Source organism: Agrococcus sp. GW821-FHT14H11 (assembly GCF_058803545.1).
The window spans coordinates 193,472-412,604 of the sequence record NZ_JBXAPA010000001.1; the positions used below are offsets into that span (position 1 = coordinate 193,472).

Genomic DNA, 219,133 nt, shown 5'->3' on the forward strand with positions numbered 1-219,133 from the left:
CGACCTACGGCTTCGGCCCGTGGACGGCGACCGCCTACGACACCTGGGTGCGCATCATCGCGTGGTCGCTCGTGATCGTCGCGCTCGTGCTCGTGTGGCTGCTCATGCGCAGCCCGTGGGGCCGCGTCATCAAGGGCATCCGCGAGGACGAGGATGCGGTGCGCTCGCTCGGCAAGAACGTCTACAGCTACAAGATGCAGGCGCTCGTGCTCGGCGGCACGATCGGCGCGATCGCCGGCGTGATGTTCGTGCTGCCCCGCGCGGTGCAGCCCGACAACTTCGCGACCACGATGACCTTCTACATCTGGACGGCGCTGCTGCTCGGCGGCGCGGCCACGGTGTTCGGGCCGCTGCTCGGCTCGATCCTCTTCTGGGTGCTGCTGTCGTTCACCGGCGGCGTCATCAACGTGCTCCACGGCATGGGCCTCTTCGGCGACATGTCCGGCTCGCAGGCCGGCCAGATCCGCTTCGTGCTCATCGGCGTCGCACTGATGCTGCTGGTGGTCTTCCGACCACAGGGCATCCTCGGCAACAAGAAGGAGCTGTCGTTCCATGTCTGACACGACCACACCTCCCCGCACGCATCCGCTCGTCGAGGGCGAGGTGGCCCCCGGCTGCAAGAAGGTCGACGCGATCGTCGTCGCCGACGGCGTCGTGCGGCAGTTCGGCGGCCTCACGGCCGTCGACGTCGAGCACGTCGAGATCCCGCGCGGCATGATCACCGCGCTCATCGGCCCGAACGGCGCCGGCAAGACGACCTTCTTCAACCTGCTCACCGGCTTCGACCGCCCCAACAAGGGCACCTGGTCGTTCGAGGGGCAGTCGCTCGCCCACGTGCCGAGCCACAAGGTGGCACGGCGCGGCATGGTGCGCACCTTCCAGCTGACGAAGTCGCTCGGCCGCTTGACGGTGCTGCAGAACATGCTGCTCGGTGCGCGCGACCAGCGCGGCGAGGGGATGTTCGCGGCGCTCGTGAAGCCGCTGTGGAAGGCGCAGGAGCAGGCCAACACCGAGCGGGCCGACGCGCTGCTCGCCCGCTTCAAGCTCGACGCGAAGCGCGAGGACTACGCGGCGTCGCTCTCGGGCGGCCAGCGCAAGCTGCTCGAGATGGCGCGCGCGCTCATGAGCGAGCCGACGCTCGTCATGCTCGACGAGCCGATGGCCGGCGTGAACCCCGCGCTCACCCAGTCGCTGCTCGACCACGTGAAGGGCCTCAAGGACGACGGCATGACGGTGCTCTTCGTCGAGCACGACATGCACATGGTGCGCCACATCTCGGACTGGGTGATCGTGATGGCCGAGGGCCGGGTCGTCGCCGAGGGCCCGCCCGAGACGATCATGCAGAACCAGGCCGTGGTCGACGCCTACCTGGGCGCCCACCACGACACCGACCTCGGCACGCTCACGAACCAGCAGGTGGCGCAGATCCACCACGACGCCGACGCGGACGTCGACGCCGACGACGCATCCGCGCCGACGACGGATGCGTCGGCCGCGTCCACGACGGACGCCGACCAGGAGGAGGGCAGGCGATGACCGCGACCCCCGTGCTCGAGACCAAGGAGCTGGTGGCCGGCTACCTGCCGGGCGTCAACATCCTCAACGGCTGCTCGATCGTCGCCAACCAGGGCGACCTGATCGGCATCATCGGCCCGAACGGCGCCGGCAAGTCGACGCTGCTGAAGGCGGTGTTCGGCCAGGTGAACATCCGCGAGGGCAGCGTGCTGCTGAACGGCGACGACATCACCGGCCTCAAGGCCGACCGGCTGGTCGGCAAGGGCGTCGGCATGGTGCCGCAGAACAACAACGTGTTCCCGTCGCTCACCATCGAGGAGAACCTCGAGATGGGCCTGTTCCAGCAGCCGCGCATGTTCAAGGAGCGCTTCGAGTTCGTCGGCGGCCTCTTCCCCGAGCTCGTGAAGCGTCGCAAGCAGCGCGCCGGCAGCCTCTCGGGCGGCGAGCGGCAGATGGTTGCGATGGGCCGCGCGCTCATGATGGACCCGGCGGTGCTGCTGCTCGACGAGCCGAGCGCGGGCCTCAGCCCCGTGCGCCAGGACGAGACGTTCCTGCGCGTCGCCGAGATCAACAGCCACGGCGTGACGATCGTCATGGTCGAGCAGAACGCGCGACGCTGCCTGCAGATCGCGCACCGCGCCTACGTGCTCGACCAGGGCAAGGACGCCTACACCGGCACCGGCCGCGAGATGCTGAACGACCCGAAGGTCATCCAGCTCTACCTCGGCACGCTCGCGACCGACGTCGAGGAGAAGGCGCGCACGACGTCGCAGCCGACGGTCGACCCGGGCGTCTGAGGCGCCGGGACGGCACGAGGAAGGGCCCCGCTCGAGAGAGCGGGGCCCTTGGTCGTGGAGTGGTGGTCTCGACTCGTGCGGCGCCCTGCGGGCGCTGCACGGCTCGACCGGCGGGGGACGCGAAGAGGGCCCCGCCGGAGCGGGGCCCTCTCGTCGCAGGGGCGGGTCACTCGTTGAGCGAGCCCTCCTCGGCGTTCAGGAAGGTGTACTTGTTGTCGGCGCCGTACTGGTAGATGCCGATGAAGGCCTCCGTCGGGTCGCCGTTCTCGTCGAACTCGATCGGACCCGAGGGGCCGTCGTAGTCGATGTCCTCGCCGGCCTCGATCAGCTCCAGGCACTCGGCCACGTCGGTGCACTTCGTGCCCTCGGTGGAGACCGCCTGCATGTTGTCGCGGATCGTGATCGGGTCGGCGCTGCCGCCCTGCGCGGCCGCGAGGGCTGCCAGGATCACGGCGTCGTACGACTCGGGGCCGTAGGAGAAGTCGCCCAGCTCGGGGTCCTGCTCCAGCAGGCGGTCCTTGAAGCCCTCGTCGGCGGGGTTGCCGGGCAGCGTGCCCTTGGCGCCCTCGAGCGTGCCCTCCGGGAAGTTGTAGTCGTTCGACAGGTTGCCGTCGACGAAGTACATGCCGGAGGACGGGAAGCCCTGCGTCGCGAGCTCGGGCACGATCTGCGCCGTCTCGGCGAACGCGATGATCGCGATCGCGTCGGGGTCGCCCTGCATGAGCTCCGACACCTGCGACGTGAAGTTCGTGTCGCCCGGGTTGTAGAGCACGTTGCCGGTGACCGTGCCGCCGGCGGCCTCGACCGCCATCGCCGCGTTCTCCTGCAGGCCCGTGCCGTACGGGTCGTTGATCGTGATGAACCCGACGCTCGCGGCGCCGTCGCCCGTCATGAGGTTGCCGAGCACGCGGCCCTGCAGCACGTCGGAGGGCGCGGTGCGCCAGTAGAACCCGTCGTCCTCGTAGTCGGAGAAGTCGGGCGACGTGTTGGCCGGCGAGATCTGCACGACCTGCGCGTCGATCAGCTGGTCGATGAACGTGAAGGACACGCCCGACGACGCGGCGCCGATGACGACGTCGGCACCGGCCGAGACGAGCTCGCCCGCCGAGGCGGTGGCGATGTCGGTCGTGGTGTCGCCGGAGTCGCGGTGCTGCACGTCGACCTCGAACTCGAAGCCAGCGGCCTCGAGGTCGGCCGCCGCCAGGTCGACGCCCGCGAACTCGGGCGGGCCGAGGAACGCGAGGTTGCCGGTCTGGGGCAGGATCGTGCCGACGACGAACGAGGTGTCGACCTCGCCGCCCTCGTCGGGCCCTGCGGATCCGGACGGCGCCGGCGTGGTGCCGCCGCCGGCGCAGGCTGCGAGCAGCAGGACGCCGGCGGTCGCGGCGCCGAGCGCCGCGGCACGACGGGGGTGCCCGGTGGTGCGAAGGAAGGACTGCATTGTGCTCCTAATTCCTCTGGAGGTGCGCGCTTGAGCGTGCATTGGCACAACAGTAGGCGAGCGGCGGACCGTTTTCGGCCGATCCGCGTTACGTCCTGGTAACGGTCTTGGCGCATCCGACCCCCGCTCGGGCGATCCTCGGGCGGCGCTGAGGGACGCAGGTGCGCACGGCAGTCCCCCGCCTCGCGACCAGCGCGCAGGCGCGCGCGGGTAGCGTTGCCGCGACGGCGAGGAGCGCGACATGGGACTGTTCAGGCAGAGGACCGCCACCGAGGTCGAGCTGGCCGACCGGAGCGATCGGGCACGGCTGTGGGGCGACACGTTCGGCCGGTTCGCGACACGGGCGCTGCAGGGCATCATCGTCGTCGTCGCGGTCGCCGGCGTCGTGTTCGCGATGACGCAGCTGACGCTCGTCATCATCCCGGTGACCATCGCGCTCATCCTCGCCTCGGCGTTCGCGCCCGTGATGCGCTGGATGCGCCGCAAGGGCGTGCCGAGCGGGCTCGCGACCGCGGGGGCGATGCTCGCGATCGCGCTCGCGCTCGGCGGCGTGGTGTGGCTCGTCGTGAACGCCGTGCGCTCGCAGCTCGACGAGCTCGTGGCGCAGACGTCCGAGGGCATCGACCAGGTGATCGACTGGGTCTCGACCCTCCCCTTCGCGCCCACCGACGAGCAGATCCAGCAGGGCCGCGACGCGGTCGTCGACTTCCTCACGAGCTCGCAGTTCGGCTCGGGCGCCGTCGCCGGCGCCGCCGCCGCGGCCAACTTCCTCACCGGCCTCGTGCTCATGCTCGTGGTGCTGTTCTTCTTCCTCAAGGACGGCCCGCGCATCTGGGAGTTCCTGCTGCGGCCGCTCGAGGGCGAGCGCTACGCCCGCGGCAAGCGCATCGGCCGCCGCACCGTCGACACCCTCGGCGGCTACGTGCGCGGCACGGCGACGGTCGCGCTCGTCGACGCGGTCGGCATCGGCGTCGTGCTCGCCTTCGCGCAGGTGCCGCTCGCGCTCCCGCTCTCGGTGCTCGTGTTCCTGCTCGCGTTCATCCCGCTCGTGGGCGCCACCGTCGCCGGCGCGCTCGCGACCCTCGTGGCGCTCGTCGCGAACGGCCCCGTCGTGGCGCTCGTGGTCCTCGCGGCCGTCGTGCTCGTGAACCAGCTCGAGGGCAACTTCCTCCAGCCGGTCGTGATGGGGCGCTCGCTGCAGATCCACGAGCTCGTCATCCTCATCGCCCTGACCGTCGGCACGGTGCTCGGCGGCATCGTCGGCGCCGTGCTCTCGGTGCCGATCGCGGCCGTCGCGTGGGGCATCGTGCAGGTGTGGGACGGCGAGGACCGCCCGGCCAGGATGTTCCGGCAGAAGCGGCCGGAGCTCGCGTAGCCGGTCGCCGCGCGCCGGGGCCCGCGCTCCGCGTCAGGCCGCGGCGGGCTCGGGCCGCGGGCGGCGCGCGTGGCGGCCCAGCAGGTCGAGCGACACGAGCGCGAGCGACGCCCAGACGAGCGCGAAGCCGATCCAGCGCTCGAGCGGCATCGGCTCGAGCATCACGAAGGCGCCGAAGAGGAACGAGATGATCGGCGCGAGGTACTGCGTGAACGCGAGCGCCGTGAGCGAGATGCGGCGGGCGGCGGCGGCGAAGGCGAGCAGCGGCACCGCCGTGATGACGCCGAGCCCGACGGTGCCCCAGATGCCGGCGGCGCCGTTCGCGCCGACCGTCACGCCCTGCAGCGAGATCGCGATGCCCATCATCACGAGCGCGGCCGGCAGCGCCGCGACCGTCTCGATCGTGAAGCCCGAGAGCGCGTCGACCGAGCCGCCGACCCGCTTCTTGATGAGCCCGTAGACGCCGAACGAGAGCGCGACCGTCAGGCCGATCCAGGGCACCTCGCCGTAGCCGACGACCATCACGAGCACGCCGAGCGCGCCGAGCCCGACCGCGACCCACTGCACGGGCCGCAGCCGCTCGCCCAGGAAGGCGACGGCGAGCACGACGCTCACGAGCGGGTTGAGGAAGTAGCCGAGGCTCGTCTCGAGCACGCGGTCGCTCAGCACGCCGATGAAGAAGGCCGTCCAGTTGACGAGCACGGCGCAGCCGGCGAGCACGAGCGAGACGGTGTCGCGGCGGCTGCGCAGCACGCCGGCGAGCCTCCCCCAGCCGCGGGTGGCCGCGACGAGCGCGAACCCGACGACCACCGAGGCGATCACCCGCCAGCCGATGAGCTCGAAGCCGTCGATGCCCTTCGTCAGCTGCAGGTAGACGGGGACGACGCCCCAGAAGGCGTACGCGAAGACCGCGTACCAGATGCCGGCGCGCGTGCGCCCGCCCGGGTGCTCACCCATCCGACCCTCCCGAGGCCCGTGGTCCGTGGTGGAACTGCGACGGCGGCGCCCCGCGAGGGGGCGCCGCCGTCGATCTCAGCGGAGCGTCAGCGCTCGACGATCGCGAGCACGTCGCGAGCCGAGAGCACCAGGTACTCGTCGGCGCCGAACTTGACCTCGGTGCCGCCGTACTTGGAGTACAGCACCTTGTCGCCCACGGCGACGTCGATCGGGACGCGGTTGCCGTTGTCGTCGACACGACCCGGACCCACGGCCACGACCTCGCCCTCCTGGGGCTTCTCCTTGGCGGTGTCAGGGATGACGAGACCGCTGGCGGTGGTCGTCTCTGCCTCGACCTGCTTGATGACGATGCGGTCCTCGAGCGGCTTGATGGAAACCGACACGGTTGCCTCTTTCTGTCAGATCCTGGGGTGCGCCCGGCAGTGCCGGGCACCTGAGCAAGCCTAGGCGGTCGGCTGGCACTCGGTCAACATGAGTGCCAGCCGCGCCGCGGGTGCTTGGATGAGTGCGATGGATGCCGAGGAGCTGCGACTGCTGCTGTCGAAGGACGGCCTCGCGCTGCTCGAGCGCGCCGAGGCGGGCCTCGACGGCGACGTCGTGCGCGAGGTGACGCGGCTCCGCGCCGAGGGGCACGATCCCCGGCTCGTCGCCGCCGTGCTCACCCAGGCCCGCCTGCGCCGCCGCGCCCGGGCGAAGTTCGGCGAGTTCGCGAGCGGCATGCTCTTCACCGAGGCCGGGCTCGAGCAGGCCACGCGGCTGCGCGTCGCCGCGCACCACGCGGGGCGGATGCGCCGGGCCGGCATCGTCTCGGTGGCCGACCTCGGGTGCGGCATCGGCGCCGACGCGCTCGCGTTCGCGACGCTCGGGCTCGAGGTCACGGCCGTCGAGCGCGACGAGGTGACCGCCGCGATCGCGACGTACAACCTCGCCGCGTGGCACGCATCCGTCGTGCACGGCGACGCGCTCGACACCCCCGTCGACGCGGAGGCGCTGTGGTTCGACCCCGCCCGCCGCGACGGCGCGCGGCGCCTCAGCGACCCCGCCGACTGGTCGCCGCCGCTCGACGCCGTCTTCGCGCGCGCCGCCGCGCAGCCGGCGGGCGTGAAGCTCGCGCCGGGCATCGACCGCGACCTGCTGCCGCCGGACGCGGAGCACCAGTGGGTCACCGACGGGCTCGACACCGTCGAGGCGGTGGTGTGGACCGGGCGGCTCGCCCGGCCCGGCGTCGCGCGCAGCGCGCTCGTGCTCGGCGACGGCGTCGCCGAGGAGCTCGCCGGCGACCCGAGCCACCCCGAGCCCGGCGAGCTCGACGCGTGGCTGTACGAGCCGGCCGGCGCCGTCATCCGCGCCGAGCTCATCGGCGCGCTCGCCGAGCGGCTCGATGCCCGCGCGGTGAGCGAGGGCATCGCCTACCTGACGGCAGCGCGCCACGTCGGGACGCCGCTCGCGCAGGCGTTCCGGGTGCGCGAGACGCTGCCGCTCGACGAGCGCCGCATCGCGCAGCGCCTGCGCGAGCTCGGCATCGGCGAGCTCGAGATCAAGAAGCGCGGTGCCGACATCGACCCCGCGGCGCTGCGGAAGCGGCTCAAGCTGCGCGGCGGCGCCCGCGCCACGCTCATCCTCACGCGGATCGCCGGGCGGCATCGCGCGGTGCTCGCCGACCGGGCCTGAGCGCGACGAAGCCTGAGCACGACGAAGCCCCCGGCCGCTGGGGCCGGGGGCTTCGCTGGACGACGAGGTCTCGTGACGCGCGCAGCAGGCGGCGCGCTCCTCGACCTGAGCCCTCCGCGCTCACCGCGAGGGTGAGCGCTCCGGGCTCACATCGAGCTGATCTCCATGAGGTACGGGATCCAGTTCACGGCCATGATGATGCCGATCACGAGGCAGATGATGAAGATGATCGAGCCGGCGATCGCGGCGATCATCGGCCACGGCTTCGCCTCGGGGTTCTTCTTCATCGCGACGAAGCCGAGGATCGCGCCGATGAGCGCGAACAGCCAGCCGGAGCCGGCGAACCACATGCCGAGGAAGCCGAGGCCCGTCAGCACGAGCGCGGCGATCGTGATGCCCTTGAGCTTCTTCTCGCCCGCCGGCGCTGCGCCGAACGGCTGCTGCTGGGCGTAGCCGGTGGCGGCGGCGTCGCCGTAGGACTGCGAGTACGAGGGCTGCTGGCCGTAGACGGCGTCGGCGGGAGCGCTCGAGCCGTACGCCGGCTGCTGGCCGTAGCCCGGCGCCTGCTGGCCGTAGGCGGCCTGCTGGCCGTAGCCGGGCTGCTGCCCGTAGCCCTGCTCGGCCGGCGCCGACTGCCCGTAGGCGGCCTGCTGGCCGTAGCCCTGCTCGGGGGTCGACTGCCCGTAGGCCGGCTGCTGCTGGCCGTACCCGGGCTGCTGGCCGTAGGCCTGGTCGCCGCCGGGCTGCTGGCCGTAGCCGGGCTGCTGGCCGTAGGACGGCGCGCTCGCGCCGTAGGAGGGGGCGCTGCCGCCGTAGGCGGGCTGCTGGCCGTAGCCGGCCTGGCCGTCCTGCGGAGCCTGCTGGCCGTAGCCCGGCTGCTGGCCGTAGGCGGGCGGCTGGGCGTGGTCGCCCTGGCCCTGGGCTGCGTCGTGCGGCTGGCCGAACGACGGGGCCTGCTCGGGCTGCTGCCCGAAGTCGGCCGCGGGCTGGGCGCTGTCGGCATCGCCGGGCTGCGCGGCGCCCTCCTGGTCGGGGCGACGGAAGCGGTCGTCGGCGGGCGGGTACTGGTCGCTCACGGGATCCTCCTTGCGATGCGCGACTGCGCGCGTGGTTCACCGTACCCTGCCGCCGAGGCGCGAAGCCTGGAAGCGGGCCGAACGGCAGCTCGGCGCGTCGGGGCTCAGACCCCGGCTCAGACCCCGGCTCAGACCCCGGGCATCCCCTGCAGTCCCCCGACGACCGTGACGATCATCGCGATGCCGGCGACCGTCGCGGCGATCAGGGCGACGAGCGTCACGGCGCCCAGGATCACGGCCCAGACGGCGAGCAGCCTGCCGTCGTCGCCCGAGCGCCGGATGCGCGACAGCGCGATGAGCCCGAGCACGATCGCGGCGATCGAGCCGAGGCCGACGAGGATGGTCGTGCCGGCGGCCGCCGAGGCGATCGCCCAGATCGCGAGCGCGTCGGTCCTCGGGCCCGGATGCGTGGGCGAGCGGAAGGGCGCGGGCGCCGGCGGCGCGGGCGGCGGGCCCCATCCCGGCTGCTGCCACGCCATGCTCATGCCCGCTCCTCGTCGGCTCGCGGCCGCGCGAGCCGATCGGCGCGCGGCGCAGGGCGATCCTGCCAGGCCGACCTGTGCATCCGCCCGGTCGCGCCGCTCACGCCGTGACCTGCACGGTGCTCGCGTCGAGCGTCGACTCGGCCGCGAAGCCGGCGGGGCTCGGAGCGTCGCCGCGCGCGACGAGCATCGCCCCGACGGCCGCGATCATCGCCCCGTTGTCGGTGCACAGGTCGAGCGGCGGGATCCGCAGCGCGACGCCCGCCTGCTCGCAGCGCTCGGCCGCGACCTCGCGCAGGCGCCGGTTGGCGACCACGCCGCCGCCGAGCAGCAGGCTCGGGATGCCGTGCGCCGCGCACGCGTCGAGCGCCTTCGCCACGAGCACGTCGACGACCGCCTCGCGGAAGCTCGCCGCGACATCCGCCACCGGCAGCGGCTCCCCCGCGGCCTCGGCCCGCTCGACGTGGCGCGCGACGGCCGTCTTCAGGCCCGAGAACGAGAAGTCGAAGCGATGGCGGTCGCGGTCCTTCGGTGCCGTGAGCCCGCGCGGGAAGCGGATCGCCGCCGGGTCGCCGCCCACGGCGGCGCGGTCGATGGAGGGCCCGCCCGGGTAGGAGAGCCCGAGCAGCCGCGCGGTCTTGTCGAAGGCCTCGCCCGCCGCGTCGTCGATCGTCTCCCCCAGCAGCTCGACGTCGCCCGCGAGGTCGCGCACGAGCAGCAGTGAGGTGTGGCCGCCCGAGACGAGCAGCGCGACGGTCGGCAGCTCGAGCGGCTCGCCCGAGAGCACGTCGGCGGCGACGTGGCCGACGAGGTGGTTGACGCCGTACAGCGGCAGGTCGCGCGCGGCGGCGAGGCCCTTCGCGGCGCCGATGCCCACCATGAGGGCGCCGGCGAGGCCGGGCCCCGCGGTGACGGCGACCGCGTCGAGGTCGTCGAGTGTGAGGGATGCGTCGGCGAGCGCCGCGAGGATCGTCGGCTGCAGCTCCTCGAGGTGGGCGCGCGCGGCGATCTCGGGCACGACGCCGCCGAAGCGCGCGTGCAGCTCCATCGACGAGGCGATCCGGTTCGCGAGCAGCTCGGTGCCGCGCACGATGCCGACGCCCGTCTCGTCGCAGCTCGTCTCGATGCCGAGCACCACCGGCGGCCGCTGCCCCTGCACCATCACGCCGACTCCCGCTTCATGACCACCGCATCCACGTCCTCCGGCTGGTAGTAGCGCGGCCGCACACCGATCTCGCGGAACCCGACCGACTCGTAGAGGCCGCGCGCGACCGGGTTGTCGGCCCGCACCTCGAGGAACAGCTCGCGCACGCCGCGCCGCCCGGCCTCGGCGAGCAGCTCGGCGAGCAGTGCGCGCCCGATGCCGCGCCCGCGGGCGCCGGCGGCGACGGCGATCGTCTGCACGTCGCCCTCGACGCCCACGGCGCGCAGGCCCGCGTAGCCGACCGTGCGGCCGTCGTCGTCCTCGTCGACGGCGATGACGTAGCGGCCCCAGTCGCTCGCGATCTCCTGCTGCATGGTGCCGCGCTCCCACGCGCTCGCGCCGAACGACGCCTGCTCGATCGCCATGATCGCGTCGAGGTCGACGGCGCCCGCGGTGCGGATGACGACGCTCACTGGCTCACCCGCTTCGGGCCGGCCGACGGCGTCGCGTCGGCGTCGCGCAGGTACAGCGCCTGCTCCACCTCGGCCGCCCCGCGCACGACGGCGCGGGCGAGCAGCGCGGCGTCGACCGCGTCGGCGTCGAGGCGGGGCGCGCCGGCGTGCGCGGCGGCGGGCGGCGGCACCGCGTCGGCGGGCGCGAGGTGCGGGCCGTCGACGACCAGGCCGTCGACGACCGAGCTCCACGCGCGCTCCCGGCGCCGCACATCCGTCGTCACCTGCGCCGTGCCCTCGGTGATGCCCGCGTGGCTCGCGATGCCGACGCACCGCACCCCGAGGCCCATCGCCGCCGCGCGCGCCGCCGCGATGCCGACGCGCAGGCCCGTGAAGGCGCCCGGCCCCATGCCGGCGACGACGAGCTCGATGCGGTCGCGGCGGCCCGCGAGGGCGCGCTCGAGCATGGGCCCGAGGTGCTCGGCGTGGCGCCGCGCGTCGCCCTGGTGCTCGCGGAAGACGACGTCGTCGCCGTCGACGACGGCGACCGAGGTGCCGAGCGAGGTGTCGATGGCCAGGATCACGGTGCCTCCTCTGTCGGGCCCGGGGCGGTGAGCGAGCGCACGCGCGCGGCGTCCCAGCCGGGGCCGTGCCCGCGCAGGCGCACCGAGCGCGGCGACTCGTCGTCGCCGTCGGCCTCGCCGCGGTCGATCTCGACGCGCAGCCAGCTCTCGAGCGCGTGCTCGAGCGGCGCGCCCCACTCGGCGACCGTGATGGCGCCGTCGAGGTCGAGGTCGAGGTCGTCGAGCTCGGCCTCGTCGCCCAGCCGGTACGCGTCGACGTGCTGCAGGTCGGGGCCCGCGGCGGTGCGGTGCGTGCGGGCGATGACGAACGTGGGGCTCTGCACGGTGCCGCGCGCGCCGAGCGCCCGGCCGATGCCGCGCGTGAGGGTGGTCTTGCCCGCGCCGAGCGGGCCGATGAGCAGCACGGCGTCGCCGGCGCGCAGCGCAGCGCCGATGCGCTCGCCGAGCAGCTCCATCGCGTCGGCGTCGGCGACCGAGCCGGCGACCTCGACCGCCACGCGCGGGCCGATCATGCCGGTGAGCTCGGGGGCGGATGCGTGCTCGAGCACGACCGGGTCGCCGACGCGGGCGGGGCGGTCGCCGACGTCGAGCACGACCTGATCCATCGCCACGCGCCCGCGGATCCGGTGCGCGCCGTCGCCGCCGACGACCGCCGGGCGGCCGGTGGCGCTGCGCGTGACGCCGTCGGCGTAGCCGAGGCCGACGAGCGCGAGCGTCGTCGCGCTCGGCGTGACGTACTCGCCCCCGTAGGAGACGCCGAGGCCGGGCTCCACGCGCTTGACGCCCACGAGCTCGCCGACGAGGCGGCGGGGCTCGCCGTCGAGCCCGAGCTCGAGCACGCGCCGCGGCGCCGTCTCGGGTCCCGCGGCGACGACGCCCGCGCCCCGGCCGACCGCGCCCATCCGGGTCACGACCTCGTACGTGATCGTGCGCGCCGCGCGCGCCCACGCGTCGGCGCTCGGCTCGCCCGCCGCCGGGTCGCCCCAGAGCACGCCGTCGCCCGTGCGCGGCGGCTCGATCCTGAGGCTGCGCGCACCGACCGCGGCGACGTGCGCGAGCTCGCCGCCGAGCAGCACCGGCGCGCCGACCGCTGGCAGCAGCCCGTCGTCGAGCCCGACCTCGGCGACGCCGTCGACGAAGGCGGCGCTCGCGCGCATCGCGGGCCTGAGGCCCAGCGCCGTGGCCTCCGACCCGTCGCCGGCGCCCGGACCGCTCGGGTCGACGCCGTACGCGGCCATGCCGATGCGCACGAGGTCGAAGCGGGCCTCCGGCAGCGCGATCGCGGCCGCCGAGCTCGCGAGGTGCCGGAGCTCCAGGCCGAGCGGCTCGGCCTCGGCGAGCGCCGACGCGAAGTCGCGCACCTGCGCGAGGTCGGCGTCGCGGCTCGTGCCGGCGAGGTGCGACATCGCGCCGCGGATGCGCGCGCCGTCGGCGGCGAGCGCGATCGCGCGCGCGATCGCCGCGGAGCGGTCGCCGCGCGCGATGCCGTTGCGGCCGAGCCCGGTGTCGAGCTTCAGGTGGATGACGGCGGCCGCGGCGGCAGCCGCCTCGAGCTGCGCGATCGAGCTCACTGCCACGTCGACGCCGTGGCGCGCCGCGAGCGAGAAGTCGACGCCCGGCCCGTGCAGCCAGGCGAGGATCGGCGCGTCGATGCCGGCGGCGCGCAGCTGCAGCGCCTCCGCGAGGTCGACGACGCCGAGCATGGCGGCACCGCCGTCGAGCATCGCGCGGGCGGATGCGACGGCCCCGTGGCCGTAGCCGTCGGCCTTCACGACGCCGCACACGGGCGTCGCCGCCCGCGCGGCGAGCGCGCGCACGTTCGCGGCGATCGCCGCCGTGTCGACCTCGATGCGCATCAGGACTCCGCGATGACCGTCGCCGTGGCGACGCCCGCGTCGTGGCTCATCGAGACGTGCACGCGCGTCGCGCCGATCGCGGCCGCGCGCTCGGCAGCGGTGCCGCGCAGGTCGAGGCTCGGCTCGCCTCCCGGGCCCTGCACGACCACCAGGTCGACCCAGCGCATCCCCGCGTTCGCGCCGAGCGCCTTGAACGCGGCCTCCTTCGCGGCGAAGCGCGCCGCGAGCGACGGCAGCGACCGCTCGCGGCCGTCGACGAGCAGCTCGTCGGGCGCGAAGAGGCGCTGCTTGAGCCGCGGCGTGCGCGTGACGGCGCGCTCGAAGCGCGCCAGGTCGACGACGTCGACGCCGAGCCCCACGATCACGAGCCGACCCCGGTCATCCGCCGACGAGCCGGATCACTCGACCGTGACCGACTTCGCGAGGTTGCGCGGCTGGTCGACGTCGAGGCCCTTCGCGGTGGCGAGCTCGAGCGCGAAGATGTGCAGCGGCACGACCTGCAGCACGGGCTCGAGCATCGGCAGCGTCAGCGGCACGCGCAGCACCACGTCGGCGTACGGCAGCACCGCGGCGTCGCCCGCCTCGGCGACCGCGATCACGCGGGCGCCGCGCGCCCGGATCTCCTGGATGTTCGAGACGATCTTCGAGTGCAGCAGCGGCTCGTTGCGCGGGCTCGGCACCACGACGAACACGACCTGGCCGGGCTCGATGAGCGCGATCGGGCCGTGCTTCAGCTCGCCGCCCGCGAAGCCCTCGGCGTGGATGTAGCTGATCTCCTTGAGCTTCAGCGCGCCCTCGAGCGCCACCGGGTAGCCGACGTGGCGGCCGAGGAAGAGCACCGAGCGGGTGTCGCTCATCCAGTGCGCGAGCTCGTGCACCGACTCCTGCTCGGCGAGCACCTGGCGCAGCTCATCGGGCAGCTCGCGCAGCTCTCCGACGACCTCGGCGATCTGCTCCTCCGTCATCGTGCCGCGCACGCGCGCGAGGTGCAGGCCGAAGAGCAGCTGGCCGATCACCTGCGCGAGGAACGCCTTCGTCGACGCGACCGCGACCTCGGGGCCGGCGTGCGTGTAGAGCACCGCCTCCGACTCGCGCGGGATGGTCGCACCCTGCGTGTTGCAGATCGAGAGCGTGCGGGCGCCCTGCGCGACCGCGTGCTGCACGGCCATCTTCGTGTCCATCGTCTCGCCCGACTGCGAGATCGAGATGACGAGCGTGTGCTCGTCGAGCACCGGGTCGCGGTAGCGGAACTCGTGCGCGAGGTCGACCTCGACGGGCACGCGCGCCCACGTCTCGATCGCGTACTTGCCCACGAGGCCCGAGTAGCTCGCCGTGCCGCACGCGACGATGACGATGCGGTGGATGCCCTGCAGCACCTCGTCGGTGAGCACGCCCAGCTCGCCCAGGTCGACGCCGTGGTCGGTCAGGCGGCCGCGCATGGTGTTCTCGACGGCCTCCGGCCCCTCCGAGACCTCCTTCGCCATGAACGACGGCCAGCCGCCCTTGTCGGCGGCCGAGGCGTCCCAGTTGACCTCGAAGCGCTTCGGCTCGGTCGGAGTGCCGTCGAAGTCGGTGACGGACGCGCTGTCGGCGGTGATCGTGACGATCTGGTCGTTGTCGAGCGCGGCCGCGTCGGGCGTGAACTTCACGAACGCGCTCACGTCGCTGCCGAGGAAGTGCTCGCCCTTGCCGTAGCCGACGAGCAGCGGCGAGTTGTGCGAGGCGCCGACGACGACGCCCGGCTGCTCGGCGTGCATCGCGAGCAGCGTGAACTGGCCCTCGAGCCGGCGCACGACCTGACGCATCGCGAGCGTGAGGTCGCCCGTCTCGCGGTAGGCGCGGCCGAGCAGCTTCGCCGCGGCCTCGGTGTCGGTCTCGCTCGCGAAGACCTCGCCCGCGGCCTCGAGCTCGGCGCGCAGCTCGGCGAAGTTCTCGATGATGCCGTTGTGGATGAGCGACAGCCGGCCCTCGTCGCCGAGGTGCGGGTGCGCGTTCTCGTCGGTCGGCCCGCCGTGCGTGGCCCAGCGCGTGTGGCCGATGCCGGTCGACGACTCGGGCAGCGGCGCGTCCGAGAGGCTGTCGCGGAGGACCTTGAGCTTGCCGCCCTTCTTGCGCAGCGCGACGCGGTCGCCGTCGATCACCGAGACGCCGGCGCTGTCGTAGCCCCGGTACTCGAGCCTGCTGAGACCCTCGAGCAGCACGTCGACCGTGCTGCGCTCACCGGTATAGCCCACGATGCCGCACATGCCTCCGATCCTACCGGCGGTAGGCTCCGTGCGATGTCCCAGCCGATCCAGTCGCCGTTCGTCGAGATCGAGCGCCGCGATTGGGCGCGCCTCGCGCCCCGCATGCCCAACCCGCTCACCGAGGCCGAGGTGCGGCGGCTCCGCGGCACCGGCGACCGGCTCGAGCTGCGCGAGGTGGCCGAGGTGTACCTGCCGCTGTCGCGGCTCGTGAGCCTCTACCAGGAGTCGGCCGCCCGCCTGCACCGCGAGACCACCGAGTTCCTCGGCGCCACGGCGCATCCGACCCCCTTCGTCATCGGCGTGGCCGGCAGCGTCGCGGTCGGCAAGTCCACGACCGCCCGCCTGCTCAAGGAGCTGCTGAGCCGCTGGGAGGGGTCGCCGAAGGTCGACCTCATCACCACGGACGGCTTCCTGCACCCGAACCGCGTGCTCGAGGAGCGCGGGCTCATGCAGCGCAAGGGCTTCCCCGAGTCGTACGACCGGCGGGCGCTGCTCGGCTTCGTCTCGCGCGTGAAGTCGGGCGAGGCCGAGGTGCGCGCGCCCGTCTACTCGCACCTGTCGTACGACATCGTGCCGGGCGAGGAGATCGTGGTGCGGCGGCCCGACGTGCTCATCGTCGAGGGGCTCAACGTGCTGCAGCCGCCGCCGTCGGGGTCGCACCTGGCCGTGTCGGACCTGTTCGACTTCTCGATCTACGTCGACGCGCGCACGAGCGCGATCCGCCAGTGGTACGTCGACCGCTTCTTCGCGCTCAAGGCGAGCGCGTTCCAGGATCCGCAGTCGTACTTCCACCGCTTCGCGGACATGTCGGATGCGCGGGCGAGGGCCTACTCGACCGACGTCTGGGACTCCATCAACGGCCCGAACCTCGTCGAGCACATCCTGCCGACCCGGCCGCGCGCCGACCTGGTGCTGCGCAAGGACGACGACCACACCATCCGCTCGGTGCTCCTCCGCAAGGTCTGACCCCGCGCCCGAGCGGCGGGCTAGGGGCTGGGGATGCCCTCGACGATCGCCGGGGAGTCGGAGACGCGCGGGCGGTCGACCTGGCCGAGCTTCACGAGCACGACGCCCGCGATGATCGCCGCCGCGCCCAGCCACTGCATGCCGCTCGGCAGCAGCCACAGCAGCACGGCGGTCCAGAGGATGCCGAACATCGGCTCGGAGTAGCCGACGAAGCTCGCGAGCGTCGCGCCGAGCCGCCGCGCGCCGAGGATGCCGAGCACGTAGGCGGCGGCGGTCGCGACGAGCACGAGCAGGAGCAGCACCGTCCACGCGGGCAGGGTGGCGCCCGCGAGGACGACGGGCCGAGCCGTGGCGACGAACGGCAGCAGGCCGCTCGCCGAGGCCGCGACGAGCACGACGGCGCCGACGATGAGCCCGAGGCCGGCGAGCGCGATCGGCGGCAGCTCGGAGTCGGCCTTCGACGCGGCGATCCAATAGCCGGCGTTGCCGACCGCGGCGCCGAGCGCGAGCAGCACCCCGAGCGGGTGCAGCGCCTCACCGCCGACGCCCGAGACGAGCGCGAGGCCGACGAGCGCCACGCCCGCGCCCGCGAGCGTGAGCATCCCCGGCGCGCGGCGGCTCACCGCCCAGGTGAAGAAGACGAGCAGCACCGGCCCCAGGAACTCGATGAGCAGCGCGAGCGAGGGCTCGATGTAGGCGACGGCGCTGAAGAACGCGAGCTGGCACAGCGCGACCGCGAGGAGCCCGAGCACGAGCACCTCCCGCCACGACCGCAGCACCGCGCCCCACCGGCCGCGCAGCAGCCAGAGCGTCGGCACGAGCAGCACGAGCGCGCCGCCCGCGATGCGGGCGGTCGTGACGGCGCCCGGGCTCCAGCCGCCCGCGAGCAGCGCGGAGGCGAAGATGCCGGAGAGGCCGAAGGAGGCCGAGCTCGCGAGGGCGAACGCGAGCCCGATGGGGCGACGGGGCTGCATGGGCGGCTCACAGGGGTGCGAAGGGCTAGCATCGTGCTCACCACGGCGGGCACACGTCACGGCCGTTGGCCCTGACAGTCGTGATCGTAGCCGAGGTGACCGTGTCGCTCCCCTACCCCCGAGAGCTGATCCGCTCCCTGGAGTTCATCGCCGACGTCTGCAACCGCAGGCGCGCCGGCGAGCTCGACTCGGCGGCCAGCCTGCGCGCGATCTGCGCGGAGTGGGGCTTCCCCGGCGCGAGCTCCGCGACGCGCGCGGACGCCGAGGCGACGTGGGCGCACCTGCCGGCCGTCGAGCGGATGTGGGACGGCGAGCGCGACGCGGTCGCGGGCCTCGTCAACCGCGTGTTCGACGAGACGGGCGCCCGGCCGCACCTCGTGCGGCACGACGGCTCCGACTGGCACCTGCACGGCCTGCCGGCGGGCTCGCCGATCGCCGACCGGATCGCGGTCGACGCCGCGATGGCGATCGCCGACCTCGTGCGCGCCGACGACCTCGAGCGCTGCCGGCGCTGCGCGGACAGCCGCTGCGACCGCATGCACCTCGACCTGTCGCGCAACCGGTCGCGGCGCTTCTGCTCGACGACGTGCCAGTCGCGCACCAACGTCGCGGCGTTCCGCAGCCGCCACGCGGCCGACGTCAGGACGTGACCGACAGCTCCTGGCGCACGAGGTCGGCGAGCTCGTCGGCGATCGTCTGGGCGATGTGGCGCTCGTGCGCCTCGACCATGACGCGCACCATCTTCTCGGTGCCCGACGGGCGCAGCAGCACGCGGCCGTTGCTGCCGAGCTCGTGCTCGGCGCGCGCGACGGCCTCGGCGATCGGCCGGTTGCCGCGCAGGCCCAGCCGGTCGACGCCCGGCACGTTCACGAGCACCTGCGGGTAGACCTCCATCACCGAGGCGAGCTCGGCGAGCGTCTTGCCGGTGCGCACCATCTCGGCCGCGATCTGCAGGCCGGTGAGCACGCCGTCGCCGGTGGTGGCGTAGCGGGAGAAGATGATGTGGCCCGACTGCTCGCCGCCGAGCGCGAGGCCGTACTCGCCGAGCGCCTCGAGCACGTAGCGGTCGCCGACGGCCGTCTGCACGAGCTGGATGCCGTGCTCATCCATCGCGACCTTGAGGCCCAGGTTCGACATCACGGTCGCGACCAGGGTGTCGTCGGTGAGCAGGCCCCGGCGCTTGCCGGAGAGCGCGAGCAGCGCCATGATCTGGTCGCCGTCGACGACGTCGCCGTTCGCGTCGATCGCGAGGCAGCGGTCGGCGTCGCCGTCGTGGGCGATGCCGAGGTCGGCGCCCGACGAGAGCACGAGGTCGCGCAGCTGCTCGAGGTGGGTCGAGCCGACCTCGCGGTTGATGTTCGTGCCGTCGGGGTCGTTGCCCATGACGGTCACCTTCGCGCCCGCGTCGGCGAAGGCGCGCGGGCTGACGCCGGCGGCCGCGCCGTGGGCGCAGTCGAGCGCGACGTGCAGGCCCTGGAGGCTCACCTCGAGCGTGCCGAGGAGGTGCACGAGGTAGCGGTCCTCGGCGTCGGAGAAGCGGCGGACCGTGCCCACCTCGGCGCCGATGGGGCGCAGCGGCGGCGCGCCCAGCGCAGCCTCGATCTCGTCCTCGACCGCATCGGGCAGCTTGCGCCCGCCCTTGGCGAAGAACTTGATGCCGTTGTCGGGCGCGGGGTTGTGCGACGCCGAGACCATCACGCCGAAGTCGGCGTCGATGTCGCCGATCAGGTACGCGGCCGCGGGCGTCGGGATGACGCCCGCGTCGAGCACGTCGACGCCGCTCGAGGCGAGCCCCGCCGACACCGCGGCGACGATGAACTCACCCGAGATGCGAGGATCCCGCGCCACGACGGCGACAGGGCGCCGCCCCTCCTGCCGGGCTGTTCGCCCGAGCACGAGTGCGGCGCCCTGTGCGAGCGCCAGCGCCGACTCCGCCGTGATGTCGAGGCCTGCGAGACCTCGAACCCCGTCTGTGCCGAAGAGGCGCGACATGGATCAGCGCTTCGAGTACTGCGGCGCCTTGCGGGCCTTCTTGAGACCGGCCTTCTTGCGCTCGATGACGCGAGCGTCGCGCGAGAGGAAGCCGGCCTTCTTGAGCTCCGGTCGGTTGTTCTCGACGTCGATCTCGTTGAGCGCACGAGCGATGCCCAGGCGCAGCGCACCGGCCTGGCCCGAGGGGCCGCCGCCGGAGATGCGGGCGATCACGTCGTAGCTGCCGGCGAGCTCGAGCAGCGTGAACGGGTCGTTGATGAGCTGCTGGTGCAGCTTGTTCGGGAAGTAGTCCTCGAGCGTGCGGCCGTTCACGGTGAACGAGCCGGAGCCGGGGATGAGGCGCACGCGGGCGATGGCCTGCTTGCGACGGCCGACGGCCTGGCCGCCGATGTTGACGACGCGGGGCGCCTTGGGAGCCTCAGCTGCCGGCGTCTCGGTCGAGAAGCTCTCGGGAGCCTCGATGGAGTCTGCGATCTTCGCCATGTCTGGTGTCTCCTCGCGCCCTACTGGGCGACCTGGTCGAACGTGTAGGGGGTCGGCTGCTGCGCCGCGTGCGGGTGCTCGGGGCCTGCGTAGACCTTGAGCTTCTTGATCTGGGCGCGGCCGAGCGAGTTCTTCGGGAGCATGCCGCGGATGGCCTTCTCGACGGTGCGGACGGGGAACCGCGCGAGCATCTCCTCGTAGCCGGTGGCCTTGAGGCCGCCCGGGTAGCCGGAGTGGCGGTAGGCGACCTTCTTGGCGAGCTTCTGCCCGGTGAGCGCCACCTTCTCGGCGTTCACGACGATGACGTAGTCGCCCATGTCCATGTGGGGGGCGAACGTCGGCTTGTGCTTGCCGCGGAGCATGGCGGCGGCGTGGCTGGCCAGCCGGCCGAGGACCACGTCGGTGGCGTCGATGACGACCCAGTCGTGCTGGACGTCACTCGCCTTGGGCGAGTAGGTGCGAGTCATTGGTGCCTCACTGATCGAATGGATGGTCGTGAATCCCACTCCGAGGCGTTCGCCGGCGCGATGCGCGCGAACCATCCGGTGGAGGGCTCATTCGGGCACGCGCAGGCTGCACGCACCAAGGATCGAGCATACGCGGCACGGGCCCGAGCGGTCAAGCCGTCGGCGCGCCGCCGCTCAGCGGTCGATCGACGGGTCGTACTCGTCCCGCTCCTCGTGCCACACGACGTCGACGACCTCCTCGCGCGTGGCGGGCTCCTCGAGCGCCTCCCCCTCGACCGGCTCGTCCGCCTCCGCGTCCCCGTCGCCGCCGCCGGCGGGCGCATCGTCGAGCGTCAGGTCGTCGAGCGGGTCGCCGCCCGGAGCGGATGCGGTGAAGGCGTCGGGCACGACGGCCCGGTCCTCCGCGGCGACCGTCGGCAGCGCCGCCGACGGCGCATCCGCCTCCTCCGCATCGCGCGCGCCGGCGGCGGGGCGCTCGTCGCGCTCGGCGCCGGCCGAGCTCCAGGTGCGCGGGTCGGCGGCGTCGGCGACGTGCATGAGCGACTGCACCTCGGCCATGAAGCCCGACAGCTGCGACTGCTGGTAGCGCAGGCCCCGCGCGCGGTCCTCGGCCTCGCGCAGCACGTCCTTCGTGTGCGTCGCGACGGTCTCGACGATCGACTGCGCGCGCCGGCGCGCCTCGTCGAGCATCGCCGAGGCGCGCGCCTTCGCGCTCGCCTCGATCTGCGCCGCCTGCGCCTTGGACAGCTGCTCGTAGGCCTCCGACTGCTCGGCGACGTGCTTCGCGTGCGCGAGCGCGGAGGCGACCTTGTCGTTCGCGTCGGCGGTGATGCGCTCGGCGTGCGACACGGCCTGGTTGTGCAGGCGCAGGAACTCCTGCTGGGCGTCGTCCTGCCGCCGGGTGAGCGCCGCGTCGAGCTCGACCCTGCGCGCCTTCGCCTCCCGCACGATGCGGTCGGCGTCGAGCTTCAGGTCGTCGGTCTCGCGCGTGACCTGGGCGCGCAGCGCGGCGGCGGCCCGCTCGGCCTCGCCGAGCAGCACCTGCGCCTCGCGATCGGCCTGCGCGACCTTCTCGCCGAGCGAGCCGAGCTCGGCCTCGATCCGCGCGCGGTGCGCGGTCTGCTCGGTCTCGCTGCGGCGGCGGGCGAGCTCGGCCTCGTGCTGGGCCTCCTGCAGCACGCGCTGCGCCTCCTCCTGCGCGTCGCGGCGGATGCGGTCCCGCTCGGCGTTCGCGTCGTCGAGCACGCGCTGCGCGGAGGTCGAGGCGTTGGTGACGAGCGTCGACGCCTGGTCCTCGGCGACGCGCAGGATCTCGGCGAAGCGCACGCGGGTCTGCCGCCCGTCGGCGGCGTCGGCGCCCTCGTCGTCGTCGGAGGCCGCGTCGTCGTCGAGGGCCTGCACCTGCTGGGCGAGGCGCAGCATGCGCGACTCGGCCTGGTCGGCGCGCGCGACGGCCGCGTCGAGGTCCTCGGTGAGGTGCTGCAGCCGCGCCTCGCTGTCGAGCGCCGCCTGCTCGCGGCCCCGCTCGACCTCGGCGAGCGCCTCGCGCAGCTGCGCGAGGGCGGCGTCGACCTGCTCGCGGTCGTAGCCGCGGAAGGCCTGATCGAATGCGTGCGGCTGCTCGGCCATGACTGCGCTCCGGCTCCTGCCGAGCTCTGCCTCGGCCGCCCTCCATCCTAGGCGTCGAGCGGGATCCGGACCGCGAGATCTGATCTCTGGGATGATGGAGGGACATGACTCCCAGCGGCATCATCTTCGACCTCGACGGCACCCTCACCGACTCCAAGCAGGGCCTCCTCGCGAGCCTGCGGCACATGCACGAGGCCGTCGGCTGGGAGGTGCCGAGCGAGACCGAGCTCGTGCGCTGGCTCGGCCCACCGCTCGTCACCGTGCTCGCGGAGTCGGGCCGCTCGCCCGCCGAGATCGACGCTGCGCTGACGGCGTTCCGAGCTCGGATGGCCGACGGCGGCCTCGTCGACTCGACCCTCTACCCGGGCGTGGACGCGCTCATCGCCGACCTGCACGGCGCCGGACGGCAGCTCGCGGTCGCGACCCACAAGATCCAGCGCGACGCCGAGGCGGTGATCGAGCACTACGCCCTGCGCCACCGCTTCCGCGGCGTGCACGGGCGCATCGACGGGGAGGCCGGCCACTCGAAGGCCGAGGTGATCGCGCGCGCGATCGACTCGATCGGGCTGCCCGCGGACGCCGTCGTGATGGTCGGCGATCGCGTCAACGACATCGCGTCGGCGCGCGAGCTCGGCATCCGCTCGATCGGGGTCGCCTACGGCTACGGCGGCCACGCCGAGCTCGCCGAGGCCGGCGCCGACCGGATCGTCGACTCCGTCGACGAGCTGCGCGAGGCCCTCGCCGCCTGAGGCCGGCTCGAGCGCGACGCTCAGTCGTCGAGGTCGGCCTCGCTCCGCCGCGCCCTCGCACGATCGGCCTGCGCCGCGAGCTCGGCGTCGGGCGGGTAGCCGACCGCGACGAGCGTGAGGCCGCGCGCGGGCATGAGGCCCGTGAGCGCCGAGCGGCGGCGCTCCTGCAGCAGCGCCTCGGCCTGCGCGAGCCCGAGCCGGCCCTCGCCCACCCGCACGCACGCGGCGACGAGCGCCCGCACCATCGAGTGGCAGAACGCGTCGGCCGTGAGCGACGCGGTCAGCAGCTGCCCGTCGCGCCGCCACGTGAACTCGCGCAGCTCGCGGATCGTCGTCGCGCCCTCGCGCGGGCGGCAGAAGGCGGCGAAGTCGCGCAGCCCCACGAGCGCCTCGGCGCAGCGCGCCATCGCGTCGGCGTCGAGCGGCTGCGGCACGTGGGCGGCCGTGCGACGTTCGAGCGGGTCGGCCGGCCCCGTCACGATCCGGTAGCGGTACGAGCGCGAGACCGCCGAGAAGCGCGCGTCGAAGCCGGCGGGCGCGAGCGACGCGCCCCGCACCACGAGGTCGCCCTCGCGCGACGCGAGCCGCGAGAGCCGCAGCGCGAGCCGCTCTCCCTCATCGGGGGTCGCGGGCGCGAGCGCGGCCGGCACGTCGGCGTGCGCGACCTGCCCGCTCGCGTGCACCCCAGCATCCGTGCGCCCGGCGACCGTCACCCGCACCGGCTCGCGCGCCACGGTCGCGAGTGCCCGCTCGAGCTCGCCCTGGCAGGTGCGCAGCCCCGGCTGCGCCGCCCAGCCCGCGAAGCCGCCGCCGTCGTACGCGAGGTCGAGGCGGATGCGGGGCATGCGGCAAGCCTATGCAGGAGCCGCGTGGACGGGACGCGGAGGCGCGCTCGATAGCCTCGCCGCATGCCCCAGCCCATCGAGGACTACGCCATGATCGGCGACCGGAGCACGGCGGCGCTCGTCGGCCGCGACGGCGCGATCGACTGGCTCTGCCTGCCCCACTTCGACTCCCACGCGTGCTTCGCGGCGATCCTCGGCGATCGCGAGCACGGGCACTGGCGCATCGGCCCTGCGGGCGAGGCGACCTCCACGCGCCGCTACCTGCCGGGCAGCCTCGTGCTCGAGACGACGCACGAGACGGCGACGGGCACGGTGCGGGTGACGGATGCGATGCCCACCGGCGACGACCGGGCCGACGTCGTGCGCGTGATCGAGGGGGTCGCGGGCGAGGTCGAGCTCGAGCAGGAGCTCGTCGTGCGCTTCGGCTACGGCGCCGTGCCGCCCTGGTTCCGGCGCGAGCACGACCGCGGCGAGGAGGTGCTCGTCGCCGTCGCCGGCCCCGACCGGCTCGTGCTGCGCGGCGCCCCGCTGCCGCGGGCGCACGAGCACGCGCACCGCGCGACCTTCACCGTGCGCGAGGGCGACCGCTTCGTGCTCGACCTGTGCTGGCAGCACTCCTGGCTGCCGATCGGGGCGCCTGTCGGCGAGCCCGAGGTGCTCGAGACGACGGTCGCCGAGTCGGCCGAGTGGCTCGCCGAGCTCGACTACGAGGGCCCCTACCTCGAGGCCGTGCAGACGAGCGTGCTCGTGCTCCGGGCGCTCACCGACCAGACGACCGGTGGCATCCTCGCCGCGCCCACCACCTCGCTGCCGGAGGACCCCGGCGGCGAGCGCAACTGGGACTACCGCTTCACGTGGCTGCGCGACGCATCCCTCACCGTCGACGCGATGCTCGCGGTGCGGCTCACCGGCAGGGTGGAGCTCTGGCGCGACTGGCTGCTGCGTGCGATCGCCGGCGACCCGGAGGACATGCGCATCATGTACCGGCGCGACGGCGGCCGCGATCTGCTCGAGCGCGAGCTGCCGCACCTGCCGGGCTACGGCGGCGCGGCGCCCGTGCGCATCGGCAACGGCGCCGCCGACCAGCGCCAGCACGACGTGCTCGGCCAGGTGATGCTCACGCTCCAGCGGCTCCGCGCGATCGGGCTCGACGACACCCACGACTCGTGGCACCTGCAGCGGGCGCTGCTCGACGAGCTCGCGACGCACTGGGAGCGCCCCGACCACGGGCTGTGGGAGATGCGCGGCCAGCCCCAGCGCTTCACGCACTCGCGCGCCATGATGTGGGCCGCATTCGACTGCGGCGTGCGGGCCGTGGAGGAGGAGGGATGCGACGGCGACCCGACGCGCTGGATCGCGCTGCGGGATGCGCTGCGCGAGGAGGTGCTCACGGAGGGCTTCGACGAGACGACCGGCTCGTTCCGCCAGCACTACGGCACGAGCGACGTCGACGCCTCGCTGCTGCAGCTGCCGACGATCGGGATCGTCGACGCCGACGACCCCCGGTTCCTCGGCACCGTCGCGCGCATCGAGCAGGAGCTGCTCGTCGACGGGCTGCCGCTGCGCTACCGCACGACGGGCCTCGACGGCCTCGCCGGCGACGAGCACCCGTTCGTGCTGTGCGGCTTCTGGCTCGTGATCGCCTACGCCCAGTGCGGGCGCCTCGACGACGCCACGGCGCTCATGGACCGCCTCGTGGCGCTCCGCAACGACGTGGGCCTGCTCGCCGAGGAGATCGACCCGGCCACCGGCCACCACTGGGGCAACTTCCCGCAGGCGTTCTCGCACCTCGGCCTCGTGCTCGCGGCGACCGAGATCGCGGCCGCGCAGCGCCGCTGAGCCGCGGCCGCGGCGCCGCATGACGAGAGGGGGCCCCGCGCATGCGGGACCCCCTCTCGAGCGGACGGACTACTTGGCGTCGTCGCCCTTGGGCTCGGCCTCGACAGCCTCGTCGCCCGACTCGGGCGCCTCGACGTCGGCCGCGGCGGCGTCGGCCTCGGCGGCCTCCGTCGGGTCGACCTCAGCCTCGTCGGCCTCGTCGGCCTTGGCCTCCGCGGCCTCCTGGTCGGCGGCGGCGGTCGACGCGGCAGCGGCGGCCTTCGACTTCGACGGCTTCTTCGAGACCGGCTCGAGCACGAGCTCGATCTGCGCCATGGGGGCGTTGTCGCCCTTGCGGAAGCCGAGCTTCGTGATGCGGGTGTAGCCGCCCTCGCGCTCGGCGACGAGCGGAGCGATCTCGGTGAAGAGCTCGTGCACGACGCCCTTGTCGCCGATCACGGCGAGCACGCGACGGCGCGCGTGCAGGTCGCCGCGCTTCGCGAACGTGATGAGCCGCTCGGCGATCGGACGCAGGCGCTTGGCCTTCGTCTCGGTCGTCTTGATCGACTTGTGCGTGAACAGCGCGGCCGCGAGGTTCGCGAGCAGCAGGCGCTCGTGCGCCGGGCCGCCTCCGAGGCGGGGACCCTTGGTGGGCTTGGGCATGGTTCGTATCCCTCTAGTTCTTCAGTCGGCCCGCGTTCAGCGAGCGTCCTCGTCGTAACCGCTGTAGAAGTGCGCGCCGTCGAAGCCGGGCACGGCGTCCTTGAGCGACAGGCCGAGCTCGACGAGCTTGTCCTTGACCTCATCGACCGACTTCTGGCCGAAGTTGCGGATGTTCATCAGCTGCGTCTCGCTCAGCGCCACGAGCTCGGACACCGTGTTGATGCCCTCGCGCTTGAGGCAGTTGTACGAGCGGACCGACAGGTCGAGCTCCTCGATCGGCGTGGCGAGCTCGCCGGAGCCGATGGCCTCCGCCGGCGCCTGGCCGATCTCGATGCCCTCGGCCTCGGCGTTCAGGTCGCGCGTCAGGCCGAAGAGCTCGACGAGCGTGCGGCCGGCCGATGCGATCGCGTCGCGCGGCGTGATGGCCGGCTTCGACTCGACGTCGACGACGAGCGAGTCGAAGTCGGTGCGCTCACCGGCACGCGTCGCCTCGACGCGGTAGGTGACCTTGAGCACGGGCGAGTAGATCGAGTCGATCGGGATGACCCCGGCTTCGGCGAACTCGTCGCGGTTCTGCGCCGCCGAGACGTAGCCGCGGCCGCGCTCGATCGTCAGCTCGAGCTGCAGCTTCGCCGAGTCGTTCAGCGTCGCGAGCACGAGCTCGGGGTTGTGGATCTCGACACCGGCCGGAGCCGTGATGTCGGCGGCCGTCACCGTGCCCGCGCCCTGGCGCGAGAGGTAGGCGACCACGGGCTCGTCGTGCTCCGACGAGACCACGAGCTGCTTGATGTTGAGGATCATCTCGGTGACGTCCTCCTTGACACCGGCGATCGTCGAGAACTCGTGCAGCACGCCGTCGAGGCGGATGCTCGTGACGGCGGCGCCCGGGATGGACGACAGCAGGGTGCGGCGGAGGGAGTTGCCGAGGGTGTAGCCGAAGCCGGGCTCGAGCGGCTCGATCGTGAATCGCGAGCGGTGCTCGGCGATGGACTCCTCGGTGACAGTGGGGCGCTGGGCGATCAGCACGTGTCGGTTCCTTTCGGTCGCGAGTCCGCTATATGACTCGCGTGTTCAGTGACGGCGGAATGCCGGGCAGGCGTGATTCGCCTGCCCGGCAGGAGCGACTAGTTGCGGCGCGGCTTCGGCGGGCGAACGCCGTTGTGCGCCTGCGGCGTCACGTCGTGGATCGCGCCGATCTCGAGGCCTGCGGCCTGGAGCGAGCGGATGGCCGTCTCGCGGCCGGAGCCCGCGCCCTTGACGAAGACGTCGACCTTCTTCATGCCGTGGTCCTGCGCCTGGCGCGCGGCCGACTCGGCGGCGAGCTGCGCGGCGTAGGGCGTCGACTTGCGCGAGCCCTTCATGCCGACAGCGCCACCCGAGGCCTGCGTGACGACGGCGCCGGTGATGTCGGTGATCGAGACGATCGTGTTGTTGAACGTCGACTTGATGTGGGCCTGGCCCACCGCGATGTTCTTCTTGTCCTTCTTGCGCGGCTTGCGAACCGCGGACTTGGGAGCTGCCATGTTCCTCTACCCTCCGAGCGGCCTAGCGGCCGGCCTTCTTCTTGCCGGCGACCGTCTGCTTCTTGCCCTTGCGGGTGCGCGCGTTCGTCTTGGTGCGCTGACCGCGCACGGGGAGGCCGCGACGGTGGCGGATGCCCTCGTACGAGCCGATCTCGACCTTGCGGCGGATGTCTGCTGCCACCTCGCGGCGCAGGTCGCCCTCCACCTTGAACGTGCCCTCGATGTGGTCGCGCAGAGCGACCAGCTGCTCGTCGGTCAGGTCCTTGACGCGGATGCTGCGGTCGATGCCGAGGGCCTCGAGCGTTGCGACCGACCGGGTGCGGCCGACGCCGAAGATGTACGTCAGTGCGATCTCCACGCGCTTCTCGCGCGGGATGTCGACACCTGCGATGCGTGCCATCGTGTGTCTCCTAAGGAGTATGGGAGGTGTGGTGCAGCGGAGGTGCCTGGGCCTCCCCCCAAGGTGTCCCTCTCGAAGAGAGCTCTTACCGCTGCAGGATCGTGTTCAGTTGTGCGTGCCGCTCAGCGAGCGAGCCGGGGCTCAGCCCTGGCGCTGCTTGTGGCGCGGGTTGTCGCAGATGACCATCACGCGACCGTGCCGGCGGATCACCTTGCACTTGTCGCAGATCTTCTTGACGCTGGGGTTGACCTTCATGTGTTCGTTTCCTCGCTGGCCTCGTGCTCGCGCGGTCGCGCGAGCCGTTCCTTGCCCGGCAGCCGGTTACTTGTAGCGGTAGACGATGCGCCCGCGGGTGAGGTCGTAGGGGCTGAGCTCCACGATCACCCGATCGCCCTGCAGGATGCGGATGTAGTTCTGCCGCATCTTGCCGGAGATGTGTGCGAGCACGATGTGCCCGTTCGAGAGCTCCACGCGGAACATCGCGTTGGGGAGCGCCTCGTTCACCGAGCCTTCGATCTCGATGACGCCGTCTTTCTTGGCCATAGCCTCTTCAATACTGGTTGCCGGTCGTGCGAGTGGCACGCGCAGAGCGCGCATGACACCAACGGTCGACTCTACGCGGGAAGTGCCCGCTCGCGCAAGCCGGGCGTGTCGCCGCGCCTCACGCTCCAGCGCGTTGCACGACGATCGCGCCCCACAGCATCGAGCGGTCGCGCCGCGCCCGCTTCGCCGCCTCGTCGTCCATCGTGGTCGCGAAGGTGCGCGCGATGACGGGTCCGCCCGGCACGACCGCGCGCAGCGCCGCCTTCCGGAGGTCGCGCACCCACCGCTCGTTCGCGCCGTCGATGACGTTCGAGAGCGAGATGGCGTCGTACGTGCCCGGGGCGATCCGCTCGAGGTGGTCGAGCACAGGCTCGGCGGTCCACGCGACCGACGCCGGGTCGACGGCCGGCGCGCGGTGCCCGGGCAGCTCCTCCCCCAGCAGCAGCCGCCACGCGAAGGGGTTGCCGGCGGGCGCGTGCTTGCGCAGCGCGCGAGCGATGCGGCCGCGGATCGCCTCGTCGAAGTGGGGTGGGATGGGCGTGGCGAAGTCGCGCAGCACGAGGGCCGACAGCGCCCCGGCCGGGCCGAGCATCGTCTTCAGGATCGAGGCGAGCGTGCGGTTGTCGAGCCGCTCCTTCCAGTGCGCCTCGGCGCGCATCGGGTCGGTCTCCTGCAGGAACGCGCGCACGCGGCGACGGCTCCACGCGGGGCTCGCGGCGCGCACCATGCCGCGCCCCACGTCCATGAGCCGCTCCGCCGACCCGGGCTCGAACGCGCCGCCCGCGACCCTGCGCCGCGCGTAGTCGGTCTGCTCGCGGTTGGCGCCGATCGCGGTCACCCGGTGCCCGGCGTCCGCGAGCGCCGCGACGAGCTCGCCCGCGCCCGCCGACGCGAGCACGCGGCTGCCGGGCGCGATCTCCTCGAGCTCGATGGCCGCGTCCGCCCAGTCCCAGCCGTGCAGCAGCCGCTGCCGGGGGTTCGCGCTCGAGCGCCCCTGGCGGCGCGCGCCGCGCGTCAGCATCCCGGCCCTGCCGTCAGCATCGCGGCCCCGTCCCGATCGTCACGGCTCCATCCTCACAGACCTCGCCGCCGGAGCGCCCGGGCGCTCGACCGCCGGCCCCGGGTGCCGCTCACGGCGCGGCCCGAGGGCGCGCAGCGCCCCGAGGATCGCGATGAGGTCGACGAGCTCCTGCAGCCACGCGCCCGCGATCGCCGGCAGGTGCCCGAGCGCCGCGACCGCCATCAGCCCGACCGAGATCGCGATGCCGAGCCAGATGCTCTGGAGCGCGATGCGCACCGTGTCGCGCGCGATGCGGGCCACGCGCTCGACCGCGCCGACGTCCTCGACGAGCACGACCGCATCCGCCGAGTCGCTCGCCGCCGTCGCGCCCCGCGCGCCCATCGCGATGCCCACGTCGGCGACCGCCAGCACGGGCGCGTCGTTGATGCCGTCGCCGACCATCACCACCGGGCGCCGGGTCGCGCCGCGCACCGCCTCGACCTTGTCGGCGGGCAGGCAGTCGGCCTGCACGCGGTCGATGCCGACCTCGCGCCCGACGTGCTCGGCGGTCGCGCGCGCGTCGCCGGTGAGCATGAGCAGCTCGGCGCCGCCCGCGCGCAGCGCCGCCACGGTCGCGGCCGCCTCCGGCCGCAGCCGGTCGCGCAGCACGAGCGCCCCGCCGTCCTCGCCGCCGATCGCCACGTACACGGCGACCTGCCCGGGCTCGAGCCGCTGCTCGGGCACGGCGCCCGCGAACCGCTCGACGTAGGCCCGCTTGCCCACGACGACGTGCTGCCCCGCGACCGTCGCCTCGACGCCGTTCGTCGCCGTCTCCCGGGCGTCGGATGCGTCGGGCACCGCGAGCGCGCGGGCCTCGGCCGCGCGCAGCACGGCCCCCGAGAGCGCGTGCGTCGAGTAGCGCTCCGCGGCCGCCGCGAGCGACAGCGTGCGCGACGGGTCGGCGGCGCGCACCTCCTCGAGCTGCGGCTCGCCGCCGGTCAGCGTGCCGGTCTTGTCGAAGACGAACGTCTGCGCGCGCGCGAGCCGCTCGAGCACGTCGCCGCCCTTCACGACCACGCCCGCGCGGGCGGCGCGGCTCATGCCGGCCATGAACGCCACCGGTGCCGCGATGAGCAGCGGGCACGGGGTGGCGACGACGAGCACCTCCGCGAAGCGCGTGGCGTCGCCCGAGAGCCACCAGGCGGCGCCGGCGATCGCGAGCGCGCCGACGGTGAAGGGCACCGCGTAGCGGTCGGCGAGCCGCACCGTGCGCGCCTTCTGCTCGCTCGCCTGCTCGACGAGCCGCACGATGGCCTGGTACTGGCTGTCGACGGCGGCGCGCTCGGCGCGCATCCGCACCGCCGCCGCGCCGTTCACGGCGCCGGAGGGCACCGCGCCGCCGACCGCCACCTCGACCGGCAGCGACTCCCCCGTGAGCGACGACAGGTCGAGCTCGGCCGGCACGTCGAGCAGCACCGCGTCGACCGGCACGATCTCGTTCGGCTTCACGACCAGCACGTCGCCGATCGCGACCTCGCCGACGTCGACGGTGTCGAGCCGCCCCTCGCGCTCGATGTGCGCCCGCGACGGGGCGCGCTCGAGCAGCCGCGACAGGTCGGCGCGCGCCCGGTGGGCGGCGTAGTCCTCGAGCGCCTCGCCGCCGGTGAGCATGAGCACGACGATGAGCGCGGCCCAGTGCTCCCCCACGAGCACGGTCGCGGTGACGGCCACGATCGCGAGCAGGTCGATGCCGGCGTGCCCGGCGAGCAGGTCGCGCACCATGCCGACAGCAGCGCGCGCCGCCATCGCGGCCGCCCAGCCGCCGACGACCCACGGCACGAGCCACGCCGCGGGCGTGAGCGCGAGCAGGCCGCCCGCGGCGGCGACGACGAGCGTCGCCGACACGAGCGGGTACCGGCGCAGCAGCGCGACGAGGCTCATGGCCTCACGCTAGCGGCGGCCCGGAGCGCCCGGCCAGGGCGACCGGGCAGGGCGACCGGTCAGCGCGACCGGCCGAGGCGAGCCGGCCGGCGCCCCTCAGCGCGCCTGCGCCTCGGCGACCGCGGCCACGAGCTGCGGCGCGAGCGGGTGCCCCGCCTCGATGCCCATCACCTGCGCGACGAGGGCCGCCGGCTCGAGCTCGGCGAGCAGCCGCTGCAGCTCGACCGCCTCCTCGTCGCCGGGCGCGTCGAAGCGCAGCGCCGTGCCGATCGCCGCGACGAGCGCGTCGGCCGGCTCGCCCCGCTCGAGCAGCTGCGCCGCGGGCTCCACGAACCGCTCGTGGCGCGAGAGCTTGCGCAGCGGCTGCCGGCCGATGCGCTCGCACGTGTCGGGCAGCGCCGGGTTCTCGAACCGCGCGAGCGCGCGCTCGACGTACGCGCCGTGCTGCGCGGCGTCGAAGCCGAACCTCGCGACCAGCAGCCGCGACGTGTCGGCGAGCGCCGCCTCGACCGCGTGCCGGATCTCGGGGTGCTCGAGCGCCTCGGCGATGGTCGGGATGCCGCGCATCCACCCCGCGTAGGCGGTGGTCGCGTGCCCGGTGTTGACGGTGAAGAGCTTGCGCTCGATGAAGGGCGCCAGGTCGTCGACGAAGTGGGCGTCGGGGATGCTCGGCTCGCGGCCCGCGAACGGCCGCCGGTCGATCGACCACTCGAAGAAGTCCTCGACGACCACGTCGAGCCCGTGCGGGTCCTGCGGCGGGATGATGCGATCGACGGCCGTGTTCGCGAAGACCGCGCGGTCTGCGAGCTCGGGCGCGCCCTCGAGCACGTGCTCGCGGAGCGTGTCGGAGGCGCCGATCGCGTTCTCGCACGCCATCACCGTCACCGGGGCGCCGGAGCGGAGCGCGAGCCCCGCGCGGATCACCGGCGCGATGAAGCGCATCGCGTTCGGCCCGACCGCGCACGTGACGACGTCGGCCTCGGCGACCGCCCGCGCGGCCGCGTCGGGGTCGGCCCTCGAGTCGATGCCGGTGAAGCCCGTGACCGTGTGCACGCGCGCCTCGGGCCCGACCTCGCGCACCTGGTACGCATCCGCCGCCTGGAGCATCGCGATGAGCTCCGCGTTGACGTCGACGAACGCCACCTCGTAGCCGGCGCGGTGCAGGATCAGCCCGACGAAGCCGCGGCCGATGTTGCCGGCCCCGAAGTGGACGGCGCGCATCACTCGTTGACGTCGCCGAGCAGCTCGAGGATCGCCGCCGCGTCGGGCGCCGCCTCGAGCTTGGCCACCTCGTCCTCGTCGGCGAACACCACCGCGATCTTCGACAGGATCTCGAGGTGCCCGCCGTCCTTGCCGGCGATGCCGACGACGAACCGCACGGGGTTGCCGTCCCAGTCGAGCGGCGTCTCGTAGCGGGCCACCGACAGCGCGGAGTCGAGGATCGCGTCCTTCGACTCGTTCGTGCCGTGCGGGATGGCCAGCAGGTTGCCCATGTACGTCGAGACGCTCCGCTCGCGCTCGCGCATCGCCTCGGCGTAGTCGGGCGTGACGGCCCCGGCGGCGACGAGCATGTCGGCCGCCTCCTGGATCGCCTCGTCCTTCGTGGTGGCGCGAGGGCTGGTGGTGATCTGGTCGACGGACAGGACGGGCATGGGACTCCTCAGTCGGTGGCGTTGGCTTCGGCGACGAGCCTGACGACGTCGTCGTACTTCGGGCTGTTCATGAAGTTCTCGACCGACACGTGCGTCGCGCGCGGGTTGCGCTGCTGCGCGCGGGCGGTGAGGTCCTGGTGCGTGATGATGAGGTCCTCGCCGCCGTCGAGGTTGGCGATCGCGACGTTCTTCACGTCGACGTCCTCGAGGCCCGCCTTCTTGAACTTGCTGCGCAGCACGCTCGCGCCCATCGCGCTCGACCCCATGCCCGCGTCGCAGGCGAAGACGATGCGGTGGATGGGCTCGTGCGCGTCCGAGGGTGCGGTGCGGTCGGTCGCGGTGGCGGTCGCGGCGCCCGCCGCGCCCGCGGCCGTGAGGCCCGACAGCGCCTCGGACGGCTTGCCCTTGTTGGCCTGCGTCTGCGCGACCGCGGCGCCGAGCGCGTCGTCGCCGGCGGCCTCGCGCTCGAGGTCGCGCTTGCGGCTCGCGCGCAGGATGACGGCGGCGACGGCGAAGGTCACCGCGGCCGCGATCACGACCGACAGCAGCACGCCGACGAGGTTGCCGCCCCCGACGAGCAGCGCCTGCGCGCCGACGGCGAAGATGCTGCCGGGCGCCGCGGGACCGGCGAGCCCCGTGCCGAGCAGCATGTTCGTCGCGACGCCCGAGGCGCCGCCGAGCACGAGCGCGGCGATGAGGATCGGCTTCATGAGCGCGTAGGGGAAGTAGACCTCGTGGATGCCGCCCAGGAACTGGATGATGGCGGCACCGGGAGCGGTGGCGCGCGCGGCGCCGACGCCGAAGACCGAGAACGCCAGCAGCAGGCCGAGGCCCGGTCCGGGGTTGGCCTCGAGCAGGAAGAGGATCGAGCTGCCGTCGGCGGCCACCTCGGTGGTGCCGAGCGGCGTGAGCACGCCGTGGTTGATGGCGTTGTTGAGGAAGAAGACCTTCGCCGGCTCGATGAGCAGCGAGGCGATCGGCAGCAGGCCCGTCTCGACGAGCCAGCCGACGGCGCCGCCGACGACCGACATGATCCAGTTCACGACCGGCGCGACGACGTAGAAGCCGACGAGGCCCATCACGAACGCGACGATGCCGGCCGAGAACATGTTGACGAGCATCTCGAAGCCGGCCTTGACCTTGCCGTCCCACAGCTTGTCGAGCTGCTGCATGACCCAGGCCGAGAGCGGGCCGAGGATCATCGCGCCGATGAACATGTGCACCTGGCCGAGCTCGCCGCTGCCCTCGGGCTGCGCGGCGTTGAACTGGGCGATGAGCCAGTCGGAGCCGGCGATCGCGCCCATGACCGCGAAGGCACCGACCACCGCGCCGCGCGTGCCGTAGACCATCCGGCCGCCGGTGCCGGCGATGAGGATGGGCAGCAGGTAGTGGATCGTCGGGCCGACGATGCTCGCGAGGCTCTCGTTCGGGAGGGGCCCGACCGGGATGAAGAGCGCGGTCAGGATGCCCCAGGCGATGAGCGCCGGGATGTTCGGCATGATCATGCCGGACAGGAAGGTGCCGAACCTCTGGACGGCGACGCGCGCCCCGCCCCTCTGTCCGGCGGGTGCGGTGGTGGTCATCGTCGACTCCGTGCTGTGAAGGGGATCAGGCGTCGTGGTCGGTGGCGAGCAGCTGCTCGAGCTCGTCGAGCGCCGTCTCGTCGTCGGTCGTGATCGTGACGGTGTCGCCCTTGTTCACGCCGAGCGAGATCACCGACAGGATGCTCGCGGCGTTCACCTGCTTGTCGCCCTTCGCGACCGTGACGGGCGAGGATGCGCGCCCTGCGGCCTGCGCGAAGAGGGAGGCGGGCCGGGCGTGCAGCCCGTGCGACGACTCGACGGTGACGGTGCGCTCGGCCATGCTGCTCCTCCGCGACGGGGCCGCGACCGGCCCGGGTGCAGTCACGCTACCACCGGCTCCCGGGAGCGGGCGGGCAGCCTCAGCGGTCGGGGATCGGGGTCGGCTCGATGCCGAACGGGGCGAGGCCCGCGGCGCCGCCGTCGAGCGCCGTGAGCACCCAGATGCCACCCGAATGGACCGCGACGGAGTGCTCCCACTGGCACGCGTCGGCGCCGTCGGCGCTGCGCACGCTCCAGCCGTCGTCGTCGACCGTGGTCTCGATGCTGCCGGCGTGGATGATGGGCTCGATCGCCACGCACAGGCCCGGCTTCACGGCTGGCCCCATGACGCGGGTGCGGTAGTTGAACACCGGCGGGTCCTCGTGCATGCTCGCGCCGATGCCGTGGCCGATGTAGTCCTCGCTGATGCCGTAGTCGCTGTGCGCCTCGATGTGCTCCTCGATCGCGATGCCTACCTCGCCGAGCTGCTTGGCGCCGGCGAGCGCGGCGACGCCAGCCCAGAGCGCGCCCCGCGTGACGTCGCTGAGCCGCTGCCGCGCAGCCGCGGTCTCGGGGTCGCCGCCGGGCACGACGACCGAGATGGCGGCGTCGCCGTGGAAGCCGCCGATCGTCGCGCCGCAGTCGACGGTGATGAGGTCGCCCGGCTGCAGCGGTGCGTCGTCGGGGATGCCGTGCACGACGACGTCGTTGACGTTGACGCAGAGCGTGTGCTCGTAGCCGGGCTCGAGCTGGAAGTTCGGCACCGCGCCGTGCTCGCGGATCACGCGCTCGGCGATCGCGTCGAGCTCGAGCGTCGTGACGCCCGGGGCGATCGCCGCCTCCACCGCCTCGAGGGCGAGCGCGGTGATGCGGCCCGGCTCGCGCATCCCGGCGAGCTCGCGCCGCGACTTGTAGGGCCCGCGCCCGCGCATCAGGCGCGGATGCCGCGCTCGGCCAGGCCGGCGAGGATGCGGTCGGTCACCTCGTCGACGGCGCCGATGCCGTCGACCTCCACCACGAGGTCGCGGTCGCCGAAGATCGCGATCAGCGGCGCGGTCTCGCGCTCGTAGACCTCGAGCCGGCGGCGGATGACCGCCTCGGTGTCGTCGCTGCGGCCCTGCTGCTCGGCGCGCGCGAGCAGGCGTCGGACGACCTCCTCGGTGTCGGCGACGAGCCGGATCACCGCGTCGAGCTGCTCGCCGCGGCGCAGGTTCACGCCGTCGAGGAACTCGACCTGCCCCGCCGTGCGCGGGTAGCCGTCGAGCAGGTAGCCCTCGGCGGCGTCGTCCTGCGCGAGCCGGTCGTCGACGAGCTCGTTCGTGAGCTCGTCGGGCACGTAGTCCCCCGCGTCGAGGATCGCCGTCACGCGCTGGCCGAGCTCGGTCTGCTCCTTGATGTTCTGCCGGAAGATGTCTCCGGTCGACACCGCGGGCACGCCGAGCGCGGTCGCGATCCTGGCAGCCTGCGTGCCCTTGCCCGCACCGGGCGGGCCGACGATGAGGAGGTTCGGCATCTAGCGGATGAGCCCTTCGTAGTGGCGCTGCTGCAGCTGCGCGTCGATCTGGCGGACCGTCTCGAGGCCGACGCCGACGATGATGAGGATCGAGGCGCCGCCGAACGGGAAGTTCTGGTTGGCGCCGACCGTGGCGAGCGCGATCAGCGGGATGAGCGCGATCAGACCCAGGTAGATCGATCCGGGGAACGTGATGCGGGTGAGCACGTAGTCGAGGTACTCGGCGGTCGGCCGTCCCGCGCGGATGCCCGGGATGAAGCCGCCGTACTTCTTCATGTTGTCGGCCACGTCCTCCGGGTTGAAGGTGATGGCGACGTAGAAGTAGGTGAAGCCGACGATCAGCAGGAAGAACACCAGCATGTAGAGCGGGTGGTCGCCGGTCGTGAAGTTGGCCTGCACCCACAGCACCCAGTCGGCCGGCGCGGAGCCGTCGGCGGGCATGTTGAACTGCGCGACGAGCGCGGGCAGGTACAGCAGCGACGAGGCGAAGATGACGGGCACGACGCCGGCCATGTTCACCTTGATCGGGATGTAGGTGGACTGGCCGCCGTACATCCGCCTGCCGACCATGCGCTTCGCGTACTGGACGGGGATGCGCCGCTGGGACTGCTCGACGAAGACCACGAGGCCCATGATGAGCACGCCGACGAGCAGCACCATGACGAAGGTGTTGAAGCCCTGCGTCTCGAGGATGATGCCGAGGGCGCCGGGGAACGTCGCGGCGATCGACGTGAAGATGAGGAGCGACATGCCGTTGCCGACGCCGCGCTCGGTGATGAGCTCGCCGAGCCACATGATGAGGCCGGTGCCCGCCGTCATGGTGAGGATCATGAGCGAGATGGCCCACCACGAGTCGTTCGTCAGCAGGTTCTGGCACTGGGGCAGCGCGGGGCCGCCGGTGGCCGAGAACAGCGCGCCGGAGCGCGCGACGGTGATGAGGGTCGTCGACTGCAGCACGCCGAGCGCGATCGTGAGGTAGCGCGTGTACTGCGTGAGCTTCGCCTGCCCCGACTGGCCCTCCTTGTAGAGCGCCTCGAAGTGCGGGATCACCACGCGGAGCAGCTGCACGATGATCGCCGCGGTGATGTAGGGCATGATGCCCAGCGCGAAGATGCTCAGCTGCAGCAGGGCGCCGCCGGAGAACAGGTTCACCAGCTGGTAGAGCCCGGTGGCCGTCTGGTTCGCTGCGATGCACTCCTGCACGTTGCCGTAGTCGACGAACGGCGCGGGGATGAACGACCCGAGCCGGAACACCGCCACGATGGCGAGCGTGAAGAGGATCTTCCGACGCAGGTCGCGCGTCCTGAAGATGCGTGCGATGGCACTGAACACGTGCAGCCTTCCGAGAATGGCAAGTGGGGCGGCCCGCGCACGGACCGCCCCTCAGCCTACTTACTTGACCGAGCCGCCTGCGGCCACGATCTTCTGCTCAGCAGCTGCCGAGACCTTGTCGACGGCGACGGTCAGCGCGACCGTCAGCTCGCCGCCGGCGAGCACCTTGACGAGCTCGTTCTTGCGGACGGCGCCCTTGGCGACCAGGTCGGCGACGGTGACGTCGCCCCCGTTCGGGAACAGCGCCTGCAGCTGGCCGACGTTGACGACCTGGTACTCCGTGCGGAACGGGTTCTTGAAGCCGCGCAGCTTCGGAGCGCGCATGACGCTGTTCAGCTGGCCGCCCTCGAAGCCGGGACGCACCGAGTAGCGGGCCTTCGTGCCCTTCGTGCCTCGACCGGCCGTCTTGCCCTTCGACGCCTCACCGCGACCGACGCGCGTGCGGGCGGTCTTCGCGCCCGGCGCGGGCCGGAGGTGGTGCACCTTGAGCGACGGCAGCTCGGCCGACTCGTTCTTCTCAGTCATTCTGGATCTCCTCGACCTTGACGAGGTGCCGGACCGTGTTGACGTAACCGCGGTTCTGCTCGTTGTCCTCGCGCTCGACCGACTGGCCGATGCGCTTGAGGCCCAGCGAGCGCAGCGTCTCGCGCTGGTACTGCTTCTCGCTGATCACGGACTTGATCTGCGTGATCTTCAGCTTGCTCACTTGGATGCCGCCTTCGCGATCTCAGCCTCGTGCTTGGTGTGCTCCGCCTCGGCGCGGAGCAGGCGCTCCGGCACGACGCGGTCGACATCGAGGCCACGACGGGCGGCCACTGCGCGGGGCTCCTCGAGCTGGCGCAGCGCCGCCACCGTCGCGTGGACGATGTTGATGGAGTTCGACGAGCCGAGCGACTTGCTCAGGACGTCGTGGATGCCGGCGCACTCGAGGACGGCGCGCACGGGGCCGCCCGCGATGACACCGGTACCGGCGGCAGCGGGACGGAGCAGCACGACGCCGGCAGCGGCCTCGCCCTGCACCGGGTGCGGGATCGTCTTGGCGATGCGGGGGACGCGGAAGAAGTTCTTCTTCGCCTCCTCGACGCCCTTCGAGATGGCCGTGGGGACCTCGCGGGCCTTGCCGTAGCCGACGCCGACCATGCCGTCGCCGTCGCCCACGACGACGAGCGCCGTGAAGCTGAAGCGGCGGCCGCCCTTGACGACCTTCGAGACGCGGTTGATCGTCACGACGCGCTCGAGGAACTGGTTCTCCGTGCCGCGGTCGTCACGACGCCCGCGCTCGCCGCGCGTGCCGCGGTCGCGGCTGCCGCGGCGCTGCTCGCGAGGCTCGTCGCGGTGGTCGCCGCCCTGGCCGGCCTCAGCGGGCGCAGCCTGCTGCGTGGTGTCCGTCACCTGCGTGTCCTTGTTCTCTTCGCTCACAGTCCCAGCCCTGCCTCTCGTGCGCCGTCGGCGATCGCGGCGACGCGACCGGCGTAGCGGTTGCCGCCGCGGTCGAACACGACCGACTCGATGCCGGCCGCCTTGGCGCGCTCCGCGACGAGCTCGCCGACGCGCTTCGCCTTGGCGGTCTTGTCGCCGTCGAAGCCGCGGAGGTCAGCCTCCATCGTGGATGCGGACGCCACGGTGACGCCCTTCGAGTCGTCGACGACCTGCACGAACACGTGGCGTGCCGAGCGGGTGACGACCAGGCGCGGCACCGACGCGGTGCCGACGATCTTCTTGCGGAGGCGTGCGTGGCGACGACCGCGGGCAGCCGACTTGCTCTTGCCTCGGGTACCGATGCCCATCACTTACCAGCCTTTCCAGCCTTGCGGCGGATCTGCTCGCCCGCGTAGCGGACGCCCTTGCCCTTGTAGGGCTCCGGCTTGCGCAGCTTGCGGAGGTTCGCGGCCACCTCGCCGACGGCCTGCTTCGAGATGCCGCTGACGGTGACCTTGTTGTTGCCCTCGACCGTGAACGTGATGCCGGCGGGCGGCTCGACGCTGATCGGGTGCGAGTAGCCGAGCGCGAACTCGATGCCCGTGCCCTTCGCCGCCACGCGGTAGCCGGTGCCGACGACCTCGAGCGACTTGGAGTAGCCCTCCGTGACGCCGAGGATGTCGTTGGCGATCAGCGTGCGGGTCAGGCCGTGCAGCGAGCGCGACTCGCGCTCGTCGTCCGGGCGCGTGACCTGGATCTGGCCGTCGGCCACCTCGACCTGGATCGGCTTGGCGATCGGGACCTGGAGCTCGCCCTTGGGGCCCTTGACGGTGACGACGTCGCCGTGCACCGTGATGTCGACACCCGAGGGGATGTCGATGGGAAGACGTCCGATTCGTGACATGTCAGCTCACCACACGTAGGCGAGGACTTCCCCGCCGACGCCCTTCTGCTCGGCCTCACGGTCCGTGAGGAGGCCCGAGCTCGTGGACAGGATGGCGACGCCGAGGCCGCCGTGGACCTGAGGGATCTCGGCCGAGCGTGCGTACACCCGGAGGCCGGGCTTCGACACGCGCTTGAGGCCGACGATCGCGCGCTCGCGGTTCGGGCCGTACTTCAGGCTGAGGGTCAGCGTCTTGCCGACGCGTGCGTCCTCGACCTTCCAGGCCGAGATGAAGCCCTCGCGCTCGAGGATCTCGGCGATGCTCGCCTTCAGGGTCGACGACGGCAGCGTGACCTCGTCGTGCATCGCCGTGTTGGCGTTGCGCAGACGCGTCAGCATGTCGGCGACCGGATCGGTCATCGTCATGGGTGGTTCTCCGTTCTGGTTTCGCTGCCCGTTCCGCGGACAGCGACCTTGAAGCTGCTCGGCGCCGGCGGCGCCGATGGGGTCAGGACTGGAAGGGGAAGCCGAGCGCCTTGAGCAGCGCGCGACCCTCGTCGTCCGACTTCGCCGTCGTGACGACGGTGATGTCGAACCCGCGGACGCGGTCGATCTTGTCCTGGTCGATCTCGTGGAACACGGACTGCTCCTGGAGGCCGAACGTGTAGTTGCCGTTGCCGTCGAACTGCTTCGGGCTCAGGCCGCGGAAGTCGCGGATGCGGGGCAGCGCGAGCGTCAGCAGACGGTCGAGGAACTCCCACATGCGGTCGCCGCGGAGCGTCACGTGCGCACCGATCGGCATGCCGTCGCGCAGCTTGAACTGCGCGATCGACTTGCGTGCGGCGGTCACCATCGGCTTCTGGCCGGTGATCTGCGTGAGGTCGCGGATCGCGCCCTCGATCACCTTCGAGTCGCGCGCGGCCTCGCCGACGCCCGTGTTGACGACGATCTTGGTCAGGCCCGGCACCTGCATGACGTTGCCGTAGCCGAAGTCCTCGCGGAGCTGCGGCACGATCGTCTCGCGGTACTGCTGCTTGAGCCGGGGCAGGCGCACAGCGGTGTCAGTCATTGCTCTTGATCTCCTTGCCCGACTTGCTCGCGACGCGGACCTTCGTCGTGGTCGTGACGCCGTTCTTCTCGACGGTCTTGACCTCGCGGCGGACGCGGGTGGGCTTCTTGGTCTCGGGGTCGATCAGCGCGACGTTCGACACGTGGATCGGGGCCTCGTGGGTCTCGATGCCGCCCGTGCGGGTGCCGCGGTTGGTCTGGCCGACCTTGATGTGCTTGGTGACGAGGTTGACGCCCTCGACGATCACGCGGTTCTGCTCGGGCAGGACCTCGATCACGCGACCGGTCTTCCCCCGGTCGCCGCCGCGCGACTCGCGCGCGCCGGCGATGACCTGCACGAGGTCGCCCTTCTTGATGCTGGCCATGGGTCAGATCACCTCCGGTGCGAGCGAGACGATCTTCATGAAGCGCTTGTCGCGGAGCTCGCGACCGACGGGGCCGAAGATGCGCGTGCCGCGGGGGTCTCCGTCGTTCTTCAGGATGACCGCTGCGTTCTCGTCGAACTTGATGTACGAGCCGTCGGGACGGCGGGTGGACTTCACGGTGCGGACGATGACGGCCTTGACCACATCGCCCTTCTTGACGGCACCGCCGGGGATGGCGTCCTTGACCGTGGCGACGATGGTGTCGCCGAGGCCCGCGTACCGACGGCCGGAGCCGCCGAGGACGCGGATGGTCAGGAGCTGCTTGGCGCCGGTGTTGTCGGCGACCTTGACGCGGGATTCCTGCTGGATCATGTCTGGATCTCCTTCGAGGCCGAGGCCTACTTGGCCTTCTCGAGGATCTCGACGAGGCGCCAGCGCTTGGTGGCGCTCGTCGGGCGGGTCTCTGCGATCAGGACGCGGTCGCCGATGCCGGCGGCGTTCTGCTCGTCGTGCGCCTTGACCTTCGAGGACTTGCGCAGGACCTTGCCGTAGAGGGGGTGCTTGACGCGGTCCTCGACCTCGACGACGACCGTCTTCTCCATCTTGTCGGAGACGACGTAGCCGATGCGCGACTTGCGGTAGCCGCGCTGGACGGTCTCGTCCTTGGGCTGCTCAGTGGTAGCCATCAGTTGTCCTCAGCCTTCTGGTCCTCAGAAGCCTGGGCCTCAGTGGCCTTCGCGGCCTCGTCGGCCTTCTTCGACTTCTTCTTGTCCGCAGCCTTCTCGACCGGCGCCGGGGAGGCGCTGATGCCGAGCTCGCGCTCGCGGATCACGGTGTACAGCCGCGCGATGTCGCGCTTGACGGCGCGCAGGCGGCCGTGCGAGTCCAGCTGGCCGGTGGCCGACTGGAACCGCAGGTTGAACAGCTCCTCCTTGGCCCGCTTCAGCTCGACGACGAGACGCTCGTCGTCCATGCTGGCGAGCTCGGCGGGCAGGAGCTCCTTGGAACCGATCGCCATTATGCGTCAGCCTCCTCGCGCTTGATGATGCGTGCCTTGAGCGGCAGCTTGTGAATGGCTCGCATCATCGCCTCGCGTGCGAGCTCCTCGTTGACGCCGGCGACCTCGAACAGGACGCGGCCCGGCTTGACGTTCGCGACCCACCACTCGGGCGAGCCCTTGCCGGAGCCCATGCGGGTCTCGGCGGGCTTCTTCGTGAGCGGACGGTCGGGGTAGATGTTGATCCACACCTTGCCGCCGCGCTTGATGTGGCGCGTCATGGCGATACGAGCGGCCTCGATCTGGCGGTTCGTGACATACGCAGGCGTGAGCGCCTGGATGCCGAACTCGCCGAAGCTGACCTTCGTGCCACCGGTGGCCTGACCGCGGCGCTTCGGGTGGTGCTGCTTGCGGTGCTTGACTCGACGGGGAATGAGCATGATTACGCCTCGACTCCTGCTGCTGCCGGCGCGTCGCGGCGGGGGCCCCGACGCTCGCGCTGCGGCTTCTGGTTCGCCTGCTCGCGAGCCAGCTCGCGGTTGGTGAGCTCACCGTTGTAGATCCAGACCTTCACGCCGATGCGGCCGAAGGTGGTGCGGGCCTCGTAGAAGCCGTAGTCGATGTTCGACCGGAGCGTGTGCAGGGGCACACGTCCCTCGCGGTACGACTCGCTGCGGCTCATCTCGGCACCGCCGAGGCGGCCCGAGACCTTGATCTTGACGCCCTTGGCACCGGCGCGCTGCGCCGACTGCAGGCCCTTGCGCATCGCGCGGCGGAATGCCACGCGGGCGCTGAGCTGCTCGGCGATGCCCTGCGCGACGAGCTGAGCCGAGGCCTCGGGGTTCTTGACCTCGAGGATGTTCAGCTGGATCTGCTTGCCGGTGAGCTTCTCGAGGTCGGCGCGGATGCGCTCGGCCTCGGCGCCGCGGCGACCGATCACGATGCCCGGACGGGCGGTGTGGATGTCGACGCGGACGCGGTCGCGGGTGCGCTCGATCTCGATGCGGGCGACGCCGGCGCGGTCGAGGCTCGTCGCGAGCATCCTGCGGATGCGCACGTCCTCGGCCACGTAGTCGGCGTAGCGCTGCCCCGGCTTGGTCGACTCGGCGAACCAGCGCGACACGTGGTCGGTGGTGATGCCGAGGCGGAAGCCGTACGGGTTGACCTTCTGTCCCATTACTTCTCGTCCTCCGTGGTCGGCGTCGCGAGCACGACGGTGATGTGGCTCGTCCGCTTGTTGATGCGGAACGCGCGACCCTGTGCACGCGGCTGGAACCGCTTGAGCGTGGTGCCCTCGTCGACGAATGCGCGCGACACGTACAGGTCGGCGTCGTCGAGGAACTCGTTCGTCGCGTCGGCCTTGACCCGGGCGTTCGCCATCGCCGAGGCGACGAGCTTGTAGACCGGCTCCGAGGCGCCCTGCGGGGCGAACTTCAGGATCGCGAGGGCCTCCTCGGCCTGCTTGCCGCGGATCATGTCGACGACGCGGCGGGCCTTCTGAGGGGTCACGCGGATGTGACGAACGCGAGCGATCGACTCAACCATTGCCTTCTCCTTCCGTCGCCGCGCTTAGCGGCGACGACCCTTCTTGTCGTCCTTCACGTGACCGCGGAAGGTGCGGGTGGGCGCGAACTCGCCCAGCTTGTGGCCGACCATCGTCTCGGTGACGAAGACCGGGATGTGCTTGCGGCCGTCGTGCACGGCGATCGTGTGGCCGAGCATGGCCGGGACGATCATCGAGCGGCGCGACCACGTCTTGATGACGTTCTTGCTGCCGGCCTCGTTCTGGCGAACCACCTTGGTGAGGAGGTGGTCGTCGACGAACGGACCCTTCTTGAGGCTGCGGGGCATCGGACTCTCCTACTAGCGCTTCTTCTTGCCGGTCGGGCGGCGGCGGACGATGAGCTTGTCGCTCGGCTTGTTCGGCCGGCGGGTGCGGCCCTCGGCCTGACCCCACGGGCTGACGGGGTGGCGGCCACCGCTCGTCTTGCCCTCGCCACCACCGTGCGGGTGGTCGACCGGGTTCATCGCGACACCGCGGACGGTCGGACGGACGCCGAGCCAGCGCTTGCGGCCGGCCTTGCCCCAGTTGATGTTCGACTGCTCGGCGTTGCCGACCTCGCCGATCGTGGCGCGGCAGCGCGCGTCGACGTTGCGGATCTCGCCCGACGGCAGGCGGAGCTGCGCGTAGGGGCCGTCCTTGGCGACGAGGCGGACCGATGCGCCGGCCGAGCGGGCCAGCTTGGCGCCGCCGCCCGGACGGAGCTCGATCGCGTGGACGACCGTTCCCGTCGGGATGTTGCGCAGCGGCAGGTTGTTGCCGGGCTTGATGTCGGCGCCGGCGCCCGACTCGACGATGTCGCCCTGGCCGAGCTTGTTGGGGGCCAGGATGTAGCGCTTCGTGCCGTCCTCGAAGTGCAGCAGCGCGATGCGCGCCGTGCGGTTGGGGTCGTACTCGATGTGCGCGACGCGGGCGTTGACGCCGTCCTTGTCGTTGCGACGGAAGTCGATGACGCGGTACTGGCGCTTGTGGCCGCCGCCGATGTGGCGGGTCGTGATGCGACCGGCGTTGTTGCGGCCACCCGTCTTGGGGAGCGGGCGCAGCAGCGACTTCTCGGGCGTCGACCGGGTGATCTCAGCGAAGTCTGCGACGGAGGAGCCGCGACGACCGGGGGTCGTCGGCTTGTACTTGCGGATTGCCATGTGCTTGTTCCTTCCGTCCTCAGCCGACAGCCGTGAAGATGTCGATCGAGCCGGACTTCAGCTTCACGATCGCGCGCTTGGTGTCCTTGCGCTTGCCGATGCCGAAGCGGGTGCGGCGCGTCTTGCCGACGCGGTTGAGGGTGTTGACGCGCTCCACCTTGACGCCGAAGATCTTCTCGATCGCGAGCTTGATCTCGGTCTTCGAGGCGCGCGGGTCGACCTCGAAGGTGTAGCTGCCCATGTCGATGAGCGCGTAGCTCTTCTCGGACACGATCGGGCGGATGATGATGTCGCGAGGGTCCTTGTTGTAACCGCTCATCAGTTCTCGTCCTTGTCTGCCGCAGCGGCCTTCGAGCCCTTGCCGGCCTCGACGAAGCCAGCGGCCTCAGCGGCCTCGGCAGTGCGGAACCACACCTCGGCCTCGGTCTGCTCGAACCAGCGACCCTCGGGGCGGTGGAACTTCATCGAGTTCGCGTTGCCCTTGATCGGGAAGCCCTCGGGGGCGGAGCCGTCGGCCAGCGGTGCGGCCGAGTCGGCGCCGAAGTCGCCCTCGGCGACCTCTGCCTCAGCGGCAGGGGCGGCCTCGTCGGCCGTCGCCGGCTGCTCGACGGGAGCGGCGGCCACGACGGCCTCGCCCTTCGTCTTCGCGGCGACGAACGCCTCGTAGGCGGTCTTCGAGAAGACGATGTCGTCGCTCACGAGCACGTCGTAGGCGTTGAGCTGGTCCCACGACAGGACGTGCACCTCGGTGAGGTTGCGCACCGAGAGGAACGCGGTCTCCTCGGAGCGGTCGAGCACGATGAGCACGTTCTTGACGACGCCGAGCGCGGCGAGCATCTCGACGGCTGCGCGCGTCTTCGGGGCCTCGGCGGAGCCGAAGGTCTCGACGACGTGCAGGCGGCCGCCGCGAGCGCGGTCGGACAGCGAGCCCAGCAGGGCCGCGGCGATCATCTTCTTGGGGGTGCGCTGCGAGTAGTCGCGCGGCGTCGGGCCGTGGACGATGCCACCGCCGGTCATCTGGGGCGCGCGGATCGAGCCCTGGCGCGCGCGGCCGGTGCCCTTCTGCTTGAAGGGCTTGCGGCCGGCGCCGGAGACCTCGCCGCGACCCTTGGTCGAGTGCGTGCCCTGGCGTGCGGCAGCGAGCTGCGCGACCACGACCTGGTGGATCAGCGGAACGTTCGTCTGGACGTCGAAGATGCTGGCGGGCAGCTCGACCGAGCCTGCCTGCTTGCCCTTCGCGTCGACGATGGCGACCTGTGCGGTCATGCTCAGGCTCCCTTCACAGCGTTGCGGACGAAGACGAGTCGGCCGCGGGCACCGGGGACGGCGCCCTTGACGAGCATGAGGCCCTGCTCGACGTCGATCGAGTGGACCGTGAGGTTCAGCACCGACACGCGCTCGCCACCCATGCGGCCGGCCATGCGCATGCCGCGGAAGACGCGGCTGGGCGTGGACGAGGCACCGATGGAGCCCGGCTTGCGGTGGTTGCGGTGGGCACCGTGCGAGGCGGAGACGCCGGCGAAGTTGTGGCGCTTCATGACACCGGCGAAGCCCTTGCCCTTGGAGGTGCCGACGACGTCGACCTTCTGGCCTGCGGCGAACAGGTCGACGGCCAGCTCCTGGCCGAGCTCGTACTCGCCGGCGTTGTCGGTGCGCACCTCTGCGAGGTGGCGGCGGGGGGTGACGCCGGCGGCGTCGAAGTGGCCGGCGGCGGGCTTGTTGACCTTGCGCGGGTCGACCTGGCCGGCAGCGATCTGGATGGCCGCGTAGCCGTCCTTCTCGTGCGTGCGGATCTGCGTGACCACGTTCGGCGTGATCTCGAGCACCGTGACGGGGACGAGCTTGTTCTGCTCATCCCACACCTGGGTCATCCCGAGCTTCTTGCCGAGCAGGCCGCGAGTCGTCGTGATCTTCGACATGGCGTTCCTTAGAGCTTGATCTCGATGTTGACGTCAGCGGGCAGGTCGAGGCGCATGAGCGAGTCGACGGCCTTGGGCGTCGGATCGATGATGTCGATGAGTCGCTTGTGCGTGCGCTTCTCGAAGTGCTCGCGGCTGTCCTTGTACTTGTGAGGAGAACGGATCACCACGACCACGTTCTTCTCCGTCGGCAGCGGCACAGGGCCCACCACCGTCGCGCCCGCTCGGGTCACGGTGTCGACGATCTTGCGCGCCGACGAGTCGATGACCTCGTGGTCGTACGACTTCAGTCGGATGCGGATCTTCTGTCCCGCCATGGCTGACTCTCTTTCCTGTCGACGCAGCCGCTCGGACTGCTCGCAACACACCTGTCAGTGCACCGCTGTTCTTCTGTCAATGCCCCGGAGGGCGCGCACCGCCGCTGAGCACGGTCATGCCGCGCTCGGCTTCGGCGAAGTTCTTGTCGGCTGCCCGCGGCCCAGGATCGTGATCGTCCTGTGCACTGCCAGGGCAGTGAGCGGCGTGAGACGCCGCGTTTGCAACCTGTCGATTCTCGCACGGATCAGGATGTCCGTGCAACCCGGGCGTGTCGCGCCTTCTGCCGCGTCGTTCCGCGGCTGCGGCCGGCCGCGCCGCCATCCTCCCACGCACGGCGGAGGGGCGGGGATCGCTCCCCGCCCCTCGGTGCTCCCGCGCTACTGGCGCGGCTCGTCGTGCTGCGGCTGCGCTCCGGCAGCGTCTGCGTCGGAGTGGCCGAGGAAGCCGTCGGCGTGCTCCTGCACGCCGTCGGTGTGCTCGGCGAAGCGCCCGCCCGAGAGCCGGTCGAAGCCGTCGCCGGCGGCCTGGATGCCCTGGTCGCTGTGCTGCTCGCCCTGCTCGTTGTCGAGCGCGTCCTTCGCCTTGTTCACGAAGTCATCGATGCCCATGCATGCCTCCTGTCCCGTCGCGCGGATCGCGGCGTGCCCACCACCGAACCACACCCGCGGCGATCGCGCCAGTGCTCCGGCCCGATCGCTACGCTCGCGGCATGGCGCTCCCCCACGATCCCAGCTGGCCCCGCGCGGGCGGATGGCCGCAGCTCGCCGAGGCCGAGGGGGCCGTCGACGCGGTGCTCGTCGGGCTCGGCACCCACGCGACGTCGCTGAGCCCCACCGCCGCGCACTCGACGCCGCCCGCGGTGCGCGAGGCGCTGCGCCGCTACTCGCCGCACGCCGCGGCGGCGCCGCTCGCGGGGCTGCGGATCGCCGACGCCGGCGACGCGGCCGACCCCGACGGCGACGAGGCAGGCGCTGCGGCGCTCGTCGCGGGGGCCGCGGCCCGCGCGCGGCTCGTGCTCGCGATCGGCGGCGACAACGCCGCGACCGTGCCCGCCGCCCTCGGCGCCTGGGGCGCATCCGTCGGCTCCGCCGGCCTCATCACGATCGACGCGCACCACGACCTGCGCGACGGCCGCAGCAACGGCTCTCCCGTGCGCCGGCTGCTCGAGGCGGGCCTCGACGGGCGCCGGGTCGTGCAGATCGGGATCCAGGACTTCGCAAACTCCGCGGCCTACGCCGAGCGGGCCGAGGCGGCGGGCATCACGGTGATCCCCCGTGACGCGTGCGAGGCGGCGCCGATGCACGAGATCGCCGCTCGCGCCGTCGCGATCGCCGCGGCCGCGGGCGGGCCGGTGCACGTCGACGTCGACGTCGACGCCTGCGACCGCGCCGTCGCGCCCGGCTGCCCCGCCTCCACCCCCGGGGGGCTCAGCGCCTGGCAGCTGCGGCAGCTCGTGCGCGCCCTCGCGGCCGCGCCCGAGGTGACGTCGATCGACTTCACCGAGGTCGACGCATCCGCCGACGCCCCCGACGGGCGCACCGTGCGGCTCGTGGCGCTCGGGATCCTCGAGGCGCTCGCGGGCCTGGCGCTCAGAGCCCCCGCATCGTGAACGCGCGCGCCACGGCTGCCCGCCCAGGCGGCAGCGCGAGCGCCCGCACGAGCAGCATGCGCGCCGCGAGCTCCGTGCCGTCCGCGGGCGAGCCCATCGCCATGTTCCAGGCGGCGCGGCGCATCGCGCGCTTCGCCGCCTCGCCGCGCGCGAGGGCGTAGGCCGCGAGGGCCTCGGCGCCGCGCCGCTCGTCGGCGAGCGCCCGGGCGAGCGCCGCGTCGAGGGCCAGCGCGTCGAGCCAGCCGAGGCTCATGCCCTGGCCGCCGATCGGGCTCACCTCGTGCGCCGCGTCGCCGACGAGCGCCGCGCGCCCGACCGCCGCGCGCTCCGCGAGGTGCTGGCGCGCCACGAACGCGCTCGGCTCCGCGCCTGCGGGCAGCCGCGGCGGGTCGACGAGCCGCTCGTCGAGGAGGCGCTGGAACCGAGCGAGGCCGATGCCGGGCTCCGGCTCCCGCAGCCGCACCACCCAGCGCCGCCGGCCGCCCGGGAGCGGGAACGACTCGACGATGCCGCCCGGCTCGAGGTGCAGGTGCGCCTCGCCGTGCTGCGCATCCGGGCGAGCGCCGGCGCCCTCCGGCTCGTCGACGTCGACCATCGCGTACGCGCCCCAGCCGTGGCGGAGCCGCCAGCGCACGCCGAGCATCGCCCGCACCCCGCTGCGCACGCCATCGGCGCCCACCGCCCAGCGCGCCTCGACCGGGGCGCTCCCCTCGATCCCGAGCCCGACGGCGTCCGCCCGCTGCGTCAGCGCCACCACGCGCGCGCCGGTGCGCAGCGCCTCGGGCGCGAGCGCCGCGAGCCGCTCGCGCAGCAGCGCCTCGGTGCGGTGCTGCGGCAGCGCGCGGATCGGCGCCTCGTCGAAGCGCAGCCGCGCGAGCTCCCGCCCGCCGCGGAGCGCCGCGCCCGCGGTGATGGCGGCCGACTCCGCGCGCACGACGTCGCCGACGCCCGCCGCGTCGAGGGCCGCGAGCCCCGGCGGGTGGATGCCGAACGCGCGCGACGCCGCCGACGGCTCGGTGCGCCGCTCGAGCACGACGACGTCGAGCCCCCGCTGCGCCAGGAGGCACGCGAGGTGCAGGCCGACGGCGCCCGCTCCGACGACCGCGACGTCGTGGCGGGCGCTCACGGGGCCTCCCGCACGAGCTCGAGCCGCGACGGCAGGCCGCGCCGCACGCTCCACCCGGGCGGCGCCGCGGCCGCGAGCTCGGCGGGCGTGCTGCTGCGGCGGATCGAGGCGAGGCCGTCGGGGCGGATGAACGTGCCGCGCAGGAGCGTCGGCTGCAGCGGCCAGGTGGCGGCGGCGAAGGCCGCGTACGCGAGCGGCGAGCGGGCGATGTCGCCGTGGACGGCGACGCCGCCCGGCGCCGTCAGCCGCTCGGAGTCGGCGAGCACCGCGCCGAGCTCGGCGGGCGACAGGTGGTGCAGCACGTGGTTCGACACGACGACGTCGAAGCGCTCGCCCTTGGCGACCAGGTCGCCCGTCGTCGCCTGGCGCAGCTCGAGACCGGGCACGGGGTCCAGCCCGCGCGCGTAGGCCATCGCGCGCGCATCCGGATCGATCGCCACCACCCGCAGCCCGCCGCCGTCGCGCGCCGCCCAGCGCAGCAGCCGGCGCGGCAGGTCGGCGCCGCCCGTGCCGACGTCGAGGAGCCGCACGTGCCGTCCTGCGCGCAGCCGCGGCCGGATCCAGCGGCGGTAGAGCGCCCCGCGGCCCGACACCGCCGCGTTGACGAGGTCGAACCTCGCGTAGGTGCGCGCGAGCACCTCTGGGTCGCAGCCCGGGTCGTCCATCGCCTCGCGCGCATCCGGGTCGCGATCGCGCAGCGCCCAGCGCGGCACGCTCATCCCTGGACGGTGAGCAGCGCCGACTCGACCGTGAGGCCGGGGCCGAACGCCATCGCCGCGACGCGCTCGCCGTCGGCGGCGTCCGAGCGCAGGATCCGGTCGAGCACGAACAGCACGGTGGCGCTCGACATGTTGCCGAAGTCGCGCAGGGTCTCGCGCGCCGGCACGAGCTGCGCCTCGGACAGCCGCAGCGTCGACTCGACCTTGTCGAGGATGCTGCGCCCGCCGGGGTGGATGGCCCAGTGCTCGACCGCGTCGCCCGCGCGGCCCTCGCCGAGCGCGGCGCCGAGCGCCTCCTCCTGCGACAGCAGCGGCTCGATCGCGCCGACGATGTGCTCGCCGATGAGCGACGGCACCGCGTTCGAGAGCACCATCTCGAAGCCGTGGTCGCCGATCCGCCAGGCCATGTCGCCCTCGCCCTGCGGCGTCGTGCGGGTCGCGAACGCGTCGAGCCGCAGCGCGCGCTCGCCCTCGGCCGTGGGCCGCGCTGTCACGACGCCCGCGCCCGCGCCGTCGCCGAAGAGCGACGTCGCGACGATCGTGTCGGGGTCGTTGGAGGTGCGCAGGTGCAGCGTGCAGAGCTCGACGCTCACGACGAGCACGACCGCCGACGCGGCGGCCTCGCACAGCTGCGCCGCGAGCCGCAGCGCCGGCATCGCCGCGTAGCAGCCCATGAAGCCCAGGTGGTAGCGCTGCACGCCCGCCGGCAGGCCCAGGTCGCGCGCGAGCACGAAGTCCGGCCCCGGCGCGTAGAAGCCGGTGCACGAGACGGTGATGACGTGCGTGACGTCGGCGGCCTCGAGGTCGGGCACCGCCGCGAGCGCCGCGCCGCCCGCCTCGACGTAGAGGCGGCTCGCGTGCTCGGCGTAGCGGTCGTTGCGCAGCCGCGTGCCGGGGTCGAGCAGGAGGCCGGTGCTGCGGTCGAAGAACGCGGGCTCCTCGGGCCCGTCGCCCGAGAGCGTCAGCTCGTCGACGACCGTGTAGCGGTGGTCGATGCCCGAGACGCCGAACGAGGTCGAGACGATGCGCTGGCCGAGCCTCGACAGGCCCGGCTGCGCGCCGAACACCTCCGCCACCTCGGTCTGGACGAGCCGCGTGGGCGGCACGGCAGTGGACAGGCCCCTCAGCGTCACCGTCATGCGGCGAGCGTAGTGGCGGCGCCTGTGCGTCGCTACGGCAGCCGGGGAGGCTCCACGACGAGGTCGCCCGCGCGCCAGACGGCGTGCACGAGCGGCACGCCCGGGCGGTAGGCGAGGTGGGTGATCGAGGGCGCGTCGAGCACCTGCAGGTCGGCGCGGGCACCGGGGCGGATGCGCCCGAGGGGCGCGAGCGGCCGGCCGTCGCGGCCCGTGCGGGGCGCGTCGCGGTCGAGGGCCGCCGCACCGCCGAGGGTGGCCGCGCGCACCGCCTCCTCGACGGTGAGGCCCATCTGCAGCACCGCCGTCGCGACGCAGTACGCCATCGACGTCGTGTAGCTCGTGCCCGGGTTGCAGTTGCTCGCGATCGCCACGACGGCGCCGGCGTCGAGCAGCCGGCGGGCGGGCGCGAGCGGCATGCGGGTCGAGAGGTCGCACGCGGGCAGCACCGTGGCCACCGTGCCGCGGCCGCCGTGCCAGCTGTCGGCGAGCATCGCCACCTCGTCGTCGTCGAGGAAGGCGACGTGGTCGACGCTCAGCGCGCCGAGCTCGACCGCGAGCCGCGCGCCGGGACCGGGCCCGAGCTGGTTGCCGTGCACGCGCAGGGCGAGCCCGCGCGCCCGCGCGGCCTCCAGCACGCGCCGCGACTGCTGCTCGTCGAAGGCGCCGCGCTCGCAGAAGACGTCGACCGCGTCGACGTGCGGCGCGACGGCCTCGAGCATGTCGCCCGCGACGAGGTCGACGTAGCCCTCCGCATCCGAGCCCTCCGGCACGAGGTGCGCGCCGAGGAAGGTGACCGCGTCCGCTCGGGCGGCGGCGATGCGCGCCGAGCGCAGCTCGTCGGCGACCGTGAGGCCGTAGCCCGTCTTCACCTCGAGCGCCGTCGTGCCGCCGCGGAGCGCCTCGTCGGCGAGCCGGTCGAGGTTCGCGGCGAGCTCGGCGTCGGAGGCTGCCCGCGTCGCGGCCACGGTGACGCCGATGCCGCCTGCCGCGTAGGGCTCCCCCGCCATGCGCGCCTCGAACTCGGCGGTGCGGTCGCCCGCGAACACGAGGTGCGTGTGGCTGTCGACCCACCCCGGCAGCACGGCGCGGCCGGCGACGTCGACGCGCGCGTCGGCGGCGGGCGCGGCGGCGGCCTCGCCGACCCACGCCACGAGCCCGCCCTCGAGCACGACGGCCGCGTCGCGCATCCGGCCGAGCTCGTCGTCGTTCGTGGTGAGCTCGCCGATGCCCGTGACGAGGGTCGACATCAGCCGCGCCGCATCGGGATCGGCACGCCGTGCGCCTCGGCGAAGCCGATCGCCTCGTCGTAGCCGGCGTCGACGTGCCGGATGACGCCCATGGCCGGGTCATTCGTGAGCACCCGCTCGAGCTTCTCGGCCGCGAGCGCCGTGCCGTCGGCGACCGTCACCTGCCCGGCGTGGATCGAGCGGCCGATGCCGACGCCGCCGCCGTGGTGGATCGACACCCAGCTCGCGCCTGAGGCCGTCGCGACGAGCGCGTTCAGCAGCGGCCAGTCGGCGATCGCGTCGGAGCCGTCGCGCATCGCCTCGGTCTCGCGGTACGGGCTCGCGACCGAGCCCGCGTCGAGGTGGTCGCGGCCGATCACGATCGGCGCCGAGAGCTCGCCGCTCGCGACCATCTCGTTGAAGCGCAGGCCCGCGAGGTGCCGCTCCCCCGCGCCGAGCCAGCAGATGCGCGCCGGCAGGCCCTGGAAGTGCACGCGCTCCTGCGCCATGCGGATCCAGCGCTCGAGGCGGCGGTTCTCGGGGAACAGCTCGAGGATCGCCTCGTCGGTGCGCCGGATGTCCTCCGGGTCGCCCGAGAGCGCCGCCCAGCGGAACGGCCCCTTCCCCTCGCAGAAGAGCGGGCGGATGTACGCGGGCACGAAGCCGGGGAACGCGAAGGCGTCCTCGAAGCCGCCGAGCCTCGCCTCGGCGCGGATCGAGTTGCCGTAGTCGAAGACCTCGGCGCCCGCGGCCTGGAAGCCCACCATCGCCTCGACGTGCCGCGCCATCGAGGCGCGGGCGCGCTCGGTGAAGCCCTCCGGGTCGCGCGTGCGCTCCGCCTCCCAGTCGTCGAACGCGACGCCGCTCGGCAGGTAGGCGAGCGGGTCGTGCGCGCTCGTCTGGTCGGTGACGACGTCGATCGGCGCGCCCATCCGCAGCAGCTCCGGCACCACGTCGGCGGCGTTCGCGCAGAGGCCGATCGAGAGCGCCCGCCCGGCGTCCCTCGCCTCGACGGCGCGCGCGAGCGCATCCGCTGTCGTCCTCGCCTCCACGTCGAGGTAGCGGTGCTCGATGCGGCGGCGGATGCGGCTCGGGTCGACCTCGACGCAGATCGCGACGCCGTCGTTCATCGTGACGGCGAGCGGCTGCGCGCCGCCCATGCCCCCGAGGCCCGCGGTGAGGGTGATCGTGCCGGCGAGGCTCTCGCGGCCGAGCTTCGCCGCGACCGCGCCGAACGTCTCGTAGGTGCCCTGCAGGATGCCCTGGGTGCCGATGTAGATCCAGCTGCCGGCGGTCATCTGGCCGTACATCGTGAGCCCCGCGGCCTCGAGGCGGCGGAACTCGGGCCACGACGCCCAGTCGCCGACGAGGTTGGAGTTCGCGATCAGCACGCGCGGCGCCCACGCGTGGGTGCGCATGACGCCGACCGGCCGGCCCGACTGCACGAGCAGCGTCTCGTCGTCCTCGAGCGCCTCGAGCTCGCGCACGATGGCGTCGTAGCTCGCCCAGTCGCGCGCCGCCCGGCCCGTGCCGCCGTAGACGACGAGCTCGTCGGGGTGCTCGGCGACCTCCGGGTCGAGGTTGTTCATGAGCATGCGCAGCGCCGCCTCCTGCTGCCAGCCCTTCGCCGTCAGCTCGCTGCCGCGCGCCGCGCGCACCGGTCGTGCTCCGCGCATCATGCGCCTCCCTCTCGATCGATCCCCACCTGGAACGCCTCGGCGGCATCCGCCGTCCACGCCTCGCCGCCCTCGACCAAGCCGGCCTCGATGAGCGCGCCACCGCCGACCACGAAGGCGACGGATGCCTCGATGTCGCGGGCGAGGAACCGGTCGGGCCCGATGCCCGGCACGAGGCGCCGCAGCCCTGCGATCACGCGGCCTGTGCGCTCCCCCGGCAGCTCGGCGCGCAGCTCGATGCCGCGCGCGGCGGTCATCACCTCGATCGCGAGCACCCGGCCGAGGCCGTCGACGGCGCGGCGCAGCTTGCGTGCGGCGCCCCAGCCCATCGACACGTGGTCCTCCTGCATCGCGCTCGACGGGATCGAGTCGACCGAGGCGGGCACCGCGAGGCGCTTCAGCTCGGAGACGATCCCCGCCTGCGTGTACTGGGCGATCATCAGGCCCGAGTCGACGCCCGGGTCGTCGGCGAGGAACGGCGGGAGGCCCCAGGAGCGCGCGGGGTCGAGGAAGCGGTCGGAGCGGCGCTCGCTCATCGACGCGACGTCGGCGATCGAGATGGCGAGGAAGTCGAGCACGGCCGCGACCGGCGCGCCGTGGAAGTTGCCGTTCGAGACGACCCGGCCGTCGGGCAGCACCACGGGGTTGTCGATCGCGCTCGCGAGCTCGACCTCGGCCACGCGCGCGGCGTGCGCCGCCGTGTCGCGGGCGGTGCCGTGCACCTGCGGGGCGCAGCGCAGCGAGTAGGCGTCCTGCACGCGGGTGTCCTCGGGCCCCTTGTGGCTCGCGACGATCGGGCTGTCCTCGAGGAGCGCCGCGATGGTCGCGGCGCTCGCCGCCTGGCCCGGGTGCGGGCGCAGCGCCATGAGGTCGGCGGCGAACGGCGCATCGGTGCCGAGCAGCCCCTCGACGCTCATCGCGGCGGCGAGGTCGGCGGTCGCGAGCAGCTTGTCGAGGTCGGCGAGGGCGAGGCAGAGCATCGCGAGCATGCCGTCGGTGCCGTTGACGAGCGCGAGGCCCTCCTTCTCGGCGAGCACGACGGGCGCGAGGCCGGCGCGCTCGAGCGCGGCCGACGCATCCATCACCTCGCCGTCGAGCTGCCCCGGCCCGCTCACCTCGACGACGCCCTCGCCCATCGCCGCGAGCGCCACGTGCGACAGCGGCGCGAGGTCGCCCGAGCAGCCGAGCGACCCGTACTCGCCGACCACGGGGGTGATGCCGGCGTTGAGCATCGCGGCGTAGAGCTCGGCGGTGGCGCGGCGCACGCCGGTGCGCCCGGTCGCGAGCGTCTGGAGGCGCAGCAGCATGAGGCCGCGCACGACCTCGCGCTCGACCGCCTCGCCGCTCGAGGCGGCGTGCGAGCGGATGAGCGACTGCTGCAGGCGCGTGCGATCGGCGGGCGCGATGGCGGTGTTCGCGAGCGCGCCGAAGCCGGTCGAGATGCCGTAGTGCGGCCGATCGTCGGCCGCGAGCGCGTCGATGACGACGCGGGCCGCGTCGATGCGCTCGAGCGCCGCGGGGCTCAGCTCGACCCGCGCGTCGAAGCGGGCGACCTGCACCACCTGGTGCCGGGTGAGGGGGGCGTCTCCGATGACCACTGCCATGCCGCCATTCCAGCGCCCCGGCCGGGTGCGCGCATCCGCCTCCCGCCGGTACGTGTCTGAGATCTCGGACGCGCGCCTACACTGGGGCGATCGGCGGCCGTGGCCGCCGCGGGAGGACCGGAGGGTGCCGATGGGGATGCCGCGGATGCCGGCGGCCAGGAGCGCCCTGCGCGTGCTGTCGCTGCTCGCCGAGCAGGCGGGGCCCGTGCGGGCCGCGACCATCGCGCGCGAGCTCGGCCTGCCGCGCTCGAGCGCCTACCAGCTGCTCCAGGTCATGCGCGACGAGGGCTTCCTCGTGCACTACCCGGAGCTCGGCGCGTGGGGTCCGAGCGCGCGGGTGCAGCAGATCGGCTCGCGCGTCGCGGCCGCGACCCGGCTCGAGCGGCTCGCGCAGCCGATCCTCGACCGGCTCGTCGCGCGATCGCCGATCCCCGCGACGAGCCACCTCGCGGTGCTCGCCGGCAGCGACGTCGCCTACGCCGGGCGCGGCGAGGGGCGCCGCTCCCCCGTGACGGTCTCGCGCGTGGGCGTGCGGCTGCCCGCGGTGCGCACGGCGACCGGCCGCGCGATGCTCGCGGCGCTCGGCGACGACCAGGTGCGGGCGCTGCTGCCGCACGACCGCGACCTGGCCGGCGAGCGGCCGGCGACGCGGGCCGCCCTCACCGCGCTGCTCGCCGGGGTGCGGCGGCGCGGCTGGGCGACCGAGGACGGCGAGGTCGACGCAGCCTACGGCTCGGTCGCGGCCGCCGCCCGCGACGCCGCGGGCTACCCCGCGGCGTCGGTGGGGCTCACGTTCCGGCTGGTCGACGCCGACGATGCCGCGTGGGCGGCGCTCGGCGGCGCGAGCGCCGCGGCCGCCGACGAGCTGACGCGCAGGCTCGGCGGCGGCTGAGCCGTCAGGCCAGGCGGGTCTCGACCGGCGTCGGGTTCGAGAAGAGGTCGTGCACGGGGCAGTGCGCGTCGACGAGCCGGCGCAGCTCCTCGAAGCGGGCGCGCTCGTGGGGGCCGTCGATGTCGACGACCACCCGCACGCCGGCGAACCCGGGGCGCACGTCGTCGGCGCCGAACAGGCCGCGCACGTCGAGGTCGCCCTCCGCGCGCAGCTCGAGCCGGTCGATCGTCAGCCCGAGCCGCTTGGCGTACAGGCGGTAGACGACGGTCTGGCACGCGAGCAGCGCGCCGAGCGCCGCCTCGACGGGGCTCGCGCCGGCGTCGTCGCCCGCGAGGCCGGCCGGCTCGTCGATGAGCCACTCGTGCCGGCCGGCGCGGATGCGGGTCGCGACCGCGCCCTGGGCATCGCCGTCGGCGCGGAAGACGAGCCGGGCGTTCGCGACGTCGGCGGCGAGCCGCTCGCCCCAGGCGCGCTCAGCCTGGTCGAGGCGCTCCTCGCGGTCGGCGTCGGTGACGGGGGCGGCGGATGCGGTGGTGATGCTCATGCGGATCTCCTCGGGTCGGGGATCCACACGCTAGGGAGCGACGCGGCGGGCGCGGAAGCCCGCCGCGTCGCACGGCGTCACGCGGCGTCGCGGGGCGTCACAGAGCCGCCGCGCCGTCGACCCGCGACCGCCGCCTCAGACGGGCCGGTCGTCGGCATCCGGTCGCGGCGGCGACGCCTGCGCCTGCGCGGTGAGGGATGCGTCGTCCGGCTCGAGATCGGCGTGGTCGGCGAGGTGCTCCCGCTCGATCGCCGCCCGTGCGCGATCCGCGAGCTCGTCGAACGACCTGCCCGACATGTCGCCGGGGACGTCGGCCGGCGCATCGGCGTCGACCGCGAGCTCCGGGGCGTCCTCGTCGCGGCGCGGCTCCTCGTCCTCCTCGTGCTGCACCATCTGGCCCTCCTCTGCTGGGCGCGCGGCTCAGGGCTGCGCGCGGTCGGTGTCGTCGAGCGCGCTCGCATCGCCGGCCGGGTCGCCCACGGGCGCGGTCGGGTCGAGCGTGCCGGGTCCCTGCGGCGCCTCGGGCGCGCCGGGCGCTCCCGGCACGGGGGCGTCCGGGCCACCCGGGCCAGCGGGGGCTCCCGGCACATCGGGAGTGCCGGGCGCGCCGGGGGCCTCGGGTGCGCCAGGCCCAGGCTGCAGCGGCTCGCCCGGCTCCTCGGGGCTGCCGCCGGGCTGCTCGGCCTCGAGCTCGGCGATGCGCTCGCGGTGCTCGTCGATGCGGTCGAGGCCCTCCTGCACGACGCGCTCGTAGCGCTCACCGGTCGCCTCGGCCGCGAAGTCGGCCTGCCCGTCGCGATCGGCGTTCGGCGCCGGCGCCGGCGGCTCACCGCCGGTGGGGAGGGGCTGCTCGTCGTCGAGCGGCTGGTCGCCGCCGTCGCGGATGTCGCTGTCTGCCATGCTCGCACCTCTCGTTCCTGGCCGACGCCGGTGCGCCGGCGCAGCCAGTAGAGCACCGGAGCCTGGGAGCGGCATCGACGCGGGCCCGTCAGCGCGCGAGCAGCCACCAGATGCCGGCGACCGCCTGGGCGATCGCGAGCACGAGCGCGATCGCGACGAGCGTCACGTGCACGGTGAGGAACCGCGTCGGCCGGCCCTGCGCATCCCTCGCCCGCTCGTCGCGCGCGACGCGGCGCAGGAAGGCCGGCCACACGACGACGCTGAAGGCGGCGCCGACGAGCAGCAGCACGGCGCCGGTGAGCCCGGCCGCCTCAGCCATCGGCGCGCCCGTCGTCGTCACGGCTCCAGGCGATGCGGATGAGCCGGCGCAGCACGCCCTCGTCGACGAGCTCGAGGCGCTTGACGTAGACGCAGCCCGCGCCCTCGGTGTACGCGCCGAGCTCGGGCAGGAGCGCCGCGCCCTCGGGCAGGTCCTTGAGCCCGTAGAGCGACAGCGCGCCCTTCCGCGGCGAGAAGGCGACCTTCGGCCACTCGCCCTCCGTCCGCGAGGTGCGCGACGGCGAGACGTCGTGGTAGCTGCCGTAGCCCACCATCGACGGCCCCCAGAGCACGGGCTCGGCGCCGGTCTCCTCGCGCATGATGCGGTCGAGCCGGTGCCCCTCCTCGACGCGCCGGGCGGGCTGCGCGGCATCGAGGAACGCCTCGACGGAGGCGTCGGTCGGCTGCGTCTTCGGCTCTGCCATGCGCCCAGGCTACGCGCGTCCGGGCTGCTCGACCTCGCGGCCGCCTGCCAGCCGGCGGCGCACCGCGGCCGACAGCGCGGCGGGCCACCACGGCGACGCCCCCGCGATCCGCTCGGCGAGCGCCGCGAGGTCGCCGGCGGCCCGCGCGTCGGAGCGGGCGAGGATCGCGTCGAGCTCGGCGGCGAGCGCCGGATGCGTCTGCTCGGCCCGCCGCCACGGGTCCTGCGCGTCGGCCACCGGCGACGCCGCAGGCTCGAGGAGGCGCGCCAGCACCAGCACGCCGCCGGCCGCCTCGAGCAGGTGCCGGCGCGCCACGAGCCGCTCGCCGCGCGCGGCGCGGCCGCCGCCGACGAGCAGCGACCGCAGCAGCGCCGTCGCCACGGTGCCCGGGTCACGGGCCGGCGGCGCGAGGGTCGGGCGGATGCGCTCGGCGAGGTCGCCGAGGCGGTCGACGGCGACGCGGTGCGCGTCCGAGCGACTCTCGGCCAGCTCCTCCGGCGTGAACACCGCGTACTCCAGCAGATGCCCGTCCTCGGTCACGACCCAGGCGCCGTGCTCCGTGTCGCGCTCGTGCAGCACGATCCGCGCTGGTGGCACGGGCAGCCAGTCGGTGCTCGCGCGCAGGCGCGGGGCGGCATCCGCCTCGGCGATCACGAAGAAGTCGTGGTCGCTCCAGTCGTCGGCGCGGTGCGCCGTGCCTGCGGTGCTCCCGAGGAGCACGAGCCCGAGCACGCCGTCGGCCCGCTCGGCCCAGTCGGCGAGGGCCGCGGTCAGTGCGTCGTGGTCGGCCTGCTGCATGCTCGCATCGTAGGCGTCGCCGCGCGCCCCCGGACACGCGGAAGGGCCCCGCCGGAGCGGGGCCCTTCGCTGTGGTCCGAGTGGACTACTTGACGATCTTCGTGACCGTGCCGGCGCCGACCGTGCGGCCACCCTCGCGGATGGCGAAGCCGAGGCCCTCCTCCATGGCGATCGGCTGGATCAGCTCGACCGTCATGTCGGTGGTGTCGCCGGGCATGACCATCTCGGTGCCCTCGGGCAGCGAGATGACGCCGGTGACGTCGGTGGTGCGGAAGTAGAACTGCGGGCGGTAGTTCGTGAAGAACGGGTTGTGGCGGCCGCCCTCGTCCTTGGACAGGATGTACGCCGTGCCCTCGAAGTTGGTGTGCGGCGTGACCGAGCCCGGCTTCACGACGACCTGGCCGCGCTCGACGTCCTCGCGCTTGGTGCCGCGGAGCAGCAGACCGCAGTTCTCGCCGGCCCATGCCTCGTCGAGCTGCTTGTGGAACATCTCGATGCCCGTGACCGTGGTCTTCTGCGTCGGGCGGATGCCGACGATCTCGACCTCGGAGTTGATCGCGAGCGTGCCGCGCTCGGCGCGACCCGTGACGACCGTGCCACGGCCGGTGATGGTGAAGACGTCCTCGATCGGCATGAGGAACGGCTTGTCGCGGTCGCGGACCGGGTCCGGGATGTTGTCGTCAGCGGCCTGCATGAGCTCGAGGATCGCGTCGACCCACTTCTCCTCGCCCTCGAGCGCCTTGAGCGCCGAGACGCGCACGACGGGGGCGTTGTCGCCGTCGAAGTCCTGGCTCGAGAGGAGCTCGCGGACCTCCAGCTCGACGAGCTCGAGGATCTCCTCGTCGTCGACCATGTCGGACTTGTTGAGCGCGACCATCAGGTACGGCACGCCGACCTGCTTGGCGAGCAGCACGTGCTCGCGCGTCTGCGCCATCGGGCCGTCGGTGGCGGCGACCACGAGGATCGCGCCGTCCATCTGGGCAGCACCCGTGATCATGTTCTTGATGTAGTCAGCGTGACCCGGCGCGTCGACGTGCGCGTAGTGGCGCTTCGGCGTCTCGTACTCGATGTGCGAGATGTTGATCGTGATGCCGCGCTGGCGCTCCTCGGGAGCGGAGTCGATCGAGGCGAAGTCGCGCTGCACGTTGGTCGCCGACGGGTACTTGTCTGCAAGGACCTTCGAGATGGCCGCCGACAGCGTCGTCTTGCCGTGGTCGACGTGACCGATCGTTCCGATGTTGACGTGCGGCTTGGTCCGCTCGAACTTGGCCTTAGCCACTGTGTCCTCCTAGGACTGTTCTCATGAGTGCACCGCCGCGTCCGCGGCAGGCGTTCGGGTGGTGTTGGAATATGGTACTTGGCTCGCCGGTCCACGCGAAACCGAGCGGGCCGGCGGTGGGCCGGGGCGGCTCGCGCCGCCCCGGCGGGTCACTCGCCCTTGCTCTTCTGGACGATCTCGTCCGCGACGGCCTTGGGGACCTCGGCGTAGGTCGAGAACTCCATCGAGTAGACGGCACGGCCCGAGGTCTTCGACCGGAGGTCGCCGACGTAGCCGAACATCTCCGACAGCGGCACGAGGGCCTTGACGACCTTCACGCCCTGGGCATCCTCCATCGACTGGATCTGCCCGCGGCGCGAGTTCAGGTCGCCGATGACGTCGCCCATGTACTCCTCCGGCGTGCGCACCTCGACCGCCATGAGCGGCTCGAGGAGCACCGGCTGAGCCTTGCGCGCTGCCTCCTTGTAGGCCATCGAGCCGGCGATCTTGAACGCCATCTCCGAGGAGTCGACGTCGTGCGCCGCGCCATCGAGCAGCGTCGCCTTGACGCCGACCGTCGGGAAGCCGGCGAGCACGCCGACCTGCATCGCGTCCTGCATGCCCGCGTCGACCGAGGGGATGTACTCACGGGGCACGCGACCGCCGGTGACGGCGTTCACGAACTCGTAGGTCTCCTCGCCGGCCAGGTCCATCGGCTCGAGCTTGATCTGCACCTTGGCGAACTGGCCGGAGCCACCCGTCTGCTTCTTGTGGGTGTAGTCGTACTTGTCGACGGTGCCCTTGATGGTCTCGCGGTACGCGACCTGGGGCTTGCCGACGTTGGCCTCGACCTTGAACTCGCGCTTCATGCGGTCGACGAGGATGTCGAGGTGCAGCTCGCCCATGCCCTTGATGACCGTCTGACCGGTCTCGGGGTTGTTCTCGGTGCGGAAGGTCGGGTCCTCCTCGGCCAGCTTCTGGATGGCGAGGGAGAGCTTCTCCTGGTCGGCCTTCGTCTTCGGCTCGATCGCGACCTCGATGACGGGCTCGGGGAACGTCATCGACTCGAGCACGACCTGGTTGGCCGGGTCGCAGAGCGTGTCGCCGGTCGTGGTGTCCTTGAGGCCGATCACCGCGTAGATGTGGCCCGCGGTCATCGAGTCGACCGGGATCTCCTTGTTGGCGTGCATCTGGAAGATCTTGCCGATGCGCTCCTTCTTGCCCTTGGTGGAGTTCGCCACCGCGGCGCCGGAGTCGACGTGGCCCGAGTAGACGCGCACGTAGGTCAGGCGGCCGAAGAACGGGTGCACGGCGACCTTGAACGCGAGTGCCGCGAACGGCTCGTCGCGGTCGGCGTGGCGCTCGATGATGACCTCTTCGTCGCGCACGTCGTGGCCGGGGATGGCCGGGACGTCGAGCGGCGTCGGCAGGTAGTCCACGACCGCGTCGAGCATCGGCTGCACGCCGCGGTTCTTGAACGCCGAGCCGCAGAGCACGGGGTAGATCTCCGAGGCGACCGTCATCTTGCGGATGGCTGCCTTGATCTCGGCGACCGTCAGCTCCTCGCCCTCGAAGTACTTCTCCATGAGCGCGTCGTCGGTCTCGGCGACCGTCTCGAGCAGCGCCTGGCGGTACTCCTGCGCCTTCTCGACGAGATCGGCGGGGATCTCCTCGATGGCGTACTCGGCGCCCATCTTCACGTCGCCCTTGGCGTCGCCGCGCCAGGTCTTCGCCTTCATCTCGACCAGGTCGACGATGCCCTCGAAGGCGCTCTCCGAGCCGATCGGCAGCTGGATGACCAGCGGGCGAGCGCCGAGGCGGTTGATGATGGTGTCGACCGTGAAGTAGAAGTCGGCGCCCATCTTGTCCATCTTGTTGACGAAGCAGATGCGCGGGACGTCGTACTTGTCGGCCTGGCGCCAGACGGTCTCGGACTGGGGCTCGACGCCCTCCTTGCCGTCGAAGACGGCGACCGCGCCGTCGAGCACGCGGAGCGAGCGCTCGACCTCGACCGTGAAGTCGACGTGGCCGGGGGTGTCGATGATGTTGATCTGGTTCTTGTCCCAGAAGCAGGTCACGGCGGCCGACGTGATCGTGATGCCGCGCTCCTGCTCCTGCTCCATCCAGTCGGTGGTCGAGGCGCCGTCGTGGGTCTCGCCGATCTTGTGGTTGACGCCCGTGTAGAACAGGATGCGCTCGGTCGTCGTGGTCTTGCCGGCATCGATGTGGGCCATGATGCCGATGTTGCGGACCTTGTTCAGGTCGGTGAGCACGTCCTGTGCCACAGGGTTCCTCCGATGAGTGGATGGAGCGGGAGTTGGGGGATGCCGCGGTGCGGGGACCCCGGCGGTGGGCCGGGATCCCCGCAGGCGATCACCAGCGGTAGTGCGCGAAGGCCTTGTTCGACTCGGCCATCTTGTGCGTGTCCTCGCGACGCTTCACCGCGGCGCCGAGGCCGTTGGACGCGTCGAGGATCTCGTTCTGCAGGCGCTCGGTCATCGTCTTCTCGCGACGAGCCTTGGCGTACGAGACGAGCCAGCGCAGCGCGAGCGTGTTCGCGCGGTGCGGCTTGACCTCGACGGGGACCTGGTAGGTCGAGCCGCCGACGCGGCGCGACTTGACCTCGAGGGTCGGGCGGATGTTGTCGAGCGCCTTCTTGAGCACTGCGACCGCGTCCTGGCCCGACTTGGTGCCGACGCCGGCGAGCGCGCCGTAGACGATGCGCTCGGCGAGGCCCTTCTTGCCGTCGAGGAGGATCTTGTTGACGAGCTGCGAGACGATCGGTGCGCCGTAGACGGGATCGGCAACGACCGGGCGCTTGGGGGCGGGACCCTTGCGAGGCATTACTTCTTCTCCATCTTCGCGCCGTAGCGGCTGCGAGCCTGCTTGCGGTTCTTCACTGCCTGGGTGTCGAGCGCGCCGCGCACGATCTTGTAGCGCACGCCGGGGAGGTCCTTCACACGACCGCCGCGGACGAGCACCATCGAGTGCTCCTGGAGGTTGTGGCCCTCACCGGGGATGTAGGCGGTGACCTCGGTGCCGTTCGAGAGCTTCACGCGGGCGACCTTGCGGAGCGCCGAGTTCGGCTTCTTGGGGGTGGTCGTGTAGACGCGGGTGCAGACGCCGCGCTGCTGGGGGTTCGCCTTCAGCGCCGGCGCCTTGGTCTTCGAGACCTTCGGCGACCGACCCTTGCGGACCAGCTGCTGGATAGTGGGCACGTTGCTTCTTCCTGCTGCACGGTGACAGCGTTTCGATGTGGTTCGCCGGCTGGGCCGGCTCCATCGGTGATCCTCCGTGCACGCTCTCGCGTGCCCTCTTCAGGTGGTGGATATGCCGTGGGGGCTGGCGGGTTCGGACCCGCTGCCCACGTGCGGCCCGTGCGCTCCTCGCGCATGGCGCAAGGCGCGCATGTGCGCACACCCGATCAAGGATAGGGCCACGCCGCCTGCACGGTCAAGCGCGCGGGCGGGCCGCGCGGCGCAGCTCGTCGGCGAGCGCGAGCGGCCGCTCGAAGCGCGCCGCGAGGGCGATCGCGTCGCAGAGCGCCAGCAGCAGCTGCGGCGGGGCGACGAGCGGCACGTCGAGGTGCAGCAGCGCCGCGCGGCGATCGCCCGGCACGGTGATCCAGCAGTCGACCGAGAGCGCCGGGAGCTCCCCCGCGCCGCCCGCCTCGCGCACCGTCGGGCGGCGCAGGATGCGCGAGGCCCCGGAGCGCAGCACGCGGTCGTCGTCGCCCGGGCGCGCGGTGCCGCCCTCGCCCTCGTGCGCGGCGCGCAGCACGAGCGGCACGAGGGCGGCCAGCACGTCGTCGGGCCCGGTGCTCGCCGCGGTCGGCACGGCGATGCCGGGGTAGACGGATGCTGCCGCCGGCATGGGCACGTCGGCCTCGAGCGCGATGCCGAGGTGCAGCTGCTCGGCGCCGCCCGCCTCGGTGCGCTCGAGCGCCGCCCCGAGCCTGCGCCGCAGCGCGATGCGGACACCCGCGCGGTCGTCGGCGCCGCCGTGCAGCTCCTCGGCGAGGGCGCGGATGCGGGCCGGCGCGTCGGGCCGGCCCAGGGGCATCGCGAACCACCGGCCCGGCAGCGCGAGCACGAGGCTCATGGCCGCCCCCGCACGAAGATCGACGAGTGGGGCTGCTCGAGCCCGACGAAGTAGCGCTCGAGGTCGTGGAGCGCCATCCAGGTCGCCGCGCGCGAGCCCGCGAGGTCGCCCTGCTCCTGCATCGTGGCCTGGTACGACCGCCCGTCGTGCGGCACGGGCCCGGCGAGCCCGGGCGGAGGCACCCGCACCGTGGTGCGGTGCGCGTCGGCGGCGAGGCTCGGCAGCCTCGGGTCCTCGGCGAGCGGCACCGGGTCGACCGTGCCGTCGCGGCGCCCGTGCTCGAACGCGAGCACGGGGATGTGGCCGCCGATCGCCGTCGCGTCGATGCCGGCACCCGCCACGACGACCGCGTCGACGTCGTACGCGGCGGTGAAGGCGGGATCGGCCGCGAGGCGCGCGGCCGTGAGCCCGCCGAGGCTCCACCCCGACAGCAGCACGCTCGCCCCCTGCGGCACGCCCGCCTGGCGCATCGCCTCGACCACGGCGCGCTCGAGCTGCGTGGGCCCGTCGCCGAGCGTCGCCGCCACGCCGGCGTGCACGTCGTTGATGGAGGACGAGCCCGGCTTCCACATCTGCGTGCTGGGGATGTGCACGCGCCACACCGTCGCCGCCCCGTCGGTCACCGCGGTCACGGTGACCATCGTCGAGGCGGCCGGGTCGGTGCCCGTCGGCCCGCCGGCGTGCGCGTCGACGCCGCGGTTGCCGGCCTGCAGGCGGGCCAGGTGGTCGCCGAAGCCGCCCGGCTCCCCCGTGCGCGCCGGCTGCGCACCGGTCCACACGAGCTGCGGCACGCCCGCATCGCCGGCGACGAGCCAGTCGGCGAGCCACGGCAGCGTGCCGTGCAGCCAGCCGATCGTGCCGCCGACGAGCGCCGCCTCGAGCGAGCCGGTGGCGACGAGCGTGCGCACGAAGGCCTCGTACCCGCCGCCGGCGACCCACGAGCCGAGGACGAGCAGCGCGAGCCCGCCGATGAGCAGGCCGACGAGCCCCGTCGCCATCACGGCGATCGCGAGCGCGGCCGCGACGACGACCGCGACGGCGGCGAGCACGATCGCGCCGAGCCACCGGATCGCCTCGACGAGCGCGTCGGCCACCGCCTCGAGCAGGTCGCCGACGGCGCCGCGCACGTCGTCCCACAGCGAGTCGCGCAGCGACGAGCCCGCGACCTCCGCGCGGATGCGGGCCGCCGCATCCGCCGCCGCCCGCTCCTTGCGCTCGCGCGCCAGGGCCCACGCGTCGGCGGCGGCCTCCCGCGCCGCGGCGTGCTGCTCGACGACGCGCTGCTGCTCGGCGACGAGGGCGGCGGATGCGTCGGCACCGGCGGCCTGGACGGCCAGCCGGTCGCGCTCGGCCGCGGCCGCCGTCGCGGCGGCGTCGGCCGCCCGCCACCGCGCATCCGCCTCGTCGGCCTCGTCCTGCGCGACCCGCAGCTGCTCGGCGTAGTCGACGAGCGCCTCGCCCGCGACGGCGTAGCGCGAGGTCGCGCGCCCGAGCTGCTCGGCCACCTCGCCCGCCGCCTCCCGCACGCGGTCGAACGCCTGCGCCCGGGTGGCCTCCTCGTCGCGGATCGCGTCGAGGTGCGCGATCGCCTGCTCGATCGCGGCGGCGGTGCGGCGGTAGGCGTCGCCGTGGCCCTCGACGACCGGCCACCGCCCCTCGAGCTGCCCCAGGCTCATCCGTCGGCCGCCAGCCGCCGGTCGGCGTGCCGGTAGGCGTCGGCGATCCCGTCGACCGTCGCCGCGAGGCGCTCCGCGGCCTCCTGGAAGCGCTCGCGCGTGTCGTCCCACGTGTCGGCGAAGTCGAGCACCCGCGCGGCGAGCAGCTCGTGGCCGACCGCCTCGGCGACGGCCTCGCTCGTGCGATCGGAGGCGCCCAGCTGCCGGGCCACGTGCTCGAGGTGCGAGACCGCGCCGTCGAGCTCCGCGTAGGAGATGCGGATGTCGGTCATGGAGCCCCCTCGCCTGCGACGCTAGGGAGCGCGGCGCCGGGCGGGAATGGGGAGGACTCCCCATGGCGCGCCTACGGGCGGGGGCGCACCCAGCGCAGCGTCGACGCGCACGCGTCGAACAGCACCCGCATGCCGTCGACGAGCGGGTCGTCTGCCTCGACGTCGAGCGGGCGGGCGAGCGTCGCCGTCAGCTGCAGCGCCGCGCGGCGGTGCGTGCCCGGCATGGGCGTGAGGTAGACCACGGTGAGCACCCGCATCGACTCGTCGCCCATCGACTCGAGCCGGTCGCGCTCGAAGCGCACGATGCGGCGGTCGTCGTCGAGCGCGGTCGCGCCGTACTCGCGGATCGCGTGGCGCACGACGTCGTCGAGCGACACGTCGGGCTGGGCCCGGCGCACCGAGGCGAGGATGGATGCGGGCATCCAGAGCGTGTCGTCGCCCGGCTCGGTGGGGGTGAAGAACGCGCGCACGTCGCCGCGCCGCATGCTCTCGAACGACTCGCGCAGCATCGACTGCGCCTGCGCGAGCAGGTCGGGCCGGTGGGCCTGCATCGCCCGCGCGCGCACGCTCGCCGTCATCGCGTCCTGCTCGGCGCGGTCCGGCCGGTGGCGCGCCCAGCCCGGCGGCAGCTCGAGCTCGAAGTCGGGCTCGGGCGGCGCGCCGAGCGCGGCCCGAAGGTCGGTGTCCTGGCTCATCGGCGTCCCCTCGCCTCGGTGTCGATGCGGTGCAGCGTGCCGAGCTCGGCGCGCTGCGCCCGCTCCCCTGTCTCGGCCGGGATGCGCCCGCGCTCGACGAGCAGCGCGATGGCGCCGTCGCGGTCGGCGCGGATGCGGTCGAGCTCGCTCGCGGGGATCGTCGCGAGGGCGGCGCGGAGGCGATCGCCGTCGTGCGCGCGCTCGGCCGCCTCGCGCTCCGCCGCGCCCGCGTCGACCCGCGAGCCGGCGACGAGCACGAGCACGCCGAGCGCGAGCCCGAGGACGCCGGCGATGAGCACGGGCACGCGCCACGGGCCCGCGTCGGCGACGGCCTGCAGCGCCCCGGCGCTGCTCATCGTCCACGCGGTGAGGCCCGCGAGGACCGCGGTGCCGAAGCCGAGCAGCAGCAGCGTGCCGTGGCGCTCGCGGCGGCCGCGCAGCCACCAGCCGGCGGCCACCGCCTGCACGACGGCGGCGATCGCGAAGCAGGCGCCGGCGATCGGCACCGAGATGCTCGCGTCCATGCGGTGGAGGCCGAGCGGGTCGCCGAGGATGGCGGCGAGGCCGATGAGCGGGGCGATGAGCGCGAGCAGCGCGGGCAGCATGAGCCACAGGCCCGCCATCCCGCTGCCCTTCGCGGCGGCGACGCGGGCGAGCCCGGCGCCGTCGTCGCCCATGTGGGCGAGGGCCTCGGGGTGCCGCTGCAGCGCGTACGCCTCGAGGATGCCGAGGCGCGGCTCAGCGGCGGCGGAGAGGTCGTCGGCCCAGGCGAGGGCGCTCCCGTGGCGCAGGCTCACGCGGCGCCCTCCTCGAGCGGCCAGCCGGCCTCGTCTGCGACGAACGCCGGGTGCGGCGAGCCGCGGAACGCCGACCCGTCGGGCCGGTGCACCTCGATGCCGTCGACGAGGTCGCGCAGCCCCGGCATGCACAGCGCCAGCACCTCGGCGAGCGTCGGCTCGACCGACACGACGACGGTCGCCGCGCCGTCGTCGAACGCGTAGAGCACGAAGCCCGCGGCAGCGCCCGGCTGCACGTCGTCGATCGAGGCGGTCGCGCTCACCTGCACGCCGTCGCCGAGCGTCGCGCTCCGGAAGGGCTGCACGGCGGCCCCGGACTCGCGCCAGTCGGGGATCGCGGCGCTGTCGACGACGCGGGCGCGCACGACGGCGAACACGGGCAGCGCGCCCGGCCACACCTGCCACGCGAGCAGGTCGTCGGGGTCGCGGCGCGACAGGCCGGCCTCGAGCAGCACGGGCACCGCGCGGTCGAGCTCGGGCGTCCACCGATCGCCGAACGCGCGCCGCAGCCCCTCGGAGCGCTCGGCCACCCAGCCCGCGTCGTCGCCGCCCGGCTCGGGCATGCCGAGCCAGCCGGGAGCGGCCGTGCTCGCAGAGATCCTCCACATGTCCGTCACCGCTCGCACCCTCCGTCGCCGCCCGTCGCCGAGCCCTCGCTCACCAGAGGATGTCGAAGGCCGGGAACCGCTTCTTGATCGTCTCATGCCCGCTGAACATCGAGATCCAGCCGTCGTACTTGAGCGGCACGCCCATCAGGCCGTGCATGAGGTCGGATGCGGTGGCGAGCGCGGGGAGGATGCCGGTCGCACCGTCGCTCATCTTCTCGTAGGCGGCGATGTCGCGCCCGGTCAGCAGCCGCGCCATGACGTCGCCGATGCCGTTGGGGTTGTTGCCGGTGACGAACTGGCGCAGGCCCCCGAGCACGCCGCTCGCGCCGCGGCCGTGGAACAGGTAGGCGAAGCCGAGCTCGCGCGCCTGCGAGCCGGCCGCGCTCCATGCCGTCTTGCCGAAGGCGCCGCCGAACATGTCGTCGGCGAAGCTGAACTTGCCGCCGGCGATCTTGCCGAGCTTGCCGAACGGCAGGACGCCGACGATCGCGAGCCCGAGCTGCATCCAGCCGGCGTCGCCGCGCATCTTCTGGTAGATCGTGAGCGCGAGCGCGATCACGCCGATCACGGCGCCGATGAGGGCCAGGATCGGCCCGCCGACGATGATCGCGAGCACGCCCACGACGAGGCCGGCCCAGGCCAGCGCCTTCTGGAGCCCGGCGACGAACCCGTCGACGTTGTCCCAGAAGCCGTCCTTCACCTTGCCCTCGAGCACCTCGCCGATGTCCTTCGCGGCGGTGTCGAACGCGTCCTCCCACGTGTCGTAGTCGGCGTCCCAGCGACCGGCCTCCGCCTCCCACGCCTCGTAGGCGGCGAGCTTCGCGGCGTCCTCCTCGGCCTGCTGCTGCGCCTCGGGGCTGTCGGCCTCCGGCTCGAACCAGCCGCCCGTGCCGCGCGGCTCGACCGAGCCGGGCAGCGACTGGAACGTCGCCCAGAGCGCGGCGCACTCGTCGACGTGCACGGTGATCTTGGGCTGCACGTCGGCGAGCGCCTCGCCGTAGGCGATGAGCACGGGCCCCGTGGGCTCGTAGAGCTCGCCGGCCTCGCGCAGCAGGCCGTAGGTGTCGCCCACCACCTCGCGCAGCTTCTCGACCGCGAGGCCCCGCTGGCCGTCGGCGCCGTCCTTCACCTGCTCGAGCGTGTCGGCGCTCGCGATCATCGACTGGCCGAGCTGCTCGATGCGCTCGCCGCGCTCGACGATGCTGCCGGCGTCGCCCTCGACGTACTCGATCCAGCGGCCCTTGGGCGACTGCGGTCCTGCGTACACCATCTCGGTCTCCTCCGTCGGATCAGGCCGCGGCGTCGGAGGACTCGAGCTTCAGCGCGGCCTCCTGGTCGAACTCGGCGAAGCCCTCGAGCACGCCCTGGACGTGGTCGCGCACCTTGGTCATGTCGCGGGCGAGGTCGACCCGCTTGTCGTTCCAGCGGCTCTCGAAGTCGCCGGCCCGGTCGCGGAGGTCGCCGCGCCCGAACGGGCGCCCGATCGCGGCCTCGAGCTCGCTCGACCGGTCGCCGGCGCTCTCGAGCTCGGTGATGATCTCGTCGAGCTGCATGCGCAGAGCGAGCAGCTCATCGAACGTGATGAGCACGTCGTGCATGATCTCCCCTTGCTCGGCGCGGCAGTCGCGCCCTCCGTCATCCCCAACCTATGCGGGGCCGCCGCGCCCGGCGATGGGGAGGACTCCCCACCCGGTGCGCGCCGCTCCGCGCCGCGTGGAGGGGGCCGACGTCGCCGGCCCCCTCAGCGAGCATCGGCTCAGCTGCCGGCCATCTGCTCGTCGAGCGACTGGATCGCCTGCATCATGCCGCGCAGGGCCTCGCCCATGTCGGAGATGCCCTCGATCGCCTGCTCGAGGCCGGTCGTCAGCTCCTCGTAGCCCTCGCCGAACTTGCCCGACGCGTGCTGCGTCTTGAAGTCCTCGCCCAGCAGGGTGTCGACCTGGCTCTTCAGGTCCTTCAGGACACCCGAGATGTCCTCCTTGCCGGTGTCGAGCTTGCCCGCCACCGACTCCATCTCGGCATAGGAAGCACCGAAATCGCTCATGGCCGTCTCCTCTTCGGATCGTGTTCCGGGGCCCGACCGGGCCACCTGAGGAAGACTCTACGATTCGCGCGCTGGGAGCGCGATGGGGAGAGGTGCCCACCCGGATCGCCCTGCCCGGACCACGCGGAAGGGGCCCGGCATCGCTGCCGGGCCCCTCGATGCCGCTGCGGTCAGCTGCCGGCCATCTGCTCGTCGAGCGACTGGATCGCCTGCATCATGCCGCGCAGGGCCTCGCCCATGTCGGAGATGCCCTCGATCGCCTGCTCGAGGCCGGTCGTCAGCTCCTCGTAGCCCTCGCCGAACTTGCCCGACGCGTGCTGCGTCTTGAAGTCCTCACCCAGCAGGGTGTCGACCTGGCTCTTCAGGTCCTTCAGGACACCCGAGATGTCCTCCTTGCCGGTGTCGAGCTTGCCCGCCACCGACTCCATCTCCGCATAGGAGGCGCCGAAATCGCTCATGGGTCCGATCCCTTCATCGTTGCCGATCCATGGCCCAGCCGGACCATCCGAGACCCCACGCTACGGAGGGGCCGCTCCCCCATCAATGGGGAGGACTCCCCATGCCCGCGGGCTCGGGCTGCGCCTGCGGGGCGAGCGCGGCGCCCTCCGGCACGAGCGGCAGCTGCACCGTGACCGCGCGGCCCTGCTGCACGAAGATGCCGCGGCCCTCGGGGAAGTCGCCGCGCTTGACCTTCGGGAAGGGCACCTTGAAGACCGAGTCGCCGTCGTAGGCGTCGGGCTTCAGCACGATGCCCTTCCGGCCGGCCTTGAAGTCGCCGATGAAGCCGTACCCGCCCGTCACCTGCGTGATGTCGGCATCGCCGATCAGCAGGTGGTCGCTGCGGTTCACGGCCTGGAAGAGCGCCTTGAGCGCGCGCTCGGCGTCCGAGTCGGCGAACTGCGGCACGTTCTCGACCACGATCATGATGCGGCCGGGGATCGACTCGTCGCCGACGATCTCGGCGAGCTCGGTCGCGAGCTCCTTCGCGGCATCCGGCTTCGTGACGCTGCGCACCCACGGCCGGAACCCCTCGAGCGCCGACCGGCGCCCCGCGAAGTGGAACAGCCGCACGTCGGGGTCGAACCGCTCCATCGCCACGACCAGCGCGCGCATCGCGTTCGTCTTGCCCGATCCGGGCGGTCCCGCGACGATGAACGTGCCGACCGGGTCGAAGTCGCGTGGCGCGAGCGTGTCCTCGGCGACGCCGAGCACCGGCAGGTCGTCGACGCGGTCGGGCAGCTGCTCGAGCGAGAGCCGCGTGGGCAGCGCCCCGATCTCCTCGACGTCGGGCGCGCCCTGCTCGCGCAGCGCCTGCGCCAGCTGCCCCATGAGCTTCGTCTGCTCGGCCACGTTCGGCGTGCCGCCGAGCGTCGCGACCTGCATCTCGAGGCCGTCGACGATCGCGCGCCCCGGCGCCGACCGGTCGTCGAGCACGTCCTTCGGGGCGCCGACGAGCATGTAGCCCGACTCGTCCGAGAGGCGCAGCACGACGCGGCGCGAGATGTTCGAGCTCACCGCCGTCGGCACCGCGCCGGAGCGGTCGGCGGTGACGACCGCGTGGATGCCGAGCGGCCTGCCCTCGCCGAGGATGCGCATGAACACCTGGTAGAACGGCGACCTGGCGCTCGTGATCTCCCAGTCGGCCTTGAACTGCGGGAAGTTGTCGAGCAGCAGGAAGATGCGGCTCGTCGACGGGTCGACGAGCTCGCGGTACTCGGTCAGGCTCGCGGCGCTCGCGGCGGCGAAGGCCTTCCCTCGGCGGTCGAGCTCGCGGCCGAGCGAGCGCAGCAGCCGCTGCACGCGCTCCGCGTCGTCGCCGGCGATGATCGATCCGACGTGCGGCAGCACCTCGAGCGACTTGAGCGCGCCGGAGGCGAAGTCGAGGCCGTACACCTCGGCGCGGCTCAGCTCCGGCCGGATCCCGGCGGCGATGCCGATCGTCTTCAGCAGCGTCGACTTGCCCGAGCCGGAGGTGCCGTAGACGAGCAGCGAGCCGTCGCGGTCGGGGTGGAAGTGCACCGCGTCCTGCCGCTGGCGCTCGGGGATGTCGGCCTTGCCGAGCACGATGCGGCCGTCGCCGCCCTGGGGCAGGTCGCGCAGGTCGACCGTCGTCTCCAGGTCGTCGAGCCACGGGCGGCGGGGCGCCGGGATGCCGGCGAGCCGGGTCGCCTCGATGAGGGTGCGCACCATGCGCTTCTGGTCGTTGGGGCCGAGGTCCTCGTCGTGCGAGTCCGACTCGGGCGCGGCTTCCGGCTCCCAGCGCTGCACCGAGCCGAACCGCAGCTCGGCGACCTTCACGTCGGCAGGCTTCGCCTCGTCGGGGCGCGTCCAGCCACCCGCGTAGGCGGACTGGAACGGCACGAGCCGGCCCGGCCCCGTCTTCGCGATGCCGCGACCGGGGATGGACGGCGGGAACGACGCGGCGACGGGGTCGTCGACGACGTCCTTGGAGTCGGACTCGTCGGCCATGCGCAGCGCCACCCGCAGGTTGGTGTTCGCGCGCAGGTTGTCCTTGATGACGCCGGCGGGCCGCTGCGTGGCCATGATGAGGTGGATGCCGAGCGAGCGGCCGCGCTGCGCGATGTCGACGACGCCGTCGACGAACTCGGGGACCTCGCCAGCGAGCGCCGCGAACTCGTCGATGACGAGCACGAGCGCCGGCGGCGTCTCCGGATCCTGCCGCTTCTCGAGCTCGAGCAGGTCCTTCGCCTTCTTGCGGTTGAAGAGGTGCTCGCGGTGGTGCAGCTCGGCGCGCAGGCTCGTGAGCGCGCGGCGCACGAGGTTCGGGCTCAGGTCGGTGACGAGCCCGACGCAGTGCGGCAGCTCGACGCAGTCGGCGAACGCGGAGCCGCCCTTGTAGTCGACGAACAGGAACGTGACGCGGTCGGGGCTGTGCGCCGCCGCCATGCCGAGCACCCAGGCCTGCAGGAACTCCGACTTGCCGGCGCCCGTCGTGCCGCCGACGAGCGCGTGGGGTCCCTGCGTGCGCAGGTCGAGCGTCATCGCGTCCGTCGCGCCCTGGCCCATGATGGCCCGCAGCGTGCCGGCCTTCTTCAGCCGCGGCTTCTGCGCGCCCGAGCGGTCGAGGATCGTGCTGCCCTGCCGCCACCGGTCGACGACCGCGCTCGGGTCCTCGGCGAGCTCCGGCCCGACGAGCGAGAGCAGCATGACGGAGTCGGGGATGTCGGAGGAGTCGTCGATGACGATGCTCGCATCGACGACGGGCGCGAGGCGCTTGGCGAGCATCTGCATGTAGTCGTTCGAGACGCCCTCGACGGTGACGCCCTCGTAGTCGACGCCCGAGCGCACCGTGCCGACGCGCGCGGCGCCGAGGCCCGCGGAGACGTCGACGAACGAGCGGCAGACGGCCGGCAGCGACTCCACCGTCGGCGCGACGAACACGCCGTAGACGCCGACCGCCGAGCCGCGCTCGAGGATCTGCGTGAGGCGCGGCCGGTCGACCGGCGCGTCGTTCGTGACGACCAGCACCACCGAGGTCTGGATGCTCGTGACGGTGTCCTTCGCGGCGCGCTCGACGTCGGAGCCGTACCGCATCGGGTCCCACTCCTCGTCGAACGGCGTCTTGCGGTCGGGCGCGGCCTGCTTCGAGCGGCCGAGCACGAGCTCCTCGAGCGCGTTGAGCAGCGCGGCGCCGGCCGTGGCGGAGTCGGCGAGCGGCATCTCCTTGAAGGGGCTCGTCTCGCTCGTGGTGTGCGGCAGCCACTTCATCCACTCGAGCTCGCCCGTCCACTCCGCGTCGCAGATCGCCACGGTCACGACCTCGTTGGGGGCGTGCAGGCCGTACAGCTGCACGGCCAGGCCCCGCAGCGCATCCGCCGCGAGCGACTTCGGGCCCGCCACGCCGATCGAGCCGACGGCCGAGAACGACTCGACGATCGGCACGTCGTCGACGTAGCGGTAGCGCTCGCGCAGGCGCTCGACGCGCTCGATGTACTCGGGCAGGCCGTCCTGCGACTCCTCGTCCTTGATGGAGTTGCGCGACTCGGCGCGGCAGGTGCCGAGCCGCACCGACAGGAAGTTCCAGTGCTCGGGGCGCCTGGTCCAGAGCATGGGGCCGAGCCGCATCGCGTGCTCGAAGACCTCGGCGACCGGCGGCACCTCGAGGCCGCGCAGGCGCTCCTCGACGGGCTTCTCGCGGTAGAGGGTCTCCTCGAGCTCCTCGTAGCGGGTCTCGAACAGCTGCGTCTCGAGCTTGCGCTTCTGCCCGTTCTGGGTGCGCATGTTGATGAAGTTGCCGAGCAGCATGAGCGGCGTCATGAGCGCGATGATGATCGACCGCGGGTTGTTCGTCATCGCGAACAGCGCGCCGGCGAGCAGGATGGGCGTCACGAGCATCGGCCACGGGAAGAGCCGCTGCACCATCTCCTTCGGCAGCCGCGGGCCCTTGTACGCGGTGCCCGGGTAGCGCGCCTCGACGCGCGGGCTGCGGTTGAACATGAGCGCGCCGCCGCGCTCGAGCACGGGGTCGGGGCCGGATGCGTCGAAGGCGCCCACGAGCGAGACGGTCAGGTCGGAGTCGCCGATGGTGAAGACCGCCCCCGGCACGACCCGCAGGCGGGAGACGAGGCCGCCGTCGACGAGCACGCCGTTCGCCGAGTTGAGGTCGACGACCTCGATGTGCGCGCCCACCTCGATGCGGGCGTGCCGCTTCGAGACGAGCGGGTCGGCGAGCACGATGTCGTTCGCGGCGTCGCGGCCGATCGTCGCGTGCCCGCGGGCGAGCTGGAACTCCTGCCCCGCGAGCGGGCCGCGGACGACGCGCAGCACCGCGACCGCCTCGAGCGCGGTGCCTGCGCGGCCGCCGCGCTGCGCCCCGGCGGCGCCGAGGTTGACGACCTGCGTGTGGAAGCCGCTGCCGATCGGCGCCTCGGCGATGAGGGCGTCGGGCTGCAGCTGCACGAGCGCCTGCTCGGTGGGCGGGGCGACGGCGAGCGTGAGCGTGTCGGCATCGGAGCACGGGATCGAGCGCGCCGGGTCGGCGAGCGCGATCTGCCGCGCCACGTCCTCCACCGTCGCCGTCGAGTCGGCGGTGATGACGACGTCGGTCGCCTCGGTCGACGGGCGGTGGAGAGTCAGCTTGACCTTCATGCAGGCATCCTCACGGTCAGTCCTGGTCGTCGGCGTCGCGCAGCGCCGGGTCGTCGAGCAGGTCGAGGTCGGCGCGGGTGACGAGCTGCGACGAGACGGCGTACTCGACGAGCCGGGCGCGACGGTTGCTCGCGAGCTTCCCGACACCGCCGCGCAGGCCCTGCACGCCCATCCGGTCGAGCTTGTCGCAGACGTTGTCGAGCTTGCGGTTGAAGCGGCTCATCGTCCATCCGAGCCGCTCGGCGGCGGCGCCGCTCGAGGGCAGCTCGCTCACGCCGACCCCGTCGCGGCGCAGCATCGGCTCGGCGAGCGCGACGATGAGCAGCTTCTGCAGCTGCGTCAGGCCCACCGGCATGACCGTGGTCTCGCCCGACGAGCGGCGGCGGTGCTCGGTCGACATCGCGAACGAGGCGTCGTCGCAGTGCAGCCCCAGCTCGTAGGTCGTCGGGCCCGCGGTGAAGACGATCGAGCACTCGGAGAACACGATCGGCAGCCGCGCGCCGGGCGAGAGCCACGACTGCACGGCACCGCCCGCGCTCGAGACGGTCGCCGACAGGCGCGAGCCGACGTTCGACAGCCACCACAGCCCGTCGCGGTGGCGCAGCTCGAGGAACGCGCGGTGCAGGTACTGGTTGTCGTCGACGGTGAGGTCGCCCTCGCGGCCGATCACGAACGGCTTCGCCGGGTCGAGCGTGCACCACTCGCCGGCGAACTCGATCTGCAGCACGGGCGCCTCAGCCATCGACGCACCCCGTCGCGTCGTTCGAGGCGCGCCCGTCGGCGCGCACGAGCCGCACGAGCACGCAGGTCTCGCCATCAGGATCGCGCTGCACGGCCACCTCCGGGGTGTTGACGATCGCGGTCACCGGGTCGGCGTCGCTCGGCTCGGTGCGGTACTGGAACGTGTCGCCCTCCTGCGGCTGGGCGTTGACCCAGCGGAACACGACGGTCTCGCCGTCGACCTCGCCGACGACGTTGATCGGCTGCGGCGGCCGCTGCGCGGGCGCCGGCGCGGCGACCGTCGCGGAGGGGTTCCCCGACGGCGGCGGCTCGTCGCCGGCCGCGAGCGCCATCCACACGATGCCGCCGCCGACGAGCACGACGAGCGCGGCGCCGACGATCGCCGCCGCCGTGCGGCGCGGGTCGCGCGCCGCCGGGGCCGGGGCGTCCTGCGCGACCGGCGCGGACGCATCCGCCACCGCCTGCCCGGGGCGCGGGCGGCGGATCGTCGCGTCGGGGGCGACGAGCGCGCTCGGCGCGGGCTCGCCCGCGTGCGGGTCGATCGAGACGACGCCGCGGATGCGCGTCGCGCCGCCGTCCTCCTCGTCGACCTCGTCGGCGTCGAGCGAGTCGTCGAGCACGTCGAGCGGCGTCACCGGCAGCGCCATCTCGGCCTCGACCTGCTGCAGCGCGCGCCCGAAGGCGACCGCCGACGCGTAGCGGCGCGACGGGTCGGGGTCCATCGCCGACGCGAGCACCGCCTCGAGGCGCGGGGGCACGTCGTGACGGGCGAGCGGCGAGATCTCGCCGCGCTGGATGCGGTCGATGAGGTCGACGCTCGTGTTGCTGCCGCCGGGCAGCTCGAAGGGCGTGCGGCCCGCGAGCAGCGTCGAGAGCGTGGCGGCGAGCGAGAAGACGTCGGATGCGGGGCTCGACCGGGGCGGATCCTGGAAGGCCTCGGGCGGCGACCACGGGATCGACATGCCGCTCGTGTCGTCGGCGCCGCCGGCGCTCGTCGCGATGCCGAAGTCGGTGAGCGCGGGGCGGTTGTAGGCGGTCACGAGGATGTTCGCGGGCTTGATGTCGCGGTGCAGGATGCCCGCCCGGTGCGCGGTCTCGACGGCGCCGGCGATCTGCACGCCGAGCGAGAGCACCTCGGGCAACGCGAACCGGTCGCGCCGGTAGCGCACGCCGAGGTTGGGCTTCGGGCAGTACTCCATCGCGAGGTAGGGCCGGCCGTCGGGAGCGACGGCAGCGCCGTAGATCGTCACGATCGACGGGTGCGTCGACAGCTGCGCCATGACGTTCGCCTCGTGGCGGAAGTTCTCGATCAGCTCGCGGTTGACGGCGTCGGGCAGCAGCACCTTCACGGCCACGCGGCGGGAGGGCAGCAGCTGCTGGTAGAGGAAGACGTCGGCGAAGCCGCCGGAGCCCAGCAGCGAGACGTAGTCGTAGCCGGGCAGCTCGGGCGGGGCCGAGGGCGCGCGCTTCGGGCTCATCGGGTCGTCCCGTCGGGGGCCGCGTCGCCGACCGGCTCGATCGTGAGCACGACCCCGTCGCCGAGGTCGAGGCGGTCGCCGAGCTGCAGGATGGTCGACGCCTCCGGCCGCAGCCGCTGCGGCGCCGAGCCCTCGCGCAGCAGCAGCGTGCCGTTCGTCGAGCTGAGGTCGACGGCGACGATGTTCCAGTCCTCGATGCGCAGCTCGAGGTGGCTGCGCGAGACGTCCTCCCCCGGGCTGTCGACGGTCACGAGGCGCGGCACGCGGCCGTCCTCGACCCGGCGGGAGCGCGGGCGGCGGCCGACGACCACGCCGCGGCCGAGCGGCACGCGCTCGCCGGAGGGCAGCACGGCGACCGCGACCTCGGGGCGGCGGCGCTGCGCGGCGGAGCTCTCGTCGACGCGCGCGCCGCACTGGGCGCAGTGCGCCGTGCCGGGCGCGTTGACGTGGCCGCGCGGGCACAGGGTCGAGAGCACGAGCGGTCCGGTGGCGGGCGCCGGCTCGCGAGCGCCGCCCTCGGCCCGTTCGGCCTGCAGCCGGCGCGCCTGCTCGGCGGTGATCGTCATGCCGTCGTGGTCGCCGGCGGCCGCGGGCGGGAGCACCGGCTCGGGCGCGGATGCGGCGGCGGGTGTCGAGGGCTCGGCCGCGCGTGCGGGCGGTGAGGGCTCGGGGATCGCCCGCACGTCGACCGCGGGCCGGATGAAGCCCGGCACGGAGTCGATGAGGCCGCCGATCGGGTTGCCCGTGTCGGCGGGGACGTCGGCCGCTGCGCGATCCTCGTCCGGCGCGGGCGGCGTCGGCGCGGGGGCGGGGGCCGGCGCGGTGGCGGGGGCCGGCGTCGGCGCGGGAGCCGGCGCGGGCATGGGCGCCGTCTGCCCGAACGCACCCGCCGCCGGCGCGGGCGCGGGCTCCGGCGCGGCGTCCGCCGCCGGCAGCGCGGGCTCGGGCTCGACCACCGGCGCGACGCGCACGGCGGCGACGCGGACGACGCCGCCGTCGAACGGGAGCGTCGCGGCGTCGAGCGCCGCGAGGCCGCCCGCGGCCACCGCCTCGTCGGGCCGCAGCGCATCCGCCGCCCACTCGGCGCCGAACCGGTCGGGCAGCGCGGCGTCGGCGGTCGTCGCCGGCACGCCGAGCCGGCGCAGCAGCGTGCGCTCGCCCGGCAGGTCGACGAGACCCAGGAGCGCGGCGGGCTCGACGTCGAGCACCGCGCGGAGGTCGTCCACCGACTCGACCGCGGCCGCGGCGTCGTGCAGCGCCCGCGCCCGCACGGGCGGCAGGTCGCGCTCGCAGACCAGCACCACGCGGCCGGCCGCGACGCACCAGGCCTCGCCGGGCGCGTACTCGATGCGTGCGCTCATCGCAGCGCCTCCCTCGGGATCGTGTCGTCGACCGACTGCGCGTGCGTGTCGTGCAGGTCGCCGTCGGCGAGGGCGACGGCGTCGACGTCGACGACCACCACCGAGACGTTGTCGGGCGCGCCGGCGTCGAGGGCGCGGCGCAGCAGCAGCGCCGCGGCGGCGGCGGGCGAGGCGACGTCGCCGAGGATCTCGGCGATCTCGTCGTCCTCGACCTCGCCGGTGAGCCCGTCCGAGCAGACGAGCAGGCGCTGCCCGCGCTCGGCGGGGCGCAGCCACACGTCTGCGGCCTGGCGCTCGCCGGGCCCGAGGGCGCGCGTGATGACGTTGCGGTGCGGGTGGCTGCGGGCCTCGGCGCGGCGGAGGGCGCCTGCCTCGACGAGCTCCTGCACGACGGAGTGGTCGACCGTCACCTGCTGCAGCGCGCCCTGCTCGAAGAGGTAGGTGCGCGAGTCGCCGATGTTGAGCACGAGCCAGTGGGCGACGCCGTCGACGTCGACGAGCACCGAGCCCGTGAGCGTCGTGCCGCCGATCGGCTCGTCGAGCGCGCGCGTGCGCACGTCGTCGAAGGCGCGCTCCACGGCCTCCTCGACGCACGCGACGTCGGCGAGCGTGCGGCCCTTGAGGCTGCGGAACGCCTCGACCGCGAGCGCGCTCGCGACGTCGCCGGAGGCGTGGCCGCCCATGCCGTCGGCGACGAGGAAGACCGGGAAGGAGGCGAAGACCGAGTCCTCGTTGACGGTGCGGCGCGCGCCGGGGTGGGTGGCGCCCGCCCAGCGCAGCGCGATCGACGGGTGGCTGAAGCGGAACTCGCCGACGGCGCTCACGCGACCCCCTCCACCGTCACGGTGCGGTCGCCGAACCGCACGACGTCGCCGGGCACGAGCGCGAACGGCGCACCCGGCGCGAGCGGGTGCTCGACACCGCCGCGCACGACGCTCGAGCCGTTCGTCGACGCGCGGTCGACCGCCGCGAGCGGCGCCGCGGTGATGAGCAGGTGGGTCTTCGAGATCGAGCGCGTGTCGTCGGCGATCGGCAGCAGGTGCTCGACGACCTCGCCGGCGGCCGGCGCGGGGTTGCGCCCGATGAGCGCGGCGCCCGTGATGGCGAACCGGTCGCCGCTGTCGAACGCGAGCGTCGCGACGGCCGCGCGGGTCGACGCCCGCGCGCGCGTGGCGTCGAGGTCGTCGTCGGCCTCGACGACCTCCACGCGGCGCACGGTGCGGTCGTCGATGCCCTCGTCCGAGCCGTCGTCGAAGCCGCCGTCGAGATCCGGCTCGATGATCGTGTGCTCGTCGATCGGGCCCGACGGCGCGGGGGCGGGGTGCGTCGGCGAGGCGACCGGACGGCTCGCGGCCGGGGCCGGGCGGCCGCCGGGCACGCTGTCGACGATGCCGCCGAGGCCCTCGCCGGCGCCGGGCGATGGCGAGGAGGGTGCGATGGGGCGCGCGGCGCCGCTCAGCTCGCCCGGCCGGTACCCGCCGAGGCGGGCCCCGCCCGCCGGCATGCCCGGCACGGTGTGGCTGGGCGCGGGCTCCGCCGGCTGCGCGCCGATGCCGACGGCGTCGCCGCCCGGCTGCTGGGGGCGCGCGACGCCCACGACGCCCGAGCTCGTGCGGGCGCCCGGGCGGTAGGCCTGCGCGAGCCGGTCGGCGGGGGTCGCGAGCGACGGCAGCTGCGACTTGGCCGCCTCCGGCTCGGCGGCGATCGTCTTCCGCGCGATGCGCATCTTCTTGTCGTGGTACGGGTCCAGCCCGTCGCGGACATCCACGAACCAGGTGCGGCCGACCTTGTCGAGCCAGCCCCGACCGCGCTTCTCGCTGTCGAGCAGCGGCGAGGCGAGGAAGAGCGCGGTGCCGAGCACGGGCAGCGCGCTGCTCGCCCACAGCACGAGCGCGCGCAGCAGCGCCCTGCCGACCCCGGGCCGCTGCAGCGTCGCCACGTTGACGCTGCGGATGCCGACGAACGCCTTGCCGAGGGTCACGCCCCTGCGGCCGTGCAGCACGATCTGGACGATGGAGAAGGCGGTGGCGAGGACGGCCGAGACGACGGTCGCGACCACCATCCACACGAAGTCCGGGTGCGACACGAGCCCGTAGGGCTGCAGCGAGCCCGTGACGACCTTCAGCACCGTCGGCAGCGCGACGATCCAGAACGGCAGGTGCACGAGCGCGAAGACGGCGAGCTCGATGGCCGAGGCGAGCGCGCGGCGCCCGAAGGGAGCGGGGCGCAGCCCGAGCGCGGCGGCGTACTCGGGGTCGGGCCGGCCCGACTCGTCGAGCCCCTCGACGACCGTCCTGCCCTCGTCGATCTCCCAGATCATCGTCGCCTCCGCTCCTGCCTGCGCCTCGCGAACGACCGCAGCGAGAGCGTGCTCAGCAGGCGTCGCCGCGGCGTCGCCTCCGAGCGCATGCCCTTGACGCTGCGCTCCACGTCTGCCCAGAACGCATCCACGTCATCCCGGGCCGGCTCGCCCGGTCCGAAGACGCCCTCGTCGACGAAGTCGCCGATGGCCGTCGCCCTCGACCGAGGGTAGCGATCCTCCACCACCCCGGCGACCTCGCGGCGGGTGACGCCGGCGGGGATGGGCAGGCCCAGGTCGACCGCGTGGTCGACGACCTCGTGCCAGCCGCCCGAGAGGCGGTCGCTCTCGCGCTCGGCGCGGAAGCGCCGCTTCCTCCGCGCGGCCTTCAGCGCGCCGACGACGAGGAAGGGCAGCAGGAGCAGCAGGAGCAGCAGCAGCACGCCGCCCGCGATCCAGAGCCAGATCCCCCACGAGGCGTCCTCGACCTCCTCGTCGTCCTCCTGGCCCTCGTCGGCGACCGTGTCGGGCGAGAGCTCGGCCGGCTCCTCCGGCGGCTGCGGCGGCTGCAGCACCTGCGGCTTGGGCTGCGGCTGCGGCTCGGGCTCCGGCTGGATGCTGTCGTTGTCCTCGGGCGGCGTGGGGTCGAACCGCACCCAGCCGTAGCCCTCGAACGGGATCTCGACCCACGCGTGCATGTCGCCGCCGGTGAGCTCGACCGGCTCGTCGCCGCCCGTGAAGCCGTCGTCCGGGTAGAGGCCCATCACGACGCGCGAGGGCACGTTGATGCGCGAGAGCGCGAGCGCGAACGCGGTCGCGTACTGCTCGTCGTCGCCGAGCAGCACCTCCTGGTCGAACATCGACTGGATGCGGGATGCGCCGTGGCCGGCGAGCGAGGGGAAGTCGCCCTCGAGGCCGTGGCTGAAGGCGCCGCTCGTCATCAGCCGCTGCATCTCGAGGATGTTCTCGAACTGGTTCTGGCCGGTCGCGCCGCGCTCGTTGACCCATGCCTGCAGCAGGTCGGGCACGACCGCGGGCTCCGGCACGTCGACGCTCGTGATCGCGACGCCCTCGAGCTCGTCGATGTCGGGCTGCTCGGGCACGATCGCCTCGAGCGTGTAGGCGTCGCCGGCGGCGAGCCCGTCGAGCGCGATCGCGGTGCCGGTCTGGCCGTTGTAGTGCAGCGAGCCCTGCAGCTCGCCGGCGCGCGGTCCGTCGAAGCGCAGCGACTGCGTGTAGCCGACGCCCGGCACCCAGATGCCCGAGTACGCCTGCAGGTCGACCCGCACCTCGACCGGGTCGCCCGACTGCTGCACGAGCACCTCGTCGCCGATGCGCGCGAACGAGCCGGAGCCGCTGGTCTGCTGCGCGCCGGCGACGGCGAAGACGGTGCCGTCGTAGTAGTCGAACGTGGCGATGCGCAGCCGCCCGTCCTCGGGCATGCCGCGGACGGTGAGCAGCGCCTCCTCGTCGAAGTTCTTGTGCCAGTCGCGGAAGCCGGCGAGCGGGCTCGGGTGCTCGGCGAGCTCGATGGGCGGCTCGACGACGTCGCGCAGCACGGCGCGGCTCTGCGGCTGGATCGGGATGCTCACGAGCGCAGCGACCGCCATGGCGGCGGCGATCATCGCGATCGCGCCGCGCGACCGCTGCCGGCGCGCGCGCACCCGGTGGCGCGTGTCGTTCGTGACCTCGACCTCGTCGTTGAGCCCGGTGCGCCACGACGCCCGGCGCCAGGCCCACCAGGCGACGACGACGCCCGCCACGACCACGCCGAGCGCGATCGGCCAGAAGGCGATCTTGGTGCCGAAGGCGATGCCGACGACGAGCGCGAGGAGCCCCGGGAGCATCGCGAGGGGCGCGCCCCGGCGCAGCCGCAGGGCGAGCACCGTCGCGAGCGTCGCGCACACGAGCATCGTGAGGAACGGCACCACGAGGAGGCTCGGGAAGCCCTCGGCGGGCGGCTCGGCGGTCAGCAGGCCCTTCCACGAGTAGACGACGCCGAGCAGCAGCTCGCGCCACGCCTCGAGCGTCGGGAGCACGCCGAACAGGGTGCTGCGCGGCACCGCGAGCGCGGGCCCCAGCACGATGAGCGCCAGCACGACGCCCGCGGCGGTCATGAGCCAGCTGCGCAGCGGCCGCAGGCTCGTCGCGACGCCCACGGCGATGCCGGCCAGCGCGCCGCCGATGCCGGCGACGAGGTATGCGTGGCCGCCGAAGACCGGCCCGAACGAGAGCGTCGCCGCGACCATCACGATCAGGACGGCGCCGCAGTCGATCGCCGCCTGCGCCGGCGTGCGCGGCAGGAGCTGGTCGCGGCTCACTGGAGCGCCACCCCCCGCATCACGCGCGGCAGGTCGCTGACCGAGCCGATGGTCGCGAGCGCGACGTCGCCGATGGGCCGGAGCTTGGGGCTCGCGCCCCGCACGACGGTGAAGACGATGACGCGCGCCTGCGTCGGCAGCAGCGTGCGCGCGCGGCGCACGAGCATGGGGTCGACGTTCGCGCCGGCGTGCAGCATGACGACGGATGCCCCGGCGTGCTGCCGCGCGATGGTCGCGGCGAGGTCGAGGAAGCGGTCGTGGCGCGGCGACCACTCGACGCCCGAGAGCGCGTCGAGCAGCCGCTTGCCGGTCGTCGCCGGCAGCGTGCGGCGCGAGGTCTGCACCACGACATCCATCTCGTCGCGCACCGCCTGCAGGCCGAGCGAGCCGAGGATCGAGATGGCGGTCTCGAACTCCTGCGGGTCGGCGTAGTCGTCGGGGCTCGTCGAGAGCCCGAGCGCGAGCACGCTCCGCCGGGTCTGCTCGAACTGGCGCACCATGAGCTGGCCGGTGCGGGCGGAGGACTTCCAGTGGATGTAGCGGCGGTCGTCGCCGGCGACGTAGTCGCGCAGCGCGTGGAACGCGATGTCGCTGCTCGTGAGGTCGCGGGTGGTGATGCCCTCGAGGTCGCGGATGAGGCCGGGCGCGGTCTCGTCGAGCTGCACCGTCTTCGGGTGGACGAAGAGCTCGACCGGATCGGTCCACTTCACCTGCCGTCGCAGCAGCCCCACGGGGTCGCCGCGCACCGAGCGCACGGGGCCGACCTGCAGGATCGTGCGGCGGCTCGTCGGGATCGCGAAGACGTCCTCGTGCACGTCGCCCGGCTGCATGCGCGGCAGGTGGAACGAGGCGAGCGCCTTCCCGACGGGCACCTCGATCGTCGCGGGCAGCAGCGGCTTCGTCGAGGCGGCGTGGATCTCGATCCGGCCGAGCGCCCGCTCGCCGACGACGACGCGCGTGTAGGCGAGGTCGAGCTCGATGCGGTACCGGTTGCGCCCGACGATGAAGCCGATGCCGCCGACGAGCAGCAGCGCCCCGGCGATGCCGATGACGATGAGCTCCTTCCAGCCGAGCCCGATGCCCGCGACGAGCGCGACGGCCGTGCCGACGAGCACCGCCCAGCCGAAGCCGGTGATCGGCTCGAGCACTGGCCACACCCGCGCGCGCAGCCTGCGCACCGCCTGCCGCCACCACGCCGAGACGACCGACTCGTCCCCGACGACCGCGTCGAGCGCGCGCTGCAGCGGCGTGCGGTCGCGCAGCGCTGCGCGGCGCAGCCGCGTGGTGCCGGATGCGCCGGTGTCGGCGACGCCGGCGGTGTCAGGTGGGGGCGCGGTCGACGTCGCCCGCTCGGGCGCCGTCGTCATGCAGCGTGCTGCCGGTCCTGCGGCGCGGCGACGTCGGCGATCGCCCGGTCGATGATGCGGTCGCCGGTGACGCCCGAGAACTCGGCCTCGGGGTCGATGACGATGCGGTGCGCCCACACCGACTGCGCGAGCTCCTTGACGTCGTCGGGCAGCACGAACGCGCGGCCCTTCGACGCGGCCCACACCTTGACCGCGCGCATGAGCGCCATCGCGCCGCGCACCGAGACGCCCAGGCGCGTGTCCTTCGACTCGCGGGTGTGCTCCGAGAGCTGCGCGACGTAGTCGAGCACGGCGTGGTCGACGTGCACCGTCGAGGCGAGGTCGATCATCTCGGCGATCGCACCGGTGGTGATCACGGGCTGCACGCCGGCGGATGCGTTGCGGTTCGAGGCGCCGGCGAGGATGCGGACCGTCTGCTCGCGGCCGGGGTAGCCGATCGACGTCTTCATGAGGAAGCGGTCGAGCTGCGCCTCGGGCAGGCGGTAGGTGCCGGCCTGCTCGATCGGGTTCTGCGTCGCGATGACCATGAACGGGCGGCCGACCGAGTAGGGCGTGCCGTCGACGGTCACGCGGCCCTCCTCCATCACCTCGAGCAGCGCCGACTGCGTCTTCGGGCTCGCGCGGTTGATCTCGTCGGCGAGCACGATCGAGGCGAAGATCGGGCCCTTGTGGAACTCGAACTCGCCGGTCTTCTGGTCGTAGACGGTGACGCCGGTGACGTCGGAGGGCAGCAGGTCGGGCGTGAACTGGATGCGGTGGTTCGTGCCCTGCACGGTCGCCGCCATCGACTTCGCCAGCTGCGTCTTGCCCGTGCCGGGCGCGTCCTCGAGCAGCAGGTGGCCCTCGGCGAGCATCGCGGTGAATGCGAGCCGGATGACGTCGTCCTTGCCGAGCACGACGCCGCCGACGGTGTCGACGAGTCGGGTGAACGTCTCGGCGAACCACGCCGCCTGCTCTCGGGTCATCGGTGCGCTCATGCTTCTCTCCTGACGATCACGGCCACCGCACTCGGGGCGTGCTGAGGTTGACGTTGTCGGGGCCGCCGCTGATCTGCATCCAGGCGTCACCGGCGAAGCCGGAGTAGCACATCTTGTCGCCGTTCGCGCGGTTCTGCGTCGAGCCGCTCAGCGATCCGACGCTGACGGTGCCGCTCTGGAACTGGGCACCGCCGTTGGATGCAGTGTTGTGACAGCTGAACTGGTAGTTGCCGGGCCGGAGATCCTGCCAGTTGAGCTGGTAGTAGCGACACGGCTCACCATTCGCTCCCGCGCACGGGTTGGATCCACCCGCGTGGGCGATGTCGCCCTTCGACAGCGTCACCCGGGGATTGAGGCGCACCTCGGCGGTCGCCTGCGCGGTCGCGGTGGTCGTCTGCGCGCCGTGCCCGGTCGGGTCGGCGCCGGTCGAGGACTCGACGGTGATCCGCACGGTCTGCCCGCCCCGGGCGCCGACGGTGATGGAGTCGCTGTTGCGCACCGACTGCCAGCTGCCGTTGTCGATGCGGATGCGCGTGGTGATGTTCCGGCCGTTCCGCGCGGGAGCGCTCCACTGGAAGGTCACCTGCTCGACCTGCCCGCTGCCGCTCGCCGACGGGCTGCCGATCGCGCCGTAGGGCCGCGCGACGTTGCCGGCGGCCGTCCAGCCGCTCGAGTACTCGACGCCGTCGACGATCGCGTAGGCGCGCACCTCGAAGGTGTAGGGACCGCCGTTGTTGTCCATGCCGGTGTAGGTGCCGCCGGGGCCGAACGACTGGGCGCCCGCGCCGCCCCCGCGCACCTCGAAGCGGATCTCGTTCGAGCGCAGGCCGTTCGGGTCACCCGGCGTCCAGTTGACGACCGAGTCGCCGTTGCCGTCGGTCGCGCTCACGCCGCTCGGCGCGTCGGGCGCCGTGTAGGTGCGCACGGGGGCGGATGCCGCCGATGGCTGGCTCGTGCCGGCGTCGTTGGTCGCCGTGACGGTGAACGAGATGCTCTCGTCGGCCGCCGGGAACCGGAAGTTCGCCGAGGTGCCCGTGACCTGCACGGGAGCCGCGCCGTTCGACGGCGTGACCGTGTACGTCTCGATCGTCGCGCCGTTGGGGTTCGGCGCCTGCCACGTCACCTGGATCTGCACCTCGCCCGGGATCGACCGGTCGGGGCTCGCCGACACCTGCTGCACCTGGGTGGGCGGGCCCGCGGGCGTGACCGGCTGGGAGTACGCCGAGAAGTCGCTCGGCTCGGGCGCGAGGTTCACCGCCTGGATGCGGAAGCTGTATGCCGTGCCGTTCGCGAGCCCCGTCCAGGTGAAGCTCGTGCCCGCCGCCTGCTGCTGCACGACCCCGCCCGGCGCCGGCGGCGAGATCTCGACGACGTAGTGCTGGATCGGCGAGCCGCCGTTCGCCGGCGGCGTCCAGGTCAGGCCCACCTGCGTGTCTCCGCGCTCGACCACCGGAGGTGCGGGCTGCTCGGGACGCCGGTCGGGGCGCGCCTCATTCGAAGCCGGGGAGGGGTCGGAGTCGCCGACCTCGTTCTGCGCGATCACCTGGAACGTGTACGTGATGTTGTTCTGCAGCCCGGTGACGGTGCAGGTCGTGGACGAGCACGGGAAGCTGACCGCGCCGTCGGTCGACTCCACGACGTAGCCGGTGATGGGCGCGCCGTTCGACGGCGGCGCGGCCCAGGTGAGCGTCACCTGCCGGTCGCCGACCGCGTCGACGTTCGGCCTCGGGGGCGCGTCCGGGCGCGCCTTGACGTTGAGCGTGAGGGTGCCGGTCACCTGCCGCTCGACGCGCTCGGTCGCATCCTGGACCGTGTAGCGCACGGTCAGCACGCCCGAGAAGTCGGCCGCGGGCGTGACGGTGACCGTCCTCCCGTCGGTCGAGGGCTCTCCCTGGCCGGCGACCAGCTCGGCAGAGAGGATCTCGAGCGGCACGCCCTCGTCGCGGTAGGGATTGAAGTCGTCCTGCAGCACGTCGACGGTGATGGGCTGGCCAGCCGTCGCCTCGCCGGTGTCGGGCCGCGCGATCGCCATCGGCCTCGTCGTCGCGACGACCTCGACGACCACGGTGCCGGGCGCCTCGTTGCCGAGCGGGTCGATCGCCACGATCTGGAACGAGCCGGTGGTGCCGGGCGCGGTCGTGCGGTCGGCGGAGGCGGTGAAGACCGAGCCCTCGAGCGAGTGCTGCACGCCGGGCATCGAGCCGCCGCGCAGCTCGAAGCGCATCGCCTCCATGTCGCCGACGTCGGGGTCGGTGGTGGCGTCGAGCAGGTCGAACGTCGCGGCGCGCTCGCCCGCCTCGGGGCGCACGACCGCGCCCGCGAAGCTCGGCGGGATCGCGCTCGACGGGGTCACGTCGATCGGGATCGTCAGCATCGCCGTGTTGCCGTCGGGGTCGTCGGGCCCGTCGCCGTCGGTCACCTCGAAGGTGATGGATGCGGGGCCCACGTAGCCCTGCGGGGACTGGAAGCGCAGCGTGTCGTTGTCGACGATGAGCGAGCCCTCGGCGTTGACGGCCGTGACCGTGTCGCCGGAGGTGATGCGCGGAGCCCCGCCGCTCGGCACGGTCACCTCGTCGCGCAGCTCGATGGTGAGCGGGAGCCCCGACCCGATCTGCAGCGGCTGCGTCGATGCGAGGTACGGCGCCCGGTCGCGCACCGGCGGCACGGCCACGAAGGCCTCCGCCGCGAGCCCGTCGATGTCGGTGACGCGGTAGGTCACGACCTGGAACTCCTCCGAGGGCACGACCTGCACCATGTCGCCGACCACGCGGCCCGCGCCCGTGACGATCGACAGCTCGAGGTCGCTCGGGTCGCCGTCGGGATCGAGGTCGTTCTCGAGCACGGGCACGTCGAAGGCCTGGTCGAGCTCGACCTGGTCGCGCGGCAGCGGGTCGTCGCGCGCGGCCGGCGGCTGCAGCGGCGCGTCCTCGGCGACCGTCAGGAGCACCGTGCCGGTCGTGCTCGCGCCCCGCGCATCCACCACCCCGTAGGTGAACTGGTAGTCGCCCGGTGCCGAGGGCGACCGCAGGTCGACGGTGCTGCGCTCGGTGTTGACCTCGGCGTCGGGCAGCTCGGAGGGCAGCTCGAGCCCGTCGACCTGCAGCGTCAGCGCGTCCTGGTCTGGGTCGGAGTCGTTCTCGAGCACCGGGACGGCGATCGCGCGATCGGGGCGCACGGTGATGAGGTCGGTCTGCGCGAACGGCGTCTGGTTCACGTCGGCGGCCTGCGCGATGCCGATGATCGCGGTCGCCGTGCCTTCGGCGCCCCACCGGTCGCGCACGCGGTAGGTGAACTCGACGGTGCCGGCGCTGCCGGGGAACGCCTCGAAGTCGAAGTAGTCGGGCCCGACCTCGGGCAGCACGCGACCGCCGTCGGGGCCGGTGTCGTAGCCCACGAGCTCGACGCCGTCGCCGTCGGGGTCGATGCCGTCGAGCGGGATGGGGATGCGCACGGTCGCGCCGGCGAGCACGCGGGAGGTGACCGTCTCGGGCGCGGGCGGCGCGTTCTGCTCGGCCTCGCGCGGCACGATCGTCACCGCGACCGTCGCCGAGTCGCGGTTGCCGAGCTCGTCGAGGATCTCGTAGGTGACGGTCGCGCGCGTCGGCCCGCCCTCGAGCGCGTGCACGCGCAGCTTGCCCTCGGAGATGAAGGCGACGCCCTCCTCCTCCGAGGCGAAGCTCGTGTCGATCACCTGCGGGTTGATCTCGAACGGCGTGCCGTCGGGCGAGAAGTCGTTGCCGAGCACGTCGACCGTCGCGTAGTCGCCTGCGCGCACGGTCGCCGCGTCGTCGACGGCCTTCGGCGCGCGCGGCTGCTCGGGCGGCGCGACCGGGATCACCTCGACCGTGCCGGTCTCGGAGTAGCGGCCGTTCGAGACGGTGTAGGTGAACTGGAAGGGGCTCTCGAGGCCGCGGTTGTCGACGATGCTGACGATGCGGCGATCGCGCAGCTCGACCGTGACCGGCGCCGCGTTCTCGATCGTGAACTGCTGCACGACCAGCACGCCGCCGGCCGGGTCGACGTCGTTCGCGAGCAGGTCGACGACGGCGCTGCCCTGCTGCGGCACGAGCGCGATGTCGCGCACCGCGACCGGTCGCGCCTCGTCGTCGGGCGTCCGGATGTCGACGCGTACGCGCCCGATGCTCGACAGCGGGCCGTCGGCGATCATGTAGGTGAAGTAGTGGGTGCCGACCGCGCCGCCGGTGATCCGCACCGTGCCGGTCGACGCATCCCAGGTCATCTCGAGCCCCTCGGCGGGCTCGACCGACGCGAGGCGCAGCGGCCGCCCCGAGGGCGAGAAGTCGTTCAGCATCGGGCGCACCGTGGCCTCGCGGCCCTCGATGGTCGTGATGAAGTCGGCGTTCGCGAGCGGGTTCGCGTCGCCGCGCTCGCGCACGTCGACGGTGACCTCGGCCGTCGTGTCGGTGCGGCCGTCGGAGACCGTGATCTCGACCTCCTGGATGCCGACGTCGCCGGTGGCCGTGTAGATGAGGCGGCCCGACGGGTCGGTCTGGATCGTGTCGCCCGAGGCGGAGGTGGCGCCCTGCAGGTAGAGGTCGTCGCCGTCGGGGTCGAGCCAGTCGCTGAGCGCCTGGTACTCGTACTCGCCGCCCTGCTCGACGGCGAACGCCTGCGCGCGCAGCTGCTCGGGCGCGCCGTTCTCGCTCTGGGCGCGCACCTGCACGGCCACGGTCGCCTCGTCGGTCTCGCCGCGGCCGTCGTCGATCTCGTACGAGAAGCTGAAGCCGCCGCCGGCGTAGTCGGCCGGCAGCTCGAGCTGCAGCCGCGAGTCGTTGGCGACCGGGGCGACGCTCACGCCCTCGGGGAGGGGACCCGCGACCGCGGCCGTGAGCACATCGCCGTCGGCGTCGACGTCGTTCCACAGCACCGGCAGGATCGTCGAGCGGCCCGGCCGCGCGCCGAACCGGTCGTCGTTCGCGACCGGCGCGGTGTTCTCCTCGTTGACGGGCGGAGGCTGGTTCGTCAGGAGGTCCTCGGTCGACTCGTCCTCCTCCTCCTCGGACTGCTCCTCCGACTCGGGCGGCACGAGGTCGTCCCAGTTGTCGACCATGATGAGCGTGTCGGCGAGGATCCACGAGGCGCCCTGCACGAACTGGTTGAGCACGACCGCGTCGCGGTTGACGCGGAAGACGGTGGGCGAGCCGTCCATCCCCTCGACCTGCACGCGGTGGTCGCGCGCGTCGTCCTGGCAGTCGCGCACGAAGTCGGCCGCGGCGGGCCAGACGCCGTAGACGCAGCCGTCGAGCTGCACGGGGCGCACGGCGTCGCCGCCGTCCGGGTGCTCCTCGACCTCGGGCTCGCCGCCGCCGAGCGGCTGGCGGATGAGCTGGGTCGGGGTCGACAGGACCACGCGGTCGGACGCGTCGCCGACGAGCTGCACCGCGGCGCCCTCGGGCACCTCGACGGCGCGGCCGGGCAGCAGCAGCGCGCCCGTGCTCGCGTCGAGCACGACCGGCTCGGCGCCGACGGCGGTGACCACGGGGTCGGCCATCTCGCGCAGCTCGCCCCGCTCGCGGAAGCGCGGCTCGTCGAGCACGCCGTCCTCGAGCGGCACGGCGACCTGCTGCGCGCCGCCGGGCGAGACGGCGTGCACGGTGCCGTCGAGCCCCACGGCGACGGCGGCACCCTCGCCGAGCTCGGCGATCGGGTCGGTGCTCTCGGCAGAGAAGCCGCCCAGCTCGTCGAAGGGCATCGCCCAGAGGAAGCCGTCGGCGGGGTCGAGGATCGCGACGATGCCGCCGCCCATCGCGATCTCGCCCTGCGGCGGCAGCTGCACGCTCGTGCCCGTGGCGACCTGCAGCGGGTCGACGACGAGGGCGGCGGATGCCTCCTGGTTGTGGAGCAGGACCCGGTCGCCGTCCTGCAGCACGTCGAAGGTCGCCGTCGGCGACGTCAGGCCCGCGTCGAGCTCCTCGGCCTGGATGTTGATGCGGCCGAGCTCCTGCGTGCTCGTGCGCGTGACCCAGACGCCGCCGTCGTTGAGGTCGACGTCGGTGGTCGTGAAGCCGTCGTACGTGAAGGCGAGGATCCCGAGCGCGACGGAGACGGCGGTGACGAGACCGCCCGCTGCCGCAGACCTGCGGTGGTGCTTCACCCACCGGAGCAAGACCGGCTCCCCCACCTATGAGAAACGCTGACCGAAACCTGAGGGCACGCTTGCACAGCGTGACCGCGGCCATTGTGTCAGATGAGGGAGCCTCGAGTCTGGGCGGTGTGTCGCGCGCTCAAGCCCGAGCGCGCTCGTACGCCGCGAGGCGCTCGGCGTTCTCGGCGTTGAAGTCGTCCATCGCCTGGCGGTTCCACTCGCGGGCGCGGCGGCCGCGGCGGGAGACGATCCCGCCGACCCACACCGGCACCTCGCGCGCGATAACGAACGCGAGCACCGACAGGGGCGCCAGGATCAGCTGGCCCAGCTCCTCCGCGTCGATGCCCGGGAGCGCCGTGTAGCTCTCCCAGCCGCCCTCCGCCTCCATGTAGGCGCCGCCGATGTGCGCGGCGTAGACGAGGAGCGCGACGAGGAAGGCGCCCAGCACGTGCGCCCACCAGCCCGCGCGGTTCACCACGAGCGTGACCAGCCAGTAGGCGAGGAAGAAGACGATGACCGGCAGGAGGAACGAGGGACGCAGCCACACGGTCTCGAGCGTCTCGGCCGCGTCGAAGCCGCGGTCGAAGAGGTAGCCGACCGCGAAGAACGCGGCGGCGAACACGAGCGCGAAGATCGCCGTGGCGAGGAGCGCGACCGCGAAGCCGACGCCGCGGGCGCCCTTGCGGCGCGGCGGCACGGGCTCCTCGACGAGCACGATGGGCGTGCCGCCCGAGGCGGCGCGCGCCGTCTCCTCGTCGACCGCGATCGCCGATGCCGGCACCTGGTCGCGCACGATGCCGAAGCGCTGCGTGCGCTCGTCGGCGCCCGGCTGCTGCTCGAGCACGCGGGTGTCGCCGTCGGCGTCGTGCGTGTCGATCGCACGGGTGGCCTGGTCGTCGCGGTGCTGCGCGTCCATCGCCTGCGTCGGCTCCGGCTCGACGAAGTCGCGGTCGGAGCGGCCGTCGCGGGAAGCGGCGGCGGCGCCTGCGGCTCCGGCGGCGGCGACGCCGCCCGCGGCGAGCGCGCCGGCGTGGCCGCGGTCGGCGTCGGGCGTGGGGTCGCCGTCGGGCGTGCCGTCGCCGTCGACGTCACCGGCAGCGCCGGCGTCCGTGCCGGCGGCGTGGCGGCGCAGGCCGAAGGACGGGCGGCGCGGCTCGACGAGCGGCGGCGGGCCGTCGCCCGCGTCGCGCGACGCGTCGTCGCCGTCGGCGGCTGCGGCACGCGGGCCCTCGGGCTCGTGCGGGGCGAGCTCGGGCTGCTGCTCGAGCGAGCTGGCCGCCGCGTCGCCGTGCGCCTCGTGGGCGTCGGTGCGGGCCATGTCGTCGGGCGCCGCGGCCGAGTGCGACGGGCCGCGCAGCGTCGAGGGCGCGATCACGGTCGGTTCGATGGGGCTGTCGCCCCGGTCGTCGGCGGCCGCGGTGTCGAGCGGCGCGGTGTCGGTGCCCGGCTCGTGCTCCACGAGCGGCTGGTGCTCGTCGTGCTCGGAGACTGACGTGGCCGCGACCTCCGCGTCGTCGGGCGCGTCCTCGGCCGAGTGGTGCACCTCGGGTTCGCTCGTCGAGGGCTCGACGGCCTCAGCGCCGGTGTCGCCGGTGGTGGGCTCCTTGGCCGATGCGCTGCCGAAGAACCGATCGCGCCACGAGGTGGGCTGCTCGTCGCTCATGGTGAAACCTCCTGAGGCGGCTCGGTGCCGCGCCGTCGGCCGATTGTAGGCACGGCGCGCCGGGCGTCCCCCGCGCCGCACCGCGCGCATCCGTTTTGCCCTCGGCACGACGAAAGGGCCGCACCCTCGCGGGTGCGGCCCCTTCGTCGACTGCGGGCTAGACGTACTGCCCGGGCTCCTCGCCGAGCTCGCCGCCGGTGAAGGCGTCGAAGTCGAGGTAGGACAGGTCGGACTCGTCCACGCCGCCGGCGTCGGCGAACAGGCGGTTCGGGTAGCGCTCCGCCTTCGCCTCCTCCGTGGCCTCGACCGAGACGTCGCGGTAGCGCGCCAGGCCGGTGCCCGCGGGGATGAGCTTGCCGATGATGACGTTCTCCTTGAGGCCGAGCAGCGGGTCGCGCTTGCCGGCCAGAGCCGCCTCGGTCAGCACCTTCGTCGTCTCCTGGAAGGAGGCGGCCGACAGCCACGACTCCGTCGCGAGCGACGCCTTCGTGATGCCCATGACCTCCTGGCGGGCCGAGGCCGTCTTCTTGCCCTCGGTGAGCGCCGCGCGGTTCAGCTCGTTGTACCGCGAGCGGTCGACGAGCTCACCCGGGAGCAGGTCGGTCTCGCCGTGGTCGACGACCGTCACCTTGCGCAGCATCTGCCGCACGATGACCTCGATGTGCTTGTCGTGGATCGGCACGCCCTGCGAGCGGTACACGTCCTGGACGCCCGAGACCAGGTGCTTCTGCACCTCGCGGACGCCGCGCACGCGCAGCACCTCCTTCGGGTCGACCGAGCCCACCTGCAGCTGCTGGCCCTGCTCGACGTGGTCGCCGTCGCCGACCTCCAGCGTTGCGCGGCGCAGCACCTGGTAGACGAGCTCCTCGTCGCCGTTGTCGGGCGTGAGCACGACGCGCTTCGACTTCTCGTCCTCCTCGATGCGCACCCGGCCGGCCGCCTCGGCGATCGGCGAGGAGTTCTTCGGGGTGCGGGCCTCGAAGAGCTCCGTCACGCGGGGCAGACCCTGCGTGATGTCGCTCGCGCCGACCGAGCCGCCCGTGTGGAACGTGCGCATGGTGAGCTGCGTGCCGGGCTCGCCGATCGACTGGGCGGCGATGATGCCGACCGCCTCGCCGATGTCGACGAGCTTGCCGGTGGCCAGCGAGCGGCCGTAGCAGTGGGCGCAGACGCCGACCGCCGACTCGCACGTGAGCACCGAGCGCACCTTGACCTGCTCGACGCCCGCGGCGATGAACGCGCGGATCTCGAGGTCGCCGATGTCGGAGCCCGCCGTGGCGAGCACCGTGCCGTCGGCCGCGACGACGTCCGTGGCGACGTTGCGGGCGTAGACCGCGGACTCCACGTTCTCGTGCAGCACCAGCTGGCCGTCGACCAGCTCGGCGATCGGGGTGTCGAGGCCGCGCTCCGTGCCGCAGTCGTCCTCGCGGATGATGACGTCCTGCGAGACGTCGACGAGTCGACGCGTCAGGTAGCCCGAGTCGGCGGTGCGGAGCGCGGTGTCGGCCGAGCCCTTGCGCGCGCCGTGCGTGGCGATGAAGTACTCCGCCACCGTCAGCCCCTCGCGGTACGAGGAGATGATCGGACGCGGGATGACCTCGCCCTTCGGGTTCGTCACCAGGCCTCGCATGCCGGTGATGTTGCGCACCTGGATCCAGTTGCCGTTCGCGCCGGCGGTCACCATGCGGTAGATCGAGTTGCCCTCGTCGAACGCGTCCTGCGTCGCCTTCTGCACCTCGTTGGTGGCCTTCGTCCAGAGCTCGGTCAGGTCACCGCGACGCTCCGCGTCGGTGATGAGGCCCTTCTCGAACTTGTCCTGCACCTTGCGCGCCACCTCTTCCGCGGCGGCGACGATCTCGCCCTTGCGCGCGGGGGTGATGACGTCCGAGAGCGCGACCGAGATGCCCGAGCGCGTGGCCCAGTAGAAGCCCGCGTCCTTGATCTTGTCGAGCGTCGCCGCCACCACGGTCTTCGGGTAGCGCTCGGCGAGCGCGTTCACGATGAGCGAGATGACCGGCTTCGCCGCGACCTCGGAGACGAACGGGAAGTCGTCCGGCAGCAGCTCGTTGAAGAGCGCGCGGCCGAGCGTCGTCTCGTGCAGGAACGGCTCACCGTCGACGAAGCCCTCCGGGCGGTCCTGGTCGCGGAAGACCAGGCCCGACAGGCGGATGCGCACCACGGCACCGAGGTCCAGGGAGCCCTGGTCCATGGCCATGATCGCCTCGGCGACCGAGGAGAACGCGCGGCCCGTGCCCACCGCATCCGCCTTCACCGTGGTGAGGTGGTGCAGGCCGGAGACGATCTCGTGGGTCGGGAGCGTCACCGGGCGGCCGTCGGACGGCTTCAGGATGTTGTTCGACGCGAGCATCAGCACGCGGGCCTCGGCCTGGGCCTCGACCGACAGCGGCAGGTGCACGGCCATCTGGTCGCCGTCGAAGTCGGCGTTGAACGCCGAGCAGACGAGCGGGTGCAGCTGGATGGCCTTGCCCTCGACGAGCAGCGGCTCGAAGGCCTGGATGCCGAGGCGGTGCAGCGTGGGCGCGCGGTTCAGCAGCACGGGGCGCTCGCGGATGATCTCCTCGAGCACGTCCCACACCTGCGGCTTCGACCGCTCGACCATGCGCTTGGCGTGCTTGATGTTCTGGGAGTGGCCCAGGTCGATCAGGCGCTTGATGACGAACGGCTTGAACAGCTCGAGCGCCATCTGCTTGGGCAGGCCGCACTGGTGCAGCTGCAGCTGCGGGCCGACCACGATGACCGAGCGGCCCGAGTAGTCGACGCGCTTGCCGAGCAGGTTCTGGCGGAACCGGCCCTGCTTGCCCTTCAGCATGTCGGAGAGCGACTTCAGCGCGCGGTTGCCGGTGCCCGTGACGGGACGGCCGCGGCGGCCGTTGTCGAACAGGGCGTCGACCGCCTCCTGCAGCATGCGCTTCTCGTTGTTCACGATGATCTCGGGGGCACCGAGGTCGAGCAGGCGGCGGAGTCGGTTGTTGCGGTTGATGACGCGGCGGTAGAGGTCGTTCAGGTCGCTCGTCGCGAAGCGGCCGCCGTCGAGCTGCACCATCGGGCGCAGCTCCGGCGGGATCACCGGGACGACGTCGAGCACCATCGCGGCCGGGCTGTTGCCCGTCTGCAGGAACGAGTTGACGACCTTGAGGCGCTTGATCGCGCGGATCTTGCGCTGGCCCTTGCCCTCGGCGATCTGCGTGTGCAGGTCCTCGGCCTCGGCGGCCAGGTCGAAGGCGAGCAGGCGCAGCTTGATCGCCTCGGCGCCCATGTGGCCCTCGAAGAACTCGCCGTACAGGTCGGTGAGGTCGTGGTACGCCGCGTCCTCCGCCTTCAGGTCGCCGACCTTCAGGGTGCGGAAGTCGTCGAAGACGCGCTCCATGTGGGCGATCTGGTCGTCGGCGATCTTGCGCAGCTGCGCCATCTCGCGCTCGCCGGCGTCCTTGACCTTGCGCTTCTGGTCGGCCTTGGCGCCCTCCTCCTCGAGCTGGGCGACGTCGGCCTCCAGCTGCGAGAGGCGCTCGGCGATGTCGGCGTCACGGCGCTTCTCGATCTCGGCGACCTTGAGGCGCAGCTCCTGCTCGAGCTGCGGCAGGCGCTCGTGACGAGCCTCCGTGTCGACCCGGATGATCATGTACGCGGCGAAGTAGATGACCTTCTCGAGGTCCTTCGGCGCCATGTCGAGCAGGTAGCCGAGACGGCTGGGCACGCCCTTGAAGTACCAGATGTGCGTGACGGGGGCGGCGAGCTCGATGTGGCCCATGCGCTCGCGGCGCACCGACGACTTCGTGACCTCGACACCGCAGCGCTCGCAGACGATGCCCTTGAAGCGCACGCGCTTGTACTTGCCGCACGCGCACTCCCAGTCGCGGCTCGGGCCGAAGATCTGCTCGCCGAACAGGCCGTCCTTCTCCGGCTTCAGCGTGCGGTAGTTGATGGTCTCCGGCTTCTTCACTTCGCCATAGGACCAGCCCCGGATGTCGTCGGCCGTTGCCAGGCCGATCCGCAGCTCATCGAACGTGGTTGCGTCGATCAATGCATTTCCCTCTTGTTTCGAAGTTCTGTCTGCGGCTGCTGGATCAGATGTCGTCGATCGACGACATCTCCGGCCGGGAGATGTTGATGCCGAGCTCCTCGGCCGTGCGGAGGGCCTCGTCCTCGTCATCGCGCAGCGTGACGACGTCGCCGGCTGCGTTCAGCACCTCGACGTTCAGGCAGAGCGACTGCATCTCCTTCATGAGCACCTTGAAGGACTCGGGGATGCCGGGCTCCTGGATGTTCTCGCCCTTGACGATCGCCTCGTACACCTTCACGCGGCCGACGATGTCGTCCGACTTGATGGTGAGGAGCTCCTGCAGCGTGTAGGCAGCGCCGTACGCCTCGAGCGCCCAGACCTCCATCTCGCCGAACCGCTGGCCGCCGAACTGCGCCTTGCCGCCCAGGGGCTGCTGCGTGATCATCGAGTACGGCCCGGTCGAGCGCGCGTGGATCTTGTCGTCGACCAGGTGGTGCAGCTTGAGGATGTACATGTAGCCGACCGAGATCGGGTACGGGAACGGCTCGCCCGAGCGGCCGTCGAGCAGGTTGGCCTTGCCCGTGCCGTCGATGAGGCGGAGGCCGTCGCGCGTCGGGAGCGTCGCGTCGAGCAGGCCGATGATGGTCTCCTCGGTCGCGCCGTCGAACACCGGCGTGGCCACCTTCGTGTCGGCGGGCGCCTCGAGCGTGCGTGGGTCGAGACCCTCCGCCCACTCCGGCGTGCCGTCGACCTTCCAGCCCGTCTTCGCGATCCAGCCGAGGTGCGTCTCGAGCACCTGGCCGAAGTTCATGCGCTTCGGGATGCCGAGCGGGTTCAGCACGATGTCGACCGGCGTGCCGTCGGCGAGGAACGGCATGTCCTCCTCGGGCAGGATCTTCGCGATGACGCCCTTGTTGCCGTGACGGCCGGCGAGCTTGTCGCCCTCGGTGATCTTGCGCTTCTGCGCGATGTAGACCACGACCTTCTCGTGCACGCCCGAGCCCAGCTCGTCGTCGCCGTCCTCAGCGCGGAACTGCTTGACGGCGATGACCGTGCCCTGCTCGCCGTGGGGCACCTTGAGCGACGTGTCGCGCACCTCGCGGCTCTTCTCGTTGAAGATCGCGCGGAGCAGGCGCTCCTCGGCCGACAGCTCGGTCTCGCCCTTCGGCGTCACCTTGCCGACCAGGATGTCGCCCGGCACGACCTCGGCGCCGATGCGGATGATGCCGCGCTCGTCGAGGTCGGCGAGCAGGTCGGGGCCGACGTTGGGGAGGTCGCGGGTGATTTCCTCCTTGCCGAGCTTCGTGTCGCGCGCATCCACCTCGTACTCCTCGATGTGGATCGACGAGAGCACGTCGTCCTTCACGAGGTTCTGGCTGAGGATGATCGCGTCCTCGTAGTTGTGGCCCTCCCACGGCATGAACGCCACGAGCAGGTTGCGGCCGAGGGCGAGCTCGCCCTGGTCGGTCGCGGGGCCGTCGGCGATGACCTCGCCGGCCTCGATGCGGTCGCCCGCCGAGACGATGACGCGGTGGTTGTACGACGTGCCCTGGTTGGAGCGGTCGAACTTGCGCAGGAAGTACTGCTGCGTGCCGCCCTCGTCGAGCTGGATCGAGACCATGTCGGCCGAGACCTCTGCGACGACGCCCGCCTTGTCGGCGGTGATGACGTCGCCGGAGTCGATCGCGGCGAAGCCCTCCATGCCGGTGCCGACGAACGGCGCCTCGGAGCGCACGAGCGGCACGGCCTGGCGCTGCATGTTCGCACCCATGAGGGCGCGGTTCGCGTCGTCGTGCTCGAGGAACGGGATGAGGCTCGTCGCGACCGACACCATCTGGCGCGGCGAGACGTCCATGTAGTCGACCTCGGTCGGGACGACGAGCTCGACCTCCTCGCCCTTGCGACGGGCGACGACGCGGTCCTCGACGAACTGCTGCTTCGAGTTGAGGCGGTTGTTCGCGTGGGCGACGACGAACTCGTCCTCCTCCGACGCGGTCAGGTAGTCGATCTGCTCGCCGACGATGCCGTTCTCGACGCGGCGGTACGGCGTCTCGATGAAGCCGAACGAGTTGATGCGCGCGAAGGTCGCGAGCGAGCCGATGAGGCCGATGTTCGGGCCTTCCGGCGTCTCGATCGGGCACATGCGGCCGTAGTGCGAGGGGTGCACGTCGCGCACCTCGACGCCGGCGCGCTCGCGGCTCAGGCCGCCGGGGCCGAGGGCCGAGAGGCGGCGCTTGTGGGTCAGGCCCGCGAGCGGGTTGTTCTGATCCATGAACTGCGACAGCTGCGAGGTGCCGAAGAACTCCTTGATCGCGGCGCTCACGGGACGCACGTTGATCAGGGTCTGCGGGGTGATCGCCTCGATGTCCTGCGTGGACATGCGCTCGCGGACGACGCGCTCCATGCGGGCCAGGCCCGTGCGGACCTGGTTCTGGATGAGCTCGCCGACGGCGCGGATGCGACGGTTGCCGAAGTGGTCGATGTCGTCGACGTCGAGGCGGATGTCGACCGCCTCGCCCTTGCGGACGCCCGGCAGCGTGGTCTCCTCGGCGTGCAGCGCGACGAGGTACTTGATCGTCGCGACGATGTCCTCGACCGAGAGCACCGAGTCGCTCATGGGCGCGTCGATGCCGAGCTTGCGGTTGATCTTGTAGCGACCCACCTTCGCGAGGTCGTAGCGCTTCGGGTTGAAGTAGAAGTTGTCGAGCAGCGCACGGGCGGCCTCGGCGGCGACCTGCTCGCCCGGACGCAGCTTGCGGTAGATGTCGCGGAGGGCGTCCTCCTTCGACATGGGCGCGTCCTTCTCGAGCGTCGCGAGGATCGACTCGTAGCCGGCGAACTCCTGCGCGATGTCCTCGGCGGTCATGCCGAGCGCCTTGAGGAAGACGGTGACCGACTGCTTGCGCTTGCGGTCGATGCGCACGCCGACGGCGTCGCGCTTGTCGATCTCGAACTCGAGCCAGGCGCCGCGGCTGGGGATGACGCGCGCCGAGTAGATGTCCTTGTCGGAGTTCTTCTCCGGGGTGCGCTCGAAGTAGACGCCGGGGCTGCGCACGAGCTGCGAGACGACGACGCGCTCCGTGCCGTTCACGATGAACGTGCCCTTCTCGGTCATGAGCGGGAAGTCGCCCATGAAGACGGTCTGCGACTTGATCTCGCCCGTCTCGTGGTTCATGAACTCGGCCGAGACGTACAGCGGCGCGGCGTACGTCTTGCCGCGCTCCTTGCACTCGTCGATCGTGTACTTGGGCACGTCGAGCACCGGCTCCGAGAAGGAGAGCTGCATCTTCTCGCTCAGGTCCTCGATGGGCGAGATCTCCTCGAAGATCTCCTCGAGGCCCGAGTGCGCGGGGACGTCGTCGCGACCCTCGGCGTTCGCCAGGTCGAGGCGGGCCTTCCAGGCAGCGTCGCCGATGAGCCATTCGAAGCTCTCGGTCTGCAGTGCCAGCAGGTCGGGGACGGTCAGGGTGTCCGAGATTCGCGCGAAGCTCAGTCGGCTTGCGTTCCGACCGGTCTTGGGGCTCAGTTCAGCCAAGGCAGATACCTCCGGGCCGGGAAGGGTTGCGGGTCTTCCCGGGATCGTGTCGTCGGTGAGAGACTCGTCAACACCCTGAAGCGCCCTGTGAGGGCGCAGGCCGACCGCAATATGAAGGCAGAGGGGATGTCTGTGAGCGCAAATGGCTACGATACGCCGCGGATGCCCGGATGTCCAGCCGGGTCGGCGTGTCGGCTCTCGCCCCTGCGTCCGACGATGCTAGCGCGCGACCCGGATCGCCGCGAGGGCGGAGAATGGTGCCTGTGGAGACCCCCAGTCGCCGGCTCTCGAGCGGCCTGCACGCCGAGATGCGCTTCGCCGGCGCGGGCGGCTGGCAGCTCGTCGTCGACGGCACGCCGCAGTCGCACGTCGACCCCGAGCGGCCCGAGCTGCTCGTCTACGAGTACGTGCAGCAGATCGGGCACGTCATCGACGCGCTGCCGCCCGGCCCGCTCACCGCGGTGCACCTCGGCGCCGGTGCGCTGACGCTCCCCCGCTACGTCGACGCCACGCGCCCGGGCTCCCGCCAGCAGGTGATCGAGCTCGAGCCGCTGCTCGTCGAGCTCGTGCGCGAGGTCGCGCCGCTCCCCCGCGGCGCGAGCGTGCGCGTGCGCTACGGCGATGCCCGCGAGCAGCTCGGCCGCCTGCCCGCGGGGCTGCGCGGGAGCGCCGACCTCGTGGTGGTGGATGTCTTCTCGGGCTCGCAGACGCCGGCCCACGTGACCACGGTCGAGTTCCACGCGCTCGTGCGCGACCTGCTCGCGCCCGACGGCGTCGTGGTCGTGAACATCGCCGACGACCGCACGCTCGCGTTCGCCAAGCGCCAGCTCGCGGCGCTGCACGAGGTGCACGGCGAGGTCGCCGCCCTCGCCGATCCCGGCATGCTCAAGGGCCGCAGGTTCGGCAACGTCGTGGCGGTCGCGGGCGCGGCGCTGCCCGACCTCGACGCGATCGGCCGCGCGCTGCGGCGCGATCCGCTGCCGGGCAAGGTCGTCTCGGGCGCCGAGCTGCGCCGCTTCCTCGGGGGCGCGCTGCCGGCGCGGGACGCCGACGCGACGCCGAGCCCCGCGCCCGGCCGCGGCGTCTTCGGCTGACGCGACCCGCCGCATCCGGCCCCTTCCCGGGCGCAGGCCGCGCGGCCCCGGCGCACAACGCAAGCCCGGCGCGCCGGCTCAGCGCGCCTCGGCGGGCGGTGGCTCCAGCGGCCGCTGATCGTCGACGGCGGGCTTGCGTTGTGCTGGGCGCTCCGCGGCTCGCGGGGCGGGCTCCCGGGGAAAGCCGCCCGGTGCGGGACGATGACCGCATGAGCGAGTCGATCGGCTACGACCAGACCGCGCTGCGGAACGCCGTCGACGTCGGGGCCGCGGCCCGCAGGCTGCGCCAGCTCGGCCGCGAGCGCTCGCTCGCCGCGGTGTCGGAGCGCGCCTGGCTGCTCGAGAGCATCGGCCGGCTCGACGAGGCGCTCGCGGCGGCGAGCGAGGCGGTGACCCTCGCGCGCGCCTCGGGCTCGCGCGACCGGGTGGCCGAGGCGCGGCTGCTGCGCGCATCGGTCGTGCAGACCCGCGGCGACCTGCGCACGGCGCTGCGCGAGTGCACGGCGATCATCGCCGAGTCGCGCTCGAACGACTGGGTCGAGCTCTGGGCGCACGCGCTGCAGCAGCGCGGCACCGTGCACTTCGCGCTCGAGCAGTGGCACGAGTCGCTCGTCGACTTCACCGTCGCGGTCGAGCTGTGCCGCGAGGCGCAGCTGCCGGCCGAGCAGCTCGAGGCCGCCGAGGTCGCGCTGCTCGTCGCGACCGACCGCGCCCAGACCGAGGCGCTGCGGGCCGACCAGGATGTGCCGCGCGCCTCGCACCCCATCTGGGGCGGGCGCTGACGCCCACCGTCCACAGGCGTCCGCGGCCGCTTGGCGCGGCGTGGGCGCCGGCTGGCATGCTCGCTCCCGGGCGCGGGGCTGGAGGAGGAGCGGATGGCTGATCTCGATCGGGTGCGGATCTGGGCGGAGGCCCTCATCCGGCTGCACCTCGACGACAGCTGGAGCTTCGCCTTCGACCGCGCCGCGAAGCGCGCGGGCCTCACGGACTACACGCACCGGCGCATCACGGTCTCGCGGCACCTCGCCGCGCGCTGGGACGACGACGAGGTGCATCAGACGCTCCTGCACGAGGTCGCCCACGCGATGGTCGGGCCGGGCGCGGGCCACGGGCCGCGCTGGGAGCGCACCGCGCGCGAGCTCGGCTACGTCGGCGGGCGCACGCACCAGGGCGAGATCGCCGCGGAGCGCGCCGGCTGGGTGGGCTCGTGCCCCGGCGGCCACGAGCACGTGCGCTTCCGGGCCCCCAGGGGCCGCTACGCGTGCACGCCGTGCACGCGCTCGGCGCGCCGGGTGGTCGAGGTGCGCTGGCGCCGCCGCGAGCAGGCCGCGTGAGCCGCGGGCGCCGGCGGTGACGGCCCGCACGCTCTCGAACGGGCTCGAGGCCCGGCTGGTCGCCGACGCGCACGGACTCGTGCTGGTGATCGACGGCATCGAGCAGTCGCACCTCGGCGCCGCAGGCGCGCCGCCCCGGCACGCCTCGCACCGGTGGATGCTCGCGGCCGCAGCCGAGTCGCTGGCCGCCTCCCGCGGCGGCACGGCGCTCCACCTCGGCGGCGGCGCGGCAGCGCTGCCGCGGGCGCTGCAGGAGGCGCTGCCGCACCTGCGGCAGACGGTGGTCGAGCTCGAATCTGCCATCGTCGCGCTCGTCGCCGAGGCGGCGCCGCTGCCGGCGGGCATCGACGTCGTCGTCGGCGACGGGCGCGCCGTGCTCGAGCGCGTCGCCGCGCCGGTCGCGCTCGTGACCATCGACGTCTTCGGCGCGGGGCGGGTGCCGGCGCCCTTCACGACGCTCGAGTGCTTCGCAGCGGCCCGGGCGGCGCTCGAGCCCGGCGGCGCGCTCGTCGTGAACTCGGCCGACGGCCCGCCGCTGCGGTTCCTCCGCGGTCAGCTCGCGACGCTGCGGGCCGTCTTCGCCCACGTCGCGCTCGTCACCACCGGCTCGACGCTCGCCGGCGCCCGCCACAGCAACGCGGTGCTGCTCGCGAGCGATGCGCCGCTGCCGCTCGACGCGGTGCGGGAGCGGGTGCGCACCGGGCCGCCGCCGGCCGCCGTGCTCGGCTGGGATCGGCTGCGGCGCTTCGTCGACGAGGCATCGCCGGTGCCGGTGCGCGATGCCACCGCGGTCGATTCCCCCGCCCCGGTGCGGTCGGCCTACCTGGGCTCCGCCGCGCTGCCGCCGTCGCTCACCGCGCCGGACGCCTGAGCTGCGGGCGGTGCCGACGCATCCCCCGCCCGCACCGCGCCGGGCGCGACCGCCCCGGCCGGCCCACCCCGCGCATCCGCGCCCTCGACCGCCTCGGGTGGCGCGGCCGCCTCGTAGGAGGCGCTGATGACGCGGTACGAGCGGGTGAGGAAGGCGAGCGCCGACGCGACGACCATGATCGCTCCCGCGATGAGGAACACGAGCGCGATGCCCCGCGCCTCGCCCGTGCCGAGCACCGGCTCGAGCGCGGCGGCGCCGCTGTCGGAGCGTGCCCACGGGATGATCCAGAACTCGGCGATCGGGGCGATGAGGAACGCGGTGACCGGCGCCGCCGCCGCCTCGAACGCCATCGCGAAGCCGAAGACCCGGCCCTGCCGCGAGAGCGGCACGACGCGCTGGATGATGGTCTGCTCGGCGGCCTCGGCCGCCGGGATGAGGCACATGTACGCCCAGATGCCGAGGGCGTACAGCCACCACCAGTCGCGGATGGTGAAGAGCGCCCCGAGGGCGCCCATGATCATGACGACGATCAGCAGCGTGCGGATCGGGCGCCTGCCGAGCCCGAGCCTCGCGATCACCATGCCGCCGATGATGAAGCCGGTGGCCGAGACGCCCACGACGATGCCCCACACCTCGACGCTGAACAGCTCGAGCCCGTACGGGTCCATGAGCGCCATGTAGACGCCGCCGATGAGGTTGTTGAAGGTCGAGAACACGATGAGCGCGAACAGGCCGCCGATCGCGAGCACCGCGCGCACCGAGCCGCGCAGGTCGATGCCGCGCACCGTGTCGTCGGCGTCGAGCGCGACGACGTCCTCCGGCACGCGCAGCGTCAGCAGGTGGGCGAGGCTCGCGGCCGTGAGGGCGACGGCGATCGCGATGGTCCAGCCCATGCCGAGCTGCCCGATCGCGATCCCGGAGAAGACGCTCGTGATGATGAACGCGATGCCCTGCACCGTGCCGACCATGCCGTTCGCGTTGGCGTGCCGCGCGTCGGGCACGAGCATCGTGACCATGGTCGACAGGGCGATGTTGCGCATGTGCTCGACGACCGCGCCGCCGAGGATCACCGCGGTGAACAGCCAGAACCACGGCGCCGCGAGGTCGAGCAGCGCCGACTCGGGCAGCAGCAGGTACATCGCTCCGGCGAGCGCGAAGGCCCCGAGCGTGAGCGTGCCGGAGAGCAGCATCACCCGCAGCTTGCGGTGGTGGTCGACGATCGAGCCGAAGAGCATGCTGCCGACCGCGACGAACAGCATGTAGGCGCCGCCGATGATGCCGGTGGCGAGCACGGAGCGCGTCTCGAGGTAGACCCAGAAGGTGAGCGCGAACCACAGGAAGCTCGTCGTGACGTTGGCCATCGCCGTGTTGACGAGCACGTGCAGGAACGTGCGCTCGCCCGCCGTGCGCACCTCGCTCGAGGTCATGCGACGACGCTAGCCCCGACCGCCCACGCGCGGCACCCGTCGATCTCGGGCGCCGCGCGCCGGCGAGGATCAGCCGCGCGAGTCGCGCGCCTCCGCCCACAGGTCGACGCCCGGCTCGTCGCGCGCGAGCTCGTCGATCGCCGCGAGCTCGTCGTCGCCGAACGAGAGGCTGTCGAGCGCGCCCAGGTTCTGCTCGAGCTGCTCGACGCGCGAGGCGCCGATGGTGAGCGACGTGACGCGCTCGTCGCGCAGCGCCCACGACAGCGCCAGCTGCGCGAGCGTCTGCCCGCGCTGCTCGGCGATGCGCCCGAGGCCGCGGATGCGCTCGATCGCCTCGGGCGAGACGTCGGTGTCGAGCGGCTTGCGGGCCGCGCCGCGGCCGGCGCGCGAGTCGGCGGGCACCCCGTCGAGGTACTTGCCGGTCAGCAGCCCCTGCGCGAGCGCGGTGAAGCCGATCACGCCGATGCCGAGCTCGCCGGCCGCGTCGAGGAGGCCGTCGCGCTCGATCCAGCGGTTGAGCATCGAGTACGACGGCTGGTGGATCGTCAGCGGCGTGCCGAGCGACGCGAGGATCTCGTGCGCGCGGCGGGTCTCGTCGGCGCTGTAGCTCGAGACGCCGACGTACAGGGCACGACCGGTGCGCACGATGTGGTCGAGCGCCGCCATCGTCTCCTCGAGCGGCGTCTCGGGGTCGGGCCGGTGGTGGTAGAAGATGTCGACGTAGTCGAGGCCCATGCGCGCGAGCGACTGGTCGAGGCTCGAGATGAGGTACTTGCGGCTGCCGCCGATGCCGTACGGGCCCGGCCACATGTCCCAGCCGGCCTTCGTCGTGACGAGGATCTCGTCGCGGTGCGCCGCGAGGTCGCTCGCCATGACCCGGCCGAAGTTGAGCTCCGAGGCGCCGAAGGGCGGGCCGTAGTTGTTGGCGAGGTCGAAGTGGGTGATGCCGCGGTCGAACGCGGTCGTCAGCAGCTCGCGCTGCCGCTCGAGCGGCACGTCGTCGCCGAAGTTGTGCCACATGCCGAGCGTCAGCAGCGGCAGCTTGAGGCCGGAGCTGCCGGCGCGTCGGTACTGCATGCGGTCGTAGCGTGCGGGGTCTGCCTGCCAGCTCATCGTGCTCCTGCCTTCTGGTGGGCCGCCGCGTCGGCGGCGACGAGGGTGTTGGTGGCGCCGCGCAGCGCGACCGCCGCGGCGCAGGCCGCGGCGCACGCGGGGCTGTGGAAGTCGATGCCGAGCTCGGCGAGCGCGTCGACGACGCGGCCGGCGACGAGCAGGTCGGCGGCGTTCGGCCGCAGGCTGCCGTCGGCCCACCGCTCCCCCGCCGCCACGATCGCGATCGAGGCGCGGTCGCCGAGGCGCACCTGCTCGTCGAGCGCGGCGCGGGCGATGTCGGATGCGTTGGCGAGCGTCGCGTCGAGCACGAGCGACGTGCGCGGGGCGAGCGCGAGCAGCTCGCGCGTCTCCTCGCCGCGGTCGGCGTCGGCGATGACGATCACGTCGGCGGACGCCGCGCGCACGCCGGCGGCGCCCCACTCGAGGGTCACCTGGTAGTCAGCGCTCATCCTGCAAGCCTACGGATCGCGACTGGACGCATCCGTCGTCGCCGCGTCAGCGCAGCGCGCCGCAGTGGGCGAGCGCCGCGCGCACGAGCGAGCCGCGGCCGCCCTCCATCTCGCTCGCGATGAGCTCGGACGCCGCGGCCTCGGGGCTGAGCCACGTGAGCTCGAGCGCGTCCTGCCGTGGGTCGCACGTGCCGCTCACGGGCACGATGTAGCAGAGCGACACGGCGTGCTGGCGGTCGTCGGAGAAGAGCCCGTCGCCGACGAGCGGGAAGTACTCGGCGATGTGGAACGGCACCGGGCTCGCCGGCAGCTGCGGGAAGGCCATCGGGCCGAGGTCCTTCTCGAGGTGGCGGTAGAGGGCGTCGCGCACGCGCTCGCCGCGCATGACGCGGCCGGAGACGACCGTGCGCGTCATCTCGCTCTGCTCGTTCATGCGCAGCAGCAGCCCGACCTCGGTCACCTGGCCCATGCCGTCGAGGCGCACCGGGATGGCCTCGACGTAGAGGATCGGCAGGCGCTCCCGGGCCTGCTGCAGCTCCTCGTCGCTCAGCCAGCCGGGATTGGGGTCGGGGGTGCGCACAGCCATGGCCCCATTGTGCCTGCCGGAGGGCGGATGCGCCGCGGTCAGGGCCGCAGGCGGCGGCCGGAGCGGTCGGCCCAGAGCGCGAGCCCGAGCCAGGCGGCGGCGACGACGAGCGCGAGGACGACCGAGGGGATGTCGCCGAGCGCGGCGAACCAGCGGACCGGGTCGGGGTCGGGCAGCGCGCTCAGCAGCGTGCGCGCCGCGAAGGTCGTGGCGACGGCGAGCATGCTGATGCGCCCGACCGCCGCGAACGGCTCGGCGAAGGCGCCGAGCGCCGACGTGCCGCCGCGCAGGTCGGTGTCGACGGTCGGATGCATCGCGCACGCGAGCACGGAGGCGAGGCTCGCGACCGCGAGGGTGAGGGGCGGCGTCCAGAGCGCCGTCGCCGGCTCGAGCGGCTGCTGCCCCCACACGGTCGGCGTGAAGTAGGCGAGGATGCCGAGCACCCCGAAGAGGGTCGCGGCGAGCAGGCCGTAGCCGACGACCCGGCCGCGCTGGTGGCCGGGGACGCTGCGGGCGCGCAGCAGCGCGTGCGCGAGCGCGGCGCCGGCGGCAGCGGGCACCGCGAGGCCGAGGCCGGCGACGACCGTCGTCACCGCCTGCACGACGAGCGGATCGGCGGTCGTGCCGGCGGCATCCGCGATCCCGCCGACGAGGAGCGTCGCGGGGCTGCACCGGTCGCTCAGCTCACCGCAGAGGCCGGTCGTGAGCCACAGCGCGCCGGCGCCGACGGCGGTGCTGATCACGGTCGCCCATGCCCAGCCCGCCCAGCTGCGCGCGAGGGTGCCGAGCAGCCCGAGCGCCGCGAGCGCGACCGCGAGCTGCACGAGCGGGCCGGCCACGGCGATCCGCTCGAGGCCGCCGAGGGAGCCGCCCTCGGGGTCGAGCGGGATGCCGGTCGCGGCGCCCCGGATGAGCGCGGCGCCCGCGGCGACGACGAGGCCGAGGAGCAGCAGGATGAGCGTGCGCCGGGTCGCGCGGCCGGCGCTCGTCCAGCCGCGGTGCTGCGCGAGCGCGTGCGCGCAGCCGGCGATGAGCGCGAAGGCGGGCAGCGCGATCGCGTCGAGGCCGACCGCACCCCACGGCTCGGAGGCGGGGAACGGGCGGCTGGGCGCCGCGAGCCACGCGACGGTCGCGAGCACGAGCAGTCCGCGCGCGGCGTCGAGCGAGACGACGCGCCCGATGCGCCCGCGGCGCGCCGGGCGACGAGGGCCGCCCCGGGCGCCTCGGCCCCCCATGCCCGGCAGCACCCGGGTGGTCGCCGAGGTGCTCGTCACGTGCCCTGCTCCATGCTTCGAGGCTACGGTGTCGGTGAGGCCGCAGGGCCGTCCTGCGCCTCGTGACGAGAGGGGCTCGCATGCACGAGATCGACGCCGAGGCGGTGCGCTGGCGAGAGGGCACCGGTGATGAGCTGCTGGTCGTGATGCACGGCATCGGCTCCCACGAGGGCGACCTGTTCGGCCTCGCGCCGCACCTGCCGGCCGAGCTGACGATCGCGTCGCTCCGGGCCCCGCTGCCCTACGGGGGCGGCTTCGCGTGGTTCGAGTTCTCGCCCGTCGACAGCGACGACCACGAGCTCATCGACCGCTCCGCCGCCTCCGTGCTCGGCTGGCTCGACGGGCTCGAGCGGCAGCACGACCGCGTGCACCTCCTGGGCTTCTCGCAGGGCGGCGCGATGGCGGTGCAGCTCGCGAGGCTCGCGCCCGAGCGCTTCTCGTCGATCGCGCACCTCGCGTCGTTCGTGCACGCGGGCGAGCTGCCGGGCGACGCGGTGCTCGCGGCGCGCGAGCCGCGCATCCCGCTGCTGACGACGATCGGCGACCTCGACGACGTCATCCACCGCGACAAGATCGAGCGCTCGACGCCGTGGCTCGACGCGCACTTCGCCGTCGAGCGCCGCACCTACCACCGGGCGCACACGATCGTCGCCGAGGAGCTCGCCGACGTCGTGGCCTTCCTCGGCCGCGTCTAGCGGACTCGCGCTCGATCGGCCCGAGCGAAGGCTCGCGGCGCATGCGGCGGCGTGCGCGCGGTCAGGCCGATCGAGCGCACGGCAGACTGGACCCATGCAGCGGTTCAGGCTCGGCGGCGTCCCGGGCGTCACGCCCGCCAAGTGGATGCGGGTGTGGGCCGAGCGCGTGCCGGACGTGCCGATCGAGCTCGTCGAGCTCGCAGAGGCGGATGCGCCGGCGGCGCTGCGGGAGGGGCGCGTCGACGCCGTGCTCGCGCGGCTGCCGCTCGCGGGCGACGACCTGCACGCGGTGCCGCTCTACGACGAGCTGCCGGTGGTGGTCTCGGCGAAGGGGCACCCGATCGTCGCGTTCGAGACGGTGACGCTCGCCGACCTCGAGGGCGAGCCGCTGCTCGCCGACGAGGGCATGACCGCCGCGCAGCAGCTCGAGGTCGTCGCGTCGGGCGCCGGGCTCGCGATCGTGCCGATGTCGGTCGCGCGCGCCCTCGGCGGCCCCGACACCCGGCACCGGGTCGTGACCGACGCGCCGCCGACGACCGTCGCGCTCGCCTGGCTGCGCGCGAACGACTCGCCGCTGCACCAGGAGCTCATCGGCATCGCGCGCGGCCGCCGCGCCGGCTCGTCGCGCGGCGCCGAGCGCGACGGCGGCAGGCACAGCGTGGAGCCGGGCAACGCGGCGACCGGCGCCAAGCCGCGCCCGTCGAAGCCCAGGCCCACCCCGACGCCGGGCCGCCCCCGCCGACGCGGCGGGCACGGCAGGTCGGGCCGCCCAGGGCCCGGCGGGCGGCGCTGACGCCTCAGGCCCCGACCGCCTCCAGCGCGTGGAAGATCAGGTAGACCGGCCACACCATCGCCTGCAGCAGGCCCAGGATCACGGCCCAGAAGCCGCCGCCCGACTGCCCGACGAAGTAGATCGCCGCGCCGATGTACGCGAGCAGGAAGAAGAACCCCCACGGGCCGGTCTTCTCGACCACCTGCACGCCCCGCCGCTGCTCCGCCACGATGCCCTCGCTCCTCGGCGGCGCCGGAGCCGGCACCGCCGGGCGACGCCTCGCCGTCGTCCGCATCGTACGTCCGGCCCGCCCTCGCGTCGACGGGCGATCCTGCCGGGCACGACGAAGCCCCGCCTCACGGGGAGGCGGGGCTTCTCGAGTGCGGTGACGGTGGGATTTGAACCCACGGTGGAGGGTTGCTCCACACGACTTTTCGAGAGTCGCACCTTCGGCCGCTCGGACACGTCACCAAGGGGAGACCTTACACGACGCCCGGCGCAGACCCCAACCTGACGCCGAGCGTGCGCACCCGGCGGCGCTCGTGCATCCCCTGCTCCACCTTCTCGCCGCCGTCCTCGTGCCAGCCGTGCTGCTCGTAGAACGTCGCGGCGCGCTCGTTGCCGGCGAGCACCCACAGGTAGGCGCGCTCGTGGCCGTCGGCGGCGAGCCTGCGCTCCGACTCGGCGAGCAGCGCGTGCCCGACGCCGCGCGACCAGCGGTCCTGCATCGCGTAGATCGCGTAGAGCTCGCCGGTGACGCCCTCGACCCGGTCGTAGGCGGGGCCGCACATCGCCCAGCCGACCACCTCGCCGTCGGCCACCGCGACGAGCTCGTGCCGGCGCGCATCCGCGTGGTGCTCCTCCCACTGCTCGACGCGCCGCTCCGCCTCGCGCTGCACGTCCATGCTGTCGAGCACGCTCTGCGGCACGAGGCCGCGATAGGCGGCGCGCCACGTCTGCACCCGCACCTTCGCGATGCCGGCGGCGTCGTCGATGCTCGCGTCGCGCACGTTCGCGGTCATGCCGCCGCCCCCTGCCGGGTGTCGATGACGCAGAAGCGATTGCCCTCGGGATCCTGCATGATCACGTAGTCGGCGTCGGCGGGCCGCTTCGGCCAGTGCACGCGCTGCGCCCCGAGGCGCTCGAGCCGCGCGACCTCGGCGGCCTGATCGTCGGCGTAGAGGTCGAGGTGGATGCGCGGGGGCAGGGCGCGCTCGGAGGGCGCCGCGTCGAGCGAGACGTTCGGCCCCGGGCCCGACCGGGGCCTCAGGAGTGCGAAGTCGTCATCCATCGGCAGCCTCGGCTCGTAGTCCAGCGCCTCCGTCCAGAAGCGCAGCTGACGATCGACGTCGGCGCATCGGATCACGACGGAGCCGATGGTCAGCATGGCGTCACCGTAGCGGCGGAAGCCTCAGGAATGCTCCGCTTTTGGTAACGTTGTCCGCAAACTTTTGCGGCGGCTGGCTCGCGACCCGCGTGGGCGGCTCCCGATAGCCTCGCACGCATGGCCAGAGCACCCGGATACCGCTGCGCCGAGTGCGGATGGACGAGCCTCAAATGGGTCGGCCGCTGCGGCGAGTGCCAGCAGTGGGGCACCGTCGAGGAGGTCGGCGCGACCGTCACGCGCATCGCGCCCGCGGCCGTGCCCGCGTCGCGCGCCGCACGCCCGATCACCGAGCTGCAGGCGGGCGATGCGCCGCGCTGGCCGACCGGGATCGGCGAGTTCGACCGCGTGCTGGGCGGCGGCATCGTGCCCGGCGCGGTCGTGCTCTGCTCGGGCGAGCCGGGCGTCGGCAAGTCGACCCTGCTGCTCGCGGTCGCCGCGACGGCGGCCGCCGCGGGCCGGCGCGTGCTCTACGTCTCGGGCGAGGAGTCGCTCGCGCAGGTGCGCCTGCGCGCCGAGCGCACCGGCGCGCTCGAGCCCGAGCTCTACCTCGCCGCCGAGACCGACCTCGCCACGATCCTCGGCCAGATCCAGGCGACCGCTCCCGAGCTCGTGATCGTCGACTCGGTGCAGACGGTCGCGAGCGCCGACAACGAGGGCCTCGCGGGCGGCCCGAGCCAGGTGCGCGACGTCGCCGCCGCGCTCACGCGGGCGGCGAAGGCGGCGGATGTCCCGCTGCTGCTGGTCGGGCACGTCACCAAGGACGGCTCCGTGGCCGGGCCGCGGCTGCTCGAGCACCTCGTCGACGTGGTCGCGCACTTCGACGGCGACCGGCAGACGGCGCTGCGCTTCGTGCGCACCTCGAAGAACCGCTTCGGCCCCACCGACGAGGTGGGCTGCTTCGAGATGACCGGCGACGGCATCCTCGAGGTGCCCGACCCCTCCGGCCTCTTCCTCTCCCGCTCCGCGACGCCGCTCGCCGGCACGTGCGTGACGGTGGCGCTCGAGGGCCGGCGCGCGATCCCGGTCGAGGTGCAGGCGCTCGTCGTGCAGGCCTCGACGCCGCAGCCGCGCCGCGTCGTGAACGGCGTCGACGCCTCGCGCGTCGCCATGGTGCTCGCGGTGCTCGACCGGCACGCGGGCCTCCACCTCGGCGGCTTCGACGTCTACGTCTCGACGGTCGGCGGCATCCGCATCACCGAGCCCGGTGCAGACCTCGCGATCGCGCTCGCGATCGCGAGCGCCCACCGCAACGTGGCGCTCCCCCGGCAGCTCGCGGCGATCGGCGAGATCTCGCTCGCGGGCGAGATCCGCGCCGCGTCGGCGGTGCAGCGCCGCGCCGCCGAGGCGCGGCGCCTGGGCTACTCCCGCGTCGTCGACGACTCGGTCGGGCTCGTGCGCGCGGCCGTGGCCGATGCGATGCGCGTCGGCCGCGCCGACCCCGCGCCGGCCCCCGCGCTCGCGGCGGTGCCGCGGGGCTGAGCGACGACCGCTGCGCCGCTACGGCTGCAGCCGCTCGAGCACGTCGGCGGCGGCCTGCCGGCCCGAGCGGATCGCGCCGTCGACGTGCTGGTAGCCGCGACCGGCGTAGTCGCTGCACGCCCAGTGGATGGGCCCCACCGGCTGGCGCTGGTCGGCGCCGTAGCGGTGCAGACCGCCGAGGTCGTAGCTCGCGGCGTAGGCCCCGCGAGTCCACTCCTCGCTGCCCCAGTCGCTCTCGTAGTAGACGGCGGGCTGCAGCGCCTCGGGCCCGAGGTAGCGCGCGATGGAGGCCAGGACGCGCTCACGCCGCTCCTCGTCGCTCCAGCGGAACGCCTCGTCGGCGTGCTCGTCGGACACGAACCCGACGAGCGTGCCCCGCGCATCCTCGTGGTTGGTGTTGTCGTAGAGCTCGTGCACGAGCTCGTGCGGGCCGAAGCCGGTGCCCGAGAGCCCCGCGTCGCGCCAGAAGGGCCGGTCGTAGACGGCGTGCACCTTGATGACGATGCCGAGCGAGAGGTGCTGGTGCAGCTGGTGCTGCCGGCGCGGGAGCGGCGGCTGCACGTCGATGCGGGTGATGAGGTTGGGCGGCACGGCCACGATCACACGTCGCCCGCGTGCCACGACGCCGTCGGCGACGACCGTCACCGCGTCGTCGCCGCGCTCGATCCGGCGCACCGGGGCGCCGAGGCGCACGGCCTCGCCGAGCTCCTCGGCCATGCGCTCGCTCACCCGCTGCATCCCGCCGACGACGCGGCGGTCGAGGATCTCGTCCTCGTCGAGCAGGTTGGCGAAGCCGTCGGCGCTCGCGGCCATGAGCAGCGCCTGCAGGGTGGAGAAGGCGTGCGACGGCTTCGTCAGCATCGCGGGCCCGATGAAGAGCGCGACGAGGTGCGCGGCCGCGGTGTCGTCGGTCTGGCCGGCGAGCCACGCCTCGAACGAGACGGTGTCGAGCTCGCGGGCCCGCGGGTGCGCCCACGGCGCCTCGGGGTCGACCTCGGCGACGAGCGCCTCGATGACGGCGACCAGGCGGTCGACCTCGGTCGCGGTCTCCGGCGCGATCGGGAAGTCGCCGGTGAAGCGCACGGCGCGGCCGCCGTCGACGTACACCGACTCGCCGTCGCGGTGGCGGGGGAAGGTCTCGAGGCCGAGCGCCTCGATGGTCTCGAGCAGCACCGTCTGGTGCGGCGAGACCCACTGGCCGCCGATCTCGAGCATCGCGCCGTCGACGACGTCGGTCCAGGTGCGCCCGCCGACGCGGTCGCGCGCCTCGAGCACCGCGACCGAGCGGCCCGCGGCCACGAGCGCGGTCGCGGCGGAGAGCCCCGCGGGCCCGGCGCCCACGATGACGACGTCGACCTCGAGCTCGGCCTGCTGCGCCTGTGCCACCGCGTCCTCCGATCCGGCCGCTCCGCGGCTCCCTGGCGAGACGATAGCGCGCCCCAGCGGCGCGGCGGCTACTCGAGGATGAACTGCGTCGCGGCCGTCGAGGCGTACTCGCCGACGCGCACGCTCAGGCTGTACGCGGCGCCGCCTGCGGCGACCTGGGGGTGCTCGGCGGTGCACGAGTCGACCGAGGATGCCGTGCGATCCCACTCGACGGGCACCGTCGACTGCGGGGCGCCCGGCTCGAGCTGCACGACGTTGTCCTGCACGTCGGCCGCGCAGTCCGACCAGCGGTAGACGACCTGGTCGCCCGTGCGGATCTCGTACTCCTGCACGGCGGTGCCCGCGTTGAGCGAGCACGCGGCCTCGCCCGTGTTCTCGATGGTGAACGACAGCTGCACCCGCTCGCCCGCCGCGTAGGAGGAGCGATCGGTCGCCGGCGTCAGCCGCACCTGCTCCGCCGCGCACGGCTCGGTGGGCTCGCCGGTCTCGGGTGTGCCGCCGACCGGGGTGAACGGCTGCGTCGGCGTCGGCGTCGCGCTCGGCTGCGGGCTGGGCGCCGCGGTGCCGGAGGGTGCGGGCGGCGGCGCGTCGCTCCCCGCCTCCCACGGCCGCCACACGAGCAGCACGAGCGCGGCGACGGCGATGAGGGCGAGCAGGCCGAGCAGCGTCCGTCGGCGGCGGACGGCGGCGCGTCGCTTCGCGGTGGATGCCTTGCTCACCGATCCAGCGTAGGCGAGCGGCGGCTCAGAGCCGCTTGAGCATGCGCGTGTTGCCGAGCGTGTTGGGCTTGACGTGCGCGAGGTCGAGGAACTCGGCGACGCCGCCGTCGAGGGAGCGCAGCAGCTCGGCGAAGACGTCCTGGCTCACGACCTGCTCCGCCACCTCCTCGTAGCCGTGGCGGCCGAAGAACTCGGTCTCGAAGGTGAGGCAGAAGAGCCGCGAGAGCCCGAGGTCGCGCGCCCGCTGCTCGAGGTCGACGAGCATCGCGTGCCCGACGCCCTTGCCGAGGGCGCCCTCGGCGACGGCGATCGTGCGCACCTCCCCCAGGTCCTCCCACAGCACGTGCAGGGCACCGCATCCGACGATCTGCCCGTCGCGCTCGGCGACCACGAACTCCTGGACGGCCTCGTAGAGGGTGACGAGCTCCTTGCCGAGCAGGATGCGCCGGCGCACGTAGGGCTCGATGAGGTCGCGCATCGCGCGCACGTCGCCCGTGCGCGCGCGGCGGACGGTCAGCGCGGCGGGGGCGGAGGCGGATGCGTCGGAGGTCACGATCATCGAGCCTAATCGGCCCCGGCATGCACGCTCAGCGCGCGGTGCATCCGGCGCCACCCGACCGAGTCGAAGCGTGCCGGCACCCGCCATGGCCGCGCGCACGCTCACCTCGCCCTAGTCGCGGATCGCCGCCTGGATGGCCGTCTCGATGTCGCTCGCCTGGGTCAGCTCGAGTCGCTCCCCGTCGACGAAGATCGTCGGCGTGCGGTCGACGCCGAGCGCGATCCCGGCCTGGAAGTCCTGCTCGACGCGAGCCTCCGTCGCGGGGTCCGCGACCGCCTCGTCGTACGCAGCCATGTCCAGCCCCAGCTGCTCGGCGTACCCGCGGAATCGGGCGGCCTCGGACTCGCGGGCCTCACCCCATTCGGGCTGGGTCTCGAACATGCGCTGGTACATCGCCTCGAACTCGCCCTGCTGCGCGGCGGCCTCCACCGCGATCGCCGCGTTCCGCGAGTTGAAGTGCCCCGGCAGCGGGAAGTACCGGACCCCGAAGGTCGCCTCGCCGCCGTACTCCTCGCGGAGCGCTTCCATGGTGGGGTAGACGGCACCGCATGCCTCGCACTCGAAGTCGAGGAACTCCACCACCACAGGCGCGCCGGCGCCGGCATCGTCGAGCAGGTGCGTCGACGGATCCAGGACGGGCGGCGTTGCCGCAGCGGAGGCGGCAGGCGACGCCGGCCCGGCGCTCGTGTCTCTAGGCGCCCCGCTCTCCCATGGCCGCACGACGAGCAGCATCACCCCGATGAGGATGGCCGCGGCGGCGGCGATGATCGATGCCGCGATGACTGGACGGGTGCGCATCGCACCAGTCTACGGACGGGGCGGGACGCATGCCCCGTCGCACGCGTCCGCGCAGTCCTCGCCCTCGCCTCCGCGATCCGCTGGACCGCAGCACAGCTCGCCGCCCCACGCTTCCAGCCCCTCCCGCACGGCCAGTGCGGCGACCAGCAGCGCGGCGACGGGATCGGCCCACCACCAGCCGAGCAGCCAGCTCGCCAGCAGTCCGAGCAGCACGGCGGCCGACAAGTAGGTGCAGATCAGCAGCTGCTTCGCGTCCGCCTGCACGCTCCGCGAACCGAGCTCCTCGCCGGTGCGCAGCTCCGCGATCGCGAGCGCCGGCATGACGACGACGCTGAGCGCGGCGATCGCGACGCCGACAGGGCTGGGATCCGCCGCCTCCAGCGTGACCAGTGCCGCCACAGCATCGACTGAGACGTAGGCAGCGAGGGCGAAGAACGCGATCGCGACGATCCTCACCGTCGCGGCTTCCCATCGCTCCGGATCGCTGCGTGAGAACTGCCACGCCACGGCCACCGCCGAGCCGACCTCGACCACGGAATCGAGGCCGAAGCCGATGAGCGCCGCGGAGGACGCGACGGATCCCGCCCAGATCGCGACCGCCGCTTCGACGACGTTGTACGCGATGGCGACTCCGACGATCCACCGCACGCGTCGGCGGAGGCGCGCGCGGCGCTCCAGGGATGTGCCGGCGGTCACGCTGCTGCCCCGCAGCAGCCCTCGACCGGGCATCCGGCTCCCAGGCACGGGACGCCCTCGTCGACCCGCAGCGTCACGGCGAGCATCGCCTCGATCGCCTGGCTCAGGTGCGGGTCAGCGATCTCGTAGCGCACCTGCCGACCCTCCGTCTCGGAGACGACGATGCCGCAGCCTCGCAGGCACGCCAGGTGGTTCGAGACATTGGTGCGCGAGAGCCCGAGATCACGTGCCAGCGCGGCCGGGTAGCCGGGCCCCTCGATCAGTCGGAGGAGGATTCGCGCGCGCGTCGGGTCGCCCATGGCGCGCCCGAGCCGGCCCATCGCATCGAGTCGGTCGACAATGGTCAGCATGTGCTGACTATACATCGCAGAGTGACGCTTCATGACGCGCAGGCCGGTCGGCGTCGACGGACCGAGCGGGCTCGACGGTCCCACCGGCTATCATCGGTCCGTCGGCGGCACCAGCCCAGCCCAGCCGGACACCGACCGGCGGCCGACGCGACCCAGGAGCAGCACCATGCCAGAGCCGCGGGCCCGTGCGAACCACGCACGTCGCGCCCAGCGCCGACCGCGACAGGTCCGGCCGCGCCGGGTCGTCATCCTCCCCACGCCGTGAGCAGCTCCGACGCGGCGTGGTTGCCGCCCCCGAGCCTCGAGCAGTTCCTGCTCCCCGGCTCCACCGGTGCCCCGGTGCTCCCGGTGCTCGCGGCGATCATGGCCATCGCATACGCAGCGGGCGTCACGCGGCTGCGACGCCAGCGGCGACACTGGCCCCCGCTGCGCACTGCGTGGTTTCTGCTGGGCTGCGGCACGCTCGCTGCGGTCACCGGGACTCGGATCGACGCCTACGGGCAGCTGCTGTTCTCGGTGCTCATGTTCCAGCAGCTCGCGCTCATGATGGTGATCGCACCGCTGCTCGCTCTCGGCTCGCCCGGCACGCTGCTGCTGCGCGCGACGCCCCGCGACGGCGCCGGCCGCGCCGTGCTCAGGGTCGCCGTGTCCGGGCTGCGCTCGCGGGCAGCCCGCTTCGCGCTGCACCCGGCGCTCGTCATCCCCTTGATGCTGCTGTGCTTCTTCGGGCTGTACGTCGGCGGCGCGGCGGATGCGCTGCTGCAGGTCGATGCCGGACACATCCTGATGGAGGCGGCATTCCTGCTCGTGGGGCTCCTGATCACGGTGCCCCTGGTGTCCTCGGATCCGCTGCCGCGGCGACCCTCCTACCCGGGCCGGCTGCTCGACATCTTCCTCGAGATGCAGGTCCATGCCGCGTTCGGCCTGGTGATGCTGTTCTCGTCTGCGCCGTTCGTCCGCCACTTCGCGACGTCTGCGCCTGCGGAGTGGCGCGTCGACCCCGTGCACGATCAGGGCGTCGCCGGCGTGCTGGCATGGACGTTCGGAGAGCTGCCGCTCGTGACGATGCTGGTCGTGACGCTCGCGCGCTGGCAGCGCCGCGACCGGTCGCGAGCAGGAGCCCAGCAGCGCCGCGCCGATCAGGAGACAGAGGCGTACAACGCCTACCTCGCCCAGCTGCGGCAGCGCGACCTGCGCGGCGACGGGGACCCCGAGGCGTGACGCCACGACGACCGTCGTGACGCGACGGGCGGCACCATCGTCCGACGCTGCGACCCCTTGCGCTGTCGTTATCGTTCCGTTACCTTCGGGGTTGCGTGTGCGTCAGCGAGCGGTGCAGAGGACAGCACTCCGCACGCCCGCGCCCCGGTTCCGCTCGGAACCCTTCCGCTCAGGGCCTGCGGATGCCGCAGCCCTGCTCCACGACTCGACCCGAGGACAGCTTGCCGCGTGACGCTGGACGTTGACCGAGCATCCCGCTCGACCCCTGATGCGCCTCAGGCGCAGACCCGCAGGGCCGCCCGTGAGCGGGAGCGCGCGGCTGCCGCCATCGCGAGGACCGCTGCAGAGGCTCGGGCGGCGGCGCGCACGACCGTCATCGCGGGGTCTCCCCCGATCTACTCGAGCCGCCGCGCGCTCCGGGAAGCCGCGACGCGCTCGGCGGAGTCGCTCGAGGTCCGCGTGCCCGGCCCGACGTACGCGCCCCCGGTCGTCGCGGTGGACGCTCCCGCCCTCGGTGTGGGCGGCGCTCACGTGCCGATCGCCCGGCCCGCTCGATCCCCACGACCGGTCGGCGAGCGCCAGGCCCCGACTCGGCGCCCCGCTGCGGTGCGCGGCCGAGCTCGCAGCTTCGCACGGAAGGCCACCGCCGGCGCTGCGCTCGTGTTCATCGGCTCGCTCGTCGTGGTCACCTCCATGCCTGCGCAAGCGGTGCAGCCTCCCGGGGAGCTCGATCCCCAGGTGGCGCAGCTCGAGCCCGAGACGCAGTCGCTGGATCCGGTCGCCGCAGATGCCAGCACGGTCTTCGCCCGTGACGACATCGTGGTCAGGGACCCCCTCGAGAGCGCGCTGATGTCCGAGGGTGAGCGTGCGGCCCTCCAGGCTGTCGCCGACTCAGAGCCCGGCGGCTCCTACTACGGCGGCCGCCCCGCATTCCCCGCCACCTGGTCCATGATGGAGACCGACTACGTGCAGACGCCGTTCCCCCAGGTCACGCAGCTGCCGATCTCGAGCGGCTTCGGGTACAGGTCCGGCGGCTTCCACGGCGGCACCGACATCCCATTGGCCCCTGGACAGGAGATCCGTCCAGTCGCCAACGGCGTGGTGTCGGCGGTGTGGCAGGGCGACAACCCCGGGGGCGGCGGGTACGCCGTCTTCGTCGACCACAACATCGACGGCCAGTTCGTCCAGTCGTGGTACCCGCACATGCAGGCGGGGTCGATCCGCGTGGAGGTCGGCCAAGTCGTCGACATCTCGACCGTCCTCGGCGGGGTGGGCAGCACGGGCCGCTCGACCGGCCCGCACCTGCACCTCGAGATGAAGAACAGCGACTACGTGTCGTTCGACCCGCTCAGGTGGCTGCAGACCCGAGAGACGCGCCTCGAGGTCGGGTAGCGGCCGAAGGCCCCCGTGGCGCCGGCGTGACTCGTTCGACGCCGGCGACGCAGCGGCTACCGTGGCCTCCAGGCGCAGCAAGTCGGCTCACGCGCCCGTGAGCACGAGCCACAGCAGCACGGCGTTGAGCGCTGCGAGCGCTGCGGCCGCGACCCCGCCGGCGATCGTCGTCCAGATGCGGTTCACGTGCGGCCCCATGAGCCGGCGGTCGGCGGTCAGGCGCACGAGCGGGATGAGCGCGAAGGGGATGCCGAAGGAGAGCACCACCTGGCTCAGCACCAGGGCGAGCGTCGGATCGACGCCGAGCCACAGCACGACCAGCGCTGGGACGAGCGTGACCAGCCTGCGGGCGAGCAGCGGGACGCGGACGCGGAGCAGGCCCTGCATGATCTCCGCGCCTGCGTACGCGCCCACCGAGGTCGAGGCGAGCCCGGACGCCAGGAGCCCGATCGCGAACATCGTCGCCACGACCGGCCCGAGGGATGCGCCCAGCGCGGCGTGCGCGCCCTCCAGCGTGTCCGTCCCCTCGACGCCTGCGAGGTTCGCGGCGGCGAGCAGCATCATCGCGACGTTCACGCTGCCGGCGATCACCATCGCGACCGAGACGTCGATGCGCGTCGCCCGCAGCAGCCGCGGCGTGCTCAGCGCGCGCCGGTCGCGGAAGCGGTCGCGCGACAGGCTCGAGTGCGCGTAGATGGCGTGCGGCATGATTGTCGCGCCGAGGACGCTGACCGCGAGGAGCACGGAGCCGGAGCCCTCGAACCGAGGCACGAGCCCGGCCGCGATGCCGAGGGGGTCGGGCGGAGCGACGACGACTCCCCAGGTGAAGCCGAGCACGATCACGGCGAGCAGGCCGATCACCACGTGCTCGAACGCGCGCGGACCCCGCTGCGACTGCACCGCCAGCAGCACCAGCGAGACACCGCCGGTGATGAGCCCGCCGACGAGCAGCGGCACGTCGAACAGCAGCCAGAGCGCCACGGCGCCGCCGATCACCTCGGCGAGGTCGGTCGCCATCGCGACGCCCTCGGCCTGGATCCAGTAGGCGATCCGACCGGCCCGCGATCCGATGCGCTCGCCGCACAGCTCCGGGAGGCTCTTGCCTGTCACCACGCCGAGCTTCGCCGACAGGTACTGGATCAGCCAGGCGACGAGGTTCGCGCTCACCACGACCCAGATCAGCAGGTAGCCATGGCGTGCGCCCGCCGTGACGTTGGAGGCGACGTTGCCGGGATCGAGGTAGGCCACGCCGGCGACCAGCGCCGGCCCGAGCAGCATCAGCGCTCCGGGCGCAGGCCTCTTCCTCGTCGTCGCGGCGAACATCATTGCGCCATCGTAGACCTGATTTCGGCTTGCCGAATCATCTGCTTGCGGCATGCCGAGACACTCGCGCGACCGCGGCGTCCGGCACGGCCTCAGGGATGACGGACGGCGGCCGACTCCTGCTCGCTGATCCGCGATGTCTCCAGCTGGAACGTGGAGTGGTGCACCGAGACGGGGAAGTGCTCGGCGACGCATCGCTGGATGTCCTCGAGCACCTCGACCGCGTGCCCATCGGCGAAGCAGCTGTCGTCGACCACCACGTGGGCGCTGATCGTCGGGAGGCCCGTCGCGACGGTGGACGCATGCAGATCGTGCAGCTCCTCGACGTGGTCGAGCTCGAGGATGTGTCGGCGCACGTCGTCGAGGTCGAGGTCCTTCGGAGTGAACTCCATGAGGACGCCCGCGGTCTCCTTCATCAGGATGAGCGCTCGGGGCGCGATGAGCGCGGCGATGAACAGGCCCGCGATCGCGTCGGCCTGCTGGAATCCTGTCGTCCAGATGACGATCGCAGCGGCGATGACGCCGAGCGAGCCGAGCGCATCGTTCAGCACCTCGAGGAACGCCGCGCGCATGTTGAAGTTCGCGCCGCGGCCGGACGACAGCACCAGGATCGCGATGATGTTGACGACGAGTCCGATCACGCCGAACACCACCAGCTCGGATGCCGGGATCTCCGGGGGCTCGAACAGCCGACGGATGCCCTCGACGGCGGCATACATCCCTACGGCCAGCAGCAACGTGGCCTGGCCGAGCGCGGCGATCACCTCGATGCGACGGAAGCCCCAGGTGCGCCGTGATGTGGCCGGACGCCGCATGAGCGACGCGGCGATCAGCGCCACCAGGAGCCCCGCGGCGTCGGTGACGGCATGCGCCGTGTCGGTCAGGAGGGCGAGGCTGCCCGTCACGACCGAGCCGATCAGCTGGGCGACGACGATCGTCGCTGTCAGCGCGAACGCGATGCCCAGACGGACACGGAAGTCGCCGGTCGCCGCGGGGGCACCGTCGGTCGATCCATGGCTATGCCCGGCGGCCATCGGGATCCTCCTCCCCGGTGGCGCCCGCGACCACTGCTGCGTGCGCGCTGAAATGCGAGCAGGGCCGCTGCTGCCCGCCGGCCGCCTCGAGCAGTCGCTCCGCCGCCGCGGCCAGGCGCTCGAGATCCTCCGGATGCGCCAGCGCGTACCAGGTCGCCCGCCCGTCGGCCCGGGCGTTGACGAGCCCGCAGTCGGTGAGGAAGGCCATGTGCTTGCTCACCGTCGACTGCGCGAGCCCCAGATGGCCCACCAGATCGCGCACCCGGTGCTCGCCCGTCGACAGGTGCTGGAGCACGCGCAGTCGCGAGGGCTCCGCGAGCGCTTGGAACAGGTGCGCGAACGCCGTCGTCATCCCGAAATCGGCGTCGCCGCGCTCGAGTATCATCGTCATGCAGCGATGCTAGCCCCGTCCGCGCTCTCGTCGCCACCCGTGCCGGCGCATCCGCAGCCCGGTTCGGCTCGGGGCAATAGCGTGGAGGCATGAGCGATGAGTTGACGGGCAGGTCGAGACCGGTCGCGGCCCGCGTGCGGCTCGTTCCCCGCCGCGGATGACGCTCCGCTTCCTCCGGGCCCTGGACCGGCACCAGGTGCCGCTCTACATCGCCGCGATCGCGGCTGGGGGCGGGCTGGGACTCCTCGCACCCCGCGCTGCCCCGGCTCTCGAGCGGGCGATCGAGCCCGCGCTGATGCTCCTGCTGTTCGCGACGTTCCTCGGCGTGCCGATGACCCAGCTCGGTCGAGCGCTGCGCGACGTGCGATTCCTCGCGACCGTGCTCACGGCGAACTTCGCGCTGCTGCCGCTGCTGGCGTGGGGCCTGTCGCTGCTGGTCGCCGACGACCGGGGCCTCCTCCTCGGCGTGCTGCTCGTGCTGCTCGCGCCCTGTGTCGACTACGTGGTCGTCTTCGCTGGCCTCGCGGGCGGTGCGGGTCCGCGCCTGCTGGCGGCGACGCCATTCCTCATGCTCGCGCAGGTGCTCCTCCTGCCGGTCTACATCGCGCTCTTCGCAGGAGCCGAGCTGCTCGGCGTGATCGAGCCGGCGCCGTTCGTCGAGGCGTTCGTGCTGCTCATCGCCATCCCGCTCGCGGCGGCCGCGACCGTCCAGTCGCTCGCCCGGAAGCATCCCGCCGCGGGCGCGATCACGACCGCGATGGCGGATGCGACACCACCGCTCATGATGCTCGCACTCGCCGTGGTCGTCGGCTCGCAGGTCGCCGCGGTCGGGTCGCAGCTCCAGGTGCTCATGCGTGTCGTGCCCCTCTTCGTGGCGTTCGCGGGCGTCGCGGCGGCACTCGGCGTGCTCGTGAGCCGCATCGCCAGGCTCGACGCGGCCGGCGAGCGGGCAGTCATCTTCTCGCTCGCGACCAGGAACTCGCTCGTCGTGCTGCCCTTGGCGCTCGCCCTCCCGCCGGCAATGGCGATCGCGCCGCTCGCGGTCGTGACGCAGACCCTCGTGGAGCTCGTCGTGATGGTCGTGCTCGTGCGCGTCGTCCCGCACGTGACGCCAGCGCGAAGCGCCTGACCGCGGGCGGCCCGGGACGGCCAGCGCGGCGTGAGGGGCGGGACCGAAGCCCCGCCCCTCACGCCGATCACGCGACTACGAGCACGACGTCAGCGCCGCCACCTCTGCGCTCAGCGACGGCTCGCCGCCGACGAGCGTGAGCGTCGGCATCTGCAGCCGCTCGAGCTCGTCGAGGATGCGCTGCGGCACGCAGTCGGTGCGCGTGATCAGCAGCGGGGCGCCCTGCGCGCCGGCCGCCGCGCCGCCCGCGAGGGCGTCGGGGAAGACCAGGCCGGATGCCAGGTAGGCCCGCTCGACCGGGGCGTCGAACGCCGAGGCCGTGATGATGGCGCTCGTGGCGTAGCGGTCGGAGCCGCCGAGGCGGTTGACCGTGAAGCCAGCGTCGACGAAGTCGCCCGCGATCGACGACGGGACGGCCTCGGCCGAGCCCGCGATGCGGATGCGGTCGGCGCCGAGCTCGTCGAGCAGCGCGGTCGTGGCCTCGGGCACCTCGGTGCTCGTGCTCACGAGCAGCAGCGGCCAGTCGAGGTGACCGGCGGCGGCACCGGCCGACAGGCCGTCCGGGAACCGCGTGCCGGCGGCGACGTACGCGCCCTCAGCACCCTCGAAGGCGTACTCGGCGACCAGGCGGCTCGTGTGGTACCGGTCGGAGCCGCCGAGGCGGTCGACCTGCTCCACCGACGCGATCGCGGCGATCTGCGCCTCCGTCTCCGCGCTGATCGACGGCTCGCCGCCGACGATCACGACGCGAGCGGCGCCGAGGCGCTCGATCTCGTCGAGCACGACCTCAGGGGCCTCGGTGAGGCGCGTCAGCAGCACCGGTCCGCCCTCGTGCGCGGCGGCCGGGCCGGCCGTCAGCGCGTCGGGGAAGAGCTGGCCGCTCGCGACGTAGACGACCGGAGCGCCGCCGGGGTAGGCGTCCTGCGACACCTGCACGGCCGTCTCGTAGCGGTTGACCCCGTCGAGGCGCTCGGTGGTGAGCGCGATCGGCATCGAGAACGGCACCGCGGTGCCCGAGGCCGTGCGCAGCTCGAAGCGGTCGCCCGCGACGGGCAGCGGCGCCTCGAACTCGACGGTCGCCGAGTCGTCGACCACCGGGAACGTGCCGAGCAGCTCGTCGCCGTAGTGCAGCTCGAGCTCGGTGCTGACCGGCGTGCCGAGCGACGTCAGGTCGATCTCGTTCACCGTGAGCGACACGGGAGCGCCGATCGCGACGGGCGCGGTGGGCAGGCCGACGACCTCGAGCTGGCGGCGCGAGAAGTCGGGCGAGATCGGCGACTGCGCCTCGATGTACGCGGCGAACGCCTCGGAGTCGACGAGACCCGAGTCGCGGTCGTCCGTGCCGGCGATCAGGCCGCGGAAGTTGTCGCCGCCGGAGAGCAGGAAGCTGGGCACCGCGACGCGGTACGTGTCGTCGGCGGCCACCTCGGCGCCGTCGACCCAGATGCCGGTGATGCGCGAGCCCTCGGCGAGCGTCGAGTCGTAGGTGTACTCGACGTTGTCGCTGAGCCCCAGCTGCAGGTAGGCGCGCGAGGGCACCTCGCCCGCGGCGTTCCGCTGCCACTGCTGCTCGAGCACGACGCGCAGCTGCTCGCCGGTGAGGGTCGTGGTCCACAGGTTGTTCGCGAAGGGCAGCACGGCGGCGGCCTCGCCGACCGTCACGATGCCGTCCTCGGTCTCGCCCTCGCCGGCCTCGTAGAGGAGCTCGGCGCGCAGACCGCCCGGGTTGGTGATGCCGATCTCGGCGCCGCCGCGGTTCTCGGGCGCGAGCTGGTCGCGCAGCATGTTGGCCACGAGCGTGCCCATGGTGGATGCGCTGCCGCGGTCGTCGCGCTCGTCGCCCGTGAAGGCGGTGGTGATGTCGCCGGTGATCTCGCCGAGCGGCTCCTGGCCGATGACGGCCGCCTGCTCGAGCGCTGCCTCGGTGATCTCGGCCACGGCCGCGACGCGCGGGTAGGTCGCGATCAGCTCGTCCTGCGGCGTCTGCGTGCGCGGCACGATGCGGGCCAGGTCGAAGCTGGCGACGCTCGTGGCCGGGTCGACAGTCGCGACGAGCTGGCCGAGCTGCGCTCCGTAGGACGACGTCTGGATGATCGGGCGCACGTCCTGCTCGCTGCCGTCCGGAGCGGGCGCGAGCCACGAGTAGGACTGGTGCGTGTGGCCGTTGAAGATCGCGTCGACCTCGGGGGCGGTGTCCTCGACGATCGCGCGGAACGCGTCGCTGTCGGCCATCGCGGCGGTGAGCGCCGCGGCCTGCTCCTCCTGCGGAGCGTTCGGGGCGAGGGTCGCCTGCGCGCCCTCGTGGTACTCGGCGACGATGAGGTCGGCCTCGCCGTTGGTGGCGTCGCCGTCGGAGAGCTGGGCGGCGACCGCGTTGACCGCGGCGACGGGGTCGCCGAACTCGACCCCGGCGATGCCGGACGGGTCGACGAGCGAGGGGGTCTCCTCGGTGACGGCGCCGATGACGGCCACGGTGACGGCGTCGTCGCCCTCGCCGACGGAGAAGGTGGCGTAGGAATCGCCGATCGGCGCACCGTCGCGCGTCGCGTTGGCGGCCAGGATCGGGAAGTCGGCCCGCTCGTCGACGCGGCCCTGCAGGTCGTCGATGCCGCGGTCGAACTCGTGGTTGCCCGCGGCGGATGCCTCGAGCTCGAGCGCGTTCAGCACGTCGATCGTGGGGGCGTCCTGCTGCACGGCCGAGGCGTAGAGCGACGCGCCGATGCTGTCGCCGCCCGAGATGACGAGCGAGTTCGCGTCGCCCTGCTCAGCCCGCAGCTGCTCGACGGTGCCGGCGAAGCTCACCGTGTTGCTGTCGATGCGGCCGTGGAAGTCGTTGAAGTGGATGAGGTTGACGACGGTGCCGTGCGCGTCGGCCGGGGTGTCGCCCCCGCCGTCCGTCGCGAGCGCCGCGGACGGGGCGACGAGCAGCCCGAGTCCGACCGCGCAGGCGGCGCCGGCCGCCAGGTTGCGCTTGAAGTGGTTGTTCACTGTGGTTCTCCGTTGCAGGGGATGTGAGGCGCGCGAGGCACGCCACTCGCGAGCCTATGAAGTTCTCTCGCGAACCGCGAGGGTTGATCGCGTCCCCCTGGTGAACATCCGGTAACGGTCCGAGCACGACGAAGAGGGAGGGGACCCGACCGGGTCCCCTCCCTCTTCGTGCGGCTCGCCGCGCCGTCGTCAGGCGTCGGCGGGCGCCAGCTCCGGCTCGTGCGGCTCCGGCGACGTGTGGGTGAAGACGAACTCGTCGTCGACGAAGTCGACCGTGACGTGCTCGCCCGAGCCCAGCTCGCCGTGCAGGATCCGCTCGCTCAGCGCGTCCTCGATCTCGTGCTGCACCGCTCGACGCAGCGGCCGGGCGCCGAGCGCCGGGTCGTGGCCGATGTGGATGAGGCGGCGCTTGGCTGCCTCGGTCAGCTCGATCGTCATGTCGCGGTCGAGCAGTCGCTCCTGCAGCCGCTTGATGAACAGGTCGACGATCTGCAGCAGCTCCTCGGGGTTGAGCTGCGGGAAGACGATCGTCTCGTCCACGCGGTTGAGGAACTCGGGCTTGAAGTTCTTCTTGAGCTCCTCGCGGACCTTCGCGCGCATCCGGTCGTAGTCGTTCTCGCTCGAGCCCTCGAGCACGAACCCGACGGGACCGCCGGAGATGTCCTTGGTGCCGAGGTTGGTGGTCATGATGATGACGGTGTTCTTGAAGTCGACGACCCGGCCCTGGCCGTCGGTGAGACGACCCTCCTCGAGGATCTGCAGCAGCGAGTTGAAGATGTCGACGTGCGCCTTCTCGATCTCGTCGAAGAGCACGACGGAGAACGGCTTGCGCCGCACCTTCTCGGTGAGCTGGCCGCCCTCCTCGAAGCCCACGAACCCGGGAGGGGCGCCGAAGAGCCGCGAGACGGTGTGCTTCTCGCTGAACTCGGACATGTCGAGCGAGATCAGCGCGTCCTGGTCGTCGAAGAGGAACTCGGCGAGCGCCTTCGCCAGCTCGGTCTTGCCGACGCCCGTGGGCCCGGCGAAGATGAACGAGCCGGAGGGGCGGCGGGGGTCCTTGAGGCCCGCGCGCTGCCGGCGGATGGTCTTGGCGAGCACGCTGATCGCCTCGTCCTGGCCGATGACGCGCTGGTGCAGCGCCTTCTCCATGAAGATGAGCCGCGCCGACTCCTCCTCGGTGAGCTTGAACACCGGGATGCCGGTCGCGTTCGCGAGCACCTCGGCGATCACGCCCTCGTCGAGCACGCCCGTGGGGCCGCCGTTGCCGGAGCGCCACTGCTTCTCGGTGCGGAGCCGCTCGCCGAGCAGCTCCTTCTCCTCGTCGCGCAGGCGCGCCGCGGCCTCGAAGTCCTGGCCCTCGATCGCGGCCTCCTTGCGCGTGCGCACGTCGGAGATGCGGTCGTCGAACTCGCGCAGCTCGGGCGGGGCCGAGAGGATCGACAGGCGCAGCCGGGCGCCGCCCTCGTCGATCAGGTCGATCGCCTTGTCGGGCAGGAAGCGGTCCTGCACGTAGCGGTCGGCGAGGTTGGCCGCGGCGACGAGCGCGCCGTCGGTGATCGTCACCTTGTGGTGCGACTCGTAGCGGTCGCGCAGGCCCTTGAGGATGTTGATCGTGTGGGCGACCGACGGCTCGTTGACCTGGATCGGCTGGAAGCGGCGCTCGAGCGCGGCGTCCTTCTCGAAGTGCTTGCGGTACTCGTCGAGCGTCGTCGCGCCGATCGTCTGCAGCTCGCCGCGGGCGAGCAGCGGCTTCAGGATGTTGGCCGCGTCGATCGCGCCCTCGGCCGCGCCGGCGCCGACGAGCGTGTGGATCTCGTCGATGAAGGTGATGATGTCGCCGCGGGTGCGGATCTCCTTCGTCACCTTCTTGAGGCGCTCCTCGAAGTCGCCGCGGTAGCGGCTGCCCGCGATGAGCGAGCCGAGGTCGAGCGTGTAGACCTGCTTGTCCTTGAGCGTCTCGGGCACCTCGCCCTTGACGATCGCCTGCGCGAGCCCCTCGACGACGGCGGTCTTGCCCACGCCGGGCTCGCCGATCAGCACGGGGTTGTTCTTCGAGCGGCGCGAGAGGATCTGCATGACCCGCTCGATCTCCTTCTCGCGGCCGATGACGGGGTCGAGCTTGCCGTCGCGCGCGGCCTGCGTGAGGTTGCGGCCGAACTGGTCGAGGATCTGCGATCCCTTGGCGTCGGTCTGCTGCGTCTGGTCGCCGCCGACCGTCGTCGACTCCTTGCCCTGGTACCCCGCGAGCAGTTGGTTGACGGTCTGCCGCACCCGGTTGAGGTCGGCGCCCAGCTTGACGAGCACCTGCGCGGCGACGCCCTCGCCCTCGCGGATGAGGCCGAGCAGCACGTGCTCGGTGCCGATGTAGTTGTGGCCGAGCTGCAGCGCCTCGCGCAGGCTCAGCTCGAGCACCTTCTTGGCGCGCGGCGTGAACGGGATGTGCCCGGTGGTCTGCTGGCTGCCGGTGCCGATCATGTCCTGCACCTGCGCACGGACGGCGTCGAGCGAGATGCCGAGCTGCTCCAGCGCCTTCGCGGCGACCCCGTCGCCCTCGTGGATGAGGCCGAGCAGGATGTGCTCCGTGCCGATGTAGTTGTGGTTGAGCAGCTTCGCCTCTTCCTGAGCGAGCACCACGACTCGGCGAGCGCGGTCTGTGAACCTCTCGAACATCGCTGCCTCCCTTCCTTGAGATTCGAGCGTAGCCGCGCGGGTTCGCGGACACGGCCGTGTTCGCTGTCGGCGGCACGGGGCGGACGCCCGTAGCGCTCGAGCGCGCAATGCGCTTGACGCGCGTATCGGTCATCGATAACTTATCGACATTCGATACGCTGAACGAAGGAGTTCGCGATGACCGCACAGACCGCCAGAGTCCTCTCCCGCACCGATCGCGCCGTGCTGCGGCTCGTGCAGATCGCGGCGTGGATCGGTGCGGCGATCACGGCCGTGACGACCGTCCTGAACGCCACGCTCCCGCTCCTCCAAGGCATGGGGGCGGCGCCGCTGCTCGTGCAGCCCGAGCTGCCGGAGCCGCCGGCCGGGCCGACGGAGGGCATCGCCGTCGTGAGCACCCAGTCGCTCGACACGGTCGTCTTCCTCACCGGCCAGCCGACGCACCTCACCCTCGCCATGGTTGCCGCGCTCGTCGCGCGATCGGCCGGCGTCGCGCTCGTGCTCGTCGGCATCGCCATGCTCGCCGGCCGCCTGCTGCGCGGACGCGCATTCCTCCAGGCTGCGCAGCTGCCGCTCGCGCTCGTGCTCATCGGCGCCGCCGCCGGGCCGATCGTGGCGGATGCGCTCGAGGGCTGGGTGAGCATGGGCACGTGGCAGGCGATGGGCACCCCGGCCGGATACGGCGCGGTCGCGGCGTTCAACCCCGCGGCCATCTTCTTCGGCCTCGTCGTCGCGGTGCTGATGACGGTGTTCCGCGTCGCCGACCGCGCCGAGCGGGACGCCGACGGTCTCGTCTAGTGCCGGCCGAGGAGGACCTCTCGCGGCTGCACTGCCGGCTCGACGAGCTGCTCGAGTCCCGCGGCATGACGCTCACCGCGCTCGCCGAGGCGGTGGGCGTCAGCCTCGTCAACCTCTCGGTGCTGAAGAACGACCGTGCCCGGGCCATCCGCTTCTCCACCCTCATCGCGCTGTGCGATGCGCTCGAGTGCCAGCCCGGTGACCTCTTCACGGTCGGCGCTCACGGAACGCAGGGGTGACATCGGTAGCCTCTGAGGGACGACGACGAGGAGCACGGTGACCGATCAGTCCGCGCAGCCCTGGAGCGCGCCGCCCGGCCAGCCCCAGCACGGGCAGCCGCAGCACGGCCAGCCCCAGTACGGGCAACCGCAGCACGGCCAGCCCCAGTACGGGCAACCGCAGTACGGCCAGCCGCCGTACGGGCAGCCCCAGTACGGCCAGCCGCCGTACGGCGCGGCGCCGCTCCCCTCCGGCCAGCCGTGGCAGCCGCCCGCGCCCACGCGGCCCGCGCTGCTGCCGGCGGCGCTCCCGATGCGCGGGCAGGCGTTCGTCGGCGCCTTCCGGCCGCTGTCGAAGCGGGTGGGCCGCTGGTTCCTCGCCTGGGCGATCGCCATCGGCTTCTTCGCCGCGGGCCAGATCGTCGCGCTCGCCCTGCTGATGCCCGGCGTCGTCGACCTGTTCTCGCAGCTCGACCCCACGAGCGCGCCGACCGAGGAGGAGTTCCTGGACGGGCTCACGCAGCTGATCGGCTCACCGCTCGGCATGCTGGGCGTGAACCTCTCCTGGGCGGCGATGATCCCCGGCACGATCGTCGCGATGGCGGCGTTCGGCAAGGGCGCCGCCGGCTTCGCCTCGAGCGTCGTCGGCCGCTGGCGCTGGCGCGCGGTGGGCCGGTCGGCGATCGTGCTGCTGCCGATCTTCGCCGTCTACATCGGCATCTCGCTGTGGATGGACCCGTCGGTCGAGTGGCGGTGGAACCCCAACTGGGCGCTCGTCGCGATCGTGCTGCTGACCACGCCGCTCCAGGCGACGGGCGAGGAGTTCGCCTTCCGCGGGTTCCTGACCCAGATGCTCGGCGGCTGGATCCGCAATCAGTGGGTCGCGTCGATCGCGATGGGCGTGCTCACCGGGGCCGTCTTCGGCGCCGCCCACATGCATCCGTCGGTCTCGGCCACGCTGCAGCTCGCGCTCGTGGGCTTCACGTGCTCGATGCTCACCTTCCGCACCGGCGGCCTCGAGGCCGCGTCGGTGCTGCACACGGCCAACAACGTCTTCATCATGGTGCCGCTCGCGCTCACCGGCACGTCGGCATTCTCGGCGCAGCCCGTCGCGGGCGAGGACTGGCTGTCGTTCGGCGTCACCGCGCTGGCACTCGCGGTCGCCTACCTCGCGGTGCACTTCTTCCTCGCCAAGGAGCAGCGGTGGACGACCGGCACACCGGCGGCCGACCTGCTCGAGCCGCGGGCGCCGATCGCGGCGCCCGAGCCCGTCGGCGCGCGCTGAGCTAGGCGCGCGGCGGGGCGTCGGCCGGCGGCGTCGACGCGACCTGGGGCTGCGCGTCGCCCTCGGCCGCGGCATCGGCCGCCGCCAGGGGCCGCTCGCCCTTCGGCGGCAGGCCGGCCTTGGCGCGCTCCTCGGCCTCGATGCGGTCGTACTCGCGACGGGCCGTGCGATCGCCGCGGATGATCATCCGCAGCACCATCCAGAAGATGAGCCCGAGCATGATCGTCGGGATGAGCGAGAAGATCGCGTTCCCCCACCAGCTCTCAGGCATGCCCCCACCCTACCGCGCGCATCCGCCCCTCACGGGGTGAGCAGCGCGCGCACCCGCTCGCGACCGATCGCGAGCAGCAGCGTGGGGATGCGCGGACCCGTCTCGCGGCCGACCAGCAGCCGGTAGAGCAGGGCGAAGAAGGCGCGCTGCGCGGCCGAGAGCTCCTTGTCGCCCTTGACGATGGCGTCGGGCTCGAGCCCGCGCTGCACCTTCGCGACGCCGTACACCTGGTGGGTGAGCCCGTCGAGCGTCCACGCCTCCTCGAGCGGCGGCAGGCCCTGCCCGCCGTCGAGCAGCAGCGCGATCGCGTCGCGCTCGGTCTCGGTGAGCGCGAGCAGCGCCTCGCGGTCGGGGGCGTCGCGCACCGCCGTGTGCTCGTCGGCCGGCATGTGCGTGGCGACCCACGCCTCGACCTTGTCGAGGCGCGGCCGCAGCGGGTCGAGGTCGACGATCGGGTCGTCGGCGTCGAGGCCGCCCAGGATCCGCAGGATCTGGGCCTCGTCGCCGAAGGTGATGTCGACGACGGATGCGAGGGTGCGGTACGGCACGCGCCGCGGCGTCTCGGGCAGGCGCTCGTGCGCCGTCGAGACCGCGCGCTCGAGCGCGGCGAGCTCGGCCGGCTGGGCGGTGCCGGCGGCGGCCTTCCGCGCGAGCGCGTCCCACTCGTCGTAGGTGCGCTGCAGCTCGGAGCCGAAGGCGACGTCGAAGGACTGGTTCATGCGGCGGCGCGCGTAGAGCCAGCGCAGCACCGGCGCCTCCATCACCGCGAGCGCGTCGGCGGGCACGGGGGCGCCGCCGCGCGAGGACGACATCTTGGCGACGCCGCCGAAGCCGACGAAGGCGTACATCGGGCCGAGCGGGCGCTGCCAGCCGAACACCGGCGCGAGCTCGAGCCCCACCTGGAAGGACGAGCCGGGCGACTGGTGGTCGACGCCGGAGGGCTCGAAGACGACCCGCTCGTACGCCCAGCGCATGGGCCAGTCGACCTTCCAGACGAGCTTGCCGGAGCGGAACTCGCGCAGCAGCACCGTCTCGCGGTGCCCGCAGGTGCACGAGTACGTCATCTCGGTCGAGTCGTCGTCGTACGCCTCGATCGACGTGAGGTCCGTGCCGCAGCGCGTGCAGTAGGGCTTGTAGGGGTAGTACTCGCCGCCGCTCGAGCCGTCGTCCTCGGTCGCGGCGCCGGATCCGGCGTCGAGCGCCGCCTGGAGGGCCTCGTCCTCGTCCTTCGCCGCCGGCAGGGTGCGGAACTGCGCGAGGATCGCGTCGATCTCGCGACGGTGGCGCATCGCGTGCAGGATCTGCTCCGTGTAGGCGCCGGCCCGGTACTGCTCCGTCTGGCTGATGCCGCGGTAGCGCACGCCGGCCTCGGCGAACGACGCCTCGGCGGCGCTGCGGAAGTGCGCGGCCCACGAGTCGTGCTCGCTGCCGGGCGGGGCGGGCACGCTCGTGAGCGGCTTGCCGATGTGCTCGGCCCACGTCTCGTCGACGCCCTCGATGCCGGCCGGCACCTTGCGGAAGCGGTCGTAGTCGTCCCAGGAGATGATGTGATCGGTGTCGACGCCGCGCCGCTGCAGCTCGTCGACGACGAGGTGCGGGCTCATGACCTCGCGGAAGTTGCCGAGGTGGATGGGCCCGGAGGGCGAGATGCCGGATGCCGCGACCGGGCGCGTGCCGCGGCGCTCGGCCTCGGCGATCACCTCGTCGGCCAGGCGGGAGACCCAGTCGGCGCGCTCGTGCTCGGCAGTGCTGTCGTCAGGCGTCTCGGTCGTCTCGGTCACGACGTCCGATCCTACCGGCGGGCGCGCCGTGCCCGCCGGTCAGGCGATCGTGAAGACGGCGTTGTCGATGAGCCGCACCGCGCCGACGCGCGCCGCGACGAGCACCTGCACGGGACCGTGGTGCTCGGCCGGCGCGAGGCGGAACGTTGCCGGGTCGACGATCGCGAGGTAGTCGAGCTGCACGCCTGTGTCGGACTGGAAGACCGACTGCGCGGCGGCGAGCATCGCCTCGACGCCGCGGTCGGCGGCCGAGCCCGCCGCGGCCAGCGCGCGCGACAGCGCCAGCGCATCCGCCCGCTCCCCCGGCCGCAGCATGCGGTTGCGGCTCGAGAGCGCCAGCCCGTCGGGCTCGCGCACGGTGGGCACGCCCACCACCTCGACGGGCAGGTTCAGGTCGCGCACCATGCGCCGCACGAGGAACAGCTGCTGCGCATCCTTCTCGCCGAAGAGCGCCACGTCGGGGCCGACGATCGACAGCAGCTTCGTGACGACGGTCAGCACGCCGTCGTAGTGGCCCGGCCGGCTCCGGCCCTCCAGCACCATGCCGAGGTGGCCGGCGGTGACGAGCGTCTCGCTGCGGCCGCCCTCCGGGTACATCTCGTCGACCGTCGGCATGAAGACCGCGGCGACCCCGAGCTCGGCGAGCGCCGCGGTGTCGGCGTCGGGCGTGCGGGGGTAGCGGTCGAGATCCTCGTGCGGCCCGAACTGCATCGGGTTGACGAACACGGAGGCGATCACGAGGTCGGCGCGCTCGAGGCCGGTGCGCACGAGCTCGGCGTGGCCCTCGTGCAGCGCGCCCATGGTCGGCACGAGCGCGATGCGCCGCCCGTCGGCGCGGGCATCGCGCACGAGCGCGCGCACCGCGTCGATGGTGGTCAGGGTCTGGATGGGCTCGGGCACCTGGCCAGCCTAGGCGCGCGGGCGCTCAGGGCCGGGCTCGAGCAGCGGCTCAGGGCTCGACCGGCGGGTCGGGGTAGCGCGCGAGCGCGGTCTCGACCGCCGAGCGGACGACGCCGCCGAGCACGCGGGAGGGCCGCTCGACGCCGATCTCGTGCAGCTGGCGCAGCGCCTGCGCGACGATCCCCTCGGCGAATCCGCGCGCGGCCTCGAGCGCCTCCGCGTACGCCGGGCGGTCGGCCTCCTCGACGACGATCGGCTCGCCGCCCATCTCGACCGCGAGCGCCTGGCCGATCGGCAGCACGGGGCCCGGCGCGGTCACGGCGATGGTCGCCTCGAGCAGCCGCGCGAGGTCGAGCGAGGTGCCCGAGAAGGTCATCGCCGGGTGCAGCGCGATGGGGATCGCGCCGCGCGCCGCGGCCGGGCGCAGCACCTCGATGCCGTGCTCGGGCGCGGTGTGCACGACGATCTGCCCGGGCTGCCACGCGCCGGTCGCGGCGAGGCCGGCCACGAGGCCCGGCAGCTCGTCGCTCGGCACGGCGATGAGCACGAGCTCGCTGCGCTCGACGATCGTGGGCGCGTCGAGGATGGCGACGCCCGGCAGCACCGCCTCGGCGCGGTCGGCCGCCTCCTCGCCCGTGGCATCGATGCCGACGATCGCGTGGCCGGCGCCCGCGAGCGCCGCGCCGAGCACGGGGCCGACGCGTCCGGCGCCGATGATGCCGACGCCGAGGCGGCCGGGCCTCATCGCTCGTCCCGGGGCCGCTGCCAGCGGACGTCGGGGTGCTGGTGCGGCGGGATCGGGGGCGGGGTGGTCTCGACTCGAGCCGGACGCGCGGCGACCGGCTCGGCTCGGCCGGCGGAGGAGGGCGGGGCGGAGGGGGGTGGGGCGGAAGGGGGCGGGGCGGCCTGCGTGACGGTCGGCGGCCGCATGAGGCCGTCCTGCACCGCCGGCGCGGTCGCGAGCACCGCGTGGCGCGACAGCGACGACGCCCACGACTCCGACCCGTCGCGGTCGATCGCGACCTTGATCGTGCGCATCGCGTGGTCGAAGAGCAGCGCCGCGTCGCGCTGGTCGATCGCGCCGATGCCCGGCGAGAGCACGGTGTCGGGCACGTGGAGCTGCACCTTGCCGAGTCGCGCGAGGCCGTAGAGCGGACCCTGCTGCAGCGCCACCGACTGCACGCGCGCCTGCGGCACGAGCTGCAGCGAGCGCCAGATGCGGCCGTGCCGCAGCAGGAAGGCGGCCGGGTGCACGTGGAAGCCGTTGCGGCGCACCGAGAACCAGCGGAACACCCGAGCGCGCGGCGGGCTGACGACGAACGCGTCGGGCGCCTGGCCGAAGAGCCCCTGGTCGATGAGGGGCGAGTGGGCGAGCTCGGGCAGCACGAGCCCGACGACCGTGCGCACATCGCGCAGGTCGCCCACCGGCAGCAGGTAGCTCGCCATCTGGCTGCTCTGCCCGGTGCCCGACCCGTCGGGCTTGATCTTGCCGGCGCGCGTGAACGTCACCTGCCACCAGCCGAACGGCCGCCACAGCAGCGGCTGCTTCACCTGCAGCGCGAAGATGCGGCCGGGCGGGATGATCTCGGTCGTCGTCGACGCGAGCCCGTACGCGAGGCGGATGCCGTCGGGCGTCGCCGCGATCGAGTAGCGCAGCTTCGACCCGAGCGACTTCACGCCCGCCGCGAAGAAGGCGATGGCGCCCGGCAGCAGCGCGAAGATCGCCCAGAACTGCTGGAAGCCGACGATCGCGACGCCGGTGGCGACGACGTAGGCGATCGCCCACACGATCCAGCCGTCGAGCAGCGACGAGATGACGATGCGCACGACGGGGATGCGCACGAGCGAGTCGGGCGCGAGGTGGGCGATCTCTGCGTCGGGTCGCAGCAGCTCGTCGACGACGCCGCCGGGTGCGCCCGCCTGCCGCTGCGCGGCGAGGCGCTGGGCGTCGGCGGCCGACCTGCCCGACGCGCGGTCCATGATCTCGAACCGCAGCGCATCCGCCACCGACGAGCTCAGGTAGTCGAGGTCGACGTTGGAGTCGTTGCCGGCCTGCTGGATCTCGAGCTTGCAGGCGCCGAGCAGCCGCGCGAACCAGGGCCTCTGGATGTTGATGGCCTGGATGCGCGCGAGGGGCGCGCGGCGGTGCCGGCGGAAGAGGATGCCCTGCTCGACCTCGACCGCGTCGCCCGTGATGCGGAAGCGGTGCACGCGCCAGGCGAGCCAGAAGAGCACGATGCCGAGCAGCACGAGGCCCACGACGCCGAGCGAGACCCACAGCAGCTGGTCGAGCACGAAGTCGCCGAAGGGGTCCTGGTCGAAGTCGGCGTCCCACTCGTCGGGCACGAACATGCCGATGATGCGGTCGCGGAACGAGGAGACGACGATGCCGAGGAAGATGATGAGCGCGAGCCCGCCGCGCAGCAGCGGCGTCGCGGGGTGCAGGCGGTGCCACTCGCCGTCGACGAGCCCGATCGCCCGCGCGCGCGCCTGCTGCGCGGCGCTCGGGACGGGCGCGGCAGGCGGGGGCGCCTGCGGCGGAGGGGCGGTCGTCACAGGCCGGCCCGCCGCGACTCCGACACGGCGACCAGCCGGTCGCGCAGCTCCTCCGCCGTCGAGCCGGGCATGCCGGGGATCGTGATCGCGCTGGAGGCGGCCGCCGTGACGAACTTCAGGGTCTTGAGCCCGAACATCCGCTCGATCGGCCCCTGCGTGATGTCGACGATCTGCATGCGGCCGTAGGGCACCGCGACGAAGCGGCGGAACAGCATGCCGCGGCGCACGAGCAGGTCGTCGGGCCGTTGGAGGTAGCCGATGGTGCGGGTGCGCAGGAACGCCCAGACCACGCCGATGAGCGCGAGCGCGCCGGCGGCGGCGAGCGGCAGCCAGCCCCACCACGGCATGCGCTGGTCGTTGGCGAGCCAGATGGGCACGGTGGCGCCGAGGGCGACGATCAGCCAGCCGATGACCGAGCCGATCGACTCGACGACCGCGTAGCGCATGCTCACGCGCTGCCACTCTCCGGTGACGTCCAGGCGCTCGGCCACGGTTCCCTCCCCCGTCGTCCGGCGGGCAGCCGGAGGCCCCCGCGGACCCGCCTCCAGGCTAGTGCGAGGCGGCTGAGGGGCGGGTCTGGGATACTGCCGCGGTGAAGGCAGAGACGGAAGAGCGCACGCGGCACACCGGCAGATGGGTCGCCGTCGGGATCGTCGGCGTCATCGTGCTCGCGCTGCTCGCGGCGATCGGCTGGTACTTCCTGCGCGTCAACCCCTCGCTGCAGCAGGTCGAGACCATCGAGACGGCGTTCCCCGAGGAGTCGCTGCGCCCCACCGAGGCCGCGACCGACGGGGCCGCGCCCATCAACGTCCTGCTCCTCGGCAGCGACTCGCGCGCCGCCGACGGCTCGCTGCTCACGGGGCTCGGCGACCGCGCCGACACGATCCTCGTCGCGCACATCCCGCCGGACCGCGAGACGATGCAGCTGATGTCGATCATGCGCGACTCGTGGGTCGAGATCCCGGGCCACGGCATGAGCAAGATCAACGCCGCCCTCTCGCTCGGCGGCGTGCCGCTCATGGTGCAGACCGTCGAGGGCGTGATCGACCAGCGCATCGACCACATCGCCATCATCGACTTCGACGGCTTCGAGGGGCTCACCGAGGCGCTCGGCGGGGTGACCCTGCAGAACGACATCGCCTTCGGCTACCAGGGCTACGACTACCCGCAGGGCGAGATCACGATCCAGGGCGAGGAGGCGCTGATGTACGTGCGCGCCCGCTCGCCCTTCCCCGACAGCGACTACCAGCGCACCTACAACCAGCGCGCGTTCCTGCGCGGGCTCATGGAGCAGCTGATGACGCGCGAGAACCTCACGAACCCCGACCGGATGGCCGACATCCTCGCGCAGGTCTCGCCCTACATGGCCACGAGCGACACGTTCTCGCTGCCGACGGTCATCGACCTCGGGCCGCAGCTGGCATCGCTCGACTCGAGCGACGTGCGCACCTTCACGATGCCCACCCTCGGGGTCGGCATGGAGGGCTCGCAGTCGGTCGTCTACGTCAACTGGGACGGCGTGGAGGAGATCCGCGCGGCGTTCGACGAGGAGTCGATGACGACCTTCGAGCCGGCGCCCGAGCGCTAGGCGCGCCTCAGGCGGCGCCGCGCACCGCCGCGCCCGCCTCGTCCTCGTCGTCGGGCGGCAGCACGCACCAGTGCTCGGCGACGAGGCCCGCGATGAGCTGCAGCAGCCCGCCGACCGCGACGACCGCGAGCGCGAGCACGGCGTCGTCGGCGACGACGACGCGGGTGGCGAAGAACGCGAGCGCGCCGAGCGCCGCGCCGCCGAGCAGCGCGCCGACGAGCGACGACGCCTTCGCGAAGCCGAGCACGCTCGTCGCGTGCCGGTAGCCGATGCGGCGCTTGCCGTGCGCGGCCTGCCGCACCGGCCACGCGACGAGCAGCAGCACCGCGCCGAGCACCCCGAGCGCGGGCCCGAGCGTGATCGGCGGCACGATCGCCGGCCGCCCCGACATCACGAGCATGGTCTCGAGCGCCCACGCGGCGATCGCCGCGAGCAGGGTCGCGACGATCAGCACCGGGGCGGTCGTGCGGGTCACGCGAGCCGCCACACGTCGCCGTCGGCGTACTCCGCGAGCTCGGCGATCGGGCCGTGGCCCGGGAGCGACGCCTCGGGCTCGAGCTCGAGCCACGGCTGCAGCACGAACTGCCGCTCGTGGGCGCGAGGGTGCGGCAGCACCAGTCGGTCCTCGGCGCGCTCGACGCCGCCGATCGTCACGATGTCGATGTCGATCGTGCGGCTCCCCCACCGCTCCGCGCGGACCCGGCCGAGCGCATCCTCGACCGCGTTGACGGCGTCGAGCAGGTCGAGCGGCTCGAGGGTCGTGCCGACGATGAGCACGACGTTCACGTAGTCCGGCGAGAGCCCCTCGCCGTCGGGGTGCCACGACGGCGACTCCCACGCGCTCGAGCGCTCGAGCACGCGGATGCCGTCGATCGCATCGAGGGCGCGCACGGCCGCGTCGATGGTCGCGAGGCGGTCGCCGAGGTTGGCGCCGAGCGAGAGCACCGCGCGACGCTCGAGCGCGAGCCTCATCGGATGCCCGTCCCGTGGCGCAGCCGCGCTCGCTGCACCGTGACCGACACGTCGGCGAACGGCACGGCGATCGGCGCGCTCGGCTTGTGCACGGTCACGACCGCGTGCGCGACGCGGCGGTCGTCGAAGCACGCGTGGGCGATGCGGTCGGCGAGCGTCTCGATGAGGTCGACCGGGTCGCCCTCGACCTCGGCGACGATGCGCTCGGCGAGGTCGCCGTAGTGGACGGTGCGCGCGACGTCGTCGCTCGCGACCGCGTCGCGGATGTCGAGGCCGAGCTCGACGTCGACGACGAACTCCTGCCCCGCCTCGCGCTCCTCGGGCAGCACGCCGTGGTGCCCGAGCGCGCGGATGCCCTGCAGGCGGATGGTGCCGTGCAGCCGCTCGACGTCGTCGAGCACGACGTCCCAGTCGGGGCCGTCGGCGCGGCGCACCGCATCGAGCGCGCGCAGCGCCGAAACCGTGGAGGCGACGTCGTGCACGCGCACGGCAGCGGCGCCGCGCTGCGCCGCGAGCATCGAGGTCGCGGCGGTCGCGGCGTCGCGCTCCTCGGGCGGCGCGCCCTCGGGCACGAGCGCGCCGAGGAAGCGCTTGCGGCTCGTGCCGACCAGCAGCGGCAGCCCGAGCTCGATGACGTGGTGGAGGCCCGCGAGCAGCCGCCAGTTGTCGTCGGGCTGCTTCGAGAAGCCGAAGCCGGGGTCGAGGATGATGCGCTCGCGCGCGATGCCGGCGGCCTCCGCCGCGGCGACGCGCTCCTCGAGGTGCGCGACGACCTCGGCGACGACGTCGCCGTAGTGCGTGTCCTGCGTCACGTCGATGCCGCGCGAGTGCATGAGTACGATGCGGGCGCCGCCCTCGGCGACCGCGGCCAGCATGTCGGGGTCGTGGAGCCCAGCGGTGACGTCGTTGACGATCTCCGCGCCCGCGGCCATCACGGCGCGCGCAGTCGAGGCGTGGATCGTGTCGACCGAGACGCGGACCCCCTCCCGCACGAGCTCCTCGACGACAGGCAGGATGCGCGCGAGCTCCTCGGCGGGGTCGAGCGGCGTCGCGCCGGGCCGGGTGGACTCGCCGCCGATGTCGATCACGTCGGCGCCCTGCGCGCGCATCCGCCGCGCGTGCGCGATCGCGGCACCCGCGTCGACGTAGCGGCCGCCGTCGCTGAACGAATCGGGCGTGACGTTGAGGACGCCCCACACCTCGCTCATCGGCGCTCCCCGATGAGCGCCATGATCTCGGCGCGCTCGATCGGCTCGGCGAGCGCCCCGCGGCTCGCCACCGTGACCGTCGACGACTTGGCCTGCCGCGCGCCCCTGGCCGCGACGCATCCGTGGCCCGCCTCGACCACCACGAGCACGCCGCGCGGGTCGAGCCCGGCGACGAGCGCGTCGGCGATCTCGTCGGTGAGGCGCTCCTGGATCTGCGGGCGCGAGGCGATCGTCTCGACGACGCGGGGGATGCGCCCGAGGCCCACGATGCGGTCGCTCGGCAGGTAGGCCACGTGCGCGACGCCCGTGAACGGGAGCAGGTGGTGCTCGCACATCGAGCGGAACTCGATGTCGCGCAGCAGCACGAGCTCGCCCGACTCGCCCGCGAGGTCGGCGGAGTCGAGGTGCGCCGTCGGATCCTCGCCCACGCCCGAGAAGTACTCGGCGTAGGCCTCAGCCACCCGCCGCGGCGTCTCGGCCAGGCCGGGCCGCGCCGGGTCGTCGCCGATCGCCGCGAGGAGCTCGCGGACTGCTGCCGCGATCCTCTCCCGGTCGACGGCCATCAGCTGGCGGGCTCGGTCTCGACGTCGGGCTCGACGACCTCGTCGACGTGCTGCGAGACCGGCAGCTCGATCGGCGGGCGGTCGCTCACCGGGCGGTCGGGGTGCGAGAGCCACTGGGGGCGCTCGGGCAGCTTCTCGACCTCGGCGAAGATCGCGGCGAGCCGCACGTGGTCGAGCGTCTCCTTCTCGAGCAGCTCGCCCGCGAGCCGGTCGAGCACGTCGCGGTTGGTGTTGAGCACCTGCCAGGCCTCGGTGTGCGCCTGCTCGATGAGCGCGCGCACCTCGCGGTCGACGGCCTCCGAGAGGGTGTCGGAGTAGTCGCGCCCGCCGCCCATGTCGCGGCCGAAGAACGCATCGCCCTGCGCGGCGCCGAGCTTGACCGCGCCGATCGCCGCCGTCATGCCGTACTCGGTGACCATCTTGCGGGCGATGCCGGTGGCCTTCTCGATGTCGTTGCCGGCGCCCGTGGTGGGGTCGTGGAAGACGATCTCCTCGGCGACGCGGCCGCCCATCGCGTAGGTGAGCTGGTCGAGCAGCTCGTTGCGCGTGACCGAGTACTTGTCGTTCACCGGCAGCACCATCGTGTAGCCGAGCGCGCGGCCGCGCGGCAGGATCGTCACCTTCGTGACCGGGTCGGAGTGGCGCATCGCCGCCGCCGCGAGCGCATGGCCGCCCTCGTGGTAGGCCGTGATCAGCCGCTCCTTGTCGTTCATCACGCGCGTGCGCCGCTGCGGGCCGGCCATCACGCGGTCGACCGCCTCGTCGAGCGCCTCGTCGGTGATCTGCGTGGCGTTGGTGCGCGCGGTGAGCAGCGCCGCCTCGTTGAGCACGTTCGCGAGATCGGCGCCGGTGAAGCCCGGCGTCTTGCGCGCGAGCACCTCGAGGTCGACGCCCTCGGCCATGGGCTTGCCCTTGGCGTGCACGGTGAGGATGGTCTGCCGGCCCTTCATGTCGGGGGCGTCGACGCCGATCTGGCGGTCGAAGCGGCCCGGGCGCAGCAGCGCCGGGTCGAGGATGTCGGGGCGGTTGGTGGCGGCGATGAGGATGACGTTGGTCTTCACGTCGAAGCCGTCCATCTCGACGAGCAGCTGGTTGAGCGTCTGCTCGCGCTCGTCGTGCCCGCCGCCGAGGCCGGCGCCGCGGTGGCGGCCGACCGCGTCGATCTCGTCGACGAAGATGATCGCCGGCGCGTTCTGCTTCGCCTGCTCGAACAGGTCGCGCACGCGGCTCGCGCCGACGCCGACGAACATCTCGACGAAGTCTGAGCCCGAGATCGAGTAGAACGGCACGCCCGCCTCGCCCGCGACCGCGCGGGCGAGCAGCGTCTTGCCGGTGCCGGGAGGGCCGTAGAGCAGCACGCCCTTCGGGATGCGGGCGCCGACCGCCTGGAACTTCGAGGGGTCCTGCAGGAACTCCTTGATCTCGCCGAGCTCCTCGACCGCCTCGTCGGCGCCGGCGACGTCGGAGAACTTCACCTGCGGCATGTCCTTGGTGATGAGCTGGGCCTTCGACTTGCCGAACTGCATCACCCCGCGGTTGCCGCCGGAGAGGCGCGTCATGAAGAAGTAGAACAGCGCCGCCAGCAGCAGCACGGGCAGCAGGATGCCCATGAGCGAGAGCAGCCAGTTGCTCTGCGGCACCTCGTCGATGAACCCCTCGGCGGGGTCGGCGGCGGTGATCGCGTCGACCAGCTCCTCGCCGCGCGGCTGCACGTAGTAGAACTGCACCTGCTTGCCGAACTCGGCGTCCGGCTCGGTGAGGATGAGGTCGACGCGCTGCTCGCCGTCGACGATGCGCGCCTGCTCGACGCGGCCGTCCTCGATCATCTGCATGCCGACGTCGGTCTGCACGGGCCGGAACTGCGGCGTCATGAAGAAGCTGAACGCGACAGCGACGATGACGAGCGCGAGCACGATCCAGGGGATCGGACCGCGCAGGAACTTCTTGAAGTCCATGACGTCCTTCTTGGTCGGATTCCACCAGGCTAGCCCCGCGCATCCGCACGGGACCGGCCTGTTCGCTGAGGGCGCGGGCTACGGCAGCAGCTCGAGCGACATGAGGATCGCGCGGATGGTCGCGAACTCCTCGGAGCCCACGTAGGCCTGCGCATCGGCGAGCGAGCCGACCGCCCACGGGGCGCCCTCGCCGGAGCCGGTGACGATCGTCTCCGAGCCGAAGGAGACGAGCCCCTGCTCGGAGTCGAAGGCGTTGATGATCGGGCAGCGCGGCGACTGCGCCTCGGCGGCCGGGCGCAGCCCCATGCTGACGATCCACTGCTCGCCGAGCTGGAGCGCCGCGGCGCCGAAGGCCACGCCGGTGGCGCCGGTGATCGTGACGTCCTGCCGGTCGAGGCCGAGGGTGCGCCAGCCCACCGCGGTGCCCGCGGCGTCGACGCAGCCGGTCGGCAGCGACGCGAGCGTCTCGCCGGCCGCGCCGATCGTGAGCCCGAGCTGTCGCTCGCCGTCGGCGCGCAGCACCGCGAGGCCGCCCGAGATCTCCTCCGTCGACCACTCGGGCGGGATGCGGAAGGTGGCGACATCGGCGACGGGCACCTGCTGCCACGCGCTCGTGTCGACGCCGGCGATCTCGGGCGGCAGCGACGACTCCACCTCCGGGGCCGGAGGCTCGGCGGGCGCGGTGGGCGGCGGCGCGGTGATGCCGGGCGGGATCGACGGCTGCGGCGTCGGCGTCGGCGCGGTCGAGCAGCCGACCAGCGCTGCGGCGACGACGGCGACGGCGAGCGGCGCGAGCGCGCGTGCGGAGGACCTCATCCCAGCATCCTCCCAAACGATCGCGCGCCCGTGCCTGGGAGCCGACCGAGTGCCGTGCTCAGGGCGCCTCCTGGAGCACCGGGGCGCCGGTGAGCTCGAGCGACTCGAGCACGTCGATGAGCGTCGCGACCTCCTCGCTCTCGAGCCAGTCGCGCGCGGCCTGCTCGCTGCCGAACACGATCTGCCCAGCGGCGCCGTCGTCCTGCAGCCGGTCGGCGACCGCCTCCACGATGACGATGCGGTTGCCCGCCCAGATCTCGGGGACCCATCCGTCCCACTCGCAGTGCTCGCCGCTCGGCACGAGGGCGAACATCCCGAGCGAGGCGCGCCACTCCCCGGTCGGCACGTCACGCTCGCCGTCCCACGCGATGTCCTCCTGCAGGCCGCTGCGCACCTGCACCTCGACGGGAGGGTATCCGTGCTGCGCGCCCGCGGCGTCGAGCTCCGCCCGCAGCGTGGGAGCGAAGGGCTCGACGGGGACGGCGACGTCGGCCGCGGGCGGCTCTGCACACACGAAGGAGTCGTTGCCGTAGTACTCCTGGTACACGAGCATCGCGTCGCCCTCGCCGTCGCGCACCACGAGGTCGTTCAGCCAGCCCGGACCGGTGTTGTACATCTCGCTCTCCGGCTCGACGACGCTGCGGTCCTCGACCGTCCAGCCCGGCGGCAGGCTGAGCCGCACCGCGCCGTCCTGCGACTCGAACGCCCGCCACAGCTCGGCGGAGGCGCTCGGCGCGGGCGTCGCGGATGCGGTGGGCGCGCCGGTCGGCGCGGGCTCGGCCGCAGGGCTCGAGGGAGCCGCGGGCGCGGCAGGCTGCGCGCATGCGGCGAGCGCGAGCGCGGCGAGGACGGCGGCGGATGCGCGGAGCGCGCGGACGGCGGTGCGGGACATCGTGACTCCTTCGGTCGGGCCGGGCGGCCCGTGCTCACCGACATGTCCGATCCTGCCCGCCGGTCACGCCCGGCGGGTCACGATCAGGTCACGATCGCGGCGTCACTCGTAGACGTGCGGCGCGAGCACGCCGATGCCGCGCAGGTTGCGGTACTGCTCGGCGTAGTCGAGGCCGTAGCCGATGACGAACTCGTTGGGGATGTCGAACCCGCAGTACTTCACGTCGACCTCGACCTTCAGGGCGTCGGGCTTGCGCAGCATCGTGCAGATCTCGACCGAGGCGGCGCCGCGGGACTCGAGGTTGCCGCGCAGCCACGAGAGCGTGAGGCCGGAGTCGATGATGTCCTCGACGATGAGCACGTTGCGCCCGGTGAGGTCGCTGTCGAGGTCCTTGAGGATGCGCACGACGCCCGAGGAGACGGTGCCGGAGCCGTAGGAGGAGACGGCCATCCAGTCCATCTCGATGTGGCGGCGCAGCGCTCGCGAGAGGTCGGCCATCACCATCACCGCGCCGCGGAGGACGCCGACGAGCAGCAGGTCCTTGCCCTCGTAGTCGGCCTCGATCTGGCGCGCGAGCTCCTCGAGCTTCGCGTGCAGCTCCTCCTCGGTGACGAGCGTCTTCGAGAGGTCTGCCTCGACGTGCGTGAAGTCCATGTGCGCTCCTGAGCGGTCGGCATCGGCGGTGCGACCAACCTACCGGCGACGCGGAGGGACGCGCGTCGCCGGGACCCCGTCAGGCCGCGACGAAGACGAGCCTGCGGCCCTCGCGGCTCACGCGGATGCCGGGCAGGTGGATGGGCCCCTGGCCGTGCCAGTCGGTGACGAGCCGCGAGACCTCGAGCGTCTGCTGCCGCGAGAGCGCGACGTGGAACTCGCTCTGCACCGCGAGCCGGATGATGCGCTGGCGCAGCGCCGGCGGGTTGGCCGCGAGCGCGCCGGCGTCGAGCGAGAGGCCGCCCTCGGCGTGCTCGACGAGGTCGAGGATCTGCTCCTGCGCGAAGTGCGCGAGCGCCTCCGCGTCCTCGCGGAGCGTGTCGGCGGTGCGGGTGAGGGCGAGCGCGACGCCGCCGCCGAGCACCTCGTCGAGCATCGGCAGCACGCGGTGCCGCACGCGCACGCGCAGGAAGCGGTCGTCGTCGTTGTGCGGGTCGCTCCACGGCTCGAGCCCCTGGTCGCGGCACGCCTGGTGCGTGGTCGCGCGCCGCACCTGCAGCAGCGGGCGCCGCAGGAACCCGATGCGCGGGTGCATGCCCCACAGGCTCTCGGGGCCGGAGCCCCGCGCGAGCCCGATGAGCACGGTCTCGGCCTGGTCGTCGAGCGTGTGGCCGAGGAGCACGGCGGATGCGCCGGCCTCCTTGCGCGCCTGGAGGAGGGCCGCGTAGCGGGCCTGGCGGGCGGCCGCCTCAGGGCTCCCGTCGTGCGCGACCTGCACCGGCAGCACGTGCACGGGGTCGAGGCCGAGCTCGCGCGCCTGGTCGGCGGCGCGCTCGGCGATCTCGGCGCTGCCCGGCTGCAGCCCGTGGTCGACGATGACGGCGCCGGCCCGGCGGCCGGAGCGCTGCGCCTCGAAGGCGGTCGCGGCGGCGAGGGCGAGCGAGTCGGGGCCGCCGGAGAGCGCGACCAGCACGAGCGCCCCCTCGGGCAGGTCGTCGATGGCCTCGCGCACCGCCCGGCGGACGTCGGCGACGGCGGGCGTCAGCCGCGGTCGACGGTCGCTTTCGGGCATGAAGTAACCTTATGCCGATTCCCCACCCCCACGAGAAGGAGCCGCCGTTGGCCGCCTACGACGTCGTCATCGAGATCCCCAAGGGGAGCCGCAACAAGTACGAGGTCGACCACGAGACGGGCCGCGTCTACCTCGACCGGGTGCTGTTCACGACCTTCGTCTACCCCACCGACTACGGCTTCTTCGAGGGCACGCTCGGCCTCGACGGCGACCCGGTCGACGCGCTCGTGCTGCTCGAGTACCCGGTGCCGCCGGGCGTCTTCGTGCGTGCGCGCCCGGTCGGCCAGCTCAACATGGAGGACGACGGCGGCATCGACACGAAGGTGATCTGCGTGCTGGACAAGGACCCGCGCTGGGCCCACATCCAGGACATCGACGACGTGCCCCAGCAGATCCGCAACGAGATCGAGCACTTCTTCCTGCACTACAAGGACCTCGAGCCCGGCAAGTGGGCCAAGCTCGGCGACTGGGAGGGCGCGGAGGCCGCGGAGGCGACCGTCCAGGCCGGCATCGCCGCGTTCGACGCCGAGCACGGCGACGAGTCGGGCGAGTCGGTCGAGAAGCCCGAGGGCGGGCGCGACGTCACCGACTGACGCAGACGCACGGAGAGAGAGAGAGAGGGGGCGCACCGCGAGGTGCGCCCCCTCTCTCGTCGCCTGGTCGGCGCATCCCGCACCCCGCTCGTCGAGGAGGTCGGCGCAGCCGACCGTCTCATGGTCTCGACTCGCCGGCCCGGAGGGCCGTCGGCTCGACCGGCGGGAGTACGGATGCGCCGGGGCGGTCAGCGCAGGTAGACGCCGCGGGCGTTCAGGAACGACTCGGGGTTGACGAGCGTGCCGCCGACGCGGATCTGGAAGTGCAGGTGGCAGCCGGTCACCCAGCCGGTGCTGCCCTCGTAGGCGATCACCTGTCCGGCGCTCACACGCTGACCGGGAACGACGCTGGCGGGTCTGATCATGTGGTAGTACTCGGTCTGCACGCCGCCGCCATGGTCGATGTAGAGCATGTTCGCGCCATAGATGTCGCGGGAGCGGAGCGTCACGACGCCGCTGGCCGCGGCGTAAATGGGCGAACCACAGCCGCCTGCGATGTCCACTCCGGCATGCAGCTTGCGGCCGAGCTGGCCGACCGGGTCGTTGCGCATCCCGTAGCCCGACGTGAAGCGTCCGTACAGGGGAGTCTGCCAGCCGCTGCTGGCGGGGGGCGCCACCGGGACGGAGCTGCCGCCACCGCTCGACGAGCCGCCTCCTCCCGAGCCGCCGCCAGCCGCAGCCCGAGCCGCGGCTTCCGCGGCGGCCTGCGCCGCGGCCTCGCGCTGGCGCTGCTGCTCGGCGAGCCAGCGCTGCCGCGCCTCCTCGGCCTCGCGGCGCTCGCGCTCGATGCGCAGCCGCTCCTGCTCGGCGAGGTACGCCTGCCAGCGCTGGCCGGCCTGGTAGTCGGCCTCGGTGGCGGCGCGGTTCTCGACGAGCACCGACAGCTGCGCCTCGAGCACGACGCGGTTGTTCTGCTCCTCCTCGACCGCGGCCTGCGCGGCCATCGCGGCCTCCTGCGCGGCGAGGTAGGCGGCGTCGGCCTCCTCCTTGAGCTGGCCGAGGGCGTCGCGCGCGACGGCCGCCTGGTCCTGGAGGGCCTGCGCGGTGTTGGAGTCCTGCTGCGCCTGCTGGTAGAGCGAGTCGGCGGTGCCGGCTGCACGGTCCATGAGGTCGAGGCGATAGAGCCAGCTGTCGGCGGAGCCGGGGTTGGCGAAGAGCTCAGCGCTCATGTCGCCGGTGCCGCCGCTGCGGGCGAGCTGCGCCGCGAGCTGACCGGCGGCGAGCTCCGACTCGCTGGCCCGGGCCGACGCCTCGTCGGCCTGCTCCTGCAGGCGCTGGGCGACCGCGACGGCCTCGTCGTAGACGCGCTGCGCCTCGATCGCCTCGGCGGCCTTCTGGTCGGAGAACGCCTGCGCGTCCACGGCCTCGGCCTCGAGCTGCGCGATGAGTCCGCGGATCTGCTCGATCTGCGCGTTCTTCGCGGTCACGTTGCCGCGTGCCGCCTCGACCTCGGCCCACGTGGGGTAGCCCCACTGGTCCTCGTGGCCTCCGGCGTTGGCGCTCGGGGCGCCGGGCACGACCATGACGAGCACGAGGCTGGCGACTGCCGCAGCCGTGGCGAGGCCGTGGCGGAGGGCGCGCAGGCGCGACCGATCCGCGAGGCCTGGGGCCGGCCGGCTGGGGTGGGCCATGTCGCTCCGTTCGAGCAGCGCGCGGCTGCATCAGTCAACATCGTGCACCCGGGCTGCGCCCGTGTCACGACACACATCGGGAGCCACGCTATCAACTTTCATGTTCCACCTGAAGGTTCCGTTCAGCCGACACTGAGGCGGGCGTGTCGCCGGAACCGCCGCCCGGGTCGCACCAGGGGCTCGCCGCGCGGGTCGGCCCCGGTTTGCACGGCGGCCTCCGCGTGCTGTAACGTCATCCCTCGGTAGTCATGTGCTCCGGCGCATGGCCCCATCGTTTAGCGGCCTAGGACACCGCCCTTTCACGGCGGCAGCACGGGTTCGAATCCCGTTGGGGTCACTCACTGCGGATTCACTCTGTACGATGGGACTACCGGTATGGCCCTGTAGCGCAGTCTGGTTAGCGCGCCGCCCTGTCACGGCGGAGGTCGCGGGTTCAAGTCCCGTCAGGGTCGCCATTGCCCTGGCCCTCTCTCACGAGAGGGCCTTGTGCAAGGGCGGGCTCCGGTCCGCCGGGTTCGAGAGAGCCAGGCTCTGTAGCTCAGTTGGTAGAGCGCACGACTGAAAATCGTGAGGTCACGGGATCGACGCCCGTCGGAGCCACAGCAGAAGCCCCCGCCAAGCGGGGGCTTCGTCGTTGGTGCGGCAATCCTGATCGTGCGACACGCCGCATCCGCCCGCCGTCCGCGGCGCCGGCCCGTCTGGCGCGAGCCCGCAACGCGACCTAGGCTTTCGACCGTGACGACGCCGATGCCGCCGACGGATGCGTCGGGCGACGCATCCGGGACGGCCCGCCCCTCCCCCGCCCGCGCCTGGGCCGCGCGGCACCGCCGAGCGCTTGGGCTCGCCGGTGCGATCGTCGGCGCGGCGATGGCGGTGCTGTGGACGCTCGTCGTCCCCGAGGAGGCGGCGACCGCGACGGGCGTGCAGCAGCTGGCGCTGCGCTGGGGCCACGCGGCGACCTGGGCGCTGCTCGCGGTCGTCGGCGCGCTGGTCGCCCTCGATGCCGCGCCGCGGCTGCGCTCCGCGCTCGCCTGGGCGAGCCTCGCCAGCTACGCGGCGTTCCTGCTCGCGCTCTGGCTCTAGTCGGCCAGCAGCCCGCGCAGCGTCGCGGCATCCTCGTTCGCGCCGAACGCGGGGAAACCGGGCTGGAGCCGCAGCCCAGCCGCGAGCGACTCGAGCACGACTGGGTCGAAGCCGAAGCCGTCGACGAGCGCGGCGGCCTCGGCGACCGCGTCGGCGTCGTCGCCGGCCACCGCGATCGCGCGACGCTGCGGGTGGCCCGCCGGCCGCGGCCAGTCGGCGAGGTCGTGGTAGCCCATGTGGTTGAACGCCTTCACGACCCGCGCGCGCGGCATCGACTCCTGCACGATCACGCTCGTCGGCCGCTCGGGATCGGTGAACTCGTCGCGGATGCCGTCGGTCTCCCACCAGTAGTTCATCGCGTCGATGACGAGCCGCCCCTCGAGCGCCTCGACGGGCAGGCGGTGGTGCTGGCCGAGCGGCAGGGCGAGGATGACGACGTCGGCCGCGGCAGCCGCGTCCGCGGACCGCATCGCCTCGGCACCGGGCGCGAGGTACTCGGCGATGAGCCGGATGCGCTCCGGGCTGCCGGAGCCCGCGATGAGCGTGCGGTGCCCCGCGGCGAGCGAGAGCCGCGCGAGCACCGTGCCGATCTTGCCCGCACCCAGGATCGCGACCGTGCGGGTCTCGCGGGGTCGCTCGATCGTGGCGGTGGTCGTCTCGACCTCATGCGGCATGCGGCTGCTCCCCCTGCTGTGGCTCTCGGATCCGACAACGCCCGCGGGCGCGCGGCGATTCCCGCGTGCGGTCCGGCACCCACCGACCACCGTACGGTGGTCGCATGCGGTACAGGTGGGATGCGGGAGCGGTCGAGGTCGACGGCGAGGAGGTCGCGCGCACGGGCGCGCGCTTCTGGAGCGAGTCCCCGGAGCTCGACGTCCTCGGCGAGGACTGGGCGTTCCAGCACGGGCCGAGCGGTCTCGCGGCCGCGCGGGACGGCGAGGTCGCGATCGCGCTGGAGCGCGGCGGCCTGCTCGCGTCGCGATGGCGCATGGAGGGTCCGAGCTGCGCCACCGAGCTCGTGCGCACCACCAACTGGCTGCTCGGCGCGCTCTGCCTCGACCTCGAGCAGCGCGGCACGAGGATCGGCTCCGTGGCGCCGGCGGGCCCGTGGCGCTACCGGCCCGAGCTCGAGCTCGAGTCGGGCCTGACGCACGCCGAGGCCGTCTTCGTGCTGTGGGCCGCGTACCGCATGGAGATGCGACGCCCGGGCACGCGCATCGCGATGTCGGGCTACGGCGGCGGCGCGAGCGGCGCCGCCGGCTGAGCTCAGTCGGTCGAGTCGACGAGCGGCTCGCTCGCGGCGTCGGGCTCGGCGAAGCGGTGGAAGCGGCGCCCGCTGACGCGCGCGAGGTCGATGCGCACGAACTCGCGCTTCACCGTCGGCACGAGCGGATGGATGGGCAGGCGCTCGGCCGCCTCGACCTCGCTGCTCGACTCGAGCCGGCGCGCCTTGCCGTGGCCGATGACGCTCCACGCCTCCTTCGCCCCGATGTGGTCGATCTCGACGACCACGTCGTCGGCGAGCAGCACGCCCGCAAGCTTGGTGCCCGGCGCGGTGCGGAACGTGATCGCGCCGCCGGCCGCGTGGTAGTTGATCGGGAACACCTCGAGGGCCTCGCCGACGCGGAACGCGATGCGCCCGAACTCGAACGCGGCCAGCAGCTTGTGGCACTCCGCCTCGCTGATCTCGTGCACCGGGTTCTCGTCCATGCCGTCATCGTGGCATCGCGGGCCGCGGCGCACCACCCCCGCCGGTCAGGGCTCGAGGCGCTCCTGCGCGAGCCGGGCGGCGAGCCCGGCCTCGTCGGCGAGGCGCGGCTCGGTCGTGCGCTCGGGGTTGATGCCCGCCTTGCCGGCGTAGAACGCGCGGATGCGGTCCATGTCGGTCGGGACATCCCCCGTGAGACGGATGGTCGGGCCGAGGCCCGTGGTGCCGGTGATCGAGTCGACGAAGCCGAGCGTGACGGGGATCCCCGCGTCGTACGCGATGCGGTAGAAGCCGCTGCGCCAGTGCGTCGAGCTGCGCGTGCCGTCGGGCGTGACGACGATCGCGGCGCGAGGGTCGTGGCGCACGAGCTCGACCACGCGCTCGACGAGGCCCGCGGGGTCGTCGCGGTCGACGGGGATGCCGCCGAGCCAGCGCATGACGCGGCCGAACGGGCCCTGGAACAGCTCTCGCTTGCCGAGCCAGCGCACCGGGAGCCGCGCATCCCACGTGATCGCGAGCATGAGCACGAAGTCGCGGTTGGAGGTGTGCGGGGCGCCGATCAGGAGGCGCGGGCCCTCGTGCGGCGGCTGCTCGCGCAGCAGCCGCCAGGGGCTGAGCCGCCAGTGCAGCTGCGCGATCGCGTGCCGGACGGGCTGCCGGCGGGAGGAGCCTCCGGTCATCGCCTCGTCGCCAGCATCGGGCAGTCGAACGGGTCGCGGGCCGCGAGGCCGACGCGGTTCAGGTGCCGCACGACCGAGCCGTAGGCCTCGACGAGGTTGGTCTCCGTGTAGGGGATGCCGTGCTCGGCGCAGTGCGCGCGCACGATCCTGCTCGCGGCACGCAGGTGCGGGCGCGCCATGTTGGGGAAGAGGTGGTGCTCGACCTGGTAGTTCAGGCCGCCGAGCAGCATCGTCATGCCCCAGCCGCCGATGTTGCGGGAGGTGCGCACCTGCTTCGTGAAGAAGTCGAGGCGGGCGTCGCGGCTGACGGTCGGCATGCCCTTGTGGTTCGGGGCGAAGGATGCGCCCATGCCGACGCCGAAGACGGCCAGCTGCACGCCGAGGAACGCGAGCGCCATGAGCGGCGGCATGACCCACAGCAGGAAGGTGATCAGCAGCGCGAAGCGGAGCGTGATGAGCCCGAGCTCGAGCCAGCGGCCGTTGACCGCGCGGCGCTCGAAGAGCGTGGCGATCGACCGCACGTGCAGGTTGATGCCCTCGAACGTGAGCAGCGGGAAGAAGAGCCAGCCCTGCCGACGGGTGATCCAGCGCTGGGCGCCGCGGGCTCGCTTGGCGTCGCTCGGGAGGAACGAGATCGTGTCGATCTCGATGTCGGGGTCGCGGCCGATCTGGTTGGGGTTCGCGTGGTGGCGCGAGTGCTTCGTCTGCCACCACTGGTGGCTGATGCCGACGACGCCCGCGGCGAGGATGCGGCCGAGCCGGTCGTTCGCGGGGCCGGACTTGAACACCTGGCGGTGCGACGCCTCGTGCGCGATGAACGAGATCTGGGTGAGCACGACGCCGAGGGCGGCCGCGATGGCGAGCTGCCACCACGAGTCGCCGAGCAGCACCGAGCCGACGAGCAGGCCGACGAGGGCGACGCCGAGACCGGCCATCAGCCAGCTGTAGAAGCCGACGGTGCGCTCGAGCAGGCCGGCGTCGCGCACGGCGCGGGCCACGACGCGGAAGTCGGCCCGCGGCGCGTCGGTCTGCCGCTCGCTGGCGGGAATGGTCGAGCGGAGTGCTCCGGCGGTGATCATTCCTTCAGCGTATGGCGTACGCAATTCCGCTCGCGGTATGTACCCCTATGAGTCGGCCATGAGGGGCGGATGGCGAGAGGGGGATGCCGGCGCCGGCATCCCCCTCTCCTCCCGCTCGGTCAGCGGGTCGCGACGTGCGCCTCCTCGGCGTCGGCCGACGCATCCGTCGGCACCGCCTCGACGGAGTCGACCGACGGCGCCGAGGCGGCCGAGTCGAACGCCGACGGCGGCAGCGGCGCGGCGCCCGCCTCGACGATCGGCTGCGCGTCGGGGTCGGTCGCCTTCGCGCGCTTCTCGGGCACCGGCAGCTCGCCCGCCGCGCGGAGCGCCGCGTAGTGGGCCATCGCCTCGGCCTGGCGGGCGCCTTCGGCGCCGCTGGCGATCCGCGCGCGCAGGTGCTCGTCGCCGAGCCCGAAGGCCGCGACGAGGTCGAGCGCGTGCGGGCGCAGCTTCTGCAGCAGTCGCTCGATCGTGGAGGTGACGGCCTTCGAGCGGGCGCCCGAGAGGCGGCCGTGCTCGAGGTGCCACGCCGCGTGCTCCTCGATGATCGTGAGCGCGAAGAGGTCGCGCACGTGCGTCATCACCTTGCGGGTCGCCTCGGGCATCCGCTCGACCGCGGCAGCGAGCGCGTCGTACTGCTGCAGCTCGACCCAGGCGCGGGCGGCCTCGATGAGCTCGTGCTGCTCGTCGTTGAACGCGGCCGCGGCCTGCGCCTGGTCCTTCGGCGCGTGGCGCAGGCGACCGGCGATGTCGGCGACCATCGTCTCGACGCGGTCCTCGAGCAGGTCGCGCTGCACGTCGCGGTCGCGCAGGGCGATCGACGACTTCTTCACGTTGCGCAGGTCGCGCACGTCCTGCGACAGGGTGCGCAGGCCCACGAGCGCGGTCGCGCGGTCGAAGAGCTGGTCGGCGGCGAAGCGGGCGATGTCGGCCTTCGACGCGCCCTTGAACTGCTTGGAGAAGTCGCCGAGCAGGCGCTTGCCCACCAGCTGCAGCAGCACGGTGTTGTCGCCCTCGAACGTGACGTACACGTCGAGGTCGGCGCGCAGCTGCACGAGGCGGTTCTCGCCGAGGAAGCCGGCGCCGCCGCACGCCTCGCGCGCCTCCTGCAGCGTGTCGAGCGCCTGCCAGGTGGAGAGCGCCTTGAGCCCGGCGGCGAGCGTCTCGAGGTCCTCGCGCTCCTCGGGGGTGTCGCTGCGGCCCGAGAAGACGCCGTCGAACTTCGCCAGCAGGATCTCGTGCGCGTAGCGCTGCGCGTAGGCCTTGGCGAGGCGCGTGAACAGGCGCCGCTGGTGGCGGCGGTAGTCGAGCAGCACCTCCTCCTGCGTCTCGCTCGACGCGTTGAACTGGCGGCGCTCGGCGCCGTAGCGGATGGCGATCGCGAGCGCGGCCTCCTGCGCGACGACCGCGGCGCCGTCGAGCGACACGCGGCCCTGCACGAGCGTGCCGATCATCGTGAAGAAGCGCCGGCCCGGGCTCGCGATCGGGCTCGAGTAGGTGCCGTCGGGGGCGACGTCGCCGTAGCGGTTCAGCAGGTTGGTGCGCGGCACGCGCACGTGCGTGAAGTGGAGGCGGCCGTTGTCGATGCCGTTCAGCCCGCCCTTGTAGCCGTCGTCCTCGCCGCCGATGCCGGGCAGGAAGCGCCCCTCGTCGTCGCGCAGCGGCGTGTAGAACGCGTGCACGCCGTGGTCGACGCCCTTCGTGATGAGCTTCGCGAAGACGACCGCGTGCTTGCCGTGCAGCGCGGCGTTGCCGAGGTAGTCCTTCCACGCGCCGCGGAAGGGCGTGTGGATGACGAACTCCTCGGTCGCCTCGTCGTACGTGGCGGTCGTGGCGATCGACGCGACGTCGGACCCGTGGCCCGTCTCGGTCATCGCGAACGCGCCCGGCACATCCAGCCGCATGATCGGCGGCAGGAACGTGTCGTGGTGGTGCTGCGTGCCGAGGTGCAGCACGGCGGCGGCGAACAGGCCGTACTGCACGCCCGACTTGATCTGCAGGCTCGGGTCGGCGAGCACGAGCTCCTCGAAGCCGGCGATGTTGCCGCCGTGGTCGTCCTGCCCGCCGAGGTGCGACGGGAAGGCCGCGAGCACGGCGCCGTCGTCGACGAGCTGCCGCATCTGGCCGAGCACGCGCTCGCGGTGCTCGGCGACCGTGAGGTCGTCGATGCGCTGGTAGCGGGGGTCTGCGACCTTCGCGCGGGCGGCGAGGCGGCGCTCGGCCCACGTGCCCAGCAGGTCGCGGCCGAGCCACTCCACGTCGACCTGGCCCTGCAGTCGCGGGCGGGTCTCGGCGCTCGCGCGGTGACGATCGGCGCGGGCTGGTGCGGACGTGCGGTCGGCCATGGTTCCCCCTTCAGGACGGATGCGCCCCCACGGTAGGCGCGTCGACCACGGGTGCGGTCAGGGGTTGGACGCCCGTGCAACGACGGGCGCGGGCCGGCGCGACCGGTTGTGCCGCATCCACAACGGCCCGGGGCATCCGCTGTGCGAACCCTGTCGCGGCGTCAGCGCCTCGGCACGGGCAGCGGGGCGAGCGCCGCCCGCTGCGCGACGATCTCGCGCACCTGCGCGTCGGCGCGGCGATCGGCATCGCTCGTCAGCGCGAGCTGCGGCAGCGCGATCGCGTCGCCGTCGTCGCCGCGCACGACGTAGACCGACATGCACTGGGTGGCGAGCTCGAACTCGCCCGTGCGCGGGTCGCCGGAGCGCGTGCGCGCATGACGATGCCGCCGTGCGCGTTGCCGCCCCAGTTGACGTCGCCGGGGTTCGCGAGGAACCGGAAGCTCTCGGCCGGCGTCGTCATGTCGTCGGAGAACTCGATCTCCCGCTGCAGGTCGTGGATGTGGCGGCGCGCCTCGACGCGCTCCTCGCTGCCGCGCGCGAGCAGCTCGTCGTCGCTCGTGCGGGGCCGCCACGGCTGCACCGGCTTGGCCCTGCCGTGCTCGTCGACCGCGACGAAGACGAGCAGGCAGTCGAGCGCGACCTCGAACTCGCCGGTGCGCGGATCGGCCGCCTCGACGGTGACGAACACGTGCATGCTCGTGCGGCCGGTGTGGGTGATGCGGGCGGTCGCCTCGATGAGGCTCCCGGGCCGGATGGGCGCGGTGTAGTGCACGTTGCCGACGTAGGCGGTGACGCAGTACGAGCCGGAGTAGCCGGCGGCGCACGCGAAGCCCGCCTTGTCGATCCACTCGAGCACCCGGCCCGCCTGCACGGTGCCGCCGCCGTGTGCGGCGTCCGTGGGCGCCGCGAGGAACCGCAGCGTGATCCGATCCTGCATCGCCATCGTCGCCCTCTCGCCTGCGCCGATCATGGCAGGCGGCGGATGCCCCCGGGCGGATGACCTGCCGCGGATGGCCTGCGGCGCGCTGCCCCGTCGTCAGAGGGCGCCGTGCACGACCTCTCCGGCGACCATCGTGAGCGCCACCGGCATGGTGCGCAGCGCCGCGGCGACGGCGGCCGGGTCGTCGTGGGCCGACGGCACGGGCGGGGCGGCGCCGAGCACGACGATGTCGGCGGGCTCCTCGGCGGCCAGCCGCGACCGGCTCGAGGCGCGCACGGCCTGCTCGAGGGAGATCGCCTCCTCGGGCTGCCAGGGGTGCTCGTCGCCGCGGGTGCGCGTGACGGCGGTGGCGATCGCGAGCCACGGGTCGAGCGGCGTGACGGGCGCGTCGGAGCCGAGCACGACATCCACGCCCGCGTCGACGAGGGTGCGGATGCGGAACGCGTCGCGGCTGCGGTCGGCCCACAGCGCCGCGGTCAGCTCGCGGTCGTCGAGCGCGTGCTCGGGCTGGATGGAGGCAGTGATGCCGAGGCGCGCGAGCCGCGGGATGTCGACGCCCGAGACGAGCTGCGCGTGCTCGATGCGGCCGCCGGTGCCGGCGCGCTCGAACGCGTCGATCGCGGCCGTCACGGCGGCGTCGCCGATCGCGTGGATCGTCGCGTCGATGCCGAGCTCGCCCGCGCGCGCGAGCAGGCGGTCGAGCGCGGCGTCGTCGACGTTGCGCACCCCGGTGCCCTCCTCCCCCGTCTCGAAGGAGCCGTAGGGATGGGCCGTCCACGCCGTGCGGGTGCCGAGCGAGCCGTCGGAGATCACCTTGAGCCGCCCCATGCGTGCCCGACGTGCGATCGCGTCGCCCGTCCGCAGGCCGCGCTCGGCGGCGAGCTCGAGGTCCTTCGCGTACACGCCCGCCTCCACTCGGAGGGGCGTGGAGCGGCCCGGGCGCATCCAGGCGCCGACGGCGTCGTCGAACTCGAGGTCGACCACGCCCACGACGCCCCGCTCGGCGGCGGCGGCCAGAGCGTCGACGACGTGACGGTCGAGCGCGTCGGCGTCGAGCATCCCCTCGACCGCGCTCAGCGCGTCGAACGCCGCCTCCTCGCGCAGCAGCGGCGCGTCGAGGTCGATGCCGAGGCGGCGGAGCATCGCGGTGTTCGGCCAGGAGCAGTGCACGTCGCTCGAGACCACGAGCGTGGGCACGTCGCCCGTCTGCGCGTCGAGCAGCGCGCGGGTGGGCGGCGCGGGCCAGAGGCCGTCGCGCATGCCGACGAGCACGACGGGCTCGCCGCCCCGGTGCGCGCGGGCGTGGCGTCCCGCGAGCGCGGCGGCTTCCTCGGCGCTCGCCGCGTCGAGCACGCTCGCGCGCGTGCGGTGGCGGGCCCACTGGCCCATGTGGGTGTGCTCGTCCCAGAGGCCCGGCAGCACCGTCGCGCCCTCGAGGTCGTGCCGCGCGCCGGTCGAGGGCGTCGTGCCGGCGGGGCTCACCCGCTCGATGCCCTCGTCGAGGATGTCGAGGTCGATGAGGGTGCCGTCGAGCAGGCGGGCGTTCGCGAGGCGCATGCCTCGCACGCTACCGGGGCGAGGCCCCGGGCGGCGTCAGTGCGCGCCGCGGGGCTCGCGGCGTCGGGCGATGCGCTCGCGGTCGGCCCGCGTGCGCGGCTCCCGCTGCAGCACGAGCAGCACGACGGTGGCGGCTGCGCCGACGACGCCGAGGGCGGCGAGCAGCACGATCCAGGTGGGATCGGCCGTCGCCGCGCTCGTCCAGGTGGCTTCCATGGCACCGATGATGCGCCTGCGCCGCCGCCCGCGCCAGAGGCGACTCGGACGGCGGCGGTGTGGCTCAGTACGCGCCGGCCCAGACGCGAGCGTCGCCCATCTGCGGGGCGAGGCCGTTGCCGGGGGCGTCGAGCCGGTGGGCGATGCGCTCCTCGACCTCGGCGGCGATGCGGCGGGCGTCGGCGTCCTCGACGCGCTCGCGGAGCCGGGCGAGCCGCCCGGGGTCGACGGGGGTGCGGGGGGCGCGCTGCCGCAGCAGTGCGTCGATCGTGCCGGCGACGGCGCCGATCGCGAGGGCGATGAGGAGGATGATCCAGAGTGCTTCCATGGCAGGAAGTCTGCGCTTGCCAAGATCCTGCCACCAGTGGCAGGATGGTCAACACTCGACAAGATCCTGCCAAGGCGGATCGGTCCCGAGGGAGAGCGGAGGAAGCCGTGCTGAAGGTGGCCTGCATCGTCGACGACGAGGTGAGCGCGTTCGAGCTGGCGGTCGCGGCCGAGGTCTTCGGCGCCGACCGCACCGACCGCGGCGTGCCCCGAAACGACTTCCGGGTCGTGACACCCACGCCGGGCCCGATCCGCGTCGAGGGCGGGCTGGGCCTGCCGATCATGGTGCAGGAGGGGCTGGCGTTCGCCGACGAGGCCGACGTCGTGATCGTCGCGCCCTACGCCGACTGCTGCATCGACGCGGCGTGCTCGGTGGCCATCGCCCACGTGCTGCAGCGGGCCGTCGCCCGCGGCGCCCGCGTGCTGACGCTCTGCACGGGCGCCTTCGTCGCTGCGCGCGCCGGCATCCTCTCGGGCCGACGGGTCGCGACGCACTGGCGGCACGTCGAGCAGCTGGCCGAGCAGTTCCCCGACATCGTCGTCGAGCGCGACGCGCTCTGGGCCGACGACGGCCCCGTGACCTCGAGCGCGGGCACCGCGGCGGCCATCGACGCCTCGCTCCACCTCATCCGCGAGCTGCAGGGCGCCCAGGTCGCGGCCATCATCGCGCGCTCGATGGTGGTGCCGCCGCTGCGCGACGGCGGGCAGTCGCAGTACGCGGTCGGCCCGGTCGCCGAGCAGCGCGCCGACACGCTCGCGCCGCTCATCGACTGGGTGGCGGCGCGGCTCGACGAGGAGCACACGATCGCCTCGCTCGCCCGTCGCGCTCGGCTCTCCGAGCGCACCTTCGCGCGCCGGTTCCGCGAGGAGCTCGGCACGACGCCCGCAGCGTGGCTCGTCTCGCAGCGCGTGCAGCGCGCGCAGGCGCTGCTCGAGGCGACCGACCTGGGGCTGGATGCGGTGGCGCAGCAGGCGGGGTTCGGCACGGCCGCGCTCCTGCGGCACCACTTCACGCGGCAGCTGGGCGTCGCGCCATCGGCGTACCGCCGCCGGTTCGCGGTCTCGGAGACGGTCGACGCCTGAGTCCCCGCCCGCCCGACGGCGGCGTCAGCCGAGCGCGCTCCAGCCCTCGGGCATCCACCCTTCTGCCTCGAGCACGAAGCGGCCGACGCGCGAGGGCGCGCGCTTGCGGATCTTCGCATTCGAGGAGCGCAGCTCGGCGACCGGCTTCGACAGGAGCGACAGCTCGCGGCGATCCCCCGGCGCCTGGTCGGGGCGCGGCGCGGCGGCCGTCACCGCCCGCCCGGCGGCCCACGACGGCGCTCGCGCACCGAGCACCTCGAAGGCGACCGAGCCGTCGGCGGCGTCGGCGAGCAGCACGGGCACCGGGTCGCCGCCGTCGACCGGCACGAGCCAGCGCAGCCAGTCGGTCGGGTCGTACTCGGGCAGGGAGGCCTCGGCCTCGGCCTCGAGCGCGGCGCGCGACCCGATGCGCCAGACCCCGTGCGGCGCATCCGGGAAGCCGTCGTAGAGGTACACCTGCAGCGCCTGCACCGCCGACGCCGGCACGAGGGCGTCGTCGTCGTCGAGCGCGGGCGCCTGCGCGTCATCGGCTGCGACGGCGTCGTAGACGCCCGGGTGCAGCGCACGGCCGTAGGGCGAGACCGGGTGCAGCCACAGCAGCCCGCTCTCGTCGTCGACGCCGCCCTCGACGACGAACGCCCGCCCCTGCTCGTCGACGGCCCAGAGGCCGAACGGGTCGACCTCGCACTCGCGCTCGGGCACCGGCCCGTCGAGCTCGAGATCCTCGCGGTGCTGCGCGATGGCGAGGTCGGTCTCCTCCCACGGGTAGCGGGCGTCGAACACCGGGTCGCGGCGCACCTCGGCGCCCGGCTCCTCCGGCTCGAGCACCACCGTGAGCAGCCAGCCCTCGTCGGGGTCGTCGTCGAGCAGCGCTGCGACCGACGTGCTGTAGAGACCGGGCGACAGCTCGCCCGCGCCCTCCGGCACGCGCAGGTAGAGGCGCAGCGGGCCATCGGGCTCGGCCGACATCGCCACCTCGGCGATCTCGCCGCGGCGGGTCTGGAGGTAGCCGGTCACGGGGAGGTCGAGGGTCTCGACGGTGGGCGTCACGGGGACAACGGTAGTCGGGGTGCGGTCGGGGTGGTCTCGACTCGGTCGCTGCGCGACCGGCTCGACCGGCGGAGGGGCGGGGTGGGCGCGGCGGAGTGGTCTCGACTCGGTCGCTGCGCGACCGGCTCGACCGGCGGAGGGGCGGGGCGGGCACGGCGGGGTGGTCTCGACTCGGTCGCTGCGCGACCGGCTCGACCGGCGGGAGGGGGCGGGCGCTGCGGGGTGGTCTCGACTCGGTCGCTGCGCGACCGGCTCGACCAGCGGAGGGAGGAGGGGGCGCGGGGTCAGTCGAGGAGGGCACCGCTGCCGGGCGGCAGCGTGAGCTGCTCGGCGACCGCGACGTCGGGATGCGTCTGGAAGCGCAGCCGCCGCTTCGTCACCGGCACCGTCTGCGGCTCGGAGCCGACGTTCACGACGATCTCGACCGCATCCGTCCTGCCAGCCCGGCGCACGAGCCGCAGCACGCCCGCGGCCTCGTCGACCTCGACGGCGTTCCGCGCGTAGTGCGGGTCGGTGAGCGCCTCGAGCTCGCGGCGCAGCCCGGCGAGCTGCCGGTAGCCGTCGAGCACCCGCGCGTGCCGCTCGCGCCGCGCCTCGGCCCAGTCGAGCTTCGAGCGCTCGAAGGTGGCCGGGTCCTGCGGGTCGGGCACGACCGCCGGGTCCCAGCCCATCCGCTCGAACTCGGCGAGCCTGCCCTCGGCGGTGAGGCGCCCGAGCTCCTCCTCCGGGTGCGAGGTGAAGAACTGGAACGGGCTCGACGCCGCCCACTCCTCGCCCATGAAGAGCATCGGCGTGTAGGGGCCGGCGTAGAGCAGCAGCGCCGCGCACAGCAGCTGCGACTCGGTGAGCGCCTCGGTGATGCGGTCGCCGCGGGCGCGGTTGCCGATCTGGTCGTGGTTCTGGGCGCTCACGACGAGCCGCCACGACAGCGAGCGGTCGGTGTCGATCGGGCGCCCGTGGTCGCGCTCGCGGAACGACGAGTAGGTGCCGTCGTGGAAGAAGCCGCGCTCGAGCACCTTGCCGAGCGCCGTGAGCGGCGCGAAGTCGGCGTAGTAGCCCTCGGTCTCGCCCGTCAGCGCGACGTGCACGCCGTGGTGGAAGTCGTCGGACCACTGGGCGTCGAGCCCGTAGCCGCCGCCCTCGCGCGGGGTGATGAGGGTGGGGTCGTTGAGGTCGCTCTCGGCGATGAGCTCGAGCGGCCGCCCGAGGTGCGCTGCGAGCGCGGCAGTCTCGACCGCCATCTCCTCGAGGATGTGCAGCGGCCCCTCGTCGCGCAGCGCGTGCACGGCGTCGAGGCGCAGGGCGTCGACGTGCATCTGTTCGAACCAGAAGCGCACGTTGTCGAGGATGAAGCGCCGCACGGCCGGCTCGGCGACGTTCACGTGCTCGCCCCACGTGGAGCGGCCCTCGCTCGAGAGGTACGGGCCGAACAGCGGCAGGTAGTTGCCGGAGGGGCCGAGGTGGTTGTGCACGACGTCCTGCACGACGGCGAGGCCGGCGCGGTGGGCGGCGTCGACGAACCGCTGGTAGGCGGCCGGGCCGCCGTAGCCCTCGTGCACCGCGTACCAGGCCACCCCGTCGTAGCCCCAGTTGTGGGTGCCGTTGAAGCCGTTGACGGGCAGCAGCTCGACGTGCGTGACGCCGATCTCGAGCAGGTGGTCGAGCCGCTCGGCCGCCGCGTCGAGCGTGCCCTCCTGCGTGAACGTGCCGATGTGCAGCTCGTACAGCACGCCGCCGGCGATGGGCCTGCCCGTCCAGTCGGCGTCGGCCCAGTCATGGGCGGATGCGTCCCACGTGCGGGAGCGCTCGTGGACGCCGTGGGGCTGCCGGCGGCTGCGCGGATCGGGCCGCACCGCGTCGTCGTCGTCGATCTGGAAGCCGTAGTCGCCCGCAGGCGCGAGCGCGTGCCACCAGCCGCCCTCGGCGCTCGTCATCTCGACGCTCTCGCGGCCCGCGACGACACGCATGCGCTGCGCGTTCGGCGCCCAGACCCGGTACTCGTGCAGCTCGCTCATGCGTCGATCCTCGCAAGCGAAGCGGAGCGGCGCCTGAGTGCGGAGCAGACTTCGGCACTCAGGCGCCGCGCGGGGCCGCGGCGGGAAGCGCGCTCGCACGGGGCCAGAACCACGGCGTCGACGCCGGCAGCGCGAGCAGCACGGCGCCGACGAGCGGCGCGAGCGACATCAGCACCGTCTCGGGCGCGGGCGAGGCCGTGGCGACCAGGATCGCGAGCCCCGCGACGCCGCCGACGGCGCCGAGCACGACGACCGGCCAGCGGGCCCAGCGGCGCCGGAGGCTGACGGCGACGAGCGCGACGAGCACGAGCACGACGCCGAGGCCGAGCGCGACGGCCGTCGCGGCCTCGCCGCCCGGATCCTCCGTCGGCAGCCCGAGCGTCGCGACGTACCAGAGCGTCAGCACGACGGCGAGGCGTGCGACCGAGAGGAAGGCGCCCCAGAGGAGGACGAGCGCGACGAGCGCCGTCCAGGGCCGCCTCGCGCGGGGTGCGCTCGGTGCGGATGCGGTGTCGAGATCGGTCATGACGGCACGGCGGGGGTCAGTCGGCGAGGGTGAGCAGCGCGACCGGCAGCGTGCCGAGCACGTCGGCCATCCGCGCCTCGCCGCCCTCGACGACGCGGCCCGTGAGCACGTCGCGCCAGCGCACCGCGTCGTCGCCGCGCGGCGGCAGGTGCAGCGTCGTCTCGCCCCAGCCGCCGCGGGCGGCGAGCCCGATCGGCAGCCGCGTCGCGATCGCGATCGCTCCCCCGCGGTCGAACGCCAGCACGTGCTGCTCGGCGTCGCCCGAGGCGAGCACCGGCTCGTAGTGCTCGAAGCGCTCCGGGTGCTCGCGGCGCAGGCGCAGCGCCTCGCGCACGAGCCGCACCTTGGCGACCTCGAGGTCCCACGCGCCCGTGACGGGCTCGCGCGCGGACGACCGCAGCGCATCCATCCGCTCCCAGTCGACGGGCCGGCGGTTGTCGGGGTCGACGAGCGACTGCTCGAGCGCCTCCGAGCCCTGGTAGACGTCGGGGAAGCCCGGGATCATGAGGTTGAGCAGCTTCGCCGACAGCACGTTCGAGCGGAAGCCCTCCTCCGTCGCGGCGAGGAACGCCTCGACGTCGCGGCTCGCGGGTTCGGCCATCACGTTGCGCACGAGCTCGGCGAGGTGCCCCTCGAAGCGGGTGTCGGGGTCGGTCCAGTGCGTGATCGCGTCGGCCTCGCGCGCGGCCTTCTCCATGTAGGCGACGAGCCGCTCCTCGCTCGCCGGCCACGCGCCGACGACCGCCTGCAGCAGCAGGTTCGCGAACGCCCGGCCCTTGGTGGGGGCGAAGACGAGCAGCTTGTCGAGCAAGCCCTCCCAGAGCTCGGGCACCTCGGCGATCGTAGTGATGCGGGCGCGCACGTCCTCGCCGCGCTTCGTGTCGTGCGTCGACAGGGCGTTCATCGCGTGCGGCCACTCCGCCTGCCGCTTCGCCATCGACGTGTGGAAGTCGTGCACCGTGATGTCGAAGACATCCGGGTCGCCGCCCACCTCGTTGAGGCTCGTCAGGCGCGAGTAGCGGTAGAACGCGGTGTCCTCGACGCCCTTCGCCATCACCATGCCGCTCGTCTGCTGGAAGCGCAGCGCCGCCTCGTGCCGCGGGTTGCCGAGCACCGGCAGCAGCGCGTCGATCGTCTCGGCCAGCTCGGGCCGGTGCTGCTTCGCGCGCTCGGCCGCGGCGCCGAGGTGCTCGAGGCCGTCGGGCAGGTACGAGCGGTACACGGGGAAGCAGGCGAGCAGCTCGGCGATCGCGTCAGCGGTGTCGTCGGGCGCGCCCCGGTCGCCCCACGCATCCGCCGCCCGCACCTCGCGCTCGAGGCGCAGCACCTCGGCGCGCAGGATCCCGTCGGCGATGCGCCGCTTCGTGCGGTGCGTGAGCTCGGCCCAGTCGACCGGCTCGCCGCCGCGCAGTCGCGCGTCGAGCGCGTCGAGCGGCTCGGCCGCCGCCGGATCGGTGAGCACCCGGTCGATCTCGCCGAGCGTGTCGTAGCCGGTCGTGCCCGCCGTCGCCCAGCGCGGCAGCTGCTCGCCGGGCTCGAGGATCTTCTCGACCAGCACGAAGGCGCCGCCCGTGAGGCGGTCGAGGTCCTCGAGGTAGCCGGCGGGGTCGCGCAGGCCGTCGGGGTGGTCGACGCGCAGGCCCTGCACGAGCCGCTCGTCGAACCAGCGGCCGATCTCGGCGTGGGTCGCGTCGAACACCTCGGGCAGCTCGACCCGCACCGCGGCGAGCGTCGTGACCGCGAAGAAGCGGCGGTAGTTGAGCTGGTCGTCGCCGGTCTTCCAGTGGCCGAGGCGGTAGTGCTGCCGCTCGAGCACCTCCTGCGCCGTGCCCTCGCCCGTGCCGGGCGCGACCGGCAGCCGCGTGTCCCAGTAGCGCAGCGCCTGGGCCTCGCCCTCGTCGCCCCGCTCGAGCTCGAGGTGGGCGACGGTGCCGTCCTCCGACCAGTCGTCGTCGCCGACGATCGGCAGCAGCAGCTTGCCGCCGCCCGCCTCCCAGTCGACGTCGAACGCCGGCGCGATCGCGCTCTCGCGCCCCTCGCGCAGCAGCTGCCACCACCAGGCGTTGTGCTCCGGCACGGCCACGCCCATGTGGTTGGGCACGATGTCGACGAGCACCCCCATGCCGAGGCCGCGCGCCTTCTCGGCCAGCGCATCCAGCCCCGCCTCGCCGCCGCGCGCCGGGTCGACGCGGGCGTGCGAGACGACGTCGTAGCCGTGGTTCGAGCCGTGCTCGGCCTCGAGGATGGGCGACAGGTAGACCCAGTCGACGCCGAGGTCGGCGAGCGCGTCGAGCCGCTCGGCCGCGTCGAAGAGCGTGAACTCGTCGCTGATCTGCAGTCGGTAGGTGCTCTGCGGCGTGCGCACGGGTCTCCTCGGGTCAGCTGGCGGGATGGTCGTCGGACGCGCCGTCGGCGGGCAGCTCGTCGGGCACGGTGCCCTCGCGGCCGGGCTCGATCGGCTCGCCCGGGCCCGCCTGGGGCGTGGATGCGTGGAGCGGCCTCGCGTCGGTCGTCCGCAAGTCGGGCGTCGTCACCGGTCCCGGCGCCGACGAGCTCGCCGCGGCGATGGACGCGGCGACCGAGAAGTCCTGGTCGACGGGCGGGATGTGCTCGCGGAGCACCGCGACCGAGCGCGGCGCGAGCTTGCCGACCTCGCCGGCGCGCACGGGCCCCTCGACGGCCTCCTGCGCGCCCGTGTCGATGAGGACATCCCATGCCTCGGCGTACTCGGCCGGCGGGATCGCCACGTCGAGCTCGTCCTCGGACGCGTTGCAGTAGATGAGGAAGTGGTTGTCGGTGATGCGCTCGCCGCGCATGCCGCGCCCCGCGATGCCGTGGCCGTTGAGGTACATGCCGACGGCCTTCTCGCTCGCGGCGGCCTCCCAGTCGGACGACTCCATGGGCGTGCCGTCGACGCGCAGCCAGACGATGTCGTTCAGGCGCTCGCCGTCGCCGGTGCGCACCGTCGAGCCGGTGAAGAAGCGCTTGCGGCGGAACGTCGGGTGGTCGTGGCGCAGCCGCGCCACCGCGGCCGTGAACTCGATGAGCGGCTGGTCGATCGACGACCAGTCGATCCAGCTGAGCTCGGAGTCCTGCGCGTAGGTGTTGTTGTTGCCCTGCTGGGTGCGGCCGAGCTCGTCGCCGTGCAGGATCATCGGCACGCCCTGGCTGAGCAGCAGCGTCGCGAGGAAGTTGCGCTGCTGTCGCGCCCGGATCGCGAGGATCTCGGGGTCGTCGGTGGGCCCCTCGGCGCCGTAGTTGTAGGAGCGGTTGTGGCTCTCGCCGTCGTTGCCGTCCTCGCCGTTGGCGTCGTTGTGCTTCTCGTTGTAGCTGACGAGGTCGCGCAGCGTGAAGCCGTCGTGGGCGGTGACGAAGTTGATGGATGCGACGGGTCGGCGGCCGGAGTGCTCGTACAGGTCGGCGGAGCCGGCCAGGCGGCTCGCGAACTCGCCGAGCGCCGTGGGCTCGCCGCGCCAGAAGTCGCGCACCTGGTCGCGGTACTTGCCGTTCCACTCGGTCCACTGCGGCGGGAAGTTGCCCACCTGGTAGCCGCCCGGGCCGATGTCCCACGGCTCGGCGATGAGCTTGACCTGGCTGATCACCGGATCCTGCTGCACGAGCTCGAAGAAGGTGGAGAGCTTGTCGACGTCGTAGAACTCGCGGGCGAGGGTCGCGGCGAGGTCGAAGCGGAAGCCGTCGACGTGCATCTCGGTGACCCAGTACCGGAGGCTGTCCATGATGAGCTGCAGCGAGTGCGGGTGGCCGACGTTGAGGCTGTTGCCGGTGCCCGTGTAGTCCATGTAGTGCTGCTCGTCGCCGTCGACCAGGCGGTAGTAGGCGCGGTTGTCGATGCCCCGCCAGCTGAGCGTCGGGCCCATGTGGTTGCCCTCGGCGGTGTGGTTGTAGACCACGTCGAGGATGACCTCGATGCCGGCGGCGTGCATGGCCTTCACCATCGCCTTGAACTCCTGCACCTGCTGGCCGCGCTCGCCGGTGCCGGCGTACTCGGCGTGCGGCGCGAAGAAGCTGAGCGTGTTGTAGCCCCAGTAGTTGCGCAGGCCCTTCTCGACGAGCGTCGCGTCGTGCACGAACTGGTGCACCGGCATCAGCTCGAGCGCGGTGACGCCGATCTTCTGCAGGTGGGCGATGATCGAGGGGTGCGCGAGGCCGGCGTAGGTGCCGCGCAGCGCCTCGGGCACATCGGGGTGCGTCTGCGTCAGGCCCTTGACGTGCGCCTCGTAGATGACCGACTCGTTGTAGGGCGTGCGCGGGTAGCGGTCGCCCGTCCAGTCGAAGAACGGGTTGATGACGACGCCCTTGACCATGTTGGGCGCGGAGTCGTCGTCGTTGCGGCTCAGCGGGTCGCCGAAGTTGTAGCTGTGCAGCGGCTGGCCCCACTCGATGGTGCCGCTCGTGGCCTTCGCGTAGGGGTCGAGCAGCAGCTTCGCCGGGTTGTGGCGCAGGCCCTGCTGCGGGTCGTAGGCGCCGTGCACGCGATAGCCGTAGCGCTGGCCCGGCTGCACGCTCGGGAGGTAGGCGTGCCAGACGTACGCGTCGACCTCGGTCAGCTCGACGCGGGTCTCGACGTCGTCGTCGTCGAACAGGCACAGCTCGACCTTCTCCGCCGACTCGGTGTAGAGGGCGAAGTTCGTGCCGGTGCCGTCGAACGTGGCACCCAGCGGGTATGCCTCGCCGGGCCAGACCTCGAGCGCGGGGGCGGGGGTGGGTGCAGTGTCAGTCACGTGCCCGAGTGTAGGCCGGGCATGCTTCGGGGAAGGTGCGAGCCGGCGCGGCAGCGGGGCCGGCGATCAGTCGCCGACGACGCGCTCCTCGCCGCCGGTGATGCGCAGCAGCTCGTCGTACGTGAGCATGAAGACGGTGTCTGCGGTGCCTGCCGCTGCCGAGAGCTCCGGGTAGTCGCGGAGCGCCATGTCGACGACCGTGCGGATGGGCGCGGGGTGCCCGAGCGGCGCGACGCCGCCGATCACCTGCCCGGTCGCGGCGCGCACCTGCTCGGGGGTGGCGCGCTCGATCGGCCCCTCGCCGAGCTGCTCGGCGAGCGCGCCCGTGTCGACGCGGTGCCGGCCCGACGTCATCACGAGCAGCGGCGCATCCGCCATCCAGAAGATGAGCGAGTTGGCGATCGCGCCCACCTCGATGCCGAGCGCCGCGGCGGCGGCCTTCGCGGTGTGCGTGCCCTCGTCGAAGCGGATCACGTCGCGGTCGATGCCGAGCTCGCGCAGCTGCGCCTGGATCCCGGCGGCCCTGGTCGGAAGCGTCATGCCCCCATCCTGCCCGGGCGGCTCGCGCACAACGCAAGCCCGGCGTGGGCGTTCCGCGGGCGGAGGCGGCGCGGGGCCGGGTAGCCCGCCATCCGGGCGATCGGGGCTTGCGTTGTGCTCGAGGGCGCGAGCAGAGGCGGCGGGTCGGGCTGATGGGTCGGGCGGATGGGCGGGGCGGATGGGCGGGGCGGATGGGCGGGGCGGGTCAGGCGATGCGGCTGCCGGGGGCGAGCCGGCGGGCCGGGGCGCGCACGGCGGCGATCGCGCCCCACACGGCCGCGGCCGCGAGCGCCACGTGGATGCCGAGCCCGACGAACCAGCTGGGCACCGTGCGCTCGTAGATCTCGCGCGGCGAGTCGCCCTGGTAGCCGCCCATGGGGTCGTAGTCGGCGCACGACTCGACGTGCGGCGGCTCCTGCAGCCCGCGCACGCCGAGCCCGATCTGGCCGAAGACGTCGTCGGGGTAGCTGTCGCCGCCGAAGTGCGGCGGGATGGCGTCGGCGAGGATCACGTAGGGGTTGGCCGCGAGCATCCACCACACCCGGTCGGGCCGGGCGACGACGGTCGTGTAGGTGCGGTCGGTCTCGACGCACGTGGCGTTGCCGGTCTGCTCGTCGTAGTCCCAGCTGATCTCCTGCCGCTCCTCCTCGGTCTGGAAGGCGATCGTCGCGACGCCGAAGCCGATGAGGGTGCCGACGCTGAAGAGCGCCACGACGAGGTAGCTGACGACCGTCGAGAGCACCGGCCGGCGGATGAGGCCCGAGAGCCCGACGCCGATCGCCGAGATGACGCCGATCTCGAGCACCACGATGGGGATCGCGACGAGCACCGCCTCCCAGCGGAGGCCTCCGAGCATCGCCGACGCGAGCATGAACGGCGTGCACACGGCGAGGAAGCCGAGCGAGGCGATCCACGAGCCCAGCACCTTGCCGAGCACGAGCTGCGATGCCGTCACCTGCGTCACCTGCGTCGACGCGAGCGTGCCGCCGTCGCGGTCGCCGTTGATCGCGTTGCCCGAGAGCGCCGGCGTGACGAGCGACGTGACGAGCATCACGAGGAAGATCGTCATCGCGAAGATGGCGCCGCCGAGGTCGCGCTGGTAGCCCTGCAGCGACAGGAACAGCACCGTGATCACGCCGCCGACGACGATCGCGACCACGCCGAGCAGCACGTACCAGGCGACGCTCCGCACGCGCTGCGCGAGCTCGAGCCCGACGACGACGCCGAGCAGCCGCAGCCAGCCGAGGGCTCCGGATGCGTCGGGCGGGGCCGGGCGGGACGCCTCGTCGGCGACGGGCGGGGTCTCGGTGCGGCTCATCGTCGGCCTCCGGCGAGCGAGAGGTAGGTGCGCTCGATGTCGCCGACGGCGGGCGCGAAGTGCGTGATGGGGACGCCGGCGCGCACGAGCCGGGCGAGCACGTCGGCGGCGTCCTCCTCGCGGTCGAGCGCGACGTGCGCGACGTCGCCGTCGATGCGCACGCGGTCGAAGGCGACGCCGATGTGGGCGAGCTGGTAGCTGAGCGCCTGCGGGTCGAGCGCGCGGATGCGCCACTCGCGGGCGGCCTGCCGGGCGAGCACGAGCCGCTCGCCGCCGACGACCTCGCCGCGGTCGACGAAGACGGCGTCCTCGGCGATCTCGTCGAGCTCGGAGAGGTCGTGGCTCGAGATGAGCACCGTGCCGCCGGCGGCGGCGAAGCCGCGCAGCAGCTCGCGCAGCTCGAGGCGGGAGGTGGGGTCGAGGCCCGCCGCCGGCTCGTCCAGCAGCAGCACGCGCGGGCGGTGCACGAGCGCGCGGGCGAGGCCGAGCCGCTGCTGCTGGCCGCGCGAGAGCACGCGGCTGGGGCGCCGCGCGAGCTCCTCGAGCCGCGCCTGCACGATGAGCTCGTCGGCCCGTGCCCGCGCCGCCGCCGTCGGCATGCCGTGCAGCCGGCCGACGGTCGTGAGGATCTGCCGCGGCGACAGCGTGCGCCACGTGCCGAGCACATCCGGCATCCACCCCATCGCGCGCCGCACGGCGCGGGGGTCGCGCATGGGGTCGGCGCCCGCGATGCGGATCTGCCCGGCGTCGGGCGCGAGCAGCGACGCGAGCATGAGCAGCAGGGTGGTCTTGCCGGCGCCGTTCGGCCCGATGAGCGCGGTCACGCGGCCGGGCCTGGCGTGGAAGGTCATCTGCCGCACGGCCTGCACGCTGCCGAAGCTGCGGGCCACCTCGTCGACGACGATGCCGTCGGCGTCGAGCGGCGGGCGCCCGGCCGCGCCGTCGAGCGGGTCGGTGAAGACGGGCGGGGCGGATGCGGGGATCGGCTCGGGCGCGCCGGGCACCGACGACTGGTCATCGGGGAACGTCACGGTCGCCTCCAGGCTGCTGCCACGGCTCGATCCTCGTCGACGCGCTCGCGTTCGTCTCGCGACGCGCGGGCGCCCCGGTGAGCGAGGAGCGCCGCACCGTGCGGACGGGACGGTAATGTGGCACACATTACTGGTAGGCGGCCCGCGCGACGGCGCGACCTCGACGATGGAGGACGAGTGGGCATGGCAGGCATCTTCGAGCGCGTCGAGCTCATCGACGGCGACCAGCTCGCCGAGCGCGTCCCCATGCTCGACGCGATCCGCGGGCTGCAGGAGCTGCTGCGATCCGGCTTCGACCCCGCCGACGCGCTCCCCCGCCAGCTGCTCGACGTCGCGCACGGACAGCTGCTGCTGATGCCCGCCGCCGCGGGCGGCTGGGCCGGGCAGAAGTTCGCCACCGTCGCGCCCGGCAACCCAGCGCGCGGGCTCGAGCGGATCCAGGGCATCTACATCCTGCTCGACGGCGAGACGCTCGCGCCGACCGCCATCCTCGACGGCACAGAGCTCACGAGCATCCGCACCCCCGCTGTGAGCGCCGCGGTCCTCGACCTCCTCGCCGAGCCCGACGCTACCGAGCTCGTCGTCTTCGGCACGGGGCCCCAGGGCATCCGGCACGCCGAGGCGATGGCGGCGATCCGGCCGTCGCTCGCTCGCGTCACGCTCGTCGGGCGCGACCCCGCGAAGGCCGAGCACGCCGCCGCAGCGGTGCGCGCGATGGGGCTCGACGCGCGTGTCGGGTCGCCCGACGACGTGCGTCGAGCCGACATCGTGGTCGCGGCCACGACCGCCCGCGAGCCGCTCTTCGACGAGAGGCTGGTGGGCGACCATGTGGTGATCGCGGCAGTCGGCTCGCACGAGCCGGGCGCGCGCGAGCTGCCCGGCGGCCTCATCGGCCGCAGCCAGGTCGTCGTCGAGACGGATGCGGTGGCTCGGGCCGAGGCGGGCGACGTCATCATGGCCGTCGGCGAGGGCCGCATCGCGTTCGAGCAGCTCGCGCCCATGCGCGACATCGTCGCGGGCGCCGTGCCGGTCGACCGCTCCCGGCCGCGGGTCATCAAGACCTGCGGCATGGGCTGGCAGGACCTGTGCGTGGCGGCCCTCGCCGTCGCGCCGAGCGCGAAGGAGCGATGATGCGCATCAGCACCGAGGACTGGCACACCGCGGGCGAGCCGTTCCGCATCGTCACGAGCGTCGAGACCGAGGGCGCGACCGTCGCCGAGCGGCGGGTGCGCGCGATGACGGGCGAGCCCGACGCGGCGCGCCGCTTCCTGTGCCTCGAGCCGCGCGGGCACGACGACATGTACGGCGGGTTCATCACGCCGCCGGACGACGACGGCGCCGACTTCGGCGTGCTCTTCTGGCACAAGGACGGCTTCTCGACCGCGTGCGGCCACGGCACGATCGCACTCGGCGCCTGGGCGGTCGAGACCGGTCGGGTCGCGGCTCCCGACGACGGCGAGGCCACCGTGACGATCGACGTGCCGAGCGGCCGGGTGCAGGCCGTCGTGCGCCGAGACGGCGGGCGCACCGTCGAGGTCGTCTTCCGCAACGTCCCCTCGCGCGTGCTCGCGAGCGGCATCCCGCTCGAGACCAGCCGCGGCCAGGTGGCGGTCGACCTCGTCTTCGGCGGGGCGGTCTACGCGACGCTGCCCGCCGCATCCGTGGGCCTCTCGGTCGAGCCTCGGGACACCACCGAGCTCATCGCCATCGGCCGCGAGATCAAGTGGGCGCTCGACCGGCACCCGGCCGCGCAGCTCGACGACGATCGGCTCTCGGGCGTCTACGGCACGATCCTGGTCGACGACCTCGGGCGGCTCGAGGGGGCGGATGCTGTGGGTCCCCACCAGCGCAACGTCACGGTCTTCGCCGACGGCGAGGTCGACCGGAGCCCGTGCGGCTCGGGCACCGCCTCGCGCGTGGCGCTGCTGCACGAGCGCGGGCTGCTCGCCGAGGACGAGGTGCTGACGCACGACTCCATCATCGGGACCCGCTTCACCGCCCGCGTCGCCGAGGTCCTCCCCGGCGCCGTGGTGCCCGAGGTGACCGGCATGGCCTACCGCGTCGGCGCGAGCACCTTCGAGCTCGACCCTCGCGACCCGCTCGCCCAGGGCTTCAGCCTGCGCTGAGCGCCGCTCCGGGGACGGTGGAGGGCCGAGGCATCGCCCCGGCCCTCACGGCATCGGCTCAGTAGCGGCCCTGCAGGCTGCCCCAGCCGCTCGAGAGGCCAGCCTCGCCGCGGCGCTGCGGCACGCCCCACGGGTTCGCGTCCTGCAGCGGCTCGGGCAGCAGCGACTGCGGCGCGTTCTGGTAGGCGACGCCGCGCAGGAAGCGGGTGATGGCAGCCGTCCCGACGCTCGTCGCGTCGGTCGTGGTCGCCGGGTACGGGCCGCCGTGCTGCATCGCGCTCGTGACCGAGACGCCCGTCGGCCAGCCGCCGAACAGCACTCGGCCGCTCGTCTCCGAGAGGGCGTCGACGAGGGGGCGCACGGCGTCAGCCTCGTCGTCGGTCGCATGCACAGTGGAGGTCAGGTTGCCCGGGAAGAGCCGCTCGTGCAGCGCCGGGAGCTCGTCGAGGTCGTCGTAGCGCACGATGACCGACAGCGGCCCGAACGACTCCTCGAGGAGCGCGTCGCCCGCCGCCTCGAGATCGCTCGCCGAGACCTCGACGATCGTCGGGGTCGCCCAGCGCTGCTCGTCGTCGTCGACCCGCAGCTCGCCCTCGGCGAGCACGTGCACGCCCTCGGCGCTGAGCACCTCGGCCCGGCGGCCCTCGAAGGCACGGCCGATGCCGGGGTTGAGCAGGCGGTGCTCGGGGAGCCCGGTCGCCGCGCGCGACACCTCGCCGAGGTCGGCGTCAGAGGGCACGAAGAGGAAGCCGGGCTTCGTGCACAGCTGCCCGGCAGAGCCGGCGACGGACGCGACGAAGCCCGCGAGCAGATCGGGCTCGGCCCGCACGGCCCCGGCAGTCGCGTAGGCGGGGTTGACGGAGCCCAGCTCGCCGTAGAAGGGGATGGGGCGCGGCCTGGCCGCGGCGATGTCGGCCAGCATGCGCCCGACGCGCCCCGATCCGGTGAACGCGGCCGCACGGATCGCCGGGTGCTCGAGCATCGCGGTGCCGTTGGCCTGCCCCTCGATGAGCTGGAAGACGCCGTCGGGCATGCCCGCCTCGACGAGCGCCCGCTCGACGACCTCGGCTGTGGCGCGCGAGAGCTCGAGGTGGCCAGAGTGCGCCTTGACGATGAGCGGGCAACCCGCAGCGAGCGCCGCGGCCGAGTCGCCGCCGGCGACCGAGAACGCGAAGGGGAAGTTGCTGGCCGCGAAGTTGAGGACCGGACCGACCGGCTCGAGCACCCGCCGCACGTCGGGGCGCGGCCCGATCACGTAGTCAGGGTCGGGCGCGTCGATTCGCGCATCGAGGTAGGAGCCGTCGACGATCGTCTCGGCGAAGAGCCGCAGCTGGTTGGAGGTGCGGCGCACCTCGCCGGTCAGGCGAGCCTCCGTCAGGCCGGTCTCGCGCATCGCGATCTCGATGAGGCGGGGCGCGGCCGCGTCGAGCGCGTCCGCGACAGCGGTGAGCGCGGCGGCCCGCTCGCGGGGTGCGGTGCCGGCGAAGGGCCGGGCGGCCGCCTCGGCGCGGGCGGCGACGGCGTCGATGTCGATCTCGGTCATGCTCACTCCAGTCTCAGAACTCGAACCCGTGCGGGAACGGGTCGGTCGGGTCGAGCAGGTAGGTGCCGAATCCGGTGATCCACGCCCTGCCGGAGATGGTGGGCACGACCGCGTCGCGATCGCCCACCGTGGCCTGCCGCAGCAGCCTGCCGGTGAACTCCGTGCCGATGAACGACTCGTTCACGAAGTCGGTCTCGAGCGCGAGCTCCCCGCGAGCGTGCAGCTCGGCCATCCTCGCGCTCGTGCCGGTGCCGCAGGGCGACCGGTCGAACCACCCCGGGTGGATGGCCATCGCATGGCGCGATCGCGCCGCATCCGACCCCGGAGCGATGAACTCGACGTGGTGCACGTGGTTCGAGCCCTCGAGGGTCGGATGCATCGGCGGGGCCTGGTCGTTGATGGCCTCCATGATCGCGAGGCCGCACGCGAGGATGTCGTCCTTGCGGGCACGGTCGAAGGGGAGGCCGACGTCGTCGAGGTCGACGAGCGCATAGAAGTTGCCGCCCCAGGCGACCGAGTAGGGGACGGTGCCGTAGCCGGGCACCTCGATGCGCGCGTCGAGCCGCTCGACGAACGACGGCACGTTCTCGATCGTGACGCGCTTGGCCTTCCCCGCCTCCACCTCGACGCGCGCGACGACCACCCCTGCGGGCACGTCGAGCCGGATCTCGGTGACCGGCTCGGTCACCTCGACCATGCCGGTCTCGACGAGCACGGTCGCGACGCCGATCGTGCCGTGGCCGCACATCGGCAGGAAGCCGGACGCCTCGATGTAGACGACGCCCCAGTCGCAGTCCTCACGGGTGGAGGGCTGCAGGATGGCGCCGGACATCGCGGCGTGGCCGCGCGGCTCGTGCATGAGCAGGCCGCGCAGCGCGCCGTCGAGGTGCTCGATGGCGTGGAGCCGCCGCTCGTTGGCGGTGGCGCCGGGGATGACCCCGACGCCGCCCGTCACGACGCGGGTCGGCATCCCCTCGGTGTGGGAGTCGACCGCCTGGAAGGCGCGGCTCGCCCGCATCAGCGGGCGCCCGCGAGCGCCTGCTCGGCGCCCAGTGCGCGTGCGCGGATCGCGGCCAGCGCCCGCTCGGTGTCGGCGGTCACCTGGGCGCGCTGCGCCTCGGAGAGCGGCCCGCGCGGCGGGCGCGTCTGGCCGCCGTAGCTGTTGCCGCAGATGTCCATCGAGAGCTTGATCGCCTGCACGAACTCGGTCTTCGAGTCCCAGCGGAAGACGGGGACGAGGTGCTCGTAGAGCTCCCTCGCCTGCTGCCAGCTGCCCGCCACGAGCAGATCGTAGAGCTCGACGGCCTCCTTCGGGAACGCATTGGGGTAGCCGGCGAACCAGCCGACCGCGCCGTTGATCATCATCTCGAGGAGCACGTCGTCGGCGCCCGCGATGACGTCGATGTCGCACAGCTCGCGGATCTCGTACACGCGGCGCACGTCGCCCGAGAACTCCTTGATCGCCACGACCTCCGGGATCTCGGCGAGCTTGGCGACGAGCGACGGCACGAGGTCGACCTTCGTGTCGAAGGGGTTGTTGTAGGCCATGATCGGCAGCCCGACCTTCGCGACCTCCGCGAAGTGCGCGATGACCTCGCCCTCGTTGGCGCGGTAGAGCGTCGGCGGCAGCAGGAGCACGCCGTCGGCGCCGTCCTCGGCCGCGAGCTCTGCCCAGTGGCGGGCCTGGTGGCTGCCGACGCCGTGCACGCCCGCGATCACGATGCCGCGGTCGCCGACGGCCTCGCGCGCGACCTGGATCACCTTGCGGCGCTCGTCGTCGGTGAGCGAGGAGTACTCGCCGAGCGAGCCGTTCGGACCCACGCCGCGGCAGCCGTTCGCCATGAGGAAGTCGACGTGCTCGCCGAAGCGGTCGTAGTCGACCGCGAGGCCGGCGGGGGCCGAGGCGTCCTCCTGGAAGGCGAGGGTCGTTGCGACCACGACGCCGCCGAGATCCATGCTGCTGCTCATGACTGCTCCTTGCAGGGTGCTGAAGCGGTCCCGCGCCGATGCGGGGCCGTAGTATGTAACATATTACATACCGCGGAGCCCGTCAACTCCCCGGCTCTGCGGCGGCGGCGAGCTCGCCGATGCGCATCGGCGCGAGCACGGGGCGGGCATCGAGCCCGAGCCGCTCGCCGCAGATCGCCTCGACGCTCAGGCCGCACGTGCGCCCCTGGCAGGCACCGAGACCCGCGCGTGTCGCGAGCCGCATCGCTCGCGACGCGCTGCCCGCGGCGCGGACGATCGTCGCGGTGTCGACCGACTCGCAGCGGCAGATCAGCGTGTCGTCCTCGAGCCACGTGCGCCAGCCGTCGCGGATGCCGTGGGCGTCCTCGAGCCTCCGCGCGAACGCATCCGTGCGCCGCCGAAGTCGGATCGCCCGATCGAGGGACCGGGAGCGGCCGCCCGCGGCCGCTCGTCCGGCGATCTCGCCCTCGACGAGCGCCGCGTCGGCGCCCCCGATGCCGGTGATCTCGCCCGCGGCGAAGATCCCGTCCGCGCTCGTGCGCTGCAGCGAGTCGACCAGCACGAAGCGCGGCTCCCCGGGCGGCGCCTCGCCGACGGCGCAGCCCGCCTGCAGCGCCGCGTCGATGCGGGGCACGAAGCCGTGGCCGAGCGCGACGGCATCGCACTCGACCTCGCGCTCGGTGCCCGGCAGCGGTCGCCAGTCGTGATCCAGGCGCGCGACCACCGCCGCCTCGACCCGACGTCCGCCCAGGATCCGCACGACGCCGTGGCCCGTGCGATACGGCGTGCGCCCGCGCAGGAGCGAAGCGGCGTACCCGCTCAGCTCGCCGAGCTTGCCGGTCGCCGAGACGAGCTCCCACGGCCGGGCGCCCCAGCCGCGCACGAGCGCGCGCACACGCGAGGCCTCGAGCACCTCGACCACCTCGCCACCCGCGAGCGCGATGGACTCCGCCACCGGGAGCAGGAAGGGCCCCGCGCCCGCCACGAGCGTGCGGTTCCCGACCGTCACGCCGTCGCGCTTCGCGAGCGACTGCGCCGCACCCGCAGTCGTGACGCCGGGCAGCGTCCACCCGGGGATGGGGAGGGCCCGGTCGTGCGCGCCCGTCGCGAGCACGATCGCGTCGGCCGCGACGTCGACGCGACGGCGACCGGGGGCATCCGCCATGCCGACGAGGGCATGCACGCGCATGGAGGCCGCGTCGACCCGCCACACCGCTGCGCGCTGCAGCAGGGAGGCGCTGCCCGACTCGAGGGCTCCTGCGATGACGCCGCGCAGCTCGACGAACCGCGACCAGCCGTGCTGGAGACGGGGATCGGTCAGCTGCTCGTGGTGGCGCCAGAACTGGCCGCCAAGACGCTCGCCCTCGTCGACGAGCGTGACGCGCGCACCCTCCTCGAGCGCGCCCCGAGCGGCCGCGAGGCCAGCGGGCCCTGCGCCCAGGATGAGCACGTGCCGCTGGCTCATCGCTCCTCCGGCAGCACGACGTCGCCGTCGCTCGCGGTGCGCAGGCAGGCGCGCACGCCCGACGCGCCGTTGACCGTCACGACGCAGTCGTGGCACACGCCGATGCCGCAGAACACGCCGCGCTCGGCGCCGGCGGCGGTGCGCCAGGACACGCGGCCGGCCGCGAGCAGGGCGCCCGCGATCGTCTGGCCCTGGCGCGCCTCGATCGGCTCCCCCGCGAACTCGAACGTCGCGCTCATGCCGCTGCTCCCATCAGGCTGGGCCTGCTCGGCAGGAACGGCGCGGCGTCGAGCGGGGCGGCGGCACCGAGCACATGGTGCGCGATCAGCGCAGCAGTGGCGGGCGCGAGGCCGATCCCCGCGCCTTCGTGACCGGCCGCGTGGAAGAGGCCCGCGACCCTGAGATCCGGGCCGATGACCGGCAGGTGGTCGCGCGCATAGGGGCGGAACCCCGAGTAGGTCCGCAGCAGCTGCACGTCGGCGAGGAACGGGAAGAGCCGGGTGGCCTTGGCGGCGATCTCGGCGAGCGCGGGCAGCGTGCCCGTCTCGTCGAAGCCGACGCGCTCCCGGCTCGAGCCGATGAGCACGGTGCCGGCGGGCGTCGACTCGACGACGGTCGAGGTCTGCAGCTCGGCCGCTCCCGATCCGACCGCGCCGACGTAGTCGGCGTCGTAGACCTTGTGGCGGATGCGCTGGGGCATCGGGGTCGTGACGAGGATCGTCCCGCGTCTCGGGCGGATGTCGATGGCCCCTCCGAGCCGAGCCGACACCTCGCCGGACCACGGGCCCGCGCACACGACCACCGCATCCGCGTCGATCGGCCCCGCGGTCGTCTCGACGCCGACGATGCGCTCGCCCTGCAGCCGCGCACCCGTCACCTCTGCCCGCACGAGTCGCGCGCCCCGGCGCAGCGCGGCTGCCGCCATGGACTGCGTCGCGAGCGACGGCTGCACCTGCGCGTCGTCGGGGTAGTGGACGCCCAGCGCAACCTCGGGTGCGAGATCCGGCTCCAGGTCTGCGAGCGCCGCGCGATCGACGGCATGCGCGCGGATGCCGATGGAGCGCTGGCCGTCGGCGAAGCGCTCGAGCGCCTCCGCGTTGCCGGGGAAGGCGACGACGATGCCGCCCTTGGCCTCGAACTCGGTCGCCGGGCCGTCGCCGCGCTCCGCGTCGAGCTGGGCCGCGAGCTCTCGCCACATCGCGTTGGAGGCGATCGCGAGCTCCGCCTCGGCCCGCAGTGACGCATCCGCGCTCTTGTCGCTCACGAGCACGTTGCCCTCGCAGCGGCTCGACGTCTCAGCGGCGACACCCGAGCGGTCAACGAGCAGCACCTCCGCGCCAGCCTGCGAGAGCCGCAGGGCGCACGCCGCGCCGATCACGCCGGCGCCGATCACGAGGACGCGCACGGTCAGGCGCCCAGGTACGCGTCCACGACGCGCGAATCCTTCGCGAGCTCCGCCGCCGCTCCCTGCAGCGTCACATGCCCCGTCTCGACGACGTAGGCGCGGTCGGCGATGCGGAGGGCGGCACGAGCGTTCTGCTCGACCAGCAGCACGGTCGTGCCCTGGCGGTTGACCGCGGAGATGATCTCCATCACCTGCTTCACGACCAGCGGCGCGAGTCCCATCGAGGGCTCATCGAGCAGCAGGAGCCGCGGTCCGGCGACGAGCGCCCGGCCGATGGCGAGCATCTGCTGCTCGCCGCCGGAGAGCGTCCCTCCCTGCTGCTTGCGCCGCTCGGCGAGCCTGGGCATGAGCGAGTAGGCGAGGTCGACGCGTTCCGCGATCGCCTTCTGGTCCTTGACCGTGTAGCCGCCCAGCAGCAGGTTGTCGTGCACCGTCATGGTCGAGAAGATCCGGCGGCCCTCGGGCACGTGGACCAGCCCGCGGGAGACGATGTCCCAGGGCTTGGCCGTGCCGAGGTCGATGCCGTCCCAGCGCACGACGCCGCTCTTGGGGCGCACGAGGCCCGAGAGGACGTTCATGGTGGTCGACTTGCCAGCGCCGTTGTTGCCGAGCAGGCAGACGATCTCGCCCTCCTCGACCTCGAAGGAGAGCTGCCGCAGCGCGTGCACGCGGCCGTAGTAGACGTCGGCCTCGGTGACCTCGAGCCAGCTCATGCTGGATCCTCCTCGTTGCCCTCGGCGTCCGGCTCGACGACGTCGACCATGTCGGTGAGCGTGGTGTCATCGACCGCTCCATCATCGTCGGCGCCGAGGTAGGCCTCGATGACGACGGGATCCGCCTTGATCTCGGCGGGCGTGCCGTCGGCGATCTCCTTGCCGTAGTTGAGGACGACGATGCGCTCGGCGAGCTCCATCACGAGCCCCATGTCGTGCTCGATGAGCACGATGCCGACACCGAGCTCGCGGATCTTGCGGATCAGCCGCATGAGGCCCTGCTTCTCGCCGTAGTTCAGTCCGGCCGCCGGCTCGTCGAGCAGGAGCAGCTTGGGGCTCGTGGCGAGCGCGCGGGCGATCTCGACGCGCCGCTGCTCCCCGTACGGGAGGTTCGTGACGTAGAGCTGCTCATCGCCCTCGAACCCGACGAAGTCGAGCCAGCCGCGCGCCTCGCGGGCGCACGCCTCCTCGGCTCGGCGGTAGCGCGGCGTGTGCAGGAGGTTGTCGAGGAAGCCCTCGCGCAGGTTGCCGTGCATGGCAGTCTTCACGTTGTCGAGGACCGTCATCTCCTTGAAGAGGCGGAGGTTCTGGAACGTGCGCGCCATGCCGCGGCGGGTGATCGTCGAGGGCAGCACCTTCATGATGGATCGGCCCTCGAAGTCGATCGAGCCGCTCGTCGGCCGATAGAAGCCGGAGATGCAGTTGAAGGCGCTCGTCTTGCCGGCGCCGTTGGGACCGATGACCGCGAGGATCTCGCCCTCCCGGACGTCGAACGAGAGCCCGTCGACGGCCTTGACGCCGCCGAAGCGGAGGTGGAGGTCGCGGACCTCGAGCAGCGCGGTCATCGCCTGACCTCCTTGTCGTCAGCGGGGTCGTCGGAAGACGGATCGTCCGGGCCGGCGTCGAGCGGTGCGGGACCGTTCACCGCCCGGTCGTCGATCGACTCGATCGGCGCGGTCGCGGGCCATGCCCTCGGCTTGTGGGCGCGCACCCAGGGCAGGACCGCGGTCGCGGGCCAGAGCCCCGACGGCCGGAAGATCATCACCACGACCAGCAGCACGCCGAAGATCAGGAAGCGCCACTCCGAGAACTCGCGCAGCAGCTCCGGCGCGAGCGAGACGAACAGCGCGCCGATGATCACGCCGGGCGTCGACCCCATGCCGCCGAGCACGACGGCCATAAGGATGAGCGCCGAGTAAAGGAAGTGGAAGGAGTTCGGGCTGATTGCCGTCAGGTGCGTCGCCATGAGCTGGCCTGCGAGGCCGGCCCAGACCGCACCGATGATGTAGGCCGAGATCTTCGTGACGTAGGTGTTGATGCCCATCGCCTCGGCGGCGTCCTCGTCGTCGCGGACCGCCTTCCAGGCCCGCCCCATGCGCCCGCGCGACAGGCGCCCGAGGCCGATGATGCCGACGGTCACCACGATGACGGCGACGAAGTAGTAGAAGATGATCGATCCGGAGAACTGCAGCCCGAAGAGGTCGAGCCCGTCCCGGAAGCTCCAGTCGCCGAACTCCCACGTGGGGATGCCGCTGATGCCCGAGGGGCCGCCGGTCACGTCGAGGTTGTTCGCCGTGATGCGGATGATCTCGCCGAAGCCGAGCGTCACGATCGCGAGGTAGTCGCTGCGCAGCCGCAGCGTCGGGCCGCCGATGATGATGCCGGCGACCACGCAGGCGAGGATCGTCGCGGGCACCGCCGCCCACATCGGCCAGCCGAGGGTCGTCGTGAGGATGCCGGAGACGTAGGCGCCGACCGCGAAGAACGCGATGTAGCCGAGGTCGAGGAGGCCGGCGTAGCCGACCACCACGTTGAGGCCCATGCAGAGCATGATGTAGATGAGCGCGCTCGTCGCGATCGAGATCGTGTACGCGCTCGCGTCGATGAAGGGCAGCGCGAGCAGCAGCACGACGCCGAGCAGGCCGAGGATCCGCATGAAGCCCTGCTGCGAGCGCGGGCCCGAGGCCGGCCTGCTGCGCTCGAAGAGCGGCGCCGGAGCGCGCAGCGGCGCGTGCTTGAGCGCCTGGTCCAGCTGCGTGGCCATGGTCACATCCTCTCCACGACGCGGTTGCCCAGCAGTCCGGTCGGCTTGAAGGTCAGGATCAGGATCAAGATGGCGAACGAGAAGACGTCTCGCCATTCGCCGCCGAGCCAGGCGGCGCCGAACGACTCGAGCAGCCCCAGGAGGAGGCCGCCGAGCATCGCGCCGTAGAGATTGCCGATGCCGCCGATGACGGCCGCCGTGAACGCCTTCAGGCCGATGACGAATCCCATGAGGAAGTCGATCGAGCCGTAGTAGGCGCCGGCCATGACGCCCGCGGCACCGGCGAGCGCGGAGCCGATGAAGAACACCGTGGCGATCACGCGGTTGACGTTGACGCCCATGAGGTGCGCGGCCTGGGGGTCGAGCGCGATCGCTCGCATCGCTCGACCCTCGCGAGTGCGCTCGACGATGTGGGCGAGCACGAACATCAGCACCGCAGCCACGATGACGAGCACGATCTGCGACATCGAGATGCGCATGCCGAGCGCGTCGAACGACTCCGAGCTGAGCCGCACGGGGAACGCGCGCGGGTTGGGGCCGAAGATCTGCCGGATGCCGTACTCGAGCGTGAAGGAGACGCCGATCGCGGTGATGAGCACCGCGAGCCGGGGGCTCTTGCGCAGGGGCCGGTAGGCCACTCGCTCGATGCCGACGCCGATGAGGCCCGTCACGACCATCGCGAGCAGCAGGATCGCGAGCAGCATCGGGATGGAGGCCGAGGCGGGGATGCCGCCGACCGAGCTCAGCACCAGGAAGCCCACGAAGGAGCCGAGCATGTAGATGTCGCCGTGGGCGAAGTTCAGCAGCTTGATGATGCCGTAGACCATCGAGTAGCCGAGTGCGACGAGAGAGTAGAACGAGCCGACGATGAGGCCGTTCCAGATGAGCTGCATCACGGTGGTGCGGCTCCTTCCGGGGTCGTCAGGGATGGTGGAGGGCGGAGCGCGAGCCCCGCCCTCCGCGGTCGTCAGCCCTGCAGGTCGTCCTCGAGCACGAACTCCCCGGTCTCCTCGTCGATCGAGACGATCACGAAGCCGCCGCTCTCACGCGTGTGGTTCTCGGTGAAGGTCAGCGGTCCGGCGAAAGTCTCGAAGCCGTCGAGGCCCTCGAGCGCCTCGACCACGGCCTCGAACTCCGTGCTGCCCGCATCCTCCATCGCCTGCGCGACGATCCGGACGGCGTCGTAGGCCTGCGTCGAGTACGGGCCCGGGCGCTCGCCCGCGAGCTCCTCGTAGTCGGCGATCCAGTCCTCGGCGCCCGTCAGCATGTCGGGCGTCTGCGTGAAGGTGCCCACGACGTTCTCGGTGTAGCCCTCGCCGGTGATCTCGGCGAAGCTGGCGTCGATCGAGCCGTCGGCCACCATGAAGACGCCCTCGTAGCCGGCGTCGGCAGCCTGACGGTTGATCAGGGCGCCCTCCTGGTAGTAGCCCGTCCAGTAGACGAAGTCTGGAGCAGTCTGCGCCAGCTGCGTCGCGACGGAGGCGTAGTCGTTCTCGCCCGGGGTGACGGTCGCCTCGAACGCGACCTCGACTCCCGCCTCGTTCGCCTGCTCGACGAATGCGCCGGCGAGGTCGGCCGAGTAGCTCGTCGCGTCGTCGATGACCGCGACGGTGGTCGCGCCCTCCTGCTGCGCGTACTGCACAGCAGCCTGCGCCTGCTGGGTACCGGTGCCGTTGATGAGGAAGACGCCGGGCAGGCCCGCGTCGGGCAGGTCGTTGGAGTTCGCCGCAGGGATCACCATCGGGATGCCGGCCTCGTCGAAGATCGGGAGCGTCGGCAGCGTGGCGCCCGAGCAGTAGCCGCCGACCGAGGCCACGATGCCCTGCGTCACGAGCTTGTTCGCGGCCGCGACGGAGGCAGTCGCGTCGCACGCGTCGTCCTCGACGACGAGCTCGAGCTGCTGCCCGAGGACGCCGCCTGCCTCGTTGATCTCGTCGATCGCGAGCTGCGCGCCGTTCTGCATGTACTCCCCGAAGGCGGACTCGCTGCCCGAGAAGGGCGCGAGCATGCCGAGGGTGATGGGGCCCTCTGCGCCCTCCGAGGCGCCGGCGCCCCCGGCGAGGCCGCCGGAGCAGCCGGCCGTGACCGCGACGGCGCCCGCGGCCAGCAGAGCGGTGATCAGGCGCGCGGGGCGCGGGGAGAATGCAGACATGGGGCTCCTCAGGATGCTTCGTTGCAATGCCTTGCGGCGGTGTGTGACATATTACATACGTGTGGCGCCCTCGGAAGACCGCGAGACCAAATCGTGACCTCCCGGCTCAGCGGGCCTCCGCATCCGGCTCTCGCCGTCGCGCCGACGCGTGCGCCCACCATCGCTATCGTCGACACCGATGAGACGCTCGTCAGCCGCCTGGATCGCCCCGCTGATCGGCGTCGTGCTCGTCCTCGCATCGATCAGCTCGGTGCAGCTCGGCGCCGCGATCGGCAAGTCGATCTTCGATGAGATCTCCCCCGCCGGCCTGACCTTCGTGCGACTGCTCCTGGCCGCGGCGGTGATGCTCGCCGTGGCGCGACCACGACCGGGGGGATGGGCGCGCTCGACGGTGCTGGACGTCGTGGCGTTCGGCGCGGTGCTCGGCACCATGAACCTCCTCTACTACGCATCGCTGGAGCGGATCCCGCTGTCGGTGGCGGTGACGCTGGAGCTCGTCGGCCCGCTCGCCGTCGCGCTCCTGCACTCGCGCCGGATCGCCGACGTCGCGTGGGTCCTGTGCGCGGCGGCGGGCGTGGCGATCATCGCCGCGCAGGGCTTCGAGGGGAGCCTCGACATCGTGGGCTGCGTGCTCGCGCTCCTCGCGGGCGCCTGCTGGGGCGGCTACATCCTGCTGTCGCAGCGCGTGGGCGCGAAGGTGCCGGGTCTCAGCGGGCTCTCCGCCGCCATGCTGGTCGGCGCGCTCGTGGCGCTGCCGTTCGGCGCACCGGCCGCGGTGGCGGCGGTCGCCGCATCGCCCGCCGTGCTCGGTCCGGCAGCGCTCGTCGCACTGCTGTCGAGCGTGCTCGCCTACGGGCTCGAGCTGCTGGCGCTGCGGCGCATCAGCGCGCACGCGTTCGGCGTGTTCATGGCCCTCGAGCCCGCCAGCGCGGCGCTCTTCGGGTTCCTGCTCCTGTCGGAGCACGTCGGAGCCCTCGACGCGATCGCGATCGCGCTGGTCGCGATCGCCTCCGCCGGCGTCGCGATCACGGCGACGCGAGCGCGTGCGCCGCGAGCCGTCACAGGGCCGGTCGACCTGCCAGACGGGATGCCGCCCATCCCGTGAGGCGGGCGTGCGACGCGAGAGGGCTCAGCCGGCGCCGTGCTCGAGATTGCCGCTCCAGATGCCAGGCACATGCCCGATGTGCCGCCGCATCAGGGCCTCGGCTGCCTCGCCGTCTCCGCGCACGAGCAGCGCGAGCAGCTCGTGGTGCTCTGCCGCGGACTCGGCCAGCAGTCGTGACTCCGACAGCGCAGCGAGGCCGCCGAGCCGAGTCTGCTGACGGAGGTCGCGCACGATCCGCGTGAGGTGGTCGTTGCCGACGAGGTCGATGAGCAGCAGGTGGAAGCGCGTGTCCGCGGAGAGGTAGTCCTGCAGACGGCCCTCCTGGCCGGACGCGACGATCTCGTCGGCGAGCGACTGCAGCTCAGCGCGAGCGCTCTCCGGCAGGTGTCCGGCGAGCTCGCGCATCGGGGGGCACTCGAGGAGCTGTCGTACCTCGGCGAGCTGTCGGAGCTCGTGGAGCGAGACATCGGTGACGCGGAACCCCTTGTTGCGCAGAGGCTCGAGGAATCCTCTCCGCTGGAGCGTGAGCAGTGCCTCGCGCACGGGCGTCGCACTGACGCCATACTGCGCTGCGAGGGTCGGCGCCGTCAGGACGGTGCCCGGCTCGAGCATGCCGGCGATGATCTGGGAGGCGAGCGACTCCTCGACCTGCTCGCGCAGGCTCGTCCCCGGCTGGAGGCGCGAAGCCCCCGCGAGAGCTGCGCCGACGTGCTGCGTCATACATCACAGGGTATGCGACACGGGCCGGATCCTCGCGCACGCGGCGGGCCGATCACCTGGCGCGGTGGGAGCATGGAGCCGTGGCTGGACACGACGAGGACGCCCGGCGGTGGGCGCCGCCGGGGCATCCGGCCGCGCGCGGCGCCGGCGGCGGGGGCGCGCCCGAGCAGCCCGGCACCTCGGCGGCGGCCCCGTGGACCCGCGGAGCCCGGCCGACCCGGCGGCCGGACGACGCATCCGCCACCTCCTCCGTGCCCGTGCCGGCGCCGCCGTGGGACGCGCCGCCCGAGCAGGGCGCGTCCGGCGAGCGCGAGCCGCGCATGTGGCCGATCGCGGCCGGCATCGCCGGGCTCGCGGTGCTCGCGTCCATCCCGCACTGGGTCGCGCCGACGATCGCGCTCATGGTCTCGCTCGTCGGCATCCCTATCGCGTGGGGGTTCCGGCGCATCTCGCACGGGCGGCGGCGCGTGCAGTACGTCGTCGTGGTGCTGACGCTGCTGCTGACCGCCGCGCTCGCGGTCATCGCGCCGCTCCTCTGGCTCGAGCTCGGCGTGCTCGCGCCGCTGACCGTGCCGGACGTGCCCGCCCCGGAGTGAGCCGCTAGCTGCCGGGCCGCGCCCGCGGGTGCAGCCAGGGCGCCGCGAGCCGCGTGATGAACGGCAGGATGAGCCCGACCATGATCGGCGTCAGGATCACGGTCGAGATCAGCAGCCGCAGCGGCAGCGCGAGCTCGGCGAAGCCGGGGATGAGCCCGAGCAGGAACGTGACGAGCACGTTCATGGGGAAGAACGCGAGCCAGACGACGATCATCTGCTTCCACACGGGCGGTGCGGGCGTCGACTGCCGGATCTCGACGCGGGCGTCGTCCTGCAGCACCACGCCCTCCGGCGCGTCGAACCACCCCTCGATGCCGGTGCGGCGCTCGACGCGCGACTCGCGGGCGAAGCTCGCGCCCGCCGAGATCCATTGCGCGCGCTCGACGCTGCGCTCCCACGCCTCGAGCGTCGCCCGGTCGGCGAACCGGTAGATCATGTGCCAGCGCACGCTGCCGGGCTCCTCGCGCACCCAGCCGGCGCCGAGGAAGCCCGGGAAGAGCGTCGCGAGCGCGACACCGTGCTGCACCCACGCCTGCGCGTAGCGCTCCATGCTCGGGTCGACGGTGCGCTCGATGGCGACGGTGATCGGCGACTGCTCCATGCCTCAACCGTGGCAGATGGGAGGTTTCGCCCGCATGTCGCGCGGGGCTAGCGTTCCGGCATGGACAGCGTGGGCGAGGGGTTCGACGAGCTGCTGGCGATCGCGTGCGTGCGCGACCGGGCGGCGGGCATGCGCTGGTACGAGACGCTCCTCGGGCGCCCCTCCGACGCGATGGCGGGCGAGGAGGCGCTGTGGCGGATCGGGGCGGATGCGTGGCTCGTCGTCGACGAGCGGCCGGCGCGGGCGGGCGCGTGCACGGTCACGATCGCGGTGCGCGGGCTCGACGCCATGCTCGAGCGGCTCGCCGCCGCCGGCGTGCGGCCCGAGCACGCGGAACGGTACGCCAACGGCGTGCACCACGTGACGCTCGTCGACCCGGACGGCAACAGCGTCTCGCTCGCGGAGGCGCCCGCGGGCTTCGCGCTCTGACGGGCCTTCGCGGTCAGCAGGTGCCGTTCGCCTGCAGCTCGGGATCGTCGATGATGCCGCCGTCGATGGCGAAGCCGGCCACGACCTCGTCGCCGACCACCTCGACCGACTGCAGGGTGAGGGCGGCGGGCACCGAGGAGGCGATGCAGACGCTTCGGTCCTGCAGCAGCGGCTCGAGCAGGCCGCCGAACTGCTGGCGCAGCTGGACGGCGGTGACGGTGGCGTCGGCGATGCTGCCCGAGACGGGCGAGAGCACCAGGTCGCCCTCGGCGGCGCCCGGCTCGAGCACGATGCCGAGCGGGATGGCCGCGCCGAGCACGTCGACCTCGGTCGACGCCGTCACGTTCGGCTCGTCGAGCTCGATCGTCTCGGCCGGGAAGCCGTCGATCGTCGACAGCAGGGCGCGCAGCTGCTCGGTCGTCATCCGCACGTCGGCGGTGCCGCCGGCCGCGGCGCGGTCGGCGCGGATCGGGACGTCCTGCAGCTCGGCGGCGACATCGCCGCTGAACGAGCCCACGGTGACGTCCTCGGAGGCGAGCCGCACCTCGGCGAGCGAGCCGGCGACGAGCTGCGGCAGCAGGATGCCGTCGACCTCGACGTCGACCGGGTGATCGGCGGGCAGCTGCAGCTGCTCGACGACGGTGGAGCGGATGACGCCGGGCACCATCTGCCGCGCGACGAGCTCGGCGACGACGAGGAGCGCCGCGATGACCACGAGGATCGCGGCGACGATGAAGAACGCGCGGCCGGGGCTGCGGCGGGGCTTCGCGGTGGCGGTCATCGGCGGGCTCCGTCGGGCGTCGGGGTCGTCTGGCGGTGCTTCGGGTTCACAGGTCGAGGGTAGATCGAGTGCCGCATCGGTGCCTGAACGGCGAAGACCCCGCCTCAGGCGGGGTCTCGTGGAGCGGATGACGGGCGCGGAGGCCCGGTGGGGCTCCGCGTGGTCCGACCAGCGCGGCCGCAGGCCGCTCGACCGTTCGATTCCCGGCAGGAGCGACGAAGGACCCCGCCTGCGGCGGGGTCCTGAGGAGCGGATGACGGGAATCGAACCCGCGCTATCAGCTTGGGAAGCTGAAGTTCTGCCATTGAACTACATCCGCGCGGCCGGGTGACCGGCTCGGGTCCATGGTACGGCACGGCGCTGGGAGGCGGGGTGGTCTCGACTCGCGCGGCTCCGCCGCGCGGCTCGACCAGCGGAGGGAGCGCTGGGGAGGCGGGGTGGTCTCGACTCGCGCGGCTGCGCCGCGCGGCTCGACCAGCGGAGGGAGCTGCGCCGCGCGGCTCGACCAGCGGAGGGAGCGCTACGCCGTGGGCGGGGAGGGCACGTAGGGGTGCGCCACGAGCGACTGGTGCTCGGGGTGCTTGCCCAGCCAGCCCTGTACGAACGTGCACTGCGGCACGATCTTGCGGCCCGCATCCGTCGCGTCCTGCATCGCGAAGCGCGCGAGCGCGCTGCCCACGCCGTGGCCGCCGAACGCGTCGCCGACGACCGTGTGCTGCAGCACGCGGTTGCCGTCGGCGTCATCGACGTACGAGAGCACGCCGGCGAGCCGGTCGCCGATGTGGGCCTCGTAGCGGGAGCGGTCGGAGTCGTCGCCGACCACCACGTGGACGTCGTGCGATGCGGGCTCGGTCATGCGACCCATCCAACCCCGGCGGCCCCGCCGCCGACAAGGGCGTCAGCGCGACTCGGCGGCGGGCGCCTCGGGAGCGGCGGTCCCGTCGGCCTGCTCGTGCAGCGTGTCGTGCAGGTGCACGGGCTCGACCTGCTTGCCCTTGCGCTTCGCGCGGCGCGACGCCGCCCAGAGGTTGAGCCCCTCGACGAGCACCGCGAACGCCATCGGGCCGTAGATGAGGGCCTTGTCGATGTGGATGCCGAAGCCGTCGGCGATGAGGAAGACGCCGATGAGCAGCAGGAACGACAGCGCGAGCATCTTCACCGTCGGGTGGCGGTTCACGAACTCGAAGATGTACTTCGCCGAGAACAGCAGGATGCCGAACGACAGCAGCACCGCGGTGATGATGACGAGCATGTTGCTCGTCATGCCGACGGCGGTGATGACCGAGTCGAGCGAGAAGACGAGGTCCATGAGCAGGATCTGCGCGAGCACCGCGCCGAAGGTGGCCTTCACCGCGGAGGAGGCGTGCTCCTCCTCGCCCTCGAGCTTCAGGTGGATCTCGTGGACCGCCTTGTAGAGCAGGAACGCGCCGCCGGCGATGAGGATCAGCTCGCGGCCGGAGAAGCCCATGCCGAAGAGCGTGAAGAGGTCGTCGTTGAGGGTGATGATCCAGCCGGCGAGCAGCACGAGTCCCACGCGCATGACCATCGCGAGCGTGAGGCCGAGGTTGCGCGCCCGCGCCTGCTGCTCCTTCGGCAGCTTCGAGGCGAGGATCGAGATGAAGATCACGTTGTCGACGCCGAGGACGATCTCGAGCACGAACAGGGTGAGGAAGACCGCGATGAGGTCGGGCGTGAATTCGAGCGAGAAGTCCATAGTGGTTCCAAGCCTAGGCATCCGAGGTGTCCAGAACCTCACAGCCGCGATGCGCGGCGACCGGACGGACGCCGCGCATCGCGGTGGTGTCAGTGAGCGAGCGCCCCCGCCAGCCAGGACCGCTCATCTCCCGTCCAGCGGTTCACCCCGACGTCGCGCCGCGCCGTCTCGGCGTGCATCCGGGCGAACGCGGGCACGAAGACGCGGTTGATCCGGTCGAGCCGGTCCTGCTCCTCCCGGATGCGGTCGGCCACCGCGAGGAACTCGGCGATCACCGCATCCTCGTCGATGAGGGTCAGGCGTCCGTGCTCGACCGTGACGACGCCGTCGACCATGACGCGCACGATCGACGACCCGTTCTCGCTGTAGACGAGGTGGTTCTCGAGCGTGTTCCTGGGCAGGAACGCGAGCGTGCTGGTGTCGAACATCGTGAGGTCGGCTCGCTTGCCGACCTCGAGCGACCCGACGGCGTGGTCGAGCACCGCAGAGCGGGCTCCGCCGATCGTCGCTGCCGTGAGCACCTCGTCGACCGTCGGCCAGGCATCGAAGTCGGGCTCCGTCACCTTGTGCAGCAGCGCGGCCATCTTCATGACCTCCATGAGCCGCGGGGTGTCGCTCGACGAGCAGCCGTCCGTGCCCAGGCCGAGGTTGACCCCGTGGCGGTGGTAGTCGCGCCACGGCAGGATGCCCGAGCCGAGCTTGAGGTTCGAGATCGCGTTGTGCGAGACCGAGACGTGCTTCGCCGCAATGCGCGCGATGTCCTCGTCGTCCACCCAGATGCCGTGCGCGAACGTGGTGTTGCGCGACAGCGCACCGATCTCGTCGAGGTGCTGCACGAGCGAGCGGCCGTAGAGCTCCGTCCCCGTGACCGCCTGCGTCTTCGTCTCGAGCACGTGGATGTGCATCTCGGCGTCGAACTCCTGGGCGAGCGCGTTGGCGCCCACGAGCAGGTCGTCGGTGCAGCGCTGCGGACCGGAGGGCGCCACCATGTAGCGCAGGCGGCCGTCGGCCCGACCGTGGTGCGCCGCGAACGCCTGCCTCGAGAAGTCGAGGTACTCGGAGGCGGTCAGCACCTGCTGCGCCCGCACCTGCCGCACGACCTCCTCCGGCAGCCAGCCGACGACGAACGGCAGCGTGTCGACGAACGGACGGTTGATGATGTGGCCCGAGACGTTGGCGCGGATGCCGATCGCCTCGTACGCGTCGACGACCGCCGCGAGCTGGGCCGCATCCTGGCCGGGCGTCTCGAGCACGTCGTCGACGAGGGTCGTCACGCCGTTCTTCATCGACTCCATCGCGAACATCAGGGTGCGCAGCCGGATGACGTCGGGCGTCAGCGGCGAGCCGCCGAGGATCGGGTACGACAGCAGCATCCACAGCTCGAGGGGCAGGTTGTCGTAGCGGCCCTTGTAGAGGTACTCCCACGAGTGGGTGTGCGCGTTCACGAAGCCGGGCGAGATCAGCAGCCCCGACGCATCGATCACCTCGTCGCCCGGCTGCGCCTCAAGGGCGGGCGCCATCGCGACGATCGTGCCGTCGGCGATCCGGATGTCGCGACGCACCGCGCGCGACCCGGTCGACGCATCCATCGTGACGACGTCGCCGCCGCGGATGAGGGTGCCCATCAGGCGGCCGCTCCGGTCGCGACGGGCTTGCGGACCGCGCGGGCGATCGCGCTGGCGACGGGCACGGCGAGGATGGCCACGATGATGCCCTGCAGGGCAGGACTGCCGATGCCGGTGAACGATCCGAAGAACGCCGCGGCGGTGCCGGCGAGGTAGGCGGCGATGCCGGCCCACTGGAACGCGGGCACCGTGCCGAGGTGCGTGCCGGGATCCCGCAGCCGCCACGTGAACAGGAACGTGCCGATCACGGCGCCGCCGAGCGGCGGGATCACGGTGCCGAGCAGCACGAGGAAGCCGGTCATCGCATCCGCCGCGTTCGTGACCGCGAGCGCGATGCCGATCACGACCCCGCCGATGATGAACGGGCGCTTGTTCGCGACGCCGAAGAGCTCGGCGCCCGCGACGCCGAAGGCGTAGGCGGCGTTGTCGTTCGTCGTCCAGAGGTTGAAGACCAGCATGAACACCGCGAGCAGTGCCAGCCCGAGCCCGAGCAGCAGGTTGGTGAAGTCGGGCTCCGCGAACGCGATCGCGCCGATCCCGCCGAAGAACAGCAGGGCGAACTCGATCACCACGACGACGCCGAGGCAGGTGAGGAACGCGGTTCCCGCCTTCTTCGAGAAGCGGGTCCAGTTGCCGATCTGCGTGCCGCCCGAGATGAAGGTCCCGATCATCATGGTGAGCGCCATCCCGGGCGCGATGGAGGCATCACCCTCGGTGGCCCACAGGTTGGCCCAGCCGCCGACCTCGCCGACCGAGAGCCCCATCACCCAGAAGCAGAGTCCGAGCATGAGCGGCACTGACACCCACGAGAGGATCTCGATGCCCTTGAAGCCCCAATAGGCCGTCGTCGCCATCAGCAGGCCGCCGAAGATGGCCAGCGGCCACGTGACGTCCCAGCCGAGCGCGGTCGCGAGCAGGTTCGCGAAGATGCCGACCGTGATGCCGTACCAGCCGATCTGCGTGCCGCCGAGCACGATCGACGCCCACTTGCCGCCGACGCGGCCCAGGACGAGGCGGGCGAGCAGCACGGTCGAGAGGCCGGTGCGGGCGCTCACGGCACCGAGCGTGGCCACGTAGAGCGCGAGCACGATCGAGGCGACGATCGCGATGCCGACGAAGCCGGCGAAGCCGAAGGCACCCGCGACGGCGCCGCCGGTGACCATGGTCGGAGTGAAGAAGAGGAATCCTGCGACGACGACGAGCACGCCGAACCAGCCCTGGCGGGCGGAGAGCGGCACGCGCGTCAACGGGTAGTCGGTGTCGATGCGCACGGGCTGCGCGTCGTCGGGCTCGGGGACGATCGCCTCGGGCCTGCTGGCGGTGGTGGTCATGGGGTGCTCCTTCCGGGAGTGCACCCATCGCACCGCCCGCAGGTCACGATCGTGTTTCGGCGGCGCGAAGTGTGGTGCACCGGACGCCGTCAGGGGCGACGGGGTGGAGGAGGCTCCACCGGGCTGCAACGGCCCGGAAACGTTCGTGACACGGTCGAGCAATAGCGTCGCCGACATGCACGCCCCAGCCACCGCATCCGCTCGCATCGCGGTCGCGGACGCGCTCGCCTGGGGCGGCATCGACCTGCGGCTCATCGGCAGCCCGGTGGGGCTCGACCGCGGCATCCGCTGGGCGATCACGACCGAGCTGCTCGACCCGAGCCCCTACCTGCAGGGCGGCGAGCTCGTGCTCACCACGGGGATGTCGCTGCGCACGCCCCGCGACTGCGCGGCATTCGTCGCCGCGATCGCACCGACCGGCCCCGCGGCGGTGGGATTCGCGATCGGCGCGGGCGCCGACGCCGTGCCCGATGCGCTGGTCGCGGCGGCGAACCGGGCCGGCCTGGCGGTGCTCGTCGTGCCGCCCTCGGTCGCGTTCGTGTCGATCACCGAGCGGATCGCGGCCGAGCGAGCGCGCTTCGACGCCCGGGTGAGCGAGCAGCACTCCGTCGGCGCGCTGATCGACGCCGTCCGCCGCGGGCTCGCGAGCGCCGCGGTGCTCCTACCGCTGCTCGAGGCCGTGGGCGGGGAGGAGTGGTCGGTCATCGCGAGCCGTTCGGAGGTCGTGCCCGATCGCGGCGCGACGCTCGTCGGCACGGTGGGCGATCTCACGATCGCGATCCTGCGGCCCTACGACCTCGAGCAGGCGCTCGCATCGGCCGGCGGAGCGGCGGGCTGGAGCGGCCCAGCCGATGTGCGCGGGCTCGTCGGCGCGATCCGCGAGGCGATCGTGGCGCACCGGCTCGGCCTGCGCAGCGGCGCGGTGACCGGCCCCCGCGAGCTCGCATCGTGGGAGGGGCTGCTGCAGCGCCTCACCGACGAGCAGCTCGGGCCCTTCCGCTCGCACGTGCTGGCGCCGCTCGAGGCCTACGACCAGCGGCACCACGCGCGGCTCATCGAGACGATCGAGGCGTTCGTCGCCCATGACGCATCGGTGCAGGAGGCCGCCGCCGCACTGTTCGTCCACGCGAACACCGTGCGCAAGCGGCTCGCGCGTGTGCACGCCGTGGCCGGCCTCGACGCCCTCGTCGCGGCCGATCGCATCGCGCTCGCGGTCGCGCTCGCGAGCAGGCGGTGAACCTCACGGCACGCGGTGCAGCCACTCCTGGGTGTCGAACTTGGTGCGGATGCGCTCGGTCGCGGTCGCGAGCTCGGCGTCGGTGAGCGCGCCGTCGGTGCCGCCGTAGAGCTTGCGGAAGGTGCCCTTCAGCGCCTCCTGCACCTCGGCCTTGCCCATGCCCGTCTGCGACTTCAGCGGGTCGACGCGCTTCTTGGCGCTCGTCGTCCCCTTGTCGGAGAGCTTTTCGCGGCCGATGCGCAGCACCTCGGTCATCTTGTCGGCGTCGATGTCGTACGACATGGTCGCGTGGTGCAGCACGGCGCCGCCGGCGAGGCGCTTCTGCGCGGCGCCGCCGATCTTGCCCTTCGCCGACGTGATGTCGTTGAGCGGCGCGTAGAACGCGTCGATGCCGAGCCCCTTCAGCGCCTCGATGACCCACGCATCCAGGAACGCGTAGGAGTCCTGGAAGCTCATGCCCTGCACGAGGTCGCCGGGCACGTAGAGCGAGTAGGTGATCGCGTTGTCGGGCTCGGAGAACATGGCGCCGCCGCCCGTGATGCGGCGGAGCACGGGGATGCCGTGGCGCTCGGCGTTCTCAGGGTCGACCTCGTTCTTGAACGACTGGAACGAGCCGAGGTAGACGGCCGGGCCGGCGAGGTTCCAGAATCGCAGCGTCGGTCCGCGGCGGCCCGCCCCGACCTCCTCGGTGAGCACCTCGTCGAGCGCGACGTGCACGATCGGCAGCCGCGGCTCGTCGTCGATGATCGTCCACTCGTAGTCGCTGAACGAGCTCGCGTGCTGCAGCGCCCGGCGGATCGCGACCCCGACCGACTCGGGGGTGAAGCCGAGCAGCACGGCGCCCTCGGGCAGGCCCGCCTTGATCGCCTCGCCGATCTCGACGGCGGTCGCGGTGACGGGCAGGCCGTTCACCGCGGCGTCGATCGCGCCGAGCGCGTCGTCGGGCTCGAGGAAGAAGTCGCCCGCGAGGCGGAAGCCGGCGATGCGGCCGTCCTGCTCCTCGAGGTCGACGACCACGAGCTTGCCGCCGGGGACCTTGTACTCGCCGTGCATGCGCTCCAGCCTAGGCGGCGGTCGGCCGGGCGCATGCCGCGCGGTCGTGGCCCGGCACCCCCGCCGACCCGTTGCACCCCCGACGACCCGGTGCACCGGGTCGGTGTCGGTGGGAGGGGTCGGTCAAGCGGACTGCGCACGCGCGGCGCCTGCGGCACCCTGCCAGCCGGCGCCGATCAGGCGGGCAGCAGGCGCGCGTCGAGCCAGGCGACGATGTCGTCGAGCACCTTCGCGCGGTTGATCTCGTTGAGGATCTCGTGCCGCGCGCCCGGGTAGACCGTGACGGTGACGTCGGTGAGGCCGCCGCGCGAGCGGTAGGCGTCGCCGAGCCGCCGCAGCGACTTGGGCCCGGCCATCGAGTCGTCGGAGCCGCCGGCGATGAGCATCGGGATGGGCGGGTCGATCCGCTTGGGGACGCCGTAGAGGCGCAGGCCGTCGGCGACGCCGAAGAGCGGCAGCACCTTCGCCGGGAACGTCAGCGGATCCTCGGCGAACGCCGCGACGACAGCCGGGTCGCGCGAGATCCACTCGTAGCCGGTGTCGCCCAGGTGCGCGTGGCGGGCGTTGAGGTCGCCCGGGTTCATCGAGCCGGGCATGCGGTAGGCGGTGCCGCTCAGGATCGCGGCGTCGACGAGGTCGCTGTAGCCGTTGAGCAGGATCTGCGTCGACAGCGAGCCCCACGAGTGGCCGAGCACGGCGACGGGCAGGCCCGGGTGCTCGGCCCGGATCTGCTTGAGCACGTGCACGAGGTCGCCGACGACCGCGCGCATCCCGCCCGGGCCGAGGCGGCCCAGTCGCTCGAGGTCGCCGCCGTGCTGCGTGACGCCGGTGGCGCCGTGGCCGCGCTGATCGATGGCCCACACCGCGTAGCCGGCCTGCACGAGCCGCTGCGCGACGTGCTCGTAGCGCAGCGCGTGCTCGCCGAGGCCGTGCGCGATGAGCACGACCGCCTTCGGCCTGCCCGGCCGCCAGCGGTAGCGATGGATCGTCACGCCCTGGAGGTCGACGAACGTCGACTCCTCCCGGATCGCGGTGAACTGCGGCATGGTGCGGAGTCTACGACGGCGGCCTACGGCCCCGGCATCACGCCGGCGCGAGCCGCCTCGCCAGGTGGCGGCCCGTGAGCGAGTCGCCCGGGTCGGCCGCGAGCGCCGCCGGCGTGCCCTCGAAGACGACAGCGCCGCCCTGCGCGCCCGCGCCCGGCCCCAGGTCGATGAGCCAGTCGGCGCGCGAGACGACGTCGAGGTTGTGCTCGATCACGATCACCGTGCGACCGGCGTCGACGATGCGGTCGAGCAGGCCGATGAGGTTGTCGACGTCGGCCATGTGCAGGCCGGTCGTCGGCTCGTCGAGCACGATGACCGCCGCGGTCGTGCCCATCTCGATCGCGAGCTTCAGCCGCTGCCGCTCGCCGCCCGAGAGCGTCGTGAGCGTCTGGCCGAGGCGGATGTAGCCGAGCCCCACGTCGACGAGGCGGCCGAGCATCGGCTGCACCTGCCGCTCGGTGAAGAACCGCTGCGCCTCCTCGACCGACATGTCGAGCACGTCGCCGATCGACGCGCCGCGCAGCTCGTACTCGAGCACCTCGGCCGTGAAGCGGCGGCCGCCGCACAGCTCGCACTCCGTGACGACGCCCGCCATGAACGCGAGGTCGGAGTAGATGACCCCGAGGCCCTTGCACTCGGGGCACGCGCCCGCGGAGTTGGCGCTGAACAGCGCCGGCTTCACGCCGTTGGCGGATGCGAAGGCCTTCCGGATGGGCTCGAGGATGCCCGTGTAGGTGGCCGGGTTCGATCGCCGCGAGCCCTTGATCGCCGCCTGGTCGACGAACGCGACGCCGTCGCGCGGCAGCGAGCCGTGGATGAGCGACGACTTGCCCGACCCCGCGACGCCCGTGACGGCCACGAGGACGCCGGTCGGCACATCCACGTCGATGCCGCGCAGGTTGTGCTCGCGCGCGCCGCGGATCTCGAGCCGGCCGGACGGCGTGCGCACCTCGGCCTTCAGCTGCTGCCGGTGCTCGAGGTGCTCGCCGGTGCGCGTGCCGGAGGCGCGCAGCTCGGCGAAGGTGCCCTCGAAGACCACGGTGCCGCCGTGGATGCCGGCGCCGGGGCCGAGGTCGACGACCCGGTCGGCGATCGCCATCACCTCGGGCTTGTGCTCGACGACGAGCACGGTGTTGCCCTTGTCGCGCAGGCGCTGCAGCAGCCCGTTCATGCGCTCGACGTCGTGCGGGTGCAGGCCGGCGGTCGGCTCGTCGAAGACGTAGGTGACGTCGGTGAGCGCCGAGCCCATGTGGCGCACCATCTTGGTGCGCTGCGCCTCGCCGCCCGAGAGGCTGCCGGCGGGGCGGTCGAGCGAGAGGTAGCCGAGCCCGATCGCGTCGAAGGTCTCGAGCAGGTCGACGAGCTTCGCCCGCAGCGGCGCGGTCGCGGCCCCGCCCGCCTCGGGCGGGATCGCGGCGACGAACGGCGCGAGGTCGGTGAGCTGCATCGCGGTCGCCTCGGCGATCGTGACGCCCTGCACCCGCACCTCGCGCGCGGCGGCGTTGAGCCGCGTGCCGTCGCACTCGGGGCACGCCTCGAAGGTGGCGGCGCGCTCGACGATGGCGCGCAGGGTCGGCTTCATCGAGTCGACGTCCTTCACGAACACGCTCTTCGTGAGCTTGGGGATGAGGCCCTCGTAGGTCATGGTGAAGCCCGCGAAGTCGACCTTGCGCTCCTCGCCGTGCAGGAACAGCCGCAGCTCGTCGTCGGAGTAGTCGGCGATGCGCTTGTCGGGGTCGAGCAGGCCCGACTCGGCGTAGAGCTTCCAGTACCAGCCGCCGACGGCGTAGTTGGGGAAGTCGATCGCGCCCTCGTTGAGGCTCTTCGAGCGGTCGACGATCACGTCGACGTCGATCGTCGACACCCGTCCGAGCCCCTCGCACGCCGGGCACATGCCGCGCGGGTCGTTGAACGAGAAGAGCACCGACGACTCGAGCCGGGGCTCGCCCACCCGCGACCACAGGATGCGGAGCATCGTGTACGCATCCGTCGCCGTGCCCACGGTGGAGCGCGAGTTGGCGCCCATCTGCTCCTGCCCGACGAGGATCGCCGCCGTCAGGCCCTCGAGGCTGTCGGCGTCGGGCTGCGGCGCCGGCGGCATGAAGCCCTGCACGAACGCGTCGTACGTCTCGTCGATGAGCCGGCGCGACTCGGCCGCGATCGTGCCGAACACGAGGCTCGACTTGCCCGACCCCGAGACGCCGGTGAAGACCGTCAGCTGCCGCTTCGGGATGTCGACGTCGACGCCCTGCAGGTTGTTCTCGCGCGCGCCCCGCACGCTGATGTGCTCGACCACGCGTCGACCGTACCGCCGCCCGGCCGCGCGCGGCACTGCCGTACGATCCGGGAGGCGGCCCGCAGCCCCACCCCGCACCCGCACACCCGAACCGAGGAGCCGCATGCCCACCTGGCGCCGCCGCGACGAGAGCCGACTCGACGCATCCGACATCGTCCTGCCCGAGGAGCGCCTCGGCTGGGGCCGCACGATCGGCCTCGGCATGCAGCACGTCGTCGCGATGTTCGGCGCCACGTTCCTCGTGCCGATCATCACCGGCTTCCCGCCCTCGACGACGCTGCTCTTCTCGGGCATCGGCACGATCCTGTTCCTGCTCGTGACGGGCAACCGCCTGCCCAGCTACCTCGGCTCGTCGTTCGCGTTCCTCGCGCCGATCGGCGCCGCGACCGCGATCGGCGGGCAGGGCTTCGCGCTCGCCGGCATCGTGCTGGTCGGCGCGCTGCTCGCGCTCGTCGGCCTCATCGTGCACCTGGCCGGCACCCGCTGGATCGCCGCGCTCATGCCGCCGGTCGTCTCGGGCACGATCGTCGCGCTCATCGGCTTCAACCTCGCGCCCGCCGCGCGCGACAGCTTCCTCGCCGACCCGCTGCTGTCGGTCGTCACGCTCGGCGCCATCATCGTCACCGCGGTGCTCTTCCGCGGCCTGATCGGCCGGCTCGCGATCCTCGTCGGCGTGGTGGTCGGCTACGCCGTCGCCGCGGCCACGGGCGGCATCGACTGGTCGGGCGTCGAGGAGGCCGCGTGGATCGGGCTCCCCGAGTTCCAGATGCCGACCCTCGACCCGGCGCTGCTGCCGGCGCTGCTGCTGTTCGTGCCGGTCGTGCTGCCGCTCATCGCCGAGAACCTCGGCCACGTGAAGGGCGTCGGGCAGCTGCTCGACCGCGACCTCGACCCGCTCGCCGGCCGTGCGCTCATGGCCGACGGCGGCGCGACCGTGCTCGCGGGCCTCTTCGGCGGCTCGGCGACCACGACCTACGGCGAGAACATCGGCGTGATGAGCGCCACGCGCGTCTTCTCGACCGCCGCGTACTGGGTCGCGGCGATCGCGGCGATCCTGCTGGGCCTCTCGCCCAAGGTCGGCGCCGTGATCTTCGCCGTGCCCGCCGGCGTGCTCGGCGGCGTGACGACCGCGCTCTACGGCCTCATCGGCATCATCGGCGTGCGCATCTGGATCGAGAACCGCGTCGACTTCTCGATCCCGCGCAACCAGTTCGCCGCGGGCGTCGGCCTCATCGTCGCGATCGCCAACTACACGCTCACCGCCGGCGAGCTCGTCTTCGAGGGCATCGTGCTCGGCACGGTCGCGACGCTCGTGATCTACCACCTGATGGATGCGCTCGAGCGGCTGCGCGGACCGCGCGCGGGTGCGCGCGACGACCACGCGCCGCCCGCCGCCGCGCCCGCCGAGCCGGCGCCCGGCGAGCGGTAGCGGCGCCCGTCCCGGGCGGCGGACCCGATCCACCGAGCCGCCGCCGCCCGTGCCACGCTTGCGCCATGACCGCATCCGGCGCGCTGCCCAGCCCGCGCCGCGTGCAGGGCACCTACTACGTGCTCGTGCTCGGCAACACGCTCGCCGCCTCGTTCATCTGGGGCATCAACACGCTGTTCCTGCTCGACGCGGGCCTGACCAACCTCGAGGCGTTCGCGGCCAACGCGTTCTACACGGTCGGCGTGCTCGTCTTCGAGATCCCCACCGGCGTCGTCGCCGACACGCTCGGCCGCCGCGCCTCCTACCTGCTCGGCACGGCGACGCTCGCCGCGACGACGACGCTCTACTGGCTCATGTGGCTCTGGCAGGCGCCCTTCTGGGCGTGGGCGGCCGTCTCGGTGCTGCTGGGCCTCGGCTTCACCTTCTTCACGGGCGCGGTCGACGCGTGGCTCGTCGACGCGCTCGAGGCGACCGGCTACCGCGGCAGCCTCGAGGCGGTGTTCGGCCGCTCGCTCGTCGTGAGCGGCGCCGCGATGCTCGCGGGCTCGGTGTTCGGCGGCGTCATCGCGCAGCTGACCGACCTCGGCGTGCCGTTCCTGGTGCGCGCCGGGGTGCTCGTGGTCATGCTCGCCGTCGCGGCGCTGCTCATGCGCGACCTCGGCTTCGCGCCAGAGCGCGGCGCCGGCCCCGTGCGGGCCACGCGCGCCGTGCTCGTCGCCTCCTGGCGCCACGGGCTCGCGCGCGCACCGGTGCGGTGGCTGCTGCTCGCGAGCCCCTTCACGGCCGGCGTCGGCTTCTACGTGTTCTACGCCCTGCAGCCGCACCTGCTCGAGCTCTGGGGCGATCCCGAGGCCTACTCGATCGCGGGGCTCGCCGCAGCGCTGCTCTCGGGCGCGGCGATGCTCGGCGGCGCGATCGCACCGCTCGTGCGGCGCCTGTTCGCGCGGCGCACGAGCACGATCCTGCTCGCGGCCGTCACGAGCACGGGGGTGCTGCTCGCGCTCGGCCTCGTGCAGGACTTCTGGGTCGCCGTCGCGCTCGTCGGAGTCTGGGGCGTGATGACGGCGATCGACGACCCGGTGCACCGCGCCTACCTCAACGACATGATCCCGTCGAAGCAGCGGGCCACCGTGCTCTCGTTCGACTCGCTGCTCGGCTCGGCGGGCAGCTCGGCGTTCCAGCCGCTGCTCGGCCGCAGCGCCGACCTCGGCGGCTACGGCTTCTCGCTGCTGCTGAGCGGCGCGCTCTCGGCCGTGGCGGTGCCGTTCGTGCTGCTGAGCCGCGCGCAGCGCTCCCCCGCCGACGCCGCGGAGGGCGTCACCGACGAGGATCCAGGAACCCGATCTCCTTGAACGGCGGCTCGTCGACGGCGAGCTGGGCGGCGAGCTCGCCGAGCGCCGAGGCGTGCTTGAACGAGTGCCCCGAGCAGCCGCCGGCGACGACCACCCGGCCCGACGCATCCGTCGGCCCGACGACGAACTGCCCGTCGGGCGTGTGGGCCATGATGCAGGTCGTCAGCTCGGCGGGCTCCGGCTCGAGGTCGGGGAAGGTCGCGGCGACGAGGTCGCGGATGCCCTCGGTCTCGCCCGCGTGGATCTCGCGGTCGATCGCGTCGGGGTCGTCGGCCTCGAAGGGCCCGTCGAACTCGGGGCCGACCTTCGCGAGGTCGCCGGCGAGCGCGCCGTGGCCCCAGATCCACGCGTCGCGCCCCGGCACCGAGCGGATGAAGAGCGGGATGCGCTCGATCGACGCGTCGCCGCCCTCGCGCGCCCGGAACCAGCTCATGACCACGCGGTGGGGCGTGATCGCGAGGCCCGGCACGAGCTGCGGCAGCCAGGGCCCGGCCGCGACCACCACCCGGCGCGCGCGCACGTCGCCGCCGGCGAAGCGCACGGTGGCGCCGGATGCGTCGGGCTCGATCGCGAGCACGCGCTCGCCCGTGCGGATGGTGGCGCCGGCCGCGCGCGCCGCGTCGACGGCGGCGACGATCGCCGCCTCGGGCCGCAGCACCCCGGCCTCCGGATCCCACAGGCCCACGTCGCCCGGATCGAGCCGCGCGTGGCCCGGGAGCCGGCGGGCGAGCTCGTCGGCGTCGAGCCGCTCGACCGGCAGGTCGTGCGCCGCGGCGGCGGCGAGCGTGCCTTCGATGATGCGCGAGCCGGGCTGGCCGATCATGATGCCGCCGGTCTCGAGCAGCAGCTGCTCGCCGCTCGCGGCCTCGAGCTCGCGCCAGAGCTCCCGCGCGCGGCGGGCGATGGGCACGAGCCCCGGGTGCTCCAGGCACGCGACGCGGAAGAGTCGCGTGCGGCCGTGCGAGCCGCCCCAGGGGTGGCCGGGCTCGTGCTGCTCGATGCCGACCACGTCGAGGCCGCGCGCCGCCAGGCGCCAGGCCGCGCTCGAGCCGATCGCGCCGAGGCCCACGACCGCGACGTCCGCCACGTGCTGGCCCACCGCATCCGCTCGCATCCCTCGACCCTAGTTCGGGACGGCGCTGGGGGCGCGTCGGGGCGCAGGGAATAGCCTGGGGGACGGCACCGTTGCACAAGTCGTTCAGATTTGAAAGAATTGCCCGTGACGGAAGGACACCCCATGAGCAGCATGCAGTTCGGCATCTTCTCGGTCAGCGACATCACCGAGGACCCGACCACCGGTCGCACGCCCACCGAGCACGAGCGCATCCAGGGGTGGGTCGCCATGGCCCAGAAGGCCGAGGAGGTCGGCCTCGACGTCTTCGCCGCCGGCGAGCACCACAACCCGCCGTTCTTCTCCTCCTCCCCCACCACGACGCTCGGCTACATCGCCGCGAAGACCGAGCGGCTCATCCTCTCGACCGCGACGACGCTCATCACGACGAACGACCCGGTGAAGATCGCCGAGGACTTCGCGATGCTGCAGCACCTCAGCGAGGGCCGCGTCGACCTCACCCTCGGCCGCGGCAACACCGGCCCCGTCTACCCGTGGTTCGGCAAGGACATCCGCGACGGCATCGAGCTCGCGATCGAGAACTACGCGCTGCTGCGCAAGCTCTGGCACGAGCCCGTCGTCAACTGGCAGGGCAAGCACCGCACGCCGCTCACCGGCTACACCTCGACGCCCGCCCCGCTCGACGGCGTCGCGCCGTTCGTGTGGCACGGCTCGATCCGCTCGCCGCAGATCGCCGAGCAGGCCGCGTACTACGGCGACGGCTTCTTCCACAACAACATCTTCTGGAACAAGGAGCACACCGAGCGCATGGTGCGCCTCTACCGCTCGCGCTTCGCGCACTACGGCCACGGCGAGCCCGAGCAGGCGATCGTCGGCCTCGGGGGCCAGGTGTTCATGAAGCCGACCGAGCGCGAGGCGAAGGAGCGGTTCCGGCCCTTCTTCGACGTCGCGCCGGTGTACGGCCACGGGCCCAGCCTCGAGGAGTTCACCGAGGCGACGCCGCTCACCGTCGGCACGCCCGAGCAGGTCATCGAGAAGACGCTCGCGTTCCGCGACTACGCCGGCGACTACCAGCGCCAGATGTTCCTCGTCGACCACGCCGGCCTGCCGCTCGAGGAGGTGCTCGAGCAGATCGAGATCCTCGGCACCGAGGTGGTGCCCGTGCTGCGACGCGAGTTCGACAGCGTGCGCCAGGCGGGCGTGCCGGATGCGCCGACCCACGCCGCGCGCGTCGCCGCGGCCAGGGAGGCGGGCACGCAGCTCGGCGAGCAGGGCAGCGCCTGGCGCGAGCAGGGCGCGCGCGGCGACCTCGACACCGGGGCAGCGATCGCGCGGCAGGCCGGCGAGCCGGGCGGCCGCGGCAGCGAGGGGCGTGAGGTCGCATGACGAAGCCGCGCATCGCCGTCGTCTCAGCGGGCCTCGGGGAGCCGTCGAGCACGAAGCTGCTCGCCGACCGCCTGCGCGACGCGACGCTCAAGGCGCTCGCCGACCACGGCCAGCACTCGGAGGCGGTCGACGTGGTGCTGCGGCCGCTCGCGCAGGACATCGCGAGCCACATGCTCACGCACAACCCGTCCGAGGCGCTCGCCGCGGCGATCGCCTCGGTGGTCGACGCGGAGGCGATCATCGCCGTCACCCCCACCTTCAACATGTCGTACTCGGGGCTGTTCAAGTCGTTCTTCGACGTGATCGAGGAGGGCCAGCTCGCGTCGATCCCGACGGCGCTCGGCGCGACCGGCGGCTCGGCGCGCCACTCGATGGTGATGGACACCGCGATGCGGCCGATGTTCGCCTACCTCAAGGCGCAGGTCGTGCCGACGGGCGTCTTCGCCGCCTCGGAGGACTGGGGCTCCGACTCCGGCCTCGACCGGCGCATCGCCCGCGAGGGCCGCGAGCTCGCCGACCTCATGGTGGCGCTGCCGCGTCGCCGCGAGGCCGACCCGTTCGACGAGTCGGGCGAGGCGTTCGTCTCGTTCGAGCAGATGCTGGGGCACGCGTGACGAGCGGCCTCGCGCCGCGGGCGTGGCGCGGGTACTTCGAGGGGTCGCGCCTGCTCGAGAACGAGCTCGAGCGGCGCCTGAAGGAGTCGGCCGACATGGACCTCGGCGACTTCAACGTGCTGCTCGTGCTCTCGGAGGCCGAGGGCACGCGGATGCGCATGGGCGACCTGGCACGCGCGCTCGCGTTCGCCCCGGGCCGGCTCACGTACCGCGTCGCGGCGCTCGAGAAGGCGGGCCTCGTCTCGCGCGAGCCCTGCCCCGCCGACCGGCGCGGCACGGATGCGGTGCTCACGGACGCGGGGCGCACCAGGCTGCGCAAGGCGCGGCCCGTGCACGCTCGGCACGTCGAGGAGCTGTTCCTCGGCGACCTCGACCGCGAGGCGCTCGAGGTGCTCGACCGGGTGTTCGGGCCGCTGCGGGCGCGCCTGCTCGACGGGCGCGCGAGCGACCCGGGCGACGCGCACGACTGACGCGGGGCGTCCGCTCGGCCCGATGCGGATCGGACGGATCCGCGTCGTCCTGTGGATGCGGACGGGCGCGTCCCAGCCCGGAACTGGAACGATGGAGCCGTGCTGGAGCAGCGGCTGCTGGAGAAGGCGATCGGCGTCGCCGGTCGCCTCATCGCCGTCGAGCCCTTCGGCGAGGGCAGCATCGCGCGCTTCACGGTCGACAGCGGCGAGCACGCGGGCGAGTGGTTCGTCGACAGCTCGAAGCAGGCCGTGCCCGTCGAGACGGGCTTCGTGATCCGCTCGCGCGACGGCGTCGTCGTCGCCCGCATCTGGAAGCATCCGCTCGACCCGCGGCTGCCAGCGCTGCGCACCGCGGTCGACCCCGAGCGCATCGCCCGCATCTCTGCCGCCGCCGACAGCAGCGGCCCCGTCGAGGCGAAGGTGCTCGCCTACCGGCCGGGCCGGCGCGCGGTCGTGCGCCTCACGCAGCACGGCGTGCACCTGTTCGTGAAGGTCGTGCGGCCGGGCGAGGCCGAGGACCTGGCGGCGATCCACGAGGCGTGCCGCGCCGCGGGCGTGCCGGCGCCCGAGGTGGCGCACTGGAGCCCCGCCGGGGTCGTCGTCGTGCGCGACGCGACCGGCACGCCGGGGCCCGTCGCCGCGGCGCGGATGCCGGCGGGCGAGCTGCTCGACGCGGTCGACGCGCTGCGCGAGCGGCTGCTGACGGTCGAGACGCGGCGCATCGCGCGCGCGTCGGTCGGCTCGCGCGTCGACTGGCACGTCGACCGCATGGCCGGCGGGCTGCCGGGGCGCGCCTCCGACGCGCAGCGGCTGCTGCCCGCGCTGCTCGAGCACGTGCGGCGCGAGGGTCCGCCGCGGGTCGTGCACGGCGACCTGCACATCGGCCAGCTGTTCTTCGACGGCGGCGAGGTGTCGTCGGTGATCGACGTCGACACCGCGGGCCTCGGCGACCCGGCCGACGACAGCGCCGCCTTCATCGGCCACGCGACCGCGAGCGCCGCCCGCAACCAGGCGGCCGGGCGCGACGGCGACGCCGCGCAGCTGCGGGCCATCGCCGACGCGGCCGCCGACCGCTGGCTGCGCGACCCGCACACGACGGCGCTCACGGTGCTGCACCTGCTCGGCCACGGCATCCGTGCCGCCGAGCGCGCCCCCGGCGCCGCCGAGCTGCTGCTCGACCGCGCGCTCGAGCTCGCCCGGGTCGCCGCGCGCTGAGCGGGGCGACGCCGAGCGGCTAGACCAGCCGGTAGCCCATGCCGCGCACCGTCTCGATGCGGTCGGCACCGAGCTTGTTGCGCAGGTAGCGCACGTACACGTCGACGACGTTGGAGCCCGGGTCGAAGTCGTAGCCCCAGACGCGGCTGAGCAGCTGCTCGCGCGAGAGCACCTGGCCGGCGTTGCGCACGAGCTCCTCCGCGAGCGCGAACTCGCGCCCCGACAGGTCGACCTCGCGCCCGTCGACCCTGGCCCGGCGCGTGCGGATGTCGAGCTCGAGCCCCTGGTGCGCGAGCGCCGCCGCGGCATGGGCGGCCGAGCCGTTGGACGCCATCCGCAGCCGCACGCGCGCGAGCAGCTCGTCGAAGCGGAAGGGCTTGGGCATGTAGTCGTCGGCGCCGCCCTCGAGCCCCGCGACGGTGTCGGCGCCGCCGGCGCGCGCGGTGAGGATGATGACCGGCATCGTCGAGCCCGATCCGCGCAGCTGCGAGAGCACCTCGAAGCCGTCCATGCCGGGCAGCCCGATGTCGAGCACGAGCAGGTCGAACTCGTCGGTGAGGGCGAGGTCGAGCGCCTCGGTGCCCGTCGGGGCGACGCGCGTCGAGTAGCCGGCGGCGGTGAGCCCCTTCTCGACGAACGCGGCGATGCGCGCCTCGTCCTCGGCGATCAGGATCGATGCCATGGCTGCTCCTCGGGGGTCGCGCGGGTCGCGGCGGGGTCGGCGGGCGGATGCGTCGGCGCACCCGGGCGGGCGGCCCCGCTCGCCGCCGCGGGGGTCGGATGCGCTGCGGCACCTGGGCGAGCCGGGTGCGGCGCGACGGGCGGGGGCGCGACGGGCGCCGCGGCGGCGCCCTGCGCCGGCGGCGCGACGACCGCGCCCGGCAGCGTGAGGACGAACTCGGAGCCGGCGCCCGCATCCGCCACCCACGCCCTGCCGCCGTGCCGCTCGGCGATGAGCGCGACGATCGCGAGCCCGAGGCCGGAGCCGCCGTCGCCGCGGCCCTCGGCCACCCCGCGGCGGAAGCGCTCGAAGATGACGGCCTTCAGCTCGTCGGGCACGCCCGGCCCGCGGTCGCGCACGAAGAGCTCGACGTCGCGGCCGCGCTGCCGCGAGCCGATCGCGATCGGGCCCTGCGCGTGCCGGGCGGCGTTGGCGACGAGCTGCAGCATCGCCTGCGTGATGCGGCCCGGGTCGAGCCGGGCGAGCACGGGCGCGGCTTCGACGCGCTCCTCGAGCGCCGCGCCCTCGACGCCGCGGGCCTTCATCGCGATCTGCTCGGTGAGCGCGGCCAGGTCGGTCTCGCGGATCGCGAAGGCGTCGGCGTCGCGCAGCCGCGCCGCGGCGCGCAGGTCGTCGACCAGCCGCGCCATGCGGTCGAGCTCGTCGATGACGAGCGCGCGCGTCTCGGCGACCTCGGCCGGGTCGTGCTCGTCGACGAGCTCGAGGTGGCCGCGCACGATCGTGATGGGGGTCTTCAGCTCGTGGCCCACGTCGCGCAGCAGGTCGCGCTGGCTGTCGAGCGCGCCGCCCAGCCGATCGAGCATGCCGTTCACGGTGACCGCGAGCTGCGAGACGTCGTCGCGGCTGTCGCCGACGGGGATGCGCTCCGTCAGGCTCGCCTCGGAGGAGCGCTCGGCGACCTCGCGCATGCGGCGGATGGGCCGCAGCAGCCGACCGGAGACGAGCAGGCCGATGACGAAGGTCGCCGCGGTCGCGAGCAGGGCCGTGAGCGAGAACACCCGGGCGGCCTCGTCGAGCTCGGCCAGCTTGGCGGCCACGTCGTAGCCGGTGACGAACACCGCGCTCGGCGGCTCGCCCGCGGCCGGCTCGCCGATGATGACGGGCGCCGAGAGGTAGCGCACGGTGCGGCCGTCCTGCGCGTAGGTGCCCATCACGATCTCACCGCCGGCCGTCTCGGCGACGATGCGCTCGACGAAGCCCGGCAGCGCCTCGAGCTGCACGTCGGTCTGCACGCCCGGCTTCCACGCGGCGCTGCCGTCGACGATGCCGAGCGTGCCCGTGTTGTCGTCGGGCGCGAGGCGCTGCACGATCGCCTGCAGCGCCTGGTCGGCCGACTCCCACTCCTGCTGCGCGACCGTGAAGCCGCCCGCGTCGAGCGCCGCCTCGAGGTTGCGGTCGATCTGCTCGAGCACGCGGCTGCGCTCGACGACGTACGCGACGCCGCCGGCGACGAAGACCGTCACGAGCGACAGCAGCGTGAGCAGCCCGACGATGCGCGAGCGCACCGTCCAGGTGCGCAGGCTCGGTCGGGCTCCGGCGGGCATGCCCCCATTCAACCGCGCGGGCCTCGGCGCGGGCGCCTGCGTGAGAGAAGCCTCACGTGCGCCCGGCGGGCCCGCGGATCTGGTGAGATCGGAGCGTGGAGAGCGATCGGTCGACGGCGCGCGCGAGCGCCGAGGAGCAGCTGCTGCGCGACGCGCTCGGCGACGAGCTGCAGGGACGCCTCCGCGTGCTGAGCCGCGAGCCCTTCGGCGCGGGGTCGCTCACGGGCTTCGAGGAGCTGCGCGACGAGACGGGCGCCGGCGCCGGCGCCGCGGGCTCCCCCGCCACCCGCTACTGGTACGTCGACACCTCCGGCCGCCGCGTCGAGGCCGAGACCGGCCTCGTGCTCGGCGACCCCGAGCATCCCGAGGCCCGCATCTGGCTGCACCCGGCCGACCCGCGCCTGCCCGCGCTCGCCCCCGCGTCGTTCCCCGAGGCGGCGGCGACCCTCATGGGCCGGCTCGGCGTCTCGATCGACCGGCGGCCAGAGCTGCTCGTCTACCGGCCCGGCAAGCGGGCGATGTTCCGGATGCGCGCGGGCGACCGGGAGACGTACCTCAAGATCGTGCGCCCCGAGTCGTCGGCCGCGATCGTGCGGCTGCAGGAGGCGCTGCGCGAGGGCGGGGTGCCCGTGCCGCACATCACCGGCTGGTCGGAGCTCGGCATCGTGCTCACCGAGACCGCGGCGGGCGTGCCGCTCACGTCACGGCTGCACGAGCTCGACCCGGAGCGGCTGCTCGACTCGATCGATGCCCTGCGCGAGCGGATGGGCGCGGTCGACGTGGGGCGGGACGCGCGGCACTCGCTCGCCCTGCGGCAGGACTGGTACCTGACCCGGCTGCGGGCGGCGCTCGCGCGCTGCGCCGACGGGCGCGGCGCAGAGGCGGGCGACGCGCTCGTGCTCGTCGCGGCGCTCGAGGCGCGCCTCGCCGAGCCCGACGCATCCGCCCTCGCCGTGCCCGACGACGCCCGGCGCACCGTGCACGGCGACCTGCACGTGGGGCAGCTCTTCGTCGACGAGGCCGACGCGAGCGCCGTCTCGGGACTGATCGACATCGACACGGCGGGACTCGGCGACCCGGCCGACGACGAGGCGGCCTTCCTCGGGCACCTGGTCGCATCGATCGCGCTCGCCCGCGCCGACGCCGAGCGCGCGGCGGGCTTCCGCCGGCTGCTCGACGCGGCGGCCGCGCGCTGGCTCGCCGACGGCCGCGCCGGCGCCGCGCGCGTGGCGCACCGCACCGCCGTGCACGTGCTCGCCCACGCGCTCGGGCCCGCCGAGCGGGGCGAGCTCGACACCGCCCGCGCGCAGCTCGATCTCGGCGCCCTGCTCCTCGACCCCGGCCCCCTCGGGCGATCATGAGAGAGCTCTCATGCGAGCCTCGGCGACGCCTCACCCGCGGCGGGGATGCTTGAGGCATGCAGCGCTCCCAGTGGATCCTCGTCGGCAGCGCCGGCGTGCTCAGCCTCGGCACCCTCGGCATCGGCGCGATGGGCGTGGCCAACGCGATGTCGGTGCAGGATGCGACGGGCACCCCGATCGCGGGCGCCGAGATCCGCGGCGACGCGGTGAGCCAGGGCGCCGGCGACGCCGTCGCCGAGATGCTCGAGAAGGCCGCGGCGAGCCCGATCGTGGCGCCATCGCCCACCGCGACCCCGTCCGCGACGGCGACGCCCTCGGCGTCCTCGGCGCCGGCCCCCGCGCCGGCCCCCGCGCCCGAGCCTGCCCCACAGCCCGTGCCCGCACCTCCGGCCGACTCCGTCTCGGTCGTCTCGGCCGCATCCGCCGCCTCGAACGACTGACCGCCGCCGGCCCGGCGACCGGGGCAGCTGCGCCCGACGGGGGCGGGCGCGCCGGCCCCGGTCGGGCGCAGCCGCCCCAGTCGGCGCCGAGGGGCCGCGGCCGCGGTGGACGACCCCCGAGGTCGTGAGGTAGACGAACGAAATGCCCTCCAACGCGCTCGCCGACTCCCTCCGCGTCGCGCTCGTGCGCATGGGGCGCCGCATGCGGCGCGAGCGGGTCGACGAGTCGCTCTCGCTCCACCACCTCTCGGCGCTCGGCGCGATGCAGCAGCTCGAGGAGCCCACGCTCGCCCGCATCGCCGCGGCCGAGTGCGTGAAGCCGCCGAGCATGGTGAAGACGCTGCAGCACCTCGAGGCCATGGGCTACGTCGAGCGCAGCGACCACCCGAGCGACGGCCGCATGGTCGTGTTCCGCATCAGCGGCAAGGGCGACGCGATGATCGCCGAGACCCGCGAGCGCCGCAACCGCGCGCTCGCCGCCGCCATCGAGCGGCTCGATCCCGCCGAGCGCGAGATCCTCGAGAAGGCCGTGCCCCTCATCGAGCGGCTGGCCGAAGCATGATGTTCCGGTCCTTGCGGCTGTTCAACTACCGCACGTGGTTCACCGGCGCGCTCATCTCGAACGTCGGCGCGTGGATGCAGTCGACCGCGCTGTCGTGGACGGTGCTGACGGTGCTCACCGCCAACGACGCGACCGCGGTCGGCATCAACATGGCGCTGCAGTTCGGCCCGCAGCTGCTGCTCGTGCCGGTCTCCGGCCTCATCGCCGACAAGTACGACCGCCGCAAGGTGCTGCTCGACATCGACGACGAGTGCTAAGCGCGAACGTAGTCGCCGGACGAGGCGGACGCCTTTGCCACCGCTTCAGGTCGCCTCAGTCTTAGGTGCGGTCGCGCTCGCACGCAGAGGCGGATGGCTCCCGGGGCGACCAGACTGGATCGCCCCGGGAGCCCCTGCTGCGCAGGTCAGAGCCCGAAGGCCCCGCCGCTCACCAGGATGAAGATGCCGAGGCCGATCAGCACGATCGGGAACAGGATGTGCTCCCAGCGCTCCAGCACCTCTGCGATCGGGCGCCGTGTGGCGATGAACTTCGCTGCCGCGACCAGCACTCCCACCAGCGCGAGGAAGACGGCACAGTACGCGACCACGGCAGCAGGACCGACACTGAGGAAGACCGGGACGTAGACGCCGATGTTGTCGCCGCCGTTCGCGAACGTGACTCCCGCCACGGCCCAGACCCCGACCTTCTTGCCTTCGATCTTGGCCTCGTCGTCATCGTCGTCATCATCGCGACGCCAGGCCTTCCAGGCGGCCCACAGTCCCAACCCCAGTGGGATCAGGCCGAAGTATGGGATGACCTCGGGAGGCAGGAACGCTCCGGCGCCGAGCGTGACGAGGACGGCGGCGCCGAGGATGGCCGCGAACCCCAGGTACTGCCCGACCAGGATGCGCACCGTCGTGCCGCGCTGCCCGGCGCCCCGCGCGAAGAACAGCGAGAGCACGATGATGTCGTCGATGTTGGTGGCGAGGAACAAGCCGATCGCCTGAACGATGGAGAGCAGGATCACGCCGTGACCTCCGCCGTGCAGCGCTCCGGGAACGCGCACTCGGAGTCGATGCACTCGACTGCATGGTCCACCGCCAGGGTGGTGTCGAGCAGGGCGGCGAGCGCGCGCGTCAGCCGCGTGTCGGCGATCTCGTACCGGGTCCGGCGCCCCTCGGGCTCGGCCACGACGATGCCGCATTCGCGGAGGCACGTCAGGTGGTTCGAGACGTTGGATGGGCTCAGATCCAGCTCCCGGGCGAGCGCCGCAGGATAGATCGGACCGTCGAGCAGGGTCATGAGGATCCGTGAACGGGTCGGGTCGGCCATCGCGCGGCCGAGCCGGTTCATCACGTCCAGGCGATCACTTATAGTCAGCATACGATGACTATACACTCACCGATGTAGGGTTCGGGCACGAGCGCACTGGGCACGCTCACCGCGTCGTCGATCGCCCCCGCCGCCTAGACCGCTTCTTGCTGCGGCAGCTCGTCGGGTCGCTGTTCACCGCGCGACCGGGCTCGCTCACTGCGGAGCATCTGGAGGAGGCCGAGCCCCACGCCGATCCCGATGGCGACGTCGGCGAGATTGCCGATGAAGAGATTGCCGTAGGCGAGGAAATCGGTGACGTAGCCGTAGCCGAAGCCGGGCGGGGCGAAGAGACGATCGATGAGGTTGCCCGCCGCTCCGCCCCAGACGAACCCGATGGCGGTCGCCCAACCGATCGATGTCGCGCGGCGCGCGGCGAAGAACAGCGCGATCGTCGCCGCGACTCCGAGCACGGTGAACACCCACGTGCTGTCGGATCCGAGAGACATGATCGTGCCGGGGTTGAACGCGAGCTGGAGTCCCAGCAGGTCGCCGATCAACGGGATGCGCTCCTGCTCGCTCAACCCGGCGAGCGCCATGGCCTTCGTGCCCTGGTCCACGACACAGGCCGCGATGGCCACCACGCCCGCGACGAGGAGCCCTCGCCTGCGCGTCATCGTGACCCTCGCGCGCAGGGGCGGCAACGCGGCGCCCGGGTCAGGCGAGCGCCGGCCGCCGACCCACCAGGGGATGAACCGGCGCTGCGGGGCTCCAGGAGGGACGGAAGTCTGGGCATGGGCGGTAGTCCTCGATGATGGGGGCGCGCGCGGGCGCAGAGCACGCGGGACGATCGCGAACCGGCACGCGAGCGACTCGAGCCTATCGGCCCCCGGCTCCGTGCCCTGGCATCCCCTGCAGGCGAGGACCGGTCAGCATCGAGTGTATAGTCAGTGCATGCTGACTCTCGCGACTCGTGTCGATGTCATGAACCGTCTGGGCCGTGCGATGGCGGATCCGACCCGCTCCCGGATCCTGCTCGAGCTCCTCCGAGCACCGGGCTTCCCTGGGAAGCTGGCCGAATCGCTGGACCTGACGCGGACCAACGTCTCCAATCATCTCGCATGCCTGCGAGGCTGCGGGATCGTGGTCGCGACACCGGAGGGGCGCCAGACCCGGTATGAGGTCGCCGATCCGCACCTGGTCCGGGCGATCTCGCTCCTGGTGGACACCGTGCTCGCGTACGACGACGGTGCACCGTGCACGGACGAGCACTGCGACGTGCCGTTCTGCTGCGCGACGGTGACTGCAGGCGGCGCACTGTGAGCGACGAGTGCTGCGGCCCCGACGAGCCGCGCAAGGCGAGCACCGTCCGTCGCATCGAGGCCGCTCGCCCGAGTCCGACCGGTGACGCCAGCTGCGGACCCGACGATGCCCATTTCCCGATCCGCGCGCATGCGCCGGCGGGAGGCGATGGGGACGCGTGCTGCGGACCAGACCCGGCCCCCGGCGCGGAAGCAGTCGCCGACGACTTCGAGGTGCGCCCGCCGTGGTGGCGTGACACCGCGCTGCTGCCCTCCGCGATCGCCGGGGTGCTCCTCCTCGCCGGATACATCCTCGAATGGACCGGCGTCCCCCTCGCGGCAACGATCCTGCAGGCCCTCGCGCTGATCGCCGGCGCGTACACCTTCGCGCCGGGCGCTGTCCGCCGGCTGCTGCGCGGGCGCCTCGGCGTCGGCCTGCTGATGACCATCGCGGCGGTCGGGGCAGTGCTGCTCGGCCAGGTCGGCGAGGCGGCCGCGCTGGCCTTCCTGTTCTCCGTCGCCGAAGCACTCGAGGACCGGGCGATGGACCGCGCGAAGGAGGGCCTGCGCGCCCTGCTCTCGCTCATCCCCGACACCGTGCGGGTGTCCCGCGCCGGCGCGGACGTCGTGATCCCCGCGACAGAGGTGCGCGAGCGCGACATCCTCGTCGTCGGCGCCGGCGAGCGCATCGCGACCGACGGCGTGGTCGTCGACGGCCGATCGGCCCTGGACACGTCCGCAGTGACCGGCGAATCGATCCCCGTCGAGGTGGGCCCCGGGGACCCCGTCCTCGCCGGCTCGGTGAACGGGTCCGCCACGCTGCGGATCGAGGCCACCGCGGACGGGCGGGACAACTCGCTCACCCAGATCGTCGCGCTCGTCGAGCAGGCGCACGCCCGCAAGGGCGACCGAGCACGCCTCGCCGATCGGATCGCCCGGCCCCTCGTCCCGGCGGTCCTCATCATCGCGGGCCTCGTCGCCCTGTTCGGCGTGATCATCGGCGACCCGTGGACCTGGATCGAACGCGCCCTCGTCGTCCTCGTCGCGGCGTCGCCCTGCGCCCTCGCGATCGCCGTGCCGGTCACGGTCATCAGCGCGATCGGCGCAGCCTCGAAGTTCGGTGTGGTGATCAAGTCCGGGGAGGCGTTCGAGCAGCTGGGCACGATCCGAGCGGTCGCCCTGGACAAGACCGGCACCCTCACCCGCAACGAGCCCACCGTCGCCGACGTGCAGCCCGCACCCGGCGTCGCTCGGGACGACCTGCTCTCCTGGGCGGCGGCGGTGGAGGCGACCAGCACCCACCCGCTCGCAGCGGCCATCATCGCCGCCGCACCGAGCACTGCGGCAGCGGCGGACGTGAACGAGCAGGCCGGGCACGGCATGACCGGTCGCGTCGACGAGCGCACCATCCGTGTCGGCAACGCTCGCTGGCTGGACCCGGGCGACCTCCGCGCGTCGGCCGACACGATGGCCGCACGAGGTATGACCGTGGTGGTCGTCGAGGTGGATGGGCGGATCGCCGGGCTGATCGGTGTCCGGGACGAGCTGCGGCCGGAATCCGCGGCGACAGTGCAGATGCTGCACGATCAGGGCATCGAGACGATCATGCTCACGGGCGACAACGACCGCACGGCTCGCGCGATCGCGCAGGAGGCGGGCATCCGCGACGTCCGGGCGGAGCAGCTGCCCAAGGACAAGGCCGACGCGATCGCCGCCCTGGTGGCATCCCGACCGACCGCGATGGTCGGCGACGGCATCAACGATGCCCCTGCCCTCGCCACCGCCACGGTCGGCATCGCGATGGGCGTCAAGGGGTCGGCGGCAGCGATCGAGTCAGCCGACGTCGCCTTCACCGGCCACGACCTCCGCCTGATCCCTGGAGCTCTCGCGCACGCGAGGCGCGGGCGGCGCATCATGACCGCGAACGTCGGGCTGGCGCTGGCGATCATCATCGTCCTGTTCCCGCTCGCCCTGTTCGGGGTGCTGGGCCTGGCCGGAGTCGTGCTGGTGCACGAGGTGGCCGAGGTGCTCGTCATCCTCAACGGCGTGCGCGCGGCTCGCCGTCCGGCCTCGCTGCGGCAGCTGGCCGCGGCGCCCGCCGCGCGCCCGGAGCCGGTGCGGGCCTGAGCGCCCGCGCCGCTCGCGGCCTGCCTCACCCCATCCGCGGTCCGGTCGAGGCAGGCCGTCGCACGACCCGAGGTGCCTCATGTCAATATGCCCGCGTGCGTGAAGCGGTGCCTCACGTAGGAATGCCCGCGTGTGTGGTCAGCT

218 protein-coding genes, 5 tRNA genes and 1 pseudogene (1 of these 224 only partly in view) are annotated in these 219,133 nt (G+C 73.1%); 50 read left to right on the top strand and 174 right to left on the bottom strand.

Features of this window, described 5'->3' with window-relative positions; genetic code table 11:
* The 3 genes in view from AC1RNL_RS00955 to AC1RNL_RS00965 are tightly spaced (each overlapping or abutting the next) and all read left to right on the top strand, a layout consistent with a single transcriptional unit that may run on beyond the window.
* A protein-coding gene (locus tag AC1RNL_RS00955; protein WP_128190090.1) for a branched-chain amino acid ABC transporter permease crosses the window boundary here: on the top strand, window positions 1–560 show its 3' portion. 457 nt of this gene lie to the left of the window's left edge; the window shows 560 of its 1,017 coding nt (coding positions 458–1,017); the start codon falls outside the window, past its left edge; the stop codon is at window positions 558–560.
* On the top strand, window positions 553–1,536 hold the full coding sequence (locus AC1RNL_RS00960) for an ABC transporter ATP-binding protein (RefSeq protein ID WP_492934185.1): 984 nt from the start codon (window positions 553–555) through the stop codon (window positions 1,534–1,536). The genes AC1RNL_RS00955 and AC1RNL_RS00960 overlap by 8 nt, the downstream gene beginning before the upstream one ends.
* Window positions 1,533–2,312: an ABC transporter ATP-binding protein gene (locus AC1RNL_RS00965; protein WP_146355630.1), complete on the top strand. Its 780-nt coding sequence runs from the start codon at window positions 1,533–1,535 to the stop codon at window positions 2,310–2,312. The genes AC1RNL_RS00960 and AC1RNL_RS00965 overlap by 4 nt, the downstream gene beginning before the upstream one ends.
* Before the next feature lie 166 nt (window positions 2,313–2,478).
* Here AC1RNL_RS00965 and AC1RNL_RS00970 read toward each other — a convergent pair whose 3' ends face one another.
* Window positions 2,479–3,753 carry an ABC transporter substrate-binding protein gene (locus AC1RNL_RS00970; protein WP_128190087.1) on the bottom strand — a complete coding sequence of 425 codons (1,275 nt, stop codon included), beginning with the start codon at window positions 3,751–3,753 and terminating at the stop codon, window positions 2,479–2,481.
* A 241-nt stretch (window positions 3,754–3,994) separates the two neighbouring features.
* On the opposite strand from AC1RNL_RS00970, the gene AC1RNL_RS00975 reads away from it, so the two are divergent.
* Window positions 3,995–5,128: an AI-2E family transporter gene (locus AC1RNL_RS00975; RefSeq protein ID WP_364195166.1), complete on the top strand. Its 1,134-nt coding sequence runs from the start codon at window positions 3,995–3,997 to the stop codon at window positions 5,126–5,128.
* 33 nt (window positions 5,129–5,161) lie between these two features.
* Here AC1RNL_RS00975 and rarD read toward each other — a convergent pair whose 3' ends face one another.
* Window positions 5,162–6,085, bottom strand: coding sequence for an EamA family transporter RarD (rarD, locus tag AC1RNL_RS00980; RefSeq protein ID WP_364195163.1), 924 nt, complete (start codon window positions 6,083–6,085; stop codon window positions 5,162–5,164).
* Between the two features lie 86 nt (window positions 6,086–6,171).
* Window positions 6,172–6,468, bottom strand: coding sequence for a co-chaperone GroES (gene groES, locus AC1RNL_RS00985; protein WP_128190084.1), 297 nt, complete (start codon window positions 6,466–6,468; stop codon window positions 6,172–6,174).
* Window positions 6,469–6,595: 127 nt separating this feature from the next.
* Here groES and AC1RNL_RS00990 point away from each other — a divergent pair, with 127 nt between their 5' ends.
* Entirely contained in the window at window positions 6,596–7,756 is a 1,161-nt protein-coding gene (locus AC1RNL_RS00990) for a class I SAM-dependent methyltransferase (RefSeq protein WP_492934186.1), read from the top strand.
* A 146-nt stretch (window positions 7,757–7,902) separates the two neighbouring features.
* Here AC1RNL_RS00990 and AC1RNL_RS00995 read toward each other — a convergent pair whose 3' ends face one another.
* The 8 genes from AC1RNL_RS00995 to glmS form a co-directional block, all read right to left on the bottom strand.
* The gene (locus tag AC1RNL_RS00995; protein ID WP_492934187.1) at window positions 7,903–8,832 is read right to left on the bottom strand and encodes an AI-2E family transporter; all 930 of its coding nucleotides are present in this window, start codon (window positions 8,830–8,832) and stop codon (window positions 7,903–7,905) included.
* A gap of 128 nt (window positions 8,833–8,960) precedes the next feature.
* Window positions 8,961–9,317, bottom strand: coding sequence for a DUF4190 domain-containing protein (locus AC1RNL_RS01000; RefSeq protein WP_128190731.1), 357 nt, complete (start codon window positions 9,315–9,317; stop codon window positions 8,961–8,963).
* Window positions 9,318–9,414: 97 nt separating this feature from the next.
* The gene (tsaD, locus tag AC1RNL_RS01005; protein WP_492934188.1) at window positions 9,415–10,476 is read right to left on the bottom strand and encodes a tRNA (adenosine(37)-N6)-threonylcarbamoyltransferase complex transferase subunit TsaD; all 1,062 of its coding nucleotides are present in this window, start codon (window positions 10,474–10,476) and stop codon (window positions 9,415–9,417) included.
* Window positions 10,476–10,931 carry a ribosomal protein S18-alanine N-acetyltransferase gene (gene rimI, locus AC1RNL_RS01010; protein WP_492934189.1) on the bottom strand — a complete coding sequence of 152 codons (456 nt, stop codon included), beginning with the start codon at window positions 10,929–10,931 and terminating at the stop codon, window positions 10,476–10,478. Before rimI ends, tsaD begins: the two co-directional genes overlap by 1 nt.
* A complete protein-coding gene (gene tsaB / locus AC1RNL_RS01015) occupies window positions 10,928–11,494 on the bottom strand; it encodes a tRNA (adenosine(37)-N6)-threonylcarbamoyltransferase complex dimerization subunit type 1 TsaB (RefSeq protein WP_492934190.1) in 567 nt (188 codons plus the stop codon). Before tsaB ends, rimI begins: the two co-directional genes overlap by 4 nt.
* Window positions 11,491–13,350, bottom strand: a complete 1,860-nt coding sequence (tsaE, locus tag AC1RNL_RS01020; protein ID WP_492934191.1) for a tRNA (adenosine(37)-N6)-threonylcarbamoyltransferase complex ATPase subunit type 1 TsaE — start codon at window positions 13,348–13,350, stop codon at window positions 11,491–11,493. The genes tsaB and tsaE overlap by 4 nt, the downstream gene beginning before the upstream one ends.
* Complete coding sequence (locus tag AC1RNL_RS01025) at window positions 13,350–13,715, bottom strand: holo-ACP synthase (protein WP_128190452.1); 366 nt, start codon at window positions 13,713–13,715, stop codon at window positions 13,350–13,352. The genes tsaE and AC1RNL_RS01025 overlap by 1 nt, the downstream gene beginning before the upstream one ends.
* A gap of 33 nt (window positions 13,716–13,748) precedes the next feature.
* Window positions 13,749–15,596 (bottom strand): glutamine--fructose-6-phosphate transaminase (isomerizing), encoded by a 1,848-nt coding sequence (gene glmS, locus AC1RNL_RS01030; RefSeq protein WP_310122112.1) that lies wholly within the window; start codon window positions 15,594–15,596, stop codon window positions 13,749–13,751.
* Between the two features lie 33 nt (window positions 15,597–15,629).
* Here glmS and coaA point away from each other — a divergent pair, with 33 nt between their 5' ends.
* Entirely contained in the window at window positions 15,630–16,562 is a 933-nt protein-coding gene (coaA, locus tag AC1RNL_RS01035; RefSeq protein ID WP_128190450.1) for a type I pantothenate kinase, read from the top strand.
* A 20-nt stretch (window positions 16,563–16,582) separates the two neighbouring features.
* On the opposite strand, the gene AC1RNL_RS01040 is transcribed toward coaA, so the two are convergent.
* Window positions 16,583–17,536, bottom strand: coding sequence for an EamA family transporter (locus AC1RNL_RS01040; protein WP_128190187.1), 954 nt, complete (start codon window positions 17,534–17,536; stop codon window positions 16,583–16,585).
* A 95-nt stretch (window positions 17,537–17,631) separates the two neighbouring features.
* Between AC1RNL_RS01040 and AC1RNL_RS01045 the strand changes: the two genes are divergently transcribed.
* Window positions 17,632–18,186, top strand: a complete 555-nt coding sequence (locus AC1RNL_RS01045; protein WP_164877164.1) for a CGNR zinc finger domain-containing protein — start codon at window positions 17,632–17,634, stop codon at window positions 18,184–18,186.
* Here the strand turns inward: AC1RNL_RS01045 and glmM are convergent.
* From glmM to AC1RNL_RS01065, 4 genes are all read right to left on the bottom strand, one after another.
* Entirely contained in the window at window positions 18,176–19,528 is a 1,353-nt protein-coding gene (gene glmM, locus AC1RNL_RS01050) for a phosphoglucosamine mutase (RefSeq protein WP_128190185.1), read from the bottom strand. The two genes, AC1RNL_RS01045 and glmM, sit on opposite strands and share 11 nt — an antisense overlap.
* 3 nt (window positions 19,529–19,531) lie before the next feature.
* A complete protein-coding gene (rpsI, locus tag AC1RNL_RS01055) occupies window positions 19,532–20,011 on the bottom strand; it encodes a 30S ribosomal protein S9 (protein ID WP_128190184.1) in 480 nt (159 codons plus the stop codon).
* Between the two features lie 20 nt (window positions 20,012–20,031).
* Window positions 20,032–20,478, bottom strand: a complete 447-nt coding sequence (gene rplM, locus AC1RNL_RS01060) for a 50S ribosomal protein L13 (protein WP_128190183.1) — start codon at window positions 20,476–20,478, stop codon at window positions 20,032–20,034.
* Window positions 20,479–20,652: 174 nt separating this feature from the next.
* Window positions 20,653–22,107 (bottom strand): DivIVA domain-containing protein, encoded by a 1,455-nt coding sequence (locus AC1RNL_RS01065; protein ID WP_128190182.1) that lies wholly within the window; start codon window positions 22,105–22,107, stop codon window positions 20,653–20,655.
* Between the two features lie 104 nt (window positions 22,108–22,211).
* Between AC1RNL_RS01065 and AC1RNL_RS01070 the strand changes: the two genes are divergently transcribed.
* Entirely contained in the window at window positions 22,212–22,856 is a 645-nt protein-coding gene (locus AC1RNL_RS01070) for an HAD hydrolase-like protein (protein ID WP_492934192.1), read from the top strand.
* Between the two features lie 20 nt (window positions 22,857–22,876).
* Here the strand turns inward: AC1RNL_RS01070 and truA are convergent, their stop codons facing one another.
* Window positions 22,877–23,701: a tRNA pseudouridine(38-40) synthase TruA gene (truA, locus tag AC1RNL_RS01075; protein WP_128190180.1), complete on the bottom strand. Its 825-nt coding sequence runs from the start codon at window positions 23,699–23,701 to the stop codon at window positions 22,877–22,879.
* Window positions 23,702–23,764: 63 nt separating this feature from the next.
* Between truA and AC1RNL_RS01080 the strand changes: the two genes are divergently transcribed.
* A complete protein-coding gene (locus tag AC1RNL_RS01080; protein WP_492934193.1) occupies window positions 23,765–25,540 on the top strand; it encodes a glycoside hydrolase family 15 protein in 1,776 nt (591 codons plus the stop codon).
* A gap of 69 nt (window positions 25,541–25,609) precedes the next feature.
* Here the strand turns inward: AC1RNL_RS01080 and rplQ are convergent, their stop codons facing one another.
* From rplQ to AC1RNL_RS01260, 36 genes are all read right to left on the bottom strand, one after another.
* On the bottom strand, window positions 25,610–26,182 hold the full coding sequence (gene rplQ / locus AC1RNL_RS01085) for a 50S ribosomal protein L17 (RefSeq protein ID WP_492934194.1): 573 nt from the start codon (window positions 26,180–26,182) through the stop codon (window positions 25,610–25,612).
* 36 nt (window positions 26,183–26,218) lie between these two features.
* The gene (locus tag AC1RNL_RS01090; RefSeq protein WP_128190177.1) at window positions 26,219–27,208 is read right to left on the bottom strand and encodes a DNA-directed RNA polymerase subunit alpha; all 990 of its coding nucleotides are present in this window, start codon (window positions 27,206–27,208) and stop codon (window positions 26,219–26,221) included.
* A 98-nt stretch (window positions 27,209–27,306) separates the two neighbouring features.
* Entirely contained in the window at window positions 27,307–27,705 is a 399-nt protein-coding gene (gene rpsK / locus AC1RNL_RS01095; RefSeq protein ID WP_128190176.1) for a 30S ribosomal protein S11, read from the bottom strand.
* Between the two features lie 22 nt (window positions 27,706–27,727).
* Window positions 27,728–28,105 carry a 30S ribosomal protein S13 gene (rpsM, locus tag AC1RNL_RS01100; RefSeq protein WP_310122149.1) on the bottom strand — a complete coding sequence of 126 codons (378 nt, stop codon included), beginning with the start codon at window positions 28,103–28,105 and terminating at the stop codon, window positions 27,728–27,730.
* A 141-nt stretch (window positions 28,106–28,246) separates the two neighbouring features.
* Complete coding sequence (rpmJ, locus tag AC1RNL_RS01105; RefSeq protein WP_038503151.1) at window positions 28,247–28,360, bottom strand: 50S ribosomal protein L36; 114 nt, start codon at window positions 28,358–28,360, stop codon at window positions 28,247–28,249.
* Window positions 28,361–28,426: 66 nt separating this feature from the next.
* The gene (gene infA, locus AC1RNL_RS01110) at window positions 28,427–28,648 is read right to left on the bottom strand and encodes a translation initiation factor IF-1 (RefSeq protein ID WP_128190174.1); all 222 of its coding nucleotides are present in this window, start codon (window positions 28,646–28,648) and stop codon (window positions 28,427–28,429) included.
* A gap of 118 nt (window positions 28,649–28,766) precedes the next feature.
* Complete coding sequence (locus AC1RNL_RS01115; RefSeq protein ID WP_246990350.1) at window positions 28,767–29,669, bottom strand: class I SAM-dependent methyltransferase; 903 nt, start codon at window positions 29,667–29,669, stop codon at window positions 28,767–28,769.
* A gap of 39 nt (window positions 29,670–29,708) precedes the next feature.
* Window positions 29,709–31,589 (bottom strand): heavy metal translocating P-type ATPase, encoded by a 1,881-nt coding sequence (locus AC1RNL_RS01120; RefSeq protein WP_492934195.1) that lies wholly within the window; start codon window positions 31,587–31,589, stop codon window positions 29,709–29,711.
* A 96-nt stretch (window positions 31,590–31,685) separates the two neighbouring features.
* Window positions 31,686–32,810: a mannitol-1-phosphate 5-dehydrogenase gene (locus tag AC1RNL_RS01125; RefSeq protein WP_492934196.1), complete on the bottom strand. Its 1,125-nt coding sequence runs from the start codon at window positions 32,808–32,810 to the stop codon at window positions 31,686–31,688.
* Window positions 32,810–33,241 (bottom strand): PTS mannitol transporter subunit IIA, encoded by a 432-nt coding sequence (locus AC1RNL_RS01130; RefSeq protein ID WP_128189872.1) that lies wholly within the window; start codon window positions 33,239–33,241, stop codon window positions 32,810–32,812. Before AC1RNL_RS01130 ends, AC1RNL_RS01125 begins: the two co-directional genes overlap by 1 nt.
* Before the next feature lie 8 nt (window positions 33,242–33,249).
* Complete coding sequence (locus AC1RNL_RS01135) at window positions 33,250–34,746, bottom strand: PTS transporter subunit EIIC (protein WP_492934197.1); 1,497 nt, start codon at window positions 34,744–34,746, stop codon at window positions 33,250–33,252.
* 103 nt (window positions 34,747–34,849) lie between these two features.
* On the bottom strand, window positions 34,850–35,104 hold the full coding sequence (locus AC1RNL_RS01140; protein WP_492934198.1) for an HPr family phosphocarrier protein: 255 nt from the start codon (window positions 35,102–35,104) through the stop codon (window positions 34,850–34,852).
* 79 nt (window positions 35,105–35,183) lie between these two features.
* Window positions 35,184–36,014 carry a type I methionyl aminopeptidase gene (gene map, locus AC1RNL_RS01145; RefSeq protein WP_492934199.1) on the bottom strand — a complete coding sequence of 277 codons (831 nt, stop codon included), beginning with the start codon at window positions 36,012–36,014 and terminating at the stop codon, window positions 35,184–35,186.
* Window positions 36,014–36,595 carry an adenylate kinase gene (locus tag AC1RNL_RS01150; RefSeq protein WP_128189868.1) on the bottom strand — a complete coding sequence of 194 codons (582 nt, stop codon included), beginning with the start codon at window positions 36,593–36,595 and terminating at the stop codon, window positions 36,014–36,016. Before AC1RNL_RS01150 ends, map begins: the two co-directional genes overlap by 1 nt.
* Complete coding sequence (secY, locus tag AC1RNL_RS01155) at window positions 36,596–37,927, bottom strand: preprotein translocase subunit SecY (protein WP_128189867.1); 1,332 nt, start codon at window positions 37,925–37,927, stop codon at window positions 36,596–36,598.
* A 60-nt stretch (window positions 37,928–37,987) separates the two neighbouring features.
* The gene (gene rplO, locus AC1RNL_RS01160; RefSeq protein ID WP_128189866.1) at window positions 37,988–38,452 is read right to left on the bottom strand and encodes a 50S ribosomal protein L15; all 465 of its coding nucleotides are present in this window, start codon (window positions 38,450–38,452) and stop codon (window positions 37,988–37,990) included.
* Window positions 38,445–38,633: a 50S ribosomal protein L30 gene (gene rpmD, locus AC1RNL_RS01165; RefSeq protein WP_021010879.1), complete on the bottom strand. Its 189-nt coding sequence runs from the start codon at window positions 38,631–38,633 to the stop codon at window positions 38,445–38,447. The genes rplO and rpmD overlap by 8 nt, the downstream gene beginning before the upstream one ends.
* Window positions 38,630–39,346, bottom strand: a complete 717-nt coding sequence (gene rpsE, locus AC1RNL_RS01170) for a 30S ribosomal protein S5 (protein WP_225792692.1) — start codon at window positions 39,344–39,346, stop codon at window positions 38,630–38,632. Before rpsE ends, rpmD begins: the two co-directional genes overlap by 4 nt.
* Window positions 39,343–39,714, bottom strand: a complete 372-nt coding sequence (rplR, locus tag AC1RNL_RS01175; protein WP_128189875.1) for a 50S ribosomal protein L18 — start codon at window positions 39,712–39,714, stop codon at window positions 39,343–39,345. The genes rpsE and rplR overlap by 4 nt, the downstream gene beginning before the upstream one ends.
* Window positions 39,714–40,250, bottom strand: a complete 537-nt coding sequence (rplF, locus tag AC1RNL_RS01180; RefSeq protein ID WP_128189865.1) for a 50S ribosomal protein L6 — start codon at window positions 40,248–40,250, stop codon at window positions 39,714–39,716. Before rplF ends, rplR begins: the two co-directional genes overlap by 1 nt.
* Before the next feature lie 6 nt (window positions 40,251–40,256).
* Window positions 40,257–40,655 (bottom strand): 30S ribosomal protein S8, encoded by a 399-nt coding sequence (rpsH, locus tag AC1RNL_RS01185; RefSeq protein WP_128189864.1) that lies wholly within the window; start codon window positions 40,653–40,655, stop codon window positions 40,257–40,259.
* Between the two features lie 82 nt (window positions 40,656–40,737).
* Entirely contained in the window at window positions 40,738–41,298 is a 561-nt protein-coding gene (gene rplE / locus AC1RNL_RS01190; RefSeq protein ID WP_128189863.1) for a 50S ribosomal protein L5, read from the bottom strand.
* A complete protein-coding gene (rplX, locus tag AC1RNL_RS01195) occupies window positions 41,291–41,662 on the bottom strand; it encodes a 50S ribosomal protein L24 (protein WP_128189862.1) in 372 nt (123 codons plus the stop codon). The genes rplE and rplX overlap by 8 nt, the downstream gene beginning before the upstream one ends.
* A 3-nt stretch (window positions 41,663–41,665) precedes the next feature.
* Window positions 41,666–42,034 (bottom strand): 50S ribosomal protein L14, encoded by a 369-nt coding sequence (gene rplN / locus AC1RNL_RS01200; RefSeq protein ID WP_123697054.1) that lies wholly within the window; start codon window positions 42,032–42,034, stop codon window positions 41,666–41,668.
* Between the two features lie 26 nt (window positions 42,035–42,060).
* Complete coding sequence (rpsQ, locus tag AC1RNL_RS01205; RefSeq protein ID WP_128189861.1) at window positions 42,061–42,348, bottom strand: 30S ribosomal protein S17; 288 nt, start codon at window positions 42,346–42,348, stop codon at window positions 42,061–42,063.
* Complete coding sequence (gene rpmC / locus AC1RNL_RS01210) at window positions 42,348–42,680, bottom strand: 50S ribosomal protein L29 (RefSeq protein ID WP_246990344.1); 333 nt, start codon at window positions 42,678–42,680, stop codon at window positions 42,348–42,350. The genes rpsQ and rpmC overlap by 1 nt, the downstream gene beginning before the upstream one ends.
* Window positions 42,680–43,099: a 50S ribosomal protein L16 gene (gene rplP, locus AC1RNL_RS01215; protein WP_128189859.1), complete on the bottom strand. Its 420-nt coding sequence runs from the start codon at window positions 43,097–43,099 to the stop codon at window positions 42,680–42,682. The genes rpmC and rplP overlap by 1 nt, the downstream gene beginning before the upstream one ends.
* A 2-nt stretch (window positions 43,100–43,101) precedes the next feature.
* Window positions 43,102–43,836 carry a 30S ribosomal protein S3 gene (gene rpsC, locus AC1RNL_RS01220; protein WP_128189858.1) on the bottom strand — a complete coding sequence of 245 codons (735 nt, stop codon included), beginning with the start codon at window positions 43,834–43,836 and terminating at the stop codon, window positions 43,102–43,104.
* Window positions 43,836–44,204: a 50S ribosomal protein L22 gene (gene rplV / locus AC1RNL_RS01225; protein ID WP_123697049.1), complete on the bottom strand. Its 369-nt coding sequence runs from the start codon at window positions 44,202–44,204 to the stop codon at window positions 43,836–43,838. The genes rpsC and rplV overlap by 1 nt, the downstream gene beginning before the upstream one ends.
* A gap of 24 nt (window positions 44,205–44,228) precedes the next feature.
* Window positions 44,229–44,510 (bottom strand): 30S ribosomal protein S19, encoded by a 282-nt coding sequence (gene rpsS, locus AC1RNL_RS01230; protein WP_021010891.1) that lies wholly within the window; start codon window positions 44,508–44,510, stop codon window positions 44,229–44,231.
* Window positions 44,511–44,522: 12 nt separating this feature from the next.
* The gene (gene rplB / locus AC1RNL_RS01235; RefSeq protein ID WP_128189857.1) at window positions 44,523–45,362 is read right to left on the bottom strand and encodes a 50S ribosomal protein L2; all 840 of its coding nucleotides are present in this window, start codon (window positions 45,360–45,362) and stop codon (window positions 44,523–44,525) included.
* A 19-nt stretch (window positions 45,363–45,381) separates the two neighbouring features.
* Window positions 45,382–45,681 carry a 50S ribosomal protein L23 gene (gene rplW, locus AC1RNL_RS01240; protein ID WP_128189856.1) on the bottom strand — a complete coding sequence of 100 codons (300 nt, stop codon included), beginning with the start codon at window positions 45,679–45,681 and terminating at the stop codon, window positions 45,382–45,384.
* Window positions 45,681–46,628 (bottom strand): 50S ribosomal protein L4, sunset domain variant, encoded by a 948-nt coding sequence (gene rplD / locus AC1RNL_RS01245; protein WP_128189855.1) that lies wholly within the window; start codon window positions 46,626–46,628, stop codon window positions 45,681–45,683. The genes rplW and rplD overlap by 1 nt, the downstream gene beginning before the upstream one ends.
* A gap of 2 nt (window positions 46,629–46,630) precedes the next feature.
* Window positions 46,631–47,281: a 50S ribosomal protein L3 gene (gene rplC, locus AC1RNL_RS01250; protein ID WP_128189854.1), complete on the bottom strand. Its 651-nt coding sequence runs from the start codon at window positions 47,279–47,281 to the stop codon at window positions 46,631–46,633.
* An 8-nt stretch (window positions 47,282–47,289) separates the two neighbouring features.
* Window positions 47,290–47,598 (bottom strand): 30S ribosomal protein S10, encoded by a 309-nt coding sequence (rpsJ, locus tag AC1RNL_RS01255; RefSeq protein WP_021010896.1) that lies wholly within the window; start codon window positions 47,596–47,598, stop codon window positions 47,290–47,292.
* Window positions 47,599–47,976: 378 nt separating this feature from the next.
* Window positions 47,977–48,207, bottom strand: a complete 231-nt coding sequence (locus AC1RNL_RS01260; protein WP_492934200.1) for an antitoxin — start codon at window positions 48,205–48,207, stop codon at window positions 47,977–47,979.
* A 101-nt stretch (window positions 48,208–48,308) separates the two neighbouring features.
* Here AC1RNL_RS01260 and AC1RNL_RS01265 point away from each other — a divergent pair, with 101 nt between their 5' ends.
* Complete coding sequence (locus tag AC1RNL_RS01265; protein ID WP_128189852.1) at window positions 48,309–49,208, top strand: arginase family protein; 900 nt, start codon at window positions 48,309–48,311, stop codon at window positions 49,206–49,208.
* Here the strand turns inward: AC1RNL_RS01265 and AC1RNL_RS01270 are convergent.
* The 6 genes from AC1RNL_RS01270 to hutH are packed head-to-tail and all read right to left on the bottom strand — an operon-like array spanning window position 49,189 to window position 56,698.
* Window positions 49,189–50,334, bottom strand: a complete 1,146-nt coding sequence (locus tag AC1RNL_RS01270) for an FAD-dependent oxidoreductase (protein ID WP_492934201.1) — start codon at window positions 50,332–50,334, stop codon at window positions 49,189–49,191. The genes AC1RNL_RS01265 and AC1RNL_RS01270 overlap by 20 nt on opposite strands.
* Window positions 50,331–51,053: a methyltransferase domain-containing protein gene (locus AC1RNL_RS01275; protein ID WP_492934202.1), complete on the bottom strand. Its 723-nt coding sequence runs from the start codon at window positions 51,051–51,053 to the stop codon at window positions 50,331–50,333. The genes AC1RNL_RS01270 and AC1RNL_RS01275 overlap by 4 nt, the downstream gene beginning before the upstream one ends.
* The gene (locus AC1RNL_RS01280; protein ID WP_246990342.1) at window positions 51,050–52,192 is read right to left on the bottom strand and encodes a type III polyketide synthase; all 1,143 of its coding nucleotides are present in this window, start codon (window positions 52,190–52,192) and stop codon (window positions 51,050–51,052) included. Before AC1RNL_RS01280 ends, AC1RNL_RS01275 begins: the two co-directional genes overlap by 4 nt.
* 32 nt (window positions 52,193–52,224) lie before the next feature.
* Window positions 52,225–53,439, bottom strand: a complete 1,215-nt coding sequence (hutI, locus tag AC1RNL_RS01285) for an imidazolonepropionase (RefSeq protein ID WP_310122250.1) — start codon at window positions 53,437–53,439, stop codon at window positions 52,225–52,227.
* Window positions 53,439–55,094, bottom strand: a complete 1,656-nt coding sequence (gene hutU, locus AC1RNL_RS01290) for a urocanate hydratase (protein ID WP_310123918.1) — start codon at window positions 55,092–55,094, stop codon at window positions 53,439–53,441. Before hutU ends, hutI begins: the two co-directional genes overlap by 1 nt.
* Window positions 55,094–56,698, bottom strand: coding sequence for a histidine ammonia-lyase (hutH, locus tag AC1RNL_RS01295; protein ID WP_492934203.1), 1,605 nt, complete (start codon window positions 56,696–56,698; stop codon window positions 55,094–55,096). Before hutH ends, hutU begins: the two co-directional genes overlap by 1 nt.
* A gap of 145 nt (window positions 56,699–56,843) precedes the next feature.
* Between hutH and AC1RNL_RS01300 the strand changes: the two genes are divergently transcribed.
* Complete coding sequence (locus AC1RNL_RS01300) at window positions 56,844–57,590, top strand: IclR family transcriptional regulator (RefSeq protein WP_364195080.1); 747 nt, start codon at window positions 56,844–56,846, stop codon at window positions 57,588–57,590.
* Between the two features lie 4 nt (window positions 57,591–57,594).
* Here the strand turns inward: AC1RNL_RS01300 and AC1RNL_RS01305 are convergent, their stop codons facing one another.
* The 33 genes from AC1RNL_RS01305 to rpoB all read right to left on the bottom strand — a co-directional run bounded on the left by AC1RNL_RS01305 (window position 57,595) and on the right by rpoB (window position 103,004).
* Window positions 57,595–58,134 (bottom strand): OsmC family protein, encoded by a 540-nt coding sequence (locus tag AC1RNL_RS01305; RefSeq protein ID WP_246993364.1) that lies wholly within the window; start codon window positions 58,132–58,134, stop codon window positions 57,595–57,597.
* 135 nt (window positions 58,135–58,269) lie between these two features.
* A complete protein-coding gene (locus AC1RNL_RS01310) occupies window positions 58,270–58,527 on the bottom strand; it encodes a hypothetical protein (protein WP_128190763.1) in 258 nt (85 codons plus the stop codon).
* A gap of 27 nt (window positions 58,528–58,554) precedes the next feature.
* Window positions 58,555–59,034 carry a hypothetical protein gene (locus AC1RNL_RS01315; protein WP_492934204.1) on the bottom strand — a complete coding sequence of 160 codons (480 nt, stop codon included), beginning with the start codon at window positions 59,032–59,034 and terminating at the stop codon, window positions 58,555–58,557.
* Window positions 59,035–59,122: 88 nt separating this feature from the next.
* Window positions 59,123–59,353 carry an SCO4848 family membrane protein gene (locus AC1RNL_RS01320; RefSeq protein WP_128190720.1) on the bottom strand — a complete coding sequence of 77 codons (231 nt, stop codon included), beginning with the start codon at window positions 59,351–59,353 and terminating at the stop codon, window positions 59,123–59,125.
* A complete protein-coding gene (locus AC1RNL_RS01325; protein ID WP_492934205.1) occupies window positions 59,346–59,777 on the bottom strand; it encodes a DUF1801 domain-containing protein in 432 nt (143 codons plus the stop codon). The genes AC1RNL_RS01320 and AC1RNL_RS01325 overlap by 8 nt, the downstream gene beginning before the upstream one ends.
* Window positions 59,778–59,786: 9 nt before the next feature.
* Window positions 59,787–60,575 (bottom strand): hypothetical protein, encoded by a 789-nt coding sequence (locus tag AC1RNL_RS01330; protein ID WP_492934206.1) that lies wholly within the window; start codon window positions 60,573–60,575, stop codon window positions 59,787–59,789.
* 85 nt (window positions 60,576–60,660) lie between these two features.
* Complete coding sequence (gene tuf, locus AC1RNL_RS01335; protein ID WP_146355695.1) at window positions 60,661–61,854, bottom strand: elongation factor Tu; 1,194 nt, start codon at window positions 61,852–61,854, stop codon at window positions 60,661–60,663.
* 149 nt (window positions 61,855–62,003) lie between these two features.
* A complete protein-coding gene (gene fusA, locus AC1RNL_RS01340; protein ID WP_128189941.1) occupies window positions 62,004–64,118 on the bottom strand; it encodes an elongation factor G in 2,115 nt (704 codons plus the stop codon).
* Between the two features lie 88 nt (window positions 64,119–64,206).
* On the bottom strand, window positions 64,207–64,677 hold the full coding sequence (rpsG, locus tag AC1RNL_RS01345) for a 30S ribosomal protein S7 (protein WP_128189940.1): 471 nt from the start codon (window positions 64,675–64,677) through the stop codon (window positions 64,207–64,209).
* A complete protein-coding gene (gene rpsL, locus AC1RNL_RS01350; RefSeq protein WP_021010916.1) occupies window positions 64,677–65,051 on the bottom strand; it encodes a 30S ribosomal protein S12 in 375 nt (124 codons plus the stop codon). The genes rpsG and rpsL overlap by 1 nt, the downstream gene beginning before the upstream one ends.
* A 235-nt stretch (window positions 65,052–65,286) precedes the next feature.
* Window positions 65,287–65,934: a hypothetical protein gene (locus AC1RNL_RS01355; protein ID WP_246993356.1), complete on the bottom strand. Its 648-nt coding sequence runs from the start codon at window positions 65,932–65,934 to the stop codon at window positions 65,287–65,289.
* The gene (locus AC1RNL_RS01360; RefSeq protein ID WP_246993354.1) at window positions 65,931–67,610 is read right to left on the bottom strand and encodes a hypothetical protein; all 1,680 of its coding nucleotides are present in this window, start codon (window positions 67,608–67,610) and stop codon (window positions 65,931–65,933) included. The genes AC1RNL_RS01355 and AC1RNL_RS01360 overlap by 4 nt, the downstream gene beginning before the upstream one ends.
* Complete coding sequence (locus AC1RNL_RS01365; RefSeq protein ID WP_128189937.1) at window positions 67,607–67,882, bottom strand: hypothetical protein; 276 nt, start codon at window positions 67,880–67,882, stop codon at window positions 67,607–67,609. Before AC1RNL_RS01365 ends, AC1RNL_RS01360 begins: the two co-directional genes overlap by 4 nt.
* Before the next feature lie 71 nt (window positions 67,883–67,953).
* Window positions 67,954–68,577 carry a hypothetical protein gene (locus AC1RNL_RS01370; protein WP_492934207.1) on the bottom strand — a complete coding sequence of 208 codons (624 nt, stop codon included), beginning with the start codon at window positions 68,575–68,577 and terminating at the stop codon, window positions 67,954–67,956.
* On the bottom strand, window positions 68,574–69,374 hold the full coding sequence (locus tag AC1RNL_RS01375; RefSeq protein ID WP_492934208.1) for a hypothetical protein: 801 nt from the start codon (window positions 69,372–69,374) through the stop codon (window positions 68,574–68,576). The genes AC1RNL_RS01370 and AC1RNL_RS01375 overlap by 4 nt, the downstream gene beginning before the upstream one ends.
* Window positions 69,371–69,991 carry a hypothetical protein gene (locus AC1RNL_RS01380; RefSeq protein WP_492934209.1) on the bottom strand — a complete coding sequence of 207 codons (621 nt, stop codon included), beginning with the start codon at window positions 69,989–69,991 and terminating at the stop codon, window positions 69,371–69,373. Before AC1RNL_RS01380 ends, AC1RNL_RS01375 begins: the two co-directional genes overlap by 4 nt.
* Before the next feature lie 40 nt (window positions 69,992–70,031).
* On the bottom strand, window positions 70,032–71,252 hold the full coding sequence (locus tag AC1RNL_RS01385) for a hypothetical protein (protein ID WP_128189933.1): 1,221 nt from the start codon (window positions 71,250–71,252) through the stop codon (window positions 70,032–70,034).
* Window positions 71,253–71,271: 19 nt separating this feature from the next.
* Window positions 71,272–71,580: a flagellar protein FlgN gene (locus AC1RNL_RS01390; RefSeq protein ID WP_128189932.1), complete on the bottom strand. Its 309-nt coding sequence runs from the start codon at window positions 71,578–71,580 to the stop codon at window positions 71,272–71,274.
* A gap of 158 nt (window positions 71,581–71,738) precedes the next feature.
* Window positions 71,739–72,026 (bottom strand): WXG100 family type VII secretion target, encoded by a 288-nt coding sequence (locus AC1RNL_RS01395; RefSeq protein WP_128189931.1) that lies wholly within the window; start codon window positions 72,024–72,026, stop codon window positions 71,739–71,741.
* 170 nt (window positions 72,027–72,196) lie between these two features.
* A complete protein-coding gene (locus AC1RNL_RS01400; RefSeq protein WP_128189931.1) occupies window positions 72,197–72,484 on the bottom strand; it encodes a WXG100 family type VII secretion target in 288 nt (95 codons plus the stop codon).
* Between the two features lie 82 nt (window positions 72,485–72,566).
* Window positions 72,567–77,135 carry a type VII secretion EssC family protein gene (locus AC1RNL_RS01405; RefSeq protein ID WP_492934210.1) on the bottom strand — a complete coding sequence of 1,523 codons (4,569 nt, stop codon included), beginning with the start codon at window positions 77,133–77,135 and terminating at the stop codon, window positions 72,567–72,569.
* A gap of 16 nt (window positions 77,136–77,151) precedes the next feature.
* The gene (locus AC1RNL_RS01410; protein ID WP_246993342.1) at window positions 77,152–77,877 is read right to left on the bottom strand and encodes an FHA domain-containing protein; all 726 of its coding nucleotides are present in this window, start codon (window positions 77,875–77,877) and stop codon (window positions 77,152–77,154) included.
* On the bottom strand, window positions 77,870–79,354 hold the full coding sequence (locus AC1RNL_RS01415) for a serine/threonine-protein kinase (RefSeq protein WP_492934211.1): 1,485 nt from the start codon (window positions 79,352–79,354) through the stop codon (window positions 77,870–77,872). Before AC1RNL_RS01415 ends, AC1RNL_RS01410 begins: the two co-directional genes overlap by 8 nt.
* Complete coding sequence (locus AC1RNL_RS01420) at window positions 79,351–80,715, bottom strand: FHA domain-containing protein (protein ID WP_492934212.1); 1,365 nt, start codon at window positions 80,713–80,715, stop codon at window positions 79,351–79,353. Before AC1RNL_RS01420 ends, AC1RNL_RS01415 begins: the two co-directional genes overlap by 4 nt.
* On the bottom strand, window positions 80,712–81,539 hold the full coding sequence (locus tag AC1RNL_RS01425; RefSeq protein WP_246993336.1) for a PP2C family protein-serine/threonine phosphatase: 828 nt from the start codon (window positions 81,537–81,539) through the stop codon (window positions 80,712–80,714). Before AC1RNL_RS01425 ends, AC1RNL_RS01420 begins: the two co-directional genes overlap by 4 nt.
* Window positions 81,536–83,035: an RDD family protein gene (locus AC1RNL_RS01430; protein WP_492934213.1), complete on the bottom strand. Its 1,500-nt coding sequence runs from the start codon at window positions 83,033–83,035 to the stop codon at window positions 81,536–81,538. Before AC1RNL_RS01430 ends, AC1RNL_RS01425 begins: the two co-directional genes overlap by 4 nt.
* Entirely contained in the window at window positions 83,032–85,335 is a 2,304-nt protein-coding gene (locus tag AC1RNL_RS01435) for a transglutaminase TgpA family protein (RefSeq protein ID WP_492934214.1), read from the bottom strand. The genes AC1RNL_RS01430 and AC1RNL_RS01435 overlap by 4 nt, the downstream gene beginning before the upstream one ends.
* Window positions 85,332–86,702: a DUF58 domain-containing protein gene (locus AC1RNL_RS01440; protein WP_492934215.1), complete on the bottom strand. Its 1,371-nt coding sequence runs from the start codon at window positions 86,700–86,702 to the stop codon at window positions 85,332–85,334. Before AC1RNL_RS01440 ends, AC1RNL_RS01435 begins: the two co-directional genes overlap by 4 nt.
* Window positions 86,699–87,679 carry an AAA family ATPase gene (locus tag AC1RNL_RS01445; RefSeq protein ID WP_225792695.1) on the bottom strand — a complete coding sequence of 327 codons (981 nt, stop codon included), beginning with the start codon at window positions 87,677–87,679 and terminating at the stop codon, window positions 86,699–86,701. Before AC1RNL_RS01445 ends, AC1RNL_RS01440 begins: the two co-directional genes overlap by 4 nt.
* Window positions 87,680–87,695: 16 nt before the next feature.
* Complete coding sequence (locus tag AC1RNL_RS01450) at window positions 87,696–93,806, bottom strand: Ig-like domain-containing protein (protein ID WP_492934216.1); 6,111 nt, start codon at window positions 93,804–93,806, stop codon at window positions 87,696–87,698.
* Window positions 93,807–93,924: 118 nt separating this feature from the next.
* Window positions 93,925–95,448 (bottom strand): hypothetical protein, encoded by a 1,524-nt coding sequence (locus AC1RNL_RS01455; RefSeq protein WP_492934217.1) that lies wholly within the window; start codon window positions 95,446–95,448, stop codon window positions 93,925–93,927.
* A 157-nt stretch (window positions 95,449–95,605) separates the two neighbouring features.
* Complete coding sequence (rpoC, locus tag AC1RNL_RS01460) at window positions 95,606–99,490, bottom strand: DNA-directed RNA polymerase subunit beta' (RefSeq protein WP_146355723.1); 3,885 nt, start codon at window positions 99,488–99,490, stop codon at window positions 95,606–95,608.
* 43 nt (window positions 99,491–99,533) lie between these two features.
* Window positions 99,534–103,004, bottom strand: a complete 3,471-nt coding sequence (rpoB, locus tag AC1RNL_RS01465) for a DNA-directed RNA polymerase subunit beta (protein WP_492934218.1) — start codon at window positions 103,002–103,004, stop codon at window positions 99,534–99,536.
* 254 nt (window positions 103,005–103,258) lie between these two features.
* Here rpoB and AC1RNL_RS01470 point away from each other — a divergent pair, with 254 nt between their 5' ends.
* From AC1RNL_RS01470 to AC1RNL_RS01485, 4 genes are all read left to right on the top strand, one after another.
* Window positions 103,259–104,098: a spermidine synthase gene (locus AC1RNL_RS01470; protein WP_492934219.1), complete on the top strand. Its 840-nt coding sequence runs from the start codon at window positions 103,259–103,261 to the stop codon at window positions 104,096–104,098.
* A 209-nt stretch (window positions 104,099–104,307) separates the two neighbouring features.
* On the top strand, window positions 104,308–104,880 hold the full coding sequence (locus AC1RNL_RS01475; RefSeq protein ID WP_128188742.1) for a hypothetical protein: 573 nt from the start codon (window positions 104,308–104,310) through the stop codon (window positions 104,878–104,880).
* 93 nt (window positions 104,881–104,973) lie between these two features.
* The gene (locus AC1RNL_RS01480) at window positions 104,974–105,432 is read left to right on the top strand and encodes a SprT-like domain-containing protein (RefSeq protein ID WP_128188743.1); all 459 of its coding nucleotides are present in this window, start codon (window positions 104,974–104,976) and stop codon (window positions 105,430–105,432) included.
* A gap of 16 nt (window positions 105,433–105,448) precedes the next feature.
* Window positions 105,449–106,303 carry a spermidine synthase gene (locus AC1RNL_RS01485; RefSeq protein WP_492934220.1) on the top strand — a complete coding sequence of 285 codons (855 nt, stop codon included), beginning with the start codon at window positions 105,449–105,451 and terminating at the stop codon, window positions 106,301–106,303.
* Here the strand turns inward: AC1RNL_RS01485 and AC1RNL_RS01490 are convergent.
* The 5 genes from AC1RNL_RS01490 to AC1RNL_RS01510 form a co-directional block, all read right to left on the bottom strand.
* Window positions 106,252–107,730: an MFS transporter gene (locus AC1RNL_RS01490; protein ID WP_492934221.1), complete on the bottom strand. Its 1,479-nt coding sequence runs from the start codon at window positions 107,728–107,730 to the stop codon at window positions 106,252–106,254. The two genes, AC1RNL_RS01485 and AC1RNL_RS01490, sit on opposite strands and share 52 nt — an antisense overlap.
* A gap of 69 nt (window positions 107,731–107,799) precedes the next feature.
* Window positions 107,800–108,843 (bottom strand): L-glyceraldehyde 3-phosphate reductase, encoded by a 1,044-nt coding sequence (gene mgrA, locus AC1RNL_RS01495; RefSeq protein ID WP_128188746.1) that lies wholly within the window; start codon window positions 108,841–108,843, stop codon window positions 107,800–107,802.
* Window positions 108,840–109,292: a hypothetical protein gene (locus AC1RNL_RS01500; RefSeq protein ID WP_146355729.1), complete on the bottom strand. Its 453-nt coding sequence runs from the start codon at window positions 109,290–109,292 to the stop codon at window positions 108,840–108,842. The genes mgrA and AC1RNL_RS01500 overlap by 4 nt, the downstream gene beginning before the upstream one ends.
* 46 nt (window positions 109,293–109,338) lie before the next feature.
* Window positions 109,339–109,878 (bottom strand): NUDIX hydrolase family protein, encoded by a 540-nt coding sequence (locus tag AC1RNL_RS01505; RefSeq protein ID WP_128188748.1) that lies wholly within the window; start codon window positions 109,876–109,878, stop codon window positions 109,339–109,341.
* 38 nt (window positions 109,879–109,916) lie between these two features.
* Window positions 109,917–111,152, bottom strand: a complete 1,236-nt coding sequence (locus AC1RNL_RS01510; protein WP_492934222.1) for a hypothetical protein — start codon at window positions 111,150–111,152, stop codon at window positions 109,917–109,919.
* An 80-nt stretch (window positions 111,153–111,232) separates the two neighbouring features.
* Between AC1RNL_RS01510 and AC1RNL_RS01515 the strand changes: the two genes are divergently transcribed.
* The gene (locus AC1RNL_RS01515; protein WP_128188750.1) at window positions 111,233–111,847 is read left to right on the top strand and encodes an alpha/beta hydrolase; all 615 of its coding nucleotides are present in this window, start codon (window positions 111,233–111,235) and stop codon (window positions 111,845–111,847) included.
* A gap of 94 nt (window positions 111,848–111,941) precedes the next feature.
* The gene (locus AC1RNL_RS01520) at window positions 111,942–112,640 is read left to right on the top strand and encodes a LysR family substrate-binding domain-containing protein (protein WP_492934223.1); all 699 of its coding nucleotides are present in this window, start codon (window positions 111,942–111,944) and stop codon (window positions 112,638–112,640) included.
* Between the two features lie 4 nt (window positions 112,641–112,644).
* Here AC1RNL_RS01520 and AC1RNL_RS01525 read toward each other — a convergent pair whose 3' ends face one another.
* The 4 genes from AC1RNL_RS01525 to AC1RNL_RS01540 form a co-directional block, all read right to left on the bottom strand.
* Window positions 112,645–112,848, bottom strand: coding sequence for a hypothetical protein (locus AC1RNL_RS01525; protein ID WP_225792696.1), 204 nt, complete (start codon window positions 112,846–112,848; stop codon window positions 112,645–112,647).
* A gap of 154 nt (window positions 112,849–113,002) precedes the next feature.
* Window positions 113,003–113,090 (bottom strand) — tRNA-Ser (locus tag AC1RNL_RS01530).
* Between the two features lie 11 nt (window positions 113,091–113,101).
* Complete coding sequence (locus AC1RNL_RS01535) at window positions 113,102–113,641, bottom strand: GNAT family N-acetyltransferase (protein WP_492934224.1); 540 nt, start codon at window positions 113,639–113,641, stop codon at window positions 113,102–113,104.
* The gene (locus AC1RNL_RS01540; protein WP_128188753.1) at window positions 113,638–114,006 is read right to left on the bottom strand and encodes a VOC family protein; all 369 of its coding nucleotides are present in this window, start codon (window positions 114,004–114,006) and stop codon (window positions 113,638–113,640) included. Before AC1RNL_RS01540 ends, AC1RNL_RS01535 begins: the two co-directional genes overlap by 4 nt.
* Window positions 114,007–114,123: 117 nt before the next feature.
* Here AC1RNL_RS01540 and radA point away from each other — a divergent pair, with 117 nt between their 5' ends.
* Entirely contained in the window at window positions 114,124–115,485 is a 1,362-nt protein-coding gene (gene radA, locus AC1RNL_RS01545; RefSeq protein WP_128188754.1) for a DNA repair protein RadA, read from the top strand.
* 18 nt (window positions 115,486–115,503) lie between these two features.
* Here radA and AC1RNL_RS01550 read toward each other — a convergent pair whose 3' ends face one another.
* The 6 genes from AC1RNL_RS01550 to cmtR (AC1RNL_RS01575) all read right to left on the bottom strand — a co-directional run bounded on the left by AC1RNL_RS01550 (window position 115,504) and on the right by cmtR (AC1RNL_RS01575) (window position 119,993).
* Window positions 115,504–116,871, bottom strand: a complete 1,368-nt coding sequence (locus tag AC1RNL_RS01550; protein ID WP_400531694.1) for a flavin monoamine oxidase family protein — start codon at window positions 116,869–116,871, stop codon at window positions 115,504–115,506.
* Window positions 116,872–116,939: 68 nt separating this feature from the next.
* A complete protein-coding gene (locus AC1RNL_RS01555) occupies window positions 116,940–117,590 on the bottom strand; it encodes a hypothetical protein (protein ID WP_492934225.1) in 651 nt (216 codons plus the stop codon).
* Between the two features lie 25 nt (window positions 117,591–117,615).
* Window positions 117,616–118,149, bottom strand: a complete 534-nt coding sequence (locus tag AC1RNL_RS01560; RefSeq protein ID WP_128188757.1) for an amino-acid N-acetyltransferase — start codon at window positions 118,147–118,149, stop codon at window positions 117,616–117,618.
* 111 nt (window positions 118,150–118,260) lie between these two features.
* Complete coding sequence (locus AC1RNL_RS01565; RefSeq protein ID WP_128188758.1) at window positions 118,261–118,947, bottom strand: DsbA family protein; 687 nt, start codon at window positions 118,945–118,947, stop codon at window positions 118,261–118,263.
* Between the two features lie 9 nt (window positions 118,948–118,956).
* On the bottom strand, window positions 118,957–119,676 hold the full coding sequence (locus AC1RNL_RS01570) for a cation efflux transmembrane domain-containing protein (RefSeq protein ID WP_400531690.1): 720 nt from the start codon (window positions 119,674–119,676) through the stop codon (window positions 118,957–118,959).
* Window positions 119,640–119,993, bottom strand: coding sequence for a Cd(II)/Pb(II)-sensing metalloregulatory transcriptional regulator CmtR (gene cmtR, locus AC1RNL_RS01575; protein ID WP_400531796.1), 354 nt, complete (start codon window positions 119,991–119,993; stop codon window positions 119,640–119,642). Before cmtR (AC1RNL_RS01575) ends, AC1RNL_RS01570 begins: the two co-directional genes overlap by 37 nt.
* Before the next feature lie 261 nt (window positions 119,994–120,254).
* Between cmtR (AC1RNL_RS01575) and AC1RNL_RS01580 the strand changes: the two genes are divergently transcribed.
* A complete protein-coding gene (locus AC1RNL_RS01580; protein ID WP_400531688.1) occupies window positions 120,255–121,214 on the top strand; it encodes a cytochrome c oxidase assembly protein in 960 nt (319 codons plus the stop codon).
* Window positions 121,215–121,952: 738 nt separating this feature from the next.
* Window positions 121,953–122,606, top strand: a complete 654-nt coding sequence (locus AC1RNL_RS01585) for a M23 family metallopeptidase (RefSeq protein WP_164877049.1) — start codon at window positions 121,953–121,955, stop codon at window positions 122,604–122,606.
* Window positions 122,607–122,693: 87 nt separating this feature from the next.
* On the opposite strand, the gene AC1RNL_RS01590 is transcribed toward AC1RNL_RS01585, so the two are convergent.
* From AC1RNL_RS01590 to AC1RNL_RS01600, 3 genes are all read right to left on the bottom strand, one after another.
* Window positions 122,694–123,929 (bottom strand): Nramp family divalent metal transporter, encoded by a 1,236-nt coding sequence (locus tag AC1RNL_RS01590; RefSeq protein ID WP_492934271.1) that lies wholly within the window; start codon window positions 123,927–123,929, stop codon window positions 122,694–122,696.
* 92 nt (window positions 123,930–124,021) lie between these two features.
* Window positions 124,022–124,963: a cation diffusion facilitator family transporter gene (locus AC1RNL_RS01595; RefSeq protein WP_492934226.1), complete on the bottom strand. Its 942-nt coding sequence runs from the start codon at window positions 124,961–124,963 to the stop codon at window positions 124,022–124,024.
* On the bottom strand, window positions 124,947–125,348 hold the full coding sequence (locus AC1RNL_RS01600) for an ArsR/SmtB family transcription factor (protein ID WP_492934227.1): 402 nt from the start codon (window positions 125,346–125,348) through the stop codon (window positions 124,947–124,949). The genes AC1RNL_RS01595 and AC1RNL_RS01600 overlap by 17 nt, the downstream gene beginning before the upstream one ends.
* A gap of 163 nt (window positions 125,349–125,511) precedes the next feature.
* Between AC1RNL_RS01600 and AC1RNL_RS01605 the strand changes: the two genes are divergently transcribed.
* Window positions 125,512–126,483 (top strand): arsenic resistance protein, encoded by a 972-nt coding sequence (locus AC1RNL_RS01605; protein ID WP_492934228.1) that lies wholly within the window; start codon window positions 125,512–125,514, stop codon window positions 126,481–126,483.
* Between the two features lie 75 nt (window positions 126,484–126,558).
* Here the strand turns inward: AC1RNL_RS01605 and AC1RNL_RS01610 are convergent, their stop codons facing one another.
* Both AC1RNL_RS01610 and AC1RNL_RS01615 read right to left on the bottom strand, forming a co-directional pair.
* Entirely contained in the window at window positions 126,559–129,471 is a 2,913-nt protein-coding gene (locus tag AC1RNL_RS01610) for a cell wall-binding repeat-containing protein (RefSeq protein WP_492934229.1), read from the bottom strand.
* A gap of 189 nt (window positions 129,472–129,660) precedes the next feature.
* Complete coding sequence (locus AC1RNL_RS01615) at window positions 129,661–132,141, bottom strand: ATP-dependent Clp protease ATP-binding subunit (protein WP_492934230.1); 2,481 nt, start codon at window positions 132,139–132,141, stop codon at window positions 129,661–129,663.
* A 177-nt stretch (window positions 132,142–132,318) separates the two neighbouring features.
* On the opposite strand from AC1RNL_RS01615, the gene AC1RNL_RS01620 reads away from it, so the two are divergent.
* The 3 genes from AC1RNL_RS01620 to AC1RNL_RS01630 are packed head-to-tail and all read left to right on the top strand — an operon-like array spanning window position 132,319 to window position 134,442.
* On the top strand, window positions 132,319–132,939 hold the full coding sequence (locus tag AC1RNL_RS01620) for a hypothetical protein (RefSeq protein ID WP_492934231.1): 621 nt from the start codon (window positions 132,319–132,321) through the stop codon (window positions 132,937–132,939).
* Complete coding sequence (locus AC1RNL_RS01625) at window positions 132,939–133,178, top strand: helix-turn-helix domain-containing protein (RefSeq protein WP_128188768.1); 240 nt, start codon at window positions 132,939–132,941, stop codon at window positions 133,176–133,178. The genes AC1RNL_RS01620 and AC1RNL_RS01625 overlap by 1 nt, the downstream gene beginning before the upstream one ends.
* Before the next feature lie 37 nt (window positions 133,179–133,215).
* On the top strand, window positions 133,216–134,442 hold the full coding sequence (locus tag AC1RNL_RS01630) for a CPBP family intramembrane glutamic endopeptidase (protein ID WP_492934232.1): 1,227 nt from the start codon (window positions 133,216–133,218) through the stop codon (window positions 134,440–134,442).
* 1 nt (window position 134,443) lies between these two features.
* Here the strand turns inward: AC1RNL_RS01630 and AC1RNL_RS01635 are convergent, their stop codons facing one another.
* The 6 genes from AC1RNL_RS01635 to AC1RNL_RS01660 are packed head-to-tail and all read right to left on the bottom strand — an operon-like array spanning window position 134,444 to window position 140,441.
* Entirely contained in the window at window positions 134,444–134,713 is a 270-nt protein-coding gene (locus tag AC1RNL_RS01635; protein WP_128188770.1) for a hypothetical protein, read from the bottom strand.
* A gap of 29 nt (window positions 134,714–134,742) precedes the next feature.
* A complete protein-coding gene (locus tag AC1RNL_RS01640) occupies window positions 134,743–136,494 on the bottom strand; it encodes a lysine--tRNA ligase (protein WP_364194992.1) in 1,752 nt (583 codons plus the stop codon).
* Between the two features lie 39 nt (window positions 136,495–136,533).
* Window positions 136,534–137,394 carry a pantoate--beta-alanine ligase gene (panC, locus tag AC1RNL_RS01645; protein WP_246993277.1) on the bottom strand — a complete coding sequence of 287 codons (861 nt, stop codon included), beginning with the start codon at window positions 137,392–137,394 and terminating at the stop codon, window positions 136,534–136,536.
* Between the two features lie 49 nt (window positions 137,395–137,443).
* Window positions 137,444–138,139 carry a Rossmann-like and DUF2520 domain-containing protein gene (locus tag AC1RNL_RS01650; RefSeq protein WP_400531672.1) on the bottom strand — a complete coding sequence of 232 codons (696 nt, stop codon included), beginning with the start codon at window positions 138,137–138,139 and terminating at the stop codon, window positions 137,444–137,446.
* Complete coding sequence (locus AC1RNL_RS01655) at window positions 138,136–139,950, bottom strand: PH domain-containing protein (RefSeq protein WP_492934233.1); 1,815 nt, start codon at window positions 139,948–139,950, stop codon at window positions 138,136–138,138. Before AC1RNL_RS01655 ends, AC1RNL_RS01650 begins: the two co-directional genes overlap by 4 nt.
* Entirely contained in the window at window positions 139,947–140,441 is a 495-nt protein-coding gene (locus AC1RNL_RS01660; protein ID WP_128188775.1) for a PH domain-containing protein, read from the bottom strand. Before AC1RNL_RS01660 ends, AC1RNL_RS01655 begins: the two co-directional genes overlap by 4 nt.
* A 101-nt stretch (window positions 140,442–140,542) precedes the next feature.
* Between AC1RNL_RS01660 and AC1RNL_RS01665 the strand changes: the two genes are divergently transcribed.
* Window positions 140,543–141,538, top strand: coding sequence for an LCP family protein (locus tag AC1RNL_RS01665; protein WP_146355758.1), 996 nt, complete (start codon window positions 140,543–140,545; stop codon window positions 141,536–141,538).
* A gap of 7 nt (window positions 141,539–141,545) precedes the next feature.
* Here AC1RNL_RS01665 and AC1RNL_RS01670 read toward each other — a convergent pair whose 3' ends face one another.
* The 9 genes from AC1RNL_RS01670 to tilS all read right to left on the bottom strand — a co-directional run bounded on the left by AC1RNL_RS01670 (window position 141,546) and on the right by tilS (window position 149,670).
* On the bottom strand, window positions 141,546–142,013 hold the full coding sequence (locus AC1RNL_RS01670; RefSeq protein WP_164877050.1) for a DUF3180 family protein: 468 nt from the start codon (window positions 142,011–142,013) through the stop codon (window positions 141,546–141,548).
* On the bottom strand, window positions 142,010–142,510 hold the full coding sequence (gene folK, locus AC1RNL_RS01675) for a 2-amino-4-hydroxy-6-hydroxymethyldihydropteridine diphosphokinase (protein ID WP_146355760.1): 501 nt from the start codon (window positions 142,508–142,510) through the stop codon (window positions 142,010–142,012). The genes AC1RNL_RS01670 and folK overlap by 4 nt, the downstream gene beginning before the upstream one ends.
* Window positions 142,507–143,718, bottom strand: a complete 1,212-nt coding sequence (gene folP, locus AC1RNL_RS01680) for a dihydropteroate synthase (protein WP_492934234.1) — start codon at window positions 143,716–143,718, stop codon at window positions 142,507–142,509. The genes folK and folP overlap by 4 nt, the downstream gene beginning before the upstream one ends.
* Window positions 143,715–144,281: a GTP cyclohydrolase I FolE gene (folE, locus tag AC1RNL_RS01685; protein ID WP_128188780.1), complete on the bottom strand. Its 567-nt coding sequence runs from the start codon at window positions 144,279–144,281 to the stop codon at window positions 143,715–143,717. The genes folP and folE overlap by 4 nt, the downstream gene beginning before the upstream one ends.
* A complete protein-coding gene (gene ftsH, locus AC1RNL_RS01690) occupies window positions 144,281–146,236 on the bottom strand; it encodes an ATP-dependent zinc metalloprotease FtsH (RefSeq protein ID WP_492934235.1) in 1,956 nt (651 codons plus the stop codon). Before ftsH ends, folE begins: the two co-directional genes overlap by 1 nt.
* 78 nt (window positions 146,237–146,314) lie before the next feature.
* Complete coding sequence (locus AC1RNL_RS01695; RefSeq protein ID WP_492934236.1) at window positions 146,315–147,052, bottom strand: hypothetical protein; 738 nt, start codon at window positions 147,050–147,052, stop codon at window positions 146,315–146,317.
* Window positions 147,053–147,110: 58 nt separating this feature from the next.
* On the bottom strand, window positions 147,111–147,944 hold the full coding sequence (locus tag AC1RNL_RS01700) for a hypothetical protein (RefSeq protein ID WP_492934237.1): 834 nt from the start codon (window positions 147,942–147,944) through the stop codon (window positions 147,111–147,113).
* Between the two features lie 102 nt (window positions 147,945–148,046).
* On the bottom strand, window positions 148,047–148,598 hold the full coding sequence (hpt, locus tag AC1RNL_RS01705) for a hypoxanthine phosphoribosyltransferase (RefSeq protein ID WP_128188784.1): 552 nt from the start codon (window positions 148,596–148,598) through the stop codon (window positions 148,047–148,049).
* A 79-nt stretch (window positions 148,599–148,677) separates the two neighbouring features.
* Window positions 148,678–149,670 carry a tRNA lysidine(34) synthetase TilS gene (gene tilS, locus AC1RNL_RS01710; RefSeq protein ID WP_310122424.1) on the bottom strand — a complete coding sequence of 331 codons (993 nt, stop codon included), beginning with the start codon at window positions 149,668–149,670 and terminating at the stop codon, window positions 148,678–148,680.
* A gap of 47 nt (window positions 149,671–149,717) precedes the next feature.
* On the opposite strand from tilS, the gene AC1RNL_RS01715 reads away from it, so the two are divergent.
* Window positions 149,718–150,263: an inorganic diphosphatase gene (locus tag AC1RNL_RS01715; RefSeq protein ID WP_128188786.1), complete on the top strand. Its 546-nt coding sequence runs from the start codon at window positions 149,718–149,720 to the stop codon at window positions 150,261–150,263.
* A 188-nt stretch (window positions 150,264–150,451) separates the two neighbouring features.
* Here the strand turns inward: AC1RNL_RS01715 and AC1RNL_RS01720 are convergent, their stop codons facing one another.
* Complete coding sequence (locus AC1RNL_RS01720; protein WP_492934238.1) at window positions 150,452–151,894, bottom strand: peptidoglycan DD-metalloendopeptidase family protein; 1,443 nt, start codon at window positions 151,892–151,894, stop codon at window positions 150,452–150,454.
* 264 nt (window positions 151,895–152,158) lie between these two features.
* Here AC1RNL_RS01720 and AC1RNL_RS01725 point away from each other — a divergent pair.
* From AC1RNL_RS01725 to AC1RNL_RS01740, 4 genes are all read left to right on the top strand, one after another.
* Window positions 152,159–152,231, top strand: a tRNA-Glu gene (locus AC1RNL_RS01725).
* Between the two features lie 40 nt (window positions 152,232–152,271).
* Window positions 152,272–152,349, top strand: a tRNA-Asp gene (locus tag AC1RNL_RS01730).
* Between the two features lie 72 nt (window positions 152,350–152,421).
* Window positions 152,422–152,494: transfer RNA gene (locus AC1RNL_RS01735), tRNA-Phe, on the top strand.
* Window positions 152,495–152,629: 135 nt separating this feature from the next.
* Entirely contained in the window at window positions 152,630–152,977 is a 348-nt protein-coding gene (locus tag AC1RNL_RS01740; RefSeq protein WP_492934239.1) for a hypothetical protein, read from the top strand.
* On the opposite strand, the gene AC1RNL_RS01745 is transcribed toward AC1RNL_RS01740, so the two are convergent.
* On the bottom strand, window positions 152,974–153,651 hold the full coding sequence (locus AC1RNL_RS01745; RefSeq protein WP_492934240.1) for an NADPH-dependent F420 reductase: 678 nt from the start codon (window positions 153,649–153,651) through the stop codon (window positions 152,974–152,976). The genes AC1RNL_RS01740 and AC1RNL_RS01745 overlap by 4 nt on opposite strands.
* Before the next feature lie 104 nt (window positions 153,652–153,755).
* Here AC1RNL_RS01745 and AC1RNL_RS01750 point away from each other — a divergent pair, with 104 nt between their 5' ends.
* Window positions 153,756–154,241: a hypothetical protein gene (locus AC1RNL_RS01750; protein ID WP_492934241.1), complete on the top strand. Its 486-nt coding sequence runs from the start codon at window positions 153,756–153,758 to the stop codon at window positions 154,239–154,241.
* A gap of 2 nt (window positions 154,242–154,243) precedes the next feature.
* On the opposite strand, the gene AC1RNL_RS01755 is transcribed toward AC1RNL_RS01750, so the two are convergent.
* The 9 genes from AC1RNL_RS01755 to AC1RNL_RS01795 form a co-directional block, all read right to left on the bottom strand.
* Complete coding sequence (locus tag AC1RNL_RS01755; protein WP_128190539.1) at window positions 154,244–154,687, bottom strand: pyridoxamine 5'-phosphate oxidase family protein; 444 nt, start codon at window positions 154,685–154,687, stop codon at window positions 154,244–154,246.
* A gap of 45 nt (window positions 154,688–154,732) precedes the next feature.
* Window positions 154,733–155,365 (bottom strand): 1-acyl-sn-glycerol-3-phosphate acyltransferase, encoded by a 633-nt coding sequence (locus AC1RNL_RS01760; RefSeq protein WP_128190538.1) that lies wholly within the window; start codon window positions 155,363–155,365, stop codon window positions 154,733–154,735.
* Window positions 155,362–156,444, bottom strand: coding sequence for a fatty acid desaturase family protein (locus AC1RNL_RS01765; protein ID WP_492934242.1), 1,083 nt, complete (start codon window positions 156,442–156,444; stop codon window positions 155,362–155,364). Before AC1RNL_RS01765 ends, AC1RNL_RS01760 begins: the two co-directional genes overlap by 4 nt.
* Before the next feature lie 119 nt (window positions 156,445–156,563).
* Window positions 156,564–158,789 (bottom strand): acyl-CoA dehydrogenase family protein, encoded by a 2,226-nt coding sequence (locus tag AC1RNL_RS01770; RefSeq protein WP_492934243.1) that lies wholly within the window; start codon window positions 158,787–158,789, stop codon window positions 156,564–156,566.
* A gap of 161 nt (window positions 158,790–158,950) precedes the next feature.
* Window positions 158,951–159,106 carry a hypothetical protein gene (locus tag AC1RNL_RS01775; protein WP_246993253.1) on the bottom strand — a complete coding sequence of 52 codons (156 nt, stop codon included), beginning with the start codon at window positions 159,104–159,106 and terminating at the stop codon, window positions 158,951–158,953.
* Window positions 159,043–159,726, bottom strand: a complete 684-nt coding sequence (locus AC1RNL_RS01780; RefSeq protein WP_492934244.1) for an acyl-CoA thioesterase — start codon at window positions 159,724–159,726, stop codon at window positions 159,043–159,045. The genes AC1RNL_RS01775 and AC1RNL_RS01780 overlap by 64 nt, the downstream gene beginning before the upstream one ends.
* A 99-nt stretch (window positions 159,727–159,825) precedes the next feature.
* Window positions 159,826–161,286 carry an amidohydrolase gene (locus AC1RNL_RS01785; RefSeq protein WP_492934245.1) on the bottom strand — a complete coding sequence of 487 codons (1,461 nt, stop codon included), beginning with the start codon at window positions 161,284–161,286 and terminating at the stop codon, window positions 159,826–159,828.
* Window positions 161,287–161,322: 36 nt separating this feature from the next.
* The gene (locus tag AC1RNL_RS01790; protein ID WP_146355789.1) at window positions 161,323–161,502 is read right to left on the bottom strand and encodes a hypothetical protein; all 180 of its coding nucleotides are present in this window, start codon (window positions 161,500–161,502) and stop codon (window positions 161,323–161,325) included.
* 64 nt (window positions 161,503–161,566) lie between these two features.
* On the bottom strand, window positions 161,567–161,830 hold the full coding sequence (locus tag AC1RNL_RS01795; RefSeq protein WP_492934246.1) for a hypothetical protein: 264 nt from the start codon (window positions 161,828–161,830) through the stop codon (window positions 161,567–161,569).
* Between the two features lie 107 nt (window positions 161,831–161,937).
* On the opposite strand from AC1RNL_RS01795, the gene AC1RNL_RS01800 reads away from it, so the two are divergent.
* Window positions 161,938–162,912, top strand: coding sequence for a helix-turn-helix domain-containing protein (locus AC1RNL_RS01800; protein ID WP_492934247.1), 975 nt, complete (start codon window positions 161,938–161,940; stop codon window positions 162,910–162,912).
* A gap of 24 nt (window positions 162,913–162,936) precedes the next feature.
* Here the strand turns inward: AC1RNL_RS01800 and AC1RNL_RS01805 are convergent, their stop codons facing one another.
* The 8 genes from AC1RNL_RS01805 to AC1RNL_RS01840 form a co-directional block, all read right to left on the bottom strand.
* Complete coding sequence (locus AC1RNL_RS01805; protein ID WP_492934248.1) at window positions 162,937–163,962, bottom strand: hypothetical protein; 1,026 nt, start codon at window positions 163,960–163,962, stop codon at window positions 162,937–162,939.
* 284 nt (window positions 163,963–164,246) lie between these two features.
* Entirely contained in the window at window positions 164,247–165,977 is a 1,731-nt protein-coding gene (gene treZ, locus AC1RNL_RS01810; RefSeq protein ID WP_492934249.1) for a malto-oligosyltrehalose trehalohydrolase, read from the bottom strand.
* Between the two features lie 58 nt (window positions 165,978–166,035).
* Window positions 166,036–166,503, bottom strand: a complete 468-nt coding sequence (locus AC1RNL_RS01815) for a hypothetical protein (RefSeq protein WP_492934250.1) — start codon at window positions 166,501–166,503, stop codon at window positions 166,036–166,038.
* Between the two features lie 16 nt (window positions 166,504–166,519).
* A complete protein-coding gene (gene treY, locus AC1RNL_RS01820; RefSeq protein ID WP_492934251.1) occupies window positions 166,520–168,868 on the bottom strand; it encodes a malto-oligosyltrehalose synthase in 2,349 nt (782 codons plus the stop codon).
* 13 nt (window positions 168,869–168,881) lie between these two features.
* Complete coding sequence (gene glgX / locus AC1RNL_RS01825; protein WP_492934252.1) at window positions 168,882–171,245, bottom strand: glycogen debranching protein GlgX; 2,364 nt, start codon at window positions 171,243–171,245, stop codon at window positions 168,882–168,884.
* Between the two features lie 66 nt (window positions 171,246–171,311).
* A complete protein-coding gene (locus AC1RNL_RS01830) occupies window positions 171,312–171,785 on the bottom strand; it encodes a YbaK/EbsC family protein (RefSeq protein ID WP_492934253.1) in 474 nt (157 codons plus the stop codon).
* A gap of 205 nt (window positions 171,786–171,990) precedes the next feature.
* Window positions 171,991–173,103 (bottom strand): ABC transporter permease, encoded by a 1,113-nt coding sequence (locus AC1RNL_RS01835; protein WP_310122477.1) that lies wholly within the window; start codon window positions 173,101–173,103, stop codon window positions 171,991–171,993.
* Window positions 173,100–174,134: an ABC transporter ATP-binding protein gene (locus AC1RNL_RS01840; RefSeq protein WP_492934254.1), complete on the bottom strand. Its 1,035-nt coding sequence runs from the start codon at window positions 174,132–174,134 to the stop codon at window positions 173,100–173,102. Before AC1RNL_RS01840 ends, AC1RNL_RS01835 begins: the two co-directional genes overlap by 4 nt.
* A gap of 183 nt (window positions 174,135–174,317) precedes the next feature.
* Here AC1RNL_RS01840 and AC1RNL_RS01845 point away from each other — a divergent pair, with 183 nt between their 5' ends.
* Together AC1RNL_RS01845 and AC1RNL_RS01850 are read left to right on the top strand one after the other, a co-directional pair.
* Entirely contained in the window at window positions 174,318–175,265 is a 948-nt protein-coding gene (locus tag AC1RNL_RS01845; protein ID WP_246993227.1) for an ornithine cyclodeaminase family protein, read from the top strand.
* The gene (locus AC1RNL_RS01850; RefSeq protein ID WP_246993225.1) at window positions 175,265–176,260 is read left to right on the top strand and encodes a proline racemase family protein; all 996 of its coding nucleotides are present in this window, start codon (window positions 175,265–175,267) and stop codon (window positions 176,258–176,260) included. The genes AC1RNL_RS01845 and AC1RNL_RS01850 overlap by 1 nt, the downstream gene beginning before the upstream one ends.
* A 58-nt stretch (window positions 176,261–176,318) precedes the next feature.
* Here AC1RNL_RS01850 and AC1RNL_RS01855 read toward each other — a convergent pair whose 3' ends face one another.
* The 11 genes from AC1RNL_RS01855 to AC1RNL_RS01905 all read right to left on the bottom strand — a co-directional run bounded on the left by AC1RNL_RS01855 (window position 176,319) and on the right by AC1RNL_RS01905 (window position 187,550).
* Entirely contained in the window at window positions 176,319–177,803 is a 1,485-nt protein-coding gene (locus AC1RNL_RS01855) for an aldehyde dehydrogenase (NADP(+)) (RefSeq protein ID WP_128189236.1), read from the bottom strand.
* Window positions 177,804–177,816: 13 nt separating this feature from the next.
* The gene (locus tag AC1RNL_RS01860) at window positions 177,817–178,821 is read right to left on the bottom strand and encodes a proline racemase family protein (RefSeq protein ID WP_128189235.1); all 1,005 of its coding nucleotides are present in this window, start codon (window positions 178,819–178,821) and stop codon (window positions 177,817–177,819) included.
* Window positions 178,821–179,771: a dihydrodipicolinate synthase family protein gene (locus tag AC1RNL_RS01865; protein WP_246993223.1), complete on the bottom strand. Its 951-nt coding sequence runs from the start codon at window positions 179,769–179,771 to the stop codon at window positions 178,821–178,823. The genes AC1RNL_RS01860 and AC1RNL_RS01865 overlap by 1 nt, the downstream gene beginning before the upstream one ends.
* Before the next feature lie 82 nt (window positions 179,772–179,853).
* Window positions 179,854–181,236: an FAD-dependent oxidoreductase gene (locus AC1RNL_RS01870; RefSeq protein WP_246993221.1), complete on the bottom strand. Its 1,383-nt coding sequence runs from the start codon at window positions 181,234–181,236 to the stop codon at window positions 179,854–179,856.
* Window positions 181,233–181,475 carry a (2Fe-2S)-binding protein gene (locus AC1RNL_RS01875; protein ID WP_128189232.1) on the bottom strand — a complete coding sequence of 81 codons (243 nt, stop codon included), beginning with the start codon at window positions 181,473–181,475 and terminating at the stop codon, window positions 181,233–181,235. The genes AC1RNL_RS01870 and AC1RNL_RS01875 overlap by 4 nt, the downstream gene beginning before the upstream one ends.
* Entirely contained in the window at window positions 181,472–182,641 is a 1,170-nt protein-coding gene (locus AC1RNL_RS01880) for an NAD(P)/FAD-dependent oxidoreductase (RefSeq protein WP_246993219.1), read from the bottom strand. Before AC1RNL_RS01880 ends, AC1RNL_RS01875 begins: the two co-directional genes overlap by 4 nt.
* 2 nt (window positions 182,642–182,643) lie before the next feature.
* The gene (locus AC1RNL_RS01885) at window positions 182,644–183,354 is read right to left on the bottom strand and encodes an ABC transporter ATP-binding protein (protein WP_128189230.1); all 711 of its coding nucleotides are present in this window, start codon (window positions 183,352–183,354) and stop codon (window positions 182,644–182,646) included.
* Entirely contained in the window at window positions 183,351–184,199 is an 849-nt protein-coding gene (locus AC1RNL_RS01890) for an ABC transporter ATP-binding protein (protein WP_128189229.1), read from the bottom strand. The genes AC1RNL_RS01885 and AC1RNL_RS01890 overlap by 4 nt, the downstream gene beginning before the upstream one ends.
* Window positions 184,196–185,398 (bottom strand): branched-chain amino acid ABC transporter permease, encoded by a 1,203-nt coding sequence (locus tag AC1RNL_RS01895; RefSeq protein WP_128189228.1) that lies wholly within the window; start codon window positions 185,396–185,398, stop codon window positions 184,196–184,198. The genes AC1RNL_RS01890 and AC1RNL_RS01895 overlap by 4 nt, the downstream gene beginning before the upstream one ends.
* A 2-nt stretch (window positions 185,399–185,400) precedes the next feature.
* Window positions 185,401–186,291, bottom strand: coding sequence for a branched-chain amino acid ABC transporter permease (locus AC1RNL_RS01900; RefSeq protein ID WP_205649622.1), 891 nt, complete (start codon window positions 186,289–186,291; stop codon window positions 185,401–185,403).
* 74 nt (window positions 186,292–186,365) lie between these two features.
* Window positions 186,366–187,550 carry a branched-chain amino acid ABC transporter substrate-binding protein gene (locus tag AC1RNL_RS01905; RefSeq protein ID WP_246993217.1) on the bottom strand — a complete coding sequence of 395 codons (1,185 nt, stop codon included), beginning with the start codon at window positions 187,548–187,550 and terminating at the stop codon, window positions 186,366–186,368.
* A 178-nt stretch (window positions 187,551–187,728) separates the two neighbouring features.
* Here AC1RNL_RS01905 and AC1RNL_RS01910 point away from each other — a divergent pair, with 178 nt between their 5' ends.
* Complete coding sequence (locus AC1RNL_RS01910) at window positions 187,729–188,655, top strand: EamA family transporter (protein WP_246993215.1); 927 nt, start codon at window positions 187,729–187,731, stop codon at window positions 188,653–188,655.
* A gap of 24 nt (window positions 188,656–188,679) precedes the next feature.
* On the opposite strand, the gene AC1RNL_RS01915 is transcribed toward AC1RNL_RS01910, so the two are convergent.
* Window positions 188,680–189,375, bottom strand: a complete 696-nt coding sequence (locus AC1RNL_RS01915; RefSeq protein ID WP_246993213.1) for a GntR family transcriptional regulator — start codon at window positions 189,373–189,375, stop codon at window positions 188,680–188,682.
* Between the two features lie 80 nt (window positions 189,376–189,455).
* Here AC1RNL_RS01915 and AC1RNL_RS01920 point away from each other — a divergent pair, with 80 nt between their 5' ends.
* The gene (locus AC1RNL_RS01920) at window positions 189,456–189,971 is read left to right on the top strand and encodes a hypothetical protein (protein WP_128189223.1); all 516 of its coding nucleotides are present in this window, start codon (window positions 189,456–189,458) and stop codon (window positions 189,969–189,971) included.
* A gap of 4 nt (window positions 189,972–189,975) precedes the next feature.
* On the opposite strand, the gene AC1RNL_RS01925 is transcribed toward AC1RNL_RS01920, so the two are convergent.
* Entirely contained in the window at window positions 189,976–190,572 is a 597-nt protein-coding gene (locus AC1RNL_RS01925) for an antibiotic biosynthesis monooxygenase (RefSeq protein ID WP_246993211.1), read from the bottom strand.
* 60 nt (window positions 190,573–190,632) lie between these two features.
* Between AC1RNL_RS01925 and AC1RNL_RS01930 the strand changes: the two genes are divergently transcribed.
* Entirely contained in the window at window positions 190,633–191,001 is a 369-nt protein-coding gene (locus AC1RNL_RS01930) for a VOC family protein (RefSeq protein WP_492934255.1), read from the top strand.
* Window positions 191,002–191,014: 13 nt separating this feature from the next.
* On the opposite strand, the gene AC1RNL_RS01935 is transcribed toward AC1RNL_RS01930, so the two are convergent.
* The 6 genes from AC1RNL_RS01935 to AC1RNL_RS01960 all read right to left on the bottom strand — a co-directional run bounded on the left by AC1RNL_RS01935 (window position 191,015) and on the right by AC1RNL_RS01960 (window position 196,452).
* The gene (locus AC1RNL_RS01935; RefSeq protein ID WP_492934256.1) at window positions 191,015–191,782 is read right to left on the bottom strand and encodes an LmeA family phospholipid-binding protein; all 768 of its coding nucleotides are present in this window, start codon (window positions 191,780–191,782) and stop codon (window positions 191,015–191,017) included.
* A 248-nt stretch (window positions 191,783–192,030) separates the two neighbouring features.
* A tRNA-Gly gene (locus AC1RNL_RS01940) sits at window positions 192,031–192,101 on the bottom strand.
* Window positions 192,102–192,302: 201 nt separating this feature from the next.
* On the bottom strand, window positions 192,303–192,638 hold the full coding sequence (locus AC1RNL_RS01945; RefSeq protein WP_128189315.1) for a GNAT family N-acetyltransferase: 336 nt from the start codon (window positions 192,636–192,638) through the stop codon (window positions 192,303–192,305).
* A 42-nt stretch (window positions 192,639–192,680) separates the two neighbouring features.
* Window positions 192,681–193,496 (bottom strand): TerC family protein, encoded by an 816-nt coding sequence (locus AC1RNL_RS01950; RefSeq protein WP_128189316.1) that lies wholly within the window; start codon window positions 193,494–193,496, stop codon window positions 192,681–192,683.
* 89 nt (window positions 193,497–193,585) lie between these two features.
* A complete protein-coding gene (locus AC1RNL_RS01955; RefSeq protein ID WP_164877092.1) occupies window positions 193,586–195,121 on the bottom strand; it encodes an amidohydrolase family protein in 1,536 nt (511 codons plus the stop codon).
* Window positions 195,121–196,452 carry a cytosine permease gene (locus tag AC1RNL_RS01960; protein ID WP_128189317.1) on the bottom strand — a complete coding sequence of 444 codons (1,332 nt, stop codon included), beginning with the start codon at window positions 196,450–196,452 and terminating at the stop codon, window positions 195,121–195,123. Before AC1RNL_RS01960 ends, AC1RNL_RS01955 begins: the two co-directional genes overlap by 1 nt.
* A 175-nt stretch (window positions 196,453–196,627) precedes the next feature.
* On the opposite strand from AC1RNL_RS01960, the gene AC1RNL_RS01965 reads away from it, so the two are divergent.
* A complete protein-coding gene (locus AC1RNL_RS01965) occupies window positions 196,628–197,689 on the top strand; it encodes a PucR family transcriptional regulator (RefSeq protein ID WP_281440028.1) in 1,062 nt (353 codons plus the stop codon).
* A 3-nt stretch (window positions 197,690–197,692) separates the two neighbouring features.
* On the opposite strand, the gene lplAB is transcribed toward AC1RNL_RS01965, so the two are convergent.
* From lplAB to AC1RNL_RS01980, 3 genes are all read right to left on the bottom strand, one after another.
* Window positions 197,693–198,742, bottom strand: a complete 1,050-nt coding sequence (gene lplAB / locus AC1RNL_RS01970) for a lipoate-protein ligase LplAB (protein ID WP_128189319.1) — start codon at window positions 198,740–198,742, stop codon at window positions 197,693–197,695.
* Window positions 198,743–198,918: 176 nt separating this feature from the next.
* On the bottom strand, window positions 198,919–199,788 hold the full coding sequence (locus AC1RNL_RS01975; RefSeq protein ID WP_128189320.1) for an alpha/beta hydrolase: 870 nt from the start codon (window positions 199,786–199,788) through the stop codon (window positions 198,919–198,921).
* 37 nt (window positions 199,789–199,825) lie between these two features.
* Complete coding sequence (locus tag AC1RNL_RS01980; RefSeq protein ID WP_492934257.1) at window positions 199,826–202,189, bottom strand: ATP-binding cassette domain-containing protein; 2,364 nt, start codon at window positions 202,187–202,189, stop codon at window positions 199,826–199,828.
* Here AC1RNL_RS01980 and AC1RNL_RS01985 point away from each other — a divergent pair.
* Together AC1RNL_RS01985 and AC1RNL_RS01990 are read left to right on the top strand one after the other, a co-directional pair.
* On the top strand, window positions 202,188–203,513 hold the full coding sequence (locus tag AC1RNL_RS01985; RefSeq protein ID WP_310122506.1) for a uracil-xanthine permease family protein: 1,326 nt from the start codon (window positions 202,188–202,190) through the stop codon (window positions 203,511–203,513). The two genes, AC1RNL_RS01980 and AC1RNL_RS01985, sit on opposite strands and share 2 nt — an antisense overlap.
* 65 nt (window positions 203,514–203,578) lie before the next feature.
* Window positions 203,579–204,865 carry an MFS transporter gene (locus AC1RNL_RS01990; RefSeq protein ID WP_492934258.1) on the top strand — a complete coding sequence of 429 codons (1,287 nt, stop codon included), beginning with the start codon at window positions 203,579–203,581 and terminating at the stop codon, window positions 204,863–204,865.
* Here AC1RNL_RS01990 and solA read toward each other — a convergent pair.
* On the bottom strand, window positions 204,831–205,979 hold the full coding sequence (gene solA / locus AC1RNL_RS01995) for an N-methyl-L-tryptophan oxidase (protein ID WP_492934259.1): 1,149 nt from the start codon (window positions 205,977–205,979) through the stop codon (window positions 204,831–204,833). The two genes, AC1RNL_RS01990 and solA, sit on opposite strands and share 35 nt — an antisense overlap.
* Window positions 205,980–206,111: 132 nt before the next feature.
* Here solA and AC1RNL_RS02000 point away from each other — a divergent pair, with 132 nt between their 5' ends.
* From AC1RNL_RS02000 to AC1RNL_RS02015, 4 genes are all read left to right on the top strand, one after another.
* Window positions 206,112–207,323 carry an LLM class flavin-dependent oxidoreductase gene (locus tag AC1RNL_RS02000; RefSeq protein WP_492934272.1) on the top strand — a complete coding sequence of 404 codons (1,212 nt, stop codon included), beginning with the start codon at window positions 206,112–206,114 and terminating at the stop codon, window positions 207,321–207,323.
* A complete protein-coding gene (locus AC1RNL_RS02005; RefSeq protein WP_128189327.1) occupies window positions 207,320–207,937 on the top strand; it encodes a CE1759 family FMN reductase in 618 nt (205 codons plus the stop codon). Before AC1RNL_RS02000 ends, AC1RNL_RS02005 begins: the two co-directional genes overlap by 4 nt.
* Window positions 207,934–208,407: a MarR family winged helix-turn-helix transcriptional regulator gene (locus AC1RNL_RS02010; RefSeq protein ID WP_492934260.1), complete on the top strand. Its 474-nt coding sequence runs from the start codon at window positions 207,934–207,936 to the stop codon at window positions 208,405–208,407. Before AC1RNL_RS02005 ends, AC1RNL_RS02010 begins: the two co-directional genes overlap by 4 nt.
* Window positions 208,408–208,506: 99 nt before the next feature.
* A complete protein-coding gene (locus AC1RNL_RS02015) occupies window positions 208,507–209,622 on the top strand; it encodes a phosphotransferase (RefSeq protein WP_146355842.1) in 1,116 nt (371 codons plus the stop codon).
* 19 nt (window positions 209,623–209,641) lie between these two features.
* On the opposite strand, the gene AC1RNL_RS02020 is transcribed toward AC1RNL_RS02015, so the two are convergent.
* Entirely contained in the window at window positions 209,642–210,304 is a 663-nt protein-coding gene (locus AC1RNL_RS02020; RefSeq protein ID WP_128189329.1) for a response regulator transcription factor, read from the bottom strand.
* Entirely contained in the window at window positions 210,289–211,908 is a 1,620-nt protein-coding gene (locus AC1RNL_RS02025) for a sensor histidine kinase (protein ID WP_492934261.1), read from the bottom strand. The genes AC1RNL_RS02020 and AC1RNL_RS02025 overlap by 16 nt, the downstream gene beginning before the upstream one ends.
* 95 nt (window positions 211,909–212,003) lie before the next feature.
* Here AC1RNL_RS02025 and AC1RNL_RS02030 point away from each other — a divergent pair, with 95 nt between their 5' ends.
* The 4 genes and pseudogenes from AC1RNL_RS02030 to AC1RNL_RS02045 form a co-directional block, all read left to right on the top strand.
* A complete protein-coding gene (locus tag AC1RNL_RS02030; protein WP_492934262.1) occupies window positions 212,004–213,269 on the top strand; it encodes a phosphotransferase family protein in 1,266 nt (421 codons plus the stop codon).
* A gap of 56 nt (window positions 213,270–213,325) precedes the next feature.
* The gene (locus AC1RNL_RS02035) at window positions 213,326–213,709 is read left to right on the top strand and encodes a hypothetical protein (RefSeq protein WP_492934263.1); all 384 of its coding nucleotides are present in this window, start codon (window positions 213,326–213,328) and stop codon (window positions 213,707–213,709) included.
* 142 nt (window positions 213,710–213,851) lie between these two features.
* A complete protein-coding gene (locus AC1RNL_RS02040) occupies window positions 213,852–214,271 on the top strand; it encodes a MarR family winged helix-turn-helix transcriptional regulator (RefSeq protein WP_492934264.1) in 420 nt (139 codons plus the stop codon).
* A pseudogene (locus AC1RNL_RS02045) lies at window positions 214,271–214,507 on the top strand (MFS transporter); the annotation flags it as partial. The gene AC1RNL_RS02040 and the pseudogene AC1RNL_RS02045, both read left to right, overlap by 1 nt.
* Window positions 214,508–214,674: 167 nt before the next feature.
* Here the strand turns inward: AC1RNL_RS02045 and AC1RNL_RS02050 are convergent.
* The 3 genes from AC1RNL_RS02050 to AC1RNL_RS02060 all read right to left on the bottom strand — a co-directional run bounded on the left by AC1RNL_RS02050 (window position 214,675) and on the right by AC1RNL_RS02060 (window position 216,238).
* A complete protein-coding gene (locus AC1RNL_RS02050; protein ID WP_492934265.1) occupies window positions 214,675–215,277 on the bottom strand; it encodes a cadmium resistance transporter in 603 nt (200 codons plus the stop codon).
* On the bottom strand, window positions 215,274–215,633 hold the full coding sequence (cmtR, locus tag AC1RNL_RS02055) for a Cd(II)/Pb(II)-sensing metalloregulatory transcriptional regulator CmtR (RefSeq protein ID WP_492934266.1): 360 nt from the start codon (window positions 215,631–215,633) through the stop codon (window positions 215,274–215,276). The genes AC1RNL_RS02050 and cmtR (AC1RNL_RS02055) overlap by 4 nt, the downstream gene beginning before the upstream one ends.
* An 83-nt stretch (window positions 215,634–215,716) precedes the next feature.
* The gene (locus AC1RNL_RS02060; protein WP_492934267.1) at window positions 215,717–216,238 is read right to left on the bottom strand and encodes a signal peptidase II; all 522 of its coding nucleotides are present in this window, start codon (window positions 216,236–216,238) and stop codon (window positions 215,717–215,719) included.
* Between the two features lie 277 nt (window positions 216,239–216,515).
* Between AC1RNL_RS02060 and cmtR (AC1RNL_RS02065) the strand changes: the two genes are divergently transcribed.
* Together cmtR (AC1RNL_RS02065) and AC1RNL_RS02070 are read left to right on the top strand one after the other, a co-directional pair.
* Window positions 216,516–216,884: a Cd(II)/Pb(II)-sensing metalloregulatory transcriptional regulator CmtR gene (gene cmtR, locus AC1RNL_RS02065; RefSeq protein WP_492934268.1), complete on the top strand. Its 369-nt coding sequence runs from the start codon at window positions 216,516–216,518 to the stop codon at window positions 216,882–216,884.
* 212 nt (window positions 216,885–217,096) lie between these two features.
* Window positions 217,097–218,989, top strand: coding sequence for a heavy metal translocating P-type ATPase (locus AC1RNL_RS02070; RefSeq protein WP_492934269.1), 1,893 nt, complete (start codon window positions 217,097–217,099; stop codon window positions 218,987–218,989).
* Window positions 218,990–219,133: the final 144 nt, after the last annotated feature.

Bases quoted from the DNA above. Each gene is read 5' to 3' on its own strand.
- AC1RNL_RS00960 (WP_492934185.1), top strand. From the start codon at position 553: ATGTCTGACACGACCACACCTCCCCGCACGCATCCGCTCGTCGAGGGC.
- AC1RNL_RS00965 (WP_146355630.1), top strand. From the start codon at position 1,533: ATGACCGCGACCCCCGTGCTCGAGACCAAGGAGCTGGTGGCCGGCTAC.
- AC1RNL_RS00970 (WP_128190087.1), bottom strand. From the start codon at position 3,753: ATGCAGTCCTTCCTTCGCACCACCGGGCACCCCCGTCGTGCCGCGGCG.
- AC1RNL_RS00975 (WP_364195166.1), top strand. From the start codon at position 3,995: ATGGGACTGTTCAGGCAGAGGACCGCCACCGAGGTCGAGCTGGCCGAC.
- rarD (WP_364195163.1), bottom strand. From the start codon at position 6,085: ATGGGTGAGCACCCGGGCGGGCGCACGCGCGCCGGCATCTGGTACGCG.
- AC1RNL_RS00990 (WP_492934186.1), top strand. From the start codon at position 6,596: ATGGATGCCGAGGAGCTGCGACTGCTGCTGTCGAAGGACGGCCTCGCG.
- AC1RNL_RS01000 (WP_128190731.1), bottom strand. From the start codon at position 9,317: ATGAGCATGGCGTGGCAGCAGCCGGGATGGGGCCCGCCGCCCGCGCCG.
- tsaD (WP_492934188.1), bottom strand. From the start codon at position 10,476: ATGGTGCAGGGGCAGCGGCCGCCGGTGGTGCTCGGCATCGAGACGAGC.
- tsaE (WP_492934191.1), bottom strand. From the start codon at position 13,350: ATGCGCATCGAGGTCGACACGGCGGCGATCGCCGCGAACGTGCGCGCG.
- glmS (WP_310122112.1), bottom strand. From the start codon at position 15,596: ATGTGCGGCATCGTGGGCTATACCGGTGAGCGCAGCACGGTCGACGTG.
- coaA (WP_128190450.1), top strand. From the start codon at position 15,630: ATGTCCCAGCCGATCCAGTCGCCGTTCGTCGAGATCGAGCGCCGCGAT.
- AC1RNL_RS01040 (WP_128190187.1), bottom strand. From the start codon at position 17,536: ATGCAGCCCCGTCGCCCCATCGGGCTCGCGTTCGCCCTCGCGAGCTCG.
- glmM (WP_128190185.1), bottom strand. From the start codon at position 19,528: ATGTCGCGCCTCTTCGGCACAGACGGGGTTCGAGGTCTCGCAGGCCTC.
- rpsI (WP_128190184.1), bottom strand. From the start codon at position 20,011: ATGGCGAAGATCGCAGACTCCATCGAGGCTCCCGAGAGCTTCTCGACC.
- rplM (WP_128190183.1), bottom strand. From the start codon at position 20,478: ATGACTCGCACCTACTCGCCCAAGGCGAGTGACGTCCAGCACGACTGG.
- AC1RNL_RS01065 (WP_128190182.1), bottom strand. From the start codon at position 22,107: ATGGCCGAGCAGCCGCACGCATTCGATCAGGCCTTCCGCGGCTACGAC.
- AC1RNL_RS01070 (WP_492934192.1), top strand. From the start codon at position 22,212: ATGACTCCCAGCGGCATCATCTTCGACCTCGACGGCACCCTCACCGAC.
- truA (WP_128190180.1), bottom strand. From the start codon at position 23,701: ATGCCCCGCATCCGCCTCGACCTCGCGTACGACGGCGGCGGCTTCGCG.
- AC1RNL_RS01080 (WP_492934193.1), top strand. From the start codon at position 23,765: ATGCCCCAGCCCATCGAGGACTACGCCATGATCGGCGACCGGAGCACG.
- rplQ (WP_492934194.1), bottom strand. From the start codon at position 26,182: ATGCCCAAGCCCACCAAGGGTCCCCGCCTCGGAGGCGGCCCGGCGCAC.
- rpsK (WP_128190176.1), bottom strand. From the start codon at position 27,705: ATGGCAGCTCCCAAGTCCGCGGTTCGCAAGCCGCGCAAGAAGGACAAG.
- rpsM (WP_310122149.1), bottom strand. From the start codon at position 28,105: ATGGCACGCATCGCAGGTGTCGACATCCCGCGCGAGAAGCGCGTGGAG.
- rpmJ (WP_038503151.1), bottom strand. From the start codon at position 28,360: ATGAAGGTCAACCCCAGCGTCAAGAAGATCTGCGACAAGTGCAAGGTG.
- infA (WP_128190174.1), bottom strand. From the start codon at position 28,648: ATGGCCAAGAAAGACGGCGTCATCGAGATCGAAGGCTCGGTGAACGAG.
- AC1RNL_RS01115 (WP_246990350.1), bottom strand. From the start codon at position 29,669: ATGCTGACGCGCGGCGCGCGCCGCCAGGGGCGCTCGAGCGCGAACCCC.
- AC1RNL_RS01120 (WP_492934195.1), bottom strand. From the start codon at position 31,589: ATGAGCCTCGTCGCGCTGCTGCGCCGGTACCCGCTCGTGTCGGCGACG.
- AC1RNL_RS01125 (WP_492934196.1), bottom strand. From the start codon at position 32,810: ATGCGCGCCGTCCACTTCGGGGCCGGCAACATCGGCCGCGGCTTCGTC.
- AC1RNL_RS01130 (WP_128189872.1), bottom strand. From the start codon at position 33,241: ATGCCCGTCCTGTCCGTCGACCAGATCACCACCAGCCCTCGCGCCACC.
- AC1RNL_RS01135 (WP_492934197.1), bottom strand. From the start codon at position 34,746: ATGATCATGCCGAACATCCCGGCGCTCATCGCCTGGGGCATCCTGACC.
- AC1RNL_RS01140 (WP_492934198.1), bottom strand. From the start codon at position 35,104: ATGGCCGAGCGCACCGTCACCGTCGAGTCGTCGCACGGGCTGCACGCC.
- map (WP_492934199.1), bottom strand. From the start codon at position 36,014: ATGCGCGGGCGCGGGCCCTACAAGTCGCGGCGCGAGCTCGCCGGGATG.
- AC1RNL_RS01150 (WP_128189868.1), bottom strand. From the start codon at position 36,595: ATGCCGAACCTCCTCATCGTCGGCCCGCCCGGTGCGGGCAAGGGCACG.
- rplO (WP_128189866.1), bottom strand. From the start codon at position 38,452: ATGACTGAGAAGAACGAGTCGGCCGAGCTGCCGTCGCTCAAGGTGCAC.
- rplR (WP_128189875.1), bottom strand. From the start codon at position 39,714: ATGGGCATCGGTACCCGAGGCAAGAGCAAGTCGGCTGCCCGCGGTCGT.
- rplF (WP_128189865.1), bottom strand. From the start codon at position 40,250: ATGTCACGAATCGGACGTCTTCCCATCGACATCCCCTCGGGTGTCGAC.
- rpsH (WP_128189864.1), bottom strand. From the start codon at position 40,655: ATGACGATGACCGATCCGGTCGCCGACATGCTGACGCGTCTGCGCAAC.
- rplE (WP_128189863.1), bottom strand. From the start codon at position 41,298: ATGACTGACACCGCTGTGCGCCTGCCCCGGCTCAAGCAGCAGTACCGC.
- rplX (WP_128189862.1), bottom strand. From the start codon at position 41,662: ATGGCCAGCATCAAGAAGGGCGACCTCGTGCAGGTCATCGCCGGCGCG.
- rplN (WP_123697054.1), bottom strand. From the start codon at position 42,034: ATGATCCAGCAGGAATCCCGCGTCAAGGTCGCCGACAACACCGGCGCC.
- rpsQ (WP_128189861.1), bottom strand. From the start codon at position 42,348: ATGGCTACCACTGAGCAGCCCAAGGACGAGACCGTCCAGCGCGGCTAC.
- rpmC (WP_246990344.1), bottom strand. From the start codon at position 42,680: ATGGCGATCGGTTCCAAGGAGCTCCTGCCCGCCGAGCTCGCCAGCATG.
- rplP (WP_128189859.1), bottom strand. From the start codon at position 43,099: ATGCTCATTCCCCGTCGAGTCAAGCACCGCAAGCAGCACCACCCGAAG.
- rpsC (WP_128189858.1), bottom strand. From the start codon at position 43,836: ATGGGACAGAAGGTCAACCCGTACGGCTTCCGCCTCGGCATCACCACC.
- rplV (WP_123697049.1), bottom strand. From the start codon at position 44,204: ATGGTTGAGTCGATCGCTCGCGTTCGTCACATCCGCGTGACCCCTCAG.
- rpsS (WP_021010891.1), bottom strand. From the start codon at position 44,510: ATGCCCCGCAGCCTCAAGAAGGGTCCGTTCGTCGACGACCACCTCCTC.
- rplB (WP_128189857.1), bottom strand. From the start codon at position 45,362: ATGGCAATCCGCAAGTACAAGCCGACGACCCCCGGTCGTCGCGGCTCC.
- rplW (WP_128189856.1), bottom strand. From the start codon at position 45,681: ATGAGCGGTTACAACAAGGACCCTCGCGACATCATCATCCGCCCGATC.
- rplD (WP_128189855.1), bottom strand. From the start codon at position 46,628: ATGACCGCACAGGTCGCCATCGTCGACGCGAAGGGCAAGCAGGCAGGC.
- rplC (WP_128189854.1), bottom strand. From the start codon at position 47,281: ATGTCGAAGATCACGACGACTCGCGGCCTGCTCGGCAAGAAGCTCGGG.
- rpsJ (WP_021010896.1), bottom strand. From the start codon at position 47,598: ATGGCGGGACAGAAGATCCGCATCCGACTGAAGTCGTACGACCACGAG.
- AC1RNL_RS01260 (WP_492934200.1), bottom strand. From the start codon at position 48,207: ATGGGCATCGATGACTTCGTGAACAAGGCGAAGGACGCGCTCGACAAC.
- AC1RNL_RS01265 (WP_128189852.1), top strand. From the start codon at position 48,309: ATGGCGCTCCCCCACGATCCCAGCTGGCCCCGCGCGGGCGGATGGCCG.
- AC1RNL_RS01275 (WP_492934202.1), bottom strand. From the start codon at position 51,053: ATGAGCGTGCCGCGCTGGGCGCTGCGCGATCGCGACCCGGATGCGCGC.
- AC1RNL_RS01280 (WP_246990342.1), bottom strand. From the start codon at position 52,192: ATGACGGTGACGCTGAGGGGCCTGTCCACTGCCGTGCCGCCCACGCGG.
- hutI (WP_310122250.1), bottom strand. From the start codon at position 53,439: ATGTCGACCCTCGTCACGGGCATCGGCGAGCTCACCACGAACGACGAC.
- hutU (WP_310123918.1), bottom strand. From the start codon at position 55,094: ATGCGCGGAGCACGACCGGTGCGCGCGGCGCGCGGCAGCGAGCTGACG.
- hutH (WP_492934203.1), bottom strand. From the start codon at position 56,698: ATGGCAGTGGTCATCGGAGACGCCCCCCTCACCCGGCACCAGGTGGTG.
- AC1RNL_RS01300 (WP_364195080.1), top strand. From the start codon at position 56,844: ATGCCGGCGGCCAGGAGCGCCCTGCGCGTGCTGTCGCTGCTCGCCGAG.
- AC1RNL_RS01305 (WP_246993364.1), bottom strand. From the start codon at position 58,134: ATGAGCATCACCACCGCATCCGCCGCCCCCGTCACCGACGCCGACCGC.
- AC1RNL_RS01310 (WP_128190763.1), bottom strand. From the start codon at position 58,527: ATGGTGCAGCACGAGGAGGACGAGGAGCCGCGCCGCGACGAGGACGCC.
- AC1RNL_RS01315 (WP_492934204.1), bottom strand. From the start codon at position 59,034: ATGGCAGACAGCGACATCCGCGACGGCGGCGACCAGCCGCTCGACGAC.
- AC1RNL_RS01320 (WP_128190720.1), bottom strand. From the start codon at position 59,353: ATGGCTGAGGCGGCCGGGCTCACCGGCGCCGTGCTGCTGCTCGTCGGC.
- AC1RNL_RS01325 (WP_492934205.1), bottom strand. From the start codon at position 59,777: ATGGCAGAGCCGAAGACGCAGCCGACCGACGCCTCCGTCGAGGCGTTC.
- AC1RNL_RS01330 (WP_492934206.1), bottom strand. From the start codon at position 60,575: ATGCAGCAGGCCGACCACGACGCACTGACCGCGGCCCTCGCCGACTGG.
- rpsG (WP_128189940.1), bottom strand. From the start codon at position 64,677: ATGCCTCGCAAGGGTCCCGCCCCCAAGCGCCCGGTCGTTGCCGATCCC.
- AC1RNL_RS01355 (WP_246993356.1), bottom strand. From the start codon at position 65,934: ATGAGCCTCGTGCTCGCGCTGCCGGGCCGGTGGTTCGCGATGCCCCTG.
- AC1RNL_RS01360 (WP_246993354.1), bottom strand. From the start codon at position 67,610: ATGAGCCTGGGGCAGCTCGAGGGGCGGTGGCCGGTCGTCGAGGGCCAC.
- AC1RNL_RS01365 (WP_128189937.1), bottom strand. From the start codon at position 67,882: ATGACCGACATCCGCATCTCCTACGCGGAGCTCGACGGCGCGGTCTCG.
- AC1RNL_RS01370 (WP_492934207.1), bottom strand. From the start codon at position 68,577: ATGAGCCAGGACACCGACCTTCGGGCCGCGCTCGGCGCGCCGCCCGAG.
- AC1RNL_RS01385 (WP_128189933.1), bottom strand. From the start codon at position 71,252: ATGGTGTACGCAGGACCGCAGTCGCCCAAGGGCCGCTGGATCGAGTAC.
- AC1RNL_RS01390 (WP_128189932.1), bottom strand. From the start codon at position 71,580: ATGCACGACGTGCTCATCACGTTCGATGAGCTGCTCGCTCTGCGCATG.
- AC1RNL_RS01395 (WP_128189931.1), bottom strand. From the start codon at position 72,026: ATGAGCGATTTCGGTGCTTCCTATGCCGAGATGGAGTCGGTGGCGGGC.
- AC1RNL_RS01400 (WP_128189931.1), bottom strand. From the start codon at position 72,484: ATGAGCGATTTCGGCGCCTCCTATGCGGAGATGGAGTCGGTGGCGGGC.
- AC1RNL_RS01405 (WP_492934210.1), bottom strand. From the start codon at position 77,135: ATGAAGGTCAAGCTGACTCTCCACCGCCCGTCGACCGAGGCGACCGAC.
- AC1RNL_RS01410 (WP_246993342.1), bottom strand. From the start codon at position 77,877: ATGGCTGAGGCGCCCGTGCTGCAGATCGAGTTCGCCGGCGAGTGGTGC.
- AC1RNL_RS01415 (WP_492934211.1), bottom strand. From the start codon at position 79,354: ATGAGCCCGAAGCGCGCGCCCTCGGCCCCGCCCGAGCTGCCCGGCTAC.
- AC1RNL_RS01420 (WP_492934212.1), bottom strand. From the start codon at position 80,715: ATGAGCGCACGCATCGAGTACGCGCCCGGCGAGGCCTGGTGCGTCGCG.
- AC1RNL_RS01430 (WP_492934213.1), bottom strand. From the start codon at position 83,035: ATGATCTGGGAGATCGACGAGGGCAGGACGGTCGTCGAGGGGCTCGAC.
- AC1RNL_RS01440 (WP_492934215.1), bottom strand. From the start codon at position 86,702: ATGACGACGGCGCCCGAGCGGGCGACGTCGACCGCGCCCCCACCTGAC.
- AC1RNL_RS01445 (WP_225792695.1), bottom strand. From the start codon at position 87,679: ATGAGCGCACCGATGACCCGAGAGCAGGCGGCGTGGTTCGCCGAGACG.
- AC1RNL_RS01455 (WP_492934217.1), bottom strand. From the start codon at position 95,448: ATGAGCGACGAGCAGCCCACCTCGTGGCGCGATCGGTTCTTCGGCAGC.
- AC1RNL_RS01470 (WP_492934219.1), top strand. From the start codon at position 103,259: ATGGTGCCTGTGGAGACCCCCAGTCGCCGGCTCTCGAGCGGCCTGCAC.
- AC1RNL_RS01475 (WP_128188742.1), top strand. From the start codon at position 104,308: ATGAGCGAGTCGATCGGCTACGACCAGACCGCGCTGCGGAACGCCGTC.
- AC1RNL_RS01480 (WP_128188743.1), top strand. From the start codon at position 104,974: ATGGCTGATCTCGATCGGGTGCGGATCTGGGCGGAGGCCCTCATCCGG.
- AC1RNL_RS01490 (WP_492934221.1), bottom strand. From the start codon at position 107,730: ATGACCTCGAGCGAGGTGCGCACGGCGGGCGAGCGCACGTTCCTGCAC.
- mgrA (WP_128188746.1), bottom strand. From the start codon at position 108,843: ATGAGCTGGCAGGCAGACCCCGCACGCTACGACCGCATGCAGTACCGA.
- AC1RNL_RS01500 (WP_146355729.1), bottom strand. From the start codon at position 109,292: ATGAGCGCTGACTACCAGGTGACCCTCGAGTGGGGCGCCGCCGGCGTG.
- AC1RNL_RS01505 (WP_128188748.1), bottom strand. From the start codon at position 109,878: ATGGCTGTGCGCACCCCCGACCCCAATCCCGGCTGGCTGAGCGACGAG.
- AC1RNL_RS01515 (WP_128188750.1), top strand. From the start codon at position 111,233: ATGCACGAGATCGACGCCGAGGCGGTGCGCTGGCGAGAGGGCACCGGT.
- AC1RNL_RS01520 (WP_492934223.1), top strand. From the start codon at position 111,942: ATGCAGCGGTTCAGGCTCGGCGGCGTCCCGGGCGTCACGCCCGCCAAG.
- AC1RNL_RS01535 (WP_492934224.1), bottom strand. From the start codon at position 113,641: ATGACCGCGAACGTGCGCGACGCGAGCATCGACGACGCCGCCGGCATC.
- AC1RNL_RS01540 (WP_128188753.1), bottom strand. From the start codon at position 114,006: ATGCTGACCATCGGCTCCGTCGTGATCCGATGCGCCGACGTCGATCGT.
- radA (WP_128188754.1), top strand. From the start codon at position 114,124: ATGGCCAGAGCACCCGGATACCGCTGCGCCGAGTGCGGATGGACGAGC.
- AC1RNL_RS01560 (WP_128188757.1), bottom strand. From the start codon at position 118,149: ATGATCGTGACCTCCGACGCATCCGCCTCCGCCCCCGCCGCGCTGACC.
- AC1RNL_RS01565 (WP_128188758.1), bottom strand. From the start codon at position 118,947: ATGCGCACCCGTCCAGTCATCGCGGCATCGATCATCGCCGCCGCCGCG.
- AC1RNL_RS01570 (WP_400531690.1), bottom strand. From the start codon at position 119,676: ATGCCCGGTCGAGGGCTGCTGCGGGGCAGCAGCGTGACCGCCGGCACA.
- cmtR (WP_400531796.1), bottom strand. From the start codon at position 119,993: ATGCTGACCATTGTCGACCGACTCGATGCGATGGGCCGGCTCGGGCGC.
- AC1RNL_RS01590 (WP_492934271.1), bottom strand. From the start codon at position 123,929: ATGTTCGCCGCGACGACGAGGAAGAGGCCTGCGCCCGGAGCGCTGATG.
- AC1RNL_RS01595 (WP_492934226.1), bottom strand. From the start codon at position 124,963: ATGGCCGCCGGGCATAGCCATGGATCGACCGACGGTGCCCCCGCGGCG.
- AC1RNL_RS01600 (WP_492934227.1), bottom strand. From the start codon at position 125,348: ATGATACTCGAGCGCGGCGACGCCGATTTCGGGATGACGACGGCGTTC.
- AC1RNL_RS01605 (WP_492934228.1), top strand. From the start codon at position 125,512: ATGACGCTCCGCTTCCTCCGGGCCCTGGACCGGCACCAGGTGCCGCTC.
- AC1RNL_RS01615 (WP_492934230.1), bottom strand. From the start codon at position 132,141: ATGTTCGAGAGGTTCACAGACCGCGCTCGCCGAGTCGTGGTGCTCGCT.
- AC1RNL_RS01620 (WP_492934231.1), top strand. From the start codon at position 132,319: ATGACCGCACAGACCGCCAGAGTCCTCTCCCGCACCGATCGCGCCGTG.
- AC1RNL_RS01635 (WP_128188770.1), bottom strand. From the start codon at position 134,713: ATGCCTGAGAGCTGGTGGGGGAACGCGATCTTCTCGCTCATCCCGACG.
- AC1RNL_RS01650 (WP_400531672.1), bottom strand. From the start codon at position 138,139: ATGAGGCCCGGCCGCCTCGGCGTCGGCATCATCGGCGCCGGACGCGTC.
- folK (WP_146355760.1), bottom strand. From the start codon at position 142,510: ATGAGGCTCGCGCTCGAGCGTCGCGCGGTGCTCTCGCTCGGCGCCAAC.
- folP (WP_492934234.1), bottom strand. From the start codon at position 143,718: ATGAGCGAGGTGTGGGGCGTCCTCAACGTCACGCCCGATTCGTTCAGC.
- folE (WP_128188780.1), bottom strand. From the start codon at position 144,281: ATGGCCGTCGACCGGGAGAGGATCGCGGCAGCAGTCCGCGAGCTCCTC.
- ftsH (WP_492934235.1), bottom strand. From the start codon at position 146,236: ATGGACTTCAAGAAGTTCCTGCGCGGTCCGATCCCCTGGATCGTGCTC.
- AC1RNL_RS01695 (WP_492934236.1), bottom strand. From the start codon at position 147,052: ATGAGGTCCTCCGCACGCGCGCTCGCGCCGCTCGCCGTCGCCGTCGTC.
- AC1RNL_RS01700 (WP_492934237.1), bottom strand. From the start codon at position 147,944: ATGTCCCGCACCGCCGTCCGCGCGCTCCGCGCATCCGCCGCCGTCCTC.
- hpt (WP_128188784.1), bottom strand. From the start codon at position 148,598: ATGGACTTCACGCACGTCGAGGCAGACCTCTCGAAGACGCTCGTCACC.
- tilS (WP_310122424.1), bottom strand. From the start codon at position 149,670: ATGCCCGAAAGCGACCGTCGACCGCGGCTGACGCCCGCCGTCGCCGAC.
- AC1RNL_RS01720 (WP_492934238.1), bottom strand. From the start codon at position 151,894: ATGGCCCACCCCAGCCGGCCGGCCCCAGGCCTCGCGGATCGGTCGCGC.
- AC1RNL_RS01745 (WP_492934240.1), bottom strand. From the start codon at position 153,651: ATGCCGCATGAGGTCGAGACGACCACCGCCACGATCGAGCGACCCCGC.
- AC1RNL_RS01750 (WP_492934241.1), top strand. From the start codon at position 153,756: ATGCGGTACAGGTGGGATGCGGGAGCGGTCGAGGTCGACGGCGAGGAG.
- AC1RNL_RS01755 (WP_128190539.1), bottom strand. From the start codon at position 154,687: ATGGACGAGAACCCGGTGCACGAGATCAGCGAGGCGGAGTGCCACAAG.
- AC1RNL_RS01760 (WP_128190538.1), bottom strand. From the start codon at position 155,365: ATGACCGGAGGCTCCTCCCGCCGGCAGCCCGTCCGGCACGCGATCGCG.
- AC1RNL_RS01765 (WP_492934242.1), bottom strand. From the start codon at position 156,444: ATGATCACCGCCGGAGCACTCCGCTCGACCATTCCCGCCAGCGAGCGG.
- AC1RNL_RS01770 (WP_492934243.1), bottom strand. From the start codon at position 158,789: ATGGCCGACCGCACGTCCGCACCAGCCCGCGCCGATCGTCACCGCGCG.
- AC1RNL_RS01775 (WP_246993253.1), bottom strand. From the start codon at position 159,106: ATGTCGGTCTACGTCGTGCGCGGCGACGACGGCGACGCGATCGCGCTG.
- AC1RNL_RS01780 (WP_492934244.1), bottom strand. From the start codon at position 159,726: ATGCAGGATCGGATCACGCTGCGGTTCCTCGCGGCGCCCACGGACGCC.
- AC1RNL_RS01785 (WP_492934245.1), bottom strand. From the start codon at position 161,286: ATGCGCCTCGCGAACGCCCGCCTGCTCGACGGCACCCTCATCGACCTC.
- AC1RNL_RS01790 (WP_146355789.1), bottom strand. From the start codon at position 161,502: ATGGAAGCCACCTGGACGAGCGCGGCGACGGCCGATCCCACCTGGATC.
- AC1RNL_RS01795 (WP_492934246.1), bottom strand. From the start codon at position 161,830: ATGGAAGCACTCTGGATCATCCTCCTCATCGCCCTCGCGATCGGCGCC.
- treZ (WP_492934249.1), bottom strand. From the start codon at position 165,977: ATGAGCGAGCTGCACGAGTACCGGGTCTGGGCGCCGAACGCGCAGCGC.
- AC1RNL_RS01815 (WP_492934250.1), bottom strand. From the start codon at position 166,503: ATGACCGATCTCGACACCGCATCCGCACCGAGCGCACCCCGCGCGAGG.
- AC1RNL_RS01830 (WP_492934253.1), bottom strand. From the start codon at position 171,785: ATGACGCTTCCGACCAGGGCCGCCGGGATCCAGGCGCAGCTGCGCGAG.
- AC1RNL_RS01835 (WP_310122477.1), bottom strand. From the start codon at position 173,103: ATGAGCCGCACCGAGACCCCGCCCGTCGCCGACGAGGCGTCCCGCCCG.
- AC1RNL_RS01845 (WP_246993227.1), top strand. From the start codon at position 174,318: ATGGCAGGCATCTTCGAGCGCGTCGAGCTCATCGACGGCGACCAGCTC.
- AC1RNL_RS01850 (WP_246993225.1), top strand. From the start codon at position 175,265: ATGCGCATCAGCACCGAGGACTGGCACACCGCGGGCGAGCCGTTCCGC.
- AC1RNL_RS01855 (WP_128189236.1), bottom strand. From the start codon at position 177,803: ATGACCGAGATCGACATCGACGCCGTCGCCGCCCGCGCCGAGGCGGCC.
- AC1RNL_RS01860 (WP_128189235.1), bottom strand. From the start codon at position 178,821: ATGCGGGCGAGCCGCGCCTTCCAGGCGGTCGACTCCCACACCGAGGGG.
- AC1RNL_RS01865 (WP_246993223.1), bottom strand. From the start codon at position 179,771: ATGAGCAGCAGCATGGATCTCGGCGGCGTCGTGGTCGCAACGACCCTC.
- AC1RNL_RS01870 (WP_246993221.1), bottom strand. From the start codon at position 181,236: ATGAGCCAGCGGCACGTGCTCATCCTGGGCGCAGGGCCCGCTGGCCTC.
- AC1RNL_RS01875 (WP_128189232.1), bottom strand. From the start codon at position 181,475: ATGAGCGCGACGTTCGAGTTCGCGGGGGAGCCGATCGAGGCGCGCCAG.
- AC1RNL_RS01885 (WP_128189230.1), bottom strand. From the start codon at position 183,354: ATGAGCTGGCTCGAGGTCACCGAGGCCGACGTCTACTACGGCCGCGTG.
- AC1RNL_RS01890 (WP_128189229.1), bottom strand. From the start codon at position 184,199: ATGACCGCGCTGCTCGAGGTCCGCGACCTCCACCTCCGCTTCGGCGGC.
- AC1RNL_RS01895 (WP_128189228.1), bottom strand. From the start codon at position 185,398: ATGGCCACGCAGCTGGACCAGGCGCTCAAGCACGCGCCGCTGCGCGCT.
- AC1RNL_RS01900 (WP_205649622.1), bottom strand. From the start codon at position 186,291: ATGCAGCTCATCTGGAACGGCCTCATCGTCGGCTCGTTCTACTCTCTC.
- AC1RNL_RS01905 (WP_246993217.1), bottom strand. From the start codon at position 187,550: ATGTCTGCATTCTCCCCGCGCCCCGCGCGCCTGATCACCGCTCTGCTG.
- AC1RNL_RS01910 (WP_246993215.1), top strand. From the start codon at position 187,729: ATGAGACGCTCGTCAGCCGCCTGGATCGCCCCGCTGATCGGCGTCGTG.
- AC1RNL_RS01915 (WP_246993213.1), bottom strand. From the start codon at position 189,375: ATGACGCAGCACGTCGGCGCAGCTCTCGCGGGGGCTTCGCGCCTCCAG.
- AC1RNL_RS01925 (WP_246993211.1), bottom strand. From the start codon at position 190,572: ATGGAGCAGTCGCCGATCACCGTCGCCATCGAGCGCACCGTCGACCCG.
- AC1RNL_RS01930 (WP_492934255.1), top strand. From the start codon at position 190,633: ATGGACAGCGTGGGCGAGGGGTTCGACGAGCTGCTGGCGATCGCGTGC.
- AC1RNL_RS01935 (WP_492934256.1), bottom strand. From the start codon at position 191,782: ATGACCGCCACCGCGAAGCCCCGCCGCAGCCCCGGCCGCGCGTTCTTC.
- AC1RNL_RS01945 (WP_128189315.1), bottom strand. From the start codon at position 192,638: ATGACCGAGCCCGCATCGCACGACGTCCACGTGGTGGTCGGCGACGAC.
- AC1RNL_RS01950 (WP_128189316.1), bottom strand. From the start codon at position 193,496: ATGGACTTCTCGCTCGAATTCACGCCCGACCTCATCGCGGTCTTCCTC.
- AC1RNL_RS01955 (WP_164877092.1), bottom strand. From the start codon at position 195,121: ATGGGCACCCTCATCCGCGGCGGCGACGTCGTCACGATGGATGCGTCG.
- AC1RNL_RS01960 (WP_128189317.1), bottom strand. From the start codon at position 196,452: ATGACCACCACCGCCAGCAGGCCCGAGGCGATCGTCCCCGAGCCCGAC.
- AC1RNL_RS01965 (WP_281440028.1), top strand. From the start codon at position 196,628: ATGCACGCCCCAGCCACCGCATCCGCTCGCATCGCGGTCGCGGACGCG.
- lplAB (WP_128189319.1), bottom strand. From the start codon at position 198,742: ATGCACGGCGAGTACAAGGTCCCCGGCGGCAAGCTCGTGGTCGTCGAC.
- AC1RNL_RS01975 (WP_128189320.1), bottom strand. From the start codon at position 199,788: ATGCCGCAGTTCACCGCGATCCGGGAGGAGTCGACGTTCGTCGACCTC.
- AC1RNL_RS01985 (WP_310122506.1), top strand. From the start codon at position 202,188: ATGCCCACCTGGCGCCGCCGCGACGAGAGCCGACTCGACGCATCCGAC.
- AC1RNL_RS01980 (WP_492934257.1), bottom strand. From the start codon at position 202,189: ATGCGGCTCCTCGGTTCGGGTGTGCGGGTGCGGGGTGGGGCTGCGGGC.
- AC1RNL_RS01990 (WP_492934258.1), top strand. From the start codon at position 203,579: ATGACCGCATCCGGCGCGCTGCCCAGCCCGCGCCGCGTGCAGGGCACC.
- solA (WP_492934259.1), bottom strand. From the start codon at position 205,979: ATGCGAGCGGATGCGGTGGGCCAGCACGTGGCGGACGTCGCGGTCGTG.
- AC1RNL_RS02000 (WP_492934272.1), top strand. From the start codon at position 206,112: ATGCAGTTCGGCATCTTCTCGGTCAGCGACATCACCGAGGACCCGACC.
- AC1RNL_RS02005 (WP_128189327.1), top strand. From the start codon at position 207,320: ATGACGAAGCCGCGCATCGCCGTCGTCTCAGCGGGCCTCGGGGAGCCG.
- AC1RNL_RS02020 (WP_128189329.1), bottom strand. From the start codon at position 210,304: ATGGCATCGATCCTGATCGCCGAGGACGAGGCGCGCATCGCCGCGTTC.
- AC1RNL_RS02025 (WP_492934261.1), bottom strand. From the start codon at position 211,908: ATGCCCGCCGGAGCCCGACCGAGCCTGCGCACCTGGACGGTGCGCTCG.
- AC1RNL_RS02035 (WP_492934263.1), top strand. From the start codon at position 213,326: ATGCAGCGCTCCCAGTGGATCCTCGTCGGCAGCGCCGGCGTGCTCAGC.
- AC1RNL_RS02040 (WP_492934264.1), top strand. From the start codon at position 213,852: ATGCCCTCCAACGCGCTCGCCGACTCCCTCCGCGTCGCGCTCGTGCGC.
- cmtR (WP_492934266.1), bottom strand. From the start codon at position 215,633: ATGCTGACTATAAGTGATCGCCTGGACGTGATGAACCGGCTCGGCCGC.
- AC1RNL_RS02060 (WP_492934267.1), bottom strand. From the start codon at position 216,238: ATGACGCGCAGGCGAGGGCTCCTCGTCGCGGGCGTGGTGGCCATCGCG.
- cmtR (WP_492934268.1), top strand. From the start codon at position 216,516: ATGCTGACTCTCGCGACTCGTGTCGATGTCATGAACCGTCTGGGCCGT.